General features: G+C 69.8%; 234 protein-coding genes, 4 tRNA genes, 1 other RNA gene and 1 pseudogene (1 of these 240 cut by a window edge). 114 read left to right on the top strand and 126 right to left on the bottom strand.

Going from position 1 to position 220,780, the window contains the following annotated elements:
* Nucleotides 1-280 precede the first annotated feature (280 nt).
* The gene (locus ACQEV1_RS03060; RefSeq protein ID WP_433390868.1) at nt 281-1,174 is read left to right on the top strand and encodes a Rieske 2Fe-2S domain-containing protein; all 894 of its coding nucleotides are present in this window, start codon (nt 281-283) and stop codon (nt 1,172-1,174) included.
* A gap of 1 nt (nt 1,175) precedes the next feature.
* On the opposite strand, the gene ACQEV1_RS03055 is transcribed toward ACQEV1_RS03060, so the two are convergent.
* From ACQEV1_RS03055 to ACQEV1_RS03045, 3 genes are all read right to left on the bottom strand, one after another.
* Nucleotides 1,176-2,210 (bottom strand): esterase-like activity of phytase family protein, encoded by a 1,035-nt coding sequence (locus tag ACQEV1_RS03055; RefSeq protein WP_433390865.1) that lies wholly within the window; start codon nt 2,208-2,210, stop codon nt 1,176-1,178.
* A gap of 50 nt (nt 2,211-2,260) precedes the next feature.
* On the bottom strand, nt 2,261-2,512 hold the full coding sequence (locus tag ACQEV1_RS03050) for a hypothetical protein (protein ID WP_285584575.1): 252 nt from the start codon (nt 2,510-2,512) through the stop codon (nt 2,261-2,263).
* 88 nt (nt 2,513-2,600) lie between these two features.
* Entirely contained in the window at nt 2,601-2,978 is a 378-nt protein-coding gene (locus ACQEV1_RS03045) for a hypothetical protein (RefSeq protein ID WP_433390861.1), read from the bottom strand.
* Nucleotides 2,979-3,066: 88 nt separating this feature from the next.
* On the opposite strand from ACQEV1_RS03045, the gene ACQEV1_RS03040 reads away from it, so the two are divergent.
* Entirely contained in the window at nt 3,067-3,867 is an 801-nt protein-coding gene (locus tag ACQEV1_RS03040; protein WP_433390859.1) for a helix-turn-helix domain-containing protein, read from the top strand.
* Here the strand turns inward: ACQEV1_RS03040 and ACQEV1_RS03035 are convergent.
* Complete coding sequence (locus tag ACQEV1_RS03035) at nt 3,854-4,597, bottom strand: sulfite exporter TauE/SafE family protein (protein WP_433390857.1); 744 nt, start codon at nt 4,595-4,597, stop codon at nt 3,854-3,856. The two genes, ACQEV1_RS03040 and ACQEV1_RS03035, sit on opposite strands and share 14 nt — an antisense overlap.
* 28 nt (nt 4,598-4,625) lie before the next feature.
* Nucleotides 4,626-5,417, bottom strand: coding sequence for an ABC transporter ATP-binding protein (locus ACQEV1_RS03030; RefSeq protein WP_285634904.1), 792 nt, complete (start codon nt 5,415-5,417; stop codon nt 4,626-4,628).
* A 114-nt stretch (nt 5,418-5,531) separates the two neighbouring features.
* Between ACQEV1_RS03030 and ACQEV1_RS03025 the strand changes: the two genes are divergently transcribed.
* Complete coding sequence (locus tag ACQEV1_RS03025) at nt 5,532-6,305, top strand: hypothetical protein (protein ID WP_285634901.1); 774 nt, start codon at nt 5,532-5,534, stop codon at nt 6,303-6,305.
* 93 nt (nt 6,306-6,398) lie between these two features.
* On the opposite strand, the gene ACQEV1_RS03020 is transcribed toward ACQEV1_RS03025, so the two are convergent.
* The 5 genes from ACQEV1_RS03020 to ACQEV1_RS03000 form a co-directional block, all read right to left on the bottom strand.
* Complete coding sequence (locus tag ACQEV1_RS03020) at nt 6,399-7,190, bottom strand: RDD family protein (RefSeq protein ID WP_433390854.1); 792 nt, start codon at nt 7,188-7,190, stop codon at nt 6,399-6,401.
* Between the two features lie 73 nt (nt 7,191-7,263).
* Nucleotides 7,264-7,590 carry a DUF2752 domain-containing protein gene (locus tag ACQEV1_RS03015; RefSeq protein ID WP_285584561.1) on the bottom strand — a complete coding sequence of 109 codons (327 nt, stop codon included), beginning with the start codon at nt 7,588-7,590 and terminating at the stop codon, nt 7,264-7,266.
* Between the two features lie 339 nt (nt 7,591-7,929).
* Nucleotides 7,930-8,679, bottom strand: coding sequence for a PP2C family protein-serine/threonine phosphatase (locus tag ACQEV1_RS03010; protein ID WP_285584560.1), 750 nt, complete (start codon nt 8,677-8,679; stop codon nt 7,930-7,932).
* Nucleotides 8,680-8,796: 117 nt separating this feature from the next.
* On the bottom strand, nt 8,797-9,423 hold the full coding sequence (locus tag ACQEV1_RS03005) for a response regulator (RefSeq protein WP_285634890.1): 627 nt from the start codon (nt 9,421-9,423) through the stop codon (nt 8,797-8,799).
* Nucleotides 9,420-10,526 carry a GAF domain-containing sensor histidine kinase gene (locus ACQEV1_RS03000; RefSeq protein ID WP_433390850.1) on the bottom strand — a complete coding sequence of 369 codons (1,107 nt, stop codon included), beginning with the start codon at nt 10,524-10,526 and terminating at the stop codon, nt 9,420-9,422. Before ACQEV1_RS03000 ends, ACQEV1_RS03005 begins: the two co-directional genes overlap by 4 nt.
* 127 nt (nt 10,527-10,653) lie before the next feature.
* Between ACQEV1_RS03000 and ACQEV1_RS02995 the strand changes: the two genes are divergently transcribed.
* The 7 genes from ACQEV1_RS02995 (at nt 10,654) to serB (ending at nt 16,218) form a co-directional block, all read left to right on the top strand.
* A complete protein-coding gene (locus ACQEV1_RS02995) occupies nt 10,654-11,316 on the top strand; it encodes an SDR family NAD(P)-dependent oxidoreductase (protein ID WP_285634885.1) in 663 nt (220 codons plus the stop codon).
* Entirely contained in the window at nt 11,313-12,650 is a 1,338-nt protein-coding gene (locus ACQEV1_RS02990) for an MFS transporter (RefSeq protein ID WP_433390847.1), read from the top strand. Before ACQEV1_RS02995 ends, ACQEV1_RS02990 begins: the two co-directional genes overlap by 4 nt.
* Nucleotides 12,643-13,647 carry an S-adenosylmethionine:tRNA ribosyltransferase-isomerase gene (locus ACQEV1_RS02985; protein WP_433390844.1) on the top strand — a complete coding sequence of 335 codons (1,005 nt, stop codon included), beginning with the start codon at nt 12,643-12,645 and terminating at the stop codon, nt 13,645-13,647. Before ACQEV1_RS02990 ends, ACQEV1_RS02985 begins: the two co-directional genes overlap by 8 nt.
* 79 nt (nt 13,648-13,726) lie before the next feature.
* The gene (locus ACQEV1_RS02980; RefSeq protein ID WP_433390841.1) at nt 13,727-14,233 is read left to right on the top strand and encodes a hypothetical protein; all 507 of its coding nucleotides are present in this window, start codon (nt 13,727-13,729) and stop codon (nt 14,231-14,233) included.
* Nucleotides 14,234-14,257: 24 nt separating this feature from the next.
* The gene (locus ACQEV1_RS02975) at nt 14,258-14,509 is read left to right on the top strand and encodes a hypothetical protein (RefSeq protein ID WP_433390838.1); all 252 of its coding nucleotides are present in this window, start codon (nt 14,258-14,260) and stop codon (nt 14,507-14,509) included.
* Nucleotides 14,506-14,913, top strand: a complete 408-nt coding sequence (locus ACQEV1_RS02970; protein ID WP_433390836.1) for a hypothetical protein — start codon at nt 14,506-14,508, stop codon at nt 14,911-14,913. The genes ACQEV1_RS02975 and ACQEV1_RS02970 overlap by 4 nt, the downstream gene beginning before the upstream one ends.
* Before the next feature lie 87 nt (nt 14,914-15,000).
* Nucleotides 15,001-16,218 carry a phosphoserine phosphatase SerB gene (serB, locus tag ACQEV1_RS02965; protein WP_433405834.1) on the top strand — a complete coding sequence of 406 codons (1,218 nt, stop codon included), beginning with the start codon at nt 15,001-15,003 and terminating at the stop codon, nt 16,216-16,218.
* 110 nt (nt 16,219-16,328) lie between these two features.
* Here serB and ACQEV1_RS02960 read toward each other — a convergent pair whose 3' ends face one another.
* The 8 genes from ACQEV1_RS02960 to ACQEV1_RS02925 all read right to left on the bottom strand — a co-directional run bounded on the left by ACQEV1_RS02960 (nt 16,329) and on the right by ACQEV1_RS02925 (nt 26,619).
* Nucleotides 16,329-18,416, bottom strand: coding sequence for an FUSC family protein (locus ACQEV1_RS02960; RefSeq protein ID WP_433390833.1), 2,088 nt, complete (start codon nt 18,414-18,416; stop codon nt 16,329-16,331).
* A 135-nt stretch (nt 18,417-18,551) separates the two neighbouring features.
* Nucleotides 18,552-20,705, bottom strand: a complete 2,154-nt coding sequence (locus ACQEV1_RS02955; RefSeq protein WP_433390830.1) for an FUSC family protein — start codon at nt 20,703-20,705, stop codon at nt 18,552-18,554.
* A 102-nt stretch (nt 20,706-20,807) separates the two neighbouring features.
* Nucleotides 20,808-21,926, bottom strand: a complete 1,119-nt coding sequence (locus tag ACQEV1_RS02950) for a S8 family peptidase (RefSeq protein WP_433390827.1) — start codon at nt 21,924-21,926, stop codon at nt 20,808-20,810.
* Nucleotides 21,927-22,047: 121 nt separating this feature from the next.
* Complete coding sequence (locus tag ACQEV1_RS02945; RefSeq protein ID WP_433390824.1) at nt 22,048-22,515, bottom strand: SixA phosphatase family protein; 468 nt, start codon at nt 22,513-22,515, stop codon at nt 22,048-22,050.
* A gap of 154 nt (nt 22,516-22,669) precedes the next feature.
* Nucleotides 22,670-22,840 (bottom strand): hypothetical protein, encoded by a 171-nt coding sequence (locus ACQEV1_RS02940; protein ID WP_285634856.1) that lies wholly within the window; start codon nt 22,838-22,840, stop codon nt 22,670-22,672.
* Between the two features lie 154 nt (nt 22,841-22,994).
* On the bottom strand, nt 22,995-25,406 hold the full coding sequence (locus ACQEV1_RS02935) for a sodium-translocating pyrophosphatase (protein ID WP_285634853.1): 2,412 nt from the start codon (nt 25,404-25,406) through the stop codon (nt 22,995-22,997).
* A 405-nt stretch (nt 25,407-25,811) separates the two neighbouring features.
* On the bottom strand, nt 25,812-26,258 hold the full coding sequence (locus ACQEV1_RS02930) for an ATP-binding protein (RefSeq protein WP_285634850.1): 447 nt from the start codon (nt 26,256-26,258) through the stop codon (nt 25,812-25,814).
* 7 nt (nt 26,259-26,265) lie between these two features.
* Nucleotides 26,266-26,619 carry an STAS domain-containing protein gene (locus ACQEV1_RS02925; protein WP_285584522.1) on the bottom strand — a complete coding sequence of 118 codons (354 nt, stop codon included), beginning with the start codon at nt 26,617-26,619 and terminating at the stop codon, nt 26,266-26,268.
* A gap of 229 nt (nt 26,620-26,848) precedes the next feature.
* Between ACQEV1_RS02925 and ACQEV1_RS02920 the strand changes: the two genes are divergently transcribed.
* Together ACQEV1_RS02920 and ACQEV1_RS02915 are read left to right on the top strand one after the other, a co-directional pair.
* Entirely contained in the window at nt 26,849-29,182 is a 2,334-nt protein-coding gene (locus tag ACQEV1_RS02920) for a DEAD/DEAH box helicase (protein WP_432705669.1), read from the top strand.
* A 75-nt stretch (nt 29,183-29,257) separates the two neighbouring features.
* Complete coding sequence (locus tag ACQEV1_RS02915; protein WP_433390817.1) at nt 29,258-29,665, top strand: hypothetical protein; 408 nt, start codon at nt 29,258-29,260, stop codon at nt 29,663-29,665.
* A gap of 84 nt (nt 29,666-29,749) precedes the next feature.
* On the opposite strand, the gene ACQEV1_RS02910 is transcribed toward ACQEV1_RS02915, so the two are convergent.
* The 7 genes from ACQEV1_RS02910 to ACQEV1_RS02880 form a co-directional block, all read right to left on the bottom strand.
* Nucleotides 29,750-30,544, bottom strand: coding sequence for an SDR family NAD(P)-dependent oxidoreductase (locus tag ACQEV1_RS02910; RefSeq protein WP_433390814.1), 795 nt, complete (start codon nt 30,542-30,544; stop codon nt 29,750-29,752).
* A gap of 566 nt (nt 30,545-31,110) precedes the next feature.
* On the bottom strand, nt 31,111-32,295 hold the full coding sequence (locus tag ACQEV1_RS02905) for a hypothetical protein (protein WP_433390811.1): 1,185 nt from the start codon (nt 32,293-32,295) through the stop codon (nt 31,111-31,113).
* A 310-nt stretch (nt 32,296-32,605) separates the two neighbouring features.
* Complete coding sequence (locus tag ACQEV1_RS02900) at nt 32,606-33,001, bottom strand: Rv3654c family TadE-like protein (protein ID WP_349498048.1); 396 nt, start codon at nt 32,999-33,001, stop codon at nt 32,606-32,608.
* Between the two features lie 457 nt (nt 33,002-33,458).
* A complete protein-coding gene (locus ACQEV1_RS02895; protein WP_433405832.1) occupies nt 33,459-33,872 on the bottom strand; it encodes a TadE family type IV pilus minor pilin in 414 nt (137 codons plus the stop codon).
* Between the two features lie 569 nt (nt 33,873-34,441).
* Entirely contained in the window at nt 34,442-34,633 is a 192-nt protein-coding gene (locus tag ACQEV1_RS02890) for a DUF4244 domain-containing protein (protein ID WP_285584512.1), read from the bottom strand.
* Nucleotides 34,634-35,290: 657 nt separating this feature from the next.
* On the bottom strand, nt 35,291-36,031 hold the full coding sequence (locus tag ACQEV1_RS02885; protein ID WP_433390806.1) for a type II secretion system F family protein: 741 nt from the start codon (nt 36,029-36,031) through the stop codon (nt 35,291-35,293).
* 716 nt (nt 36,032-36,747) lie between these two features.
* Nucleotides 36,748-37,479 carry a type II secretion system F family protein gene (locus tag ACQEV1_RS02880; RefSeq protein ID WP_433390803.1) on the bottom strand — a complete coding sequence of 244 codons (732 nt, stop codon included), beginning with the start codon at nt 37,477-37,479 and terminating at the stop codon, nt 36,748-36,750.
* 111 nt (nt 37,480-37,590) lie between these two features.
* On the opposite strand from ACQEV1_RS02880, the gene ACQEV1_RS02875 reads away from it, so the two are divergent.
* On the top strand, nt 37,591-37,938 hold the full coding sequence (locus tag ACQEV1_RS02875) for a hypothetical protein (protein WP_433390800.1): 348 nt from the start codon (nt 37,591-37,593) through the stop codon (nt 37,936-37,938).
* Here the strand turns inward: ACQEV1_RS02875 and ACQEV1_RS02870 are convergent.
* From ACQEV1_RS02870 to ACQEV1_RS02860, 3 genes are all read right to left on the bottom strand, one after another.
* Nucleotides 37,919-39,073, bottom strand: coding sequence for a TadA family conjugal transfer-associated ATPase (locus ACQEV1_RS02870; protein WP_433390797.1), 1,155 nt, complete (start codon nt 39,071-39,073; stop codon nt 37,919-37,921). The two genes, ACQEV1_RS02875 and ACQEV1_RS02870, sit on opposite strands and share 20 nt — an antisense overlap.
* A 96-nt stretch (nt 39,074-39,169) precedes the next feature.
* On the bottom strand, nt 39,170-40,246 hold the full coding sequence (gene ssd / locus ACQEV1_RS02865) for a septum site-determining protein Ssd (protein ID WP_433390794.1): 1,077 nt from the start codon (nt 40,244-40,246) through the stop codon (nt 39,170-39,172).
* A gap of 1,289 nt (nt 40,247-41,535) precedes the next feature.
* Complete coding sequence (locus ACQEV1_RS02860; protein WP_433390791.1) at nt 41,536-42,330, bottom strand: oxidoreductase; 795 nt, start codon at nt 42,328-42,330, stop codon at nt 41,536-41,538.
* 142 nt (nt 42,331-42,472) lie between these two features.
* On the opposite strand from ACQEV1_RS02860, the gene acs reads away from it, so the two are divergent.
* From acs to ACQEV1_RS02840, 4 genes are all read left to right on the top strand, one after another.
* Entirely contained in the window at nt 42,473-44,440 is a 1,968-nt protein-coding gene (acs, locus tag ACQEV1_RS02855; protein WP_285634801.1) for an acetate--CoA ligase, read from the top strand.
* 217 nt (nt 44,441-44,657) lie between these two features.
* On the top strand, nt 44,658-45,089 hold the full coding sequence (locus tag ACQEV1_RS02850) for a phage holin family protein (protein WP_285584499.1): 432 nt from the start codon (nt 44,658-44,660) through the stop codon (nt 45,087-45,089).
* 3 nt (nt 45,090-45,092) lie between these two features.
* Entirely contained in the window at nt 45,093-46,010 is a 918-nt protein-coding gene (locus tag ACQEV1_RS02845; protein WP_433390786.1) for an alpha/beta fold hydrolase, read from the top strand.
* Nucleotides 46,007-46,480 carry a DUF309 domain-containing protein gene (locus ACQEV1_RS02840; protein WP_433390783.1) on the top strand — a complete coding sequence of 158 codons (474 nt, stop codon included), beginning with the start codon at nt 46,007-46,009 and terminating at the stop codon, nt 46,478-46,480. The genes ACQEV1_RS02845 and ACQEV1_RS02840 overlap by 4 nt, the downstream gene beginning before the upstream one ends.
* 4 nt (nt 46,481-46,484) lie before the next feature.
* On the opposite strand, the gene ACQEV1_RS02835 is transcribed toward ACQEV1_RS02840, so the two are convergent.
* The 3 genes from ACQEV1_RS02835 to nth all read right to left on the bottom strand — a co-directional run bounded on the left by ACQEV1_RS02835 (nt 46,485) and on the right by nth (nt 49,165).
* Nucleotides 46,485-47,681, bottom strand: coding sequence for a MarP family serine protease (locus ACQEV1_RS02835; RefSeq protein ID WP_432705668.1), 1,197 nt, complete (start codon nt 47,679-47,681; stop codon nt 46,485-46,487).
* 81 nt (nt 47,682-47,762) lie between these two features.
* Complete coding sequence (locus ACQEV1_RS02830; RefSeq protein ID WP_349497929.1) at nt 47,763-48,428, bottom strand: NUDIX hydrolase; 666 nt, start codon at nt 48,426-48,428, stop codon at nt 47,763-47,765.
* Nucleotides 48,425-49,165, bottom strand: coding sequence for an endonuclease III (nth, locus tag ACQEV1_RS02825; protein ID WP_285634792.1), 741 nt, complete (start codon nt 49,163-49,165; stop codon nt 48,425-48,427). The genes ACQEV1_RS02830 and nth overlap by 4 nt, the downstream gene beginning before the upstream one ends.
* 160 nt (nt 49,166-49,325) lie before the next feature.
* Here nth and ACQEV1_RS02820 point away from each other — a divergent pair, with 160 nt between their 5' ends.
* Complete coding sequence (locus ACQEV1_RS02820) at nt 49,326-50,012, top strand: Crp/Fnr family transcriptional regulator (RefSeq protein WP_285584491.1); 687 nt, start codon at nt 49,326-49,328, stop codon at nt 50,010-50,012.
* A gap of 38 nt (nt 50,013-50,050) precedes the next feature.
* On the top strand, nt 50,051-50,632 hold the full coding sequence (locus ACQEV1_RS02815; protein WP_433390777.1) for a hypothetical protein: 582 nt from the start codon (nt 50,051-50,053) through the stop codon (nt 50,630-50,632).
* Between the two features lie 134 nt (nt 50,633-50,766).
* On the opposite strand, the gene ACQEV1_RS02810 is transcribed toward ACQEV1_RS02815, so the two are convergent.
* Nucleotides 50,767-51,246: a MarR family winged helix-turn-helix transcriptional regulator gene (locus tag ACQEV1_RS02810; protein WP_433390774.1), complete on the bottom strand. Its 480-nt coding sequence runs from the start codon at nt 51,244-51,246 to the stop codon at nt 50,767-50,769.
* Between the two features lie 114 nt (nt 51,247-51,360).
* Here ACQEV1_RS02810 and ACQEV1_RS02805 point away from each other — a divergent pair, with 114 nt between their 5' ends.
* Entirely contained in the window at nt 51,361-52,245 is an 885-nt protein-coding gene (locus ACQEV1_RS02805; protein ID WP_285634783.1) for an alpha/beta fold hydrolase, read from the top strand.
* Between the two features lie 90 nt (nt 52,246-52,335).
* Here the strand turns inward: ACQEV1_RS02805 and solA are convergent, their stop codons facing one another.
* From solA to ACQEV1_RS02770, 7 genes are all read right to left on the bottom strand, one after another.
* Entirely contained in the window at nt 52,336-53,484 is a 1,149-nt protein-coding gene (gene solA, locus ACQEV1_RS02800; protein WP_433390770.1) for an N-methyl-L-tryptophan oxidase, read from the bottom strand.
* 7 nt (nt 53,485-53,491) lie between these two features.
* A complete protein-coding gene (locus ACQEV1_RS02795) occupies nt 53,492-54,253 on the bottom strand; it encodes an MBL fold metallo-hydrolase (RefSeq protein ID WP_433390767.1) in 762 nt (253 codons plus the stop codon).
* The gene (locus ACQEV1_RS02790; protein WP_433390764.1) at nt 54,253-55,089 is read right to left on the bottom strand and encodes an NUDIX hydrolase; all 837 of its coding nucleotides are present in this window, start codon (nt 55,087-55,089) and stop codon (nt 54,253-54,255) included. Before ACQEV1_RS02790 ends, ACQEV1_RS02795 begins: the two co-directional genes overlap by 1 nt.
* Before the next feature lie 54 nt (nt 55,090-55,143).
* Nucleotides 55,144-55,602, bottom strand: a complete 459-nt coding sequence (locus ACQEV1_RS02785; protein ID WP_433390761.1) for a RidA family protein — start codon at nt 55,600-55,602, stop codon at nt 55,144-55,146.
* Between the two features lie 34 nt (nt 55,603-55,636).
* Nucleotides 55,637-55,792: a hypothetical protein gene (locus ACQEV1_RS02780; protein WP_285584477.1), complete on the bottom strand. Its 156-nt coding sequence runs from the start codon at nt 55,790-55,792 to the stop codon at nt 55,637-55,639.
* A gap of 28 nt (nt 55,793-55,820) precedes the next feature.
* Nucleotides 55,821-56,699 carry a TY-Chap domain-containing protein gene (locus ACQEV1_RS02775; protein WP_433390756.1) on the bottom strand — a complete coding sequence of 293 codons (879 nt, stop codon included), beginning with the start codon at nt 56,697-56,699 and terminating at the stop codon, nt 55,821-55,823.
* Between the two features lie 80 nt (nt 56,700-56,779).
* A complete protein-coding gene (locus ACQEV1_RS02770; RefSeq protein ID WP_433390753.1) occupies nt 56,780-57,766 on the bottom strand; it encodes a slipin family protein in 987 nt (328 codons plus the stop codon).
* 125 nt (nt 57,767-57,891) lie between these two features.
* On the opposite strand from ACQEV1_RS02770, the gene ACQEV1_RS02765 reads away from it, so the two are divergent.
* Nucleotides 57,892-58,887, top strand: coding sequence for an ArsA-related P-loop ATPase (locus ACQEV1_RS02765; protein ID WP_285634765.1), 996 nt, complete (start codon nt 57,892-57,894; stop codon nt 58,885-58,887).
* A complete protein-coding gene (locus ACQEV1_RS02760) occupies nt 58,884-60,023 on the top strand; it encodes an ArsA family ATPase (protein ID WP_285634762.1) in 1,140 nt (379 codons plus the stop codon). The genes ACQEV1_RS02765 and ACQEV1_RS02760 overlap by 4 nt, the downstream gene beginning before the upstream one ends.
* Nucleotides 60,024-60,067: 44 nt before the next feature.
* Here ACQEV1_RS02760 and ACQEV1_RS02755 read toward each other — a convergent pair whose 3' ends face one another.
* Nucleotides 60,068-60,376 (bottom strand): WhiB family transcriptional regulator, encoded by a 309-nt coding sequence (locus ACQEV1_RS02755; RefSeq protein WP_285584468.1) that lies wholly within the window; start codon nt 60,374-60,376, stop codon nt 60,068-60,070.
* A gap of 268 nt (nt 60,377-60,644) precedes the next feature.
* On the opposite strand from ACQEV1_RS02755, the gene ACQEV1_RS02750 reads away from it, so the two are divergent.
* A complete protein-coding gene (locus tag ACQEV1_RS02750; protein WP_433390747.1) occupies nt 60,645-62,891 on the top strand; it encodes a penicillin-binding protein in 2,247 nt (748 codons plus the stop codon).
* Here ACQEV1_RS02750 and ACQEV1_RS02745 read toward each other — a convergent pair.
* A complete protein-coding gene (locus ACQEV1_RS02745) occupies nt 62,884-63,312 on the bottom strand; it encodes a MarR family winged helix-turn-helix transcriptional regulator (protein WP_433390744.1) in 429 nt (142 codons plus the stop codon). The two genes, ACQEV1_RS02750 and ACQEV1_RS02745, sit on opposite strands and share 8 nt — an antisense overlap.
* A gap of 60 nt (nt 63,313-63,372) precedes the next feature.
* Here ACQEV1_RS02745 and ACQEV1_RS02740 point away from each other — a divergent pair, with 60 nt between their 5' ends.
* Nucleotides 63,373-63,804 (top strand): MarR family winged helix-turn-helix transcriptional regulator, encoded by a 432-nt coding sequence (locus ACQEV1_RS02740; protein ID WP_433390741.1) that lies wholly within the window; start codon nt 63,373-63,375, stop codon nt 63,802-63,804.
* Nucleotide 63,805: 1 nt separating this feature from the next.
* Here ACQEV1_RS02740 and ACQEV1_RS02735 read toward each other — a convergent pair whose 3' ends face one another.
* Complete coding sequence (locus ACQEV1_RS02735) at nt 63,806-64,264, bottom strand: GatB/YqeY domain-containing protein (protein ID WP_432705667.1); 459 nt, start codon at nt 64,262-64,264, stop codon at nt 63,806-63,808.
* Between the two features lie 67 nt (nt 64,265-64,331).
* Here ACQEV1_RS02735 and ACQEV1_RS02730 point away from each other — a divergent pair, with 67 nt between their 5' ends.
* Both ACQEV1_RS02730 and ACQEV1_RS02725 read left to right on the top strand, forming a co-directional pair.
* On the top strand, nt 64,332-65,225 hold the full coding sequence (locus tag ACQEV1_RS02730) for a metallophosphoesterase (RefSeq protein WP_433390737.1): 894 nt from the start codon (nt 64,332-64,334) through the stop codon (nt 65,223-65,225).
* An 81-nt stretch (nt 65,226-65,306) separates the two neighbouring features.
* Nucleotides 65,307-65,383, top strand: a tRNA-Pro gene (locus ACQEV1_RS02725).
* Nucleotides 65,384-65,695: 312 nt separating this feature from the next.
* Here ACQEV1_RS02725 and ACQEV1_RS02720 read toward each other — a convergent pair.
* From ACQEV1_RS02720 to ACQEV1_RS02685, 8 genes are all read right to left on the bottom strand, one after another.
* Nucleotides 65,696-66,967, bottom strand: a complete 1,272-nt coding sequence (locus ACQEV1_RS02720) for a tyrosine-type recombinase/integrase (RefSeq protein WP_433390734.1) — start codon at nt 66,965-66,967, stop codon at nt 65,696-65,698.
* A complete protein-coding gene (locus tag ACQEV1_RS02715; protein WP_433390731.1) occupies nt 66,967-67,149 on the bottom strand; it encodes a helix-turn-helix domain-containing protein in 183 nt (60 codons plus the stop codon). The genes ACQEV1_RS02720 and ACQEV1_RS02715 overlap by 1 nt, the downstream gene beginning before the upstream one ends.
* Complete coding sequence (locus ACQEV1_RS02710) at nt 67,146-68,492, bottom strand: replication initiator (protein ID WP_433405830.1); 1,347 nt, start codon at nt 68,490-68,492, stop codon at nt 67,146-67,148. Before ACQEV1_RS02710 ends, ACQEV1_RS02715 begins: the two co-directional genes overlap by 4 nt.
* Before the next feature lie 135 nt (nt 68,493-68,627).
* The gene (locus ACQEV1_RS02705; RefSeq protein ID WP_433390728.1) at nt 68,628-68,756 is read right to left on the bottom strand and encodes a hypothetical protein; all 129 of its coding nucleotides are present in this window, start codon (nt 68,754-68,756) and stop codon (nt 68,628-68,630) included.
* Nucleotides 68,753-69,118, bottom strand: a complete 366-nt coding sequence (locus tag ACQEV1_RS02700; protein WP_433390725.1) for a hypothetical protein — start codon at nt 69,116-69,118, stop codon at nt 68,753-68,755. The genes ACQEV1_RS02705 and ACQEV1_RS02700 overlap by 4 nt, the downstream gene beginning before the upstream one ends.
* A 16-nt stretch (nt 69,119-69,134) precedes the next feature.
* On the bottom strand, nt 69,135-69,812 hold the full coding sequence (locus ACQEV1_RS02695) for a DUF2637 domain-containing protein (RefSeq protein WP_433390722.1): 678 nt from the start codon (nt 69,810-69,812) through the stop codon (nt 69,135-69,137).
* Between the two features lie 21 nt (nt 69,813-69,833).
* Entirely contained in the window at nt 69,834-71,183 is a 1,350-nt protein-coding gene (locus ACQEV1_RS02690) for an FtsK/SpoIIIE domain-containing protein (RefSeq protein WP_433390719.1), read from the bottom strand.
* Nucleotides 71,176-71,520 carry a hypothetical protein gene (locus ACQEV1_RS02685; RefSeq protein WP_433390716.1) on the bottom strand — a complete coding sequence of 115 codons (345 nt, stop codon included), beginning with the start codon at nt 71,518-71,520 and terminating at the stop codon, nt 71,176-71,178. Before ACQEV1_RS02685 ends, ACQEV1_RS02690 begins: the two co-directional genes overlap by 8 nt.
* Before the next feature lie 132 nt (nt 71,521-71,652).
* Between ACQEV1_RS02685 and ACQEV1_RS02680 the strand changes: the two genes are divergently transcribed.
* Nucleotides 71,653-72,018 carry a GntR family transcriptional regulator gene (locus ACQEV1_RS02680; RefSeq protein ID WP_433390713.1) on the top strand — a complete coding sequence of 122 codons (366 nt, stop codon included), beginning with the start codon at nt 71,653-71,655 and terminating at the stop codon, nt 72,016-72,018.
* Between the two features lie 177 nt (nt 72,019-72,195).
* Here the strand turns inward: ACQEV1_RS02680 and ACQEV1_RS02675 are convergent, their stop codons facing one another.
* On the bottom strand, nt 72,196-72,411 hold the full coding sequence (locus tag ACQEV1_RS02675) for a hypothetical protein (RefSeq protein WP_433390710.1): 216 nt from the start codon (nt 72,409-72,411) through the stop codon (nt 72,196-72,198).
* Nucleotides 72,412-72,567: 156 nt separating this feature from the next.
* Between ACQEV1_RS02675 and ACQEV1_RS02670 the strand changes: the two genes are divergently transcribed.
* Together ACQEV1_RS02670 and ACQEV1_RS02665 are read left to right on the top strand one after the other, a co-directional pair.
* A complete protein-coding gene (locus ACQEV1_RS02670; RefSeq protein WP_433390707.1) occupies nt 72,568-73,308 on the top strand; it encodes a helix-turn-helix domain-containing protein in 741 nt (246 codons plus the stop codon).
* 2 nt (nt 73,309-73,310) lie between these two features.
* A complete protein-coding gene (locus ACQEV1_RS02665) occupies nt 73,311-73,787 on the top strand; it encodes an NUDIX hydrolase (protein WP_433390704.1) in 477 nt (158 codons plus the stop codon).
* On the opposite strand, the gene ACQEV1_RS02660 is transcribed toward ACQEV1_RS02665, so the two are convergent.
* The 3 genes from ACQEV1_RS02660 to ACQEV1_RS02650 form a co-directional block, all read right to left on the bottom strand.
* Entirely contained in the window at nt 73,755-74,321 is a 567-nt protein-coding gene (locus ACQEV1_RS02660; protein WP_433390701.1) for an HD domain-containing protein, read from the bottom strand. The two genes, ACQEV1_RS02665 and ACQEV1_RS02660, sit on opposite strands and share 33 nt — an antisense overlap.
* 71 nt (nt 74,322-74,392) lie before the next feature.
* Entirely contained in the window at nt 74,393-74,851 is a 459-nt protein-coding gene (locus tag ACQEV1_RS02655; RefSeq protein WP_433390698.1) for a GntR family transcriptional regulator, read from the bottom strand.
* A gap of 13 nt (nt 74,852-74,864) precedes the next feature.
* Nucleotides 74,865-75,200 (bottom strand): hypothetical protein, encoded by a 336-nt coding sequence (locus tag ACQEV1_RS02650; RefSeq protein WP_433390695.1) that lies wholly within the window; start codon nt 75,198-75,200, stop codon nt 74,865-74,867.
* 156 nt (nt 75,201-75,356) lie between these two features.
* On the opposite strand from ACQEV1_RS02650, the gene ACQEV1_RS02645 reads away from it, so the two are divergent.
* Both ACQEV1_RS02645 and ACQEV1_RS02640 read left to right on the top strand, forming a co-directional pair.
* The gene (locus ACQEV1_RS02645; RefSeq protein ID WP_433390692.1) at nt 75,357-76,091 is read left to right on the top strand and encodes an XRE family transcriptional regulator; all 735 of its coding nucleotides are present in this window, start codon (nt 75,357-75,359) and stop codon (nt 76,089-76,091) included.
* A gap of 840 nt (nt 76,092-76,931) precedes the next feature.
* Entirely contained in the window at nt 76,932-79,655 is a 2,724-nt protein-coding gene (locus ACQEV1_RS02640) for a restriction endonuclease (RefSeq protein WP_433390689.1), read from the top strand.
* Between the two features lie 199 nt (nt 79,656-79,854).
* Here ACQEV1_RS02640 and ACQEV1_RS02635 read toward each other — a convergent pair whose 3' ends face one another.
* Nucleotides 79,855-80,769, bottom strand: coding sequence for a DUF4238 domain-containing protein (locus ACQEV1_RS02635; protein ID WP_433390686.1), 915 nt, complete (start codon nt 80,767-80,769; stop codon nt 79,855-79,857).
* A 702-nt stretch (nt 80,770-81,471) separates the two neighbouring features.
* On the opposite strand from ACQEV1_RS02635, the gene ACQEV1_RS02630 reads away from it, so the two are divergent.
* Entirely contained in the window at nt 81,472-82,341 is an 870-nt protein-coding gene (locus tag ACQEV1_RS02630) for a hypothetical protein (protein ID WP_433390683.1), read from the top strand.
* Between the two features lie 548 nt (nt 82,342-82,889).
* Here ACQEV1_RS02630 and ACQEV1_RS02625 read toward each other — a convergent pair.
* Both ACQEV1_RS02625 and ACQEV1_RS02620 read right to left on the bottom strand, forming a co-directional pair.
* Nucleotides 82,890-83,357, bottom strand: a complete 468-nt coding sequence (locus ACQEV1_RS02625) for a hypothetical protein (protein ID WP_433390680.1) — start codon at nt 83,355-83,357, stop codon at nt 82,890-82,892.
* Between the two features lie 477 nt (nt 83,358-83,834).
* On the bottom strand, nt 83,835-84,368 hold the full coding sequence (locus tag ACQEV1_RS02620; protein ID WP_433390677.1) for a DUF4282 domain-containing protein: 534 nt from the start codon (nt 84,366-84,368) through the stop codon (nt 83,835-83,837).
* A 3-nt stretch (nt 84,369-84,371) separates the two neighbouring features.
* Here ACQEV1_RS02620 and ACQEV1_RS02615 point away from each other — a divergent pair, with 3 nt between their 5' ends.
* The gene (locus ACQEV1_RS02615) at nt 84,372-85,496 is read left to right on the top strand and encodes an IS630 family transposase (protein WP_433390674.1); all 1,125 of its coding nucleotides are present in this window, start codon (nt 84,372-84,374) and stop codon (nt 85,494-85,496) included.
* Nucleotides 85,497-85,933: 437 nt separating this feature from the next.
* Here the strand turns inward: ACQEV1_RS02615 and ACQEV1_RS02610 are convergent, their stop codons facing one another.
* The gene (locus ACQEV1_RS02610; RefSeq protein ID WP_433390671.1) at nt 85,934-86,095 is read right to left on the bottom strand and encodes a hypothetical protein; all 162 of its coding nucleotides are present in this window, start codon (nt 86,093-86,095) and stop codon (nt 85,934-85,936) included.
* A 625-nt stretch (nt 86,096-86,720) separates the two neighbouring features.
* Here ACQEV1_RS02610 and ACQEV1_RS02605 point away from each other — a divergent pair.
* A complete protein-coding gene (locus ACQEV1_RS02605) occupies nt 86,721-86,981 on the top strand; it encodes a hypothetical protein (protein ID WP_433390668.1) in 261 nt (86 codons plus the stop codon).
* A 117-nt stretch (nt 86,982-87,098) separates the two neighbouring features.
* Here the strand turns inward: ACQEV1_RS02605 and ACQEV1_RS02600 are convergent, their stop codons facing one another.
* A complete protein-coding gene (locus tag ACQEV1_RS02600) occupies nt 87,099-87,248 on the bottom strand; it encodes a hypothetical protein (protein WP_433390665.1) in 150 nt (49 codons plus the stop codon).
* A 33-nt stretch (nt 87,249-87,281) separates the two neighbouring features.
* Here ACQEV1_RS02600 and ACQEV1_RS02595 point away from each other — a divergent pair.
* Nucleotides 87,282-87,343, top strand: a tRNA-Ser gene (locus ACQEV1_RS02595).
* A 731-nt stretch (nt 87,344-88,074) separates the two neighbouring features.
* Nucleotides 88,075-88,848, top strand: a complete 774-nt coding sequence (locus ACQEV1_RS02590) for a hypothetical protein (RefSeq protein ID WP_433390662.1) — start codon at nt 88,075-88,077, stop codon at nt 88,846-88,848.
* Nucleotides 88,849-89,188: 340 nt separating this feature from the next.
* Here the strand turns inward: ACQEV1_RS02590 and ACQEV1_RS02585 are convergent, their stop codons facing one another.
* Nucleotides 89,189-89,704 (bottom strand): hypothetical protein, encoded by a 516-nt coding sequence (locus ACQEV1_RS02585; RefSeq protein ID WP_433390659.1) that lies wholly within the window; start codon nt 89,702-89,704, stop codon nt 89,189-89,191.
* A 1,520-nt stretch (nt 89,705-91,224) separates the two neighbouring features.
* Nucleotides 91,225-92,112 (bottom strand): hypothetical protein, encoded by an 888-nt coding sequence (locus ACQEV1_RS02580; RefSeq protein WP_433390656.1) that lies wholly within the window; start codon nt 92,110-92,112, stop codon nt 91,225-91,227.
* 477 nt (nt 92,113-92,589) lie between these two features.
* Between ACQEV1_RS02580 and ACQEV1_RS02575 the strand changes: the two genes are divergently transcribed.
* Together ACQEV1_RS02575 and ACQEV1_RS02570 are read left to right on the top strand one after the other, a co-directional pair.
* Complete coding sequence (locus ACQEV1_RS02575; RefSeq protein WP_433390653.1) at nt 92,590-92,832, top strand: hypothetical protein; 243 nt, start codon at nt 92,590-92,592, stop codon at nt 92,830-92,832.
* A 646-nt stretch (nt 92,833-93,478) separates the two neighbouring features.
* On the top strand, nt 93,479-93,874 hold the full coding sequence (locus ACQEV1_RS02570; RefSeq protein ID WP_433406173.1) for a hypothetical protein: 396 nt from the start codon (nt 93,479-93,481) through the stop codon (nt 93,872-93,874).
* A 45-nt stretch (nt 93,875-93,919) separates the two neighbouring features.
* Here ACQEV1_RS02570 and ACQEV1_RS02565 read toward each other — a convergent pair.
* From ACQEV1_RS02565 to ACQEV1_RS02550, 4 genes and pseudogenes are all read right to left on the bottom strand, one after another.
* Nucleotides 93,920-94,204: pseudogene (locus tag ACQEV1_RS02565) on the bottom strand (ATP-binding protein); the annotation flags it as partial.
* Between the two features lie 133 nt (nt 94,205-94,337).
* The gene (locus tag ACQEV1_RS02560) at nt 94,338-94,637 is read right to left on the bottom strand and encodes a hypothetical protein (RefSeq protein WP_433390650.1); all 300 of its coding nucleotides are present in this window, start codon (nt 94,635-94,637) and stop codon (nt 94,338-94,340) included.
* A 38-nt stretch (nt 94,638-94,675) separates the two neighbouring features.
* A complete protein-coding gene (locus ACQEV1_RS02555) occupies nt 94,676-94,999 on the bottom strand; it encodes a MerR family DNA-binding transcriptional regulator (RefSeq protein ID WP_433390647.1) in 324 nt (107 codons plus the stop codon).
* A gap of 207 nt (nt 95,000-95,206) precedes the next feature.
* A complete protein-coding gene (locus tag ACQEV1_RS02550; RefSeq protein WP_433390644.1) occupies nt 95,207-95,767 on the bottom strand; it encodes an ATP-binding protein in 561 nt (186 codons plus the stop codon).
* Nucleotides 95,768-96,156: 389 nt separating this feature from the next.
* Between ACQEV1_RS02550 and ACQEV1_RS02545 the strand changes: the two genes are divergently transcribed.
* Nucleotides 96,157-96,468 carry a hypothetical protein gene (locus tag ACQEV1_RS02545; RefSeq protein WP_433390641.1) on the top strand — a complete coding sequence of 104 codons (312 nt, stop codon included), beginning with the start codon at nt 96,157-96,159 and terminating at the stop codon, nt 96,466-96,468.
* Between the two features lie 402 nt (nt 96,469-96,870).
* On the opposite strand, the gene ACQEV1_RS02540 is transcribed toward ACQEV1_RS02545, so the two are convergent.
* Nucleotides 96,871-97,500 carry a hypothetical protein gene (locus tag ACQEV1_RS02540; protein ID WP_433390638.1) on the bottom strand — a complete coding sequence of 210 codons (630 nt, stop codon included), beginning with the start codon at nt 97,498-97,500 and terminating at the stop codon, nt 96,871-96,873.
* A gap of 524 nt (nt 97,501-98,024) precedes the next feature.
* Between ACQEV1_RS02540 and ACQEV1_RS02535 the strand changes: the two genes are divergently transcribed.
* From ACQEV1_RS02535 to ACQEV1_RS02505, 7 genes are all read left to right on the top strand, one after another.
* Nucleotides 98,025-98,597: a GNAT family N-acetyltransferase gene (locus ACQEV1_RS02535; protein ID WP_433390635.1), complete on the top strand. Its 573-nt coding sequence runs from the start codon at nt 98,025-98,027 to the stop codon at nt 98,595-98,597.
* 149 nt (nt 98,598-98,746) lie between these two features.
* Nucleotides 98,747-100,933: a DUF6461 domain-containing protein gene (locus ACQEV1_RS02530; RefSeq protein ID WP_433390632.1), complete on the top strand. Its 2,187-nt coding sequence runs from the start codon at nt 98,747-98,749 to the stop codon at nt 100,931-100,933.
* A 152-nt stretch (nt 100,934-101,085) separates the two neighbouring features.
* Nucleotides 101,086-101,700 (top strand): carboxymuconolactone decarboxylase family protein, encoded by a 615-nt coding sequence (locus ACQEV1_RS02525; RefSeq protein WP_433390629.1) that lies wholly within the window; start codon nt 101,086-101,088, stop codon nt 101,698-101,700.
* Nucleotides 101,701-101,790: 90 nt separating this feature from the next.
* On the top strand, nt 101,791-102,432 hold the full coding sequence (locus ACQEV1_RS02520) for a ComEA family DNA-binding protein (protein ID WP_433390626.1): 642 nt from the start codon (nt 101,791-101,793) through the stop codon (nt 102,430-102,432).
* 360 nt (nt 102,433-102,792) lie between these two features.
* Nucleotides 102,793-103,443 carry a hypothetical protein gene (locus ACQEV1_RS02515; protein ID WP_433390623.1) on the top strand — a complete coding sequence of 217 codons (651 nt, stop codon included), beginning with the start codon at nt 102,793-102,795 and terminating at the stop codon, nt 103,441-103,443.
* Nucleotides 103,412-104,044, top strand: coding sequence for a hypothetical protein (locus ACQEV1_RS02510; RefSeq protein WP_433390620.1), 633 nt, complete (start codon nt 103,412-103,414; stop codon nt 104,042-104,044). Before ACQEV1_RS02515 ends, ACQEV1_RS02510 begins: the two co-directional genes overlap by 32 nt.
* A gap of 25 nt (nt 104,045-104,069) precedes the next feature.
* On the top strand, nt 104,070-104,675 hold the full coding sequence (locus ACQEV1_RS02505) for a YciI family protein (RefSeq protein WP_433390617.1): 606 nt from the start codon (nt 104,070-104,072) through the stop codon (nt 104,673-104,675).
* Between the two features lie 5 nt (nt 104,676-104,680).
* On the opposite strand, the gene ACQEV1_RS02500 is transcribed toward ACQEV1_RS02505, so the two are convergent.
* A complete protein-coding gene (locus ACQEV1_RS02500; protein ID WP_433390615.1) occupies nt 104,681-105,259 on the bottom strand; it encodes a suppressor of fused domain protein in 579 nt (192 codons plus the stop codon).
* A gap of 30 nt (nt 105,260-105,289) precedes the next feature.
* Nucleotides 105,290-108,118, bottom strand: coding sequence for an ATP-binding protein (locus ACQEV1_RS02495; protein WP_433390612.1), 2,829 nt, complete (start codon nt 108,116-108,118; stop codon nt 105,290-105,292).
* 191 nt (nt 108,119-108,309) lie between these two features.
* Between ACQEV1_RS02495 and ACQEV1_RS02490 the strand changes: the two genes are divergently transcribed.
* Genes ACQEV1_RS02490 through ACQEV1_RS02475 form a run of 4 tightly spaced genes read left to right on the top strand, consistent with a single transcriptional unit; the run spans nt 108,310 to nt 112,038 of the window.
* Nucleotides 108,310-110,541 (top strand): hypothetical protein, encoded by a 2,232-nt coding sequence (locus ACQEV1_RS02490; protein WP_433390610.1) that lies wholly within the window; start codon nt 108,310-108,312, stop codon nt 110,539-110,541.
* Nucleotides 110,538-111,110 (top strand): hypothetical protein, encoded by a 573-nt coding sequence (locus ACQEV1_RS02485; protein ID WP_433390607.1) that lies wholly within the window; start codon nt 110,538-110,540, stop codon nt 111,108-111,110. Before ACQEV1_RS02490 ends, ACQEV1_RS02485 begins: the two co-directional genes overlap by 4 nt.
* Nucleotides 111,111-111,112: 2 nt before the next feature.
* Nucleotides 111,113-111,550 carry a hypothetical protein gene (locus tag ACQEV1_RS02480; RefSeq protein ID WP_433390605.1) on the top strand — a complete coding sequence of 146 codons (438 nt, stop codon included), beginning with the start codon at nt 111,113-111,115 and terminating at the stop codon, nt 111,548-111,550.
* Between the two features lie 32 nt (nt 111,551-111,582).
* Complete coding sequence (locus ACQEV1_RS02475; RefSeq protein ID WP_433390602.1) at nt 111,583-112,038, top strand: hypothetical protein; 456 nt, start codon at nt 111,583-111,585, stop codon at nt 112,036-112,038.
* Nucleotides 112,039-112,067: 29 nt separating this feature from the next.
* On the opposite strand, the gene ACQEV1_RS02470 is transcribed toward ACQEV1_RS02475, so the two are convergent.
* Both ACQEV1_RS02470 and ACQEV1_RS02465 read right to left on the bottom strand, forming a co-directional pair.
* The gene (locus ACQEV1_RS02470; protein WP_285636282.1) at nt 112,068-113,054 is read right to left on the bottom strand and encodes a M48 family metalloprotease; all 987 of its coding nucleotides are present in this window, start codon (nt 113,052-113,054) and stop codon (nt 112,068-112,070) included.
* An 82-nt stretch (nt 113,055-113,136) separates the two neighbouring features.
* Nucleotides 113,137-113,619, bottom strand: coding sequence for an NUDIX hydrolase (locus tag ACQEV1_RS02465; protein ID WP_433390598.1), 483 nt, complete (start codon nt 113,617-113,619; stop codon nt 113,137-113,139).
* A gap of 68 nt (nt 113,620-113,687) precedes the next feature.
* On the opposite strand from ACQEV1_RS02465, the gene ACQEV1_RS02460 reads away from it, so the two are divergent.
* Nucleotides 113,688-114,218 (top strand): GNAT family N-acetyltransferase, encoded by a 531-nt coding sequence (locus ACQEV1_RS02460; RefSeq protein ID WP_433390595.1) that lies wholly within the window; start codon nt 113,688-113,690, stop codon nt 114,216-114,218.
* A 3-nt stretch (nt 114,219-114,221) separates the two neighbouring features.
* Nucleotides 114,222-115,430, top strand: coding sequence for an FxsB family cyclophane-forming radical SAM/SPASM peptide maturase (locus ACQEV1_RS02455; protein WP_285636273.1), 1,209 nt, complete (start codon nt 114,222-114,224; stop codon nt 115,428-115,430).
* 4 nt (nt 115,431-115,434) lie between these two features.
* Here ACQEV1_RS02455 and fxsT read toward each other — a convergent pair whose 3' ends face one another.
* The gene (gene fxsT, locus ACQEV1_RS02450) at nt 115,435-117,969 is read right to left on the bottom strand and encodes an FxSxx-COOH system tetratricopeptide repeat protein (RefSeq protein WP_285636270.1); all 2,535 of its coding nucleotides are present in this window, start codon (nt 117,967-117,969) and stop codon (nt 115,435-115,437) included.
* 230 nt (nt 117,970-118,199) lie between these two features.
* On the opposite strand from fxsT, the gene ACQEV1_RS02445 reads away from it, so the two are divergent.
* The 10 genes from ACQEV1_RS02445 to ACQEV1_RS02400 all read left to right on the top strand — a co-directional run bounded on the left by ACQEV1_RS02445 (nt 118,200) and on the right by ACQEV1_RS02400 (nt 132,042).
* Nucleotides 118,200-118,346 carry a hypothetical protein gene (locus tag ACQEV1_RS02445; RefSeq protein ID WP_433390590.1) on the top strand — a complete coding sequence of 49 codons (147 nt, stop codon included), beginning with the start codon at nt 118,200-118,202 and terminating at the stop codon, nt 118,344-118,346.
* Nucleotides 118,347-118,502: 156 nt separating this feature from the next.
* Nucleotides 118,503-120,413, top strand: coding sequence for a tetratricopeptide repeat protein (locus tag ACQEV1_RS02440; RefSeq protein ID WP_433390587.1), 1,911 nt, complete (start codon nt 118,503-118,505; stop codon nt 120,411-120,413).
* 326 nt (nt 120,414-120,739) lie between these two features.
* A complete protein-coding gene (locus tag ACQEV1_RS02435; RefSeq protein WP_433390584.1) occupies nt 120,740-122,005 on the top strand; it encodes an MFS transporter in 1,266 nt (421 codons plus the stop codon).
* Between the two features lie 94 nt (nt 122,006-122,099).
* Nucleotides 122,100-123,113, top strand: a complete 1,014-nt coding sequence (locus ACQEV1_RS02430) for an effector-associated domain 2-containing protein (protein ID WP_433390581.1) — start codon at nt 122,100-122,102, stop codon at nt 123,111-123,113.
* A 1-nt stretch (nt 123,114) separates the two neighbouring features.
* Complete coding sequence (locus tag ACQEV1_RS02425; RefSeq protein WP_285636258.1) at nt 123,115-124,887, top strand: serine/threonine-protein kinase; 1,773 nt, start codon at nt 123,115-123,117, stop codon at nt 124,885-124,887.
* 50 nt (nt 124,888-124,937) lie between these two features.
* On the top strand, nt 124,938-126,206 hold the full coding sequence (locus ACQEV1_RS02420; protein WP_285636255.1) for a cation:proton antiporter: 1,269 nt from the start codon (nt 124,938-124,940) through the stop codon (nt 126,204-126,206).
* A 351-nt stretch (nt 126,207-126,557) separates the two neighbouring features.
* Entirely contained in the window at nt 126,558-127,322 is a 765-nt protein-coding gene (locus ACQEV1_RS02415; protein WP_285636251.1) for a thioesterase II family protein, read from the top strand.
* A complete protein-coding gene (locus ACQEV1_RS02410; protein WP_433390577.1) occupies nt 127,319-129,100 on the top strand; it encodes a non-ribosomal peptide synthetase in 1,782 nt (593 codons plus the stop codon). Before ACQEV1_RS02415 ends, ACQEV1_RS02410 begins: the two co-directional genes overlap by 4 nt.
* Before the next feature lie 13 nt (nt 129,101-129,113).
* Nucleotides 129,114-130,628, top strand: coding sequence for a tryptophan 7-halogenase (locus ACQEV1_RS02405; RefSeq protein WP_433390574.1), 1,515 nt, complete (start codon nt 129,114-129,116; stop codon nt 130,626-130,628).
* Between the two features lie 16 nt (nt 130,629-130,644).
* Nucleotides 130,645-132,042 (top strand): tryptophanase, encoded by a 1,398-nt coding sequence (locus ACQEV1_RS02400; RefSeq protein ID WP_285636243.1) that lies wholly within the window; start codon nt 130,645-130,647, stop codon nt 132,040-132,042.
* Here ACQEV1_RS02400 and ACQEV1_RS02395 read toward each other — a convergent pair.
* Together ACQEV1_RS02395 and ACQEV1_RS02390 are read right to left on the bottom strand one after the other, a co-directional pair.
* A complete protein-coding gene (locus ACQEV1_RS02395) occupies nt 132,039-132,467 on the bottom strand; it encodes a hypothetical protein (protein ID WP_285636241.1) in 429 nt (142 codons plus the stop codon). The two genes, ACQEV1_RS02400 and ACQEV1_RS02395, sit on opposite strands and share 4 nt — an antisense overlap.
* A 104-nt stretch (nt 132,468-132,571) precedes the next feature.
* Nucleotides 132,572-133,312, bottom strand: coding sequence for an SDR family NAD(P)-dependent oxidoreductase (locus tag ACQEV1_RS02390; RefSeq protein ID WP_433390571.1), 741 nt, complete (start codon nt 133,310-133,312; stop codon nt 132,572-132,574).
* Between the two features lie 89 nt (nt 133,313-133,401).
* Between ACQEV1_RS02390 and ACQEV1_RS02385 the strand changes: the two genes are divergently transcribed.
* Both ACQEV1_RS02385 and ACQEV1_RS02380 read left to right on the top strand, forming a co-directional pair.
* Nucleotides 133,402-134,013: a TetR/AcrR family transcriptional regulator gene (locus ACQEV1_RS02385; protein ID WP_285577059.1), complete on the top strand. Its 612-nt coding sequence runs from the start codon at nt 133,402-133,404 to the stop codon at nt 134,011-134,013.
* 101 nt (nt 134,014-134,114) lie between these two features.
* Nucleotides 134,115-135,140, top strand: a complete 1,026-nt coding sequence (locus ACQEV1_RS02380; protein WP_433390568.1) for a glycoside hydrolase domain-containing protein — start codon at nt 134,115-134,117, stop codon at nt 135,138-135,140.
* Here ACQEV1_RS02380 and ACQEV1_RS02375 read toward each other — a convergent pair.
* A complete protein-coding gene (locus ACQEV1_RS02375; protein WP_433390566.1) occupies nt 135,137-135,898 on the bottom strand; it encodes an SDR family NAD(P)-dependent oxidoreductase in 762 nt (253 codons plus the stop codon). The genes ACQEV1_RS02380 and ACQEV1_RS02375 overlap by 4 nt on opposite strands.
* A 110-nt stretch (nt 135,899-136,008) precedes the next feature.
* Between ACQEV1_RS02375 and ACQEV1_RS02370 the strand changes: the two genes are divergently transcribed.
* From ACQEV1_RS02370 to ACQEV1_RS02360, 3 genes are all read left to right on the top strand, one after another.
* On the top strand, nt 136,009-136,554 hold the full coding sequence (locus tag ACQEV1_RS02370) for an RNA polymerase sigma factor (RefSeq protein WP_433390564.1): 546 nt from the start codon (nt 136,009-136,011) through the stop codon (nt 136,552-136,554).
* Nucleotides 136,551-137,666 carry a hypothetical protein gene (locus tag ACQEV1_RS02365; RefSeq protein ID WP_433390561.1) on the top strand — a complete coding sequence of 372 codons (1,116 nt, stop codon included), beginning with the start codon at nt 136,551-136,553 and terminating at the stop codon, nt 137,664-137,666. Before ACQEV1_RS02370 ends, ACQEV1_RS02365 begins: the two co-directional genes overlap by 4 nt.
* A gap of 307 nt (nt 137,667-137,973) precedes the next feature.
* Nucleotides 137,974-140,199, top strand: coding sequence for a terpene synthase family protein (locus ACQEV1_RS02360; protein ID WP_433405828.1), 2,226 nt, complete (start codon nt 137,974-137,976; stop codon nt 140,197-140,199).
* A 16-nt stretch (nt 140,200-140,215) separates the two neighbouring features.
* On the opposite strand, the gene ACQEV1_RS02355 is transcribed toward ACQEV1_RS02360, so the two are convergent.
* A complete protein-coding gene (locus ACQEV1_RS02355; RefSeq protein ID WP_285636221.1) occupies nt 140,216-140,824 on the bottom strand; it encodes a CGNR zinc finger domain-containing protein in 609 nt (202 codons plus the stop codon).
* A gap of 87 nt (nt 140,825-140,911) precedes the next feature.
* Here ACQEV1_RS02355 and ACQEV1_RS02350 point away from each other — a divergent pair, with 87 nt between their 5' ends.
* Nucleotides 140,912-141,604: a haloacid dehalogenase type II gene (locus ACQEV1_RS02350; RefSeq protein WP_285636218.1), complete on the top strand. Its 693-nt coding sequence runs from the start codon at nt 140,912-140,914 to the stop codon at nt 141,602-141,604.
* A gap of 6 nt (nt 141,605-141,610) precedes the next feature.
* Here ACQEV1_RS02350 and ACQEV1_RS02345 read toward each other — a convergent pair whose 3' ends face one another.
* On the bottom strand, nt 141,611-142,561 hold the full coding sequence (locus ACQEV1_RS02345; RefSeq protein ID WP_433390557.1) for a D-2-hydroxyacid dehydrogenase family protein: 951 nt from the start codon (nt 142,559-142,561) through the stop codon (nt 141,611-141,613).
* Between the two features lie 134 nt (nt 142,562-142,695).
* Between ACQEV1_RS02345 and ACQEV1_RS02340 the strand changes: the two genes are divergently transcribed.
* Nucleotides 142,696-143,463: a M48 family metalloprotease gene (locus ACQEV1_RS02340; protein WP_433390555.1), complete on the top strand. Its 768-nt coding sequence runs from the start codon at nt 142,696-142,698 to the stop codon at nt 143,461-143,463.
* Here ACQEV1_RS02340 and ACQEV1_RS02335 read toward each other — a convergent pair.
* Genes ACQEV1_RS02335 through ACQEV1_RS02325 form a run of 3 tightly spaced genes read right to left on the bottom strand, consistent with a single transcriptional unit; the run spans nt 143,447 to nt 145,252 of the window.
* Entirely contained in the window at nt 143,447-144,541 is a 1,095-nt protein-coding gene (locus tag ACQEV1_RS02335; RefSeq protein WP_433390552.1) for an AAA family ATPase, read from the bottom strand. The genes ACQEV1_RS02340 and ACQEV1_RS02335 overlap by 17 nt on opposite strands.
* Complete coding sequence (pnuC, locus tag ACQEV1_RS02330; protein ID WP_433390550.1) at nt 144,496-145,149, bottom strand: nicotinamide riboside transporter PnuC; 654 nt, start codon at nt 145,147-145,149, stop codon at nt 144,496-144,498. Before pnuC ends, ACQEV1_RS02335 begins: the two co-directional genes overlap by 46 nt.
* 10 nt (nt 145,150-145,159) lie before the next feature.
* On the bottom strand, nt 145,160-145,252 hold the full coding sequence (locus tag ACQEV1_RS02325; RefSeq protein ID WP_285577099.1) for a DUF397 domain-containing protein: 93 nt from the start codon (nt 145,250-145,252) through the stop codon (nt 145,160-145,162).
* A 171-nt stretch (nt 145,253-145,423) separates the two neighbouring features.
* Here ACQEV1_RS02325 and ACQEV1_RS02320 point away from each other — a divergent pair, with 171 nt between their 5' ends.
* Nucleotides 145,424-145,987 carry a hypothetical protein gene (locus ACQEV1_RS02320; RefSeq protein WP_433390547.1) on the top strand — a complete coding sequence of 188 codons (564 nt, stop codon included), beginning with the start codon at nt 145,424-145,426 and terminating at the stop codon, nt 145,985-145,987.
* On the opposite strand, the gene ACQEV1_RS02315 is transcribed toward ACQEV1_RS02320, so the two are convergent.
* On the bottom strand, nt 145,907-146,110 hold the full coding sequence (locus tag ACQEV1_RS02315; RefSeq protein ID WP_433390545.1) for a DUF397 domain-containing protein: 204 nt from the start codon (nt 146,108-146,110) through the stop codon (nt 145,907-145,909). The genes ACQEV1_RS02320 and ACQEV1_RS02315 overlap by 81 nt on opposite strands.
* Nucleotides 146,107-146,922, bottom strand: a complete 816-nt coding sequence (locus ACQEV1_RS02310; RefSeq protein WP_285636177.1) for a helix-turn-helix domain-containing protein — start codon at nt 146,920-146,922, stop codon at nt 146,107-146,109. Before ACQEV1_RS02310 ends, ACQEV1_RS02315 begins: the two co-directional genes overlap by 4 nt.
* A gap of 78 nt (nt 146,923-147,000) precedes the next feature.
* Between ACQEV1_RS02310 and ACQEV1_RS02305 the strand changes: the two genes are divergently transcribed.
* Nucleotides 147,001-148,059 carry an MFS transporter gene (locus tag ACQEV1_RS02305; protein WP_433390541.1) on the top strand — a complete coding sequence of 353 codons (1,059 nt, stop codon included), beginning with the start codon at nt 147,001-147,003 and terminating at the stop codon, nt 148,057-148,059.
* Between the two features lie 8 nt (nt 148,060-148,067).
* Here ACQEV1_RS02305 and ACQEV1_RS02300 read toward each other — a convergent pair whose 3' ends face one another.
* Nucleotides 148,068-148,919: a LysR substrate-binding domain-containing protein gene (locus ACQEV1_RS02300; protein WP_433390539.1), complete on the bottom strand. Its 852-nt coding sequence runs from the start codon at nt 148,917-148,919 to the stop codon at nt 148,068-148,070.
* An 80-nt stretch (nt 148,920-148,999) separates the two neighbouring features.
* Between ACQEV1_RS02300 and ACQEV1_RS02295 the strand changes: the two genes are divergently transcribed.
* Nucleotides 149,000-149,503 (top strand): cupin domain-containing protein, encoded by a 504-nt coding sequence (locus ACQEV1_RS02295; protein WP_285636168.1) that lies wholly within the window; start codon nt 149,000-149,002, stop codon nt 149,501-149,503.
* On the opposite strand, the gene ACQEV1_RS02290 is transcribed toward ACQEV1_RS02295, so the two are convergent.
* A complete protein-coding gene (locus ACQEV1_RS02290; RefSeq protein WP_433390536.1) occupies nt 149,504-150,076 on the bottom strand; it encodes a TetR/AcrR family transcriptional regulator in 573 nt (190 codons plus the stop codon).
* A gap of 93 nt (nt 150,077-150,169) precedes the next feature.
* Between ACQEV1_RS02290 and ACQEV1_RS02285 the strand changes: the two genes are divergently transcribed.
* Together ACQEV1_RS02285 and ACQEV1_RS02280 are read left to right on the top strand one after the other, a co-directional pair.
* Nucleotides 150,170-150,613: a nuclear transport factor 2 family protein gene (locus ACQEV1_RS02285; protein ID WP_285636162.1), complete on the top strand. Its 444-nt coding sequence runs from the start codon at nt 150,170-150,172 to the stop codon at nt 150,611-150,613.
* Nucleotides 150,610-151,194, top strand: coding sequence for a hypothetical protein (locus tag ACQEV1_RS02280; protein WP_433390533.1), 585 nt, complete (start codon nt 150,610-150,612; stop codon nt 151,192-151,194). Before ACQEV1_RS02285 ends, ACQEV1_RS02280 begins: the two co-directional genes overlap by 4 nt.
* 53 nt (nt 151,195-151,247) lie before the next feature.
* Here ACQEV1_RS02280 and ACQEV1_RS02275 read toward each other — a convergent pair whose 3' ends face one another.
* The 3 genes from ACQEV1_RS02275 to ACQEV1_RS02265 all read right to left on the bottom strand — a co-directional run bounded on the left by ACQEV1_RS02275 (nt 151,248) and on the right by ACQEV1_RS02265 (nt 155,262).
* Nucleotides 151,248-153,407, bottom strand: a complete 2,160-nt coding sequence (locus tag ACQEV1_RS02275; RefSeq protein ID WP_433390530.1) for an MMPL family transporter — start codon at nt 153,405-153,407, stop codon at nt 151,248-151,250.
* A 142-nt stretch (nt 153,408-153,549) separates the two neighbouring features.
* On the bottom strand, nt 153,550-154,659 hold the full coding sequence (locus ACQEV1_RS02270) for a winged helix DNA-binding domain-containing protein (RefSeq protein ID WP_433390527.1): 1,110 nt from the start codon (nt 154,657-154,659) through the stop codon (nt 153,550-153,552).
* An 18-nt stretch (nt 154,660-154,677) separates the two neighbouring features.
* Nucleotides 154,678-155,262, bottom strand: coding sequence for a TIGR03086 family metal-binding protein (locus ACQEV1_RS02265; protein WP_433390525.1), 585 nt, complete (start codon nt 155,260-155,262; stop codon nt 154,678-154,680).
* A 91-nt stretch (nt 155,263-155,353) separates the two neighbouring features.
* Between ACQEV1_RS02265 and ACQEV1_RS02260 the strand changes: the two genes are divergently transcribed.
* On the top strand, nt 155,354-155,998 hold the full coding sequence (locus tag ACQEV1_RS02260) for a TetR/AcrR family transcriptional regulator (RefSeq protein ID WP_285636147.1): 645 nt from the start codon (nt 155,354-155,356) through the stop codon (nt 155,996-155,998).
* A 56-nt stretch (nt 155,999-156,054) separates the two neighbouring features.
* Here the strand turns inward: ACQEV1_RS02260 and ACQEV1_RS02255 are convergent, their stop codons facing one another.
* Nucleotides 156,055-156,888, bottom strand: coding sequence for a PIG-L family deacetylase (locus tag ACQEV1_RS02255; protein WP_285636145.1), 834 nt, complete (start codon nt 156,886-156,888; stop codon nt 156,055-156,057).
* 46 nt (nt 156,889-156,934) lie between these two features.
* Between ACQEV1_RS02255 and ACQEV1_RS02250 the strand changes: the two genes are divergently transcribed.
* From ACQEV1_RS02250 to ACQEV1_RS02240, 3 genes are all read left to right on the top strand, one after another.
* Nucleotides 156,935-157,687, top strand: a complete 753-nt coding sequence (locus ACQEV1_RS02250) for a maleylpyruvate isomerase family mycothiol-dependent enzyme (RefSeq protein WP_433390520.1) — start codon at nt 156,935-156,937, stop codon at nt 157,685-157,687.
* 413 nt (nt 157,688-158,100) lie between these two features.
* A complete protein-coding gene (locus ACQEV1_RS02245) occupies nt 158,101-159,075 on the top strand; it encodes a D-alanyl-D-alanine carboxypeptidase family protein (RefSeq protein ID WP_285636139.1) in 975 nt (324 codons plus the stop codon).
* Nucleotides 159,076-159,087: 12 nt separating this feature from the next.
* The gene (locus tag ACQEV1_RS02240) at nt 159,088-160,845 is read left to right on the top strand and encodes a prolyl oligopeptidase family serine peptidase (RefSeq protein WP_433390517.1); all 1,758 of its coding nucleotides are present in this window, start codon (nt 159,088-159,090) and stop codon (nt 160,843-160,845) included.
* A gap of 47 nt (nt 160,846-160,892) precedes the next feature.
* On the opposite strand, the gene ACQEV1_RS02235 is transcribed toward ACQEV1_RS02240, so the two are convergent.
* Nucleotides 160,893-161,504 carry a TetR/AcrR family transcriptional regulator gene (locus tag ACQEV1_RS02235; RefSeq protein WP_285577140.1) on the bottom strand — a complete coding sequence of 204 codons (612 nt, stop codon included), beginning with the start codon at nt 161,502-161,504 and terminating at the stop codon, nt 160,893-160,895.
* 152 nt (nt 161,505-161,656) lie between these two features.
* On the opposite strand from ACQEV1_RS02235, the gene ACQEV1_RS02230 reads away from it, so the two are divergent.
* Nucleotides 161,657-162,562: an alpha/beta hydrolase family protein gene (locus ACQEV1_RS02230; protein WP_433390513.1), complete on the top strand. Its 906-nt coding sequence runs from the start codon at nt 161,657-161,659 to the stop codon at nt 162,560-162,562.
* 22 nt (nt 162,563-162,584) lie between these two features.
* On the opposite strand, the gene ACQEV1_RS02225 is transcribed toward ACQEV1_RS02230, so the two are convergent.
* On the bottom strand, nt 162,585-163,163 hold the full coding sequence (locus ACQEV1_RS02225) for a TetR family transcriptional regulator (protein WP_285636131.1): 579 nt from the start codon (nt 163,161-163,163) through the stop codon (nt 162,585-162,587).
* A gap of 95 nt (nt 163,164-163,258) precedes the next feature.
* Between ACQEV1_RS02225 and ACQEV1_RS02220 the strand changes: the two genes are divergently transcribed.
* Nucleotides 163,259-164,131, top strand: coding sequence for an oxidoreductase (locus ACQEV1_RS02220; RefSeq protein ID WP_433390510.1), 873 nt, complete (start codon nt 163,259-163,261; stop codon nt 164,129-164,131).
* Here ACQEV1_RS02220 and ACQEV1_RS02215 read toward each other — a convergent pair.
* Entirely contained in the window at nt 164,125-164,862 is a 738-nt protein-coding gene (locus ACQEV1_RS02215) for an SAM-dependent methyltransferase (RefSeq protein WP_285636125.1), read from the bottom strand. The genes ACQEV1_RS02220 and ACQEV1_RS02215 overlap by 7 nt on opposite strands.
* A 78-nt stretch (nt 164,863-164,940) precedes the next feature.
* A complete protein-coding gene (locus ACQEV1_RS02210) occupies nt 164,941-165,603 on the bottom strand; it encodes a TetR/AcrR family transcriptional regulator (protein WP_285636123.1) in 663 nt (220 codons plus the stop codon).
* A gap of 160 nt (nt 165,604-165,763) precedes the next feature.
* On the opposite strand from ACQEV1_RS02210, the gene ACQEV1_RS02205 reads away from it, so the two are divergent.
* Nucleotides 165,764-166,258, top strand: a complete 495-nt coding sequence (locus ACQEV1_RS02205; RefSeq protein WP_285636120.1) for a hypothetical protein — start codon at nt 165,764-165,766, stop codon at nt 166,256-166,258.
* A gap of 66 nt (nt 166,259-166,324) precedes the next feature.
* On the opposite strand, the gene ACQEV1_RS02200 is transcribed toward ACQEV1_RS02205, so the two are convergent.
* The 7 genes from ACQEV1_RS02200 to ffs form a co-directional block, all read right to left on the bottom strand.
* Entirely contained in the window at nt 166,325-167,398 is a 1,074-nt protein-coding gene (locus ACQEV1_RS02200) for an aspartate-semialdehyde dehydrogenase (protein WP_285577159.1), read from the bottom strand.
* The gene (locus ACQEV1_RS02195; RefSeq protein ID WP_285577162.1) at nt 167,395-168,663 is read right to left on the bottom strand and encodes an aspartate kinase; all 1,269 of its coding nucleotides are present in this window, start codon (nt 168,661-168,663) and stop codon (nt 167,395-167,397) included. The genes ACQEV1_RS02200 and ACQEV1_RS02195 overlap by 4 nt, the downstream gene beginning before the upstream one ends.
* 130 nt (nt 168,664-168,793) lie before the next feature.
* On the bottom strand, nt 168,794-169,327 hold the full coding sequence (locus ACQEV1_RS02190) for a DUF5063 domain-containing protein (RefSeq protein WP_285577164.1): 534 nt from the start codon (nt 169,325-169,327) through the stop codon (nt 168,794-168,796).
* Complete coding sequence (gene recR, locus ACQEV1_RS02185; protein ID WP_285577166.1) at nt 169,320-169,919, bottom strand: recombination mediator RecR; 600 nt, start codon at nt 169,917-169,919, stop codon at nt 169,320-169,322. The genes ACQEV1_RS02190 and recR overlap by 8 nt, the downstream gene beginning before the upstream one ends.
* Before the next feature lie 104 nt (nt 169,920-170,023).
* Entirely contained in the window at nt 170,024-170,404 is a 381-nt protein-coding gene (locus tag ACQEV1_RS02180; protein ID WP_285577168.1) for a YbaB/EbfC family nucleoid-associated protein, read from the bottom strand.
* Nucleotides 170,405-170,597: 193 nt separating this feature from the next.
* Nucleotides 170,598-172,967, bottom strand: a complete 2,370-nt coding sequence (locus ACQEV1_RS02175; RefSeq protein WP_433390502.1) for a DNA polymerase III subunit gamma and tau — start codon at nt 172,965-172,967, stop codon at nt 170,598-170,600.
* A gap of 22 nt (nt 172,968-172,989) precedes the next feature.
* An RNA gene (gene ffs, locus ACQEV1_RS02170) (signal recognition particle sRNA small type) lies at nt 172,990-173,085 on the bottom strand.
* Between the two features lie 78 nt (nt 173,086-173,163).
* On the opposite strand from ffs, the gene ACQEV1_RS02165 reads away from it, so the two are divergent.
* Together ACQEV1_RS02165 and ACQEV1_RS02160 are read left to right on the top strand one after the other, a co-directional pair.
* The gene (locus ACQEV1_RS02165; protein WP_285577173.1) at nt 173,164-173,478 is read left to right on the top strand and encodes a DUF952 domain-containing protein; all 315 of its coding nucleotides are present in this window, start codon (nt 173,164-173,166) and stop codon (nt 173,476-173,478) included.
* 10 nt (nt 173,479-173,488) lie between these two features.
* Nucleotides 173,489-173,576 (top strand) — tRNA-Ser (locus ACQEV1_RS02160).
* A gap of 161 nt (nt 173,577-173,737) precedes the next feature.
* On the opposite strand, the gene ACQEV1_RS02155 is transcribed toward ACQEV1_RS02160, so the two are convergent.
* From ACQEV1_RS02155 to ACQEV1_RS02140, 4 genes are all read right to left on the bottom strand, one after another.
* The gene (locus ACQEV1_RS02155; RefSeq protein WP_433390499.1) at nt 173,738-174,661 is read right to left on the bottom strand and encodes an NADP-dependent oxidoreductase; all 924 of its coding nucleotides are present in this window, start codon (nt 174,659-174,661) and stop codon (nt 173,738-173,740) included.
* 107 nt (nt 174,662-174,768) lie between these two features.
* Nucleotides 174,769-175,122, bottom strand: coding sequence for a HAMP domain-containing protein (locus tag ACQEV1_RS02150; protein ID WP_433390496.1), 354 nt, complete (start codon nt 175,120-175,122; stop codon nt 174,769-174,771).
* Between the two features lie 160 nt (nt 175,123-175,282).
* Nucleotides 175,283-175,936 (bottom strand): response regulator transcription factor, encoded by a 654-nt coding sequence (locus ACQEV1_RS02145; RefSeq protein ID WP_433390494.1) that lies wholly within the window; start codon nt 175,934-175,936, stop codon nt 175,283-175,285.
* A gap of 117 nt (nt 175,937-176,053) precedes the next feature.
* Nucleotides 176,054-176,746, bottom strand: a complete 693-nt coding sequence (locus ACQEV1_RS02140) for an SDR family oxidoreductase (RefSeq protein WP_433390492.1) — start codon at nt 176,744-176,746, stop codon at nt 176,054-176,056.
* A gap of 173 nt (nt 176,747-176,919) precedes the next feature.
* Here ACQEV1_RS02140 and ACQEV1_RS02135 point away from each other — a divergent pair, with 173 nt between their 5' ends.
* Entirely contained in the window at nt 176,920-177,849 is a 930-nt protein-coding gene (locus tag ACQEV1_RS02135; protein WP_433390490.1) for a helix-turn-helix transcriptional regulator, read from the top strand.
* Between the two features lie 33 nt (nt 177,850-177,882).
* Here ACQEV1_RS02135 and ACQEV1_RS02130 read toward each other — a convergent pair whose 3' ends face one another.
* Nucleotides 177,883-179,088: an oxygenase MpaB family protein gene (locus ACQEV1_RS02130; protein WP_433390487.1), complete on the bottom strand. Its 1,206-nt coding sequence runs from the start codon at nt 179,086-179,088 to the stop codon at nt 177,883-177,885.
* A gap of 245 nt (nt 179,089-179,333) precedes the next feature.
* Here ACQEV1_RS02130 and ACQEV1_RS02125 point away from each other — a divergent pair, with 245 nt between their 5' ends.
* Nucleotides 179,334-180,494 (top strand): TetR/AcrR family transcriptional regulator, encoded by a 1,161-nt coding sequence (locus ACQEV1_RS02125; RefSeq protein ID WP_433390484.1) that lies wholly within the window; start codon nt 179,334-179,336, stop codon nt 180,492-180,494.
* Between the two features lie 29 nt (nt 180,495-180,523).
* On the opposite strand, the gene ACQEV1_RS02120 is transcribed toward ACQEV1_RS02125, so the two are convergent.
* Nucleotides 180,524-181,408, bottom strand: a complete 885-nt coding sequence (locus ACQEV1_RS02120; RefSeq protein ID WP_433390481.1) for a helix-turn-helix domain-containing protein — start codon at nt 181,406-181,408, stop codon at nt 180,524-180,526.
* A 101-nt stretch (nt 181,409-181,509) separates the two neighbouring features.
* On the opposite strand from ACQEV1_RS02120, the gene ACQEV1_RS02115 reads away from it, so the two are divergent.
* Nucleotides 181,510-182,202 (top strand): SDR family NAD(P)-dependent oxidoreductase, encoded by a 693-nt coding sequence (locus ACQEV1_RS02115; RefSeq protein ID WP_433390479.1) that lies wholly within the window; start codon nt 181,510-181,512, stop codon nt 182,200-182,202.
* Nucleotides 182,203-182,328: 126 nt separating this feature from the next.
* Nucleotides 182,329-182,964, top strand: a complete 636-nt coding sequence (locus ACQEV1_RS02110; RefSeq protein WP_285636100.1) for an LppP/LprE family lipoprotein — start codon at nt 182,329-182,331, stop codon at nt 182,962-182,964.
* Nucleotides 182,965-182,970: 6 nt separating this feature from the next.
* Here the strand turns inward: ACQEV1_RS02110 and ACQEV1_RS02105 are convergent, their stop codons facing one another.
* Nucleotides 182,971-183,414, bottom strand: a complete 444-nt coding sequence (locus tag ACQEV1_RS02105; protein ID WP_433390475.1) for a VOC family protein — start codon at nt 183,412-183,414, stop codon at nt 182,971-182,973.
* A gap of 57 nt (nt 183,415-183,471) precedes the next feature.
* Nucleotides 183,472-184,041 (bottom strand): hypothetical protein, encoded by a 570-nt coding sequence (locus ACQEV1_RS02100; protein ID WP_433390473.1) that lies wholly within the window; start codon nt 184,039-184,041, stop codon nt 183,472-183,474.
* Between the two features lie 188 nt (nt 184,042-184,229).
* Between ACQEV1_RS02100 and ACQEV1_RS02095 the strand changes: the two genes are divergently transcribed.
* From ACQEV1_RS02095 to ACQEV1_RS02050, 10 genes are all read left to right on the top strand, one after another.
* A complete protein-coding gene (locus ACQEV1_RS02095) occupies nt 184,230-184,691 on the top strand; it encodes a nuclear transport factor 2 family protein (protein ID WP_285636091.1) in 462 nt (153 codons plus the stop codon).
* Nucleotides 184,692-184,736: 45 nt separating this feature from the next.
* Complete coding sequence (locus ACQEV1_RS02090) at nt 184,737-185,498, top strand: GNAT family N-acetyltransferase (RefSeq protein ID WP_433390470.1); 762 nt, start codon at nt 184,737-184,739, stop codon at nt 185,496-185,498.
* A gap of 95 nt (nt 185,499-185,593) precedes the next feature.
* Nucleotides 185,594-185,938: a YciI family protein gene (locus ACQEV1_RS02085; RefSeq protein ID WP_285636084.1), complete on the top strand. Its 345-nt coding sequence runs from the start codon at nt 185,594-185,596 to the stop codon at nt 185,936-185,938.
* A gap of 11 nt (nt 185,939-185,949) precedes the next feature.
* Complete coding sequence (locus ACQEV1_RS02080; protein WP_433390468.1) at nt 185,950-186,285, top strand: sigma factor; 336 nt, start codon at nt 185,950-185,952, stop codon at nt 186,283-186,285.
* 27 nt (nt 186,286-186,312) lie between these two features.
* Nucleotides 186,313-187,050: an RNA polymerase sigma factor gene (locus ACQEV1_RS02075; RefSeq protein ID WP_433390466.1), complete on the top strand. Its 738-nt coding sequence runs from the start codon at nt 186,313-186,315 to the stop codon at nt 187,048-187,050.
* On the top strand, nt 186,986-187,171 hold the full coding sequence (locus ACQEV1_RS02070) for a hypothetical protein (RefSeq protein WP_433390464.1): 186 nt from the start codon (nt 186,986-186,988) through the stop codon (nt 187,169-187,171). Before ACQEV1_RS02075 ends, ACQEV1_RS02070 begins: the two co-directional genes overlap by 65 nt.
* Nucleotides 187,172-187,266: 95 nt before the next feature.
* Entirely contained in the window at nt 187,267-188,109 is an 843-nt protein-coding gene (locus tag ACQEV1_RS02065; RefSeq protein ID WP_285636078.1) for a helix-turn-helix domain-containing protein, read from the top strand.
* Nucleotides 188,110-188,122: 13 nt separating this feature from the next.
* Complete coding sequence (locus ACQEV1_RS02060; protein WP_432705678.1) at nt 188,123-188,281, top strand: DUF397 domain-containing protein; 159 nt, start codon at nt 188,123-188,125, stop codon at nt 188,279-188,281.
* 66 nt (nt 188,282-188,347) lie between these two features.
* On the top strand, nt 188,348-188,542 hold the full coding sequence (locus ACQEV1_RS02055) for a hypothetical protein (protein ID WP_285577200.1): 195 nt from the start codon (nt 188,348-188,350) through the stop codon (nt 188,540-188,542).
* Nucleotides 188,543-188,698: 156 nt separating this feature from the next.
* Entirely contained in the window at nt 188,699-189,037 is a 339-nt protein-coding gene (locus ACQEV1_RS02050; RefSeq protein ID WP_285577202.1) for a type II toxin-antitoxin system VapB family antitoxin, read from the top strand.
* Here ACQEV1_RS02050 and ACQEV1_RS02045 read toward each other — a convergent pair.
* From ACQEV1_RS02045 to ACQEV1_RS02020, 6 genes are all read right to left on the bottom strand, one after another.
* Nucleotides 189,012-190,106 (bottom strand): alpha/beta hydrolase, encoded by a 1,095-nt coding sequence (locus ACQEV1_RS02045; RefSeq protein ID WP_285636075.1) that lies wholly within the window; start codon nt 190,104-190,106, stop codon nt 189,012-189,014. The two genes, ACQEV1_RS02050 and ACQEV1_RS02045, sit on opposite strands and share 26 nt — an antisense overlap.
* A 546-nt stretch (nt 190,107-190,652) precedes the next feature.
* Nucleotides 190,653-190,739: transfer RNA gene (locus ACQEV1_RS02040), tRNA-Ser, on the bottom strand.
* Nucleotides 190,740-190,750: 11 nt separating this feature from the next.
* A complete protein-coding gene (tadA, locus tag ACQEV1_RS02035) occupies nt 190,751-191,227 on the bottom strand; it encodes a tRNA adenosine(34) deaminase TadA (protein WP_433390460.1) in 477 nt (158 codons plus the stop codon).
* Between the two features lie 7 nt (nt 191,228-191,234).
* Nucleotides 191,235-191,687 carry a tRNA adenosine deaminase-associated protein gene (locus tag ACQEV1_RS02030; RefSeq protein ID WP_285577209.1) on the bottom strand — a complete coding sequence of 151 codons (453 nt, stop codon included), beginning with the start codon at nt 191,685-191,687 and terminating at the stop codon, nt 191,235-191,237.
* 27 nt (nt 191,688-191,714) lie between these two features.
* On the bottom strand, nt 191,715-192,191 hold the full coding sequence (locus ACQEV1_RS02025) for a tRNA adenosine deaminase-associated protein (protein WP_433390457.1): 477 nt from the start codon (nt 192,189-192,191) through the stop codon (nt 191,715-191,717).
* A 94-nt stretch (nt 192,192-192,285) separates the two neighbouring features.
* A complete protein-coding gene (locus ACQEV1_RS02020; RefSeq protein ID WP_285577212.1) occupies nt 192,286-192,444 on the bottom strand; it encodes a hypothetical protein in 159 nt (52 codons plus the stop codon).
* A 63-nt stretch (nt 192,445-192,507) separates the two neighbouring features.
* Here ACQEV1_RS02020 and upp point away from each other — a divergent pair, with 63 nt between their 5' ends.
* The 5 genes from upp to ACQEV1_RS01995 all read left to right on the top strand — a co-directional run bounded on the left by upp (nt 192,508) and on the right by ACQEV1_RS01995 (nt 195,962).
* A complete protein-coding gene (gene upp, locus ACQEV1_RS02015; protein WP_285636069.1) occupies nt 192,508-193,146 on the top strand; it encodes a uracil phosphoribosyltransferase in 639 nt (212 codons plus the stop codon).
* 335 nt (nt 193,147-193,481) lie between these two features.
* Nucleotides 193,482-193,694 carry a hypothetical protein gene (locus tag ACQEV1_RS02010; RefSeq protein ID WP_285577855.1) on the top strand — a complete coding sequence of 71 codons (213 nt, stop codon included), beginning with the start codon at nt 193,482-193,484 and terminating at the stop codon, nt 193,692-193,694.
* 133 nt (nt 193,695-193,827) lie between these two features.
* Nucleotides 193,828-193,977 carry a hypothetical protein gene (locus tag ACQEV1_RS02005; RefSeq protein WP_285577217.1) on the top strand — a complete coding sequence of 50 codons (150 nt, stop codon included), beginning with the start codon at nt 193,828-193,830 and terminating at the stop codon, nt 193,975-193,977.
* A complete protein-coding gene (locus ACQEV1_RS02000; protein ID WP_285577218.1) occupies nt 193,974-194,501 on the top strand; it encodes a PH domain-containing protein in 528 nt (175 codons plus the stop codon). The genes ACQEV1_RS02005 and ACQEV1_RS02000 overlap by 4 nt, the downstream gene beginning before the upstream one ends.
* A gap of 135 nt (nt 194,502-194,636) precedes the next feature.
* Nucleotides 194,637-195,962, top strand: a complete 1,326-nt coding sequence (locus ACQEV1_RS01995) for a helix-turn-helix domain-containing protein (protein WP_433390452.1) — start codon at nt 194,637-194,639, stop codon at nt 195,960-195,962.
* Between the two features lie 16 nt (nt 195,963-195,978).
* On the opposite strand, the gene ACQEV1_RS01990 is transcribed toward ACQEV1_RS01995, so the two are convergent.
* Together ACQEV1_RS01990 and ACQEV1_RS01985 are read right to left on the bottom strand one after the other, a co-directional pair.
* Nucleotides 195,979-196,815: an EamA family transporter gene (locus ACQEV1_RS01990; RefSeq protein WP_433390450.1), complete on the bottom strand. Its 837-nt coding sequence runs from the start codon at nt 196,813-196,815 to the stop codon at nt 195,979-195,981.
* Nucleotides 196,812-197,456, bottom strand: a complete 645-nt coding sequence (locus ACQEV1_RS01985) for a B3/B4 domain-containing protein (protein WP_433390447.1) — start codon at nt 197,454-197,456, stop codon at nt 196,812-196,814. Before ACQEV1_RS01985 ends, ACQEV1_RS01990 begins: the two co-directional genes overlap by 4 nt.
* 72 nt (nt 197,457-197,528) lie before the next feature.
* On the opposite strand from ACQEV1_RS01985, the gene ACQEV1_RS01980 reads away from it, so the two are divergent.
* Together ACQEV1_RS01980 and ACQEV1_RS01975 are read left to right on the top strand one after the other, a co-directional pair.
* Complete coding sequence (locus tag ACQEV1_RS01980; protein WP_285636059.1) at nt 197,529-198,083, top strand: helix-turn-helix domain-containing protein; 555 nt, start codon at nt 197,529-197,531, stop codon at nt 198,081-198,083.
* 99 nt (nt 198,084-198,182) lie between these two features.
* Nucleotides 198,183-199,370 (top strand): serine hydrolase domain-containing protein, encoded by a 1,188-nt coding sequence (locus ACQEV1_RS01975; RefSeq protein WP_433390444.1) that lies wholly within the window; start codon nt 198,183-198,185, stop codon nt 199,368-199,370.
* 6 nt (nt 199,371-199,376) lie between these two features.
* Here the strand turns inward: ACQEV1_RS01975 and ACQEV1_RS01970 are convergent, their stop codons facing one another.
* The gene (locus ACQEV1_RS01970; protein ID WP_433390441.1) at nt 199,377-200,012 is read right to left on the bottom strand and encodes a hypothetical protein; all 636 of its coding nucleotides are present in this window, start codon (nt 200,010-200,012) and stop codon (nt 199,377-199,379) included.
* Nucleotides 200,013-200,163: 151 nt separating this feature from the next.
* On the opposite strand from ACQEV1_RS01970, the gene ACQEV1_RS01965 reads away from it, so the two are divergent.
* On the top strand, nt 200,164-200,520 hold the full coding sequence (locus ACQEV1_RS01965; protein ID WP_433390438.1) for a nuclear transport factor 2 family protein: 357 nt from the start codon (nt 200,164-200,166) through the stop codon (nt 200,518-200,520).
* A 350-nt stretch (nt 200,521-200,870) separates the two neighbouring features.
* Complete coding sequence (locus ACQEV1_RS01960) at nt 200,871-201,803, top strand: NAD-dependent epimerase/dehydratase family protein (RefSeq protein ID WP_433390436.1); 933 nt, start codon at nt 200,871-200,873, stop codon at nt 201,801-201,803.
* Here ACQEV1_RS01960 and ACQEV1_RS01955 read toward each other — a convergent pair.
* Nucleotides 201,764-203,290: a GNAT family N-acetyltransferase gene (locus tag ACQEV1_RS01955; protein ID WP_433390434.1), complete on the bottom strand. Its 1,527-nt coding sequence runs from the start codon at nt 203,288-203,290 to the stop codon at nt 201,764-201,766. The two genes, ACQEV1_RS01960 and ACQEV1_RS01955, sit on opposite strands and share 40 nt — an antisense overlap.
* 228 nt (nt 203,291-203,518) lie before the next feature.
* On the opposite strand from ACQEV1_RS01955, the gene ACQEV1_RS01950 reads away from it, so the two are divergent.
* Nucleotides 203,519-203,788 carry a hypothetical protein gene (locus ACQEV1_RS01950; protein WP_433390431.1) on the top strand — a complete coding sequence of 90 codons (270 nt, stop codon included), beginning with the start codon at nt 203,519-203,521 and terminating at the stop codon, nt 203,786-203,788.
* 147 nt (nt 203,789-203,935) lie between these two features.
* Nucleotides 203,936-204,622: a haloacid dehalogenase type II gene (locus ACQEV1_RS01945; protein WP_285636039.1), complete on the top strand. Its 687-nt coding sequence runs from the start codon at nt 203,936-203,938 to the stop codon at nt 204,620-204,622.
* Here the strand turns inward: ACQEV1_RS01945 and ACQEV1_RS01940 are convergent.
* From ACQEV1_RS01940 to ACQEV1_RS01930, 3 genes are all read right to left on the bottom strand, one after another.
* Nucleotides 204,612-205,217 carry a TetR family transcriptional regulator gene (locus tag ACQEV1_RS01940; RefSeq protein ID WP_285636036.1) on the bottom strand — a complete coding sequence of 202 codons (606 nt, stop codon included), beginning with the start codon at nt 205,215-205,217 and terminating at the stop codon, nt 204,612-204,614. The two genes, ACQEV1_RS01945 and ACQEV1_RS01940, sit on opposite strands and share 11 nt — an antisense overlap.
* Nucleotides 205,218-205,308: 91 nt before the next feature.
* Entirely contained in the window at nt 205,309-205,950 is a 642-nt protein-coding gene (locus ACQEV1_RS01935) for a DUF1579 family protein (RefSeq protein ID WP_433390426.1), read from the bottom strand.
* 93 nt (nt 205,951-206,043) lie between these two features.
* Entirely contained in the window at nt 206,044-206,622 is a 579-nt protein-coding gene (locus ACQEV1_RS01930) for a TetR/AcrR family transcriptional regulator (RefSeq protein ID WP_433390423.1), read from the bottom strand.
* Nucleotides 206,623-206,853: 231 nt separating this feature from the next.
* Here ACQEV1_RS01930 and ACQEV1_RS01925 point away from each other — a divergent pair, with 231 nt between their 5' ends.
* Nucleotides 206,854-209,670, top strand: a complete 2,817-nt coding sequence (locus tag ACQEV1_RS01925; protein WP_433390420.1) for a glycosyl hydrolase 2 galactose-binding domain-containing protein — start codon at nt 206,854-206,856, stop codon at nt 209,668-209,670.
* 141 nt (nt 209,671-209,811) lie between these two features.
* Here the strand turns inward: ACQEV1_RS01925 and ACQEV1_RS01920 are convergent, their stop codons facing one another.
* On the bottom strand, nt 209,812-211,251 hold the full coding sequence (locus ACQEV1_RS01920; RefSeq protein ID WP_433390417.1) for an MFS transporter: 1,440 nt from the start codon (nt 211,249-211,251) through the stop codon (nt 209,812-209,814).
* Nucleotides 211,252-211,392: 141 nt separating this feature from the next.
* On the opposite strand from ACQEV1_RS01920, the gene ACQEV1_RS01915 reads away from it, so the two are divergent.
* Entirely contained in the window at nt 211,393-212,400 is a 1,008-nt protein-coding gene (locus tag ACQEV1_RS01915; RefSeq protein ID WP_433390414.1) for a sigma-70 family RNA polymerase sigma factor, read from the top strand.
* Nucleotides 212,401-212,521: 121 nt separating this feature from the next.
* Here the strand turns inward: ACQEV1_RS01915 and dnaB are convergent, their stop codons facing one another.
* Nucleotides 212,522-213,859 carry a replicative DNA helicase gene (gene dnaB / locus ACQEV1_RS01910; RefSeq protein WP_433405826.1) on the bottom strand — a complete coding sequence of 446 codons (1,338 nt, stop codon included), beginning with the start codon at nt 213,857-213,859 and terminating at the stop codon, nt 212,522-212,524.
* A 329-nt stretch (nt 213,860-214,188) separates the two neighbouring features.
* Here dnaB and ACQEV1_RS01905 point away from each other — a divergent pair, with 329 nt between their 5' ends.
* Nucleotides 214,189-215,505 carry an MATE family efflux transporter gene (locus ACQEV1_RS01905; RefSeq protein WP_433390411.1) on the top strand — a complete coding sequence of 439 codons (1,317 nt, stop codon included), beginning with the start codon at nt 214,189-214,191 and terminating at the stop codon, nt 215,503-215,505.
* On the opposite strand, the gene ACQEV1_RS01900 is transcribed toward ACQEV1_RS01905, so the two are convergent.
* The gene (locus ACQEV1_RS01900; protein ID WP_433390408.1) at nt 215,483-216,103 is read right to left on the bottom strand and encodes a TetR/AcrR family transcriptional regulator C-terminal domain-containing protein; all 621 of its coding nucleotides are present in this window, start codon (nt 216,101-216,103) and stop codon (nt 215,483-215,485) included. The two genes, ACQEV1_RS01905 and ACQEV1_RS01900, sit on opposite strands and share 23 nt — an antisense overlap.
* An 82-nt stretch (nt 216,104-216,185) precedes the next feature.
* On the opposite strand from ACQEV1_RS01900, the gene ACQEV1_RS01895 reads away from it, so the two are divergent.
* Both ACQEV1_RS01895 and ACQEV1_RS01890 read left to right on the top strand, forming a co-directional pair.
* A complete protein-coding gene (locus ACQEV1_RS01895; RefSeq protein WP_433390406.1) occupies nt 216,186-217,724 on the top strand; it encodes an FAD-dependent monooxygenase in 1,539 nt (512 codons plus the stop codon).
* A 174-nt stretch (nt 217,725-217,898) separates the two neighbouring features.
* On the top strand, nt 217,899-218,087 hold the full coding sequence (locus tag ACQEV1_RS01890; RefSeq protein WP_285636014.1) for a hypothetical protein: 189 nt from the start codon (nt 217,899-217,901) through the stop codon (nt 218,085-218,087).
* Between the two features lie 77 nt (nt 218,088-218,164).
* On the opposite strand, the gene ACQEV1_RS01885 is transcribed toward ACQEV1_RS01890, so the two are convergent.
* Complete coding sequence (locus ACQEV1_RS01885; RefSeq protein ID WP_285636011.1) at nt 218,165-218,659, bottom strand: cupin domain-containing protein; 495 nt, start codon at nt 218,657-218,659, stop codon at nt 218,165-218,167.
* A 37-nt stretch (nt 218,660-218,696) separates the two neighbouring features.
* A complete protein-coding gene (locus ACQEV1_RS01880; RefSeq protein WP_433390401.1) occupies nt 218,697-219,068 on the bottom strand; it encodes a DUF4267 domain-containing protein in 372 nt (123 codons plus the stop codon).
* Between the two features lie 86 nt (nt 219,069-219,154).
* Here ACQEV1_RS01880 and ACQEV1_RS01875 point away from each other — a divergent pair, with 86 nt between their 5' ends.
* Nucleotides 219,155-219,727: a TetR/AcrR family transcriptional regulator gene (locus ACQEV1_RS01875; RefSeq protein ID WP_285636005.1), complete on the top strand. Its 573-nt coding sequence runs from the start codon at nt 219,155-219,157 to the stop codon at nt 219,725-219,727.
* Nucleotides 219,728-219,752: 25 nt separating this feature from the next.
* Here the strand turns inward: ACQEV1_RS01875 and ACQEV1_RS01870 are convergent, their stop codons facing one another.
* Both ACQEV1_RS01870 and ACQEV1_RS01865 read right to left on the bottom strand, forming a co-directional pair.
* Entirely contained in the window at nt 219,753-220,241 is a 489-nt protein-coding gene (locus tag ACQEV1_RS01870; protein WP_433390397.1) for an N-acetyltransferase family protein, read from the bottom strand.
* 79 nt (nt 220,242-220,320) lie between these two features.
* Nucleotides 220,321-220,780, bottom strand: partial view of a peptidoglycan recognition protein family protein gene (locus ACQEV1_RS01865; protein WP_285628883.1) — the 3' portion only. It continues 185 nt past the right edge of the window; only the last 460 of its 645 coding nucleotides appear in the window; the start codon falls outside the window, past its right edge — the gene reads right to left on this strand; the stop codon is at nt 220,321-220,323.

The following is a 220,780-nucleotide window of genomic DNA, read 5'->3' as shown; positions in this document are numbered from 1 at the left end:
TACCACCCTGGATGCCGGAAGATTTCCGCCACGGACGCTTCAAAGATAAACGAGCGGCGTTAATCACGCGAGACCCACGAGGTGCCGTAATACGGACGCTTTAACGGGTTTGACTTCGTTCATCTCGTGGAACCCCTGACAACGGTGTAAATCATTCGCACCGGTGGGCGGCCCGCAGGAGCGAAACCGGCTGTACGTGACCCCGCATGGTGCCCAGGTGGCGCGGCAGGCTAGTGTCCGAACCAGAGCCATCCGAGGAGGTGCGGTGAACCGTCAGCGGGTGAGTAGGATCTCCAGGTCCCTGACCGTCCCCCGCCCACTCAAGGTCGCCGAGGATCTCGAGCACGCTCATGTCCTCGACCGGCCGGCCCGTGGGCTCACCGGATTCATCCTGCGGCTCCTGCCACCGGGGACTCTCAGAGACCTTCTGCACGGGGTGCCGCTCGGCCACCCGGCCCATCCACCGCTGACCGACGTCCCGGTCGGGTGCTGGATGGCGGCGTCGGCGCTCGACCTGTTCCCCGACACCGAGCGCGCCACCGAGGTGCTGCTGGCCGCCGGGCTGGCGAGCGCGGTGCCGGTGGCGCTCACCGGCGCGGCCGACTGGTCCTCGCTCCACATCGAACAGCAGCGCGTCGGCATCGTGCACTCGATCGGCACGACCGCCGCCACCGGCCTGTTCGCCGCGTCGCTGTTCGCCCGCCTGCGCGGCCGCACGCGCCAGGGCAAGATCCTGAGCCTCGCCGGGCTCGCCGCGCTGCTCAGCGGCACCTACCTCGGCGGCCACCTGGCCTTCCGGCTCGCCGCGGGCGCCAGCCACGCCGAGTCGATCACCCACCTGGGGCCGCTGGGCTGGCACGACCTGTGCCCGCTGGACGAGCTGCCCGAGGGCTGGCCGGTCCACCGCACGCTGGGCTACATCAGCCTGTTCGTGCTGCGCTACGGCGAGGACGTCCACGTGCTCGCCGACCGCTGCACCCACCTCGACGGGCCGCTGCACCAGGGCCGCATGATCCGGGTGGACGACGAGATCTGCGTCGTCTGCCCGTGGCACGGGAGCACGTTCCAGGTCAGCGACGGCACCGTGGTGCACGGCCCGGCCACCGGCCGCCAGCCCGCCTTCGAGACCCGGATCCTGGAGAGCGGCATGATCCAGGTGCGTCCCGCCCGCTGAGTCAGCCGCGCGGCAGCCGTACGGTCAGGGAGTACAGCCGGGTGATCTGCTGGGAGCCCTGGTTGTCGTCGCTGACCAGCAACAGACGCAGGCCTCCGCCCGGGGCACGGCCGGTGATCGTGATGCCCTCGATGTTGTCCAGCAGCGGGTTCGGCTGGGGCTGCTTGGCGGTCGCGCCGAGCGAGGGGCAGTCGCCGAGGTCGGCGAGCAGCGACTTGCCGATGAGACGGACTCCCGGCCCGGCGGTGAGGTGCTCGGTGCGGCCGACGTCGGTGGCGTGCCGCGGGTCGGCGAGGTAGAGCCGGATCGTGTTGCCGACACCGGCCGTGAAACCGCGCTCCAGCACCAGCAGCCGCCCGTCCGGCGTCGCCGTGATGTCGGAGACGCCCAGACCGGAGTCGACGCGGTAGCCGTACTGCGCGGAGAGCCGGAAGTCACGGCCGTACGCCTGGCGCCGCCACGTCTGGAAGCGCACGAGGTCGGCGTCGTCGCCGGAGAGCGCCCCCTCCATCGAGGCGACCAGCGTGCGCCCGCCGGGCTCCAGCGTGAGCCCCTCGAACGTGAGGTTGGTCGTGGCGCGCCCGGCCGGTGCGACCCGCAGGGCGTCCGGCACCGGGAGCCGGCCCAGGATCTTCCCGGCCCGGCTGTAGCGGCGGATGGACGGCTCGACCTCGGAGGTGACCAGGCGGGTGCCGTCGCGGTCGACGACCAGGCCCTCGGAGTCCAGGGCGGCGCCGTTCTCGTCGGCGAGGGCCACGACGCCGACCGGCCGCAGGGTGCGGGCGTCCAGGCTGAACAGCGACGACCGGTCCGACAGCGCCGCGATGCGCCCGTCGCGGTCGACGGCGAGGGCCGAGAGGTTCCCGACGTAGACGCCGTCGAAGGTGGTCTTGTCGAGGGCGTCGGAGAACGCGTCGACGTCCACCGACGCGGAGCAGGCGTGGGTCGTGCCGCCGGACGCGGCGCCGGCCGCCGTGGGCGTCAGCAGGGTGACCGCCAGCAGACCGGCGGCGGCGATCGGCGGGGCAACGCGCATGGCCGACTCCAAGATCGTCGTGGGCGGACCACGCGCCATGCTATCGGCGCTCAGGCCTCGCCGGGCCGGGGGGCGGAAGGCTCCCTGCGGTCGTTGAAGGGATGTTCGACCAGCGCCAGGACGCGGCTGGCCATGAAGCGCGCGGTGCGCACGGGGGTGCCGGTGCGGGTCACCTCGGTCACCTCCACGACGCCCCGCCGGGTGACGACCTCGACACGCCTGCCCGCGCGCGTGGCGACCACCTCGTAGGTGCGCGTCGCGCCGCCGGCGTCGATCATGACCTCGACCCTGTCGCCCTTCATGACCGCACCCTTCTCGAACGTCTATTCGATTATTACCCTCCAGGCGAGTCGTTCAACCGGTCCGGAAGCGGCCTTACCGGGCGAGGACTCAGGGCCCGCCGGGCACGAAGAGGGCCTCGAACGGGGGCTCCCCCACGGCGGTCGTGACGTGTCCACGCCCCGTCGTGTCGGACACGTGCACCAGATCGCCCGGCCCGAACCGCCGCCGGGAGCCGTCGCTGACCTCCACCTCGATCACGCCCCGCACCATCACCACCCACTGCTCCCGCGGGGCGGGGTGCGGCTCGCTGTCAAAGTCCGCGCTGCGCAGATACGTCACACCGCTCGACGCCGCCATCCCCGCGGTGGCCATCGGCGGCACGCCCGCGGCGATCCGCCGCTCGGTGAGCACCAGCGCGGCGTCCTCGAACGCGGATCCGCCGTCAGCGGTGATCACGACTCTCGTGTAGGGCTTGTCCTCGCTCATGCCGGCTCATGCTCGGGACCGCACCGGCCGCCCGGCAATACCCGGCGGGGAATCGACGGGCGGCGCCGCCGCCGGATACGACTGGGGCATGCTGACGGTGATGGAGACCCACGGGTTCGCACGCGAGCTGCGGCGATGGCGTACGGCGCGGCGCTGGAGCCAGCTGGAGCTCGCCCTGCGCGCCGGCACGACGCAGCGGCACCTCAGCTACATGGAGCAGGGGCGCTCGCGGCCCGGCCGCGGCATCGTGCTGCGCCTCGCCGAGTCGCTGGAACTGTCGCTGCGCGAGCGGAACGCCCTGCTGCTCACCGCCGGGTACGCCCCGGTGTTCGCCGAGTCCAGCCTCGACGCTCCGGAGCTGCGTCCCGTACGCGAGGCGATCGACCGTGTCCTGGAGGGACACCTGCCGTACCCGGCCCTCGTCGTACGGCCGTACGGGGAGCTGGTGGCCGCGAACGCCGCCGTCACCGTGCTCACCGAGGGCGCCGCCGGGCACCTGCTGGAGCCGCCCGTCAACATGCTCCGGCTCGCGCTGCACCCCGACGGGCTGGCGCGGCGCGTGGCGAACCTGCCCGAGTGGGGCCGGCACATCGTCGAGGCCCTGCGCGCGCTGGCACTCAGGAGTCCGGACGACCGCCTCGACGCGTTCATCGCCGAGCTGGAGGGGTACGTGCCGCCGCTGCCGTCCGGGCCCGACGCGCCCGGTTACGTCGGCTTCGCGGTGCCGCTGCGCCTGCGCTGCGACGAGGGCGAGCTGCGGCTGGTCACGACGGTGACCTCGTTCGCGACCGCGGTCGACGTCACGCTGGCCGAGCTGCGGCTGGAGGCGTTCCTGCCGGCCGACGAGGAGACCGCGCGGATGCTCCGCCGCAGGGTCATAGCATCTTGACGATGGCGGCCACGCCGACGAGGACGATGACGATCCGCAGCGCGATCGGCGGCAGCCGGCGGCCGATCGAGGCGCCGAGCAGCCCCCCGGCCGTCGAGCCGACGGCGATGAACAGCGCCGCCCACCAGTCCACGTGCGCGACGGCGATGAACAGCAGGGCCGCCGCGCCGTTGACCACACCGGCCAGGACGTTCTTGACCGCGTTCACGCGCTGCAGGTCCTCGTCGAGGAAGATGCCGAGCAGCGCGAGCAGCACGACGCCCTGAGCGGCCCCGAAGTACCCGCCGTAGACCCCGCTCAGCAGGACGGTGATCCACAGCCACGGGCCGCCGTGCGGGTGCCGGCGCCGGCCGCCCAGCCAGGCGCTCAGCCGCGGCTGGATGACGACGAGGACGCACGCCACGCCGATCAGCGCCGGAACGATCACCTCGAACGCCGAGGCCGGCAGGACGAGCAGCAGCACGCCGCCGGTGAGCGCGCCGATCACGGACGCCAGCCCGAGACGGGCCAGCCGGGCGCGCTGCCCGTTCAGCTCGCGCCGGTAGCCGTACGCCCCGGAGGCGGAGCCCGGTACGAGGCCGACGGTGTTGGAGACGTTCGCCACGACCGGCGGGTAGCCGAGCGCGACCAGCACCGGGAAGGTGATCAGAGAACCGGAGCCGACGATGACGTTGATGCAGCCGGCGCCGGCCCCTGCGCCGAAGATGGCGAGAGCGTGCAGGGGGGTCATCGGGCGGCCTCAGGAGGAGGGCGGCGGGTCACGACCTGACGGCTCGCGCGTGCCAGCGCCCGTCCTGACGTTCGATCCGCAGGGGCAGCCCGAAGCACTTCGACAGGTGCTCGTCGGTGAACACCTCGTCGACCTTCCCGGTGGCGATGACCGAGCCGCGGCGCAGCAGCATCGCGTGCGTGAACCCTTCGGGCACCTCTTCGACGTGGTGGGTGACGAGCGCCATCGTCGGCGCGAGACGGTCGACGGCCAGGGCCGTCAGCCGCGCGACGAGGTCCTCACGGCCGCCGAGGTCGAGCCCTGCCGCGGGCTCGTCGAGCAGCAGGAGCTCGGGGTCGGGCATGAGGGCGCGCGCGATCGACACGCGCTTGCGCTCGCCCTCCGAGAGTGTGGAGAAACGACGCCGGATGAGGTGGGCACAGCCGAGCGCGTCGAGCAGCTCGACGGCCCGCGTCACATCCGTGGAGTCATATTCTTCTTTCCAGCGGCCGATGATCGCGTACGACGCCGTGAGGACCAGGTCGATGACCTTCTCCTCCGGCGGCACCCGATCCGCCACCGCCGAACTCGACAGCCCGATGCGCGGCCGCAGCTCGAACACATCGGTCTTACCAAGCTGTTCACCCAGGATCTGCGCACTGCCCTCGCTCGGGAACAACATCGCGCCCGCCACCTGCAACAACGTCGTCTTGCCCGCGCCGTTCGGACCGATGATCACCCATCGCTCGTCCTCCTGCACGGTCCAGTCGATGTTGCGCAGCAGCGTCGCCCCCTCGCGCCGGATCTCGACGCCCTCGAGCCTGAGTACCTCGCCGGCCATCGCATCCCTTCGCCATCAACGAAAGCGCACGAAGCCGCAGGCGGCAGGGGCCGCCGGCCTCGCGCGGGTCTCCGGCACGAACCTACGGCATTCGGACGCCTTATGGTTGTCGGCATGCGTGTGACTCACCCCTCGGCCGTCCTCGTCGCCTGGGGCAACGCATGGCTGACCGGCCACGTGGGGCTCGATGAGGCCGCCGACGCCATGGAACGCCTGGGCGGCCCGCACGTCGTCGCGGGCATCCCGGACCAGCCCGGCGAGACGCCGCTGCGCGGCGCCCTCGCGGCCCTCCGGGTGGCCGGGCTGTCCGCGTTCCGGCTCGCGCTGCCGGCGCCGGGTGACCCGCTCGGCCTCACCGGGCCGCCGGAGTTCAACGCCGCCGCGATCGAGGCCGAGGAGGCCGTGCTCCTGGCGGCCGGCGACCGGACGTTCGGCCTGGTGCCGGCCGAGGACCGCCGTGGTTCCTCCTACGTCGGCACCCGCTGGACGGTGCACGAGACACGCTCGGCGGTCGCGGACACGCCGGGGCTCCCCGAAGCCGATCACAAGCTCACCCTCGCCGTACGCGAGGCGACCGAGTCGCTCATGGCGGTCGACGGCACTCTCGAGTGGCGGCCGGAGATCGCCGACGCCCTCGGCGCGCTGCGCGAGTCACACCATCACGAACAGGTCGGCGGCCTCGCCCCCGGCTACCCGGCGCGCGCCCACCGGGTGGCGGCGCTGGCCGGGCGCCTCGCGGTCGTCGTGGACCTGGCGCGCGACACGGAGGGCGCCGCGCTGTCGGCCGCCCAGATCCAGCGGCGCACCGAGGCCCTGCGCGACCTGGACAAGGCCGTACGACGGGCGCAGGTGGCCGCCTGCAACAGCGTCCTCGACCCGGTGCGCTGACGGTCGAAGAACACGCTGACCAAAGAACAAGCTGACGTTAAAGAACAAGGGGCGCACTCCCGAAGGAGTACGCCCCGCGTCTGAGCTCGGCGCTCAGGCCGTGACGACGATGGCCTTCGTGATCTTGTCGCCCCAGCTCTGGCTCTTGTCGTCCCACAGCGGCCAGAGGAACCCGAGGGCGCACACCCAGCCGTCGATCGTGGAGTGGCAGAGCTGCCGGCCGAAGGCGGCGCCGGCGCTGAGGGGCTGGCCGGTCGCCTCGCTGACGACCTTGATGCCGAGGACGCGCTTGCCGACCGTCTGACCGGTGTTGGCTTCCTGGAAGCTGAGCGCGAACGCGATGATGAAGAGGAGGACCAGCTCGATCAGGTAGGTCACCGCGATGTTCTTGGCGACCGCGCTGATGATGCCCATGATGATCCCGGACGGGATACCGACGATCAGGCCGTCGATGAAACGCGCGCCGAACCGCGCGCCCCAGCCGGCGTACTGGACCTGGCCGTACCCGGAACCGTAGCCCTGCTGACCGTAACCCTGCTGCCCGTACGCCTGCTGCTGGCCGTAGCCCTGCTGACCGTAGCCCTGCTGCTGACCATAGCCCTGCTGCTGGCCGTAACCCTGCTGCTGGCCGTAACCCTGCTGCTGGCCATAGCCCTGCTGCTGGTCGTAACCGGGCTGCTGCCCGTAGCCCGGCTGCTGGCCGTAACCCGGCTGCTGGCCATAGCCCTGCTGCTGGTCATAGCCGGGCTGCTGCTGCCCGTAGCCCGGCTGCTGGCCGTACCCGGGCTGCTGCTGCCCGTAGCCCGGCTGCTGGCCGTAACCGGGCTGCTGACCATAACCCGGCTGCTGCTGACCCTGGCCGTACGGGTCGTAGGGGGTGCTCACGCTCTTTCTCCTTTGTTGAATTACGCCCGTCCGCCAAACCGGACCCGGCAGTCGCCATGATGAGGTACTGACTTCAAAGAGGCAGAAACCCGAAACGGGCGAGCTGCCAGACCCATGACAGCCCCAGCGTCACTCCGATGATCCAAGCACGGATGCGTGGATCGAGCGCCCACCATCGTCGTCCGGACCCGAGCGGGGCGGTAGCCAGCCCGATCGCGCCCAGCAGAACAACGGGGCTTGCGAGGAGCGCCTTGACCGGATGCGCCGCACCCAGCTCGATGAAGACGGTGGTGCCGCCGCAGAGGGGGCACGGAATTCCGGTGAGCGCCCGCAGCGGGCACAGCGTGCCGGGGTCGTGCACGCGATGCAGGGCGGACACCACCACCGCCGCGGTGGCCATGCCGCCTGCGCGCAGGGCAACACCGAGTGCGCCGTCACCAGAGGCGGCGAACACACGGCCGAGTACGTCGGCCGGCCGTCCTCGGGCTCGGGACGCGACCGCGTGCCCCCGTGCCACGTCCAAACCTTCGCCCTCCCCATGGTGCTCTTATGCGCCTGTGGACCCGTATACCGCAATATGCCGGGTGCGGGTCAAGTAAATACCAAGCCAGATCTGAGAACGTAACCGGCTGGAGACCTTGACGCCGGCCCGTCTTCAGGAAACGGGGGCGAGAGCGGAAGGGCTCATCCGGTGCCGTGCGACGACGTCGGTCGTACGGCACCGGAGGTCCGTGGAGCGTCAGCGCTCCGCGGCGCCGACGATGACCGGGGCCGCGGCCTCGATGCCCTCGGCCACGACGTCCACCACGATCGCCGTGATGTTGTCCGGGCCGCCACCCTGGTTGGCCGCGTTGATGAGCTGGCCGACGGCGGCGGCGGGGTCGGACTCGGCGGTCAGCACCTGGTGCATCGTCTCCGCGTCGACCGGGCCGCTCAGCCCGTCGGAGCACAGGAGATAACGGTCGCCCGGCAGGGCCTCGCGCAGCGACAGATCGGGCTTGCGCTCGGGTCTGCCGTCGAGCACGCGGACCAGCCGGTTGGCCAGGTGGGGCGCCGCGCCGTCCTCCCCGGTGAGCATCTTCTCCAGCGTGTGATCCTCGGTGATCTGGTAGAGGATCCCCTCACGCAGCATGTAGGCCCGTGAGTCGCCGATGTGGGCGAGAGCCGTGTGCGTACCCGACCACAGCATCGCGGTGCATGTCGTACCCATGGACTGGAGCGCGGGCTCGTCCTCGACCTTCTGGGCGATCGCCTGGTTGGCCGCGAGCACGGCACGTTCGACGACCTCGACCAGCTTGGCCTGGGGGACCTCGTGGTCGATGGCGGAGAGGGCCTGGATCGCGAGAGAGCTCGCGATCTCGCCACCCACGTGACCGCCCATGCCGTCGGCGACCGCGAGCAGCCATGGGCCCGCATACGCCGAGTCCTCGTTGTTCTCGCGGGCACGGCCGACATCCGATCCCGCGGCGTAGCGAATGGCAACTCTCATATGTGTTCCGATGTCGTCCTCGGCGGTGCGGTTCACTCAGCCGACTGCTGAGCTTCATCAACATATTCGACCGGCGCGCCTTACGCCTCATGGATCACAAGTGGATTTCTTGTGGAGTCACCGCTCCGCGAGTCCGTGGCGCACGGCGTACAGCGCCGCCTGGGTGCGATCTTGCAGGCCGAGCTTCATGAGGATGTTCGAGACGTGCGTCTTCACGGTCTTCTCCGACACGACGAGCGCCCGCGCGATCTCACGGTTGGAACGGCCCCGGGCGATCTGCGTCAGCACCTCGCGCTCGCGCTCGGTGAGGGCGACCGCGGCCTTGTCGCCCTGGTTCGGAGCGAGCATGGCGTCCGCCGCCTCGGGCGCGAACAGCACGTGGCCGTCGTGCACGGCGCGGATCGCCTGGACGAGCGCCTGCGGGTCGACGTCCTTGTACAGGTAGCCGGAAGCGCCCGCGCGGACGACCGGCAGCACCCGCGCGCGCTCGCCCACGCTCGTGAGCACCAGCACCCGCGAGGAGATGCCGCGCGCCCGCATCTCTTCGAGCGCCGCCTGCCCGTCGACCCCCGGCATCTTCAGGTCGAGCAGGATGACGTCGGGCGTGAGCGCCTCGGCGCGGGCGACCGCCTCCGCGCCGTCGGCGGCCTCCCCGACGACCTCGATGTCCTCCTGCACGCCGAGGAACGTCCGCAGGCCCTGGCGCACGACCGGATGGTCGTCGGCGATCAGTACGCGGATCACGCGGGCACCTCCAGGCGTACGACGGTGCCGGAGCTCGACGAGGAGATCGTCAGGACGCCGCCGACCGACTCCGCGCGCTCGCGCATGGACGCGAGTCCCAGACCGTCACGCGAGGCCTCCGACGGATCGAAGCCGACGCCGTCGTCACGGATCTCCAGCAGCCCCGGTCGGAGGCGGACGGTCACCGTACACGGGTCGCCGTGTCTCAGCGCGTTGTACAGCGCCTCCTGGGCGATGCGGAAGACCACCGCCTCGGTCGCGGGCGGCAGCGTGATCTCCTCGCCCTCGAACCGTACGGCCGTCCGGCGGCCGCGGCCGGCTCCCCACACGCGGTCGAGCACCTGGACGTGCTTGCGCAGCGACTCGGCCAGCCCGTCGCCGGCCAGCTCGGCCGGCCGCAGCTCGAAGATCACCTCGCGCAGCTCCGCCAGCGCCTCCTTGGCGAGCGTCTGGACGCGTTCGAGCTCGGACCTCGGGTCGGCCGCCGCGAGCGCCGCCGCGGCGGTGAGCCGCAGCGAGAACAGCTTCTGCGCGACCGCGTCGTGCAGCTCGCGGGCCAGCCGGGCGCGCTCCTCGATGACGGTCAGCTCGCGGTTGCGCTCGTACAGCCGCGCGTTGGTCAGCGCGATCGCCGCGTGCGCGGCGAACAGGATGAGGCGTTCTTCGTCGTCGTCGGTGAAGCCGCCCGGCTGCCGCTTGTTGGCCAGGAAGATGATGCCGAGGGTGTCGTCGCCGTCGCGGATCGGCACGCCGATGAAGTCGCGCAGCACCGGATGCGCCGTCGGCCAGCCCTCGAACGCCGGGGCCCGGCGCACGTCCGCCAGCCGCTGCACCTTGTCCTCGCGCAGCATGACGGCGAGCAGGCCGTGCTGGCGCGGCAGCGGGCCGATCCTGTTCCACTCCTCGTCGCTGACGCCCTCGACGACGAACTCGGCGAACGAGCCCTCGTCGTCGGGCACTCCCAGCGCGGCGTAGCGGGCGTCGAGAAGCTGCGCGGCCGCCCGCACGATCACCTGGAACACCTCGTGCACGGACAGATGACGCGTGACGGCGAGCACCGCCGCGCTGACCGCGTGCAACGCGGCGTCCCGATCGGCTTCCACGGCTCGACGGTACCCGCCGGACCGGCGGGGATCCGATCGGCCGTCCGGCCTAGGACCCATCGCCGAGGACCCGACCGGCCCGACGGCCGATGCCTCCTCACCGACTCGCCTCCTAGCGTCGTCGAGCATGAAGGCACTGATCACCGGGGCGTCCCGCGGACTCGGCCTGGCACTGGCCGGCGCGCTCGCCCGCGAAGGCTGGGAACTGGTCCTCGACGCGCGCGGCGGCCCCGAGCTGGAGAAGGCCGCCGCCGGGCTGGGCGCGGTGACGACCGTCGCCGGCGACGTCTCCGACCCCGCGCACCGCGCCGCGCTGATCGACGCCGCCGACGGCCTGGACCTGCTGGTCAACAACGCGAGCACGCTCGGCGCCACCCCGCTGCCGCCCCTCGCCGCCTATCCGCTGGACGAGCTCGCGCAGGCGTTCGCGGTCAACGCGATCGGCCCGCTCGCGCTCATCCAGGGACTCCTGCCGGTCCTGCGCGAACGCCGCGGCGCGATCGTCAACATCAGCTCCGACGCCGCGACCGAGCCGTACGAGGGCTGGGGCGGGTACGGCGCGACCAAGGCCGCGCTGGAGCAGCTGTCCAACGTGCTGGCCGCCGAGGAACCCGATGTGGCGGTCTGGTGGGTGGACCCGGGCGAGATGCGCACCGGGATGCTCGCCGCCGCGGGAGAGGACGCCGAGGCGGCGCCGCGCCCGGAGGAGGTGGCCGTGCCCGCGCTCCTCCGGCTGGTCGCCGAACGACCGCCGAGCGGCCGCTACACCGCCTCCGGCCTGGCCCGATGACGGCGCTGGCCGCCGGCGAGGAGAGCGCGGTCCGGCCGCCGTCGCCGCTCGCGCGGCCGTACCGGCTGGCCACGGTGGGGATCATCGCGGTCGTCGGCCTGCTCGCGTTCGAGCAGATGGCGGTCGGGACGGCGATGCCGGTGGCAGCGCGTGACCTGCACGGTGTGCCGCTGTACGCCTGGGCGTTCAGCGCGGTGTTCATCGCCGGGCTCGTGGCCAACGTCCTCTCCGGCGGATGGGCGGACGCGCGGGGGCCCGCCCGTCCGCTGTTCACCGGCCTCGCCGTCTTCGTCGCCGGGTTGCTCATCGTCGGCGCGGCGCCCACGATGGCCTGGTTCATCGCCGGACGGGCGGTCCAGGGGCTCGGGTCGGGCCTCGCCTCGGTCCCGCTGTACGTCGTCGTGGCACGCGTCTACCCCGAGCGGAGCCGACCGAAGATCTTCGCGGCGATGGCCGGGGCGTGGGTGGTGCCCTCGCTCGTCGGCCCGTCGATCGGCGGGCTGGTCGCCCAGCACTTCGGCTGGCGCTGGGTCTTCCTCGGGATCGTGCCGCTGGTGGTGCCGGCCGGCCTCGCGCTGGCCCCCACGGTGCGCGGGCTGCGAGCGGACGGCGCGATGCCCCGCGGACGGATGCTCACGGCCGTCGCGCTGGCGGCCGGGGCCGCGCTGCTGCTGTGGGGCCTGGACCACCGCTCGGTCCTCGCGCTGCTCGCCGCCGTGACCGGACTGGCCGGCCTCGGGTACGGCGTGCGCGAGCTGATGCCGAGCGGCCTCGTGCGCCTGCGCCGCGGGCTGCCGACGGTGATCGCGATGCGGGGCCTGCTGTTCGGCGCGATGGGCGGCACCGAGGCGTTCATCCCGCTGGCGCTGACCTCGCGGTTCGGCTTCCACCCCACGACGGCCGGGCTGGTCCTCACCGCCGGCGCGATCGGCTGGTCGGCGGGCTCGTGGTGGCAGGGCCGGTTCCCCGGCACCTCGCCCGCACGGTTCGCCGTGGCCGGCGCCGGTCTGCACGCCGTCGGCGTCGCCGGGGTCGCGCTGTCCTTCCACGTCTCCGGCTGGCTGACCCTGCCCGCCTGGATCGTCGCGGGCGCGGGCATCGGCACCGCCTTCCCCGCCCTCAGCGTGCTCGTGCTCCGGCTGTCCGGGCCGGACACCCAGGGCACCAACTCGTCCGCCATGCAGATCAGCGACACGCTCGGCTCGTCGCTCGCCGTCGGGATCGCGGGCGCGCTCGTCAACGCGGCGGGCCTGAACACCGGGGCGGTCTGCACGGCCGTCATCGCCATCGTCGCGGCCCTGGCCGCCCACCGAGTCGAGGATTCCCATGCGTGAGTTCACCCTGCCCGCCGGCCTGGAGGCGAGCGAACCCCCCGCGCGGCGCGACGGCGTCCGCCTGCTCGCCGGCACGCCCGAGGGCGTGACCCATCACCCGTTCACCGCGCTGCCCGAACTGCTGCGTCCCGGCGACCTGCTCGTCGTGAACACCTCCGCGACGCTGCCCGCCGCCGTACGGCTGGACCGGCTGGCGCTGCACTTCTCCGGCCCGCTGCCGTCCGAGCCCGACGACGCCTGGCTGGTCGAGCTGCGGCTGCGCCAGGCCGGGGCGACGGTGCCCTACCCGGGCGGCCGGTGCGGTGAGTGGTTCCCCCTGCCCGGCGGCGCGACGCTCACGCTGCTCGGACGGCAGACGCCGCGGCTGTGGCGCGCCCGGCTCGACACCGACGTCGTCCCGTACCTGCGCCGCCACGGCGTGCCGATCCGGTACGGCTACGTGGGCCGCGACTGGCCGCTGTCGGCGTACCAGACGGTCTTCGGCGAGAACGGTCTGGAGGGCGGCAGCGCGGAGATGCCGAGCGCGGGCCGGCCGTTCACGTACGAGCTGGTGACGCGGCTCGTCGCGCGCGGCGTGCACCTCGCGCCGCTCACCCTGCACACGGGCGTCGCGTCGCCGGAGAAGGACGAGCCGCCGTACCCCGAACGCTACGACGTGCCCGCCGCGACGGCGCGGCTGGTGAACCACGTGCGCTGGGACGGCGGCCGGGTGATCGCCGTCGGCACGACCGTCGTACGGGCCCTGGAGACCGCGGTGGGAGACGACGGGTTCGTCCGGCCGTCACGGGGCTGGACCTCACGCGTCGTCACGCCGGAGGAGGGCGTACGGGCGGTGGACGGCCTGCTCACCGGCCTGCACGAGCCGCGCTCCTCACACCTGCGGATGCTGACCGCCGTCGCGGGTGAGCCACTTCTGGAACGGGTCTACGAGGAGGCGCTGGCCCGGGAGTACAAGTGGCACGAGTTCGGCGACGTGAACCTGCTTCTCTCCCACTGAGCGGCTCCGCCTTCCAGGGGAGCGTCATCACCCGGGAGGGGGAGGCGCAGGTGCGACGGCTCCGGTGAGCATCGACGGTATGGAGCCTTCTGGAGACCTGCGCGCCAATCGCAGGGCCGCCTATGCGGCGTTCGCCTGGGTGATGGTCTTTCTGGCCTGGCACGTCGTCTGGTATGTCACCGGCCTCGAATACCCCTCCGCTTCGGGGCGGCACGGGACCAGGCAGGTCGTCATCCAGGTGTTCTCGTTGGTCGTCGTTCTCATGGTCGTCGTCGGGGCCCTGCTGCCGTTGGCCCTGGCCCGGCCGTGGGGCCGGCGGGTTCCCCGATGGATGCTGCTCTCCCTCGCGTGGACGGGAGCCGTGCTCCTCGCGGCACGCGGGGTCTCGGGTGTCGGAGACGACCTGGTCCGGGTCACCGGGATCCTGCCGAAGGGATTCACCGGGCTGACGACGGCGCAGACCCTGGGGACGTCGCACCCCTCGCTTTGGGCGCTGTTCGCGGGCGGCGCCACCGACGTGCTCTTCACCGTCGGCGGCCTGACGTTCGCCCTCGCCGCCATCGCCTACCGTCGCCTGCGCCACTGACGCATACTTCGGTATGCTCGAAGTATGAGCGTCAAGGAACGCATCACCGTCACCATCGACTCCGAGATCGCCACGCAGATCAAGGAGCTGGCCGGGCAGCAGTCCACCTCCTCCGTCGTCGAACGGGCGCTGCGGGAGATGCTGACCCGTCAGCACGACGCGCGCACCCGGCTGCGGGCGATGGCCGCGGCGCACGAGCGGCGAGATCCGGAGGCCCACGCCCGCCTGCGCGCGCACGTCCGGCGGCGGCTCGACCTCGGCGAGGAGGAGGCGTGATCGGGGGATACGTTCTCGACCCGTCGACGATCGGCGATTTCGGACGCGACGCACCGCATGCCGTCGAGGCCGTGCACGCCCTCGACATGGCCGCGCAGGCGATCATCATCCCGATGTCGGCGATGGCCGAGGCCCTGACCCGGCTCGACACGCCTGAGCAGGTGGACCGGGCGCTGTTCCTGCTCGACCTCGGCGTGGTCGTTCCGGACGATCTGACCCGTGACAACACCCCATCCGTCGCCACCCTCCACCTGGCGGCCGAAGGCGACACCACTCTCGGGATGGCCCACGCCGCGCTGGCCGCGCGCACGCGTACGGCCAGAGTGGTCACCACCGCCGCAGGCGCCTGGCGGTCCGCTCACCCCGACGTCGCCGTGGCGGTGATCGACCGTCCCTCCCCATGACCGGTCAGCGCGCGGGCGAACGCCAGGTGTCCGGATGGTGGACGCCGGAGCGAAACCTGATCGCGGGCAAGTAGCGTGGTGAGCAGCATGAATGCCAAGAAGCGCACGCTGCTGATCACGTTGACCGGCCGCGACCGCCCCGGAGTGACGTCGCGGCTGTTCACCACCCTCTCCGCGTTCCCGGTGACCGTGGCCGATGTCGAGCAGGTCGTGATCCGAGGGCGGCTGGTGCTCGGGGTGCTGGTGTCCTACGGCTACGACACCGACGTCGGCAAGGTCCTCGCCGCGACCGAGGAGATCGCCACCGATCTCGGCATGGAGCTGGAGCTGGCCACCGGCTCGGCCAACGACTCCGAACGCGGCGCGCGGCGACGGCACGGCCGGCTGCACGTCACCATCCTGGGCAGCGCGCTCCGGCCCGCCGCGCTCGCCGGCATCGCCGGCCGCATCGCCGCGCACGGCGCCAACATCGACCGCATCGAGCGGCTCGCCCACCAGCCGGTGACCTGCATCGAGCTGCACGTCTCCGGCGCCGACCCGGACGGGCTGCGCGCGGCGCTGGCCGCCGAGGCCGCCGAGCTGCAGGTGGACGTCGCCGTCCAGCGCGGCGGCCTGGCCCGCCGGGCCAAGCGGCTCATCGTCATGGACGTCGACTCGACCCTGATCCAGGGCGAGGTCATCGAGCTGCTCGCCGAGCACGCCGGCCGCGGGGCGCAGGTCGCCGCGATCACCGAGGCCGCGATGCGCGGCGACCTCGACTTCGAGGGTTCGCTGCGCGAGCGCGTCGCGATGCTGGAGGGCCTCGACGAGAGCGTCCTGGAGACCGTGCGGCACAGCGTGGAGTTCTCCCCGGGCGTCCGCACCCTCGTCCGCACGCTCAAGCGGCTCGACTACAAGTTCGCGATCGTCAGCGGCGGCTTCACCCAGATCACCGACGCACTGGCCGCCGACCTCGGCATCGACTACGCCGCCGCGAACGTCCTGGAGATCAAGGACGGCAGGCTGACCGGGCGGCTCGTCGGCCCGGTCATCGACCGGCCGGGCAAGGCCGCGGCGCTCGAACGCTTCGCGCGCGAAGCCGGCGTTCCACTCAGCCAGACGGTGGCGATCGGCGACGGCGCCAACGACCTCGACATGATCGCGACCGCCGGCCTGGGCATCGCCTACAACGCCAAACCGGCCGTCCGCCAGGCCGCCGACACCGCGGTCAACGTGCCGTACATGGACGCCATCGCGTTCCTGCTCGGCATCTCGCGCGAGGAGATCGAGGCCGCCGACGCCGAGGACCCGGAACTGACCCGCTGAGGCGACCGCTCACACGATGAGCGCGTGCCCCTCCTCGGCCGGCCGGCGCACATCCGCCAGCACGCCGCCCACGAACTCGGCCCGACGCCGAGAAACCAAAGTCGACCCGCTCACACGATGAGCGCGCGTCCCTCTTCGGCCAGCCGGCGCGCGTCCTCCGCCAGGGCTCGTACCGCGTGCCGGGCGCCCGCTACCTCGATCAGTGCCTCGCGCAGCACCGTCACCGCGTCGATTCTCGCGCCGCCCGCGAGCTCGGCCCGGCGCCGGCGGCAGAGCCGCGACAGGTACTCGTCCAGCTCTTCCAGCAGGTCACCGAGATCCAGGCCTCCGGTGTCGGCCTCGGCGTCCAGATGGTCGGCCACCCGCCGCAGGATCACGGGGATCGGGCCCGCGCAGACCGGCGACTCCCGGACCAGCGCCGCCAGGGTCGCGGCGTAGTCGCGCAGCCGCCGGGCGATCGCCGTCGCCTCGCGGAGCCCGCGCAGCGGCTCGGCGGGCGGCGCCGGCTCCTGCGCCAGCCGTACCGCCGTCTCCTCGACCTCACGGGCCGCCGACGCCGCCTCCCGTAGGCGATCATCGATCGGCGCGTCCGTCCGACCCTCGAACAGCTCCGCGACCGTACGGGCCAACTCGGCGTGCGCGTGGAGGAGACGGGTCAGACGCTCGGGCGCCGTCCGCAGCGCGCCGGTCGGCCAGAGCGCACGCGCGGCCGCCAGCGCGACCACCGCTCCGCCCACGGTGAGGGCGATGCGCCACCCGGCCGCCTGCCACGTCAACGGCCGGGTGAAGTCGATGAGCAGCATCGTCAGCGGAGTGGCGAACGTGATCCACCACGCGTGGTTGACCGGCTGGAGCGCGAAGCCGATCGCGGCCCCGGCGAAGACGAGGATCATGAGGGTCGCCTGGCCCGGCGCGACCGCCAGGGCCACCGCCGCGCCCGTCGCGCCGACGGTCGCCCCGCCGACCCGTTTGACGGTCCGCTCGACGGTGCCGCCGTAGGAGTCGCGCAGGCAGAACATGACCGTGATCGGCAGCCAGTAGCCGTACGGCAGGCGCAGGCCGTTCTGCAGGGCCATCGCGACCACGATGGCCACCCCGACCCGTGCGGCGTGCCGGAGGCCGGGCGAGCCGGACGGGAGCTGGATGCGCCACGGCCGTCCCCCGGGGAACGGCAGGTCGAAGCCGGCCTCCAGACCACGCGCCGCGATCCCGGTCGCGTCCTCGACCGCGTCGGTGATCCGCTCGACGCTCCGGCGTACCTGCAGCACGAGCGCGGCCCCGATGACGTCGTGCCGCGACTCGACCCGTTCCAACCGCACCTGCTCGCTGGCGCGCACGAAGCGGTCCAGCTCCGCGGCCGGGCGGGACGGGGGCGTACGGCCCGTCTCCACCGCCTCGGCGAGCCCGCGCAGCCACCCGGCGAACGCGGCCATGGCGGCGCGCCACTCCCCGTGCCACTCATCCGACGGCGGGGCCTCCCGGTCCAGCGCGGCGAGCAGCGAGTGCGACGCGACGATCTCGCCCATGACCCGGTCGAGCGCATCGACGAACAGGCCCGGCGGGTTCCGCTCGGCATCACCGGGACGGCCGTAGAGCGCGCACGTCGAATGCGCCTGGCGCAGCGCGTCGTAGGCGGCCTTGCGGCGTTCGCTCCATTCCTCGGCCGGCGCCTCGACGGCGTCCGCGACCGCGCGGACCGCCTCGGCGAGCGTGCCGCGCAACGGGCGCAGCCGGTCGACGACCCACGGCGCCAGCAGGAGCACCGAGACCCACAGCCCACCGGCCGTCTCCAGCACCCCGTTGACGAACACCGGGCTCGTCGGCGGCCGTACCGCGGCGACGAGCGTGCACAGCGCCGCCGTCGGGCCGGGCCACGGCAGGGCCGCGCCGGCCGCCGCGACCACCGGGACGAGGAGCGTCGCGAGCACCGGACGACCGGCCAGCAGACCGCCGAACCAGGTGAACACCGTCACGACGGCGACCGCCACCAGCATCGAACGGGCCCGCGCACCGTACGGTCCGCGCGGTCCGGCGAAGGCGACGTAGAAGGCGCCGAGACCGGCCGGCACGCTGTCCGCGGCGTGCCCGGTCAGCGTGCCGACCGCCAGGGGCGTCGCGACGCCGACCGCGGTCGCCAGCCCGTAGAAGGGCGCGGCGCGTCCCTCGGACTCGGCGAACATCCTCCGCAGCCACGACACCTGTGCTCCCCCCCCCGTCGACAGGTGGCGTCCCGTCCACTACAGCACGGGACGGGGGGGATTCACGATCGGGCCCGCCGGACGGCGTAAGACCGGCCGTTCGGCGTCGCCGACCGGCGCGCCCTCGCCGCCGGGCTAGGACGGGAATCGGTGGTCGGTGGCGGCCAGCCGCTCGGCGTCGGCGGCGAGTGAGCGTACGGCGTGGCGGGCGCCCGCCGCCTGGACCAGCAGGCGGCGCAGGGTGGTGACCGGGTCGATGCCGACGCCGGACATCTCGTCGCGGCGCCGGCGGTCCAGGCCGGACAGGTGGTCGTCGAGCTCCTCCAGCAGACCGCCCAGGTCGAGGGCGGCCTCCGGCTCGGCGTCGGACACCAGTGCGTCGGCGCGGGCGTCGAGGTGGTCGGCGACCCGGTCGAGGATCGTGCCGACCGGCCCGGGGTCCACGTCCTCCTCCGCGAGCGCGACCAGCGTCTTGAGGTCGTCGCGGACGCTCCGCGCGGCCGCGGTGGCCTCGCGGACCCGCCGGAGGAGGTCCTCCGGCGGGATGGGCTCGCGGCCGAGGCGGTTCGTCGTGTCCTCCAGTTCGGTCTCGGCGGCCACGGCGTCCTCGGTCCGGCGTCGGATCGGGGTCTCGATGTCGCCGCCGAAGCGCGCGGCCACCGCGCGTACGAGCCGGGCGTGGGAGCGCAACAGGTCGGCGAGCTCCCCCGGGATCAGGCGGAGCCGGCCGGTCGGCCACAGGGTGCGGGCGGCGGCCAGCGCGATCAGGCCGCCGGCGAAGGTGAGACCGATCCGCCACCACGCCGCCGACCAGTACAGCGCGTTGGAGAAGTCGACCAGCAGCAGGAGCATCGGCGTGCCGAACGTCATCCAGTAGGCGTGGTTGACCGACCGGTACGTGAAGCCGAAGACCGCGCCGACGAAGACCAGGGCGACGAGCGTCGGCTCCCCCGGCGCGATCGCCAGGGCAAGCGCGGCGATGATCGCGCCGATGCCGGTGCCGCCGACCCGCTTGACCACCCGTTTCACGGTGTCGCCGTAGGAGTCGCGCAGACTGATCAGGACGGTGATCGTCAGCCAGTGGCCGTACGTCAGCTTGAGCCCGGTGGCGAGTGCCATCGTCGCCGCGACCGCGACGCCGACCCGTACGGCGTGCCGGAAGCCCGGCGACCTGGTCACGACGTCCTGCTTCAGCCGCGTCCAGCCGCCCTCCGGCCGTTCGAGAAGGCGCGGGACCTCCAGGCCGAAGGACAGGCCCCGCTCGACGATCTGCCGCGACCGGTCCACGGCCCCGGCCATGCGGACGACGGTCTGCCGTACCCGCAGCAGGAGCGCGGTGGAGATCAGGTCGCTGTGCTCGGCGAGCCAGTCCTGGCGCACCTCTTCGGTCGCCCGGCCGAACCGTTCCAGGGCGACGCCGCCGCTGCCGCCGAGTGGCCGTTGTCCGCGCACCTCGATCGCCCCGGCGAGCAGCCGCAGCCGCGCGGCGACGGAGGAGATCGCGACCCGGAGTTCCTGCTCCCACTGCTCGGGCGGCGGCTCCGCGCGGAGCGCGCCGAGCGTGGCGCGCAGCGCGACCCCTTCGTCCATCGCGCGCCGGAACGTCTCGATCAAACGTCGCGGGCGCTCCTGGTCGTCGCGCCCGCCCGTACGGTAGAGCCCGTAGGTGACGCGTGCCTGCCGGACCGCCTCGTACGCCTTGGCGCGTCGGCGGATCCACTCGTCGTCCGGTCCCGGGTCGGGCAGGACGTCCAGCGCGGAGGCGACCGCGTTCGCCGCCTCGGCCAGCGACATCCGCAGCGGCCTGAGCCGATGCGTGATCCACGGCGCGAGCAGCAGCACGGACATGAACAGGCCGCCGGCCATCTCCAGGAAGCCGTTGAAGATCACCGGACTGCTCGATGGCCGGACCACCGCGAGCACGGTGCACAGCGTGGCGGTCGCGCCCAGCCATGGCAGCATCGAGGCGAGCGTCGCGACCACGGGCACGACCGCCACGGCGAGCCAGGGATGGCCGCTGACCACACCACCGAGCCAGGTGAAGACGGTGACGACCGCGACCGCGACGAACAGCGCACGGGCACGGGCGCCGTACGGCCCGCCGGGCGCGGCGATGGCGACGTAGAACGCGCCCAGGGCGGCCAGCACGCTCTCCGGGGCGTGCCCGGTCAGCAGGCCGACCAGGAGGGGAACGACGATGCCGACCGCGGCGACCGCGCCGTAGACCGGCGCCGGCTGCCCCTCCGCTTCGGAGTACGTGTCACGCAGCCATGCGAACGAGACCCGCATGACCACCCGACCCCTCTCGTACGTCCGTTATGTCACCGTCTAATACAACATGACGCCGGGGTCCCGTGGGAGCCCCGGCGTCGGTCGATACGAGCTGAAGGCCTACAGGCCGCCCGTGTTGAGCAGCGTGTTGGAGGTGTCGCCGGGCACGCCGCTGAGCGCGTTCCGCACGGCGTGCCCGGTGAGCCAGGCGGTGACCGTCGCCGCCGAGGCGTCGCCCGCGGCCTCCTCGTACAGCGCGGCCACCCCGGTGACGTGCGGGGACGCCATCGACGTGCCGCTGACCGCCCTGACCGCGCCGGCCAGCCAGTCCGAGGTGATCTGGACGCCGGGCGCGTAGAGCCGTACGCAACGGCCATGGTTGCTGAAACCGGCCGAGGCGTCGGCCCGGTCGGAGGCCGCGACGGCGAGCACACCGAACGCGCCGGACGGGGAGTAGCCGCAGGCGTCCTCGCCGCCGTTGCCCGCGGCGACCGCGAGGAACACCCCGGAGCCGGTGAGCCGCGCGGAGGCGGCGTCGACCGCCGACGACTTCTCCCCGCCGAGGGACATGTTCGCCACGGCGGGCCGCTGGGCGTGCTGAGCCAGCCAGTCCAGGCCGGCGACCACGTCGGCGTCCGTGCCCTGCCCCTGGCAGTCCAGGACCCGTACGGCCCGGAGCGTGACGGCCTTGGCCACGCCGTAGGTCAGGCCGCCGATCGTGCCCGCGACATGGGTGCCGTGCCCGCTGCAGTCCCGGCCGTCGCCGCCGGTCGCGTCGTAGGCGGTCGACGCGCGGCCGCCGAAGTCGGCGTCGGAGGCGTCGATCCCCGTGTCGATGACGTACGCGGTGACGCCCTTGCCGGTGTGGTGGAACGTGTACCGCTGGTCGAGCCCGGAGGCGGCGTCGATGCGGTCCAGGCCCCACGGCGCGCCGGCCTGGGTGTCCTGGGTGTGCATGGCGACGACCGGGGCCACCGAGACGACGTCGGGGTCGTGGCGCAGCCGCTCCAGCTGGGACGCGTCGAGCCGGGCGGAGAACCCGTTGAGGACTCGGGTGTAGACGTGGGTGACCGCGGTCCGTGGCACCGTTGTGATCGCCCGGCGCACGCCGCCCGAACGGACGGTCACGATGTACTGCCCGGCGGCCGGAGCGCCATGGGCCGCCGGTGTCGTCGCGGGTACGGCGGCGTGTGGTGCCGCGAGCACCGGCAGGGCGAGGAACAGGGCGAGTCTCTTCACGGTCTCTCCGTCCGTACTGACGCGCGACTCAGCGGACGCGCGTGGTGACAGACAGTCGTCCCCGGCTTGATCGCCGAGCACGCTGGCGGTGAAGAGAGAGGTTGATGGCCTGGTCGGGAGATCAGCCGCCGGGGGTCCAGAGCGAGACCAGCCGGCCGCTGCCCGGCCACAGGTCCGTCCACGCTCCGTCGAACTCGATGACCGCCGTCGCCGCGGTCGGAAAGTGATCGCCCGCCCCGCCGGTCAGGCCGAACACGAGCTGGTGCATCGAGGGGTTGTGCCCGATCAGCAGCAGCGTGCCCAGGTCGTCGGGCTGCTCGCGCAGCAGCCCGAGGATCTCCTCGGCGTCGTTGTCGTACACCCGCGACTCGAAGTCGACGGGCGCGTCGAGCGCGAGCCCGTCGAGGGTCTGCCGGGTGCGCAGGGCGGTCGAGCAGATGACCCGGTCGGGCAGGCGGCTCGCGGTCCGCAGCTCCTCGCCGACCCGGGCGGCGTCGGTGCGCCCCCGCCCGGCGAGCGGGCGTTCGATGTCGGGGGTGCCGAGCGGCGAGGCCGCCTTGGCGTGCCGCAGCACGATGAGCGTCGGCATCAGCGCGGCGAGAGGAGCACGGCGACCACCATGATCGCCAACACGATCGCGACCATCACGCCGATGAGCAAAGCGAAGCCCTTGGCCCCGGACGGCTGGGAGTTCTGCATCCCCCCAGTCTGCCTTGCCGCCACGGTGTTCCGTCCACCACCCGTCATCGCGTACCGGCCCCGACCGGACGCTGGTGCACGACGTCGGCGTGCCGGCCGACGGTGTGCGCCGCGAACGCCCCGGCGGGCGAGGCCAGACCGCCCAGCAGCCCGAGACCGCTGAGCGCGACGAAGACGGCGAGAGGACGACGGTTACGGGAGCTCTTGGAGTTCATGCTGGAAACGCTAGGCGCGGCCCGAGGCCCCATCGATAGGGCGAAGTCCACTTCCGTGGTGGGCCTGGCACCACCCCGCGCCCTCCGGCGTACGGGACCAGAGACGACGAAAGGGCCGGGTGTCGCCACCCGGCCCTTTCCACTCGCTCCTACGTCAGGAGGCCTTGGCGGAAGCCGTCTCCTCGTCCGCCTCGGTCGCGTCTCCCTCGGCGTCCGGCTCGCCGGTCACCTCGGCCGGCTCGCCCTCGTCCTCGATCGAGGACGCACGGCGCTTGGAGATCACGATCGCGCCGACGATCACCACGACGGCGATCACCGTGACGATGATCCGCAGCACGTCGTTCGCCGCGTACGTCACGACCGCCTGGGCGATCAGCAGGGCGACCAGGTTCATGACCTTGATCAGCGGGTTGATCGCCGGGCCTGCGGTGTCCTTGAACGGGTCGCCGACCGTGTCGCCGATGACCGTCGCCGAGTGCGCCTCAGAGCCCTTGCCGCCGAGGTTGCCCTCTTCGACGAGCTTCTTGGCGTTGTCCCACGCGCCACCGGAGTTGGACAGGAACACCGCCATCAGGGCGCCCGCCGCGATCGCACCGGCCAGGTAGGCGCCCAGCGGCGCGTACCCGAGTGCGAAGCCGACCGCGATCGGCGTCATGATCGCCAACAGAGCCGGCGTGGCCAGCTCGCGCTGGGCGTCCGCCGTGCAGATGGCGACCACCCGGCCGTAGTCCGGCTTCTCCGTGTAGTCCATGATCCCGGGCTTGGTACGGAACTGGTTCCGCACCTCCATCACGACGCGTCCGGCCGCGCGGCCGACCGCCATGATCGCCAGACCGGAGAACAGGAACACCACCGAGGCGCCGATGATCAATCCGATCAGCACGTTCGGGTTGTCGACGCTCAGGGTGAAGTTGCGGAAGACCGGGCCCAGCGCCTTCTGCACATCCTTGATCGGATGGTCGGGGTTGTTGACCTTCGCGAGCTCGGATTCGATCGTCGTACGGAACGAGCCGAACAGCGCGGTCGCGGCGAGCACGGCCGTCGCGATCGCGATGCCCTTGGTGATCGCCTTGGTCGTGTTACCGACGGCGTCGAGGCTCTCCAGGACGCTCGCGGCCTCGCCCTCGACGTCACCGGACATCTCGGCGATGCCCTGCGCGTTGTCGGAGACCGGGCCGAAGGTATCCATGGACACGATCACGCCGACCGTGGTCAGCAGGCCGGTACCGGCGAGCGCGACCGCGAACAGCGCCAGAGTGGTGTTGCTGAAGCCGAGCAGGAACGCGCCGTACACGGCGGCCGCGATGACCAGCGCCGTGTAGACCGCCGACTCGAGGCCGAGAGAGATACCGGACAGGATGACCGTCGCCGGGCCCGTACGGGCCGAGTTGGTGACGTCCTTGACCGGGCGCCGGTTGGTCTCGGTGAAGTAGCCGGTGAGCAGCTGGATCGCGCTGGCCAGAACGATACCGACGAGCACGGCACCGAGCGCCACCCACCGCGGGTCGACGTCGGCCAGGTGCGGGTCACCGGCGACCTGCGAATCCACACCGTGCATCTTGGCGAAGGAGCTCGGCAGGTACCAGAACGTCGCCACGGCCACGAGGATCGCGGAGATGATCGCGGAGATGAAGAAGCCGCGGTTGATCGCGCTCATGCCCGAGCGGTCCTTGGCCCGCGGCGCCACCGCGAAGATGCCGATCACCGCGGTGATCACGCCGATCATCGGCACGATCAGCGGAAAGACCAGGCCCTCGGTGCCGAAGGCGACCCGGCCGAGGATGAGGCTCGCCACCAGCGTGACGGCGTAGGACTCGAACAGGTCGGCCGCCATGCCGGCGCAGTCACCGACGTTGTCACCGACGTTGTCGGCGATGGTGGCGGCGTTGCGCGGGTCGTCCTCGGGGATGCCCTGCTCGACCTTGCCGACCAGGTCGGCGCCCACGTCGGCGGCCTTGGTGAAGATACCGCCGCCGACACGCATGAACATCGCGAGCAGCGCGGCGCCGAAACCGAAGCCTTCGAGCACGGCAGGGGCGTCGCCCTTGTAGATGAGCACGACGACGGCCGCGCCGAACAGGCCCAGGCCGACGGTGAACATGCCGGCGACGCCGCCGGTGCGGAACGCGATCCGCATCGCGAGCTTCTCGCCGTTCTCACGAGCCGCCGCCGCCACGCGGACGTTGCCGCGCACCGCCAGCCACATGCCGGTGAATCCCGTAGTGCCGGAGAACAGCGCACCGATGACGAAGAAGACCGATCTACCGATCCTTACTCCCCATTTGTGCTCCGGCAACAGGAGCAACAGAAAGGGAATCAGGATCACGAAGATACCGACCGTACGGAACTGGCGCTTGAGGTACGCGAGCGCACCTTCTTGCACCGCTCCGGCGATCTCTTGCATCTTCTCGGTGCCCTGGCCCGCCGCGAGAACCTCGCGGACCAGGACGCCGGCGACGGCCAGCGCAAGCAGAGCGATCACACCGACAACGACCACCAGAGTCAGGTCGCTGCCGCCGAGATTCAATTCCGCACTGGCCTGGGCGGGCACATGAAGCCCAGACATGCATCCTCCTCGACAGGGCGTTAGGTCCGGTCGCCTACGAGGGCTGACCGGCCATTACCACGCGTCAGGCGGGCAATGGTGCCGGGAGTCTACGCATGCGTAGCCGGAATTAGAAGCCTGCTCGATTGCTTAACGATATCGGGATAGAGATGTGACGTCACCTACACCTGACCTTAATCTGCAGGTGTTAGGTAAAGGCGTCTTTCCAGGTCAATGGCGCGCGCCTCGCAAATTAGTCAATTCGCAGTAGACCATGCGCCTTACCCAATGTGATCATATTGGGCCGCTTAAACGGACATTATACACACGACCCGAAAACCCCCTTTACAGGGGGTGGCCGGGCGAACACAAAGAACCCCTCCGGGCCGCGGCGGTGCGCGGCCCGAAGGGGCTCTCGTCGGCGACTCAATCCTTCTTGGCCGGCCAGCTCATCGTTATCTCGACACCCGACGGCGTCGAGGAGATGTTCACATCGTCGGCGAGCCCGGCGATCACGGCGAACCCCAGGTTGAGGTTGCCGTTGAGTTCGGCCAGGTCGGGCGAGACCTCAGGGGTCCCTCCGGCCGCCGGGTCGTCGTTGGGCACGCGATCGGTCACCACGACCTCGAAACGGTCCGCCCCGTCCCGCAGCTCCACCCGGACGGGCTCGGCGGGGCACTGTTGCTGGTGTGCCTCCACCGCACGCGAGCAGGCCTCACCCACCGCCAGCCGTACCTCGTCGAGCAGGGTCTCTTCCACCCCGCCCCGCCGGGCGACGGCGGTGGCGACGAGCCGCGCGGTGCGTACGTGCACCGGCAGAGGGCTGAAGGTGAGCTCGACGGTCGCTGTCCTGGGGGCTATCTCGGGCGCCATCCCCGGCCTACTTCTGCTTCTTGCGGTTCTCTCGCGCGTCGTCGACCGAGTCGAAGATGCCGAAGACCTTGGTCAGGCCGGTGATCCTGAAGATCTTGAGGATGCGCTCCTGCGTGCAGACGAGCTCGAGGGATCCGTCGTGCGCCCGCACCCGCTTGAGGCCACCGACGAGGACGCCCAGACCGGTCGAGTCGAGGAACTCCACCTTCTCCATGTCAACGAGGAGGTGGTACTTCCCCTTGTTCACCAGGTCGATGAGCTTCTCGCGGAGCTTCGGCGCGGTGTAGACGTCGATCTCTCCCTCCACGTTGATGACGGTGAGGTCATCGTCAGTGGTGTAGTCGCTAACCTTCAGGTCCACAGATCCTCCTGCGCCGTACCGCGTATAAAAGTCGGGGCACGGGACCCCGCCGTGATTCAACCACGCTCCGCCACCGTGTCTACACGAAATCGGCACACAGGGCGACTTCCCCCACGTGCCGCGGGTCTCATGTGAGCCCTGGGGGGCACCACGGACGGCGGTTCAAAGCGTTGTGCCCAGGATGCCAGACTGGAAACCTCCACACGCCGAACCGCTCCGATGAGAAGGAGTGACGCAGGCCATAGACACCTCGCAGTCCAGCGGCACGCGGACGCCGCCCTCCCGGCCGACGTCCGACGTCCTGCGCCGGCTTCTGAACGATCCGCGCAACCGCGAGCGCATCACCCACGTCGAGAACGTCCCGGCACGCGAGGGACGACACGCCGAGTGGCCCTCGTGGGCACCCCGGCTGCTCCTCGACCGCCTGCGCCACGCGGGCATCGAGCGTCCCTACGAACACCAGGTGCGCGCCGCGGAGCTCGCGCACGACGGCACCTCGGTGATCGTCGCGACCGGTACGGCCTCGGGCAAGTCGCTGGCGTACCTGCTGCCCGCCCTCGACGCGGTGTTCGACGGCGGCGCCGTCCTCTACCTCTCGCCGACCAAGGCGCTGGCCGCCGACCAGCTCCGCGCGCTGCGCGGGCTCAAGCTGGCCCAGCTGCGCGCGTCGACCTTCGACGGCGACACGCCCCCCGAGGACCGCACGTGGGTCCGGCAGTACGCGAACTACGTACTGACCAATCCCGACATGCTGCACCGCACCGTCCTGCCGGGACACGCCCGTTGGGCCCCGTACCTGCGCCGCCTCCGCTACGTCATCGTCGACGAGGCCCACGGCTACCGCGGTGTCTTCGGCTCCCACGTCGCGCAGGTGCTGCGGCGGCTGCGGCGGGTCTGCGCGCGGTACGGCACGACGCCCGTGTTCATCCTCGCCTCGGCGACCGCGTCCTCGCCCGGCGCCGCCGCGTCCCGCCTGACGGGCGTGTCCGTCGCGGAGGTGTGCGACGACGCCTCGCCGCGCGGCGCGACCTCGTTCGCGCTGTGGGAACCACCGCTGACCGAACTGCGCGGCGAGCACGACGCGCCGGTACGCCGTACGGCGACCGCCGAGGCCGCCGACCTGCTCGCCGACCTCGTGGTCGAGGACGTCCAGACCCTGGCCTTCGTACGCTCGCGGCGCGGCGCCGAGTCGGTCGCGCTGGGCGCCAAACGGGCGCTGGCCGAGATCTCGCCGTCACTGCCCGCGCAGGTCGCGGCGTACCGGGCGGGCTTCCTGCCCGAAGAACGCCGCGCGCTGGAGAAGGCCCTGCGCTCGCGGTCGCTGGTGGGCCTCGCCTCGACGAACGCCCTCGAACTCGGTGTCGACGTGTCCGGGCTCGACTCGGTGATCGTCTGCGGCTGGCCGGGCACGCGCGCGTCGCTGTGGCAGCAGGCGGGCCGCGCCGGCCGGGCCGGCCAGGACGCGCTCGCCGTGCTCATCGCCCGCGACGACCCGCTCGACACCTACCTCGTGCACCACCCGTCGGCGATCTTCGGCACGCCGGTGGAGGCGACGGTCCTCGACCCCGACAATCCGTACGTCCTGGCCCCGCACCTGTGCGCCGCCGCCGCCGAACTGCCGCTCACCGAGGCGGACCTGCCGATGTTCGGCCCGTCGGCCGCCGAGGTGCTGCCCGACCTCGTACGCCGGGGCATGCTGCGGCACCGCCCGGCGGGCTGGTTCTGGACGAAACGGGAGCGCGCCAGCGAGCTGGCCGACATCCGCGGCGCGGGCGGGCCACCGGTGCAGGTGGTGGAGGCGCCGACCGGACGCCTCCTGGGCACGGTCGACGAGCCGTCCGCGCACACGATGGTCCACGAGGGCGCGGTCTACCTGCATCAGGGCGAGACGTACGTCGTGCGGACCCTGGACCTCTCCGACTCCGTCGCCCTGGTCGAGGCCGCCGACCCCGACTACACGACGACCGCGCGCGACGTCACGGACATCTCCATCCTCGAGACGCTGCGCTCGACGTCGTGGGGCGAGGCGACCCTGTGCTTCGGCACGGTCGAGGTGACGCAGCAGGTCGTGTCGTACCAGATGAGGCGGCTGGCGAGCGGCCAGGTGCTCGGCGAACGGCCGCTCACCCTGCCGCCGCGCACACTCCGTACGCGGGCCGTGTGGTGGACGCTGCCGGACACGTCGTTCCTGGGCGACGCCGACGTGGGCGGCTCGGCGCACGCGGCCGAACACGCCTCCATCGGCCTGCTGCCGCTGTTCGCGACGTGCGACCGCTGGGACATCGGCGGCGTGTCGACGGCGCTGCACCCGGACACCTCGCGGATGACGGTCTTCGTGTACGACGGCCACGAGGGCGGCGCGGGCTTCGCCGAGCGCGGTTACGAGCGCGCGGCGTCGTGGCTGCGCTCGACTCGCGAGGTCATCGCCGCGTGCGAGTGCGACCACGGGTGTCCGTCATGCATCCAGTCGCCCAAGTGCGGCAACGGCAACGAGCCGTTGGACAAGGCCGGCGCGCTGGACCTGCTCGACGCTCTGCTGAAACAAGCGCCCCAGGAATCATGACTTGACCGAATCGCCACTTTGGTTGGATGGTGTCACGTCTTACCGGTTTCCTCGCCGATGAGGGGATAACGTCCGATGATCTTGGTGGGCCTCATCCTGGCCGGCGCCGCCGTCTGCGTGGCCGTCGGCATCATCGCCGAGAACACCGCCCCGGCGACACTCAGCGTGTTCGGACAGCACGTGCCCGGAGTGACGTCGCAGGCCCAGGTCTTCGTCGCCGGCATCATCGTCACGATCTTCTTCGTCATCGGCCTGACGATCTCGTCGCTGGCCCTGGGCCGCTCGATGCGCGTCCGGCGCCAACTTCGCGAACTGCGGGAAGAGCATGAGGAGTCGCTGACCACGCTGGAGATGGAACGCCAGCAGTTCCAGCGCGAACTCGCCCGAGCCCGCGCCCGCGGCGGAGCCCCCCAGACGACGAGCGACATCCCGGTCGCCGGCCACCGCGACCCGGTGTCCCCGTTCTTCGACCAGTCCGCCTGACAGCCCCACCGCCTGGTACAGAAAAACGTGCAGAGGTGATCACCATGCCGGCTGCCGTGACATACCTCGCTTGGTGATCGTGCTTTACGGAACCGGGGTAATGCCGCCGTCGACGCGCAGGTCGATGCCGTTGATGTAACCAGCCAGCGGACTGGCCAAAAAGGCCACCGCGGCTGCGACATCGTCCGCGGTACCGAGCCTTCCGCTGGGGTTCGGCGCGTACTCGGCCAGCACCTGCGGCTCCAGGTCGGCCCACGATGCGCGTCGGCCCTGCGCCGCCGAGCGGTCCTCGAACATCCGCCGCATGCCCTCGGTGACGATCACCCCTGGGCTCACGGTGTTCGCCGTGATCCCCGAGCCGGCAAGGTGACGGGCCAGCCCGGTGGTCATGTTGACCACGGCGGCCTTCGCGGCCGAGTAGTCCACCATGTTCGGCAACGGGCTCGTCGCCGCACGACTTCCCACATTGATGATCCGCCCCCAGCCGCGCTCGCGCATCGGTGGTACGAGCGCGCGAATCAGCCGCACCGCCGAGACGACGTTGCCGTTCATCGCATCCAGCCACTCCGACGGCTCGACGGTGTCCCAGTCGTGCTCGACGAACGGCCCTGCGTTGTTCACGAGTACGTCCACGCCCCAGCAGCGGGCCCGCGCGGCCACCTCCGCAGCGGCCTTGTCGTCGGTGAGGTCGCCCAGCACCACCTCAGCCTCACCACCCTCAGCGCGCACCCCGTCGGCGACCTCCGTGGCCCGCGCGGCGTCACGGCCATGCACCAGCACCGCACATCTCTCATCGGCCAGCCGCCGAGCCACCACCGCGCCGATACCACTACTGCTCGCCGACACCAGCACGCGCCGCCCTGAGAGCTCAAGATCCACGGCTGGCAGCCTAAATAGGACCTCCGACACTCAGCCCACCGATCGCCAGCACATCGACCGGGCAGCCACGAGCCTGCACGATTATCCGTACTCGCCTACGCATCTGTAGGAGTACGCCGACACGGCTCGCCTTTGCCAAAGCACGGAGAACCGGCCGCACCGGCGGACCGGCTGGCTACAACCCCACCTCAGGGCTCAAAGGCATTCACCAGCCCCCGACCGAAACCTCGCACCGGCTGGCTACAACCCACCGCAGGGCCCAAAGGCACTGAACAACCCTCGGCCGAAATCAAGAGACCCGCGCAGACCGGCCCGCGGCTACCCCGCTGCCCGGTCACTTGGGCGACCCGACAGCCACCTGCCGAAACGCCGGAACCGGTGGTGGCCGACAGCCGGGCTTTCGCCCGGCCGGCGCCTCAAGGCGGCCCGGAGCGTCCGGATTGCAACGACGTTGCCCGTCATGCTCGGATGACCCGGCCGAAGCTCGTCGCCTCCAGCTCACCGACCGAGTCGGTGGAGCCACCCACGGCCGGTCCGATTGAACCGCTCTGGCCGTGTCGGACGGCTCAGTTACGGCGGCGGCGTCCTTGGTAGCCACGGCCCGAACCGCGGCGGCGCGAGGCGGACCCGTCCGGCGCCGTGCTGTCCGCCTGCTGGCCATCGGTGGTGTTGGCCTGGTCGACGGTCTCCGCCTCGCCGGGCACCTGGTCGGTGTCGACGGGCTCACCGAGATCGAGCGTGTCGGCGTCGGACGGCTCCGCCACTTCGGCCGTGCCCGACGCAGCGGTGGTCTTGAGCGCACCGGACGGTGTGTCGGAGTCGACCGCGCTGGAGCCCGTCGCGGCCGACGAGGCTTCATCGGCCGCCGGCTTGGTGAGAACACCCGTCGCAGCCATCGTCGCGGTGGCCTTCCGGCTCCTGCCGCCCTTGGCCTTCAGCCTTCCACGGCCGGCCCGCTTGCCGCCGCCGATGGCGCGTGCCCCTTCAGCGGCGAGGCGCTGGCGGCGGGACCACATGCCCAGGTGCGCCGAGATGATCAGCAGCACGAGCGCGATGGCGAGGCTCTGCCCCCACTTGATCGGGGTGGTCTGGGAGACGTTCCGCGCGACCGGCTGGGACAGCGGTGAAGCGACCTGCGGTTCAGGGCTGGGGTACTCGAAGCCCAGCCCGGAGCCGTCGGGCGCGACGGACGGAAGGCTGAACGGTGAAGCGCCGTTCAGCGGGTTGTTCCCGATCGTGGCGCCGTTGCCCACGTTTCCGGTCGGCAGCGAACCCACACCGGACGACGTGCCGTTGCTGCCCTTGCTGCCACTGCCAGAGGTGGGAGTCTTGCTGGGCGCGGCGGTGTGCGTCGACTTCGCCGGCGATGGCCGCGCCTTCGCCGAGAAGCCCTCGGTCTTGTACGTGCACCCGGTGCCGTTGCCGATGACCGCCAGCGTGAAGGCACCGGCTTTGGGAACAGTGACGTCGCCCTCGATCTTGCCGGACATGACACTGTTGCCGACCTGCTGGTCCAGGCCGGGCCCGGAGATCTGCAAGTGGGCCCTCAGCAGCATCAGACCGCTGATCTGGGCACCGACGTGAACGCTCGAACCCGCCGTGACGGTCCCAGAAGGAGCCGTGATGGTCGCGCTCCCGAGTGGCGGACACGACTCGGCGGCATGCGCGGGCTGGCTGAGACCGACGGCGATCGCTGCGGCGGCCATCGGGGTCATCAGGCCGACCGTGGCTGCCTTGCGGACCCTCGTCACGACGCCGTCCCTTCGTCGAGAACCCTTCATCGTCACTGGCCAAGCGGCACCAGACGACCAGCACCGATCCCCGAGTCGGCGGCCCCATGATGCCGGAGGGGTTCATCAGCCCCCGGTCGACCGCGAACCAAGTGATCACCGAAAGCCGATAGTCACCCTATCGGACTCTGTCTCTAATAGAGTCACGGTTTCCCACAAAATGCAACGATCGCAATCGATCTCAGTAACGAACCCCCCGCGATTTCCCCCACTCGCGCCGCGAACGCTCCGAACCGCGCGAACGCGAACGCTCGCCGACCCTCGGCAGCAGTCAACCGCCGGAGTGCCGCCTGGTCGCAGCCGCCGGGAGCCTCTCCGGTCCGGCACGAGCGCGCGCGGTAGCGGTCAGACGTCGAAGCGCCGGGACTTTTGCCACCCCGGAACTGACGATCACCTCCGAAATCCGCCCGTGCAGCACGCATCTACGCAGCCGGCCGCCGGAACCCCGGGCTATACGAGCGGCCAGGCCACAAGCGGCCCGTGGCCCGTCCGCGGAGTGCGAGGCGGCGGCGAGCGCCGCGAGATCCGCAGCGGCGTAGGCACGATGCCGAGCAGCACGCACCCCGCCGACCGTCATCGCCATCATGGCCAGCGCCCACGTCAGACCGATCAGTGCGAGCATCCAGACGGTTCCCGAGCCCCGATCGCCCACTCGACGGTCGCGCATCGCCCTACACCTCCCTCTCGCTCCGACGAGAACCGCGGACACACCGAACCAACGGCATGCCGCCCACTTGCCGAAGACGCCAGTCGCCCATTGCCGCTCAGGCCGCCGCCCCCGGAGAAGGGGATCCGGCGGCTGAGAATGCTCAGAGCGATCTTGAAAGAACTGCGCCCCCGCCGGACCACGGCATACCGCCATCGCCGACGCGTGCCATGGACGGCGGCCGTGACCGGTCACACGCGGATGGCGCACAGCGTGGCGGGCGATACCGAACGCTCCTGCCATGGCCGGATCCGCCGTTCTGCAGTTCGCGGCCGACGGCACGAGCTGGACGGCGATCACCCACGGCGCGACCAACGCGAAGGCGTACTTCGGCACCCCTGCGAAGGCCACGGCCGACGCCCCGAGAGGCCGGTCACGCAATCGCGATGAGCGCCGCCCCTGCACGTACCCGTCTCGATCACTCGTCTGGCGGCACGTTGGCGTCCTCCTTCTTTGCTCCGGTCGGAATCGGTGGTGCACCGCCGTCCTCGGGCGGGCCGGTGGCGTTCGGTTGGGGTTCTGTGGCGGCGATGGCCTGGGCTTCGAGCTGCAAGGCGGGAAAGAGACCTCGCAGCGGCGAATCGGCCTGTGCCTGGACGACGACCTTCGTGGTGGTCTCGTCGCGGCTCAGGGCGACTCGGGCGTTCGGCGGCGCGGCCCGCAGCACCGCCGAACGCACCTCTGCCTGCGGCTCTCCTCGTGCCGCCGCCCTCGCCCCGGCGCGCGCCGCGTCGAGACAGGCGATCTGCGCGGCCGCCGCGCTCACACCCCACAACGCGACCGCCATGACGACCACCAGCGCGGGCAACGCGACGGCCGTCTCAGCCGTAATCGAGCCACGCTGGCCCCATAAGAGCGGGACGCCCCGACCACCCGTCGCCGTACCGCGTCGCGCCCTTTGGCCAAGGCGCCGAGAAAACGCACTCCGGATGCGTGCATACCCTGACCACCGACCCGCTGCGTAGCGGCCGGTGACCCACCCGCCGCCGCGCGGCCCGCCTACCGGCGGCCCGACCGCTGGCGTCCCCACAGCGCGCACACCCCCACTGCACAGCTGTGGGCAAGCCGTCGATTCCCGGCCCGCCTTGCCGCTGCCGCGCCTCCAGCGGCAGCGTGCGCACCTGGCGCATCGTCGATCAACCCTGGTAGGCGTGCGTGCACCGGACAGCCGTGGGCGGTCGTCGCCGGTGGGCGGACCTGCGCCACACGGCTGTGGGCCGTAATCTGCGGCCGGTGCGCCCGCGCCGCTCGGCTGTGCGTGGTGATCCCCGGCGGGCAGGTGTGCACCGGACCGTTGTGCACGGCGTTGTCCGGCCCTCGGTCGGCCTGACGGAGGCGTCGGGGCTGCCACACGTGCGTCGGGGTACTCAGCCGAGGTGGCGCGAGCGTGGCTGAATCGGCTCATCCGACCAGGTTGAGCGCTCGATGGATGATCACTAAGAGCATCTTTCGGACTTCCGAACTGGTTACGATCTTGAACAGCACACCGGCGAAAGCCGCGGCCGCGACTGTGCCCACTGCGTACTCCGCGGTGGACATGCCTCGATCGCCGTAGTGGCGGCATCGACGCCACAGTGCGGACAGCTTGTGCATGAGATCCCTCCTCACGTGGTGGGCGCGGGAGCGCCATGACTCAGCGTGACGGGGCTGTTCCTGCCAGACCAGATGAATGCGGTTCTGTGGATAACTCGGTGACCTCGGCCAGGTCGTAGGCCGGACAAGCGGAGCTCCAGAGGTGAGCTCGGAGCCGAACGCCGGCCTCGCTGTATGAGGTGACCATCCGCGAGTGCGCGACCCTCAGGGCTTAGCCGCAGGACACGGTTCTGCCGTCGAAGGTTCGTGCTGGACGGAATGAAGTTCGCCGCGCAGCCGTACGAGCCGGCGGCCGTATGTGTGGTCGGCGGACCCGACGGGCGGACGCAGCGTTCCAGCGCATCGGATTAGACGATGCACCTTCTCGGGAGGCGCAAGCTGCCGTCACCGTTCGTGGTCATTCCGCTCGGGTGAACACCGCTGAGCCGCCACAGCCTGACGCGCGCCGTCGCTGGAAGGACCCAAAGGGCAGTCTGGAAGCTCCAGGTCCTCGGTGACGGCGACCGCGCTCCTAGGAGATCTTGAACGTGGATCTTGGGGAGTCGCTCACCCCAGTCGTAAGCGGATCCGACAACAGGCCGTCCATCGCTGTGGTGCCGATGGGCGGGTACGGCTGGCGGATCCTCGGTGGGGATCCCCGGATCCCCGGCCAGACTCTCAGGGGAGTAGCACGTTGCTGGCCATGCCGGCGATGGCCGGGACGATCCCCAGGAGGATGAAGGCGGGGAGGAAGCAGAGGCCCAAGGGGGCGACCGCGCGAATGCCGGCGGTGCGGGCTCGGGCCGAGGCGGCGGTGCGGGCGGTACGTCGTTGGTCGCGGGCCAGGCGGGCCAGGGTCGTGGCGACCGGGGCGCCTCCGGTGGCGGCTCTTGCGGCGGCTCGGCCCAGAGGGGCCAGGGTGGGGTCGTTGGCGAGGTTCAGCCATTCCCGGGCCGGATCGGCGCCCAGGCGGACGCAGGCCGCCACTCCTGCCAGCGCCTCGCCGAGTGGGCCGCCTACCGCTTCCGCGACGGCCTCTACCGACGCGTGCCACGCACCGCCGCCGCGTAGGCATGCGGCGAGCAGGTCGATCGCCAGAGGGAGTTCGGAGATGATGCGGGCTCGGCGCTGCCTCACGGCTCGGGGTTCGAGGCGGGAGAGCACGCGTATGCAACCCACGGTGATCAGAACGCCGGCCGTCCAGCCCGCGACTCCACCGATCAGCCAGCCGGAGACGAAACCGGCCAGGCCTCCGACCGCCCAGCGCATGCGCGCGTCTCGTTTGCCGTGTTGAGCGGCGACCGCGGTCGGGGTGAGAGAAATCCTGGCCAGTCGCCTGGTGGCCTCGTTGCCGGGTACGGCCAGGAAGCCTGCGGCGCCGCAGCAGAGTACGGCCAGCAGCGTCGTCGCCATTGTCATCGCTCGGCTTTGCGGGACAAGCCCGCCTGCGATGGGCGCCGGCCCCCTCCGTCGGCCCTCGGCGCGTCCCAGCGGCGAACGCCAGCGCGGCGGAACAAGTCCGGCCACGGACAGACTCTGCCGACAGGCGACCGTGCGATCAGATGCCGAGTACGGCGGAACGGATTCGGGAGCGGCCGATGTACGCGACGGGAGGAATGGTGGGCGGCGGCGCGTCGTCGGGATGGGGTTTCGGCCTGTACGGGCCAGGGGCCGACACCCCAGGACGATGACGGCGAACGCTTCGCCCGCGCAGGCAGAGCGGCGATGGCCGTGCCGCTGTGCTCCGTCGTGCTGCCGTGCCTCTTCATGGTGTCGCCGCTCGGTGGGGCGGCCCGGCGACCAAAGGGGATGGCTGACCTGTCCTGGCTTGTCGTCATGTGAGTGCTCTCGGTGCGTGGTCCCGTGGTCGGAGGAGATGGCCGACGTGGCCCGGCTTGTCCTCACGAGGGTGCCTTCGGTGCGTGGTCCCGTGGTCGGAGGAGATGGCCGACGTGGCCTGGCTTGTCCTCACGAGGGTGCCTTCGGTGCGCGGTCCCGTGGTCGGAGGAGATGGCCGACGCGTCCTGGCTTGTCCTCACGAGGGTGCCTTCGGTGCGCGGTCCCGTGGTCGGAGGAGATGGCCGACGCGTCCTGGCTTGTCGTCATGTGAGTGCTCTCGGTGCGTGGTTCGGCGGTCATTGGAGGTGTTCCGCTGACGTGGCCAGGTGGGAGGTCCACCACAGGCCCAGGGCGTCGAGTGCGGCGCCCAAGCAAAGGCAGAGGGCGCCCGGCAGTGAGCCGAACAGGAACGTCCATGGCTTCGCGCCCAGGGCGGCGGCCATCGCCAGGCCGAGCGCGGGTAGGACGGCCAGGAGCCGGGCCGTCGCTCGCGGACCGGCCAGTTGCAGGGCGATGTCCTCGCGGTGGGACTGCTCGTCGCGGAGAGAGTCGGCCAGCCCGTCGATGACGGCGGCGAGCATTCCGCCTCGGTCGACGCCGATGCGCCAGCAGCCGGCGAGAAGGCGTAACGCCTCGTTGCCCTGCGTTTGCGAGGCTCGGATCAGTGCCTCGGCCACGTCGTCGCCGTTCCGGGCGGCGTCGGTCACGGCGCTGAGGCCCGGCACGTCCTGGAGGGCTTCGGCGGCGGAGGTCAGGGCGGTGGCCGCCGGGCGGCCGGCGGCGAGTTCCGTCGCGATGGCGTCGCAGAGTTCGATGACGGCGCTGCGCCGACCGGCCAGCCGTTTTCGGCGGCCGGTCAGGGAGCCGGCCGTACCTCGCAGCCGGGCGATCACGGCGCTCGGCACCGGTCCCGTGGCGCCTGCCGGTCTCGGCCCGAGGACCGCGGTCAGGCGGAACGCCGCCCGGGACGGCAACGACACCACCCACACCGCGACGAACACGCACACCGCCATCGCCAAGACGATCACCGCGCCCACCCCGCGAGAACAGACGCGCCAAGACGGACATGCAGGTCGCCACCAAGGCGGTCATCGCGGGCGTCCGACGAGGCGGGTTCGCGACGTGGGCATGCCCGGGCCGTGGACGATGCCGCCGTCCGAGCCGAACAGGACGGCGCGGACGGCTCCACCACGCCCGCCGACACCGACCCGAACATCAACCTCAGGCGGAACACCGCACGGCACGACAGCGACTGCGCCCATGCCGCAACGGACATACAGACCTCCGCCAAGACCATCACCGCAGGCATCCGACGAGGCGGGTCTTGTAGAGCTGAGCAGAGCGACGGGGACGGTTCCGCCACGCCCGCCGACACCGACCCGAACCTCAACCTCAGGCGGAACACCGCACGGCACGACGGCGACAGTGTCCGCGCCAGGACGGGCGTGCAAGCCGGCGCCCAGGCGGTCATCGGGGGCGCCCGGTGAGGCGGGTTTGCAGACTGGGCATGCCGGGGCCGTGGGTGGTGCCGCCGTCCGAGCTGAACAGGACTGCGGGGACGGCCTGCACCAGACCGGTTTCGGTGCGTTCGAAGACGCAGATCTCCGCGACGCGGCGGCGGCCGCCTGGGGGCTCGCGGACCAGGTGGATCACGGCGTCGAGGGCGGCGGACAGTTGGCTGTGCACGGCGTCGCGGGTGAGGCCGGCCGCGCAGGCCAGAGCCTCCAGGCGGGCGGGGACGTCGGCCGGGGTGTTCGCGTGGACGGTGGCGCAGCCGCCCTCGTGGCCCGTGTTCAGGGCGGCCAGCAGGTCGACCACCTCGCGTCCGCGTACCTCTCCGACCACCAGGCGGTCGGGGCGCATGCGCAGTGCCTGGCGTACGAGGTCGTGGAGGGTGACGCCACCGGCGCCTTCGACGTTGGGCGGACGAGCCTCAAGCGTGACCACGTGCGGGTGGGCGGGGCGGAGCTCGGCGGAGTCCTCGACCAAGATGAGGCGCTCGCCCGGATCGGCCAGGGAGAGCAGGGACGACAAGAACGTCGTCTTGCCCGAGCCCGTGCCTCCGGTGACCAAAAACGCGACACGGGCTGCCACCAGGCCGCCGAGCAGGGCGGCTCCGGCCGCGGGGACCGCGCCGGCGGCCACGAGCTCGTCGAGGGTGAAGGCGCGGCGTCTCGGCAGCCGCAGGGACAGCGTCGTGCCGGCGGACGCGATCGGGGGCAGGACCGCGTGCAGCCGTATGCCGCCGGGCAGGCGGGCGTCGGCGTACGGGGCGGTGTCGTCCAGGCGGCGTCCGGCCAGGGCGGCCAGGCGCTGGGCCAGACGTCGTACGGCGGGCTCGTCGGCGAAGCGCACCTGGGTCAGGCGGAGACCGTCACCCGCGTCCACCCATACCTCGCCGGGGCCGTTGACCAGGACGTCGGTGACGCCGGGGTCGCGCAGGAGGGGTTCGAGCGGACCGGCGCCGACCAGGTCGGCGCGTACCTCGTCGGCCAGGGAAAGGACCTCGGTGTCGCCCAGCATGCGGCCTTCGGCGCGTAACGCGGCGGCCACCTGGGCGGCGGTCGGCTGTACGCCGGCACCGATGAGGCGGGCACGTACGGCGTCGGTGAGGTCATTCATCTGCTACCTCCGAGGGCAGGGAAGAGCAACCGACGTCCGGTGGAGCCGGCGTATGGCGTTCGGCGTCGGTCGGGGCTGCACGAGCGGTGATCTACATCAGGAGGCCTGGTCGTGGATGCGGGGGCGGCGGGCTGGGGCGAGACCGCCGAGGAAACGGGCGCAGAACGCGTTGAGCGGACCGCCGGTGCCCGGGGGCTCGCCGCGTTCGATGGCGGCGGCCAGGCGCCGGTCGGCGGACATGACGCCGGCCAGTGGCAGTCGCAGCGACTCCGCGATGACGCCGGGCTTGAGGCCGCCCGGCGCGGGGCCGCGCACGACGAGGCGGAGGTCTCGGGTGTAGGGACGGGCCTGGTCGGCGACGCGGTCAGCGGCCACGGCGGCCCGTACCTCGGCGGGAACGACGATCAGCGTCATGTCGGCGGTGGCCAGGGCCTCGGCGCTGGCGTCGGTGAGCTGGCGGGGCAGGTCCGTGACGACCAGGTCGAAACCCCGGGCGCCGGCGTCGAGGACTGATCGCATGGTGTCCGGAGCTACCGGTTCGACGGCTCCGCGGTGCCACGACAGGATGGCGAGACCCCCGCGGGCCGGTAACGAATCGTGCAGGGCGGTGCTGCTCAGGCGGCCTCGGCGCTCGGAGTAGTCGGACCATCGGGCGCCCGGAGCGCCTTCCGCGCCCATGACCAGGTCGATGCCGCCGCCGAGCGGGTCGCCGTCGACGAGCAGCGTGCGGAGCCCGCGTTTCGCCCCGCAACTCGCCAGGGCCGCCGCGAGCACGCTGGCGCCGGCACCGCCGCGGCCGCCCAGGACGGCGATCGTGGTCGCCCCGGAGACGGATGGCTCGGTGGCGGCGGCCATGCGTTCGACCAGCCAGGTCTCCGCGTCGGGGAGAGCGGCGACGTCTTGCGCGCCGATGTCGACGGCGAGACGGTAGACGATCTCGCCGTCCGGGTCGGCGGTCGCCACGACGACGCCCGGTCGGCGCGGCAGGGCGCAGTCGGCCAGCTCGGCGGCCAGGTCGGAGCCGGCGACGATGAGCGCGGCGTCGCGCCATGCCGATCGGGCGGCCAGGGCGTCGGAGGCGACGCGGGCCTCGACGTCGGCGGCGGCAGCGAGCCGGAGCAGGTCGTCGACCAGCTCGCTGTCGGCGGAGACGATCAGAACGGCAGCTGACATGGCATCCCCCTCGGTTCTGCGAGGTCAACGATGCGTCCGCGAGGTGAGCCCGCGAAAGACCCGTCCACAGGCTGTGGATAACTTTGGCAGCACAGCCGTACGCAACGCGGTCTGGGGGATCCGGAACGGCGTGGCACTGCGGAGAGCACTGCCGGTCCCAGGGATCAGCCCGCCGGGCCATGGGCGAGTACGACCCGAAAGCGACCGCGCGCTGGCCAAAGCGGCGAAGCCGTCAACGCCGAGGCCAGGGGCCGAGCTCGGTCGGGAGCCCCGCATCTTCCGGCATCGGGCTGACAGCGCCGTGCGCAGCCGACCGTGCTCAACCATCGCGGGCCGGCGGCCTCTCAGCACCGTCGTCGGGCGGCGACTCGCGTGACCACAGGTGGACATCTCGGTGCCGTCTGGAACGGCGACCAGGGACCGTACAGGGCCCGCTCCAGGGAAGGTTCCCCGCTCCGCCCCGATACGGACGTCCGAAACGAGCACCGCCATCAACGGAGCCCCGGCCTACCTGGCACCCACCCGGAATGGCCGGCGGAGAAAACCGCAGAACACCGGACGGCCTGCGGAAACGAGGCGACCCCCGCCGGGGGGGAGAGCGGGGGTCGCCGTACGGTCCGGCTCTGGGGGGGTAGAGCCGGTCCCGTTTTTCCGAGGGAAGTCTCTTCGTCAACCTAAATCGGAAGACAGGCCATCGTCAGCAACAACGTATACCTAGCTTCCTCAGTGTATGCAGATTCGACATATGCTGCCCCATCACAGGCCGTTGCGTCGAGAGGCGTTCTATTTCAAGAAGCATCCAGGACACTACTCCCATGACATATTCGGACATACACCACCTGTGTCACAGCCTGAACACCGACCGCGAGTTCCGCAGCGTAGCGGACGAGTTCGCGCCGGTTCTGAACGCCGCTTGACCGAACCGGCTGGAACATAGATCACTCTAGGTAACCGCTTGACCTGAGGGCGGGAACGACACGCCCCTTCCACGCCCACGACCGCCAACACGGTGAACATCCGGCGAAGAGCACAGGCCGGACCGACCGCGCAGGGCTTGTCAACTGCGAGAATTCGGCGTAGACAGGTGTCACGGACGCATAGTCCGAGCACGGCAGCCGGGCACCCACGCGCGACCAGCCGCGGTAGGCGTGTCGAGACGGGCTTGACCCGGTCCGACTGATGAAGGTGCACGCTTGGTAACCCGGTCTGACGTGACGGCGAGCGACGTTCCCACGGGAACGCCGCTCGCTTTGGTTGCACTCTCAATTTCGTAAATTCGGGCATTAAGCTCATCTACGTGTGAATGCCTCGCAAACCGCCAAGGCGTCCCGGGCGCCAAGTGCGGTGGCCTCGGCGCAGTGACTCACCCATTGCCCGACTCCCGACGGAGTGCCCGAGACATAGGCGCGGATCGCCTCGACATAAGCGGAGCCGAGTTCCACATGCCCCACTTCCGGCGCGGCCAGCGACTTCGGGTCCAGACCGCGGTCGATCAGCGTGAGCCGGGCCGCCGCGCGCGCCACCAGACCGTCCGCCGAGCCGAACGGCCGCAGCGCCAGCAGTTCTCCCTGGGCGACCGCGGCGACCACCAGCGCCGGCGCCTCGGTCGGCGTCGTCAGCAGGTCGCTCAGGGACGACAGCCGCTCCGCGACCTGCGACGGGGACGGAGGCGCCCCCAGCGACAGCGGATCGGCCGCCTCAAGCGACGCACGGGGACGCCCCAGCGAGCCGGAATCCGAGCCGGAATCTGAGCCGGAGACCGCCAGCACATGCAACCGCGCCAGCGCCTGACGCGGCGCCACCCGCCACGTCGGCGCCAGCGACCCCAGGGACGCCGACACCCGCAGCGCCCCCTGGATCAGCGGATCCTCCACCAGCCCCGCCCGTACGTCCTCGAGCGAGGCCGGCGCCCCCTCCAGCTCCGCGGACGCACGGGCGCCGCGCAGGGCCGACTCCGCCGAGACCTCCGCGCTCCGCCGCCGCAGGATCCGATGACCGAGCAACCGGTCCACCGCCTCCCGCGCCGCGGCGACGGATTCAGGAACCCCGGGCAACCCCGCGACATGGGCAAATGGGTCGTTCATTCGGACGACCCTAATCGGCGGGCACCGGGTACCCTTCGCGGGGCCCGGTGACAGGGATCGATGCCCCTTGTCACCACCGGCTTCGAACTGCTGGAGTGGCTAGACAGACCACCGACTCACCCATTGGCCGAAGGAGCGCACCGTGGCGCAGGAACCCCCAACCGAAACCCTGTCCAACCTTCTTCAAGAGAGCCGGCGGTTCGCTCCCCCCGCGGAGCTGGCCGCGGCGGCCAACGTCACCGAGGCCGCCTACGGCGAGGCGGCGGCGGACCGTCTGGCGTTCTGGGAGAAGCAGGCGGAGCGGCTGCACTGGCACACCAAATGGGACAACGTGCTCGACTGGTCGAACCCCCCGTTCGCCAAGTGGTTCACCGGCGGGCAGCTCAACGTCGCGTACAACTGCGTCGACCGCCACGTCGAGGCGGGCAACGGTGACAAGGTCGCCTACCACTGGGAGGGCGAGCCGGGCGACACGCGGACGATCACGTACGCCGACCTCAAGCGCGAGGTCAGCAAGGCCGCCAACGCGCTCATCGAGCTGGGCGTGAACAAGGGCGACCGGGTCGCGATCTACATGCCGATGATCCCGGAGACCGTGATCGCGATGCTGGCCTGCGCCCGGCTCGGCGCGCCGCACACCGTGGTCTTCGGCGGCTTCTCCTCCGACGCGCTGCGCAACCGCATCGAGGACTGCGACGCCCACGTCGTCATCACCGCCGACGGCGGATACCGCCGTGGTGCCCCGAGCGCCCTCAAGCCCGCCGTCGACGAGGCGATCGCGGGCCTCGACCACGTGCGCAACGTGCTCGTCGTACGCCGCACCGGCCAGGACGTGGCCTGGACCGACGGCCGCGACGTGTGGTGGCACGAGTTCGTCGACCGCCAGAGCGAGGAGCACGAGGCCCAGCCGCACGACGCCGAGCACCCGCTCTACGTCATGTACACCTCCGGCACCACCGCCAAGCCGAAGGGCATCCTGCATACCTCGGGCGGCTACCTCACGCAGGTCTCCTGGACCCACCACGCGGTGTTCGACCTCAAGCCCGACACCGACGTGTTCTGGACCGCGGCCGACATCGGCTGGGTGACCGGGCACTCGTACATCGTGTACGGGCCGCTCTCCAACGGCGCGACCAGCGTGATGTACGAGGGCACGCCCGACACGCCGCACAAGGGCCGCTGGTGGGAGCTCGTCGACAAGTACAAGGTCACCATCCTGTACTGCGCGCCCACCGCGATCCGCACGTTCATGAAGTGGGGCGCGGAGATCCCGGCCCAGCACGACCTGTCCTCGCTGCGGCTCCTCGGCTCGGTCGGTGAGCCGATCAACCCGGAGGCGTACGTCTGGTACCGCACCAACATCGGCGGCGACCGTACCCCTGTCGTCGACACGTGGTGGCAGACCGAGACCGGCGCGCTGATGATCTCGCCGCTGCCGGGCGTCACGCACGGCAAGCCCGGCGCCGCGATGCGTCCGCTGCCCGGCATCGAGGCCGACGTGGTCGACGACCAGGGCAAGCCGGTGCCGGACGGCGGCGGCGGGTTCCTCGTGGTCAAGGAGCCGTGGCCGTCGATGCTCCGGACGATCTGGGGCGACGACGAACGGTACGTCAAGACGTATTGGTCCCGGTTCGACGGGCTGTACTTCGCCGGCGACGGCGCGAAGAAGGACGAGGACGGCGACCTGTGGCTGCTCGGCCGCGTGGACGACGTCATGCTCGTCTCCGGCCACAACATCTCCACGACCGAGGTCGAGTCGGCCCTGGTCTCCAACCCGAAGGTCGCCGAGGCCGCGGTCGTCGGCTCCACCGACCCGGTCACCGGCCAGGCGATCGTCGCGTTCGTGATCCTGCGCGGCGACACGGTGGACGACGGTGACGCCCTGGTCGCCGAGTTGCGCGACCACGTGGGCAAGCACCTCGGCCCGATCGCGAAGCCGCGGCAGATCATGATCGTCCCCGAGCTGCCCAAGACGCGCTCGGGCAAGATCATGCGCCGCCTGCTCCGTGACGTCGCCGAACACCGCTCGCTCGGCGACGTGACCACGCTGACGGACAGCACGGTCATGGACCTGATCAAGGAGAAGCTGCCGGCCCAGAAGGAGGAGTAGACACGCCGACGGGCCTCAGCCAGTACGCGACACGGGAGGGCGCGGCCGGTAGGCCGCGCCCTCCCGCGCGTGTACGGCGCCCCGAAGGGGAATCCGAAAAGGGATGGTCACGACGCGTGACGCCGGACAGGACTAACCTCTGACTAGGCGGTCTTGATCAAGCCGACCGCCGTCGCCCGCGCCCGGGGACACGTCGTCCCGTACGGAGAGGAGAACCATGACGGAGGTACGGTCCGACGGGCAGCTCGAGGACAAGTCTCTCGGTGAGCTGGTCGCCATCGCCACCGGAAGTGTTTCCCGCCTGGTCAAGTCCGAGATCGAGCTGGCCAAGCTCGAGCTCAAGGACGACGCCAAGAAGGCCGCCCTCGGCAGCACGCTGTTCGCCGTCGCGGGGCTCATCGGCGGCATCGTGGTGATCCTGCTGTCGATCGCCGCCGCGTACGGCCTGATGACGGCCGGCATCTGGAACTGGGCGGCCTTCCTCATCGTCGCCGGCGCGTACGTCGTGCTCGCCGCGATCCTCATCGGGATCGGGCTGTGGCGGATGAAGAAGATGACCGGCGTCAGCCGGACGCGCCGCACCATGAAGGACGACATCGCCATGCTCCGCCGTGGCGGCGACGAATCCAAGCCCGCCCTCACCGAGTAAGTCATGTCCGACGAATCCGCCGCCCTGATCGAAGGCCCCTGGCGGCATCGATCGGTGAGCGCGGGCGGCACCCGCTTCCACGTCGCCGAGCTCGGCGACGGGCCGCTGGTCCTGCTCGCGCACGGGTTCCCGGAGTTCTGGTGGACCTGGCGCCGGCAGCTGGAGACGCTGGCCGCGGCGGGATACCGCGCGGCAGCCGTCGACCTGCGCGGGTACGGCGGGAGCGACAAGCCGCCGCGCGGATACGACCTGGTCACGCTGGCGGGTGACGTCGCCGGGCTGGTGCGCTCGCTCGGCGAGGCGAACGCCACGGTGGTCGGCCACGACTGGGGCGGCCTGCTCGCCTGGACGATGGGCGTCTACTACCCCAAGGTCGTGCAGCGCCTCGTCGCGGTCTCCACCGCCCATCCACTGCGCCTGGGCCACTCGCTGCTGACCGACGTGCGCCACCAGGGCTGGGCGGCACGCCACGTGTTCGGCTTCCAGCTGCCGATCGCACCCGAGAAACGCCTGGTCAAAGACGATGCCGCCCTCGTGGGCGAGCTGCTGCGCGACTGGTCCGGGCCGGGCTGGCCGGACGCCCGCACCGAGCAGGTCTACCGCACCGCCTTCCAGATCCCGGCCGTCGCCCACTGCGCGCTGGAGTACCACCGCTGGACGATCCGCTCACTGCTGCGCCCGGACGGCATCCGCTACTCCCGCCGGATGCGCGCCCCGATCCGCGTACCGGTCCTGCACCTGCACGGCGCGCTCGACCGTACGGTGCTGCCGCGCAGCGCGCAGGGCTCGGGCCGCTACGTCGAGGCGCCGTACCGCTGGAAACTGATCGAGGGCGCCGGGCACTTCCCGCACGAAGAACGCCCCGAGAGCTTCGACGAGGAGCTCCTCGGCTGGCTGTCCGACCCGGAGCCCGACCGTTGAACGACCGCGACCGCGACGACGCGGGCCGTGCCCGCAGCTCCCGCCCCCGAGACGCGTACGGCCGCCCGCTCCCCCGCGGCGCGCGGGGCGAGGACCGGGTGCCGGACGACTACACCGCGCCGCCGGAGGAGGCTCTGGCCGAGGCGCAGCGGCTGCTCGACGCCGACCGCCCGTTCCACGCCCACGAGGTGCTGGAGGCCGCCTGGAAGGCCGCCCCGGACCCGGAACGCGAGTTGTGGAAGGGCCTGGCCCAGCTGGCGGTGGGCTTCACGCACGTACGGCGCGGCAACGCCCAGGGCGCCCAGGCCCTGCTCCGCCGCGCCGCCGACCGCATCGCGGCCTACGACCCGGCCCCGTACGGCATCGCCGCCGTGTCGCTCGCGGCCCACGCCCGGCGGATGGCCGATCGCATCGAGAAGGACGGCCTGGCGGCCGTGACCGACGCCGACCTGGCACCGAACCTCAGCTGAAGAATCAGTCGGAGCAGGACTGGGTGGAGACCTCGTTGACCGCGTTGACGCCGGCCTGGGCGTCCGGGGCCACCTCGGCGGCGGTCAGGACATAGCCGGTGTCCTTGTTGTCCAGCGCGGCGGCGAAGACCACGCCGTACACCTTGCCGTTCGGGGCCAGGAGCGGTCCACCGGAGTTGCCCTGCTCGACCAGGGCCCGGATCGCGTAGATCTCGCGGGTGACCTGACCGGAGTGGTAGATGTCCGGGCCGCGCGCCTTCTGCTTCGCCCGGATGCGCGCCGGGCGGGTGGTGAAGGGGTGGTTCTTCGGGAAGCCGGCCACCACCGCGTCGTCGCGCGTGTGCGCCGTGCCGTCGAACTTCAGCGTCGGCAGGGACAGGCCCGGCACGTCGAGGATGGCCACGTCGCGCTTGTAGTCGTACAGCACGACCCGGCCGCTGAACGTGCCGCTGCCCATGGTGAACACGTGTGGGTTCGAGTCGACGCCGGCGACCACGTGGGCGTTGGTCATCACGCGGCCCGGGGCGTACACGAAGCCGGTGCCCTCGATCTTGCGCTGGCAGCTGCGCGCGGTGCCGATGATCTTGACGATGCTCTTGCGGGCCTGGCGCAGCTCGGGGGTGTTGAGGATCTTGGTGTCCGGGGGCGGCACGTCGACCACCGACTCGCCGCCGAGCCCGCCGAAGACCTGCGGGAAGCCGGTCTTGGAGACGAACCCGCGGAAGGAGGAGAACCAGGTCTCGGCCTGGTCGGGCATGAAGGTGTTCACGCCGTGCAGGACGGTGGAGTCCTTGACCTGCGTGCGCAACCACACGAACGGCGAGGTGACCAGCGCGCTGCCGATCAGCCAGGCGACGACCAGGAGCGCGACACCGCTGACGCACGCACCGCCGACCGCGTCGACGCTGCGGGCGGACTCCCAGGTCACGCGGCTGCGCAGGGCCGAGCCCACCGAGGAGGCCAGCAGCTGACCCAGCGTCGCGGTGAGAAACGGGATCACGATGGCCAGCAGCGCCTGCTGGGCCGGACCGTCGACGACCGCCTTGACGATCGGCGGCGCGATGAGCATGCCGACGATGACGCCGCCGACGAAGCCCACGAAACTCAGCGAACCGACGATGAACCCCTGCCGGTAACCCGAGATCGCGAACAGGACGACGAGCGCCAGAAGAATCAGATCGAGAAGGTGATCGCCCAGCACTGGTTCACCGTATAGGGGAAAGGCGGTCGCGCACGTCCCCTCGGCGGACCAGATCCGCTCCGGCGCGGTACATACGCGGGACTACTCGCGCTTGGCGAGATCGATGACCTCGGGCGGGAGCTCTTCGACGCGACTTTTGTCCCATGGACGCTCCCAGCCTCCGACCTGGAGAACACGGTGGAGGATCCCGGCGGTGAACCCCCAGACGAGCATTCCGCGCGCGCGGAAGGCGGGCGCCAGGTGTCCCGCCGGGCCCCGGATCCGCAGCCGGTTGGCCGGATCGGCGAGTTCGGAGATCGGCACCCGGGCGACCGAGGCGACCTCGCCGGGGTCGCCGGCTGCGATCGCGGACGGCTCACGCCACCAGGCGACCACGGGGGTCACGCGGTAGCCGCTGTGGGAGACGTACAGCTCCGGCATGGTCGCCAGCACGGCGACGCCGTCGGGGTCCAGGCCGGTCTCCTCGGCCGCCTCGCGCAGCGCGGCGCCGACCGGCCCGTCGTCGCCGGGGTCGATGCCGCCGCCGGGGAAGGCCGGCTGCCCGGCGTGCTTGCGCAGCGTGTCGGCACGCTGCAGGAGCAGCAGGTCGGGCCCCTCCGGACCCTCACCGAACAGGATGAGGACCGCGGCGGCGCGCGCGCCGTTGGCGGGCGGCCTCAGCTGCTCGGGCACCTCCGTGGCGGGCGCCACGGCCACGAAGTCGCGCAGCCACTCCGGGCAGTCCGGGACGTCGAAGACGCGGGTCACGAGAACGGACCCGGCCGGACCAGCTTGCTCGCCGTCTTCTCATCCGTCGGTCCCTCGCCGAACGAGGGGCACAGCGGGGCGAGCGGGCAGGCGCCGCAGGCAGGGCGCCGCGCGTGACAGATCCGGCGACCGTGCCAGATCAGCCGGTGCGACAGGATCGTCCAGTCCTTGCGCGGGATCAGCTCACCGACCTCGTACTCGATCTTGACCGGGTCGGTCTCGGCCGTCCAGCGGAACCGCCGGACCAGCCGGGAGAAGTGCGTGTCGACGGTGATGCCGGGCACGTCGAAGGCGTTGCCGAGCACGACGTTGGCGGTCTTGCGCCCCACCCCGGGCAGCTTGACCATCTCGTCGAGCGTCCGGGGCACCTCTCCGCCGAAGTCGTCCCGGATCGCCGCGGAAAGCCCCATGACGGACTTGGTCTTGGCGCGGAAGAACCCGGTGGGCTTGAGGATCCCCTCGACGTCTTCGGGGTCGGCGGCCGCCAGGTCCTCGGGTGTGGGGTACTTGGCGAACAGTGCCGGGGTGGTGAGGTTGACCCGCTTGTCGGTGGTCTGCGCCGACAGCACCGTGGCGACCAGAAGCTGGAAGGGGTTTTCGAAGTTCAGCTCGCAGTGCGCGTCGGGGTAGGTCTCGGCGAGCACCCGGTTGATCTTCCGCGCCCGCCGCACGAGCCCCAGACGCGTCTCCGACTGCCACTTGCGGGCTCGCGCTCGTGGGGTCACATCCGTCGCCATGCCTGTCAGGGTAAAGCGTCCGGGCGGGGCCGCGACCACGAACCGGAAACCGGTCATCCCTGGTCGCCGCGGACGGAACGTGAGAGTAAAAGGGGGGCCGCGTCACGTTCACACTGCGACGTGCGTCACACTTATGGTCGTAGGTTACCGAGGAGGAAACGTGAACGACCGCGACGTCGAGGTGCTCGGCCGGGCGCCGCTATTCGAGGCGCTCGACGAAGAGGGAGCCAGGGCGCTGCGAGCCACGGTCACAGAGGTGCACCTGTCACGTGGTCAAACGCTGTTCTCCGAAGACCAGGAGGGCGACCGCCTCTACGTGGTCCTCGAAGGCAAGATCAAGCTTACCCGTACGGCCCCCGACGGCCGGGAGAACCTCCTCAGCGTGTTGGGACCGAGCGAGATGTTCGGCGAGCTGTCGCTGTTCGACCCGCGGCCCCGTACGGCGAGCGCGATCGCGGTGACCGAGGGACGGCTGGCCGCGCTGAGCCACAGCGACCTGTGGCCGTTCCTCAAGGGTCACCCCGAGATCGGCATCCACCTGCTGCGCGCGCTGGCCCAGCGGCTGCGCCGCACCAACGAGATCATGGCCGACCTGGTCTTCACGGACGTGCCGGGCCGGGTCGCCAAGGCCCTGCTCGACCTGGCCGAGCGCTTCGGCCAGCCCACCGAGACCGGCCTGCACGTCCACCACGACCTGACGCAGGAGGAGCTGGCCCAGCTCGTCGGCGCCTCCCGCGAGACCGTCAACAAGGCGCTGGCCGACTTCGCCCAGCGCGGCTGGCTCCGCATCGAGGCCCGCGCCGTCCAGGTCCTCGACATCGAACGCCTCCGCAAACGCTCCCGCTGACCGGGTCACCGCCCTCAGCTCCAGAGACGGAGATCCAGGTGCCGGAGTTCGTCGTCGAGGCCGACCCGGACGCGGTGGCGAGGACGCGAGCCGCCCTCCTGCGTTCCAGGCGCGGTTCCGCGTGGAGCTCCGTGGTCGGAGGCTGCCTCATCCTGGGCATCGCGATCGGCGCCACGGCGATCGCGGGATTCGGCCTGGTCTCCTTGCCGATGGCCGGGGTGGGAGTCGCGGGCCTGATCCTGGTGGCCGATGCCCGGAGGCAGTTCACCGCGGTTCGGCGCATGCGGGCGACCTGGACGGCCATCGGCGTCCCGCCGGAGGTACTCCTTCTGTCCCCGGCCGGGCTTCGCTGCCGCGTCGATATCGCGCCGGAGCCCTGCTTTCTCCCCTGGTCCAAGGTCGCGAAGGTCGGTCTGCGCGGCGGGCGGTCGCTCACCGTCGAGCTCGCGCCGGGCGTCACCGCGGCCACGCCGGGCGTGAGCGGACTCGACCAGCCCGAGGTACGACGCGCACTGCGCCGTCGTGAACTCCGCTTTCCCCTCAGCTCACTCCGCCGGCCGCCGGAGGAGATCGACCGAGCGCTCACCACGTTCACCGCCGGCCGACTGCGCCTCGGCTAGCCTCCCTTCCGCGGCCTTTCGCGGCCGTACGCGGACGGACTGGACATCCGTCCGGTGGACGGCACCCGAACAACTCTCCGACTACGCCACGGTGCTCGCCGCCGACCAAGGTCGGGGCATGGCCGGTCCTGGGGTTAGGAGCGGCCGTCGGAACCCTCGGCCATCCACCCGAGAGTGTCGAAGCGCATGGGCGCGGCCCCGACCAGCTCGGTGAGCCGCTCTTCGAGCTCCTTGAGCTGGTCGGTGCCGATCCGCTGCTCCCACTGGCGCCGCAGCCCCTCGAAGACCTCCTCGCCCTCGCGCAGCAGGTCGGAGCCGCGCGGCGTTATCCGCAGCCGCTTGCGGCGCCCGTCGGCCGGGTCCGGTTCGCGGGCGACGTAGCCGCGCTCCTCGAGCACGTTGATGATCTTCGCGGCCGCCTGCTTCGAAATGGAAAGGCGGCGGCCGAGTTCGGCCGCGTTGTCCGCTCCCGAGAGCATCGCGTGCATCGCGAAGTCATGCAGGGGGCGGTGGCCCGGGTAGCCCCGCCGGGCGAGTTCGGCCGTCGCGGCGTCCGCGAGAGAGCGGAACCCGGCCAGCAGAAGGAGCGCCAGGTCGGCACCGGTGCGAGGCATCGGTCCAGGCTAACGCACCCCAACAATATCGACAACCAAGGGGACTACCTGGACATCGACAACCAGGGGGACTATTTTGGTCGACAACCAAGTAGTCGAAATTCGGAGAGCACGATGACCACCACCCCCGGCGCGACCCTGCCCGGCGTCACCCACCACACGGCCGATCTCAACGGCACGCGCCTGCACTACGTCTCGGCCGGCGACAGCGGCTCGCCCATCCTGCTGGTCCACGGGTTCCCGGAGACCTGGTGGGCGTTTCACAAGCTGATCCCCCTGCTGACGGCGAGCCACCGGGTGATCGCGGTGGACCTGCGCGGCTTCGGCGACTCGGCCATCGGGCCGGGCGACTGCGACAGCCGGACCGCGGCCGAAGACCTGCACCAGCTCATCCGGCACCTCGGCCTCGGCCCCGTGCACCTGACCGGCCAGGACATCAGCGGCGCGACTGTCTTCCGGCTGGCCGTCACCCATCCGGAAGATGTGCTCAGCCTGACCGCCATCGAGATGGGACTGGCGGGCTTCGGACTGGAGGCACTCGCCGACGTCACCCACGGCGGCGCCTGGCACATCGGCGTCCTCGCCGCTCCCGGCATCCCCGAGATGCTGCTGGCCGGGCGCGAGCACGAGTTCCTGAGCCGGTACGCGTTCCCGTCGATGACCGCGGTGCCGGGATCGATCACCGCGGCCGACATCGGCGAGTTCACCCGCGCCTACTCCCGGGCGGACGGGTTCCGCGGCGCGGCCGGCCTCTACGGCTCGATGCTGCGCGAGGGCGCCGAACTGAAGAAACTCGCCGAGGCGGGCGGGTTCCGGGCCCCGGTGCTGGCCATCGGGGCCGGCGGCGGGCAGTTCACGTTCGCCACCATGTCCCGGGCAGCGTCCGGCGAGATCCGGTCGGTGCTCTTGGACGGAGTCGGCCATTACGCCGCTCAGGAGGCTCCGCAGCGCGTCGCGGACGCACTGCTCGAATTCACCGCGGACATCGACGCGGCCTAGCGCTGCCACCACGCGCAGGTCGCCGGAGTCTGCGACATCTGCACCATGGCCACCGCCGACGCGGCTACGGCGGCGCCATCACCTCTACCGTCACCGGCTGAAGCGCCCGGGGTCGAGGAAGTCCACGGCGCAGTACGGGTCCTCGCCGGTGACCAGCTGGGCGAGGAGCTCGCCGACGCCGGCCGCGTGTTTGAAGCCGTGCCCGCTGTCCCCGCCCGCGACCACGATCCGGGGCCGCTCGGGCAGGCGTCCGACGAGGAACTGCCCGTCGGCCGAGTCCGTGACCATGCACGGGATGACCTTCGCCGGCCGCGGGTCGAGTCCCGGGAAAGCCGCCGCGACGGCGGAGGACAGCTCGTCGAGGTCCGTGCCCGGGTGGATGTACCGGTCGAGCTCTTCCGGGTCGACGGCGTCGTGCGGCTCGTCGCGGTCCAGGCCGACCTTGACGCCGAAGTCCTCGTCGGAGCCGTGCCCCCACAGCCCGTCGCCGTTCTCCCGTCGCCAGATGAACGCGGGGAAGCGCGCAAGGGTGAAGTCGGACGACGCCGGGTCGCGCGGCGCGAACCAGTACAGCGGGGTACGGCGCGGCCGGAGCGGCAGGCCGGGCACGAGCGCGCCCAGCCACGCGCCGGCCGCCACGACCACCTGCGACGCGTGGAAGGCCACCGTCGGCGTCCGTACGGTGACGCCGTCGTCGTCGGCCTCGATCTCGGTGACCATGGTGTGCGGGTAGACGTCGGCGCCCAGCCGTCGCGCGGCGGCGACGTGGGCCCGTACGTTCCGCTCGGGATAGCAGACGCCCGCTCCCGGGTCCCACACGGCGACGTCGCCGGGCGCGAGGCCCGCGTACTGCGGCTGCCGCGCGACCAGCTCGTCGTGACTCAGGGACGTGACGGGGACTCCGGCGGCCGCGGCGGCCTCCAGCGCGCCGCGTACCGGCCCGCTGTCCGGCGCACCGACGCTGAGGCAACCGGTCTGGCGTACGAGCGTCTCTCCGGTCTCCTCGCCCAGCGAGGTCCAGAGCGCGAGCGTCTTCAGCGCGATCGGCGGCAGGCCGGGATGCTCCTGGCACGCGACGCGGAACAGCCGGGTCCGTCCGTGCGAGGAGCCCAGGTGGTGGCCGATGGCCTGGCGTTCGACGCCGGCCACCTCGACGCCCCGCTGCGCCAGCCGCCACAGCGCCGCCGAACCGAATCCGCCCAGCCCGACCACCACGACGTCCTTGTTCAGGATCTCCATCGGGCCGTCAGACCCCGCGTTCGGCGAGGTAGTCCAGCTGTGCCTGGACCGACGCCTCGGCGACCGGCCACAGCGAGCGGTCCACGTCCACGTACACCCGCTCCACCACCTCCCGGGCCGTACGGGCGCCGGCGGCGAGGGCGTCCTCGACCTGCTGGAGGCGTTCACGGCGGTGGGCGATGTAGTAGTCCAGCGCGCCCACCGGGTCGTCGAGCTTCGCCCCGTGGCCCGGCAGGATCACCCGCGTGCCCTCGGCCATCGCGCGCAGGCGATCGAGGGAGGCCAGGTAGTCGCCCAGGCGATGCACCACCGTCGTGCCCCGGCCCAGGACGGTGTCGCCGGTCAGCACCGCCTGGTCGGCGGGCAGCCAGAACGTCAGCGAGTCCGGCGTGTGCCCCGGCGTCTGCATGACCCGCAGCTCCAGGCCGTCCAGCTCCACCACGTCGCCCTCGGCCAGGCCCTCATCGCCGAGCCTCAGCGCGGGGTCCAGCGCGCGTACGGGCACCCCGCCCACGAGCGAGGCGAACGTGCGGGCGCCCTCCGCGTGGTCCGGATGGCCGTGGGTGAGCAGGACGAGCGCCACCGGTCCCGCCACCTCGGCGACGCGGCGCAGGTGCCGCTCGTCCTCCGGGCCCGGGTCGATGACGAGGGACCGCGCGCCGCCCGGCTCACGCAGCACCCAGGTGTTGGTGCCGTCGAGCGTCATCTCCGAGGGGTTCGGCGCCAGAACACAGAGCGCCCGCTCCGTACCCATACCGTCGATGCTCATCACAGCGTCACCCCCTCGGGCATCACCAGATAAACGCCGCCGTCGATGACGCGGGCGGAGGGGACGAGCGGCTGGATCGTACGGCGGGCCGCCAGGACGGCCGCCACGGAGTCGTACTGGGCCAGTTCGGTCAGCGTCACCAGGGTCGGCGGGAGCATCGGCATGTCACCCCGCCGGGCGGCGTCCGCCGCGTCGGCCGGGCGGATCCACACGACCCGGTCGGACTCGGTGCTGACGTCGCGGGTGCGCTGGCCCTCCGGGAGCGCGGCGACGAAGAACCTCGTGTCGTAGCGGCGCTTTTCGATCTCCGGAGTGATCCAGTGCGCCCACGGGCGCAGCAGGTCGCCGCGGAGCACGAGGCCGCGCCGGGCGAGCAGCTCGGCCAGTGACAACGACCGGTCCAGCAGCGCCTCCCGGTCGGCCTCCCACTCGTCGGCGCTGGTGTCGGGCACGATGGCGTCCTCTGCCGGGCCGGCCAGCAGCACGCCGGACTCCTCGAACGTCTCGCGTACGGCGGCGCAGACGAGCTCGCGGGCGAGCGTCTCCGTGGCGCCGAAGGCACCGCCCCACTCGGCCGGGGACGGCCCGGCCCAGCCGATCGTGACGTCGCCGTCGCGCCGGTCGACCGAGCCTCCGGGGAAGACGTGGGCGCCCGGCGCGAACTTCATCGACGACACCCGTCGCAGCAGGTAGACGAGGAGCCCGGCCGGAGAGTCGCGGAGGAGGATCACGGTGGAGGCGTCGCGTGGGACGGCCGCCTCCACCCTGCCCTCGCTGATGTCTCGTGCGCGTTCGGCCAGCCCGTCGGGCAGCCGGAAGCCGGATGCGTCCGCCAAGGCGCCTCCTCGCTCTGGACGGTCCCCTGCCGACAGGGGCGTACCGACCGAAAGCTATTCGACTTCGGCGATCAGCTCTACCTCGACCGGGGCGTTCCGCGGCAGCACCGCGACGCCGACCGCGCTGCGGGCGTGCCGGCCCGCGTCGCCGAACACCTCGCCGAGCAGGTCGCTCGCCCCGTTGATCACCTGCGGCTGGCCGTAGAAGTCCGGCGCGCTGGCCACGAACCCGACGACCTTGACGATGCGGCGTACGCGCGACAGCTCGCCCACCTCGGCACGTACGGCGGCGATGGCGTTGAGGGCACAGATCTTGGCCAGCTCGGCGGCGCGTTCGGGGTCCACCTCGGCGCCCACCTTGCCGGTGGCGATCAGCTCGCCCTTGACGATCGGAAGCTGCCCCGAGGTGAAGACGTGCACGCCCGAACGCGCCGTCGGCACGTACGAGGCCAACGGCGCCACGACGTCGGGAAGCTCCAGGCCGAGCCCGGCGATGCGTTCCTCGGGCCTCATGGTCGCGCTCCCCTTCTCACTCGCTCCGGCGTACTCACGCCTTCTCCCGCTTCAGGTACGCGACGAGGTTCTCCGGGTTGGGGCCGGGGATCACGGTGACGAGCTCCCAGCCGTCGTCGCCCCAGTTGTCGAGAATCTGCTTGGTGGCGTGCACCAGCAGCGGCACGGTGGCGTATTCGTAGCGTGTCATGAGCGGCACTCTAACCGCCCCGGCGGCGTCACCTCGGCCGCAGGCCCAGCTCCGCGCCGAGGTGGTCCGGGTCATCTTTGGACCCGTTGCGGAACGTGCTGAACTCCAGCCCCGCCGGTGACTCACAGCCCAGCGCCCGCAGCGCCTCCACCGCCTGCGTGGCCAGCGGTCCGATGTCCGCCCACACCACCGGCTCGCCGAGCGTCCATTCGGCGAGCCCCGGGGTCTGCTGTCGCGGTCGCCAGCCGAGTTCCAACATCCGCCGCTCGCGTTCGGTCAGGTCGTCGTCGTCCGGCTCCGGCAGGTACGCCGACATCAGCTCGGGGTCGAGCGCGCTGGTCGCGATGGTGCCGTTGCCGAAGTGGGTCATGAACTGCACCGTCGTCCTGGGTTTCCCGGGCCCGCTGATGAGCACGGCGGCGTCGGTCGGCAGGGTCTGCAGCACCCAGTCCAGCCGCTGCCGCAGGTCCGCCCAGTCGGTGCACTCTCCGGCGGCGCCCCGCTCCGTGGGCCGCTCGTCAAGGTGCGAGAGCCGGTACGGCACGGCGAAGGGGCCGTCGTCGCCCCAGGCCCGGCACCGCACCCGCTCCTCCGGCACGGCGAGCACGTCGCGCAGCGCGGAGATGACGCTCTCCGCCCGGCCGGCGAGGAACTCGCCCTCCTCCTCGTACCATCTCCAGCCGAGGTTCCAGGTCGGCATGATCGGCGAGGTGCCGCTGCTCCCCAGGTCCCATCCCAGCGCCTTGAGGCGCTCTTCCTGGTCGCCGGACAGGCCGCGGGCATCGAAGATCTCCGCGACGACGTAGCGGTCCATGAACCGGCTCAGCATGACGTACGCCCCGGTCGCCGGGTCACCCAGCCGGACGCGATCGCCGGGCTCGTAGCCGTCGCCGAGCCACCGGGTCACCTCCGGCGCGCCGTCCGCCGTGCTGTACGGCCCCGCGAGGATGTCCCAGAGCGACCCGCCGTGTTCCGCGGCAGGCGGGTTCAGGCCGGTCCCTCCACGTTCGGCGTCTGCGTGGACCGGTCCCTCGGCGCCTCGATCCCCTGGTGTCCCACGGGCGCGTCGGACTCGAGGCCCGGCACGGGCGGGACGTCCTTGACCGAGTCGATCGAGGAGGGTTCGGCGGCCTTGGCCAGGTCTTCCTCGGCCTTGGCCAGACGCTCGGCGAGGTCGGTGCGCGGCGTGCCCTCGCGGGGCGTCTGGTCACCGCCTGCGGCGCGGTCGAAGAACCGCAGCAGTTCGACCGGGAAGGGCATCACCAGGGTGCTGTTCTTCTCCGCCGCGACCTCGACGACGGTCTGCAGCAGGCGAAGCTGGAGCGACGCCGGGTCCTGGGCCATGACCTCGGCCGCGGCGGCGAGCCGCTTGGAGGCCTGGAACTCACCGTCGGCGGTGATGATGCGCGCCCGCCGCTCCCGCTCGGCCTCGGCCTGACGGGCCATCGAGCGCTTCATGCCCTCCGGCAGCGAGACGTCCTTGATCTCGACTCGCTGGACCTTGATCCCCCAGGGCGCCTCGGTGGCCTGATCCATGATCCGCTGCAGTTCGGCGTTGATCGTCTCGCGGTCGGACAGGAGTTGCTGCATGTCCGCCTGGCCGATCACCGACCGCAAGGAGGTCTGCGCCACCTGGGAGACCGCCCAGTTGTAGTTCTGCACGTTGACGATGGCCTTGACCGGATCGATCACCCGGAAATAGACCACCGCGTCGACGCGCACGCTCACGTTGTCCTGTGTGATCCCCTCCTGAGCGGGCACACCCATGGCGACCGTCTGCATATTGACCTTGGTCATCCGGTCGATCATGGGAAAGATCAAGGTCAGCCCGGGCGCGCGGAAGTGCGACTGCACCTGACCGAGGCGGAACACCACGCCACGCTCGACCTGCTGCACGACCTTGACGGACGAGATGACGATGAGCAATACGAAGAATGCGAGGACGCACAGGAGAATGATCGCCGCTTCAGCCACGAGGCTCACCTTTCTGACGGCCACTTCCCTCTATGTCCGACACTAGCCCGTCCCGTGGTAGGCGTGTCGGACGTCACTTGTACTCGCCGGGAGACGTCCCCGAACCGGACGATAACCTCGCAAGAGTGAGGGCGAGAGACACCGATTGGGACGGCGTGCGCCTGCACGTGGTCACCGGCAAGGGCGGCACCGGAAAGACGACGGTCGCCGCCTCACTCGCGCTGGCCCTGGCGGCCGAGGGTCGCAAGGTCCTGCTCATTGAGGTGGAGGGGCGGCAGGGCATCGCCCAGCTGTTCGACTGCCCACCGCTGCCGTACGAGGAGCGCAAGGTGGCGGTCGCGCCCGAGGGCGGCGATGTGTACGCCCTGGCGGTCGACCCCGAAGAGGCGATGCTCGAGTACCTCGAGATGTTCTACAACCTGCGCCGGGCCGGCAGGGCGCTCACCCGCCTCGGCCTGATCGACTTCGCCACGACGATCGCCCCCGGCCTGCGGGACGTCCTGCTCACCGGCAAGGCCAGCGAGGCCGTACGCCGCAAGGACAAAAAGGGCCATTTCATCTACGACGCGGTCGTGATGGACGCGCCGCCGACCGGCCGCATCAGCCGCTTCCTCAACGTCAACGCCGAGGTCGCCGGGCTCGCCAAGGTCGGACCGATCCGGCACCACGCCGACACCGTGATGAAGGTCATCCGCAGCCCCGAGACCGCGGTGCACTTCGTCACGCTCCTGGAGGAGATGCCCGTCCAGGAGACGGTCGACGGCATCGCCGACCTGCGCCAGATCGGCCTGCCCGTCGGCGGCCTGATGATCAACATGGTCCGGCCGCCGATGCTGCCCGAGGCCGACCTCGCGGCCGCGCTCACCGACGAACTGGACGTGGAGTCCATCCGCATGGGCGTCAAGGCGGCCGGCGTCGAGGACGACGCCGCCGAGATCGCCCAGGCTCTCGCCGCCGAGGCCGCCGACCACGCGCGGCGTACGACCTTGCAAGGACGCGAGATGGCCCGGCTCGCCGACACCGACGTGCCGCAGTACGAACTGCCGCACCTCAGCGACGGCATGGATCTGGCCGGGCTGTACGAACTCGCCGACGAACTCAGAAGGCAGGGGGCGGCGTGAAGGTCCCTCCGGTGTTCGACATCGACACCCTCATCGACGATCCCGACACGAAGATCATCGTGTGCTGCGGGTCCGGCGGCGTGGGCAAGACCACGACCGCGGCGGCCGTCGGCGTACGCGCGGCCGAGCGCGGCCGGGACGTCGTCGTGCTGACCGTCGACCCGGCGCGGCGGCTCGCGCAGGCGCTCGGCCTGTCCGAGCTGGACAACACCCCGCGCGCGGTCGAAGGTGTCGAGGGCGACCTCTACGCGATGATGCTCGACATGAAGCGCACCTTCGACGAGATCGTCGAAGCGCACGCCGACCCCGAACGCGCCCAGCAGATCCTGGCCAACCCCTTCTACCAGTCGCTGTCCTCCAGCCTGTCCGGCACGCAGGAGTACATGGCGATGGAGAAGCTCGGCCAGCTGCACCGCTCCGGCGACTGGGACCTCATCGTCGTGGACACGCCGCCGTCGCGTTCGGCGCTGGACTTCCTCGACGCGCCCGAGCGCATGGGCCGGTTCCTCGACGGACGGCTCATCAAGCTGCTGATGGCGCCGGCCAAGGCCGGCGGGCGGTTCGGGATGAAGGTGGTGACCGCCGGGTTCGGCATGTTCACCAGCGTCATCACGAAGGTGCTCGGCGGTCAGCTGATCCGCGACATGCAGACGTTCGTACTGGCCTTCGACACGGTGTTCGGCGGCTTTCGCGAGCGGGCCGACCAGACGTACCGGCTGCTCCAGGCACCGGGCACGGCGTTCCTCGTCGTGGCCGCGCCCGAACCCGACGCGCTGCGTGAGGCGTCGTACTTCGTGGAGCGGCTCGCCGAGGAGCACATGCCGATGGCCGGTCTGGTGGTCAACCGCGTGCACCGCTCGGACGCCTCACACCTGTCGGCGGTGCGCAGCCAGGCGGCCGCCGAGACGCTGGAGGCGCGTGGCAGTCACCAGCTGACCGCGTCGCTGCTGCGGCTGCACGCCGAACGCATGCACATCACCGCACGGGAGTCGCGGCTGCGGGAGAGCTTCACCTCGTCGCATCCGAGCGTGCCGGTGGCGACCGTCGGCGCCATGGCCGAGGACGTGCACGACCTGGAGGGTCTGCGCGCCATCGGCAACGACCTCGCCGGCGAGGCCACCGAGCCCGCGGCATGACGATGGCCTGACCGCCCTCCATCGGCTGCCAGGCCAGGTGAGTATCAGCTCGCGACGAGCTCTTCTTCTGGGTCCTGAGACCGCTCGTACTGCTCCTTGGCGGTCTCGAGCAGCTCACGCCACGACGTAACGTCGGGACGCCGGCGCAGCAGCGCACGCCGCTCGCGCTCGGTCATGCCGCCCCACACACCGAACTCGATGCGGTTGTCGAGGGCGTCCGCGAGACACTCGGTACGCACTGGGCAGCCACGGCAGATCAGCTTCGCCCGGTTCTGAGCGGCGCCCTGCACGAACAACGCGTCGGGATCCGCGTTACGGCAGGCGGCGCGGGCGGTCCAATCAGTGATCCACATCTTGGCCCCACTCCCCTTGGTCGGTTGTCGTTGCGAGCCCAGGCCGGACGGGCGCGGACGTCAGGCCGCCATACGAAAGCCGTGGGGAAGAACTTACGGAACGACGGGAGGATTCAACAGTCCCCGATGGGCCCATTCTCGAAATAGCCCCTCCGGGCCATCCGACGGCAACGAACTAGTCATCCGTCTGCGGTGACCTGTGCCAAATGTGCGTCTCGTCCCGCGTAACCTATGGTGCGTGATGGGTGCGAGGGAAGATCAAGAGCGTGTGATCGTCAAGCTGCTGCGACTGCTCGGGGCGGCTGCCTTCGCGGGGGTACTGGTCGGTCTGCTGGCATTGCCGGGTGTGGGCAGTGTGGGGATGGCGGCGCGGGACGCGTCGGACAACTTCCAGAACATGCCGGATGACTTCAGTCTGTCGCCGCCGCCGGAGCGGAGCACGGTGTACTCCGCGGATGGTCAGGTCCTCGCGGTGTTCTATGAGCACAACCGTGAGTCGGTGAGCCTGAACCAGATCGCGCCCGTCATGCAGAAGGCCGTCGTCGCGATCGAGGACGACCGGTTCTACGACCACGGCCCGCTGGACTTCAAGGGCTCCTTCCGCGCGCTGGTGACCAACGCGCAGGACGGCGGGATCAAGCAGGGCGGTTCGACGTTGACACAGCAGTACGTCAAGAACCTGCTGGTGGAGAACGCCAGGACGGACGAGGAGGCGCAGGCGGCCAAGGCGCCGAACTTCGGGCGGAAGCTGCGGGAACTCCGGTACGCGGTGAATGTGGAGAAGCGGCTGACCAAGCAGCAGATCCTGCAGGGTTATCTCAACATCGCGTACTTCGGGTCGGGCGCGTACGGGGTGCAGGCGGCCTCGCAGTACTACTTCAGCAAGAACGCCTCACAGCTGACGCTGTCGGAGGCGGCGCTGCTCGCCGGTGTCACCAACAGCCCGTACTTCTATGACCCGGAGATCAACCAGAAGGGCGCCACCGACCGCCGCAACACGGTGCTGTACCGGATGGCGCAGCTGAAGATGATCACCAAGGCGCAGGCCGACGCCGCCGCGGCGACACCGATCACGCTGCACATCAAAAAGCCCAAGGCCGACTGCGTCGACAGCAAGGCCCCGTTCTTCTGCGAGTACGTCAAGGACGAGATCCTGGGCAACCCCGCGTTCGGCAAGACCGCCGCCGACCGCGAACGCCTCCTCTACCGCGGCGGCCTCACCATCCGCACCACCCTCGACATGAAGGCACAAAAAGCCGCCCAAAGAGCACTGGCGCTACGACCGAACAAGGCCAAGACCGCGACCGAGGCGATGGTCAAACCCGGCACCGGCGAGATCAAGGCCATGGTCGTCAGCAAGACCTACGGCGACAGCAGGAAGAAGGGCCAGACCACCCTCAACCTCGCCGCCGACTACGCCCACGGCGGCAACGGCGGCTACTCCGCCGGCTCCACCTTCAAGATCTTCACCCTCGCCGCCGCCCTCGACAAGGGCTACAGCGTCGGCACCACCCTCCCCGCACCCAACAGCACCACCGTCAGCGGCTACACCGACTGCAAGGGCAACCACTTCGAGCCCTGGACGCTCAGCAACGCCGAGACCTCCAAGCAGAAGTCGGCCAACCTCAACACCGGCACCTGGGAATCGATCAACACCTTCTACGCGTATCTCGAACAGCGCGTCGGGCTGTGCGAGGCGTCGAAGATGGCCGCCAGTTTCGGGATGAAGCAGGCGAACGGCCAGCCGCTGCAGCAGGTGCCCTCCCAGGTCCTCGGCACCAACAACATCGACGTCACCCACATGGCCGCCGCGTACGCCGGCTTCGCCGCCCGCGGCCAGTACTGCACGCCGATCGCCATCACGGACGTCACCGACTCCACCGGCAAGAAGATCAACGTCCCCAAGGCCAAGTGCGGCAAGGCGGTCGACACCAGCGTCGCCGACGAGGTCACCCGCATCCTGCAAGGCGTGATCACCAACGGCACCGGCCGCGGCTTGGGCATCGGCCGTCCCGCCGCGGGCAAGACCGGCACCTGCGAAGCCCACTCCTGCGCGCTGTTCGCGGGCTACACGCCGGACCTGTCCGCGGTCGTCTGGTTCGGCGACCCGGCCGCGCCGTTCGGCAACCCGAGCCCCGGCGTCTACGGCTCGAACGTCGGCCCGGTCTGGCGGGCCTCGATGGAGGGCGCGCTGCGCGGCACCAAGGCCTCGTCCTTCCACACCTCCGTCAACGACTTCAGCGACCTGGGCCAGGCACGCATCCCGAACGTCCGTGGCCTGTCGGTCCAGGAGGCGACCCACCAGATCGAGGCGGCCGGCTTCAGCGTGCAGGTCTCGCCGCGCGCCATCGACTCCGACCAGCGCAAGGGCACGGTCGCCTACACCTCGCCGAGCACCGGTGTGAAGGCCGACAAGGACACCTCGGTCGTCATCTTCGTCAGCAACGGCAACGGCCCACGCACCAAGCCGCACAAGGGAAAAAAGCGGGGCGGCGGCATCTGGCCGTTCAACTAGCGCCCGCCCGGCGTTCGAGGTTCGCGGCCATCCGGCTGAGCGCGCGGACGGTGGCGACGTAGTCCTGCTCGGTCAGCCCGTCGAGCACGGCGCGTCGCGTCTCGCCGACACGCTCGGCCACGGCGGCGTGGGCGGTCCGCCCGGGCGCGGTCAGCGCGTACCGGCCGTCGTCCTCGGTGACCCAGCCGCGTTCGGCCAGGTCGCCGAGGACGTCTTCGAGGGTGATCGCTCCTTCGCCCCAGAAGGGGCGCAGCGCGTCCCTGAGGCCGCCGGCGGTCAGCGGCGCGTCCCTGATGGCGTTCATCGCCTGCCAGTGGCGCCGGGACAGCGTGTGCCCGGCCAGTGTGCGGTCGAGGGTGGACTCCAGGAGCCCGTCGAGGTGCTTGAGCCAGTAGCCGATCGGCCGATCCGTGGGTTCCATGTCCGCAGTTATATATAATTGACAACTACATGTCTACTGACATCTATCGAGAGGACATCGATGCCGGTCGAACCCGTTGAGGTGGTCGAGCGGGCCATGGTCCGCCTCCGCCGGCGGATGACGCGGCGGACTCTCGCCGGCGAGGCCCAGGTCAACGACGCGACCTTCGGCGTGCTCGACGCCGTCGAGGCCGCCGAACACGCGGGCGCCCCGATCGGCGTCTCCGAGGTCGCGACCGCGCTGAGCGTCGACCAGCCCCGCGCCAGCAAGCTGGTCGCCGCCGCCGTGGCGGCCGGCCTCATCCGCAGAGAGGCCGACCAAGCCGACGGCCGGCGTACGCTCCTCGCCCGTACGGAGGCGGGCCGTGACCTGTCCGAACAGGTTCACGACCACCGCCGTACGAAGTTCGCGGCGGCGATGGCCGACTGGTCACCGGCCGACCGCGCCGACTTCGCCCGCCTGCTGACGCGCTTCACCGACGCGTTCGGGTGAGTCACTCCGCGAGCTGGCGCTTGACCTCACCGGACACGCGACGGCCGTCGGCCCGTCCCGCGACCTTCGGCGTGACGACCTTCATCACCTGACCCATCGCCCGCGGCCCGGCCGCGCCGGTCTCGGCGATCGCGTCGGCGACGAGCGCGGTCAGCTCCTCGTCGGACAGCTGCGCGGGCAGGTACTCCTCGAGCACGACGCCCTCGGCACGCTCGGCCTCCGCCTGCTCCGTACGGCCCGCCCCGTCGAACGCCTCGGCCGCCTCACGGCGCTTCTTGGCCTCGCGCTGCAGCACCTTGACGACCTCGTCGTCGGACAGCTCACGCGCCTGCTTGCCCGACACCTCCTCGTTGGTGAGCGCCGTCAACGCCATACGGAGCGTACGGGTGCGAACCTCGTCACGCGCCTTCATCGCGACCGACAGGTCGGCCTGGAGCTTCTCCTTCAACATGGTCAACATCTAACCGTGCCGTCGCGGGCCTGCGCTTTCCAATAATTCGGCGTGGCACGTCTGGCACGATGGGTGTGTGCTCAAGAGATACGCCGTCCCCCTCGGGGCTCTGGGTCTTGGTGTCGCCGGCATCGGCTACGCGTCCGTCATCGAACGCAACTGGTTCCGCCTGCGGCGCTTCGACGTACCCGTGCTCGCCCCCGGCCAGCGGCCTGTCAAGATCCTGCACATCTCGGACACGCACCTGACCCCGGGCCGCCGCCGCCTCATCAACTGGGTCGCCGCGCTGGACTCCCTGGAGCCGGACCTCGTCGTCAACACCGGAGACTCGATCTCCCACCCGGACGCCATCGGCCCGTTCCTGTCGCTGCTGGGACCGCTGCTCGACCGCCCCGGCGTGTTCGTGTACGGATCGAACGACATGTACTCCCCGGTGCCGAAGAACCCGGCGCGCTACCTGTGGCGTACGAGCCGCGCCGACTACGCCAAACGCCGTACCGTGCCCGACCTGCCGTACGAGGAGCTGGGCGCCGCCCTGACCGCGGCCGGCTGGCTGGACCTCAACAACCACACGGGCAGCCTCAAGGTCGGCGACGTCGAGGTGGAGCTCGGCGGCATCAACGACTCCCACATCGGCAAGGACCGCTACGACGAGATCGCCGGCCCGGTGTCCCGCGGCGCGCTGAGCATCGGCGTCATGCACTCCCCGGAACCCCGCAACCTCGACCGCTTCGCCGCGGACGGCTACCAGCTGCTGCTGGCGGGCCACACCCACGGCGGACAGCTGTGCGTCCCGTTCTACGGTGCCCTGGTGACGAACTGCGGCATCGACCGCCCACGCGTCAAGGGCCTGCACCGCCACGCGGGCGCCTGGCTCCACGTGTCGGCCGGCCTGGGCACGTCACCGTACGCCCCGGTCCGCTTCTGCTGCCCCCCGGAGGCGTCGTTGCTGACATTGGTCCCGGCATGATCAGGGCGCGACGGCGCGGGCAGGGGTGAACGTCCGCTAGAGTAGTTCCGGCGCAGGCGTTGAACGACGATCTGTGGCCACCGGGGTGTAGCGCAGCTTGGTAGCGCGCTTCGTTCGGGACGAAGAGGTCGTGGGTTCAAATCCCGCCACCCCGACCAGCTCAGAGCCCCCTTCCGATCACGGAAGGGGGCTTTTTGGTGTCCGTACAGCAGCGAAGTACAGCAACGCCCACGGCCGCCGTGCACGGACCGAGCCCTTGCCGAGGCGTCTTAAGGCCTTGAGTGTCTTATTCGACGTGAAGCAACGCGACCGTTGGGTTTGGCACTCTCGCCGGGGAACTGGCTGTCGGCGTTGGTGGAACCACTCCCAGATGTGTGGAAAGCACGGGGCTCCGCACATCAACGTGCGGAGCCCGTTGGGACTGCCCCTGTGCGGGAACGATCCCCGCCTTCGACGAGTACGGCAGCGCCTCACGAGTCGAGTTGCTTGCCGAGGCGCTTCAATGCCTTGAGCGTCTTGCTGTCGGATACCTCGGTGTAGACGTTCATGGTCACGTCGATCTGGGCGTGCCGCAGGATGTGCATGGCGACACGGGGATGGACGTCGAGCGCGGCGAGCAGCGTCGCGCAGGTGTGGCGGGTGTCGTGGACGGTGATCCGCCGGACACCGGCCCGGTCGCATCGCGTCTCGAAGCGACGGTTGAAGTTCCGCGGCTCGAACGCCGTCCCGTTTCGTGTCGTGAAGACGAGGCCGGATTCCTCCCAGGTCTCCCCTGTCGCCGCCTTGCTGCGTTCCTGGTCTTCCCGGCGCATGCGTAGGGCCGTGATGCAGATCTCCGGCAGCGGCAGCGTGGCGTCGGAGGCTTCGGTCTTGGTCTCGCGGTGGAGGAGCTGGCGGCGGACCCGCTGGAGCTGCCACGCGATGTCGAGTTCTCCCGCGTCGAGGTCGACCGCGTTCCAGGGGATGCCGATCACCTCTCCCTTACGGAGGCCGAGCACGAGTATCAGGACGTACGCGGCGTAGAGAGGGTCGCCCTCACGTTTGGCCGACTCCAGGAACCGGCGCGCCTCATCGACCGTCCATGGCTTGACCTTGCGCTTTCGCGGCTTGGAGACCTTGAGCATGCCGGCGACGTTCTTGGCGATCAGTTCCTCGGTCACCGCATTGGTCAGCGCGCTACACAGCACCGTCCAGGCATCCCGGATCGTCCGATCGGAGGCGATCTGCTGGCAGCAGTACCGCTTTCCGCGGGCGCAGCAGCGCCGTTTCTTTTCCGGCCGTCGGGCGTCCTTACCCTGGGCGCAGCACTGGCACGTTTCCCGCAGTTCGTTTAGCCACGCTCGCACGTCGCGGACAGTGAGCTTGTCCAGCCGCTTCTTGCCGAGGCCGGGCAGGATGTAGAGGCGCGTCAATGTCTCGTACGTCGCGCAGGTCAGCGGCGCGTACTCCGGCTCCTTGACGACCTCCCGCAGCCAGTACGCCAGGTGATCGGCCAGGGTCGGAGACTTGGTGGCGACCGGCCCCTTACGCGCCTCGTCGTGGAGCTTGAGCCACTTCTCGTGGGTCTCCTCGCGCGTCTTGCCGTACGCCCACTTCCGCACCCGCTTGCCCTCCGGCGTGGTCACCCACACGTATGCGGCATAGCCCTTGCGGTAGGGGAAGATCGAGCCTTCCCCGTTGGCGCGGCCACGACCCCGGCCGCCGCGCTTTCCTTCGTCCTCGCCTGAAGTCTTGCGGGCCATCAGACAGCCACCTCCATGAGCTGCTCCAGGCATTCGGTAATGGCCGAGACCGGGATGAGACGGCGGCGGCCGATCTTGACGGTTCGAAGTTGGTTGGAACGGATGAGGTTGTAGAGGGTCCAGCGGCTGACGCGCAGGCGTTCGGCGGCCTCGTCGACGGTGAGCACGGCGGGTTCGCTCATGCGACCCTCCCGGTGCTGCTGGGGTCGGGTGGCGGTGTTCCGGTGAGTGCGGCGGCGAGGAGTGCGTCGCCTGGTGAGTGTCCGCGTCCGGCGTAGGCCCAGTGCGCGACGACGAGGACGGTGTCTTCGTCGAAGTACGGCAGGCGTCCGGTGGTGGTCTCGACGCGGGCGTGTTCGGCACGTTCGGCACGCAGGGCACCGAGCGTCGTGGAGTAGCGGCGCGAATGGGTGGAGAAGTGGCCGCGGAAGCCGAGCATGTGCGCCCATTGCACAAGCCGCAGGTCCGCCAGGTGCTCCAAGACGCCGAGCCGGAGGCATTCGGCGATCAGACACCGTGCGTGCTCGCGGATCGGTAGTGCGTCGAGGTCGTCGAGGAGGTTGATCCGACGGTCGAGGGTGCCGACGCACTCGGCGGCCTTGGTGGCGTACTTGGCTACGTAGCCGGCGACGGCCTGGTCGGTCAAGTCACCCTCGGTGGTGATGGGACGGACATCGAGCTGTTCTCCCCAGCGCAAAACCCGTTCGGGTTCCCCGCCACCAGCGGGGATCGTGACGGTGACCGCGCCGACGGCATGGCGTACGGCATCGGTCAGCAGCTCCGCGGTCGCCCATACCGGTGGAGTGGTGTCCGGCCCGTCTGGGCCGTCGAGACGGATTACGGCGTGGAAGTGGACGACACCCCTTCGCTGGTACTCGGCGACTTTGGCGAAGGAGACCCGGAGTTGTTCGCGCAGCTCGCGCAGGGTCAGGCCGGTGAGCTTGGCGAGGCGTCGGCGCAGGGCGTCGGTGAATCGGCGCCACAGTTCGGGTGCGGCGGCGTTGAACAGGACGCTGGCGGCGTAGTCGTAGCACTCGCCGCACAGCGGCTCACCGAGCCGGGGATCGTCGGCGGTGTGTCGGGCGGTGCAGGAGATCGGCGTGCCGTGCGGACAAATCGATGCGCCCCGCCGGGCGTGGCAGGGCAGGACCCGGCCGTTGCGTTCACATCGGGTGTGGACCGACCCGAATGACGGGGCGGTCAAGGTGACGAACAGGCACGGGTGCGCGCTCACTGCCTCTGGTACGCCCTTGCCTCCGACGAGGCCGGCGCGGATGAGGTGGTAGGTGTCGGCGCGGTAGACCTCGGCGCAGGACGGGCAGCGGGAGGCCCGTCGGGTTCGGCAGGCGACCCGCAGGACGCCACCGGGCTCGCGGTGCGTGGAGTAGCGGTGCAGGACCTGACCGGTGGCGGGGTCGCGGTGTTCGACGTGGCCGCGGAGTTGGATCGGCTGTCGGCAGCCGCCCGTCTGTCTGATCTGGGTGGCCCATCGGGCGTATTCCGGATCGTGTAGGCGGGTGATCATGCCCGCGATCGCGTGCGGATCGGTGGTGAATGTGGGCAAGATGGAGACCTCCTCTCACTCGTTGGGTGATGGGGATGGCCCCCGACCTGGCAGGCGTCTTGGCGGATGTACGGCCAGGCCGGGGGCGCCGAAGGCTCAGCAGAAGCCGAGGCCCTCGCAGTGCGGACAGACGTCACCGATCGAGTCCAGCCCGGTACCACCGCAGTCCCAGCACTGGTAGTGCTGCACGGGCGGCGTGAGGATGGGCTGGTCGGTGTCGCTCACGCCACGTCCCGGTCGGTGTCGAACGCGGGCGCGTAGGTCATCAGTGCGTCGTGTGCGGCCTTGCAGCGGGCCGGGATGTGCACGGCGGTGTAGGTGATACGGCCGAAGGTCTTGGACACCCGGTAGTGCCCGCCACGGCCGGTCTCGTCGCAGGCGGTCTTGCCGAGCGTGGCGGCGATTCGGTCGATTTCGGCGCGTTCGGCCGCGTCGGTGTCGGCGCGGGCGAAGACCGTGTAGTCGCAGCCGTACTCGCGGACCGGGACGGCCGGGTTGGTTTCCAGGAAGTCGGCCAGGGCGCGCAGGCCGGCGACGGTCTGGTTACGGGCGAACAGGTCGCCGGGAACGATCGGTGGTGTGGTCATCGAGTGATCTCCCTTCTCATGCGGTTCGGATCTGGCGGAGCAGGTCGGAGGCGAGCTGGTTGGAGACGCCGAGGCGGGCGCGGAGCACGTCGCGGGTGATCGGACGGCCGTGCCGCTGGTGGTGCTCGTCGGCGACGCGGCGGGCGTAGGCGACGAGCGAGTCGGCCGGTGTCGGTCCGGACGGGACGCGTTCGTCCTGGCGCGGCGGTTCGTCCTGTGGTTCGTCCCGGCGTTCGTCCTGTGAGCCGTCCGGCGGGCGGCCGAAGGACGGCGGGGCCGGGGACGGGGCGGAGGCCGGGGACGAGGCAGGACGACGGCCGGACGAGCGGCGTTCGAGCATCGAGACCGCGACGAGGAAGGCCCCGGCGGGTGTCGCGGCGACCACCCGGCCCCAGGCGGATGGGCCCGCTTGGGCGAGGTTGGCGGCCAGCGACAGCGTGATGCCGCCGATCAGGACGAGCGTCGGCCAGGAGACCGGCCCTCCGTGCCGACCGATCCGTTTGTCGCGTTGCCGTTCGCGGGCGGCCATGACGCAGGTCAGGTCGACGCAGACGGCGACGGCCCAGGCCATCGGGCCGCGTTGGCCGTGTTGGGCAGCGGTGTCGCGGATGTGGGTGAACGATCCGGCGCCCGCGATGACGGCCAGCACGACGACCGGCCCGGAGTCCAGCAGCAGGCCGACGAGACGTCGCATCGTGTCCCCCTCTCTGGTGGGTCATGCGCTTTGCAGCGCGGGACGGTGGTCATCAGGAACGGGCGAAAGACGAGCGGCGGTGATGTCCGCCCAGGACGGCGTCCGATCGGCGTGGGAGTGCGCGGCATGCTCGGCGGCTTCTTCGGAGACGTAGAAGGACCGGGCGCGGTACCACTGGCCGTCCTGTCCGGCGACGATCGCGACGCCGGGCGTCTCGGCCGGGATCGCGCGGGCGGAGACCAACGCGTCGGGGTCCAGGTCGCCGAGGGTCATCGTCGCCGTCTCCGGGTCGTTGACCCGGTGGCAGACCCGGCCCGAGCACTGGGCGCGCAGGGCGGTGACCCCTGGCCCCAGATCGGACCCGATGCGCTGCCCGGACAGGAACAGGTAGATGCCGAAAGCGCGGCCGAGCTGGGCGACGCGAAGCAACGCGGTCGAGGTCCGCGCTACGTCGTCCTTCTCGGACTTGTCGGCCATCAAAAACAGCTCTGCCAGCTCGTCGACCAGGACCACGACGGGCACCGGGCACAGCTGCGGAGGCAGCCGCCAGACGTTGCGGGCACCAGCCGTGCGGCACAGCCCCATGCGGTCGGCCATCAGCCCGACCAGGTCGGCGAGCAACCGCATCGACTCGCCCCGCGTGGTGGCCAGCGCTGAGAGCCGCGGCTCGTACGGGGCGAACTCCACCCCGCCCTTAAGGTCGAGGCCGACCAGGGCCACGCGCTGCGGGGCTAGGCCGACGATCAGCGCGTTCGCCAGGTTCGACTTGCCCGATTGGGTGGCTCCGGCGTTCAGCCAGTGCGGGATCGTACGGAAGTCGATGACCCACGGCCGTCCGGTCTCCAGCCGTCCGACCGCGACCTTGAGCAAGTCGGCGGACGCCGGGATCTGGTCGACCTTGACCAGCGGATCGCGGACGGTGGCGGCCAGGACGACGCGTCCGGGACGTGGTGAGGACACCCGGACGGCGTGGACGCCCCAGGAGTGCGCCAGCCGTTCGGCCGCGTCTGCGTAGTCGCCCGGCACCTGCCCTTCCAGCAGCGACAGGCTGACGCGCCAGCCGTGCCGGGTCGGACGGGGTAGCCACATCCACGGGGCGGCGTCGACGACGACCCGCTGGAAGCGGCGGCGTACCTTCACGATGCCCGTGGAGGCGACCGCCCGTGGGACCACGGTGAACCACCAGCGGTGCCGCTTCTTGGTCAGGCCGCAGCCGAGTGCGACCGAACGCCAGGTGATGCGGAGGTTGATGGCCGCGAACAGGAAGCCGGCCACCGGCCAGAACGACCGGTAGTGAAGGCGGCGCCAGGCCCACAGCCCGACGGCGCACGTCGCGGCGGTGCCGAGGATCGCCCACGCCGGTTCAGGCAACGGCGATCCCCTCTTCGGCGGGGACGATCGAGGCGGCCCGGTAGGAGATGCCCCAGCGGGCCTCGCCGCCGCGGGTCATCTCCCAGACGTAGCCGACCATGTCGACCGGCAGTACGGGCGTGCCGACGGTGACCGGCGGTTCACCGGACACCCCGACGCGGATGAGTTCGATCCGGCCGGTCTCGTCGGTGGCCGACAGCGCCACCTCGTACACGGTCTGGCCGCTCTTGTCGGTCTTGACCTCGCCGGTCTCCTTGTTGAGCAGCCGAGGCCGAGGCGCGGCGACGCAGACGAACGTCAGCTTGGCGACGTCGACAGGGATCGGGATGTTGCGCATTGGGAACCTCCTTCGTTGGGTTACTTAGACAACATAGTCGACCTAGTCGACTGTGCAGTCAAGGACTTCGTGGTTGGCCATGTCGACCGGTTGTGCTGAACTAGAGGCCGACAGGCGACAGGAGAGGTGCGGATGGTCGAGAGGACGGGCCGGGCCGGCTATTTGCAGATCGCCGACGACCTGCGCGAGCGGATCCGTACCGGCGAGATGGCCCCGGGCTCCCCGCTGCCGTCGACCGCCCGGCTCGCCGAGACGTACGAGGTCTCGCTCGGCGTCGTGAAGATGGCCGTCGGCATCCTCCGTACGGAGGGCCTGGTCGTAGGCCAGCAGGGCAAGGGCGTCTTCGTCCGCGAGGACGCGGCACCCGAGCCGTCCGGCACAAGCGAGGACCCGCTCACCGAGATCCGTGCCGCACTGCGGGAGCAGTCGCGCCGCATCGAACGGCTTGAGGCGACCGTTGCTGAGCTGGGAGGCCGGTCCGCTTCGGCGAAGAAGTAGGCCGGCTGTCCAGGACGCGGCAGCCGTTCAGCCACCGCGCGTAACCCGCTGCCCGGCTCGGCGCCGTCGTGTCCAGACGCGTCCAGGGCGCCTCGTGACGCATCCCGAGCAGCGCGATGACGAAGCCGACGAGTACGGCGCAGCCGACCAGTCCGGCGGCGACCAGGGGGAGCGCGCTCATGTCCAGCTCACCCCCGCCTCGGCCTTACGGCTGGGCCGCCCGGCCGGACGCCGAGTTCCTCCAGGGCGCCGCGCAGCGATGCGCCGCCCGACCTGACGCCGCAGCCAGCGCGTCCGGGCCCGGCACTTGGTGCACGACGTCCAGCCCTCCTCCAGCAGCGCGCCGCACTCGCAGGTGCCTTCCTCCTCGGGCGGGAAAACCTGGTCGGTCATCTTCGTCCTCCTTTCTCCCGAAGCCCGCCTCGGTTGCGGACTGTGACACCGAGAATGCGGCGCGAAAGGGGGACAGGATCACTACAGGATGGGACGTGTGCAGGACGTCCGGTCTACGATTGCCGCGTCCCTGGACGTCCTTTCGAGACGGGTGGCATGGCGAACGAGAGACTGCGCGCGGCATTGCTGGAACGTGGCGCCTCGGTGGCCGAGCTGGCCGAGGCCGTAGCGGTCGACCCGAAGACGGTCGAGCGGTGGATCACCCGGGGACGCACGCCGTACCGCAAGCATCGCTATGCCGTGGCGAGCTTCCTGCACGTGGACGAGGGTTACCTGTGGCCGGACGCTTTGAGTTCCGAGCAGGTCGCCTCCGCGTCGGAGAGTGAGATTCTCACCGTCTATCCCCACCGCTGGGCGATTCCTCGGGATGCATGGGGACGTCTGTTCGCCGCGGCCGAGCGCGAGATCGGCGTTCTCGTCTACAGCGCCCTGTTCCTCGCTGAGTACGCCGGCATCGTCCGGATGTTCAGCGAGAAGGCCGCGGCCGGCGTACGGGTGCGGATCCTGCTCGGCGACCCGGACTCCCCGCAGGTGGCCGAGCGTGGCGAGGAAGAAGGCGTCGGCGAGGGGATGGCGGCGCGGATCCGGAACGCGTTCGTGCTCTACAAGCCGTTGCGCGGGCTGGACGGGGTGGAGATCCGGTTGCATCGCACCGTGCTCTACAACTCGATCTACCGGAGCGACGACCAGATCCTCGTCAACACGCATATCTACGGGGCCACCGCGGCCAACTCGCCCGCGCTCCACCTGCAGCGGGTGCCAGGAGGCGACATGGTGACGACCTACCTGGAAAGCTTCGAGCGGGTCTGGGACGAGGCCACCCCGCTGGATTCCTGACCATGACCCGCCGCATCGACTACTTCGACGACCCGAACGCGCCGGCCGCCAACAGCCTGGTCCCGTCCGTGAACGTCGTCGTTGCCGACGACGCCGGACGCCTGTTGATGATCCGTCGTACCGACAATGACAACTGGGCGGTGCCCGGGGGCGCGATCGACCTGGGGGAGTCGCTGCCGCAGGCGGCTGTCCGGGAGACCCTGGAAGAGACCGGTATCACGTGTGAGATCACCGGGCTCGTCGGCATCTACTCCGACCCCCGGCATGTGGTCCTCTACACCTCGGACGGCGAGGCACGGCAGGAGTTCTCCATCGTCCTCACGGCCCGGCCCGTCTCCGGAGAACCGACCACGAGTGATGAGTCTCGCGAGGTCCGCTGGGTGCCGCGCGACGAGGTCACCGGACTCGCCATGGACCGGTCAATGCGGATGCGGATCGAGCACTACCTAGCCGGAGACGTCCGTCCGTACATCGGGTAGCGCGCTCTCGATGGCCCGCACCGCCGAGGTGATGCACGGTGTCGCGGCCGAGATCGAGCGGCTGACCAGGTGCTCTGGCCCGTAGCGAGAGTGGATCTCGGCGAGCCGGTCGCCGACGTCGAGGTGGATCCCGTCCGGGCCGGTCGTCATGTCGCAGTAGGTCAGCGCCTCGGCGAGCTCGGGACGTTCGGGGTCGAACTCGGCGACGAGCGTGTCGTGGAGGCCGCGCTCGGTCGCCTCGTACGTGGCGCACGAGTGATGCGCCACCAGCCGGCACAGCCGTTCGTCCGCGCCCTGGACGTCGCGCAGATAACGCGCCCCATCCAGCGAGTGGAACCCGGTGTCCACAATCTCGGGTGAGTAGCCGATGTCGTGTAGCCACGCGGCGGCGGCCAGCAGATCGGCCTCACCGGCCAGGAGGGGAGCCAGAGACTCGGCGCGGCCGGCGACGCCCTGCGTGTGCGCCCAACGTCGAGGAAGAGGACGCTCTAGGAGTTGCCGGGCGAGGTCGCGCGCCCACGAGGCGTGTTCCATACGGTTCACGATAGGTCGGCGTCAGATGACGAGGCGGCTTTGAGGATGGACGTCCCAGGACGTCTCACTTGCTAGTGATCACAGACGAAACGGCCTTTGCCCTGCTTGGTGATGATCAGTCCCTCGCGTTCCAGCAGCGTGAACGCCTGCCGGACCGTGTTCCGCGATGCGCTGCGGCGACGTCGAAGGTCGGTCTCGCTCGGCAGCATCGCCCCGACCGCAAGGACGCCAGACCTGATCTGGTCTCTCAACTCGGCGGCGATGGCGGCATAGAGGTACGGCACCGCGAGGGCCGGGTCATCGCGGTGCCGTACCAGCCGCCCTTTGGAGGGAATCGTGGCGATCAGGCCGTCCTCTTCCAGGACTCCCAGTGCGCGGCGGACGGTGTTGCGCGCGACGCGGAACTCCGCACACAGCTCCGCCTCGGATGGGAGGTAACCGCCCGCCGGATATCGCCCGGAGGTGATCCGCATCCGGAGCCGCTCCGCGATCAGGGGGAAGACGCGGTAGCCGCTCGGTAGCTCACCCACTCCGATTCCGACCTCAGGACGTGTGTTCGTCGAGGTCCTGCGACAGGTGCCCGCCGGAGTCGACTGCCGCCTGTTCGGGCCAGCCTTCCTCGACGACGCGAGCGATCCGGTCGGCGGCGTCCTCGACACGATGAGATGACACGCGCTCGTCGTGCCCGTTGCCCCAGGTGAACCACCAAAGGCTCAGGTTGACGTTTACGCGCCGGGTGACCAACTTGCTGTCGGCCACCGTCAGGCAGGGCCAGCCCGTGTCGTCGACGCCCGCAATCGCGCTGACACCGCGACGGTGCAGGGCGCCGAGGAGATCGGCCAGCGACTGCCTCTCCGCTGACGGGGAAGGCTGCTCCATCCGGGGACTCCTCGTCGACTCGATGAGCGGTCTGGTCACGCTCCGTGCTGAAGAGCTTCGTGCCTGACGAGGAACGTCTATACCTTGAGTGTGGGACGTCTAGGGACTTCTCGTGTTAGCGTCGCTCGTGTCCTGAGCCCTCGCGGGAGGTCACCCGTGAACGAGAACCTTCGCCATGCGCTGATCGGCGCGCGTCTGCAAGCCGTCGACGTCGCTTCAGCCCTGGGAGTCGACCCGAAGACGGTCGAACGCTGGATCACCGGCCGCGTCCCCTACCCGCGCCACCGCTGGGCGGTCGCCGATCTCGTCGGTGTGGAGGAGTCCGACCTGTGGCCCGAGCTCGACCAGCGCCGCCGCACGGCCGGCTGCGGCCTGGTCGCGATGTACCCACAGCGCTGGACCGTCCCGCACAACGTATGGCGGCACATCTTCCGAGGCGCTGAGCAGGAGATCGACATCCTCGTCTACAGCGGCCTTTTCCTCGCCGAGGACGCCGGGATTCAAAGCATCCTGTCCGACCGCGCCAACGCCGGCGTACGAGTCCGCATCCTGCTCGGAGACCCCGACGATCCCCACATCGCCGACCGTGGAGCCGAAGAAGGCATCGGCGCCGAGGTCATGGCCGCCCGTGTTCGTAACGCGCTCACCCTCTACCGCTCACTGCGCGAGGTCGGAGGAGTCGAGCTGCGGTTGCACCGAAGCCCGCTGTACGCATCGATCTACCGCGCCGACGCCGATGTGATGGTCAACCCGCACATCTACGCGACCCCGGCCGCCCAGGCCCCGATCCTCCACTTCCGTACTGCAACGGAAAGTGGGCCGGCAAGCGCCTACCTCGACGCCTTCGAGAACGTCTGGACCGAATCCCAACCCGCGACCAGCGCCCGCTAAACCGACCCCTCAACGCCGTCTTCAGGTTGGCCGCGCCCGGCCGACCAAGATCGAAAGAGACTTATCTTCACGTCTTCAAGGGCGCCCCGCTGCGCGGGACGCCGGCGGCCGACCGGTCCTCGGGCCGGGCGTGCGGCCTCTGCGGGCCGGTCCCGGCCCGAACCGGCCGACCGCCCCGTCAGCATCGGACGCCATCGAAGGCGCGAGCAACCCACCCGCAGAAGGGCCTATCGCCATAGGCTGCGGTGCTGGACTGGCTCATGACCCCTACGCGACGGCCAAGCAGCATGTGACGATCGCTATGGGTGGCTCAGCCTGTCACGCGGTTGGGGCGATCGGCTGACGCGCCGCTTCCGGTCCTCGGGCCTTAGCCGGCCCTGCGGTCCGGGTCAGCTTGTCCTCTAAGAACCTGGTGCTCAGGCTGCTCGGCACATGCAGAGAAGCCGCGATAGTTCCGCCGGTCGGCCAGTCGCCTGGTACAGCTTCTACGGGGGTAACTATTTTGAGCAGCAGAAACTATTAACGACTACGCCACCAGATCGACACAGGGAACTGCCGCCCTCGCTTACGGTCTTCGGGGCGTGAACGGACCTGCCTACGGTCCGGCGTTGCCTCCGAGTTGAAGGCGGGACGTCGCTTCCTATAAATATCGGTCATCGGATATGTCCAGACCGAAAATAGGCCGTCGCGTTCGCGGTGACGCGGTGCTGTTGGCCTTGCCTGCGATTACGGCGGCCTAGGCGAGCGCGAAGAGGGTTGTAGTCGACCCGTCATGTCGAGACACGTGCGAGCCACCCGAGTGAACTCCCAGTGGGCAGCACCAGCGCGTATCCTGTATCCGTGGATCAAATCACCGTTGATACGGCCGCCGTCGTTGTTCTCGCGGAGGGATCATCGACGAGCGAGATATCTAACAGGCGTGGCCACCTCTTCGAAACATTTATCGCGAAGCTTCTGGCGACGCAAGGATACGGCGATCCCCACCCTGAGAATATTAATTTCACCAGCGAGGGTATAGAGCTGGACGTCCAAGCGCGTCACACTGTTACCGACGAGCAGCTAATATGCGAGTGCAAAGCCTACAGCTCGAATGTACGGGCACCGATGTTGACATCCTTTGTAGGCAAATTCGCGCTGGCCCGAGCCGACGACGAGCGGATTCACGGACTCTTCATCGCGCTTCCTCGCTTGACTCCCGAGGCGAAAGAGAAGGCCGACGCGGCTCAAGTCAAACTTCCCGGCTTTCGATATCTCGGCTCGTATGAGATTTGCCAACTACTACAGGCGGCAAACGTTCTGCCAAGTTGGGATGAAGGGCCAGAAATCCGATCAGACCCGACTGTCGTCGTCACGGAGCATGGCGTCGTCCTAGCTGCGTGTGAACTCGATTCTGATACTCGCCGAGCGTCCAGGTGGGTGACATGGGCACGGACACAAGATGTTCCGTCGCCTATCGTCCGTTTGATAGAGCGACATCTATCAAAGGGGCTTCCGGTCGTCCGTGCAGGCCATGAAGCGGGGGCGGTGTCCATTCGCGTCCCCTCGTTGCCGAAAATCGTCGAGGTCCAGGCCAGCAAGTCAGATTTCGAGTACCAACTGCCGACGGCACCCGAATTCTTTATCGGACGAAAAGCGCTCGCGCAGTCGTTGCTCGAAAAGGTCAGGGAGCGCCGCACGGCTGGCTCAATAGTAATAAATGCCAAGTCCGGGTGGGGTAAAAGTTCACTTGTTCTTTATCTACAAAAGGAGGTTGAGAAGGCTCGTGGCGTCGGCATAGTGATCGACTCAAGGACGGCGGAGAGATCTGAGTTCGTTCCCGCAGCGATGGAACGCATCATTCGGAAGGCGGTCGATAGAAACGTTCTTGAACTTCCGCCCCAGGCTGCATTCAGTAGCCTGCAGAGCATTGTGGAGACGCTTAAGCGCGCTAGCTGGACATCGCCTACTCGACCAATCCTTCTCGCCTTCGATCAGTTCGAGAATGTGTTTCGAGACGCGGATCTCACTCGCGAGTTTCGTGATCTCGCATTTCTGATTCGCGAGATTGATGCACCATTGACGATCAGCTTTTCCTGGAAAACTGACGTGGTCGCATGGACTGAGGGATATCCATTTGGACTACGAAATGATATCCGCGACGCTTCCCTGGTTTGCATCCTGGATCCGTTCGGACCGCGGGAGGTCGAGGCCCTCCTGCGACGACTTGAGAAGTCGCTCGGCAGTAAGCTAAATCGCGACCTGCGACAAAGGCTCCGCGAGTATAATTCGCAGGGTCTCCCATGGCTCTTCAAGAAGTTCGGTGCTCACATACTCGCAGAGGTTGATCGAGGTGTCACGCAAGACGATCTAGCCAAACAGGCGCTGAACGCCCGTGGCCTGTTCGAAAGTGACCTTTCTCGGCTCAGTCCCAGTGAGCAAACCGTTCTCCGAACCATTGCTCAGGCGGCACCAGTCGCGATAGCTGATCTTGACTCCGATGTGGCCACTGGCGCTGTACTGGACAGCCTGCTTCATCAACGTTTGGTCGTGCAGGTCGGCCATACTATCGACGTCTACTGGGACACCTTCCGTGACTACCTTAATAACGGTAGTGTGGCGATCGAAGACTCATACGTGGTCCGCTACGCTCCTCTCGGAGCTGGCCGTCTGTTGCGTGTGGTTGTCGCGGAAGGTGGTAGTGTTTCGGTCCCAGATGCGGCCGCCCGGTTGGACACGACAGCAACAGTTGTCTTCAATTACTCTCGCGAGCTTCGGCAATTTGGCGTACTGAGCGCAGAGTCGAACCGCGTGACGCTTGAGTCTGACCTCTTCGACTCTTCTGACAAGGAAGAAGCTATTAGGGCGCGCGTTTCTCAAGCATTGCGTAGACATAAGATGTACAAACTTGCTGCCGATATGTTCGTTCGAGAGGATATCATCTCGATTCAACAATTCGCATCGGTACTCGCTGCCGAATTTAGAGCCGTAACGGCAAAAAGTGACAGTTGGGTTACTTATGCTCGCTCTTTCTGCCAGTGGATGGAATATGCCGGTCTAGTACGGCTTCTTCCAAGTGGTATGACAAGAACGACGGAAAACGATAACGAACCTCTTGGCCGCCTGTTGAGTGGAGCAGTCCCAGTCCGGGTGCGAAGCCCTTTCCCCAGCGCAAACCCTGGACCTGCCCTCCAGCTCCTGCTGCATCTCTCTGATCCGGCTGGGCACGCCCGCCCCTCCAAGAACGGATTTGCGACCGGAGTCCGCGACCTAACTGCACTCGGCTTGGTCGAGACAGACGATGGCGAGCGCATCGTCCTGTCAGACAACAGCGTGGTTTCACGCGGCGAGGTGGAACCCGGACGACTCCGTGAACTCGTCGAACTGCAGCGGGGGATGCGTGAGGCATTCGCGGCGCTAGAGTCGAATCCCGGTCTTTCTCCTCTATCGCTCGGCATTGCGCATAGGGACGCACTCGGAGCCGAATGGGCAGAATCGACGATGCTTTCGGCGGGAAAGTTCATTCGTGCATGGGCCAGGGCGTGCGGAATCTCTACACGGCTACGCACCGCCGCCCGAAAAGACTGATCCCCTCTGGGCGATACTCGCTGACGCGCCGCTTCCGGTCTTAAGGCCACGGCCGGCCCCGCGCTCTGGTCCTCGGTATATCACAGACGCTCGGAAGCTAACTCGCCGGATTGTGCATGTCGCTGCCAATGACTGCTGACCGTCGAGTGCTTGTAGACTGGCACCTAGGTGCGCTGTCTCGATAACTCCGAATAAGTCATCAGATTTGGCCAGAATATTCACGCAAGAATACTGGACTGATCCACTTCTGTATTCGCATATTCTCGCGCAGCTCACCTTTAAGCCTCGGATGCCTGGCGTCCCATTCTGGCGAGTGAGCCACGAATTCACGGCTATTGAAGACGGTGTATCGATTGAATTCTGCGGCTCGCATGCGAACGGCGTCGGTGCTGTCTCGAGAGATTATCAAACCCAAATTTGATCCGAGTGGCACGGTTACACGCCGAAAGTCCCAGAAGCCGACTCCAATGCCGTGGTCGAGGTACGCCTTGGGGATGTTTGGGAAAAATCCATCTCTTGCACCTGAGAAACATACAATGTTATCTGAAGCTATTAGCGGAAGGCCATGTGGGCGATAGCATGACCAGTGCATGTGGGGATCAAGTAGCACTGAGACCAAGGCGTTCCACTGCTCTTTCGGTCGTGCGTACTCATCGTTCCGCGCCATCCAGGGGAATATTACACTTGACTCTATCATTAGCAGCATGGAGGCTAGGAAAGCCGTCTGATCGACCTCGGTATCGTCATACTCTGGTGTCTCCTTCCTTATTGAATGAAAGAGAAATCGACTTCTTTGCCACTGTAGTGCGAGAAGCCATGCGATCGCATCCCGGTGTTCATTTGGCACCATCTTTCGCCTGTTCCCCGAGAGATCCGTGATGGCTGAAGCCGCCTCGCCTTCGATCGCGCTCATATATTTTTCTAGCGAAGTATGGTCTGGCTCGCGTCCGGGCATTATGATGCTATGTCCGAAGTTTCGATGCCCGGTATTTCGAACAGTAGCGATAAAGCTTTTGTCCATCGCCAATCGGTGTACAACAAGTCTTTCGTGCTCATCGGCGAACCGGCGCAGGAGGAACTGTGGAACAAAGTGATGTTTTTTTGCGGGCGGCATAAATGTTCTCTTTCATGTGAAGTTCGGCTGCATACATCTCAGGGTGGGAGTGTCCTCAACATCTTGAGACGCGCAACCAAGCACGCTCGTTGACTTGGTGGGCGTTCGCGCTCACGGAGTGCTTGAGAAGTTGATCTCAAGGGATCTAAGCGAAGCGCAGTCGAGTACGACGCCGCCGTCCTAGTCCTGAAACCAGCAGCGCATGTCCAGTCGCCAACCTTCGCGGAGCGTCTCGCATGGAGAGACCCGCATCAATGCAGAATGGGTCTGGGTGCGCGTGTCCGACACCGCACGGATGTAGCCAGAGAAGGAGTGCCGCTGCGGCGGCGCCGGGTTGTGTCCTGGGCGTGCCGGCGGTTGTGGTCAGAGGTCGGTGCGGTCCCAGCTGACGTCGGCGTTCTGTAGGAGTTCCTTCGCGGCCGGGCGGTGATGGCCGCCGGTGGTGGGGTCCTCTCCCACTCTTCGCAGCATGTCTGCTGTCATCCGCACCCTCTCCGCGATGCCGTCGCATACGGCTACGTAGCCTCACTCGGGATCGTTGTAGGTTTCGCACTCTGGGGCGGCCACGAAACAGGCCCCCAGTCCAACAGCGGGTCGAGAGGGTCGAATCCTGGACCTGCCACACGCAAGTAGTCAACGATGACCTATCCGTCCCGGGAAACACGATTGCGAGCACTGGAACAAGGCCCCTAGCCTTCACCAGTGGAGGAAGCGAACGAAGCGGAGCTGCAGGACCTACGTGAACTCCTGCGCATGCTTGGCAAGATCGACCCTTGGATCAAAGCGGTCACGACCGACGGGTCGTCACGCCCCTGGGTAGCCGATAGCCATAGCCCACTGTCCACCGACGACCAACGCACCCACCCTTACCGGCTCAGCCATCGGACCTGGATGGCGATCAACGTCGCTGTGGACTTCCTGCATTGCCTTCGGCGCAGCCTCACCCAGGAGCTCCAAGAAGGACAGGTCCAGGTCCACCTGCACTCCTATGCCCAAATGGCGTTGCTACGAGGCGCCGTGGAGAATGCCTGTTGTGCCGTTTGGCTCCTCGGCCCAACGCTTCGCCTGGAGAGGGTCACCAACCGGCTCTGCCTGGAGTGGCACGAACTCAAGCCGGCTTACCGGCTACGAGAACTCGCGCACGCTCAGCCCACCAAGACCATCGAGCAGCGCCAACAGCAGCTAATCGACCTGCTGATCGCGGCGAACTTTCCCTTCACACCGCGGCCCGGAGAGGCCCTCCAGGTGGCAGCGGAACGTACGGCCCGGAAAACGCTCAAAGAGGGCGGGGACTACGTGGAAATGGTCAAACGAGCCGGAGAGCTCACCCCTAACGTCGGCGCAGACGTCGCAGAAGCCACCTGGCGTATGTGCAGCGCCCTTGCCCATGGCGACTCCAGTGCGACTATCGGGCTTCTTGACCTCCAGATCGTCGAGCAGGTCCAGCCTGGCATCAACCTTGTACTCACGACACCGCCAGTTCGCCCCCTTGTCGCCGCCGCGGCGATCGCCCTCGGTCTAACTGCCAGGGCGTTCGAGCTGCTAGAGATTCGCGGCCGAGCGCTCTACTGATGTAAGGCGACCGGTCTGCACTCCCCAAGAAGTGATGCCTTGAGGCTGGATGCGAGCGCGCTCGGCGTTCGGGAGTCCGGTAGTACGGCGACGTGCGTTGGCTCCGGCACCGTCGTGCACCCGAGGCTGCTAACGCTTCTGCTGACTCGAAAGTCCTGGCCAGCCTCCGCGCTCGGCGCGCATAATCGCAGGAACTAACTGGCATCGGGTGTGGAGCTCAGCCCCGACCGCACCCCGGCCGATCTTGAAGGGGTCGTTGTCGCCTGCCCGCTTTCAATCCTGAAGGGCGTCCCCGCAGGGGGCATCGAGAACTACCAACGGACCCGGACCATGCTGGACGGCTGCGGACGGATCCGCAACGAAGGGCCAGGCCAGTAGAGCAATTTGGACACCGCTGGATGTCTCTAGTTTCACTCATAGTGAATAGGTCGCGACGATCACCGCGGGTGTCGCTGGCCGTCGGTGATTACGTGATCGGCGGACGCGTCGCTGCTGGTGCTCGGGCCACAGTCGGCCCTTTGCCTTGAGTTGGCCTGTGTCCGAACTTCCTACGGAAGCGCTCGCGCGACGGCGTCGATGAAGTCATTGTGCATGCGCTCAACTTCGTCTCTACGTGCGACCAGGTCAGTTATGTCGACGGCATGCCGCAATAAATCCGGAGCATTGAGAGCTTGCTCCGCCAGGTTCACTAGATCGGCGTCCTTGGTGACCAGCTGCATCCGGACCAATGCCCGCTCAGCCGCCGAGCGTAGCCGGTAGGAGTCCGCTCTTTCCTGAGTCTGTTGTTCTTCCGGAGCCCGGTCTTCCTTGAGTCTCCACCGGAAGTACAGACTTCGCCGGTATTCCATTAGTGCCCCGATGAACACGCTGCACGCGGACAGCTGCTCCTGCCGACGCTGCTCTCGATGGTTGGCGAAATCGGTTCTCGCTGCGGCGCGTTGTTGGAACGCGTGAGTGATGCAGGAACCCATGAGGGTGCCCACAACCGCAATGATGCTTGCTGTGACGCTTCCCATGGCCGGAGCTTATTTCGCTGCCCTCATCGGCGTGGCTTACCAACGGGGTGACCACTTCCTAGCGGCAGCGCCTGGGTTAGAGGGTCGAGGTATCTGACTTCGATGAGGGGAACGGCCTTTTGAAGCCGGAGGTGCGTCAGCGCCGTCTGGAACTGATCCCGACGATGCGCTCGAGTCGGGTTCTTCCCATCAGTCTCATGGCTTTCCAACTCGTTCTCGTTCGGAACGTCGCAGCGGCGCGGCTCGACAACGACGACTAGCGCCAGCCGATCCAGCCGCCCGGATGTCTACAGCTCGAAGTCGTTGAACATCGGCCGTGCGCGGCTGCGGATCAGAAGGTGAGGGTATGAAGTGCCTCCGGCGGGGGCCTTCGGCTCGGGGATGGTCCATCTCGCTACTGAGCCATTGCTTTGGCTTGAGAGGGGGCCGTGTCATCCCCTGCGCCGACGTCCCAGGCGAAGCCAAGCAGACCAGGCTCTATGGGTGCAGGTCGTTCTTCCAGCGGGGAGCTCCACCTCCACCCATAGAGCCTGGCCCGCTTCCCGAAGGGTGGGACGACGGCGCAGGGGATGACCCGGGGGAGGGGGCTGCGGTGTACGACCGCTGCGGTTCCGGTTCTGTCCAGCGGATCAGCTGCTCACATACCAACCGCGTTCCGAGGCCCCACACCAGCCCGCCGGCTGTTGAGATCGGTACGCCCATCCAGAAGCCCCAGCCTGCCCAGCTCGCCAGCCACCATGACATGAGCAATCCGAACAGCGTCACGGCGCCGATCAGCACGAGCGAGCCGACGTACAGCCACCGCACCAACACCGGCGCGAAACGACGCTCAAACCGGGCGTCGAGGAGCAAGGCCAGCTTGAGGGCCAGGCTTACGCTCCTTGGCGGATCGCTAGTGCGGTGACCACGAACGTTCGCCGGGTTGGTGACACGCCGGTCGGCATCCGTGATGGCGGGGCTTGGGGGCCTCAGTCTCGGTAGCGACCAGATCGCTGACGGGAGTGAGGCCATCGGGTGGCAGAGCCGGTTCGGGCACGGCGGCTGACTGATCAAGAGGGTCAGCGGCTGACCCAGATCGTGCGGCGGGGCAAAGGCGAGTCGATCCGGGTGCGCCGGGCGATGATGATCATGGCGTCGGCGTCTGGGACGCCGGTGCCGGCGATCGCCCGGCTGGTCGCCGCGGACGAGGACACGGTCCGGGATGTGATCCACGCGTTCAACGAGCGCGGGCTGGCCTGCCTGGACCCTAAGTGGGCGGGAGGCCGTCCCCGCCTGATCAGCGACGATGGTGTGGATTTCATTGTCGAGACGGCCACCACGCGTCCGGCCAGGCTGGGGCGTCCGTTCACGCATTGGAGCATCCGCAAGCTCGCCGACTTCCTGGCCACCGGGGCTGCCCGCAGGGTGGTCATTGGGCGCGAACGGCTCCGGCAGATCCTGCACGCGCGTGGGATCTCCTTCCAGCGCACCCGGACCTGGAAGGAGTCACGCGACCCGGACTTCGATGCCAAGCTGGATCGGATCGAGTACGTCACCAGCCGTTTTCCCGAGCGGTGTTTCGCCTTCGATCAGTTCGGGCCGCTGTCGATCCGCCCGTGTCACGCCTCGGCGTGGGCGATGCAGGGCCGACCGGACCGGCTGCCGGCGACCTACCGCCGCACCCACGGCATCCGCTACTTCCACGGTTGTTACTCCTTGGGCGATGACCAGTTGTGGGGCGTGATCCGCGCCCGCAAGGGCGGCGATCACTCCCTGGCCGCGCTCAAGTCGATCCGGGCCGCGCGCCCCGACGGCGCCAAGATCTACGTGATCATGGACAATCTGTCGGCGAACAAGACCCCGGCCATCCGCAAGTGGGCCAAGAAGAACAAGGTCGAGTTGTGTTTCACCCCGACCTACGCCTCCTGGGCCAACCCGATCGAAGCCCAGTTCGGGCCCTTGCGAACCTTCGTGATGGGCGATTCGAACCATCCCAACCACACCGTGCTCGGCCGCAAACTGCACGCCTACCTGCGGTGGCGCAACGCCAACGCCCGCCACCCCGACGTGTTGGCCGCCCAACGCCGCGAACGCGCCCGCATCCGCATCCGCAGCGAACGCCAGCAACGCTGGGGCCGCCCACGCCCCAAGGCAGCGTGATCAAACCCGGCAAACGTTCGTGGCCAGCGCACTAGGCGTGAATTGGGCGGAGGCGTGGGAGTTCATGCGGTCGAGGATCACGAGGCTTAGCCCGCAGTCAGCCGAGGCAACGCCGTATCCATACGGAAGATGTACGTCTCGTTTTCCAGTTCGGCACTGTCACGCACGCTGGCCATGTGCACCGGTCTGTGCACGTCGCCGGCCTCCGAAGCACCAGTCGGCTGACAGCAACGGTGACAGCAACGGCAGCCACCACCGGCACACGTCGACACACGTCTGACCTCGTCACGGAGGTCGTGAACAGGGCTGATGTCACTTCTGAAAAGCGGAAGGTCGGCGGTTCGACCCCGCCCCTGCCCACCTCTCTGACCTGCTGAAAGACCCCGAGCGCTGGCGTGCGGGGTCTTTTTGACGACAACGATGACGACAATGTCGCATCATGTGGGCTGCCAGCGGCCCAAAGGGCGGCCCTGCTTGACATAGTCGTTGTACTCGTCCTGAAGGACTCCCTGGTTGACCCAGCGTGCGGGATCGGCGGCGAGTTCTCTGTCGGCTAGGTCGATGGTCTCGTCCGCCGACTCGGTCTCTCCCATGTCCACGACAGGTCATATAGACGTGTCGTCCACATCCGGCCCGTCAGATCGCGGAACACAACCTCGTCCAGACAAACGCCCTCTCGCAGGGCTCCCAGGTGAGGACTCGCTCTTGCTGCGGCGGCGAGACCGTTGGCCCACGGTGATCGATTCGACGGTAATGCAGAAGTGTGTCAAACCGCACCGACATCGATAAAGCCGACAGTTACCGTCACCTCTCGAAGCCGAGACCATAGGGGGGGACATGCCTCATGTGCGGGGGTACCGCAGGGGGGACGGTACTTGGGTCAGGGCGCACTGGAGGCGTCCTGCGGCAGGTGCAGGTATTGCGGCCACTGTCACCGTTGGAGCTTTTACCTTCACGATGACGGGTTCGGGAGGCGGGTCTGCCGCACTGAAGCCGCGACCGCCAAGCCGCGCTCGAGTGTCTAATAGCGCAATACCTGCTGTCGCCCAGACGGGCTTCAAGCGAGCCGAGGCCACACTAGTAGCCAGCGGCCATAAAACTAGCCTCGCAATGAGCGCTGGCACCGATTGTGCAACACGTTCATACGGACAGGTGCACGAATTCTTCACGTCGCATCCATGCAGGTGGCTAGCTCGTGCATACGTGCAGTTAGGCTACTCGGAAGTGCTGGTCGCTATTTCTTGGGTCGAGATGCCTACCGTCCGCCTGGCGGAAGAATATAAGAAACTCATCGACACGCCAGGTGCGGGAAACGTTACAGAACTCTCGCGTGAGAGTACCCTGTATCGAAAGATCAAGTACACCGATAATGCGCATACATCAGGAATTAACGGTGCCGCGGTGTGGAACGTGCAGGTACAACCAATACTTCCGAAAACAACCGCTGAGATCACTGAGATTCTTATCGATTCCCGACAGCAGTGATCTGCGAATCGCCGCACCGACCGTACGGCCTCGCCGTGAAGCCACATGGTCCCGGTCAGCAGACACCGTTGGTCCAAGGTCATGGCGCATCCGCCCTGCACTACCGTCGGCTACGGATCAGAAGGTAAGGGTATGAACCGCCTCCGGCACTGTCCTGCCGTAGGACCAGCGCGCCGGTCTGCGCACGTCGATGGCCTGGGCATCAGCGGTGTGGCTGACGGCAACGGTGACGGCAACGTCGGCCACCGTCGACAGCCGTCGGCGCACTCCCACCACCGTCTACTTCGGCATAGAAGCTCTGAGCAGGGTGGTCGTTACTCCTGAAAAGCGGAAGGTCGGCGGTTCGACCCCGCCCCTGCCCACTCCTTGAGACTAGCGAAAACAGCACCCGACCTGCGTAGACAGGTTCGGGCGCTGTTCGCGTTGTGTCCGGCTGTGTTCGACCGTCACCGGGCGGCGGCGGGTGGCTTGCCAAATACGTGCCGACGCTTCAGGCCCAGAGAGCTACCTCGATGCGTCGCTTTGAGGGTTTCGTAGTGTCGTCCCTGCGGTCGGACAAGCGCAACGATGTGAGGTCGCGGTCTGCCCGGATGGGTACGTTCTCTACGTCGTCAAGGCGGCCCGACAAGCTGTCCGCCCGCGCCGCCGACTCGGCGCCCGCCATACGACTCCCGCTGACCCTCTCGCTCCGGGCAGACCGAGAAGCCGGGTCCCCTGGCGCGGACATAGCTTGATCCCCCGGGCCGCCGAGCCGTCAGACGGTTCGCCGAGGAATCTTGCTGCCAGTCGCGTGGACGGTTGCGCCAGGCTGGTGGGTGCCTCCGGCGGGGGCACTCCGGTTCGGCATGACCACGAATCTGGTTCGGTTAGTGGGGTGGCTGAGGTGGAAGCCTGGCTATCCCGCCCGCCGAGGTCCCAGGCCAAGCCGAGCAGAGCCGCCGGCGGTGGCAAAGGTCGTTCTTCCGCAGGGAGCTCCACCGTCACCAGCACGGCGGCCCGCGCCCCGTGGGGTGGGAGGGCGGCAGACGGGAAGGCCGGGCAGGAACTGGACGATTTGACGTCGAACCCTGTCATGGAGCACTAGTGTCCATGTGTGACTGACTCCAGTGAGCCGCAACTCTCGGACGACGATCCAGATGTCGAGCCTTTGGCCGCCTGGGAGCGAACACTATCTGCAATATTCGGCATTTCTCTTGCCGCTGGTGGGGCTGCTGCCGTCTTCGTTACAAAAAATCAGGCAGGAAGCGTCGCTCTTCTATTGATAGGGGGCGTGCTTCTCGTGATGACAATTAATGGCACACCACTACTTGGTGCTAAGTACGGTGACAAAGAGTTGAAGCTTGGTCGGAGGCGTAAGCGCGCCCTGGCTAAAGTCGCGGAAGAGTCGCCGGAAGTGGCGCGTCAAACTCTCGACGTCTTGGCGGAGTACGACCCGCGAATTCGAAATGACCCCAAGGCTGTAGCGATTTACGCGGAGACATACGAACAACTAGTTTTGGCTAATTTGCGACTCGTACTTCCACAGTATCGGGTAATCGAACAAAGGCATGGGGTGGACTCAGGTGTTGACGCCGTCGTATACCTCAAGGATGAGCCAATCGCTAACATCGTCATAAAGTATTCGCGGTCGGGCGCTCCAATCACTGCATCTAGACTGATGGATGAGTTGGGGAAGCATGCCAATAGTAAACTTCCAGTTTTGATAGTTGCCAACGCCCTGGCTCCATTCGAAATGAAGCGTCGATTGAGAGAGGCGAAAGAGAGATTCAATGTCCTGGCTCATTTCATTCAATGGGAAAATCCTGCCCATAACCGTGGGCTCAAATTTGAATTTGAAAGCCTAATTCGGATTGAACACAATTCATGAGTCTTCTGAGCTGCGCGCGCTGTCGGCCTAGTGCGGTGCCGCTCCGGGCGATCTGAGCGACTAGCTGAGTGACAACGGGCATGCATGGCCGTAGACGCTCACGGATTCGCGCGGACCATGTAGCCAGGTAGGCGCCCCGGCCATCTGTAACCAATGTGCCCTGATCTTCTCTCGTAATGAATAGATTGTCGGAGCGATTCCGACAAGCGAAGATCGTCCTTCCGATCCAAGATAGCTCTATCATCGCCACCGTCTGAAGATCCTTCTCCCTGGGAGTGTGGCGACGGCGAACCGGGAAGGCCTGGATATGGAGATTGTGCGAGCAACCCCACTAGTCGCGTTAGCTCGAAGACTCAGGATTTATCTTCTCGCGCAGGCTGTCCATTTCCGCCACAACCTCGGTGCCATACTCTTTCAGGCTGTAGACCCTTTGGCGCAGCCTCAGAGAATTTAGGCATATTATGACGACGACAACAGAACCTAGGATGCCGACGAGCGTTCCGCTGGTGGCAAATATGCTCGTTAGGGTGATCCTATAGTTCGAAATGCGCATGAGATGTGGACCGTCGGGACCCGTGAGGCTATTGGCTATAGCAAAGAAAATGCCGCTCATGATTGCAGTTATAGCACTTATAAGGGTAACCTTTAGAACGTCACTTATCAATCTCGTATTCAGGGCTTCCCGGTGCTGCGCCAAGCCATTGAGCTCGTGCAATTCGTCGGCAAGAAGATTCAATCTTTTTTTAGCTCTAGAGCTACTGTGATTTGCTATCCAAGATTGAACTCGCGGTGTGTATATGTTTGAAATTATCGAGAGAGGGATGGATAGGGCAAGCCCAAGAAAGAACAGCGCCACTTTTCTATCCTACCTAGACAGATATCGCGATAGCGTCATCGCCTCAGTTATCCAGATACAAGGCATGCCCGTTACCGTCCGGGCCCGATCGGGAGTTGCCCCGGAGTCCAGACAGGAGTCCACCCAGGCAATGAGTTCTTCTGAGACGCTCATGTATCCCTCCCTCCCTCCATCCCTAGAAACGAAAAAAGCGCCGCACGAACACCTCGGTCGCGGTCTCCTGCTAACCGCATGGTGTCCACACAACGCTTGGTTGGGGGTGGCCCAGTCTCCTGAGCCGGTATTTAGTTATCTTCACTCCAGGCAAGCCACCGAGCATGTCGCTCTCCCGCTCGGCTACCCGTCGCAGGAGACGGGCTGTCCGGGCTTGCCCGACCCAGAGTCTAGACAGACCCTCCCAGCGTGTCTCGCCATTCGTATGAATTCGGATGAGGAATCAGGCCCGATAGGTCTGCCCCGTGCCCGCCAGAGCGGAGGGTCACGGTCGCGTACGGCCGTCAACAGGCAGCACGCCAGGAAGATGCAGGTCAGCAGAACCGCAGGCGATCGCTGATCAGCGGCGCCGCCCGCAGAAGACGAGAGCCTCTATGCAAGAATCCGGAACATCCGCGGAATGCCTCGACGGTATGCAGGGCTCGGCTTAGAGTCGCTGCAGGCCAGCGAGGAAGTGACGCCCAGATCCATGGCGTCCTGTGAATCCGCCGGCGCTTGGTGCGGCCTCTCCTGCTGTACAGCACGGAAGTACAGCAGGACCGCTGTACAGCACCTCTCGTGATCGCACGACAACACACGTCCGAGCAGGGCAAGCCAGCGGTGACCGTGATCGTGCCGGTAGTTCGCATCGAGGGGGTCATTCAGACGGCGGACGCTCAAGGCGATCGCCCTGGATGATCGCCGTCCGTCGTGGCTGGGGGCGATCGCTGCCGCGCGGCTTCCGGCGCTCGGGCCGTGGCCGGCCCTGCGCTCCGGGTCCGCTTGCCACCGGATGCCGGGCTCCCCGTCACACGGCCGTTGCTAACGCTTCTGCTAACGACGGCTCTGGACGGTCGTGGACGGACCTAGACGGCGCTGGCGTCCGGCAACAGGTCAGCGGACGTTTGTGGACGGTCATGGACGTGTTCGATCTTGCTACGGATCAGACGGCCAGGCCGTGACGATCGCTGTGGGTGGTTGCTCGCCCCTTGAGTTGGGGCGATCGGCTGACGCGCCGCTTCCGATCCTTGGGCCGTGACCGGCCCTGCGGTCCGGGTCGCCTCATCCTCGGCAAGGTGGTTCTCGGCACAAGCCAAAGCGTTGGCTGTATCGCCTGGGGAGTACCGGAATGCCGCGGTGCAGCAGCTACCAGGAGTAATCGCCAACCCACATTAGAACGACGCGTCCCCATCGCAGCTAGATCCTGCGGGACGAACAGCGCTGGCCCTCCCGCCAGAGGTATACGTAGTCGGCCAAGCTGTTAACCCAAATCGATAGAGGCCCTTACGTCAATCGCACGGACTAGTGTTACTGAGCACAATTAGCCTCTAGTTCTTGATCCTGACATGCCCGACCCGATTAAAAACGGCAATAGGCGTTAGAACGAGAGCCGATGTTCTGTTATCGAAATATGCAGCATTGCCAAATACTGTCGCTCTTATCTGGGCGTCAACCCTGAGGCGTTGACGGCCTTGGGCGGTAACAAGCTCCTGGGCGGACGCAGTATTGCCTTGTGGGATGTCGAGGTGTAGTGAAACCGTGCCCGGCATTGTAAGTTGGTCACTGTCTGTCGACAGTTCAGCGAGCGAAAGTCTCGTATTTATACCTCCGTCGACTTCTGATACTTGCCATAGCGCATCTATTAGAACGAATTCGCTGCGGCTACCAGCCGATTCGAATTGCTCGCGCTTGGCAACGGCGATCAGATTATCAATTAGCTCGTCGGTCGTAATGGTGGCTTTCGATTTAACCAATTCGCTAATCTCGCTTACGCCGATCTGCGGAAGTCGAGCCAGATCTGTTCGCATATCCTCTACTCGGTTGATCGAATCTATCACTCGTTCGGTCAACCTATGCGGATCGGAAGGTACTCTGTATAGAAACTCCATACCTTGCTGCTCTTCGTGGTTGGTGGAGGCCTTCGCGCCGTGCGCACCAAATTCAACACCTCGGACTCTCTTCCCACTACTCGTTTGCTTGATCTCTTCGGGATTCAATTCAACCGAGTATTGCGCGGCAAGCGTCTGCAATGTCCCGATGTCGACGTAGTCACATATGACCGCACCCAAAGAACTGCGCGAAATTTGCTCAATCCGAGTGGTCAGTGTGCCGACTCTCAGGCGGGTAAGGCGACTTTGCATATACGTCGCCACAGACGCAACAAGGGCTCCTGCGGCCGTCGCTGCGGTAGTCAGGTATATAGAATAGTCGGTCATATTTGGAGGCTGCCGTGTCGATACATACTCCGAGTCTCACGATTGTTACGGTCTGGAATCAATTAGTCGGACGCGACAAAACCCGGATATGGGGCAATCCGGATCTCGGGATATGTGCGAGTGTGGCCCGTCCGGTGTTGGCGATGACGTTAGATACTGGGCGAGCATGGATCACAAGCCACGCTGTCGGCGACCCACTGGCCGCCGACCGCACGGCGCGCCTCTGCGATTCCGGAAGCTATCCGACGTCCCTGCGGACCTGCTCGTCGTAGGCGGCAAGCGCGACGGTGAGAAGGTGGAGGCCTCCGCCAGTGCCGCATCCGGCGGTTGCTGGCGACAGACGCTCCGAGGGGCGTGAACGCCGTGAAGTGCAGTGGCTCTCACGCCCTCCGCCTCAGCCCGGCGACACAGCCGGTTAGGTACCGTGCAGGGCGGACAACCGACCAGCCGGGAGATATTCGCTGGTATGTTCCAATTGTGCGGGAAGAGATGTGGTTTCCGCCGTTCGTCCGCATCAAAGGCCGTGGCCGGTACGCCTTACTTCTGGCGTGGAGACTCGACAAGTACGGCAAGTGGCACGGGCGCATCGCATGGCTCGCCCGTGAACAAGTCCTCTGGAAGGGCGTCGACGTCTGGATGCGAGCAGAAGACCTCGAACAGGTCCAGGTCCAGGACTACCGCCGAGTCCCCCGTAGACACGACGACGACGTCCCCTTCTGAGGCCAGGCAATAGCCGCCTCACCACCGGGTCGGCCGGGTCCATCGTGAGTCGCCAGCGGACGACGGCCCAGGTACGGCCCCTGGGCGCGTGCACTTAGCGTGCAACTAGCCAGGGTGAACAGAGGTCAATAAGGGTCACTCGCGGGCAGCCGCATCCGCAGGTCAGCGGCGCTGACGGCCAGTCTCCATTTGATTCCCAAGCTGACAGTAGGGAGGTCGGTTGCCGCCAGACCGTTCCGGGTCATTTTGGCCCGTCTTTCAGCAGGCAGAGCTGGGTGCAGCGGTGGGTGACGTGTTCGTTGCAGTGCGGGTGGTTACGGCGGGGCGGTGTACTGGATAGTCTCCGGGCGGATGTTCGGTTTCCCTTCCTGGAGGAAGTGTGGGTCGCCTGATTCGTTGTGATGTCGTGTTGGCGACCGTCGCGCTGATCGCTGCTCTTTCGGGGTGTTCGGGAACCGCACCGAACAGCCCAGGATCGGGAGGCCACGCGGGTGGGCCGGGCCAGAAGGCGCCGGGAGTGATCCCGATGGGGCCAGGTCCTCAGCATCCCTACACCGTGCAGGCCCAGCCGCCGGCCAACAGTTGCCACTACCGCCACACCGGGGACGGACAGCCACTACCTGATGTGTCGTGCACGCCGGGTGCCTTGAATCCTGATGTCACCCAGGCAAGCCTCGCGACGACGATCTGCCGCAAGGGCGGGTTCACCGGCGGCATCCGCCCGCCAGCCAACATCACCGACAAGGAAAAACGCGCCAACGCGCTCTCCTACGGCTACACCGCCTCCTTGCACGACGCCGAATACGACCACCTGGTCAGCCTCGAGCTGGGCGGGGACCCCGACGACCCGCGCAACCTGTGGGTCGAGCCGCCATCTCCCGGCCACCGGGTTGGCGCGGGCCCGAACAACCCCAAGGACGCCGTCGAGACCCGCCTCCACACCGCCGTCTGCGCCGGCAAGGCCACCCTGTCTGCCGCCCAGCAAGCTATCGCCACCGACTGGACCACAGCCGAATCCACCCTCGGCATCAGCCGAGACTGACACCACCTCGCGACACCTCACCGGCACACAGCCGCCGAGGCTCTCGTTGGAGGCGATGGCGACGCTGGCGTTTTCCTCGCGTTCGGTGAGGACCTGGAAGAGCAGCTCGGCCCCGCGGCGGTCGAGTTCCATGTAGCCGAGCTCGTCGACGCAGAGCAGGTCGACGCGGCCTAGCGGGCGCTGGTCTTGGTCAGCTGCTTGTCGTCGGCGGCCACGGGCGAACCTCAGGCGGAGGTCGCCGTCGTCGTCGAGCAGGGCTCGCCCTCCGACCTCGCCACGCCGGTCGTTGAACGGCTCGCGAGCCTCGACCCATGTCTCTGCGTTTCGCATGGAGGAGGAATCCGTCCTATGCGCCGAGTCTGCTCAGACCCCACTATGAGTTATCCAAAACAACATTCGTGCCTCTTCCTGCCGGTTGGGCATCGTAGGCTCTACTCGACAGGCGTCGGCAACTCGCAGCCGTCTACTCGCTCTCGCGGTTGAAGCCCTCGACGGCATCTCTGATGAGCTTGATCCATTCGACGCGGTCGCCATGTTCGCGGGTCCTGCCCTTGCAGACGTAATTATACGCCATGTAGGCGGGGCTGGAGCACCATTTGTCGATGTACTTCTCGTTTTGAAGAATGAGGGCGATGGCGAGTTGTTGTTCCAACGTCAAATGGGGTGACGGTTCGTCGTTGTTGCATCTCCTCGCCCATAGGACATGCGGGGCAAGGCTACGCGCGAACTCCAGCTCAGCCTTGGTCAGGCGAGTGCGGCCCATGACCTGTTCCCCTTCCAGAAAGATGGAGCGGACCCACGTCACGCTGTTCGGCGGCGACGGAGCGTCGTTCGTTTGAGCAGGATGCGTCGCATGGCGCCGTAGCTGTAGTCGAACTTGTCGGCGACCTGGCGGATGCTCCAGCCCTGGTCATAAAGACGGACGGCATCGACCTCGAGCTGCTCCTGGTCCGCGTCTTTCGGCGTGGTCGTGCTCTGCAGGAACGCCCGGATGTCTGCTAACCGGTAGCGTCGGTGGCCGCCGGGGGTCAGCACGTTGGGCGTCAGCCTTCCGGTTCGGGCCCACAGGGCGAGGGTGGCCACGCTCACGCCGCACAACTCGGCCGCCTCGCGGGGCTTGAGCAACTCGTTGTCCGGCCGATCCGGTGATATCGAAGGCACAACAAAGACCAATCTCAGTTGGGGAGAAAAGGAAGGGGGCGAAGGGGCGCCACTGCCAGCATCCAGCGCCCCATCCGCAGGACCGCGCGGGGCTCGGGGACTACCCCGGCCGCGGTCTCCTGCATCCGCCCCAGCCACCTCGCATGCGCACGAAGCAGCCGGAACGGAGACTCAGACAATCGCGAGCCGCATCAGCGCGCCGCGTTCGTTGTCAGTCAGCGTTTCGCCGGTACGGGGGATGACCGCGTGCGCGGTCTTGCCATACACCCCAGCCACGAACCACAACAGCCCCAGACTCTCCACGATCGGCACCCCACGCCCCGACAGGGACAACCCCTCACCGTCGCGCGGCGTTGGCTTGGGCACCGTGCGGTCGGCGTCGATGACGTACAGATGCGTCCACCGGGGGCGTACGGCGATCCCAATCCAAAACGGCCCGTTACCCGCGGCGTGGCAGATGGCGTTGGTGACCAGCTCAGACGCGGCGAGAGTCACGTCGTCAACGTGTTCGCGGTCGGTCCTGGCCACACGGGAAAGACGGCGGCCCACGAAGCCGCGGGCGGTCTTGACCGGGTTGGTCGACGCGGTGGACAGTCGCCGCCAGGTGGAACCGTTCGCCGATCCCACGATGAGGTCAGTGCACCAAAGCGTCCGAGGGATCCGGGGCTTGGACGGGCCGGCGAATCCCCCGGCCACCACTCTCACCTCCAGCGGGCGGCCCAGATGTGCCATTGCGGCCCTCCAATTCCGGAGGCGACGAGCAGCCTGACCGACCGCGTGGGGCAGGGCCGGCATCAAAAAACATTTCGACCGTGGGGGTTGGGTCATCGTCCGCCTCGTAACCTGCGACTCCTGGCAACTGAACGATCCGTCGCACCTCCAGACAGCCTCGCGTCTCAGCAAGGACCTCTCACGGGCACACAAGGGACGGCTAGGGACGTCTTGTGTTGATGGTGGCCAGTATCTGCACGGCCTGGAGGATCGCGGTGAGCGGGGTCTTGAAACTCGCCGCGCGGGTGCCCCGGACGGGTACCCCTATAGCTGGAGTGGGGTGCAAATCTCACTCGTGATTAAGATGCCTGTCATCGCAGTATTTATGCTGATACGCGATCATGGTCGACATGGTTGACGTGACCATTGGGGAACCTGTCGATTCCCTGCTCACGGTGAAGTTGCAGGGTGAGACCTGGGAGTTGAACATCTGGGCGTCCGCATCGGACTTCGGACGACTCCGCGAGATCCGGAGCGCCGACTGGGCGGCGCGCCGCTCACTCGCGATCGGCACCTCGGCCGGCGCTCCCGTGTACTGGGCCACAAGCGACGACCAGGTGACGATCTTGATCGGTCACGATGACGAGACATGGGATATCGCCGTCATGGTTCCACTCGGGGCCGTTGATGAGATTGTGTCTCTCGTCAAGCGATACGAATGAGGCGCAGCGCGAGCGGGTGGCCGACGGCGATGCATGGGGCGATCCGGCCCACCACCGAGACATTCGTCGCCAACTGCGCAGGTCGGCGGGCAGGACGGCGGGCAGGACGGGAAGACATCGCCGACCCTTTGTGAGTCCGTCAGCCCTCGGGCGACTCCTGCTGCTGTACAGCACGGGAGTACAGCAACACCGCCGTCCAGCATCTGTTGGGATCACACGGCGACACACGTCTGAGCAGGGCGAGCTAAGTCCGATCTGCAGCCCGCCGATAGTTCGGGACGAAGAGGTCGTGGGTTCAAATCCCGCCACCCCGACGCAGGTCAGAGGCCTTGTACCACTGTGGTACAGGGCCTCTTCGGGTGCTTGGCCGCCTATCGACATGGGGGCTCGCGCCTCACCGTTTTATCTTGAGGGCGAGTCTTCAAATCGCGTGACCAACTGCTGAACGAACGCCCGATACAGGTACTCCAGCGCCCCATCGTTGGTCTCATACTCGGCGAGGTCGCGTTCGATCACTTGCTGGGCCTCCTCGCATCGCCCCCGCAGGAACAGGAACGCGACGTGATGAAACGGGCTGTAGCTAACGTTCGCCACCAGACGAAAGTCCCTCAGCGCGAACTCGAAGCGCTCATCATCGGCGAGGTCACGCGCGAACGGCATCCCGTACGCCTCGACCAACGTCCGCAGCCGCTCGGCCGCCGGCGTCGCGTCCTCAACGGTCTCGACCTCAAGCTCCAAGAACGAGTTCGCCGGAGTCAGGTACCCGATCGACCTGCAGACCGTACAGCCGATTCCACGGGAGCGGTCCACCAGCAACTCGTCCAGCAGACGTTCGAGCGGGTCACATCGCACGCCCATGACCGGGTTGACCCAGAGCGGATGACGCTTCGTCGAGGTGTTCAGGCCGAGCCACGCCAGATAGCCGTTGCCCAGGTCGTAGGTAAAGATATCGCCGGCCCGCTTGCGCCAACCCGCCGCCTTCATCTGGTCGCGGGCCGCCGCGCTGAACGCGGCGATCAAATCGCGCATCACGGGCGACACAGTACGCCGCCGCGTAAGTGAGGAAGGACTCCGGATACGCGAGAGCGGATGGGACCCCTGCAGCGCTGATGCCGAGTCGGCGCAACCCCTGGAGCCACCAGCTGCGTATCGGAGCATCCCACGGCTGCGCCAGAAGTACCGGACCGCCTAAGAGGCCGCCTATCCCTGCGCTCCACCACGAACGTCCACGATCTTCGGTGGAGTGCTCGGCGCTGGTCGCAGCGTGCGCACGCAGGTCGCGGGAGGCTTGGGATTCCTTCGGGACGAAGAGGTCGTGCGTTCAAATCCCGCCACCCCGACCGGCTCAGAACCCCCTTCCGATCACGGAAGGGGGCTTTTTGGTGTCCGTACGGCGGCCGAGTACAGCCGCGCCTACGAATCGAGCCGCTTGAGCGCACTCTTCTGCCGATGAGCGGGCACTTCGTTCTGCCCGCCCGCCGAGAATTCCATTGCGAGTGGCCTGGCACCGGATGTCTGATTGATCGGCCACCAACACGGGAGGGAATATGAGGCTCATGCCGCTGCCCACCCCCACGCTGCACACCGCTCGCCTTCGGCTGCGTCCCTTCGACGATGCGGATGCGGACGACCTCTTCGCGCTGCACAGCAGCGCCTACGTGCTGCGTTACTGGGACGCGCCACCGTGGAGCGACCGCGCGCGCTCCGAGCGGTTCATCGACGCTTGCCGGCAGATGGCCGAGGGGGGTACCGGGACGCGGCTGGCCGTAGAGCGTGTTTCCGACGGGATGTTCATCGGCTGGTGCAGCCTGAACGGGTGGAATCCGGACTACCGCAGCGCGTCGATGGGCTACTGCTTCGACCATGCCGCGTGGGGCCACGGCTACGCGACGGAAGCCGCGCGCGGGTTGCTGCGGTGGGCGTTCGACGCGCTGGACCTGAACCGCGTCCAGGCTGAAACCGATACGCGCAACGTGGCATCTGCCCGCGTTCTGGAGAAGCTCGGGTTCGTGCGCGAAGGGACGTTGCGGGAGGATTGCATCGTGAACGGCGAGGTCTCCGACTCGTGGGTCTACGGGCTGATCAGGCGAGAGTGGCGGCCGTCATCCGAGCCGATTCCCGCCCGCTGAGTCCCCCTCGCTCGCAGGACGGCACTCGGCCGCCGGCTTCATGGCGTGCGCTCTGGTACACCGGCCCGGCCGTCCCGGACGACAGCCGTACGTGCGGCTATGTCGACGTCTAGAGTGTGCCTCCGGTCGTTCGGGTAGCCGGGGGTGCTGTGGTCGAGGTTCCTGATGCGGTATTGGCCGAGCTGGCCGGGCCGGTCGCCACTGCGCTGCCGCTCATCGTCGCCCGCATTCCGCCGGCACCGGCGGCCGAGCTCGGTCGGTTGCGGGTAACCGCCGACGGGGACACCTGGCCGACCCGCGGATCGGCCGTCGGGCACCGGCGGATGGCCCGATCCTCTTCCGGGGCTCGGTCGGGGCGGGGCGACTCGCCGGTTCGTGACGCGCTCGGCTCGCTGCCGCAGTTGCTGGTCGAGCGCTTGCTGGGTGCGCTGGAGCTGACCGTGCCGGAGCTGGACCTGGCCGGCGCCCCGGACCTGACCGGTTTTCTGGGTGAGCCACCCACCGGCAACGTCGGTGTCGGGATCATGAGCGGGACGAGCGAGGCCGTCACCGGGGCGGCCATGCTGGACCAGATCCGGCCTGGTGTGTTGCCCTTGGTCGCCGCGCTCGCCCGTCGGCTGGCGGACCACCCGCGGGTGACCACCCTCCTGGCGGTGGGGCCTGAGATCACCGACGAGCAGGAGATCGCTGCGGCACACGGCGCGGTACGGCTCGCGCTGGCGGTTGCCACCGCTGCCGCCGTCCTGCACGGGGTGGGCGTCCGGCCCTGGGCGATCGAACCACCGGCGGTGCTCGGCGTCGCGATCGGCACCGCGGTGCTCCTGCTACGCGAAGCTCCGATGCCCGCCGGCTACGCCACCGCGCAACTCGCCCGGGCCCGGGCGGAGCACCTGCTGCCCCGTGGCTCCGCCGGATCGGTGCCGGTGTCGGGGCACCTGTTCGCATTGCTGGAGGGTACTGAGATCCCGGAGGCCGACTTCGACGGCAATGGGCTGGTCGTGGTCGTTCCGGGCGGTGCGGTGATCCGCACCGGGGTCGAGACCGGGCACGTCCGGATCCTGTTGCGTGTCCTGGACGGGCCACCGCCGGACGTCGCGACCGGCTGGGAGGAGATCGTCGAGGTCAGCTGGCGGGCGGCCGTCGGCGCTGCCTCCGTGGTCGGATCCGACCCGGTCGAGCCGCACCTGCGCAAGGTCACCCCACCTTGGCCGGGCGACTACCGGCTGCGGGTCCACGCCCGCGGTCGGGACGACACTGACGAAGGCGACACCGAGCACTACGAGCTGGTGGTGTGGCAGGCGCCCGCCGCGCCCGAGACCGTGTACGCACGTACCGACCGGCTCGGCCACCGGCTGCGCGGCGAGCCGGAGCCGGCACGGCCAGAACGACCTGAGGCCGCCTACCGGTGGCTGCGCCGCAGCTCGCTCGCCGAGGCCGCGACGGTCACGGTGGTGACCGGGGCGGACGTCGCGGACGTTCTGCGCGCCTTCGGCGCTGACCCGGCCCGGCCGGAGTCGATACGGACCATCAGCGAGGACCTGATGAGCCGGCAGTCGATCGATCCGTGGGTCGCGGTGCTCGACCTCGGCGGCGCCGTGCTCGTCGTCGAGTACAACGGCTGGCAGGGCTCGAACGCGCTCGTGCTGACCCGGGCATCCGCCGGCGGGCGGGCCGCCAGCATGTTCTGGAACGTCAACGCGGTGACCCGGCTGTCTTTCGCCGAGCACGGCGAGGTGTTGCTGTCGGTGGAGCCGTTCGCCGACCTCGACGCGCCACCGCAGGTCGCGTCGGCGCTTGCGGGCCTGGACTTCGCCGACTACCACCGAGGCAAATGGCTGATGGGCCTGGTCGCGGTGCAGCGGTTCACCGGCCACGGCATCACTGCCGAAGACCTGGCCCGGATCGAGGCCGCCGACATCGGTTTCCGGATCGTGCCGGACCTGCCCACCCTGTACCCGCGCCGGTCGAAGCCCGGCGACCCGCCCGACCCCGCCACCGAAGCGCTGACCGGGCTACCCGAACCAAAGCTGCGGGACCTGGCCTGGTGGGCCGCCGCGGAGGCGGCCCGCTACGCCGGGCTCGGCAAAGACCCGGACATCGTTGCCACTGTCGCCGCCCGCGCCCTGACCTCGGAGGCCCACCTGCGCGCCCGCCGGTCCCAACTCGACGGCGGCGAACATCCGTGGGTCTGGCTCGCCCTGCACCGCGCGACCAACCCGGACCCGGTCGCCGCGGTCACGGACACCGTCGAGGCGGCCCGCTACGCAGCCGGACCGTACGCGGCCAATCTGGTCGCCGATGTTCGGGCCCGGGCCGATCGGTCCGCTCCGCGATGACGGACTGATCAGCTGATCGAACATCTCAGGCGCCAAGCCGTTGTGGCGGTCTGGGAATCGGTGGACTCTGAGGTCGGGAGCGGCGTGTCCCCTGAGGTGCGGGGAGTACGCCACCTGCCTGTCCGACCTCGAGGAGCCCGAAGGACGGTGCCATGAGCTACCTGCAGACACCCGCCGAGACCAACGCCGCGGACCAGACCGGTCGTCTGTATGAAGCCGACCGCGCGGCACTGGGGTATGTCGCCAACTACACCCGGGTGTTCGCGCTCCAACCTGCCGTCTACGCGGCCTGGCAGCAGCTCAACACCGCGATCAAGGCGGACATGGACATGCGGCGCTACGAGTTGGTGACGTTGGCGGCCGCGCGGCGTCTGCGGTCCAGTTACTGTGCTCTCGCGCACGGAAAGGCGCTTCGGGACCGGTTCTACGATGCCGAGACGGTGGAAGTCATCGCCACCGACCACCACGATGCCGGCCTGGACTCCGCCGACGTCGCGGTCATCGACTTCGCCGAACGCGTGGTCACCGATGCGACTGCCATCACCGCCGACGATGTCGCTGGGCTGCGCCGCCATGGACTGTCCGATACTGAGATCTTCCAGGTTGTGCTGACCGCCGCCGCCCGGTGCTTCTTCAGCACCGTCCTGGATGCCGTGGGGACGGAACCCGACTCTCAGTACCGCACCTCGATCGAACCCGGCCTCCAACTCGCCCTCACCTTCGGCCGGCCCATCGCAACGGCGGATACCCCAGATGAGACGCCCTGAGAGATCGACCGACGGGACTTCTGATTCTTCTGCCGGGAAAATCGTCGGGCTGGCGGTGATCCGGTGCTCCTTCCGACTCGTCCAATATCCATGGGCAGAAGAACTCGTACGGCCGTCAGCGTGATCTGGGCGCTCGTGCCGCTGATCACTGCCGGCATCGCCACGACGCTGGTCTTCGTGTTTCCGGCGATTCGCCTGCGTAAAGCCATCCACTGGCTCGTGGTGGCCGGCTACCTGGCACTGACCGTCACGGGTTTCGCCACTGCGAGCTCGCCCGACTCCTCGGCGGGCAGAAACGTGTTCGCCGCGGCGATCGTCGTCCTGTGGCTCGGCGGCACGGCGCACGCGTTCGCCATCCGTTCGCGGGTGTTCGCCACACAGCCACCCCTGGCCCCCGGCTACGAAGGCGCCGTCCGGATGGCCACCGGGCGGCGCGAGCTTCGCACCGCGGCTCGCGAGACCGCACGTGACCCGGTCATGGCATGGGAGCTGCGCATCGGGCGGCCGGACCTGCCGCGCGGGTTCGACGACGGCGGCCTGGTCGACGTCAATCATGTGCCGCCGTACGTGCTGGCGCAGCTGCCGGGCATGAACGCCGAACTGGTTGACCGGATCCTACGGACACGCGAGCAGTGCGGCGGGTTCACCTCCGTGGAGGAGCTGTCGGCGCTGGCGGAGCTGCCGCCCACGCTGACCGAGACACTCGGGGAGTACGTCATCTTCCTGCCGTAAGGACCTCCCTGCCCGGCGTGGGCTTCGTTCGCGGATTCGCCCGTGCGCGTGGTTACTCACGACGATCCTTAGTCGCCGGTATTCGGACAGACTAAGGTAGCCGGATTATGTGCCCGACATGTAGCTTCGCTCGGAATTTTCCCGTGATCTCACCGTCTTATCGATGACCAGAAGGCGCTTCCTACGAAGGTCAGCCAGTGGCTGCGATCAGGGCGAGAAACGCATATTGGCGACTGAGTGTGGATCGCATTATCTCCTTGGCCGCGCCGACAAGACTCCGTGCGGCTTCGGCTTCGGCTTCGCGCGGGAAGATCAGTGCAGGGCCTCTTCTCATGCCGGTTCGCGTGAGAAGATCTCCCCATGCAAGGGGGCGGAGCGGTCGAGCGATCGATCTTCCGTGGAGTCGAGTACTTTCTGCGCCGCCCCGCGACCGCCACACGTCTGAGCGGCACCGCCGCCGAGGCGGCGGAGCGGACGGCGGCGCGCGATCTCGCCCTGGGACGTGACGTCCTCGCGACCCTGGGGAAGGCTGGTCCCGAGGGACACGCGGCCGAGGACATCCTGCGTCGATACAAGGTCAAGGTGGAGTTCAACCGCGGCGAGGGCAGCTACTACGACGACCATTTCAACACCCTCATGGTGGACCTGGAAGAAGAGGGTCATCCGGCCATCGCCGTCGTCCACGAGGCGGAGCACATCGCGTGGGAGAAAGAAGGGCGTAACGCCTTCGCGCACATCAGGACTCTCGACCGTGACGGCTACATCGAGGCGCAGATGTCGGAGGAGGCGGACGCGCTGGTCAAGGAGACCCGGGCCAACGTAGAACTGCAGCGGCATGACCCGGACCTGCCCGACGCGCCGTTCCAGGATGACTACCTGGCCGGCGGCCGCGAGAAGATCATGCAGCTCCTCAGGGACGGGCACGTCGTCACGCCGACCGACGGAAGAACGTACGCCGAGTACTACGGGGAGGAATGGAATGTCCACAACCTGGGCCGGCATGCTCCCTGACGAGGCGGACGTCCGGCGCGTCGTGAGTGCGGCGCTGGCGGCCGCCGGCAGGAAGGCCAAGAGCGCGCAGGCCGCGGCTTCCACCACCACGATCCGGCGGATGGACCGGTTGCCGGGCGGCGCGCACGTCATGCGGTTCGACACGTACCCGCACGCCCGCAACAGCTTCTACATCGGGCTCCTGGCGCACGCCGTCTTCTATCTCACCGAGTCCCCCGACTCTTTCAACGCGATGATCCGCGCGAGCGGAATCCCCGGCGTGGTCCCCGACGACGCGCTCGCGATCGCCCGCGCGTACCTCGAGACCACCCGGCCGATGCGCCGCTTCGGCCGGATCCTCAGCGACGCGGCGGACGTGCGCTGGGCCCCGGTCAGGACCGACGAGGAACGACGACGACTCGACGCCGCCGTCGAAGCCGTGTCGGCGGTCGTCGCGCCGCCCGCCGTCGACCTCCACGATCGCGGCTTCGCGATCACCGCGTGCGTCCTCTACGACGCGACGATCGAACGCCGAGTCCTGCTGGTGGGCCACGACGGCCACGTCGACGAGATCAGCCGGAGCCCGGTCGCCTCCGGCCTCCCCGTCCCGATGAGCCGGTAGATCGAGACTGTGGTAGTCAAGCGGGGTGGAGTACTTCTTCTACTGTCGTGACAGGCAGGGCGTCGGGGATCTGCGCTGGGAGATGGCCGAAGAGCACTGGGCGTTCATGGACCGGTACGCCGAGAAGATGATCGCTCGCGGTCCCACGCTCACGCCCGACGGGGAGGAGGCGACCGGCAGCATGCACATCGTCGACCTGCCGGACGCCGACGCCGCGTACGAGTTCGCGTTCCAGGAGCCCTACTACCGCGCCGGTGTCTTCGACGAGGTGCTGGTACGCCGCTGGAACAACACCCTTGGGCGCACGATGTGGGAGTTCGCCGGCGGCACGGCCGGTCATCGGCGGTTCCTGATCCTCGCGCACGGCAGGACGGCGCGTATCGCGGACCGCGTTGCGACGGTCGAGGAGAATCGCCGGTACCTGGCCGAGGCCTGTTCCGAGGGCCTCATCGCGCACGGGCCGCTGCTGTCCGAGGACGGGGCCGACTGGATGGGAACGGCGTCGCTGGTGGAGCTGCCCGACCGCGACGCCGCTGAGACGCTGGTGCGGCAGGACCCCTTCGCCCAGGCCGGGCTGTACGAACGCGTCGAGGTTCACGACTGGCGGTTCGGCGGTCGCCCCGCCGAGTAACGAGTTCAGACGGCCGAGGTCCGGTAGACGTCGAGCAGGTCGGTGGCGCGCGACTCCCACAGGTCACGGAGCGCCTCATCGTCTCCGTGCTCGCGTACCAGCTCGAACTCCGCGCGGGTGGCGGGGATCAGGGTGATGTACCGCAGCGCGAGCTCGTCGTCGTCGTAGAAGAGGTCGAAGGCCTCGTCGGCGTAGGGATGCGGCGAGGCCAGGAGGAACTCGATGGCGGTGCCGGGGATCAGCGGCTCGGCGTTGACATACCCGCCGCCGTACTCATACCCCTTGCCGCTCCGTACGGCCCGGTCGGCGACGACGTGCAGGAGATACGCCGCCTCCTGCTCCTGACCGGGCCGGGCGGAGACCACGAACTCCCCGGGACACGGACCGGTGACCTTCTGGAAGCGCACCCCCGTCGTCGCCACCGAGACCATGGCGTACGAGGGATGCTCATGGAAGCCGATGGAGAATCCCCGGTTCCGTCCGTCGATCGTCGGGCCCTCGCCGCGTACCACCGGTCCCAGGTGACGTTCGGCATGGGCGAGGAGCCCTTCGTAGCGCCGCGGATCGGCGTGGGGATAACTCACCGGCCGAACCCTAGTGGTGGCGCACGCGCATCAGGGCGCCGGGAGGTAGAAGCGCAGGAGGCCGTCGATGTTGCCGAGGTCGGTCGCGGCTTCGGTGAGGCGCGTCGCGAAGTCGTCGTCGCCGCGGCGGGCGGAGGCGGCGGTCTCGATCGCCGACGGTGTGGCCGTGCCCCAGAGGGTGGCTTCGCGGGCGGTGTGGTCGCGCTGGTCGCGGTCCCACCAGCGCGACACGTGCTCCAGCTGCTCGGCGACGTCACCGCCCGGCACCGCGCGTCCGTAGCGGTGTTCCCACTCCGGGCTGGACGGGTGGCGGGGGCCGTCGGGCGTACGGCGGTGGGTGGTCTGGAGTTCTTCCAGCACCAGGCACCACCGGTACGGGACGGTGAACCATTCGGGTTCCTCGCCCGTGCACACGGGGCCGCCGTTCAGGCGGCCGCGCATCGTCGCGACGAGGTGGTCGGCCAGCCTTCCGGGGTCGGAGCGCGCGGCGATGGCCGAGGCGCGTGCGGCGACGGCGCCGTCGACGGCGTGGGAGAGGGCGCAGTCGCGCAGCCGGCCGGGCAGTGCCCGCAGCGCGTCGAGGATCGCCGGGGCGGGGACGGGCGAGCCCCAGCCGGACAGGTGGGCCGCCGTGGCGAGCTCGGCCCACAGCACGACCTGCGGGTGGTCGGTGAGGACGCGCTGGGCGGTGCGCATGTCCCGCAGCGTGCACGGCGAGGCATGGCAGTCGGTGCCGCACGTGGTGCTGCGCGGGTCGACCAGCACGGCCGGTGAGGTCGTACGGGCGGCGCGGGTGGTCTCGACGGCGGTGCCGTCGGGCATCCGGGCCAGGTGCGGGTAGTCCATGCCGTCGGTGAACACGGCGCCCTCGCCGGGGCGCAGCGTGACCAGGAACTGGCTCTGGGCGTCGGTGATGTTCATGGTCGCGCCGACCGCGTCCCGGTCGTCCTTGGCGGGCAGCCGGTGCACGATCTTGACCGCGGTGTTCTTGATGACGTCGGGCACCAGCTTGGAGGGGATCTGCTCGGCCACGATCAGCCCCTCGCCGTACGCGCGGATCTCGGCCAGGAGGCCGGCGAACATCTCCACCGCGTGCGCCGCCGGTCCGCTCTCCTCGCTCTTGCGCAGCAGGCGGTGTGCCTCTTCGAACACGCTCAGGTGCGCGAGGCCGGTCGCGGCGCCGCTCATGCGCTGCCGCATTCGCAGGTACTCGACCAGGCGTACCAGGACGGTGCCCATGAGGAACGCCTTGTCGCGGTCGTCACCGACGTCCTCGATCTCGAACACGACGTTGCGGGCCAGCAGCCGTTCGAAGTCGATGGGGTGGCCGCCCTCGAAGAACCGGCCGGTCGTGCCCAGCCGGAGGCTGGACAGGCGTACGCGGATGAACCCGCGGACGTTGTCGGTGATCTCCTTGCCGTACCCGATCTCGGTGACGACCTGCTCGGCGGCGGCCTGCAGGTCCGCGAGCGTCGGGTAGCGGGGCGCGGTGCCGGGGGTGCGGGGTTCGCCGAGGGCCAGGTCCCAGCCGAGCTGCTCGTAGCAGCGGGTCAGCGCCGCGGACAGCACCTGCGGGAACGGCTCGTCGGACTCGAACGCGGCCAGGAACAGCGCGCGTACGAGGTCGGCGTGGGTCTGGAGGGGGAACGCCCGCCCGTCGGCGTCTCTGGCGGGTTCGAGGGGGTTGATCCCGGCGGCGATCGCGTCCACCTCGCCGGGCCGGATCGCGACCACCTCGGCGGCGGGCAGGCGCGCGGCCATGAGCCGGTACTCGGCCTTGGCTGGTTCGACCACGAGCCACGGCAGACCCGCCGCGCTCGCCGACGCCAGCAGCCCCCGTACCGTCTGGGACTTGCCGGCGCCGGTCGCCCCGCACACGAACGTGTGCCGGTTGAGGCTCTCCAGCGGCACCGACAGCGCCCCGACGTCGGTACGGTTGCGGTCCAGCACGCGTCCCAGCGGCACGCCGCCCGCCGCGATCTCCGGCGTGACGTCGAACTCGGGCCGTACGACGAACCTGACCCCGGGCACCTCACGCGCCGGCGGGCGGGCCAGCGCCGCGACCAGGCGGCTGGAGGCCTCGAACGGCCACGCCGCGCTCGTACTCTGCGGAGCGAGCGCGTACGGCAGCCCGTCCAGGTCCGCCGACGCGCACACCAGCGCCGCCACTCGCGCCGCCGCCCGCGGGTCCGTTCCGCCGGCCAGCAACCAGACGCGCCACAGGCCGCTGGTGGCGGCCTGGCGCAGCTCCCGGTGCCGGCGTTCGAGCCGCGCCGCCTCGACCGCGTTCTCCGGCGAACGCTCGGCCATCGACTGCGCGGTGTACGCCCGGTCGGCGACGTCGTCGGCCAGCCGCCCGGTCTCCTCGGCGCCGACCGGCTCGGCCAGCAGCAGCCACGCGAACGGCCGTGTCCACACCGACAGCAGGCAGTCCTCGAGCGAGGGCCGCGTCACCGGCGCCGCCCGGTCGGGCTGGTCATCGGTCAGCAGGCCGTCGGTGACCCCGCCGATGCGCACCCACGACGGGAACTCCCGCATGACCTCGGCGACCGCCCCCGGCCCCAGCATCCGGCCATGCCCGCCCACAGGCAGGCTCAACGCCGCGCCGCCGTCGTCCTCCTCGGTGATCAGCCCGTGGCCGCCGACGAAGACCTCCACCGGCCCGGCGGCACTCTCCCGCCGCCAGCCGAGCAGCATCGGATCACCGCTGTGGTACGCGGACACGAGCGCCGCGAGCCGCTGGTCCCGGCCGTCGTCCCGCTCGGGAACCTCGCCCTCGTCCGTCAGCCGACGCCGCGGAACCTCCGCCAGCCGGCACGCGGGCACGCCCCGCACCACGTCCCATACCGGTTCCGCCATGGTCAGTCGGCTCCCGTCGAGGCCATCAGGTGTCGGCAGGCCAGGCTAATGAGCGCCGTTCCAAACAGAAAGCGGTTGTTGCGAGCGCAAGGGGTGACAAGTCCGCCATTGCTCTGCTTGAGTTGGTGGTCGGGGATAGTCAGGCATGTTGTTAATAACGGGTGACCTGGGGGTACGGGGGTCTCGCTGTCATGACCGTCGCGCCGGTCGATCGGCAGTCGCTGTTGCAGCGGCGTTCTCTGCTGTTCTCTCCGGAGCCGCGGCTGGGTTGGATCTTCCGTGACCGCTGGGCGTTCTACACACCGTTCACCGAACCCGAGCCGCGGCCGCAGCGGCTGCCCGAATACCTTCACCGGCAGGTCGTGGCGACCGAAGAGACGGCACGGCGGCGGCTGAGCCGGGCCCTGCCGGTGAGCGGCGTCGCGTTCGTCATCCTGGCGCTGTTCTCGGCGTACGCGGCGAGTGACGGCTCCCTCGGCGGGACGGCGGTGCCGCTCGGTTCCCTCCTTCTGTCGCTGGTCTGCCTGGCCCCCGGTGCGGCGCTGACCGGCATCGCGCTGTCCGCACGCCGCAACGCGCGCGAGGCGTACGAGCTGGCGCGCGGTCAGGCCGACCAGGCGTACGAGAACGCGACGCGCGACTGGCGGGTCCGCCGGCACCACCACGAGGCGAACGAGCACGGCGCCGCGAACGGGCGTCCGGAGTGGGGCGCGGTCCCGCGCCCGCTGTCGCCCCGGCGTCTGGACGTGTTCGGCGGCACGCTGTGGGGCTGGGAGGCGCTGCTCAGCACGTACGGCGCATCGGCGCTGTTCACCGGGCCGCTGCTGGTGATCGACCTGTCCCGCGAACTGGTCTGCGGCGAACTGGCGGCACTCGCCCGCGCCGCGCGGATCGACGTCGACACCCAGCTGTTGCCGACCCGGCTCACCGAGTCGACGCTGCTCTCCGGCCTGGGGACGCGCGAGCTGGTGGACGCGATCGTGGAGTCGATGTACGGCGGCGGCCCGGAGGCCGCACGCGCCGAGCGCAGCATGGACGACCGGATCCTGACCAGCGTCTGCGACGCTCTGGGGGAGAACGTCACGCTCGCCCGGATCGGCGCGGCGCTGCGCGCCCTGATGGGCGAACCCGACGACTCACCCGCGCTGGAGCGCGACGAACGCCGCCGCATCGCGAGCGAGCTGTTCAGCGTGGAGTACCGCCGCCAGGCGCACGCGAACCTCTCCCGGATCGAGTCCTACATCCACCCCATCGAGCGACTCGGCACCGAGCAGACCGAACGCCCGCCGGGCTACCTCACCTGCATCGCGCTGGACAGCCAGGCCCGCAACGTACGGTCGGAGCTGCTCACCGACCTGGTCGTGCAATGGGTCACCCACCGCGTCGCCGCGTCGCCCGACCCCCGCCCGTCGGTGGTGGTGGCCGGCGCCGACGAACTGGCCCGCCGCCACCTCGAACGCCTGTCGGACGCCTGCGAACGCCGCGGCGTGCCCCTCACCCTGCTCTACCGGCGCCTGCGGGAGACCGGAGAGGAGATGATCGGCGGCGGCGCGGTCGCGTTCATGCGCCTCGGGAACCACCAGGACGCCGCCCACGCCGCCGACTTCATCGGCCGCGACTACAAGTTCGTGCTGTCCCAGATCACCAAGAACGTCGGCGGCAACGAGTCCCACACCGACTCCGAGACCGTCGGCACCGGAGACTCCGACACGATCAGTCTCTCCACGTCGATCGGCACGTCGACCAACTGGGGCACCACCCGCTCGTCCGGAGCCACCCGGTCCGGCAACGGCCCGTTCGGCGACCGCTCCACCAACACCGGCGACTCCCGTACGCGCGGCGGCGGCACGAGCGAGACCGACACCCGCGGCGAGAGCCGCTCACTGTCCCGTAACTGGTCCAGCGCCTACTCCTACGCCGTAGGCACGAACTGGAGCGACGCCGACACCACCCAACGGGTGTACGAGTACGCGGTCGAGCCGGTGACGCTGCAACATCTACCCGACCACGCCCTCCTGCTGGTCGAGACCCTCCCGGGGGGCGGCCGGAGCATCACCCCGGTCGAGTGCGACCCGGCCATCGTCACTCTGGACCGCGTCGCCACCACCCCGCTCCCCGACCCGCCGCCACGCCGCCCCACCCCGCCCGCCGGCCGGGCGGCGGTCCCGCAGCCACCGCCGTGGGCCAGACCACCGGCCGTCGAGCCCCCTCGGACGCAGCTCCCGTACGCGCCCGGACCACCGCCCGGCTATCGGTCCGGCCCCCGGCCCACGCCTCGAGACCAGGGGCAGACCTGGCCCCGCACCTCTGGACCACCGGCCAAGCCACGGCGCCCCCGGCTCCCCGGCGCACCCCACCCCAAGCCGGAAGACGACGGCCGATCGGGCCCCCCACCGCTGTTCGGCGGAGGCGATGGCCGATGAACGTTGATCGCACCCCTGACGACTCCGACGCGAGTCCCGAAACCACCGGGGAAAAGCCAGACCGGCCCGCACCGCCCCCACCGGACAAGCCCGGCGCCGACGGCTGTCCCTCCCGCGCCGACAGCCGCCTCGGCGCGACCGCCGCCAACGACGCACTCGTGTCTGATGACAAGTCTCTTCGCGAGAGCCTTGATCCGGCCGGAGCCGAAGGCGGCTCCAACGTGATCGGTGATGCCAGGCCGGACCCCACCGACCGGACGGGCGACCGGATCGCGGGCCCGGGGAGCGACAAGGACTCCCGACTCGAAAGACTGCGCAAGAGGGGCTACGAGGGCGGTCGGGACGCCCTCGAGTCCGCGGGTAAGGCCACCGACCGGGCACTTGACCTCCTGATGCGCCACCCGCCAAGTGGTCATGCTGAGACCAGGACCGGCCCGACGATGACCGAGGTACCGCACCATGGGATCGAAACCGGGAACGCGTTGGCCGCAGCCATGATGGCCAGTGTGCTGTTCGGTGAGGGGATCCGCCGTCTCCGCGGACGGACAACGCACACGAAAGGGGCCTGAAGATGCCGGTAACCGATGAGCAGGTGGCGACGTTGCGTGCTCATTTGGCGGGGGACGTCGAGGAATATCAACGACGGTGGGGGCGACTAGACCGGAATGCCGCCCGAGCCGGCTATATGGCACTTCTCGCAGCCGCTTTCTTCGAGGCGGTGGACCGGCGATTCGCCCAGAGCGGCACGGCCGCCGACGTGATCGAGTTCGTAGGTGCCCTGCGGGCACGGTTGGATGAGGACGCCGATGAGGTCGATCCGGTCGTGGCCGAGCGCCTGATTCGGGACGCCCTCGGCGACGGATCCATCGATGACCTGGATGAAGACACGATCATTTCCACCAAGGTCCTGCTTCTGACGGCTTTGATCTCGGATGAGAAGCTCGGCGACGCAGAGCTGGACGAGTTCATGGCCACGGCCCGGTCACTGGGTGATCGCCTGATGAGCTGAACGGCGAACAGAGAGCCGGAAGGAACAGCTCGATGACGGTGACCGATGAGCAGGTGGCCGCGCTGCGCGCCTTCCTGGCGTCTGAACCTGACGAAGCCGAGCGGCTGACCGGGCAGCTGGTCGAGGCCGACCGCCTGGTCGGGTACGGCGAGTTGGTCCACGCCGCGTTCGTCACGGCGGTCCGCCGGCGCTTTTCCCCAAGCTGGTCGATCCCCGAGGTCATCGGCCTGGTGGCGACGGTACGCGCTCAGTTGCTCGACGACGGAATCCATATCGATCCACGTACATCCGAGAGCCTGATGCGGCATGCACTCGGCGACGCCGTCGCCACTGATCTGGAGAAGCCGGCCACGGCTCGCGCGCAGGTCCTGCTGTTGGGTGAGCTGATCGTCGATGAGGGCCTCGACGACGCCGGGCTGGATGAATTCCTGGCTCAGGCCCGTACGCTGGCCGACCGGCTGATGTCCGGTGTGACGGATCGCCGCTAGGTTCGCGAGCCGGTGTCCATGGCCCTGGCCTAGAGGGCCTGGACGGCTCGGGGATGGGTTCGCCGGGCGAGCTTTCGGCGGAGGCGCTGGGCGCGGCGGACGGCGAGAGGGGGCAGGCCGAGGAGGCGGTCGGCGCGGGCGGTGTCGGTGTGGCCGGCGTCGATGGCGTCCTCCAGCGCCGCGAGCAGTTGCGGGCCCAGGCCGAGCGTCGTCACCGTGGCGTCGGCCTGGAACTCGGCCTGGTCTACGGAGATCCGGGACAGCGCCGCTCCCAGGAAGGCGACGCACGCCGGTACCGCCAGTACGGCGATCACCACCGCCGCGACGAGCGCGAGCAGGAACGTCACCAGGAATCCGAACGGGGTGCGCCACGCCACCGCCACCCGCCACATCCGGCGTACCGGCCGCCACGCGTGGGCGAGCAGCCACCACAGCGCGCGGACCGGCAGCACGAGCTGGTGGTAGCAGAACACCGGCACGGGGTTCAGGCCGGTGCGATGGCTGAGTTCGTGCGTCAGGACGGCCTCGAGCCGGTCGGGTGGCAGTGAGTCGACCGCGTACGAGGTGGCGGCGACGAGCCGGCCGGTGGTGGCGGGGGCGGTCGGCTCCCGTGACTTCACGATCATCAGCCGTACCTGGCCGGCCGAGACGCCGGCGCGCGCCAGCGCTCGGCGTACCGGATCCTTGAGGCGGCGCAGCTCGTCCAGGCTCGGTTCACGGTAGCCGTACGCCCGGCGGAGGATCGTCTCCCGCTGCCAGGTCGCTCCGGCCGCCCCCACGGCCCAGGCGGCGAACGGCGCCACCGCTCCCCACGTCGGCCAGAGCAGATCCAGCCCGTACGCGACCGGCGCCACGATCGTCAGCGCGCCCGCCAGCCCCGGGATGAGCGCCACCAGGGCCAGTACGCCCGGCAGCCGGTCCTTCGGGAGAAGGGTCGCCTCCTCGCGGGTCGCCGACACGCCGCCCCCGTACCGCTGCGGGTCGGGGTACCACCGGGCAGGAGGCTGGCCGGTCACGATCGGTCCTTTCCGCCGCCAAAGCGAGCCGAAGCGCCCATTCTCCCGTGCGCCGACCGGCACCGCCAGACGAAGGCGGGACTCAAAGGCCGAGTTCCACCACCCGCGAGGGGACGCCGTGGGCGATCAGTGCCGCCAGCGGGGTGGCGAGGTCGCGGGGAGAGAACAGGTCGGAGCCGCGGTACGCGGCGAGGTCCTGCGGCCGCCACCAGCGCAGGCCGCTGATGTTCTCGGCGGCGAGTTCGGCGTCGGACAGCGTGCCGCGGGGCGCGAACGACTCGGTGCGGACGAGGAAGTAGTCGTTCAGCACGCCGTCGTAGCGCGGGGCGAACCCGGGCGACTCGACCCGCTGCCGCCACACGTGCGGCGGGTCGGCGGCGAGGGCGAGGCCGACCTCTTCGAGCAGTTCGCGGCGCAGTGCGGCGAGGGCCGACTCGCCGCTCTCGATCCCCCCGCCCGGGGCCGTCCACACGACGTCCGGTGTGGTGAACCGGCACAGCAGCACGCGGTCCTCTTCGTCCAGGATGATGGCGCGTGCCGCGTGCCGTATTTTCGGCGGCGACATACGGAAAGCGTAGCCATTTCACTCATCCGGGGTTTTCCGGTTTGCTTTCGCGAGTTACTTTTCTCGGCGTGAGGTTGCTTGTGGGGGCACGCATCTCTCTGCGGCCGGTGGCCGCCGAAGATGGCGAGGAATTCGTCGCGCTGGCACGGGCCAGCGTGAACATGCACCGTGGGCTGATCTTCGCGCCCACGGTGGCGGAGGAGTTCGGCGAGTATCTCGCCCGGTTCGACGGTGTCAACGCGATCGGGTTCGTCGTGCGGGTGAACGCCACGCGGCGGCTCGCCGGGCTGGTCAACATCAACCAGATCGAACGGCAGGCACCCGATCCGCGGGGCTCGCTCGGCTACGGGGGGTTCGCGGCGACGTCCGGGCACGGGTACGTGGCGGAGGCGGTACGGCTGGCCGTCCCGTACGCGTTCGAGGAGCTCGGCCTCACCCGGCTCGACGCCTACATCCAGCCGGCCAACGCACCCTCCCGCCGTGTCGTCGAGGAGGCCGGGTTCCGCCCGGTGGCCTCGGACCGGCAGATCATCCGCGTCGACGGGGAGTCGCGTGAGCACGAACGGTGGACTCTGACCAGCGGCAACGGCGGTAAATGACCTATGGCGACACTCGGCGCACCGGAGTGGCCGGACACACTCGACGTCCGCACGCTGCTGGGGAGGGGCTGGCGGCCCACGCCGTTCCGCGAGTTCATCCTCAAGGTGCACAGCCGCTGCAACCTGTCCTGCGACTACTGCTACATGTACGAGATGGCCGACCAGAACTGGCGCCGGCAGCCGCGGAAGATGGCCAGGCCGACCGTCGACCAGGTCGCCATGCGGATCGCCGAGCACGCGCGGGCGAAGCTGCTCGATCGCGTCGACGTCACGTTGCACGGCGGCGAACCCCTCCTCGCCGGCGTCGACCACCTGCGGTACACCGTCGAGGCGGTGCTCACCGCCTGCGCGCCGGACGTACGGGTGCGGTTCAACGTCCAGACCAACGGCATCCTGCTCGACCCGCCGGTCCTCGAACTCTTCCGCGAGTACGGCGTGCAGGTCGGGGTCAGCCTGGACGGCGACGAGGAGGGGCACGACCGGCATCGCCGGTGGGCGAACGGCCAGGGCAGCTTCGGCGCCGTACGCGCGGGCGTGGACCGGCTGCGCGCCGCGCCGTACCGGCACCTGTTCAACGGCCTGCTCAGCACGGTCGACGTCCAGAACGACCCGGTGCGCACGTACGAGGCGATGCTGGAGTTCGAGCCGCCCGCGATCAACTTCCTGCTCCCGCACGGCAACTGGGACACCCCTCCGCCCGGCCGGCCGCCGGACGAGTCCACGCCGTACGGGGACTGGCTCGTCGCCATCTTCGACCGCTGGTACCGATCGCCGGTGAAGGCGACGCAGGTACGCCTCTTCGACGAGATCATGATGCTGCTGTTCGGGCGGCCGTCGACGGGTGAGGCGGTCGGCCTGTCGCCCGTCGCCATCGTCGTCGTGGAGACCAACGGTGAGATCGAGCAGGTCGACACGCTGAAGTCGGCGTACGAGGGAGCGGCCGGCACGGCACTGCACGTGTCACGTGACCCGTTCGAGGCCGCGTTGCTGCTCCCGTCGATCGCGGCGCGGCAGATCCGCGGCCTGGCGCTGGCCGAGGAGTGCCAGGAGTGCCGGCTGCACCGGGTCTGCGGCGCCGGCCACTACACGCACCGCTACCGGAGCGGCCGCGGCTTCCGCAACCCCACGGTGTACTGCCACGACCTCCAGCGGCTGATCACCCACATCCACACCGAGGTATCGCGGGACCTGGAGGCCCTCAAGAGGGCTTAGGGCCTTAAATCGGCGGCGGGTCGAAGTCGGCGTCGAGGTGGCGGCCTTCGAGGAAGACCTGGGCGTCCGGATGGTTCAGCCCCATGGTCCGCTGGTAGCCGGCCCGTGCCTGCTCGATCAGCTCGCCGCCGCGTTCGGTCTGCCCGGCCGCCGTGAGGTCGGCCGACAGGTTCGCGGCGCCGGTCAGGGTGAGCGGGTGGTCGTCGCCGAACAGGCGGTGGAGGCGCCGCAGCGTGCCCTCACCGAGGCGGCACGCCGCGTCGATCTCGCCGAGGGCGGCCAGGTCGCTGGCGAGGTTGACGGCCACGGTGAGCGAGTAGTGGTGGTCGCGGCCGAGCTTGGCGTCCAGGCCCGCGAGCGCCCGTTCGTTCAGCTTCCGCGCCTCCTGCGGGTTGCCCTGGACGCGGCGGAGGACGGCCAGGTTGCTCAGGCAGGCGAGGCTGTACGGGTGGTCGGCGCTGAAGACCTTGGTGTAGCGGGCGGCCGAGTCGGCGACCAGGCCGGTGGCCTCGTCGAGCCGGCCGACGGTGCGCCACAGGTTGGACAGGCACATCGCGGCCGCGAGGGTGTCGGGAGAGTCGAGGCCGAACAGCCGGGTACAGCGGTCCTGCACCTGGACCGCCAACTCCTCGGCCCGCTCCAGCTCCCCGTACCGGCGCAGCGCGATCGACAGGTCCTTGCCCGTACGGAGCGTCCAGTTGTGCTCGGCGCCTAGGGCGTCCAGGCCGATGGCGTAGGCGTCGTCGCCGAGGTCGCAGGCCTCGGAGTAGTCGCCCGCCAGCCGTACCGCGCGGGCCAGGCCGTTCAGCGCGTTGAGCATGCTGGCCATGACGGTGCGGCTCTCCTGCTGCTTCCAGCCCATGAACGACCGGTGGTGCAGCTCGCGGGCCCGCCCGTAGTCGCTGATCAGGCCGTAGTCGATGGCGAGGTTGTTGACGGCGCGGAGCGTGCCGGCGTCCTCGGGACCGTACTTGTCCTCGTAGCGGCGCAGCGCCTCCCGGTCGCGGTCGAGCGCGGCGCGGAAGTCGCCGGCGGCGCGCAGGTCGGCGGCCGACCCGCGCAGCGCCAGGAGGGTGACGTCGTGGTCGGAGCCCAGCACCTTCTCCGACGCGGTGAGGATCTCGGCGTTGAGCGTGGACGCCTCCTCGTAGTTCCCGAGTTCGCGCAGGGTGTTGGTCTGCGCGAGCTGGACCTCGATGACGTCGCGGTGCTGCGATCCGGACTCGGCGCTCCACCGCTCGATGAAGTCGTCGGCCAGGGTCTGGGCGGAGTGGTAGTCGCCGGAGCTGAACAGGTAGCGCAGCATCCGGATGGCGAACGCCCGTACCTCGCGCGTCGGGCAGTCGGACACCTTCGCGGGCGCCAGGTGGCCCAGGAGGTCGCCGTACTTGGGCCAGCTCGTGTCGTCGTCGGGGTCGCCGGCGTTGTACGCGGCCAGCAGCAGGTGGACCTCGTGCTGGATCTGCTCCTGCTCCTCGGGGGACAGCTCGTCCTGGACCAGCTTCTGGACCAGCCGGTGCACCTGGATGGTGCGGCCCGGGATGTCGAGCCGGGCCAGCGCGTACCGGCCGAGTTCGCCGACCGCGCGGCCCAGCCGGATCGGGTCGGAGATCAGGCCCGCGACCTCCGGCCGCAGCCCCGGCGGCGCCTTGCCGATGGCCTCGCGCGGGATGGGCTCGGAGCCGAAGAAGGCGCAGATCCGCAGCAGGTCGACGGCCTCCGGGAGGCTCTCGCTGAGGTTGGCCACCGACACGCTCCAGGCGGCCGTCATGGGCACCGGGTACTCCGCCGGGCGGCCCTGCGAGAGCAGCTGGCTGGTGCGGTCGGCGAGCTGTTCGAGGTACTCCGAGGCGCTCATGCCGCGTTCGAACAGCAGTGCTCCGGCCTGCTCCAGCGCCAGCGGCAGGTCGCCCAGCTGTTCCGCCAGCCGCGCGGCGTCCTCGGGGCTGATCGCGCCGCGCACCCGCTTGGTGAGGAACTCCACGCTCTCCTCGCGGCGGAACACGTCGACCGGGACCGCGTCGAACAGGCTCTCCCAGCGATGGTTGCGCGAGGTGATGAGCACGTGCCCCGAGTCGCGCGGAATGCTGTCGAGCAGGTCCTCGGGCTGGTCGGCGTTGTCGAACACCAGCAGCCACTTGTCGTACGGCTCTCCGCGGCGCAGGGCATCGAGCACCTCCCGGGCCGCGTCCTCGATGCCGCTCACCGCGGCGGGCGGCAACCCGAGGTGCGGGGCGAGGTCGGCCAGGGCGGTCTTGACCATGAAGGGCTGGTCGGAGGGGATCCACCAGACGACGTCATAGGTGTGCCGGTAGCGGTAGATGTACTCGACCGCGGTCAGCGTCTTGCCGACTCCGCCCAGTCCGTGCAGCGCGTGCGGTTGCGGGACCACGGCGGTGACCTGGCTGGCGATGCCCTCACGGAGGGCGGCCAGGAGTTCCTCGCGACCGGTGAAGTTCTTGTTGCGCTGGGGAACGTTCCCCCAGACCGGGGGGACGCGCATGTCCTGCGTCGCGCCGGTCTTCTCTGGGCCAGCCACTCGGTTCGCCTCCGCATCACCCGGTCCAACCGATGATTAGCAAGACTATGTCCGAAACGGCGCATTCCTCTACGCGGCCGGAAAATCTTCGCGCGCGTGTGTGTCAAATGACATAGACGGACCACGGGTGCGCCAAAACTTGGTTAACGCCACATGCAGGAAAATGCAGGAAAACGAGTTATATTGTGGTGACAATCCGGACCGGGCAGCGGACTCACCGGGGAGGCATCATGCCACCGCTCACCATCGACCTGCGGGGAGTCACCTCCGACCTCCTGCGATCCGCCGACAACCCCGTGCTCAAGAGTGCTGCCCTGGAGGCGATCCAGCCGGCCCGAGAGATGGCCGACGGAGCGGGATTCGACAACAAGCTCTGACGTCCGGGGTTCCAGCGGGCCCGGCGACTTCCACATTCGGCCAGATTTCCGCCTTGACTTCGTTGGCTCGGCGGCAGGGGCGGGTGTAGGTGTAGTCGTCAATCACCCCGCCGAAGCTCGACCCGTTGGTCATCCCGGTAATGACGTGATCATGCTATGAGCACGCGTTCCCCTTTCGTCGGCTCACGTCCGTTCGACACGGCGGATGAGGCGATCTTCCACGGCAGGGCCCGCGAGGCGGCGGCCCTGGCGAAACTCTGGCGCGATCACCGGGTGACGATCCTCCACGGCCCCGCGGGGGTGGGGAAGACCTCATTGCTGCGCGCCGGCGTGCTGCCCGCACTGGGCGCGGGCTCACGCGTGCTGCCCATCGGACGGCTGGCGTTCCTGGCCGACTTCCCGCTCGCCGCGCTGCCCGACATCAACCCCTTCACGTTCGCGCTGCTGGCGTCCTGGTATCCGGAGGACCCGCCCACGCGCATCGCGGGTTCCTCGATCCGCGGTCTCGTCCGCAAGAACGCCGGCGTCGACCGGCACGGCGACGCGATCCCCGTGTTCGCCGCGATCGACCAGACCGACCTGCTCTTCTTCGGCACCCGCGAGAGAGACGGCCATCGCCGGCGGTTCGCCGACGAGCTCGTCGAGGCCACGGCGGCCCGGCACGAGCTCCATCTGCTCATCACGGTCCGCACCGAGAACCTCGACGAGCTCCAGGCGCTCCTCGTGCGCTCGGGCCTGCCGGTCCGGCAGGTCACCCGGTTCCCGCTGACCGCCCTCAGCCCGTCCGCCGCCCGTCAGGTGGTCAGCGGGCCGCTGGGCGACACCGGCCACCCGCTCGCGGCGAGTGCCGGGCGGCTCGTCGAGGAGCTGGGCGCCGGGGAGGCGTCCATCGATCCGGCCTTGCTGCAGATCGTGTGCAGCCGCCTGTGGGACGAGCTCCCGCCGGACGGCGACGACGAACGCCTGCCGAAGGCGGTCGACCGCATCCTCGGGGACCACTGCCTGCGGTCGCTGGCGACCGTCGCGACGGCGTACGGCGAATGGCCGAGCGCGCTCACCACGTGGTTCCGCCACGTCTTCGGCCGCAAGCCGGACGCCGACGGGGTCACCGAGGGGCGGCGCCTCACCCGCGACCTGCCCAACGCCGTCGTACGGGCGCTGGAGGACGTGCGCCTGCTCGTGGCCGACCGGCACGCGGGCCGGCGCCGCTACCGCCTGCCGCAGGCGCGGCTGCGCCCGGTCGTCCGGCGTCTCGACGCGGAGGCGGCGGTGTCGGCACGGCACGAGCGGCCGCGGCTCGACGCGGCGGAGACGGCCTTCACGGCCGGCGATCTCGATCTGGCCCGGCGTCTCGCCTCGGCGGTGGCGCGCGAGGCCGGCGCCGACCGGCCGGTGCGCGGGGCGGCCGAGTGCCTCCTGGGCACCATCGCGTACGGCCAGGGACGGATGGAACGGGCCGCCGCGCACTATGAGGCCGCGATCGGCGTGTTCGGCGCGCTGGGCGACACCGCGCACGTCGGCATGCTCCTGGCCGCGGTGGGCCGGTTGAAGATCGGCAGTGAGACGACCGAGGCCGTGAGCCGGCTGCGGGCCGCCCTCACCCAGCTGCCCGGTGACACGTTCGTCAAGACCGCACTGGCCCACGCGCTCTGGCACGCCGGCCGCGCCCAGGCCGCGATCGCGATCCTCGACGACGCGCTCAGCCAGAACGGCGCGACCCCGGAGGCGATCCGGCTCCGGGGCGAGATGCTGGCCGACCTCAACCGCGCCGAGCCCGCGCTGCGCGACCTCGACCGGGTCAACTACGGCGACCGGCCCTCCAGCCGGGCCGCCTGGTTCCTGGCCAAGCGGACCTGTGAGGACGCCGGGGTATCCGGCGCGGAAGAGCGTGAACTCGTCGACGACGCCGATGACAGCGGCCCGGTGCTGCTCCGCGTCGCCCGGGTCCTCCGGCTGGAGGGTGACGCCGACACCGCGGCGGGGCTGGCCGAGCGCGCGGTCAAGGCCCGGCGGCCTCCGCTCCCCGAGCACCTTCGCAAGGAGGCGGAACGCCTCATGGCGCGTTGAAACAATTTCTCCGAGCGCCTTCCGACCGCGTGGACGGCGCTCAGGAATCACGTGCCAGACGTTCCATTTGTCTTTGGATGAATTCGGTTGGTCATCAGGTGAAGCGCTTCAGGCACTGGTACGGTGCGTAGCCGGGTATCTAGGTGACGAGCGTGGCGCCGTACCCTGGAGCGCCATTCCTTGCGTCCATAAAAAATGTGGATATACAGCAGATGCCCGTTTTGTCCGGCAACGCGCCGGAATAAGCGGTTGCCGTCATTCGACGGTGCTCTCATCGCCGGACGAACGGCCGGTGAGAGCGGTCGCTCCGGAGGAACCCAGCGCCGATGAGATGGCGTGACTTCACACTGCTGTGGAGCGCATCAGCCGCCTCGCAGTTCGGGGGGATGTGCGCCGCGACCGCCAACCCCCTGCTGGCGCTCGTCCTGACCCACTCGCCGGTCTTCGCCGGTTACGTGGGCGCGGCGAGCACCATCCCCGCCCTGCTGATGTACCTGCCCGCGGGCTGGTTCGTCGACCGTTTCAACCGGCGGCTGCTGATGTTCGTCGGCCAGCTCGGGCGGCTCGCGGCCTGCGCCCTGGTCGTCTACGCGCTCGGGTTCGGCGGCCATCCCAAGCCGGTGCTCATCGTGGCCTCACTCTGCGAGGGCTCCTTCCTCGTGCTCTACAGCGCCGCCGAGATCACCGCCGTACAGCGCGTCGTGAACCCCGCCGAGCTGCCGTCGGCCCTCGCGATGAACGAGGCGCGCGGCCACCTGGCGTTCATGGCGGGCAAGCCCCTGGGCGGTTTCCTCTTCGGCCAGCGGGAGTCCTATCCCTATTACGTGAACCTGCTGGCCTCCCTGTGGTCACTCGTCGCCCTACTCATGATGGACAAGACGAACTACCAGCCGCAGGGGGCCGATCAGCCGGCGAACACCCGTCCCCGGATCTCGCTGTTCGACGGCCTGAAAATGGTGATCCTCAACTCGTTTCTGCGCACGGTCGTCGTCGTCTGTTCGGTGGGCAACTTCCTTTTCCAGACCGTCCTGCTGCTCCTCGTCGTGCTGGCCGAACAGCAGCACCTGTCGAGCGCACGGATCGGCGTGCTGCTCGCCACGTCCGGCGTCGGCGGGCTGATCGGATCGGTCGCCGCGCCCAGCGTCGGCAAGCACGTGCGCGACGAGCGGAACATCATCAAGGTCTGCGTCGTCGCGTGGGCCGCGCTGACCTTCATCGTCGCCGTGTCCGCCCAGCCGGTCGTCGGGCTGGTCGCCTGGGGCGGCCTGAGCGTCACCGGCGGCTTCCTCAACGTCGCCATCGTCAACCACCAGACGAAACAGGTCCCCGAGCACCTGCTCGGCCGGGTGATCGGCATCAACCGGTTCCTCACCAGCGGCGCGGTGCCCCTGGGCGCGCTCAGCGCCGGCTACATCGTGGCCGAGCTGCAGCCACGGGCGGCCGCGTGGTTCGTCTTCGGCGCGATCGTGCTGACGGCGTTCGCGGTGCCGTTGCTGATCCGGCCGGGACGGTGGCTGCCCGCCCGTACGGTGGCGCGGATCAAGAAGCGCCTCGCCCCGGAGGAGATCCGGGAGCCGGTCGCGGTTCCGTGACGTTCTGCGTCATCTGACCTTGACGGGCTCGCGGCGGTTCGTGCTACATGGTCTCGGGGGATCGTGAGCGGACAGGGGACCGAGGCGACGGCGCATGCCCAGACGTTACGGCGAGTGGACACCCAACGGCCTGTGCTCGCTGTTCGTGTGCGACATCGCCTCCTTCGGACACCGTTCGCGCACCGACCTCGACCGCCGCAAGATCCGTACGGCGCTCTACGAGGGCCTGCGCGCGAGCTTCGACGACACCGGCGTCCCGTACGACGGGTGTTACCGGGAGGACCGCGGCGACGGCGCGATGGTCGTGGTCCCGCCGTCCGTCGACACGGCCCTGCTGCTGACCTCGGTGACCGGGCGGCTGCGGGCCGAGGTGCGCCAGCACAACGACGTCTCCGTCGAACCCGCGCGGATGCGGCTCCGGCTGGCCGTGCACATCGGCGTCGCACGGTCGGACGCCGAAGGCCTGGTGGGCACCGACGTCAACCACGCGTTCCGGATCCTGGAGGCGCCCCACCTCAAGGAGATCCTGCGGATGACCGGCGCCGAGGTCGCGCTGATCGCCTCCGAACGCGTCCACACCGACGTCATCCGGCACGGCCTGGGGCTGGTGAACCCGGCCGAGTACCACCGGATCGAGCTGCGGGTGAAGGAGACCGTCACCACCGCGTGGATCACGGTGCCGGGGCTGGCGGCACCCGTCCGCCCGGTGCCGGCGGCGCCGCCCACGATCACCGACGCGGGCGTCATCGTGTCCGCCGTGCCCACGGCGCCGGACCCGCCGCAGTTGCCGCCGCCCCCGGCGGCGGTCACCATCGCCGAGCGGTCGCCCGCCCTCGACGACGTCGTCGACCGCGCGCTGAGCGTCCGCCAGCTGCGCAGCCGGCACCTGCGGGACCAGATCGTCGCCGAACTCCCGCTGGCCCTGGCGAGGGTGATCACACCGCGCCGGTCCGACGACGACCGCACCGACATGACCGCGATCCTGCGCACCTGCGAGGAGCATCCGAACGGGCTGACCGACCTGCTCCGCGTGGTGCGGCAGTTCGCGGGCGACTCGATCCAGGTGGACGACCTCAGGAAGTCGATCGCCGAACTGGGACGAACGTAGCGTGCCGGGCCCCTATCCCCGGCGACCCGGCGACCCGGACCGGATCGGGGACCACCAGGTGATCGCCCGGCTGGGTGAGGGCGGCCAGGGCGTCGTCTACCTGGCGACCACCTCCGACGGCCGCAAGGTCGCGATCAAACTCCTGCATCCGTCGTTCAGCGGCACCGTACGCGGCCGGCGGCTGTTCGCCCGGGAGATCGAGGCGGCCGGCCGGGTGAAGAACTACGCCGCGCGCGTCCTCGACTCCGGCGAGCTCCTGGGCCGGCCGTACATCGTCAGCGAGTACATCGCCGGGGAGTCGGTGCTGGAACGGGTGCACCGGGACGGGCCGTACGACTCGGCCGGGCTGCTGACGCTCGCCGCCGGCACCGCCTCCGCGCTCGCCGCCATCCACGCGGCGGGTCTCGTGCACTGCGACTTCAAGCCGGCCAACATCCTGACCGGCCCCGACGGCGCGCGCGTCGTCGACTTCGGGATCGCCCGCGCGCTGGCCACGATCGCCCAGCCGGACCGCGACCGGCGGGGTACGCCCCCGTACATGGCGCCGGAGCAGGTCACCGGAGGGCCGCTGGGGCCGCACACCGACGTGTTCGCGTGGGCGTCGACGATGGTCTTCGCCGCGACGGGCAAGCCGCCGTTCGGGTTCAGCGACGACGACTACGGCCACGGCGTGATGTACCGCATCACGCACGACGAACCCGAGGTCGGCGGGGTGCCCGAGCCGCTGCGCGACGTCGTCTCGGTCTGCCTGCTGAAGAACCCGGCCAAGCGGCCCAGCGCCACCGACGTCGTGTCCATGCTGAACAACCGGACCACGTCCGGTTCGCTGCCGGCCGGCACGCCGATCGGCGATCCGCTGACCGGGCACACCCGCACCATCGCCTGCGTGACGTACGGGCGGCTCGGCGATCGCCCGATCGCGGTGACCGGAGGCCACGACCGCACCGCGCGGGTGTGGGACCTGACCGCGCACCAGCAGTACGGGCCGCCGCTGCGGCACGACACCGCCGTCCTCGCGGTGGCCTGCGGGCGGCTGGGCGACCGCTCGATCGCGGTCGCTGGCTGCCAGGACCACGCGCTGTACCTGTGGGACCTGGAGTCCGGCGAGCCGGCCGGCGAGCCGCTGCGCGGCCACACCGGCGCGGTCGTCTCGATCGCGCTCGGTGTGCTCGACGGCCGGCCGGTGGCGGTGAGCGTGAGCGACGACCGTTCGGTACGCCTGTGGGACCTCACCTCGCACCGCGAGGCCGGTCCTCCGCTGGTCCGCAACAACAGCGTCATGTCGGTGGCGTGCGGCGAGGTCGACGGGCGTGCCGTCGCGGTCGTCGGCGGCGCGTGGGACCAGTCGGTGCGCGTCCTCGACCTCGGCGACCGGCGTGCGACCGGACTGCCGCTGACCGGGCACACGAACTCCGTCATGTCGGTGACGTGCGGACGGCTGGCCGACCGGCCGATCGCGATCACGGGCGGGTACGACCAGACCGTACGCGTGTGGGACCTGGCCACCCGGCACGAGACGGGCGAGCCGCTGGTGCACACCTGCGCGGTCATGTCCGTGGCGTTCGGCGTACGCGGCGGACGGCCGACCGTGCTGACCAGCGGCGCCGACCGCGCCGTCCGCGTGTGGGACCTGGCCACCCGGGAGCAGCTCGGCGACCCCCTCCCCGTCGAACCGACCGTGCCGGTCGCCTTCGGCGAACTCTCCGGTCACCCGATCGCCATCACCTGCGGGGAGAACCTCGCGATCACCCTGTGGAGCCTCGGCGAATCCTAGGTGTCCTGAGCCGTTGACTCACAGCCGGCTGTGTGCAGGATGATCCCCGGATGAACCCGGAATCGGTCACGGCCACGGTGATCGGTGACGTCGCCTTGGTCGTCGTCGTGTCCTGGCTGCTCGGCACGCTGGCGCGCCGGTGCGGTCAGCCGACCGTCATCGGCCAGATCATCGCCGGCGTCGTGCTGGGACCGACCCTGCTCGGGCGGCTGCCGGGCGATCTCACCGACCGTCTCTTCCCCGCCGACGTACGCCCCTTCCTGTCGGTGCTGTCGCAGGTCGCCATCGTGATCTTCATGTTCGTGGCGGGCTATGAGATCGACTCGCGGATGCTGCGCCGTGGCGGCCACAGTGCGGGAATCGTCGCACTGTTCGCACTGCTGATCCCCATGGGGCTCGGCGCCGGAGCGGTGCAGATGTTCCACGGTGTGTTCGCGGCCGTCGATCCTCATCACGTCGACGCGCGGCCGTTCCCGCTCTTCATGGCCGTGGCGGTCTCGATCAGCGCGCTTCCGGTGCTCGCGGCCATCGTCCGCGAGCGCGGCATCGCGGGCACCCGAGCCGGCACGGTGGCGATGTCCGCGGCCGGGCTGATGGACGTGGGCGCGTGGCTGATGCTGGCCGCGGCACTCACCGGCACCGGAAGCGCGCCACGCCGGCACTGGCCGGTCGTGCTCGTTCTCGTCGCGGCGTTCGTCCTGATCATGTTCCTCGTGGTGCGTCCGGTCCTCGCCTGGTGGCTCGGGCGCTCCGGCGCGCTCCTCGCCGAACGCGTCCCGATCGCGCTGGGCCTCGCGCTCGGAAGCGCGTGGGTCACCGCCTCACTCGGCCTGCACGCCGTGTTCGGCGGCTTCCTCGCCGGACTCGCGATGCCGCGTGAGAACGGCGTGCCGGATGAGAGGGTGCTCCGCCCGATGGAGCAGAGCGCCGAACTCCTCCTGCCGCTCTTCTTCGTCGCAACGGGCCTGTCGTTCGACATCGGCTCGGTGGACGGCGACGGCGTCCTGCTGCTCGCGATGATTCTGGTCATCGCCGTGGCGGGCAAGCTCGGTCCGGCCTACGGGGTCTCGCGGATCAGCGGACTCGACCCGCGCCAGTCGGCCCTCGTCGCCGCCCTGGTGAACACCCGGGGCCTGACAGAACTGGTCGCGCTCAATGTCGGACTCGCCTCCGGGATCATCAACGGGGAGCTCTTCGCGGTACTCGTCCTCATGGCGCTGATCACCACGCTTATGACCGGCCCGCTGCTGTCATGGATCGGCCTCGCCGAGGACGTGACGTGCGCGGAAGAGGCGGATGCGGCGGGACACGGGGTTTAGGGAGTCGTGGCGTACGCCAGGGCCGCACCGTACGGAGGGGATTGGGTCCTTCACAAACCGGAGTTTCAGCGTTACAGTCCTATCCGTTGCCGAACGTAGGCATCTGAATACTGAATCGCCGTTATGTCCACATAGTTCCTTCGATTCGACGGATGTTCGTCGACCGGAGAATGCTCAGCGGCATCTTTGCGTGCCGCGACATATGTTCCATAACCCCGGGCGGCTCGGTCCCGGCATTCTCGGGCTGGAACGCGCCAACGTCATGACCTCGCGTCTATCACGTCTAACCCCCCTTGCAGGGCTGAGCTGTGGCTTGTCCCGAAGTGGCGTCGCCGAGACAGGTGAGGAACGGTGAAGACACAGCCCCAAGGTCTCCGGTCGCCCGTACTCGACACAGGACGGGTCGGCCAGGGGACGCCGGCCATCCCGTCGGTGGTCTATTTCCCGCCGGCGGGCGGCTCGAACTGGACCTTCCGTACGCTGGTCGCGGCGGGTCCCGTCACGCGATCGTCCACCGTGCGGTACACCACCGCTGAGGATGCCGGGCGGCCCGTCCCCGAGGTTCCGACCGTGGCGGAAGCGGTGGCGGATCGGCTGCGGACCAGCGCCGATACGGCCCCGACGATCCTGGTAGGAGCCAGTCTGGGCGCATTGGTGGCCCTGGAGACGGCGCGGCGGCTCGCCGGCGACGTGGCGCCGACCGCTCTGGTGGTGGCGGGATGTGCGGCGCCGCGATGGTGCGGTTTCGCGCGAAACCAGCCTCTCGACGACGCGTCGCTGCTGGAGTTCATGGCCCGTTGTGGCGACACCGATCCGGCCGTTCGGTCCCGTACGGCGGCGGACCCGTCCTTCCTGGCCCGGCTGCGCCGCGACCTGGAGATGATCCGTCGCTATGACTCGCCACCGGTGGAGCCACTGGCCTGCCCGATCGTCGCGGTACGCGGAGAGGCCGACCGCCTGGTCGCGGACTGGACCGTACGCGACTGGGCGGAGTGGACCACGGGTTCGTTCGACTCGTTCACGGTGCCGGGTCCGCACCTCTTCTTCTCCCACGATCGCGCGGGAATCGCCGCCTTCTGGCAGGAGCTGGCTCGCCACATCGAGGTCGGCTCGTGAACGGCGGACGGGTCGCGCGGGCATCGGTCCTGGGACTGTTCGAACACCAGGCGAATCGGCGGCCGGACGAGGTCGCCGTGGTCTGTGGATCGCAGTCCGCGACCTTCGGGGAGTTGAACACTGCGGCCAACGCGCTGGCCCGCCGGCTGGTCCGCCATGGCGCCGGCGCCGAGCAGGTGGTCGGATGCGTGCTGAATCGTTCCATCGCCTCCGTACAAGCGCTGCTCGCGGTGCTCAAGGCGGGTGCCGTCCACCTGGCGATCGATCCGCGCGACCCGCGAATCGCCCTCATGCTGGGGGACGCGAACCCGGCCATTGTGCTGACCGACGAGCGGAGCGCTCCGCATCTGGCGCCCTCAGTCGACCGGATCATCGTGAATGGACCGACGGCGGATGAGGACACCCGGAACCTGACCGATGCCGAACGCGGTGGGCCGATCCTGCCGCACCACGCCGCGTACGTCGTCTACACGTCCGGATCGTCCGGCGCCCCCAAAGGCGTGGTCGTCGAACAGCGCAACCTCACCAATCTGTACGCCGAGCACGAGCGCTCGCTGTTTCCCGTCGCGGTCGAAGCCGCGGAGCGTGAGCGCCTGAACGTGGCGCATTCATTCGCGTTCTCCTTTGACGCGTCCTGGAATCCCCTGATGTGGATGCTCGCGGGGCACCGCCTGGTGCTGGCGGACGGAAGCACTCATCGTGACCCTCGTGCGTTGGTCGACCTCGTCACGGAGCATGACATCGACGTCATGGAGGCCGTTCCCAGCATTCTTGAGCCGATGATCGCCGCCGGGCTGCTGGAGACCGCCCGGCCGCCGGCGATGGTGCTTCTCGGCGGAGAAGCCGTCGGACAGGGACTGTGGAACCGCCTGCGGGAAGCCCCGCGCACGATCGCCGTCAACCTGTACGGCCCGAGCGAGTGCACGGTCTTCGCCACCTCGGCGCGCGTGGCCGATCACCGGCAGCCGGTGATCGGGACCCCGATCACCGGCGCCGGCGTCGTGGTGGCGGGCCCGGACGGACGACCGGTGCCCGACGGGCAGGCCGGGCAACTCCTGATCAGTGGCGCGTGCGTGGCCCGCGGATACCTGAACCGGCCTGAGCTCACCGCCGAGCGATTCGTGGGAGATCCCGCCGCCTATCAGACCGGTGATCGTGTCCGCATGCGCCCTGACGGTGCACTGGAGTTCCTCGGCAGAGTCGACCAGCAGGTCAAGGTCCGGGGGCATCGCATCGAGCTCGGCGAGGTCGAGCGAGCGCTGCTCGCCCACCCCGCGGTGAGCCAGGCGGCCGTCGTCCTCGTGACGCGTGGCGGCGGACGGCAGTGTCTCGCCGCCTACCTGGTGGCACAGGGCGAACCGACCGCCACGGACCTGCGCGCGTTCCTTGGCGGGCGGTTGCCCGGCTTCATGATCCCCGCCGTGTACGTCCTCCTCGCCGCACTGCCGTCCACCGCGCACGGCAAGGTGGACCGGGCGGCGCTGCCCGCTCCCGAATTCGCCCGCCCGGCGCTCACCACCCCGTACGTGCCTCCCCGCGACGGCCTGCAGCAGACGATCGCGATGCTCTGGTCCGAGCTGCTCAACGTCGATGACATCGGCGCCGACGACGACTTCGTCGACCTGGGAGGGGACAGTCTCCTGGCCGCGGAGTCCGCGGCCCGGCTCACCGCGATGGGTGTCCGGTGCGAGCTGGAGGACCTGCTCGACTTTCCCACCGTCGCGAGCCTGGCGGACCGCCTGGGGTCGGACGGTCCGGCCGTCCGCCGATCGAGTTGACAAGGAGCCATTCATGACGGCATCGCCCACTGAGGTCTTCGATGTGGTCGTGGTCGGCGGCGGGCCCGCCGGCTCGACCGTCGCGACGTTGGCCGCCCAAGCAGGTCACCGGGTGCTCGTGCTGGAACGGGAGACCTTTCCCCGTTACCAGATCGGCGAGTCGCTGCTCCCCGCGACCGTGCACGGGGTCTGCCGCATGCTCGGCGTCGCCGACGAGATCGCCGAAGCCGGATTCGTCCGTAAACGCGGCGGCACGTTCCGATGGGGGGCCAGCGATGAGCCGTGGACCTTCACCTTCGCCACCTCCCGCCGCATGGCGGGGCCGACCTCACACGCCTACCAGGTCGAGCGGATGAAGTTCGACGACATCCTGCTGCGGAACGCCGCGCGCAAGGGAGCCGAGGTCCGCCAGGGCCATACGGTCACCGGCCTGGTCGAGGATGACGACGCCGTACGCGGCGTACGGTTCACCGACCCGTCCGGCGACGAGCGGCAGGCCGACGCCCGCTTCGTGATCGACGCGTCCGGGCACACCAGTCGCGTACGGAAGGGTGTACGCGGTGAGCGGCAGTACTCCGAGTTCTTCCAGAACATCGCCCTGTTCGGCTACTTCGAGGGCGGCAGGCGCCTGCCCGCGCCCAACGCCGGCAACATTTTCTGCGCGGCCTTCTCCGACGGCTGGTTCTGGTACATACCGCTGAGCGCCGAGCTGACGAGTGTCGGCGCCGTCGTGAAGCGGGAGATGGCCGCACGCGTGCAGGGTGACCCGGAGCAGGCCCTCATGGCGCTGATCACGGACTGCCCGGAGATGGCCGACTTCCTCAAGGACGCGAAACGGGTGACGACCGGGCCGTACGGCCAAATCCGGACGCGGAAGGACTACTCATACCGCAACACGGCCTTCTGGCGGCCGGGCATGGCCCTCGTCGGCGACGCGGCGTGCTTCATCGACCCGGTCTTCTCCTCGGGCGTGCACCTGGCCACGTACAGCGGGCTGCTCGCGGCCCGTTCCATCAACAGCGTCCTGGACGGTGGCATGGAGGAGGCACGGGCCTTCGCGGAGTTCGAGGCCCGCTACCGCCGGGAGTTCGGCCTCTTCTACCAGTTCCTGATCTCCTTCTACCAGATGCATGTCGACGAACAGTCCTACTTCTGGGCGGCGAAGAAGGTGACGAACTGCCCGGACAGTGAGATCGAGGCCTTCGTCGACCTCGTCGGCGGTGTCGCCTCCGGCGAGAACGCCCTGGTGAGCCGATCCGCCCGAGAGCGTGTCGCCGGGACGGCCCGCGAGTTCGGTGACGCGGTCGACCGGATCGCGGGCCGGCCCGACGGCGAGGTGGGCGCGGTCGGCCGCAGACCATTCGTCCCGGGTCTCATGGACGAGGGCTCACGGCTGCAGTCACGGGCCGCGCTCGGCGAACTCGCCGAAGAGGCGCCGTTGTCCCCTGGCGGCCTCGTCCCCTCGTCCGACGGACTGCGCTGGGAAGAACCGCCCAGTTCATCGTCCACAACCGTTTCCCCGGCCTGACCAGAGGAGAAAGACGATGCCCGCCGAATATCCCGCCGAGCCCTGGCGGATCAAGGTCGTGGAACCGATCCGGACCAAGAGCCGGGAGGAACGCCGGCATGCCATCGCGGAGGCCGGCTTCAACACGGTTCTCTTGCGGTCCGATGACGTCTATATCGACCTGTTCACCGATTCGGGCACGAACGCCATGTCCGACCGGCAATGGGCCGCGATGATGATCGGCGATGAGGCCTACGCGGGGGCGCGGAGCTTCGACCGGCTGGAGAGCGCCGTCCGTGCCCACTACGGCTACGAGCACATCATCCCCACCCACCAGGGGCGGGCGGCGGAGAACATCCTGTCCCAATGCCTGATCACGCCCGGCGACCACGTCCCCGGGAACATGTACTTTCCCAGTACCCGGCTGCACCAGGAACGCAACGGCGCGACCTTCCACGATGTGATCATCGACGAGGCCCACGATCCGGCCGCCGAACTTCCGTTCAAGGGCGACGTGGACCTGGCGAAGCTGACCGCCGTCATCGACGAGGTCGGCGCGGACTCCGTCCCGTACGTGTCGATCGGGGCGCCCGTCAACATGGCCGGTGGCCAGCCCATCAGCATGGCCAATCTGGCAGAGGTCCGCGAAATCACCCGGCGGCGAGGCATTCTCCTGATCCTCGACGCGGCCCGGGCGGTGGAGAACGCCTGGTTCGTGCAGCAACGTGAGCGTGGCTGGGAGGGCCGCACGATCGCCGAGATCCTGCGCGCGATGTGCGACCTGACCGACGGCGCGACCATGTCGGCGAAGAAGGACAGCTTCACCAACATCGGCGGATGGCTGGGGGTGCGCGATCCGGATCTCGCGGCGAAGGCCCGTGACCTGTGCGTCGTCTACGAGGGCCTGCACACCTACGGCGGCATGGCGGGCCGCGACATGGAGGCGCTGGCAGTCGGCATTGAAGAGTCGATCGTCGATGAGAGCATTCGGGCACGCGTGCAGCAGGTCGCCTACCTCGGCGAACGCCTGATCGATATGGGTGTCCCGGTGGTACGGCCCATCGGCGGGCATGCGGTGTTCCTGGACGCGGCGGCGATCCTGCCGCACATCCCGCGCGCCCAGCTTCCCGCCCAGACTCTCGCCGCCGCGCTTTACGCCGACGCCGGGGTACGCGGAGTCGAACGCGGCATGGTGTCGGCCGGCCGCGACCCGATCACCGGACAGAATCGCGTCCCCGCCCTCGAACTCGTCCGGCTGGCCATCCCGCGACGCGTCTACACCCGCAACCACATCGACGTTGTCGCCGAGAGCGTCATCCGTGTCTTCAAAGAGAGGGACGCGATCACCACCGGTCTCACGTTCGTCCACGAGCCCGAACACCTCCGCTTCTTCCAGGCCCGTTTCGCGCCGGTGGAAGGAGACTCGATCTTTTAGGTCGTGGAGCCGCGGGACTGGTCGCGGAGGACGCCGGCGACGTCCGGTGGGGTGTAGCGGCCGGACTTCATGACCTTGCCGTCCTCGCGCAGCAGCACCCGGCCGTCGGCGTCGAGCTTGGTCATGTTCGACCGGTGGACCTCGGCGAGCACCGCGTCGAGGTCGATGCCGTAGGTCACGGCCGCGCCGTAGGCGACGTAGACGACGTCGGCCAGCGCGTCGGCGATGCCCACGATGTCGCGGTCGTCGGTGGCGGCGGCGAACTCCTCGACCTCCTCGGCGAGCAGGCGGACGCGGAGCGCCGCGACCTCGGCGGGCACGTCGACCGTGGGAGTGTCGTTGCGGGGCAGGCCGAACGCGGCGTGGAACGCGGCGACGTCGGAGGCGATGCCTCCGACGTCGCCTCTGGAGCGGGACGATGGCATGCGACCAGCCTGGCACAGCGACGGCGCCCACTCTCGCCATGGGACCGTTGCGCCCTGTCGCCACCCGCGAGTGAGTTCACGCTCCACGAAGACGTGCGGCGGACCTACGCCACGGTGAGTGCCGGCTTGCCGCCGGTCGCCTCCAGCACCGTGCCGTTCACATAGCTCGCCGCCGGGGTGCACAGGAAGGTGATCGCGGCCGCGATCTCGGCCGCGTCGGCGGGACGGCCGGTGATCGTCGTCGCCCCCAGCGCGTTGATCATCTCCCCGAAGCCCTCCGTGCCGGGCGTGTACGCCGGCCCGGACGAGACCGCGTTCACCCGGACGCCCGACGACCCGAACTCATCGGCCCACACCCGCGTCAGCAGTTCCAGTGCCGCCTTGGACGCTCCGTAGATCCCGCCGCTGCGGACCGGGGCCGACGCGGCGACCGTGGAGACGTTGACCACCGCGCCGCGCCCGCGTGCCGCCATGCCCGGTGCGAGTTCCTGGATCAGGATGAACGGCGCCCGCAGGTTCGTGTCGATGTGCTCGTCGAAGGTCGCGTCGTCGACCTCCGACGTGGCGCCGAACCGGTAGACCCCGGCGTTGTTGATCAGGATGTCCACCTCGCCCGCCTCCTTGGCGAGCCGGCGCACCTCGTCCGCGGCGCCCAGATCGGCGGCCACGAAGCGGGCCCGGCCACCCGCCGCCTCGAGCTCCGCCACCGTCTCCCGCCCGCGCGCGGTGTTGCGGCCGTGCACGATGACCTCCGCGCCGAGCTCGGCGAGCTGGAGCGCCACCGCCCGGCCGATGCCGGCCGTCGCGCCCGTGACCAGCGCGATCGATCCGTCCAGTGATCCCATGACTCCTCCGGGGCCCCTCATTGGAATGACCTTTCCAGTTCTAGCCGACGGCGATTGGAATGTCAATTCCAGTCGGATACGCTGATCACATGGCGCAACCGGGACGCGAGGTGACCAGCCGAGGACGTCCCACGCGCGATCGGATCGTCCGCGCCGCCGCGGAGCTGATGTTCCAGAAGGGCGTCGGGGGCACGAGCATCCCCGACGTGCAGGAGGCCGCCGGCGTCAGCGCCTCGCAGATCTACCACTACTTCGGCGACAAGCAGGGCCTGGTCCGGGCGGTGATCGCGCACCAGATCGACGCCACCCTCGAGAAGCAGCGGCCCGTCCTCGACTCCCTCGACAGCTTCGAGGCCCTCGAGATGTGGCGTGACGGCGCCATCGCCGCACAGGAGGCACGCGACTGCGCCGGCGGCTGCGAGATCGGCTCCCTCGCCGGCGAGCTCGTCGAGACCGACCCCCTCGCGCGCGAGGACCTCGTCGCGGCCTTCAACCGCTGGGAGGCCCCGATCCGTACGGGACTGGCCCGGATGCGGGAGCGCGGGGAGCTGTCCGCCGACGCCGACCCCGCCTCGCTGGCCACCGCGATGCTGGCCGCCGTGCAGGGCGGCCTGCTCCTGACGCAGATACGACGGAGCACCGTGCCGCTGTACGTCACGGTGACCGCCGTGATCGAGCACATCCGGAGCTTTGCCACTTAACGCCAAGACCGCGCAAATCGCGCAATCCCGTACAACACTGGGTCCTGGCCGCATCGCCGAGAAACGGCCGGGAGGTCAGATGAAACGCCCGACGAGGCGCCGTGCCTGAGGGGATCGACTACGCCTTCGGGCGTCCCTCCATGTCCGCGCTCACGTCCGCCGGCATCAAGTTCGTCTGCCGGTACCTGTCCCACAGTCCCTCGAAGAACCTCACCGCGTCCGAGGCCCGCAAGCTGACGGACGCCGGCATCTGGATCGTCGTCGTCTGGGAGACCACCGCCAAGCGCGCGCTGGCCGGCAAGGCCGCCGGCGCCGCGGACGCCACGGACGCCCGTACCCAGGCACGGGCCTGCGGAATGCCCGACGGCCGCCCCGTCTACTTCGCCGTGGACTGGGACGCCTCGGCGGGTCAGCAGAGCGCCATCAACGCCTACCTCGACGGCGCCGCCTCGGTCCTCGGCCGGGACCAGGTCGGCATCTACGGCGGGTACGGCCCGGTGAAGCGCGCCCTGGACGGCGGCCACGCCACGTGGGCGTGGCAGACGTACGCCTGGTCCGGCGGGAAGTGGGACAAGCGCGCCCACCTGCAGCAGTACAGCAACGGCCACACCATCGGCGGCGTCGGCTGTGACTACGACCGGGCCGAGAAGAGCGACTACGGACAGTGGCGCGTCGGCGCCACACCGGGAGGAGACGACGACATGGCCCTGGTCTGCAGCCTCGGCGTCGACGGCACGCAGGTCATCGACGCCGGCACGAACGCCGACATCAAGTTCACCAAGGAGTACAGCGACAAGCACGGCCTCCACGGCGAGAACGGCGTGTCGGTGGCGATCGCGACCGCGGCGTACTGGGTCAACGCGGACGCGCTGTTCGAGCTGGGCGGCCTCGCCCCCGGCACGAAGATCGACGTGGCGTGGACCCGGGTCAAGGACGACGGGACCTTCATCGACGACCCGTGGCGGCTCACCTACACCGCCGACGAGAACGGCACGATCCGCGACCAGATCGGCGGCCAGTTCGGCGTCGACGCCACGAACCGGCTGCGAATGTGCGTCTACAACACCTCCGACCAGGCCGTCACCGTACACGGCTGCCTGGCGAAGGTCTCCCTGCTCAAGTACTAGCGCAGGTAGGAGGCGCCGTTGAGGTCGATCACCGCGCCGCTGGCCCACAGCGCGTCCGGCGAGGCGAGCCAGGCCACCGCCGCGGCGACCTCCTCCGGCTCGGCGACGCGGCCGAACGGGCTCTGTGCCCGGACGGCGTCGCCCGCCGGGCCGGAGAGCAGGGTCTCGGCCATGTCGGTCCGGACGAACCCCGGGGCGACGGCCGCGACGCCGATGCCGTGCGGCGCCAGGGCGACCGCGAGCGACTGGGTCATCGCGTGCACCGCCGCCTTGCTCGCCCCGTACGCGACGGCGACCGGCTCACCGCGGTAGGCGCCGCGCGAGCCGACGTTGATGACCCGCGCGCCCTCGGCGCCCTCCGGCCGGGTGCGCAGGTGGTCGACGACGCACCAGGTCACGTTGGCCGTGCCGTGCACGTTGACGTCGATGACCCGCCGCCAGCCCTCCTGCCACTCCTCGTACGAGGTCGCGTCGATCGGCTGCGCACCGTGGACCGCCGCGTTGTTGACCAGCACGTCCACGCCGCCGAGCCCGGCGATCGCCTCGCCGACGAATTGCTGGACCTGTGCCGGGTCGGCGAGGTCGCCGGCGACGACGACATGGCCCTCGCCCGGAAGCCCGGCGGCGACGGCCCGCGCGGCGGCGACGTCGGACCCGCAGTGGACGGCGACGGTGAAGCCGTCCCCCGCCAGCCGCGCGGCCACGGCCGCGCCGATGCCCCGCGAACCACCGGTGACGAGCGCACGCTTTCCGGACACGCGATCCCTCCCTGGAAGACGTCCGATAAACGTAGCGTGCCGCCCTGTAAGAAACCGGTCCCACCCGTCACTGCACCCATGGAAGGCACCAACCACGACGAAGGGGCCCGATGGTGACAGACGCGGACGCGGTCGGCCGGTTCACCGCCCTGTACGACGAGTTGTATCCGCGCGTGCACGCCTACGCGGTCAGCCGTACGGGGCGGACGCTCGCCGAAGAGGTGACGAGCGAGACGTTCTGCGTCGTCTGGCGGCGTTTTCACGACCTGCCGGACCCGCCGTTGCCCTGGATCCTCGGCATCGCACGGAACGTCCTGCGGGAGAACTACCGCGCCAAGGCCCGCGAGGATTCGCTGGCCGCCGAGCTGCGGCACTGGACCTCCTCCGTCCCCGACATCGGGGAGGACGTGCAGGAGCGCGCCTCGGTGCTGCGGGCGCTGGCGGCGCTCTCGGACGCCGACCGGGAACTGCTGACGCTCGTGGCCTGGCACGGCCTGTCGACCGACGAGGCCGCGAAGGTCATCGGCTGCTCGCGCGCCGCCTATTTCGTACGGCTGCACCGAGCACGCAAACGACTCGAACGGGCGATGACCGACGAAGCGCCCGCGTCCGTACACCGCCAGGCCACCGCCTACCGAACGGAGACGACGCGATGAAGATCATGGATGCGCTGGCCGCGGCACGGCCGGCGGACCTGGAGGCCGCTCCGGACGCGGACCGCCGCTACCGCGACCTGGAGAAGGCGCTCGCCCAGCCGGTCGAGAGCCCGCGGCGTCGCGGGAGGCCGGTGCGGCGGCTGGCGATCGGCGTCGTGGCGGTCGGCGCGGCCGCGGCGGTGACCGTAGCGCTCACCGGACACCAGAGTGGCACCCCCACGCCGGGGAAGACGCCCGGCGACGGAAAGGTGGGCGGCGAGCCGATCATGCTGGCCGCCGACAAGGCCGAGGCGCAGCCGCTGGGCCGGTACTGGACCTCCGACACCGTCTGGGGCCAGTCCTACATCGTCTCGGCGAAGACCGGGAACTACGCGATCACCGGTGCGGGGTGGGAGACCTTCGAGTGGACCGCCGTCAAGGCGGGAGGCGGCAACCTGTTCTACGGCCGTGACCTGCCCGCGCGGCCACAGACACCCGAGGACAAGGCGGCCTGGCGTAAGGCGGGCTCGCCGAGCAGCTTCCGCGTCTGGTCCAACGACCACTACCAGACCTACTCCCGGGCGGCCGGGAGCTGGAGTGCCGACCATCCGCAGGCCAAGCCCGGCGGCCGGTTCGAATTCTCCGGAATGGGCGACGAGTCGAGGGCCGACGGCGTGACCTTCGACCAGCTGAGGCATCTGTCCACCGACCCTGACCAGCTACGCCAGAACTATCTCCAGAGCCCCGGGAACCCGGCGCAGCGGCTGCTCTCCGTCTCCGAGGACCTGATGAGCGCGCCGGTGCCGCCCAAGCTCCGGGCCGGCATCATGCGAATGATCCCGCGGCTGCCGGGCGTTTACTCGGTGGGCACCGTGACCGACCCGCTCCGCCGGAAGGGCATCGCGTTCGCCGCCGACTGGCCGGCCAGCGGCCCGCTCAACCATGGGTACGGCAGCCGTACCGAGATCGTCTTCAGCCCGGACGGGGAGTTCCTCGGCTCGGAGGACGTGCTGACCAAGCCTGGTGGTGAGTACGCCAAGCAGCGTCCCGGCTTCGTGATCAACTATCACGTCGCACGCGGATCGGCGTGGAGGGACAAGAAGCCGTCTCCGCCCGCCAAGCTGCCCTTCTGACCCGGCGACCGGCATCGCCCGTTCGTCACAGAACGGGCGATGCCTAGCATTAGCGACAATTCCCCACATACAAAAAGGATCACATTGCCATTTCTTGATCCGGGTATTGCCGACGTCGCCATGGGGTAAGCCTTTTTCCATGCAGCCTTTCGTGATGCCTGACTTCTACATGCCGTATCCCGCCCGAATCAACCCGAATCTTGAGCGTTCACGAGAGCACAGCACCGCCTGGGCACGGAAGATGGGAATGCTCGACGCTCCCAAACCCGGAGGCGGTCTCGTCTGGGACGAAACGGACTTGGCACGGATGGACTACGGCCTGATGTGCGCCTACACCCATCCCGACTGTGACGGCCCGACGCTGGATCTGATCACCGACTGGTACATCTGGGTGTTCTTCTTCGATGATCAGTTTCTCGAGGAGTTCAAGTACTCACGGGATCTCCCGGCCGCCAAGGCGTACGTCGACCGGCTCGAATTGTTCATGACCGAAACTCCGCCGGATCCGGAGAACGCCGCCGAGGCCGGGTTGAAGGACCTGTGGGAGCGCACCGTCCCGGCGATGTCGGACGACTGGCGGCGTCGCTTCGTCCTCAGCACCCACAACCTGATGGTCGAGTCGATGTGGGAGCTGGACAACATCGACCAGGGCCGCATCGCCAACCCGATCGAGTACGTCCAGATGCGGCGGCGCGTCGGCGGCGCGCCCTGGTCGGCCAACCTCGTGGAGTACGCCGCCGGCGCCGAACTCCCCGCGCGGTTCGCCCGCACGCGGCCGATGCAGGTCCTGTCGGACACCTTCTCCGACGCCGTCCACCTGCGCAACGACCTGTACTCCTACGAGCGCGAGGTACGGCAGGAGGGAGAGAACTCCAACGCCGTGCTGGTCTTCGAGCGCTTCTTCGGCTGCCCGACGCAGGAGGCCGCCGAGCTGGTCAACGACCTGCTGACCTCACGGCTCCAGCAGTTCGAGACCACCGCGCTGACCGAGGTGCCGAGCCTGCTCGCCGGGCACGGCGCGTCGCCCGCCGAGCAGGTCGCGGTCGCCGCGTACGTCAAAGGCCTGCAGGACTGGCAGTCCGGCGGGCAGGAGTGGCACGCCCGGTCCAGCCGGTACATGAACGACGCCGCCTCCCTGCCGTCCGGGCCGACCGGCCTCGGCACCTCGGCGGCCACCGTCGCGATGGGCCTACGACACCGCATCCGACAGCACTCCTTCCGCCCGTTCGAACCGGTCGGCCACCTGCCGCTGCCGGAGCTGTACATGCCCTTCACACACCGCACGAGCCCGCACATCGACGACGCACGGCGCCACTCCGCCGGCTGGGCGCGGGCCATGGGTTTCTTCGACTCGGTGCCGGGAGTGGAGGCCGGCGGGGTCTGGGACGAGAAGCGATTCCTCGGGCTCGACCTGGCTCACTGCGCCTCGATGATCCACGCCGACGCCGAGCCCGAACAGCTGCGCCTGTCCACCGACTGGCTGTCCTGGGGCACCTACGGCGACGACTACTTCCCCGCCGTCTTCGGGCCCAGCCGCAACCTCCCGGCGGCCAGGGCCTGCAACGACCGGCTGTCGCTGTTCATGCCGCTGGAGGACGACCGGCCGGTCCCCGAGCCGGCGAACCCGCTCGAACGCGGCCTGGCCGACCTGTGGGGCCGTACGGCCGGGCCGATGACGCCCGCGGCGCGGTGCCGGTTCCGCACCGCGGTGGAGGACATGACGGCGAGCTGGCTGTGGGAGCTGGCGAACCAGGCGCACCACCGTGTGCCGGACCCGATCGACTACGTCGAGATGCGGCGCAAGACGTTCGGCTCGGACCTGACCAGGAACCTGGCACGCCTCCCGCACTCCGAGATCGTGCCCGAGGAGATCTACCGCACCCGCGTCGTGCACGAGCTGGAGACGGCGGCGCAGGACTACGCGTGCTTCACCAACGACCTGTTCTCCTACCAGAAGGAGATCGAGTTCGAAGGCGAGCCGCACAACATCGTCCTGGTCATCCAGAACTTCCTCGGCGTCGACCGCCTCGCCGCCCGCGACATCACGGCCGAGCTCATGGCCGCCCGCATGCGCCAGTTCGAGCACATCGCGGCGGACGACCTGCCGGTGATGTTCGAGGAGCACGACCTGGACGAGCGGACCCGCGCCATCCTCACCCGTGACGTCGAGGACCTGAAGGACTGGATGTCCGGGATTCTGGAGTGGCACCGCCGATGCGTCCGCTACACCGAGCCGGAGCTCCTGCGCCTGCGGAGCGAGGCGATGTCCCCGCCGCTCCCGGCCGCCCCGGAACCACCGGCGCCCCGCCCGCTCCCCACCGCACCCACGGCTCCGCCGCCGGCGACCCCCACGCCTTCGTCGCTACTGAACACTCCGGGAGCACCCACGGTCCCGGCGCCGGCTCCGGTGTCGCCCGCGCCCGCGGCGTCGTCCGGGGCTCCGGTGCCGCGGGCGTCCTCGTTGCGGCCGGCCGGCCTGGGCACCTCGGCCGTACGGCTGCCGCCCCACCCCACCCGTGAGTCCCGCCCCTGAGCCGCCGGGCGCTCGGTCACGGGGCCGGCGTGGGGTCGTCGCGTGCCGCGGCTCGGCGGGCGCGGTGGTTGGCGACGTTGACGCGGTTGCCGCACAGGCCGGGCATGCAGTAGCGGCGGCGACCAGGCCGGGTGGTGTCGATGAACGCCCCCCGGCAGGTGGGCGCGCCGCACGGCCGGAAGCGCTGCTCGCCGAGGGTGTGCACGACCCCGAGGATGCCGACGCCGCAGATGAGCGAGAGGGCGTCGGCGACGGTCGCTCCGGCGCGGAGCGGGACGGCCCAGCGTGCGCGATCGGGGAGCAGGGTGGCGCCCCGGCCCGGCGAGGTGAGCGTGGTTGCGCCTTCGATGAGGTGGTCGCGGCCGGGGTGGTCGATCAGGTCGCGCACGGTCGTCCGCAGCGCGTGGACCGCACGAAGGTCGGCCGGGCGTGCTCGGCGGGCCAGTTCGGACAGTGCTCCCGAGAGGTCGTCGTCTCCGGACCGGTCACCGTGCAGGTCGGCGAACGCCACCAGGGCGGCCAGGTCGGGTAGGTGGTCGTCGCCGCGCCAGACCTCGGCAGTGGTGTTGACCAGTTCGGTCGCGACCCCGGCCGCCCAGACATGGTCGTCCAACGCGACTTGCATCCCTGCTGAGCCTCTCGCTACGTTCGATTCAAAACAGCATTTTACCCCTTACACGGACGACCCCTGCCGCGTCGGGAGACCACACCTATGACCGAGTCCGAGATCGACGCCATCGTGTTCGACGTGCTCGGCACACTCGTCGACGAATCCGCCGGCATCCGCGCCGGCATCCGCGGCCTCGCCCCGTCGCTCGACGATGCCGAGGCCGAGCGGCTCTTGTCTCTGTGGCAGCGGCACGTCGACCGCGAGCAGCGCCGCGTCGTCGACGGCGACCGGCCCTACGTTGCCGGCGATGTTCTCGATCGGGAGGCCGCCCGGCTCGTCGCAGACGCCACCGGGGTGGACGACCCGGACGCCGTGGCGGCGCTGGCCCTGGCGGGCCGCCGGCCACCGCCGTGGCCCGACACCGTGGCCGGGCTCGCCCGGCTCGCCGAGCGGTTCCCGCTGATCGCACTCTCCAACGCGAGCCGGACGGCGCTGCTGGGGCTCAACGCCCATGCCGGACTGCGCTGGCACCAGGTCCTGTCCGCCGAAGACGCCCGGACCTACAAGCCGGACCCGGCCGTCTACCGGTCGGCCGTCACCGTCTCCGGACGACCGCCGGAGCGGCTGCTGATGGTCGCCGCCCACGCCTGGGACCTGCGCGGAGCACAGGACATCGGCCTGCGCACCGCGTACGTCGCCCGCCCCGGCGGCGACCCGCCCACCGCGTCGGACCGGTTCGACCTGCACGCCGACGACCTGGCCGACCTGGCCGACGAGTTCGACAAGGCCGGCTGAGCGTCGCTACAGCGTGCGGATGGGCGCGCCGTTCAGGAAGGCGGCGATGTCCTCCACCGCGTCGGAGTAGAAGATCTGGTAGCTCTGCTCGGTGACGTACCCCATGTGCGGCGACAGGAGCGTGCGCGGTGAGGAGCGCAGCCAGTGGTCCGCCGGCAGCGGCTCGACGTCGAACACGTCGAGCCCGGCCCCGGCGATCCATCCCTCCTCCAGCGCCTTCCGGAGGGCGTCCTGGTCCACCAGGCCGGCGCGCGCGGTGTTGACGAAGAACGCACTGGGCTTCATCGCCCGCAGGTCGGCCTCCCCGACCAGGCCCCAGGTACGGTCGCTCAGCGCCATGTGCAGCGACACGATGTCGGCCGAGCCGAACAGCTCCCGCCGGTCCACCCGCCGCACCTCGTGCTCGGCGGCCCGCTCCGCCGTCAGGTTCGGGCTCCACGCGATGACGTTCATGCCGAACGCCGGTCCGACCCGGGCCACCCGCGCGCCCAGCCGGCCGAGCCCCACGACGCCGAGCGTACGACCGTCCAGGTCGAGGCCTACGGCCTCCTGCCAGCCGCCCGCCCGGATCCGGGCGTCGTCGGCCGCGACGGTCCGTACGAGACCGAGGATCAGGGCCCAGGTGAGCTCGGCCGTGCCCCCGGCGCTGCCGCGGGTGCCGGAGACGGCGACGCCGAGCTCCCGCGCCGCGTCCAGGTCGATCGAGGCGTTGCGCATCCCCGTCGTGACCAGCAGCCGCAGCCGCGGCAGCCGCGCGAGCACCTCACGGGGGAAGGTCGTGCGTTCCCGCATCGCGACGACCACCTCGAACGGCTCCAGCGCGGCCACCAGGGCGCCGGGGTCGGCGATGTGTTCGGCGAAGAACCGCGTCGAGACGCCGGGCAGCCCGGCCCAGTCCGCCATCGAGGCGGCCACCCGCTGATAGTCGTCCAGGACGGCGACCCGAACCTCACTCACGCGTACTCCTTCGACACGGCGACCAGGGGAGTCCGCCCCCCGGGAGACGAGCGTAGGAGCCGCGGCGCGACGCACCGCCTCGGGGCCCACCGGCTCGACGAGCGGGCTTCCGGTCAAGGTCTACGCTGCCGGGCATGCTTCCCGCCGACCTGGATACGATCGGGCTTCCGGCGCTGTCGCGTCCGATGCCCGGACGCGGACGCCGGCTGGCCTGGTGCTGGGGGTCGTTCGCCGTGTCGGTCGCGGTGACGGCGGTCGTCGTGGCGGCCGGGTTCTCGACCGGGGCGCTGTTCGTCGAACCGCTGGCTCAGCTCGTCGTCTTCGCGGTCCTCCCCGCCGTCCACCGCCTGCGGCTGGCCGGTCTGCTGGCCGACGGCCGGTATCGCACCGTGCCGGCGCCCGCGCTGGCCGCCGCCGTGCTGGCCGTCACCGCACCGAGCGGGGTGCGCGAGGTCACGGTGCGCGTCGGTCAGGTCGGCGGGTTCACCCGCTGCTTCCGTGCCGGTGGGCGAACCGTCGTGCTGGTGCACGAACGCCTGCCGGTGGTGCCGGAGGCCACGCGGTTCTTCCTCGCGCACGAGGCCGCTCACCTGGCCCGGTACGACACGTTCCGGCGGCCGGCCGCCCTCATGACCGCACTGGTGTGCCTCTACGCCGTGGGCACGGCCTGGCCGCTCGCGCTGATCCCCGGCGTGGTCGCCGTCGTCGCGGTCGTCGCCGCCGTCAACCGGAGCGGCGAGCGCGACTGCGACCGGCTGGCCCTACGCTGGGTCGGCCTCGCCTCGGCCGAGCAGGCGTTCTCGGTGGCCCAGCGGGCGTACCGCCGTTCGGTACGGTCGCTGCTCACCCATCCCGCCCCGGCACGGCGACTCGCCGCCTGCCGGCTCAGCGCGGAGGAGTGAAGGTCCAGCCCTTGCCGAGGAGGGCGTCGACCGCGTCGACGGCCTCGCTCAGGCGGCGCTCGTGCGGGCCGGTCACGACGACGTGCGGGAGGCGGCGTCGCCGCAGTTCTTCGGCGAACCGCGCCGACATCGCCTCGCGGATGGTCTCGCCGTCGCGCCAGCCGTCCTGCTCGAACGGCACACCGGCCGTGTCGGTGAGGATCCACAGGTCACCACGGCCACGGGCCGGCGGCGGGGCCGGCGTGCCGACGTAGCGCTCGTGCCACAGCTCGGTGGCGAAGGCGTCGGTGTCGCACACCAGCAGCGGCGAGCCCGCCCTCGCGGCGGACTCCTCCCAGGCGAACTGGCGTTCGGCGATCACGGTGAACTCCTCCGACTCCCAGTCGAGGTCGCCCAGCCACAGGCTCGGGTCGCGGCGGCGGGCGAGGGCGAGCTTCTCCTCGCAGTACAGCCGCCCGTACTCCGGCACCCACCGGGTCGCCGCCCACACGCCGCCGCGCCGCGCGTAGTGGGCGGCGAGAGCGCGGGCCAGCGTCGTGGTGCCCGACGACTCCGCGCCGACGACCACGACGCGGCGTGCCAGGTACGCGCGGACGGCCGGTGACAGCCACTCCCAGCAGGCCACCGGGTCCGCGCGGACGGCCGTGCCGCTGACCGGGTGGCGTGTGCGCGCCGGGTCGACCGGCACGTGCACGGCGTCGAGGCGGTGGGCCAGTTCGGGCCCGTAGTCCTCGGAGCTGAACACCAGGTCGACCGGGCCCGCCGCGGCGGCGCGGAACACCGCGACGTGCGCCGCCCAGACCTCGTCGGAGTCGTAGTCGACCTCGTTGTCGTCGACCGCCGCGACGATCTCCACCTGCGGCTGCGGATGGCGTTCGCGCAGCCAGGCGGCGCGCAACGCGATCGGGATGGTCTCCACCGGGGAGGCGGCGACCACGACGGTCAGCCGGTCGCACCGCGCGGCGGCGGTGTCGATGAGGTGGTGGTGACCGGCGTGCGGCGGGTAGAACTTGCCGATCACCAGGCCGTGACTCACGTCGCCGCCGGTACGGGCGTCGCCGCCTGCCGTGCCACCCACTCGCGTCGCCACGCGATCAGCCCGGCCACGCACAGGGCCAGGAACAGCACGTACAGCACGCTCGTCAGGTACAGGTGCTTGTAGGCGTACAGCGGGATGTAGATCAGGTCGGCGGCGATCCACAGCCACCACGACTCCAGCAGCTTGCGGCTCTGCCCATACGTCGCGGCAAGCGAGATCGTCGTCGTCAGCGCGTCCCAGAACGGCACGGTCGAGTCGGTCCAGGCGCTGAGCATCCAGGTCAGCAGGGCGGTCGCGGCGACCCCGGCCGCGGCGAGCCCGACCCACTCGGCTCGCGAGGTGCGCTGGGTGACGAGTTCGGTACGGTCCCGGCCGCCGTACAGCCACTGCCACCAACCCCACACCTGGAGGACGACGTAGACACCCTGCAGGCCCGCGTCGGCGTACAGGCCGCCGTCCACGAAGATCAGTCCGAGCAGGACGACGTTGGCGATGCCCACCGGCCAGTTCGCGATGTGCTGGCGGACGACGAGCCAGACGTTGACCGCGCCGGTGACGAAGCCGAGCACCTCTGCCCAGGAGGTCGGCGTGCTCCCGAGGGTGAACGCCGGATGGAGCAACGGCTCCAGAAGGTCGTGCAGGGACATGACCTTGAAATTACCTCGTGACGACGGTGGCCACCTCGACGCATTCGCCGCCGTTGCTGCCGGAGCGGCTGCTCCTGCGCCACTCGTCGTAGGCCGTGGTCACAGTCCCTCCAGGGTCCGGCGGATCAGTTCCAAGGGTGCCACGCATTCGTCGCCCAGCGCCTCGGGGCGACATCCGAAAAGTCGCGGATCGGCACCATGTTTGTGGGAAACTCGCTGAAATTCATAAGATGCGCGAGCTGTGCGTGAGGGCCATCACCCGAAAGGTATGACCGTGGACAGTGCGAAGTCGAAAAACCGGCGATTCCTCGTCGTCGCCGGCAACCTCCTCGCGGCCGCGCTGGTCACCGGCCTGGTGACCGCCTGTTCAGACAACGGCAACGGCCGGTCTGACTCCACGAGTACGCACGGCCGGCCCGGCTCCACGAGTGCGAGGCCGGCGACCCAACCCCGCAAGTACGTCGCCATGGGCGGGAATGGCGTGAGGCACTCCATGCTGGCATTCCAGGTTTACCCCGAGGGTGGCCAGGTGAGCGGGACGTACACGACGGTGATTTACGGCGGCTCCGGCCAGGAGGTCCGGGATACCACCGACTTCAACGGGCACGGCTCGGACAGCACATTCCAGTTCGACGGCCTGTCCACCTATGGGCCCATCACGGGCACCCTCTCCGGAGACCGAACCCGTCTGACGACCGACCATGACTTCGGTGGGACGTCGGAGTGGACGATCGTCTCCTCCGAGGCCGTGTTCGAGTCAGCCCTCAAGGAGTACGCCAAGCGATTCGAAGCCTGCCGCAAGAAGAAGGAGGTGTCCCCCTGTGAACACGTGCATTGAACACGCGTCGACCGCGTCGCGAGCCACCCGTAACCTCGCGACGACCGTGGCCACCTCGACGCACTCGCCACCGTAGCCGCCGGAACGGCTACTCTTCCGCCATTCGTCGTGGTGGACGGTCATAGCCGCTCCCGCGTGCGCTGGATCAGTTCCAAGGATGCCGCGGCGGTCTCCGTCACCAAATGCAGGGCCTGATAGACGGCGAACCAGCCGTGGACCAGGTCCGGCCGCTCCTGGAAATGCCCGCGCTGGTGGTCTTCGGTGTAGGCGACGTCCGGTTCGTCGGTGAAGCTGAGGATGGTGAACGCGGACGTCAGCCCGGCGTGCGCGCCGGTCGCCAACGGGATGACCTGAACGGTGATGCCCGGACGCTGGGCGGCCTCCACCAGGGCGTCGAGTTGCGCGCGGTGCACCTCCGGCCCGCCGACCGGACGCAGGAGCGCGGTCTCGTCGATGACCAGCCACAGCGTGGGAGGATCGTCGCGGGCCAGGATCTCCTGCCGCTCCAGCCGGGCGGCGAGGAGGCCCTCGACCGTCTCCGGCCGGGCGCTCGGACGGCCGGCCGCGATCAGAGCATGCGCGTAGTCCGGTGTCTGGAGCAGGCCGGGCAGGACCAGCGCGTGATACTGCCGGATCACCGCGGCGCGGCTCTCGGCGTCCGCGTACCGCTCGAAGGAGATGACCGGATGCGGCTCCTCGTACCTGATCAGGTCGAAGATGTCGAGGAGCACCTTCTCCGGGAGTCCGAGCACCTTTTCCAGCTCGATGACCGCCTGCTTCTGCGGGCAGAGCTGACCGGTCTCCACGTTGGCGAGCCACCCGTTGCTGTAGTTGACCAGCCCGGCGAGATAGTCCTGGGTCATGCCGGCCGCCTCGCGGTGCCGCCGGATCGCCGCACCGAGGGTCCGCAGTGAGGGGCTGATGGGCTTGTTCATGGACGGCATTATCGAGCGTAGCCACAGCAGGACTCAGGGTAATGGCGAGATGGTCGGGCCTTTGTCGGCGGTCGCCGGATGAGGGCCCTGCTGTGGGTGCGCGTCCTCAATCAGGTCGGCGCGTTCGCGCTCGCGTTCCTGGCGGTGGTGGCCGGTCCGCGCCTGGTCACGCCGGTGCTCGCGGTGTTCGGCGTGGCGGCGCTGGCCTCGCGCTGGGCCGGCGGCGTGCTGCTCGACCGGGTACGGCCCCGCACGCTCGTGGTCGCCGGGCTGGCCGCGACCGGCGTCGCGCTGCTCGCGCTCGCCGCCGCGCGCACGCCGGGGCAGATCCTGGCCGCGACGGCGGCGACGGGCCTGGCCTTCGAGCTGTACGAGCCCGCCACCAGCGAGTTCCTGGCGCGGCTCGCCGAGGGCGATCGGCGGCGCGACGCGTACGCCCTGCTCGGCACCGCTCTGGCCGCGGCGGGCGCGGTGTCCGGGCTGCTCGCCGCGGCGCTGCTGCCGTTCGGGGTCCACCGGCTGTTGCTCGCCGACGCCGCCACCTGCCTGGCCGCGGCGGCGATCGCGCAGGCGTTCCTGCCACGACCGCCGTTCGCGGCGACGGCACGCCGGCGGGACCGCTGGCGGCCACCGGCCCGCCTGGTGCGGCTGACCGCCTCCGCCACCGCGTACGCCTTCGGCTACCTCGCCGTGCTGATGTTCGCGCCGTTCGTGCTGCTCCAGCGCGGCGCCCCCGCCTGGCTGCCCGGCCTCGTGCTGGCGGCCGCCGCGCTGCTCGCGCCCCTGACCCGGCGCCCGCTGTCGGGCCGCCCGCGTACGGCGCTCCTGCTCTCCTGCGTGCTCGCGGCGACGATGGCTCTCGTACGGGACGTCCCGCTGACCGTGGCGGCGTACCTGGCGTGGGCGATGACGGGCAGTGCGCTGCTGGGTCACTGGCCGGCGCTGGCGGCCGACGCCGCGCCCGCCGCCGACCGGCCGCGGTGGTTCGCCTTCCTCGGGCTGTCCTGGGGTGTGGCGCAGCCCGCCGTGCCGGGCGTCGTCGGCCTGGTCGCGGCGGCCGGCGGGCGTACCGCCGCGGCACCGCTGGCCGCCGCCGCCGCGTTCCTCGTCGCGGTCAGTGTGGATCCGCGCCCGTGAGGTAATGCTCAGTCGCGGTAGGCGGCGGCAGCGATCCGCACGAACGAGCGGATCAGTGGATTCGTGTCGCCCTCGTTCCACGCCACCACCACACGGCTCGGCGGCATATCGATCAGCGGCACCACGGTGAGCCCCGCCGGCGGCTCATGGTCCAGGAGAGTCATGCCGACCGTGCCGTTCCAGAGAACGGCCTGCCGGCATTCCTGGACGACGCGCACTACCGGGCCCTCGCGAAGTTCTCCGCCACTCCAGTACGACTGCCAGAGGGGATCGGTGCCCTCCGGGAACAGGAACCAACGGCGATCGGCAATGTCGGCCAGCTTGAGGCTGTCGGCGCGAGCCAGCGGATCGTCGGCGCGCAGCAGCGCGCCCACCGGGTCGGCGCGCAACTCATGCACCGTCAGGCCCGTCTCGTCGAACGGGCCACGGGTCAGGGCGACATCGACCAGTCCGGCATGCAACCCGCAGGTGGGATCGGTCAGGTCGGTCTCGCGGACGCGGACCTCGACGCGTGGATGCCGCCGGTGATAGGCGACGGCGAGCCGGGCCGCGCCCGGATCGGTGCCGTCACCCAGGATGCCGACGGTGATCGTCGCGGCGCCGGCCGCCGCGGCCACGCGCACGCGTAGGCGGTCGGCCTGGTCGAGCAGGGCCCGTGCCTCGTCGAGCAGCACCGCCCCCACCGGAGTGAGCGCGACACCGGCGGACGATCGATCGAACAGCGCGGCACCGAGCTCGGTCTCCAATTGCTTGATCGCCCGGCTCAGGGGCGGCTGACTCATGTGCAGCCGGGCCGCGGCCCGGCCGAAGTGGAATTCCTCGGCGACCGCCACGAAATAACGCAGCGTCCGTAGTTCCATGACGCGACGATACCCGTACGGTATCGACGCCACGGAATGTGTCTTGGACAGGCGCCGTGGCCTGGCCGTGGAATCGAAACATGACTGATGAGCCGAACACCACTGAGCCGATCACCGCCGTATCCGTGGTCGGTCCGGACGACGGAGAGACGATCGTGCTGGGCACGACGCGGCTGCGCGTCCTCGAAGACGGCAGCAATACCGGGCACCGCCTCGGGCTGGCCGAGTCCGTCCTCGCACCGCACACGCCCGGACCGCCGCAGCACCGCCACGCCCAGCACGATGAGGGCTTCTACATCATTTCCGGCACGGTGCGGTTCACCGTCGGAGACGAGGACTACGACGCGACGCCGGGCACGCTCGTGATGGTCCCGCCCGGAGCCCCGCACACTTTCGCCAACCTGACCGACCGACCGGCCGTCATGCTCAGCACTTTCACACCGGACCTGTACGTGCAGTACTTCCGGGACCTGCAGGACATGATCGCCGGCGGCCGGGAACCGACCCCACAGGCGAGCATCCGAACGATGAGGCGTTACGCCACCGAGCCCGCCACCGACTTCGTCGAAAAGCCGCGAGGATGATCATCCGGGCGCACGCGCGCGCAGACCGGTGAAGACGATGGCGAGGGCACGTTCGCGCAGGTCGGAGTCCCAGCCGCCCTGAAGCGCGCCCTGGCAGGTGGCCGCCAGCAGGGCCATCACCTCGTCGATCCGCACGTCCGTACGGACGGCGCCGGCCCGCTGTGCGTGGTCCAGCAGCGCGGCGACCTGCTGCCGCAGCGGCCGTACGGCGTCCGCCATGGTGAGACCGGCGCCGGTCGCGGAGAGGAGCTCGACCACGGTCTTCTTCTCCGCGGCCTGCGCGACGAGATCGGCGAAGAACGTGAACAGCGCGGTGCCCGGATCGCCGTCGGCGGTCAGCGCGGTCGCCTGCTCGGTGAGCCGCGACAGCACGTCCTTCATGATCGCCTGGAGCAGTTCGCGCTTGGTCGGGAAGTGCCGGAACACCGTGCCGATCGCCACGCCCGCGCGTTCGGCCACCTCCTCGGTCGAGGCGGAGGGCCCCTTCTCGGCGAAGACCGCCTCGGCGACGGCGAGGATCCGCGCCCGGTTGCGCCGCGCGTCGGCGCGCAGCGGCCGGGACTCGTCAGGCACGCGCGTACCTCCGAAGGGTTGACAACATGAGTCACGACTCAGGATAGTGCTTAATATGAGTCGCAACTCATGTTAACCATCGGAGGGGCAGCCATGTCCGAGAACCCGGGTCCGCGCGAGATCTTCGAACAGATGCAACGGCACTGGCTCGACCCGGCCCGCCGGTTCGGCGACCTGCTCGCCGACGACGCGATCGTCGAAACGCCCTTCGCACCGCCCGGCCGGCCCACGCGCGTCGAAGGCCGCGAGGAGTGGCTCCGCCGCACCGAGCCCGAGCGGGCGAACTTCCCGGTGCGGTTCGAGGAGGTGCGGAACGTCGTCGTGCACGAGACGACCGACCCCGAGGTGATCGTCGTAGAGTACGAGCTGGCCGGGGTGATCCCCGCCACCGGCCACCGGGACTCCGCGGCGTTCATCGGCGTCCTGCGCGTACGGGACGGGAAGGTGGTGCACTGGCGCGAGTACCAGAACACCCTGGCCATCGTCGCCGCGCTGGGCGGCCTGCCCGACCCGGCCGGTCGACCGGTTTCCCCATGAGCGGTACGGAGCGGACGGGCGGGCGGCACCTCGACGGAGGCCGCCCGCTGGCCGCCTACGCGGATCCCCTCTACGTCGTGTGCCCGCGGTGCGGTTCCCGGGCGACGGTCATGACCCGTCCGGACCTGCCCGAGCTGCGCTACTACGCCGAACTTCGCTTCCGCCCACGCCGGTTGACCTGCGGCGACTGCGCCCTGACCCGCGAGTGGACGGCCGAACGCCGGGGCAACGCGCTCATCGGCGTCCGGCTCGGCGGCCCGGACGATCCGTTCTTCGGCCTGCCGCTCTGGCTCCAGACCCCGTGCCGCGGCAAGGTGCTGTGGGCCTACAACGAACGCCACCTCGACGCGGTCGAGGCCCATGTGGCGGCGACGCTCCGCGAGCGCGGGAGCGGCCCGGCGATGAGCATGGTCGCCTGCCTGCCGGCATGGGTCAAGGCCGCGGGCAACCGGGACGACGTGCTGCGGGCCGTCGAACGCCTCCGCGCCCAGCACGCCGACCCGCACCACCGGCCCTCCGCCGCGTACGGCCACGAGACACCGCGTCGCACGGCCGACCTGTACGCCGGGCCGCCGTACTGACCGCACGGCGAAGGCCCGCCCACCGGGGACGGGCCTCCTGCCGGCGGTCAGGGTCACACCGGCACCGGCTCGGGCGGCAGCGACGGGGCCGGCTCCTCGCCGTGCGACAGGTCCGGCAACCAGCCGAGCCAGCGCGGCAGGTACCAGTTCCGCTCGCCCAGCAGCCTCATCGCCGAGGGCAGCAGCACCGCGCGCACCACCGTCGCGTCGAGCAGGACCGCGACCGCCAGGCCCACGCCCATCTGCTTGAAGTCCTGCATCGACAGCGTGCCGAACACCGCGAAGACCGCCACCATGATGGTCGCCGCGCTCGTCACCGCGCCGGCCGTCGAGCGGATGCCCTCCGCGACCGCCCGCGAGGTCGGCACGCCCCGGTCGTGGGCCTCCCGGATCCGCGACACCACGAACACGTGGTAGTCCATCGACAATCCGAACAGCACCACGAAGACGAACAGCGGCAGCCAGGCCTCGATCGCGCCGACACCATGGGTGCCGACCAGGCTCGCACCCCAGCCGTGCTGGAAGACCGCCACCATCACGCCGTACGCCGCCCCGACCGACAGCAGGTTGAGCACGATCGCCGTCGCGGCGATCGGCAGGGACCGGAACGAGACCAGCATCAGCAGGAACGTCACGCCGAGCACGAAGACGAAGACCGGAACGATGCTGCCGCGCAACTGGTCGTTCCAGTCGTCGGAGAAGGCGAGCGTGCCGGCCACGTGTGCCTCGGCGACCCGGTCGAACGCCCGGGGCACCATGGCGCGCAGGGTCTTCAGCGCGTGCTGTGAGGTGGCGTCCGACCCGCTCCCGGCCAGCGGCACGTCGACGATCGCCACGTCCGGTCCGGCGTACACCCGCGTACGCACCGACTGCCCGAACTCGGCGTTGCCGCGCACGGAGGACTCGAAGGACGCGATCGCCGACTTCACCGCGGGCGCCTCGATGTTCTTGGCCTTGAGCACCACCGTCGCCGGGTCCGGACCGCCCGGGAACGCGGCCGTGATGTGGTCGTAGGTCTGCATCAGCGGCGTGTCGCGCGGCACCTGCTGCTCGATGCCGAGCTTCTCGGTGTGCATGCCGAGCGCCGGCGCCGCCAGGACGAGCAGCACGCCGGCGGCCAGCACCGCCGAGATGCCCGGACGGCGCAGCACCGGACGGAGCACGGCGTCCCAGAACCGCCCGGTCGAGCGCCGGCGCCGCAGGAACGGGATCCGCCCGAACTCCACCTTGTCGCCGAGCAGCGACAGCAGCGCGGGCAGCACGGTCACCGACCCGAGGACGGCGATGAGCACGACCAGGATCGTCGCCACCGCGAAGCCGTCGAACAGCAGCATCCCCGAGAAGAACATGCCGGCCATGGCCACCATCACGGTCAGCCCGGACACCAGCACGGAACGGCCGGACGTCGCCGCCGCGATGCGCAGCGCGGTCTCCCGGTCGCGGCCCGCCGCGCGTTCCTCCCGTTCGCGGCGCAGGTAGAACAGGCAGTAGTCGACGCCGACCGCCAGGCCCATCAGCAGCATGACCGAGCTGGCCGAACCGTCCATGTGCAGGCCGTGGCTGACCACCGCGAGCAGGCCGTTCGCGGCCAGGAACGCCGTGACCGCGATGACGACGGGGACCACCGCGGCGAGGAGGGCCGCGAAGGCGACGAGCAGGATGCCCAGCGCCAGCGGCACGGCGGTCAGTTCCGCACGGGAGAAGTCCTTGCCGAGCGTCTGGTCGAACCAGTGGTCGCCGCTCGCGTCGCCGAACTGCTCGATCCGCACCTCGGGATGCCGTGCCCGCACCGCGGCCACGGCGTTCTGCACGGGAGCGACCCGATCCCCCGCCGTCTTCGGATCACCGGTCATGTCGAACTGCACCAGGGCGTCATGGCCGTCCCGCGAGACCAGCGGCTCACGCGGCGCCGTCGCCTGCCCGCTCGACCGCACGGCCCGCGTCACGTCCGGCAGCGCGGCGCGGAACCCGTTCACGGTCGCGCTGTGCACGAGCACCATCTCCGACGCCGGCTTCGTGATGCCGGCGTCGGAGACGATCCGCTGGGCCCGGCCGGAGTCACCGACGCCGTCCTCGCCGTCGGTCAGCGACTGCTGTCCCACCATCCCGCCGATGAGAACGGCGGCCACCACGAACAGCAGCCAGCCGAAGATCGCGGTCTTACGATGGCGTGCGCTCCAGCCGCCGAGCCGGGCGGCCATATTGGGTTTCATCAGCGTCTCCTCGCTCGTTGAACACGCTGATGACGCTAGAAATCAGGGGCTCGCGATCCCATCCCGGCGGCCCCCGGATCGTTTCGGGGGTGGACACCTCCCCGGCGGTGGTGCCAGCACCACTGCGGTGCCGCCCGGAGCCCTACTCGTGCTCCGCCAGGACGATGTCGTGGTCCGCGGTCGCGTCCGCGGCGAACGTGAGGAGCCGGGAGCCTTCGGCGACCAGCGCGTCGCGGGTCGCGATGTCCAGTGGATCGTACGGCGTGAGGTGCAGGACGGCGGTCTTCGAGCTCCGCTCGATCCGCCAGGTGCCGCGGACGAACCCGTCGACCAGGAACGTGCCGGGGAAGATCCCGTTGGGCACGGCGAAGGTCCGCTTCCGTGCCTCCTCCGACATGATCCGGCGGCGGTCGGCGTGGGACAGCAGGATGTTGTCGAACTCGGCGACGAACCGCACCGGAGCCTCGGTGTCCGGCCCGGGTCTCGGCGCGTCGGGCAGGTCGAACAGCTCCTTGCCCCGGTCGTCGCGGAACACCGCCAGACGGGGCCGCAGCCGATCGAGGACGGGTTTCAGCCGCGTGACGCCCATCCACGTCTGCACGTCCTTCACCGTCGCCGGGCCGAACGCCGCCAGGTAGCGCAGCACGACGTCCTCGATCGACGGCGCGGAGTGCAGCGGCCGCCCCAGCCACGCCTCGGCCGAGGTGACCCGCGTCTGCCCGCCCATGCCCCAGACGCCCCGTGGCGGCACCTGCACCAGGGGTACTCCCGCCCGGACGGCCTGGGCCAGCGCGGCGGGGGCCCGGCCGGTCCAGCGCGGATCCTCGGCGAGACGAGCGCCCAGCTCACTCATCGTGTGCGGCCGGGACTCCACCAGGGCGCGCCCCGCCGCGAACAGCGCCGGCAGCTCGATCCCGTCCAGCGGCCTGCGGAAGGTGGACCGCAACGCCCCGTCGAGGATCGGCTGGGTGAGAGGACGGAGCGTCCGGCAGTCCGCGGCGCTGACCAGGTGGACCGTGCCGCGCATGAGGCCGATCCGGACCACCTGGCGACCGGTGAGCAGGTGGGCCAGTTCGTCCTGGCGGAAACTCGCCAGCCGCGACCAGAGCCCGTAGTACGGCGGCCAGGGAGCCTGTGCCTGCAGGCCGACCAGCCGCTCGATCATCTCCAGCGCGGACGCGGCCGACCGCTCGAGCAGCGACTGCCGCGCCAGGAGGGCCCGGTTGAGCTCCCGTACGCCCAGGACGTCCATCCGTGCATTATTCCTTGGTCACCGGGCCCAGTCGGGACGGCGGCCGAGGTAACGCAGCAGTTCGGCGACGGCGTCGTCCTCGGGCTGCGGGGCGAGGGCCGGCGCGTAGGCGAAGCCGCGAAGCGGTTCCGCGAGGGTGGTCGCGACGGGCATCAGCAGGGTGGCGAGATCCGCGCTCAGCGGTGAGGGCAGGCCGACGGCGACCGCGATGTCCCAGGCGTGCACCGCGGCGTCGAGTGCGGCGGCGCCGACGACGGTCTCGGCCGGCAGCGAGCCCTGTGGGAGGGGCGACGGAACGGCCTGCGTGCCGGGGCTCACCGTCGCGAAGGCGCGGACCGAGCCGTCCAGTGCGGCGGCGAGCAGCTCCTGCGGGTCGGCGGGAGCGTCTCCGGCGGGCTCGAAGGGGTTCTCGCTCGGGCCGCCGCTCCCGGTGATCGCGGCGACATAGGCGAGCTGGTCACCGGCGGCGTGCCGCAGCACCTGGGCGGCGTTCCACTGCTCGCACGGCGTGGGCAGCTTCCAGTCGGCGTCGGCGACCTTCGCGACGGTCGTCCGCAGTGCGCCGTGGGCCTGGTCCAGGACGTCCCAAGAGATGGCGGTCATTTTCGTTCCCTTCGATCCGAACGGAGTGATCCGTTCCGTTTGAGAACTCTATCGGAACGGATGATTCCGTTCAAGTGCTAGAGTCCAGGACATGGAGACCAGGACCGGGCGACTGAGCGGACGTCAGGCCGAGGCGGCGCGCAACGACGGAGTGATCTTGGACGCCGCCCGGGAGGTGTTCATGCGGGAGCCCGGCGCCCCGATCTCCGCGGTCGCCGAGCAGGCCGGTGTGGGCGTGGGTGCGCTGTACCGCCGTTACGCGGGCAAGGAAGAGCTGCTGCGGACACTGTGCTCGGACGGGCTGCACCGGTTCGTCGCCCTCGCCGAGGCCGCTCTGGCCGAGGACGGGGATCCGTGGGAGGCGTTCGCCGGCTTCGTCCGGGGGGTCACCGACTCCGACGTGCACTCCCTGACGGTGCGTCTGGCCGGCACGTTCACCCCCACGCCCGAGCTGCACGAGCTGGCCGCGCACGCGAGCGCGCTGGCCAACCGGGTATTCCGCCGCGCGAAGGCCGCCGGCGTACTACGGCCCGACCTGCACGCCAATGACATACCGATGATCTTCGAGCAGATCACCGCGATCCGCCTCGGCGACGCCGAGCGCACCGCCACGCTACGCCGGCGTTACCTGGCGCTGGTGCTGGACGCCGTGCGCGCCCAGCCGGGCGCCACCCGGCTGCCCGGCCCGCCGCCGAGCGCAGAGGAGTTCGGCGCCCGCTGGCGGCCTGAGGCTTAGGCCGAGGATGCGCGGACCCCGCCCGGCAGGACGGGGCTCACGCGAGAGAGCGCCGGTCAGCGGATCCCGGCGAACAGGTCGTCCTCGTCGTCGGGGACCGCGACGTCGCTCTTGACGCGGACGAACGCCTCGGTGCCGAGCACCTGCGGCAGCAGGTCGTCCGGCAGCCGCAGGAAGAAGATGTTGTCGGCCTGGCTCGCGTGCGCCGCGAGCGCCTTGCGCTTGCGCTCGACGTACGGCCGCACGTCGACGTACGTGGTGACCTTCTCGTCCGGCGTGCCGAAGTCCTCGGGCAGTTCGTCGAAGTTGAAGTCGAAGTCCACACCGGCCTCCTGCAGCAGGGGGCCCATCGCGCGGAACCGGGACCGGGGCATGGCCGTGTGGTAGAGCTTGTGCGGAAGGCCGCGCCTCTCCCGCTGCGCCTCCGCCGCGACCACCGCGATGCGGTGTGCCTGGATGTGGTCGGGGTGACCGTACCCGCCGTTCTCGTCATAGGTGACCAGCACCTGGGGGCGGTACTTGTCCATCAGGGCGGTGAGCTTGGCCGCGGACTGTGCCAGGGGGACGTTCGCGAAGACGTCGTCGCGGCTGTTGGCGTCCCAGCCGACCATGCCGGAGTCGCGATAGCCGAGCAGCTCCACGTGCTGGATGCCCAGGTGTGTGACCGAGTCGCGCAGCTCGGCGAGCCGCGTCTCGCGTACCGCCTCCTCGTCATGGCCCGGCTCGCCGGGCTTGACTCCGCCCGGTCCGTCGCCCTGCTCACCGTTCGTACAGGTCACCAGGACGGTGCGAACGCCCTCCTCGGCGTAGCGCGCGAATATGCCACCCGTGCTGAGCACCTCATCGTCCGGATGGGCGTGCACGGCCATGAGCGTGAGTTCAGATTCCATGCCTTCCAGAATGCCCCGGCGCACGGACAGTTCTATGCTCCGCCGAGTGAACGCTCACGAACGTTACATCTCCGCCGCCGAAACCGAGATCGCGAAGTTCGTCGAGGTCGTCGGCCAGGCCGACCCCGCGACGCCGGTGCCCACCTGTCCCGGCTGGACCGTCGCCGACCTCATCCGGCACTACGGCACGGTGCAGCGCTGGATCACCCACATCGTGCGCACGCTGCCGGAGGAACGCGTCGCGGAAGGCGACCTCGACCTGGGCCTGCCCGAGGACGTGAACGACTATCCGCGCTGGCTCGCGGACGGCGTACCGCCGCTGGTGACGACGCTGCGTGCGACGCCGGGCGACACGCCGGCCTGGGCGTTCGGGCCCGACCAGCACGTGCGCTTCTGGTCGCGCCGGGTGCTGCACGAGACCGTCGTCCACCGCGCGGACGCCGAGCTCGCCCTCGGCCGCGAACCCGTCATCGACCGCGAGCTCGCCGCGGACGGCGTCGAGGAGTTCCTCACCACCTACACCCACCATCCGCGGATCGCCCGCCGGATCGCGGAGTTCGGCCGGTTCGGGGAGACGCTGCACCTGCACGCCACCGACGGCGACGGGGAATGGATGATCACGCTCGGCCCCGACGGCACGCGGTGGGAACGCGGTCACGGCAAGGGCGCGGTCGCCGCACGCGGGACGACGAGCGACCTGCTGCTCCTGTCGTACGGGCGGTACGAGCCGAAGCGCTGCACCGTCTTCGGCGACGAGGACCTGCTGTCCGGCTGGCTGGCCGCCGCCGCGCCACGCTGACGTGGGTCAGCGCGACCGGCGTCGCCGGCGCTTCCAGATGGCCGCGCACTCCGCACAGGTGTCCGGTGGCGGGGAGGCCGAGGACTCGCCGCGCACGGTCATGACGGCGCCGCAGTAGGCCACGACGGTCGAACCCACCGGCCGGGCGGGCGGAGGGTAGCCGTGTGTGACCTCGTCGGCGCCGTCATCGGCAGGCCGGGGAACTGACTCGGTCGAGGACTGCGACGCCACCCCTCAAAGGTAAGCCACCCGGCCCCGCGCCGGTCCAGAACCCGGTACGGCCACCCGCGAAGGCAGGAGTCGCTGACTCCGGAGCCAGGTCGCGAGTCCGGACCGTCCCCGCGCGCCTGGTTGCCGACGAAACATCCGGGCTGTCAGCATGCACGGGTATTCCCCCACCCCCTGGAGCCCCCATGCGTCTCAGCGCCCGCCTGATCGCCACCGGAGTCGTCGCGGGACTGCTGGGCGTCGTCCCGGTCGCCGCCGAAGCCGCAAGCCCGGCACAGAGCAGACTCGTGGCCCGTACGACGCCCGCCGGCCCGGTGACCCCGGCGATCACCACGGCCGCCTCCGGCCCGTCCGGCGTCTCCGCGAAGGGCGCCTACCTATACGACATGGACACGGCCAAGAAGCTGTGGGGCGTCGCGACGACCACGAAGCGGCCGATCGGCAGCATCACCAAGATGATGACCGCGGTCATCGCGCTCCGCGCGGGCGGCCTCGACAAGACCGTCACGATCAAGAAGTCCTACGTCGACCACGTCAAGAACAACGACGCGAGCAGCGCGGGCCTCAAGGCCGGCGACAAGGTGACCGTGCGGCAGCTGCTGAACGCCATGCTGCTGCCGTCCGGCTGCGACGCCGCGTACGCCCTGGCCGACATCTACGGCCCCGGTCAGACCAACTTCGTCGCGAAGATGAACAAGGAGGCCGCCGCGCTGAAGATGACCTCGACGCACTACCTCAACGCCGACGGCCTGCCGACGTCGACGCACAAGGAGGGCTACTCCACCCCGCACGACCTGATCCTGCTGGCCCGCTACGCCATGACCAGCACGAACTTCAAGGCGATCGTGACCCGCCAGTCGTACTCGCTCAGCAAGACCAGCGGCCACGCGGCGTACAAGTGGGCCAACACCAACCTGCTGCTCGGCTCCTACAGCGGCGCGATCGGCATCAAGACCGGGCACACCAACGCGGCGGGGTACTCCCTGGTCTTCGCCGCCCAGCGCAACGGCCGTACGCTGCTCGGCCTCGTGCTGAACAGCACCTCCACGGACTCCAACCGCCGGTTCAAGGACGCCGCGGCCATGCTCGACTGGGGCTTCGGCGCCAAGACGACCATGCGTCAGCTGAGGTCCCTGCCGCCGGGCCAGGCCACGGACTGACATGCTTGGTCCATGGTCGATGACGAACGCTGGAAGGCACGGTTCCGCGCGGCACGCGTGAGCCTGCCGAGCTGGGCCCATGACGCGCCGCACCGCAGCGTCTACCGCTCCAACGCCACGGGCACGTGGGAGATCTACGCCTGGGACCGCGAGACCGACGTCCGCCGCCAGGTGACCGACCGGCCGAACGGCACCTGGATGGGCGGCGTCGACCCGACCGGCGACTGGATCTGGTGGTTCGCCGACACCGACGGCGATGAGTTCGGGGTGTGGCGGCGTGAGCCGTTCGGCGGCGGCGAGGACGCCGCTCCGAAGCTGGAGCCGTCGTACCCGGCCGGGCTGGCGGTCGGTTCCAGCGGGCTGGTCGTGATCGGCCGGAGCACCGAGAGCGGCTCGACCGTCCACTGGTGCGCCCCGGGCGAGGAACCGCGCGTTCTGTACGCCCACGACGAGGACGCGTACATCATCGACCTGTCCGAGGACGAGTCGCTCATCGCGATCAATCACAGCGAGCACGGCGACAGCCGCCACATGGCCCTGCGGGTCATACGGCCGGACGGCTCCACCGTGGCCGACCTGTGGGACGGACCGGGCAAGGGCCTGGGCGCGGTCGCGTTCTCCCCCGTGGTCGGCGACCAGCGGCTGCTCGTCGAGCACGAGCGCCGCGGCCGGTCCGAACCGCTGATCTGGGACCCGGTGAACGGCACGGTCGAGGAGATCGCGCTCGACCTGTCCGGCGAGGTCGGCGCCGACTGGTACCCGGACGCGTCGGCGCTGCTGATCTCCCGCTCCCACCACGCGCGCGACGAGCTGTACCGCTACGACCTGTCCACCGGGACGCTGCGGCAGATCGACACGCCGCGCGGCGTCATCGGCTCGGCCACGGCCCGCCCGGACGGCACGGTGGAGTTCTCCTGGTCCTCCTCGGCGTCCCCACCGGTGGTCCGCTCGACCTCCGGCGCGGTCGTGCTGACCCCGCCCGGCGAGCCCGCGCCGCCGTCGGTGGCGGTCGAGGACGCCTGGGTGACCGGCCCGGGCGGCGACGTCCACGCCCTGATCTCCAAGCCCGCGGGCCCGGGCCCGTTCCCGACCGTGTTCGACGTCCACGGCGGCCCGGCGGCCTACGACGACGACTCCTTCTCCCCGGACGCCGCGGCGTGGGTGGACCATGGCTTCGCCGTCGTCCGGGTGAACTACCGCGGGTCCAGCGGGTACGGCAGCGAGTGGCGTGACGCGATCGAGGGCCGGCCGGGGCTGGTGGAGCTGGAGGACATCAAGGCGGTACGCGACTGGGCGGTCGCCACGCACCTCGCCGACCCGTCACGGCTGGTGCTGACCGGCGCCTCCTGGGGCGGCTTCATCACGCTGCTGGGCATCGGCGTGCAGCCGGACGACTGGTCGGTCGCGATCGGCATCGTGCCGGTGGCGGACTACGTCGCGGCGTACGAGGACGAGATGGAGGCGCTGCAGGCGTTCGACCGGTCGCTGTTCGGCGGGTCGCCGGCCGAGGTGCCGGACCGGTACGCCGCCTCGTCGCCGATCACGTACGCCGACCGGGTCACCACGCCGGTGCTGGTCATGGCAGGGGAGAACGACCCGCGCTGCCCGATCCGGCAGATCGACAACTATCTGGCGCGCCTGCGGGAGCTGGGCAAGGAGCACGAGGTCTACCGGTACGACGCGGGTCACGGCTCACTCGTGATCGAGGAGCGGATCCGGCAGATGGCCGCGACGATCGACTTCGCCCGCAAGCACCTGGACCTCGTGTAGGTGCGCGCCACAGGCGGGCCGGACCGCGTCCGTTCCGCCGTCCGGCGTCACTGCCCTGACGGCGGTGGGGTGTCCTGTGCCAGGCCCGCGAGGAGCAAGTCGATCATGCGGCGGGCCTGGTAGTCGGGGAAGGTCTCGGCTCCGATGCACAGGTTGCCGACGGCGAGCATGAGGTCGTAGGCCCGTATGTCCGCGCGTGTGCGGCCGGCGGCGGCGGATGCCTTCAGCAGCTGGTCGAGTACGGGCAGCAGGCGGTCGACGAACTCGGCGTGCAGCCTCTCGAACCCGGCCTGATCCGAGTGCAGCGCCTCGGCCAGGCCGTGCTTGGTGACCAGGAAATCGGCGAACCGCGCGACCCATGACCGCAACGCCTCGTAGGGCGTTTCGTCGGCGGCGGGGGTGGTGGTCGTAGCGTCGGCGAGCGCGTCGAGCTGGTGCCGGAAGACCGCGACCACCAGGTCGGCCCGGGTGGGGAAGTGCCGGTAGATGGTGCCCATGCCCACGCCCGCTTCGGCGGCGATCTCTCGCACGGGAGCGTCGACGCCCGCACGGACGAACACCGCGGCGGCGGCGTCCAGGAGCGTCTGCTGGTTGCGGCGGGCGTCGAACCGCTTACGCCGGCCGACGTCGACGGGCGGCGGCTTGTCGGCCGGCGTCATTCGAGGTGCCTCCTTCTCACTTGCCAAGCGGAGCGATGTTCCGTATATGATGCGGAGCATTGATCCGGAACGGAGCAACGTTCCGGATGTCCATGGTGCCAGATCGATGCACTACAGGCCATCACGCCCCGGCTTAAGAAGGTATTCATCTCATGAGCGACACGACATCGCCGATCATCTCGGTGGCACCGATCACGCTCGCGGCCCCCAACCGTGGCCAAGACCTGCAGGTACGGGTCTCAGCGCCGACGACCGGTCACGACCTGCCGGTCGTTGTCCTCTCGCACGGCATGACCTTGTCCATGGACGATTACGCACCGCTGGTCGACTTCTGGGCCGCCCGCGGGTTCGTCGTCATCCAGCCCACCCACCTCGACTCGCTCGGCCTCGCCCCCGACGACCCGCGCACCCCGCTCATCTGGCGCATCCGGACCGACGACCTGACCTGCGTTCTCGACCAGCTCGACGCCGTCGAAGCCGACGTGCCCGGGCTCGCCGGACGCATCGACCACGACCGCATCGCGGTCGCCGGGCACTCATGGGGCGCACAGACCGCGAGCACGCTCGCGGGCGCGCGGGTCATCGACGCCGACGGCAGACCCGGTGAGAGCATGGCCGACCCGCGGGTCGGGGCGGCGGTGCTGCTCTGTCTGCCCGGAACCGGCGGCGCCGACCTGACCCCGTTCGCCGCCGAACACTTCTCGTTCATGAGCCCTGATTTCGCCGGGATGAAGACGCCCAGCCTGATCGTCGCCGGCGATCACGACGACTCCCCGCTGACGGTTCGCGGCCCGGACTGGTTCACCGACGGCTACCGCCTCGGCCCGGGCGCCACCGATCTGCTGACCCTTTTCGGTGCGGAACACGGGCTCGGCGGCATCCAGGGGTACCACGACACGCGGACCACCGACGAGAGCCCTGAGCGCGTCGCGGTCATTCAGCGGGCCACCCTGGCGTATCTGCGTACCGCGCTGGGCCTCGACGACGGCGCGTGGCCTGCCACCCGCGCGACCCTGGCCGCGACCAGCGACCCACTGGGACGGATCGACTCGAAATGACCGGCATCTCGCGGAGCACGGCCTAAGCGCCGGGCCGCTCCTCCTGCCCGGTGATGGCGGCGACCATCCGTACGACCGCGTCGCGGACCTCGTCGTCGGTCAGGTCGGCGGAGGGGTTCGCGGTCCGGCCGAAGGGGAAGTCCGGGGACCACGCGGTGGCGAGCGCGAGGACGGCCATCAGGAGCAGCGTCGGCGGGATGTCGTCGCGTACGGAGCCTGACTTCTGCCGCTCGCGCAGCAGGTCGAGCTTGCGGTCGTGCTCCTGCTCACGCGTCGACGGCAGGGCCGCGGTGCGTTCCAGCGTCGCCCAGGCCAGCAGCCGGTAGACGCCGGGGTTGGACCGGGCGAGGTCGAACACCCGGCCGGCCAGTCCGGGCAGGTCGTCGGGGTCGAAGGGGGCCCCGGCGTAAGCGTCGGACAGGTGCCGCTGCAGCACCGTGGCGAACAGCGTCTCCTTGTTGTCGAAGTAGACGTAGATCAGGTTCTTGTTGCACCGGGCGTTCTTGGCGATCCGGTCGACTCGCGCACCCGCCACGCCGTACTCGGCGAACTCCGCGAACGCCGCGTCGAGGATGCGTTGCTTGGTCTCGGTCGCGGTCACCTCGCCAGGCTACCAATTGACTAACCGGTTAGGCAGGGCCATGATTTGGCTAACCGGTTAGTCAAAAGCCTCCTCACGAAGGAAGAGTGACCTCAATGACCACGCTGGCAGGAACGCTCACCCTGTCCGACGACCTCACCATCTCCCGCATGGGGTACGGCGCCATGCAGCTCGCCGGGCCCGGGGTGTTCGGGCCGCCGCGCGACCGCGACGAGGCCATCGCGGTGCTGCGGGAGGCCGTCGACCTCGGCGTCACGCACATCGACACCTCCGACTTCTACGGGCCCGCCGTCACCAACGAGCTGATCCGCGAGGCGCTGCACCCGTACCCGGAGGGCCTGCACATCGCGACGAAGGTCGGGGCGCGGCGCGGGAACGACGGCTCCTGGATCCACTCATCGGACCCGGCTGACCTCGTCGCCCAGGTGCACGAGAACCTCGACCACCTGCGACTCGACGTCCTCGACATCGTCTACCTGCGGCTGGAGACGTTGACCCCGAACGATGGCTTCATCGACAAGTCGCTCGCCGAGCCGTTCGGCGCGCTCGCCGAACTGCGGTCCCAGGGCCTGATCCGCCACCTCGCGCTCAGCGGCGCCTCCGAGGCCCACCTCACCGAGGCGCAGGGCATCGCGCCGGTGGTGGCGATCCAGAACTTCTACAACATCGTCAAGCGCGACGACGACGCGATGGTCGAGCGCACCGCGCGGGAGAACATCGCGTACGCGGCGTTCTTCCCGCTCGGCGGGTTCACGCCGCTGCAGTCCGACGCGTTGAACAAGGTCGCCGCGCGGCTCGGCGCCTCCGCGCAGCAGGTCGCCCTGGCGTGGCTGCTCCAGCGCTCGGCGACGACCGTCCTCATCCCCGGCACCTCATCGCGGGTGCACCTGCGCGAGAACGTGCGTGCCGCCGAGCTCCACCTCCCCGCCGACGCACTGCGCGAGCTGGACGCGATCGCCGCTCAGTGAGCGGACGAGCGCAGGACGAGGCAGACGAAGCCGAAGGCGTCACGGTAGGCGCGCAGCCATCCGTCCCGATGCTCGGTCGCCACCGCGAGCGCCTCGGCGGCGTCGGGGTCGTCCGGGTGGTCGAGGGCCCAGGAGGCGAGGGAGCCGCTCCAGGACCACTCGTACTCGTCCAGCTCCTGACGTGTGCTGATGTGCCCGTACACGGGGATCCAGCCGTCGCCGGTCACCTTGTCCACGGTGGCCGGAAGGTCCTCCATCGCACCGAAGATCTCGACCGCGGCGGGACTCGGCGGGTGCTCCCAGAAGCCGTCGCCGACGATGACCCGGCCGCCGGGCGCCAGGTGCCGCCGCGCCGCCGCGAGCGTGGGGAGCAGGCCGCCGAACGCGTGAGTCGCCCCCACGCAGAGCACGACGTCGAACGGCTCGGCCGGCTCGTACGCCGCGGCGTCGGACCGGTGGAGCGCCAGCCGGTCCCGTACGCCGAGCGCCCCGGCGCCCTCCTCGGCCCGCGCGAGGGCCGGAGCGGACAGGTCGACGCCGTCGGCCCGCACGCGGGGATGGTCGGCGAGGGCGCTGAGGAGCCACGCACCGCCGCCGCAGCCGAGGTCGAGGAACCGCTCGTCGCCGCGCCGGACCGCCTTGGCGATCAGCTCCCGTACGGACGCGGGAGCCAGCGGACCGGCGATGGGATGGTCGGCGTGGGCGAGCGCGGAGATCGTCTGTCGGTCCATCCGGGTCAGCGTGGCAGCACCGTACGGCCCGCCGCACCCGGTTTTCCGCGCCACCCGCCGGGAGGAGCGTCTCGATGTTCACCTGCGCAGGTCGCGGTAGGTGGACAGGGCCTCGCGTACGACGCCGCGCATGCCGGGCAGACGGGCCATGCCGACCAGTTTGTCGATCAGCGGCACGGTGCGTTCGACCAGGCGGTAGGTCTTCTCCGCGTCCGGGCTGCTGTCGTAGACCCAGTAGAGGACCACGCCCATGGAGTACAGCCACAGCAGTTCGGGCAGCTCGGCCCGGATCTCGGCGTCCGTCTTCAGCGTCGAGCCCGCCACGACGTCGCGGTAGATCGCGATGGACGCCTCCCGGACCGGGCCGGACTCGGTGCTGAACGGGCTCAGCGGGCTCGACGGCTCAGCCGCGTGCTTGAAGAACTTGCCGGCGAACTCCTTGTACGGCTGGAGCGTGTCGATGCGGGCGCGCAGCACGCCGAGCAGCCGGGCGCGGAACTCCCGCTCCGCGGCCAGCACCTCACGGCACGCCTCGGTGTGGTCGTCCTGGGAGTGCTCGTAGTAGAGCTGGATCAGCTCTTCCTTCGAGGCGAAGTAGTAATACGCGTTTCCCACCGAAACGCCCGCCTCGGTGGCGATGGCCCGCATGGTCGTGGCCTCGTAACCGCGTTCGCGGAAAAGCCGCAGAGCGGTCTTGGCGATCAGATCCCGGGTCTGCTCGGACTTGGTCGGTACGGCCACAGCCGACACTGTACGTCTCTTCCCGGACCGGGTCGGCGCAGGCCAACAACGAGCCAGGATTCCGCGCCCGTTTCGCAAAACGGCGCGTCTCCTGCAGCGCCGTCGCGTCGCACGTGGCAGATGCTGCCGCTGGGCGCATGCGACGGCACAGGGAGGTTGGATGTCGACACGGCTGACCGTCATCACCGGCTGCGCCACGGCATTTTTCGCCTTAACGGCCGGCACGGCCCAAGCATGGACGCACGACCGGAAAACACCGTCGGAACCCCTGCACCAGCAGGAGGCCGGCTCTCTGCTCCGCGCGGCGGGGCTTCGCTGGATCTCCTCCGGGCACTGCATGCGCCGGAGGAACCCGCACTGCACCTCGTTCGAGGGGCTACGTCCGTCCACACTCGACGGCGTGCTCCGGCTGAGAGAGGCGAGCCGCTGCGGCCTGGTGATCTCAGGCGGCACCGAAAGGGGCCACGCGCACGGCCAGTACAGCCACGGCTCGGGCTACAAGCTCGACATTCTGCCCAACCACTGCCTCAATCGCTTCGTTCGCCACCACTACCAGCGCATACACCGGCGAGGCGACGGCGCGGCGCTCTACCGGACGGCCGACCGCGACCTGTTCGCACGTGAACCGTCGCACTGGGACGTCACATTCATGTGATCAATGTTTCGCGTGAAACGTGGAGGCCCGGGTGGCACCGGGCCTCCATCGCTCGGCGTCGGGAACTCAGCCGGTGAACTCGGCCGCGACCAGTTCGGCGATCTCCGCGGCGTTCAGGGCCGCGCCCTTGCGCAGGTTGTCGCCGCACACGAACAGGTCGAGGGTGTTCGGGAAGTCGATCGCCTGCCGGATCCGCCCGACGTACGTCGGGTCGGTGCCGACGACGTCCGCCGGGGTCGGGTACACGGAGTTCGCCGGGTCGTCCATGACCACCACGGTCGGGGCGGCCTCGAGGATCGCCCGCGCGCCCGCGACGTCGACCGGCCGCTCGAACGTCGCGTGCACGGCCAGCGAGTGCGTCGTGATCACCGGCACGCGTACGCAGGTGGAGGAGACCTTCAGGTCGGGGATGCCGAGGATCTTGCGGGACTCGTTGCGGAGCTTGAGCTCCTCCGACGCCCAGCCGTCCTCCTTCAGCGAGCCCGCCCACGGCACGACGTTGAGGGCCATCGGCGCCGGGAACGGCGACTCCGCGTCGCCGAGCCGGCTCTCGATCGCCTTGCGCACGTCACCGGCGGTCTGGCCGAGCGTACGGTCGCCGGCGACGGCCTCGATCTCGGCGTACAGCCGCTCGCTGCCGGCCACGCCCGCACCGGAGACCGCCTGGTAGGAGGCGACGACGAGCGCGTCGAGGCCGTACTCGGCGTGCAGCGCGCCCATCGCGGCCATCATCGACAGCGTCGTGCAGTTGGGTGTGGAGATGATGCCGCGCGGCCGCTCGCGTACGGCCTCGGGGTTGACCTCGGGCACGACGAGCGGCACGTCCGGCTCCATCCGGAACGCGCCCGACTTGTCCACGACGACCGCGCCGCGCTCGGCCGCGATCGGCACCCACTTCTTCGAGACCTCGTCGGGGACGTCGAACATCGCGATGTCGACGCCGTCGAAGACCTCCGGGGTCAGCTCCTGGACGACGAGTTCCTCGCCGCGTACGGACAGGCGGCGGCCGGCCGAACGGGCGGAGGCGACGAGACGGATCTCGCCGTAGACGTCCTCGCGGGTCGAGACGATGTCCCGCATGACGGTGCCGACGGCGCCGGTGGCGCCGACGAGGGCGAGAGTGGGCTTCCGTACGCTCATCGGCCGGTCCCTCCGTAGACGACGGCCTCGACCTGGTCGGAGTCGAGGTCGAACGCGTGGTGCGCGGCGGTGACGGCGGAGTCGACGTCGTCCTGGTCGACCACCACCGAGATCCGGATCTCCGAGGTGGAGATCATCTCGATGTTGACGCCGGCGTCGGCGATGGAACCGAAGAACTTGGCGGTCACGCCCGGGTGGGAGCGCATGCCGGCGCCGATCAGCGAGACCTTGCCGATCTGGTCGTCGTACCGCAGCGAGTCGAACCCGATGCGCTCCTTGATCTTGTTGAGGGCGGCCATCGCCGTCTGCCCGTCCGTACGCGGGAGGGTGAAGGAGATGTCCGTACGGCTCGTCGCGGCGGCCGAGATGTTCTGCACGATCATGTCGATGTTGATCTCGGCGTCGGCGAGCGTCTGGAAGATCGTGGCCGCCTCGCCGACCTTGTCGGGCACGCCGACGACCGTGATCTTGGCCTCGCTCCGGTCGTGGGCGACGCCGGAGATGATCGCTTGTTCCATCGTGCTTCCCTCGATGCTGGACTTGACCCAGGTGCCGGTCTTGTGGCTGAACGACGACCGCACGTGAATGGGCATGGCATAGCGCCGGGCGTACTCCACGCAGCGCAGGTGCAGGATCTTGGCGCCACAGGCCGCCATCTCCATCATCTCCTCGTAGGAGATGTCGGGGATGCGCCGGGCGGCCGGAACGATGCGGGGATCGGCGGTGAAGATGCCGTCCACATCGGTGTAGATCTCGCAGACGTCGGCGCCGAGCGCGGCGGCGAGCGCCACCGCCGTCGTGTCCGAACCACCACGACCGAGCGTCGTGACGTCCTTGGAGTCCTGGGACACTCCCTGGAATCCGGCCACGATCGCGATCAGGCCGTCGTCGAGGGCCCCGCGGATGCGGCCGGGCGTGACGTCGATGATCCGTGCCTTGCCGTGGCTGCCGTCGGTGATGACGCCGGCCTGGGAGCCGGTGAAGGACCGCGCCTCGTGACCGAGGTTGGCGATGGCCATGGCGAGCAACGCCATCGAGATGCGCTCTCCCGAGGTGAGCAGCATGTCGAGTTCACGTGCCGGCGGCAGGGGGCTGACCTGGTTGGCCAGATCGATCAGCTCATCCGTCGTGTCCCCCATCGCGGACACCACAACGGCGACGTCATGTCCGTCGCGTTTGGTGTTGGCGATGCGCTGGGCGACGCGCTTGATGCTTTCCGCGTCCGCGACGGAGGAGCCACCGTACTTCTGCACGACTAGAGCCACGCGTGAGCACTCCTCGGTTCAGGCGTTGTTTGACGCGCCGAGTCTACCGAGGTCAGGGGCCTGCGCCGCGAGGCGATATCCCGCTATGCGAGATTTGCGCCTTTCCCGGCAACAGGCGGGAAACCTTCCGTCAACCCGCGACCTGTTCCTCCATGACGTCCAGACGCGCACTCGCCGAAACCGCATAAAGAGCACGGAGCGCAGCCCCGGCGTGGTTGCCCCAGTGGTTGAAGTAGCTGTACTGCCACCACCACAGCGCCTCGAGCTTGCGGTCGGCCTCGTAGTGCCGGCGGCCGTGCACCAGGTCGCTGGCGACGTCGACGAGGTCGTCGGAGAGCCGGTACGGGGTCGCCTCGGTGTCCTTGTACGGGTCGAAGACCTCCATGTAGTCGTCGACCTGGGTGAGGCGCTCGGCCAGCCCCTGCCGTACGGCGTCCAGATCGGGGTCCTCGCCGACGTCGGGCTCCCAGTTGTCCGGGAGGATCACGTCGGTGCTGGCACCCAGCCGCGCCCCGGCCATCGCGATCTGGGAGACCTCGAGCAGCAGGTAGGGCACGGCGTGCTCGCCGGCCTCGCCCTTGGCGACGGCCTCGAGCCCGGCCATATATGTGTCGACATGCTTCGCCACTCGATCGGCGAGCGTGGTCCAGCTGTTCTCAGACATCGAGCAGCCTCCGTCCTTCGAACGCACGGCCGAGTGTGACCTCGTCGGCGTATTCCAGATCGCCCCCCACCGGCAGGCCGCTGGCGAGCCGCGTGACGGTGAGGCCCATCGGTTTCACGAGCCGGGCGAGGTAGGTCGCGGTCGCCTCACCTTCGAGGTTCGGGTCGGTGGCCAAGATGAGCTCGGTCACCTCTCCGTCGGCGAGCCGCGTCATGAGCTCCCGGACCCGCAGATCGTCGGGGCCGACCCCTTCGATCGGGCTGATCGCCCCGCCGAGCACGTGGTAGCGGCCTCGGAACTCGCGCGTCTTTTCGATCGCGACGACATCCTTCGGCTCCTCCACCACACAGATCACATGCAGGTCACGACGAGCGTCCCGGCAGATCCGGCATTCCTCTGCCTCGGCCACATTACCGCAGACTTTACAGAATCTGACTTTCTCTTTGACCTCACGCAACGCCTCGGTCAGCCGCGAGACGTCGGCGGGGTCCGCAGCGAGCAGATGGAAGGCGATCCGCTGCGCGCTCTTCGGCCCGACGCCGGGCAGCCTGCCCAACTCGTCGATGAGGTTCTGCACGACCCCCTCGTACACGGCTCCCTCCCTTCTGTCGGTGTTGTTCTGGGCGAAGATCGTAGGGCGTACGGCAACGGCTCGTCGGGGCTCGGCCCCGGCCCCTCAGAGCCGGCTCCGGCTCGTCAGAGTCCGGGAAGACCGAGCCCGCCGGGCAGGCCACCCCCGGGACCGCCGCCGAGACCGCTCAGACCCTCGGTCAGCGGACCCATCTTGGTCTCCTGGAGCCGCTGCGCCTCCTCGCCGGCGTTGTGGATCGCGGCGACGACCAGGTCGGCAAGGGTCTCGGCGGTGTCCTGCGGGTCGCCCGGGTCGATCGCGGCCGGGTCGATGACGAGCTTGACGAGCTCGTTCTGGCCGTTCACCGTAGCCGTGACCAGTCCGCCTCCCGCGGTGCCCTCGATCTCGGCCTCCGCGAGCTCACGCTGCAGGTTGATGAGCTGCTCCTGCATCCGCTGCGCCTGCTGCAGCATCTGCTGGATATTCGGCTCGCCTCCGGGTTCCACGGCGTCTCCTCGTTCGATCGTCCGATGGCACGAGACTACGGGGTCCGCCGCCGATGCGGTACGCGCCCACCCGTGATCGAAATTCCGGTCATCTCCCGTGCCGCTGACCGCGTACGGCGGAGCGCGACCCGCTCCTGGCAGCCACCGGGATCAGAGTGGCCTACGGACGCGGCAAATGGGCTTAATCCCCAGGTCAAGCGTTGTCGATCTCCTGGATGACCTTCCCCCCGAGTACCTGCTCGATCAGCGCCATGCCGGTCAGCGCGCTGTCCGCGCCGGCGTCGGCGTCACCTTCCGGGTCGACCTCGTCGGCCTCGTCCATCGGCCCCGGCGGTGGCGGCACGAACCCCGGCGGCGCGGGCGCCGCCGGCGGAGGCTCGGGCGGCCGGTGCTCCTGCTGACGCGGCGGTGGGGGCGGGGGCTGCGCGGGCGCCGAGGCGCCCCAGCCGCCGCCGGTGTCGGGCGGCGGCTGCGGCGGCCCCTGACGACCACCGCCTCCGCCGTTGTCGAGTACCGCGTCGATGCGCCACTCGACGCCGAGGATCTCCTTGAGCGCCTCGCGGAGCACGACCTCCTTGCCGCCGGTGGTGAACCCGCGGCGCTTCCCCTCGTTGGCGAACGCGAGAGTGAGGACGTTACCGTCGAGCGAGGCGACCTCGACGCCTTCCATAAGGACGATCCAGGCGACCTTGCTGCGCTGCTTGACCGCCTCGAGGATGTCGACCCACATGCGGCGGATGGCGCCGACGTCGACCGTTCCGGGGTCTCCTTGCTGGGCGGGTGCCTGCGTCTGTTGCGGTGCCTGTGGTCGCGGTTGTGCTGGGGCCGGCCAGTCGGCGTCGCTCGCGGCGCGGGAGCCGTTGCGTTCGCTTGGGCGCGCGGCCTGCCCGGACCGGTCCGAGCGGCTTTCGTCGCGGCCGGTCGGGGCCTGTTGCCCGGGAGAGGCGCTCGGAGCGCCCCAGGAGGCCGCCGCGGAGGCGACGGAAGGCGGACCGGCCGGAGGCTCCGGAGAGGCCGCCGGCTTGGGAGTGGCGGCGGCCGAAGCCGCCGAGCGGGAGCCGGAGTCGGCCGAGTGCGAGCCCGCCGGCCCCGAAGGGTCCGAGCCGACCGAACGGACCGAGCCGGCCGGCGCCGAAGGCTCGGAAGCCGAACCCGACGAGGCCGCTGCGGAGTTATCCACAGCCCCCCGCGCACCTTCCGCCCCGCCGCTCCCGCGCTGGACAATGGAAGTGGGGTCGCCCCCCTGGGCGGGCGGGGGTTGTCTTACCGGTGGGGGTTGGTTCTCGCTTCCGGCGGCCGGGTCGCTGCGGGGGGCTCGGCCTGGGGCGTGGCGTTCTTCGGCGGGCTGTGGGGGCTGGGGGCGGCGGATCGGGGGCAGGTCCGCGGGCGGGGCGCCGTCGCCGATCGCCAGGCGGCGCTCCAGGCGGTCCAGGCGGGTCAGGAGCGAGGCCTCGTCGTCGTACGCCCCCGGCAGCAGGATCCTCGCGCAGATCAGTTCGAGCAGCAGACGCGGCGCCGTGGCCCCGCGCATCTCCGTCAGGCCCGTGTGCAGCAGGTCCGCCGCGCGCGTCAGCTCGGCCACGCCGAGTCGCGACGCCTGCGCCTGCATGCGTTCGAGCTCGTCCGGGGGCACGTCGAGCAGCCCGGTCGCCCCCGAGTCGGGCACGTTCGAAAGGATCACCAGGTCGCGGAAGCGTTCGAGCAGGTCGGCCGCGAACCTCCGCGGATCCTGCCCGCCCTCCATCACCCGGTCGATCGCGGCGAACACCGCCCCGCCGTCACGGGTGGCGATCGCGTCCACCACCTCGTCCAGCAGGGTCGCGTCCGTGTAGCCCAGCAGCGAGACCGCGCGGGCGTACGTGATGCCCTCCTCGCCGGCGCCCGCGAGGAGCTGGTCCAGGATCGACTCGGAGTCGCGCGCGGACCCGGCCCCGGCGCGTACGACGAGCGGGATCGCGGCCGGCTCGTACGGGACGTTCTCCTTCTGCAGGATGTCTTCGAGCAGTTCGCGCAGGGTGCCCGGCGGGATCAGACGGAACGGGTAGTGGTGCGTACGGGACCGGATCGTCCCGATGACCTTCTCCGGCTCGGTCGTCGCGAAGATGAACTTCAGGTGGGCCGGCGGCTCCTCGACGAGCTTCAGCAGCGCGTTGAACCCTTCGCGGGTCACCATGTGCGCCTCGTCGATGATGTAGATCTTGTAGCGCGCGGCCACCGGGGCGAAGAAGGCGCGTTCGCGCAGGTCACGCGCGTCGTCCACACCACCGTGGGAGGCCGCGTCGATCTCGATCACGTCGATGTGCCCGGCGCCGGACGGACCCAGCGCGACGCAGGACTCACATTTGCCGCAGGGCTCGGGCGTCGGCCCCTGCTCACAGTTCAGTGAACGCGCCAGGATCCGCGCGCTGGAGGTCTTCCCGCAGCCGCGCGGCCCGCTGAACAGGTACGCGTGATGGATGCGCCCGTTTCGCAACGCCTGCTGAAGCGGCTCGGCGACGTGTTCCTGCCCCTTGAGCTCGGCGAACGTCGCTGGCCGATACTTTCGGTATAGAGCCAGACTCATCGGGGGTCCGTCCTCGTCAGAAGCAAAGGACCCCCCGCACACCCGCCAGAGCCTGCTTATCCTTGCTGCCTTCCGGCCCTGGGGAGGTTCACAGGATGACGCCATGCGAGGGGTCTCGACTGAGTCTATGGCATCCGGAGGACGTGTTCGGCCCGTACGCTCTCCTCGGTTCCAACGATCCCCGGGAGAGCCACGTATGACGATCTTCCACATCGCCGAACGCACCGACTGGGAGGCCGCCCGCGAGTCCGGCGGCCCGTACGAGATCTCGACCCGCGGCCAGACCCTCGCGGATGTCGGCTTCATCCACGCCTCACGAGACGAGGAACAGGTCCGCAAGGTCCAGCGGGCGTTCTACGCCGACCTGGACGACCTACTACTCCTCACGATCGACCCGGAGGGTCTGGACGTACGCCACGAGGCGGTCGGCGACGACGTTTTCCCACACATCTACGGCCCGCTCCCGATCGAGGCCGTCATCGATGTACGGCCGCTGCCGCGAACCCGGTAGGCTTCTCCGCGGAGGATTCGCCTAGTGGCCTAGGGCGCACGCTTGGAAAGCGTGTTGGGGGCAACCCCTCGCGAGTTCGAATCTCGCATCCTCCGCCATCGTCAGCAGGCAAGACGTCGAGCCGGGGCCCGCACGGGACCGGTTCGACGTCGGGTTCGGCCTCACACCAGCCTGGCTCAATCTCTTCCTCGATGAGCCTTTACCCGATCCGCGGTCCTGGGTGCGGCCTGCTCTTGGCGTCGCTCGGCCGGGCACTTCTTCATGCCACCTTGATGACGACCTTGCCCGAAGTATGACCGTTCTCGACGATGGCGAGGGCGGCCGGGGCATCGGAGAGCGGATGGATCGCGGTGATCACGGGTGCGAGGACGCCATCGAGGGCCAGCCGGGCGGACCGCTCCAGGTTCTCGCGGTCGATGCGGCGCTCGACAAGACGCCCACCGAGATCGGACACGGACATATCACCCACGGCGATGACGTTGCGGGGATCCCGGGCCAGCGGAGCGACCGTCCGCAACGAGGTGCCTCCGACCAGGTCGACGATCCCGTCGATGCCGTCCGGAACCAGCTCGCGTGCCGCGGCGACGACGTCCCCGGCGGTGTAGTCGACGAACCGCACCCCGATGGCCTCGGCGTGCTCGCGCTTGGCGGCACTCCCGGTGCCGATCACACGCAGCTCGCGCCCGACGGCCAGCCGGGCGACGGCGAGGCCGACCCCGCCCCCGACCCCGTTGACCAGGACCGTGGCACCGGCCGGGAGGCCGAGCTGGTCGAGCGCATCCACCGCGGTCGTCCCGGCCACTGGCAGCGTTGCCGCCACGGTCGCGGCCAGACCCGCCGGGATGCGCGCGGTGTTCGGCGCGGACAGCACCGTCGTCTCGGCGTAGGTGCCGCCACCGGTGAGTGCGAAGCCGAAGACCGCGTCACCCACCTCCAGCCCGTCGACGTCCTCACCCCGGGCGAGAACGGTTCCCGCTGCCTCCATGCCCAGCACGCGGGGAAACGGACGCCCACCGTCGAGCCCGGGGACCAGACCCGAGCGCAGAAGGTGGTCGAGGGGATTCACGCCAGCGACGTCGACCCGTATCAGCACCTCGCCGCGACCGGGGACGGGATCGGGACGATCAAAGAACTCCTGCACCTCGGGCCCGCCATGCCTGCGGAAACCCCACGCCTGCCCCATCTTCTGCCGCCTCCCGTGTGACCGGCCCCGGTGGTTCCGGGCTCTGTCGCCATCCTCACCGCTCACACCGATGTCAGGGGCAACCGACTGTGGTGCAGGTCACGGCATCAGGCCGCGAGATCCTTAAGCTCGTCGCGCGGCCCGGTGACGGCCAGCCGCTCGTGCACGTTGCGCGCCGAGATGTGCTGGATGCTGTTCGTCATGGTCTGCAGCGGCCGCAGTACGCGCCCGGCCACCAGCCGGCCGAGCGCGGTCGCGACGACCGCCATGATGGCGAGCGCCACGCACGACTGCACGAGCAGCTGATGCATGATCTCGGCGTGCTGCCGGACGGACTGCTCCTGAATCGCCTCGGCGACGCGCCGCTCGGCTTCGGGAAGCCGGATGTTCTTCGGAAAGGTCGCCCCCAGGAAGATGCTGACGCTCTGCTCGCCGGATGGCGACGTGCTGCGCTGGGACATCGCGATGTTCGATCCCGCGTGGCCGACCAGAAGCTAGGTGATGGTCAGCAGCACGGCGCCGGAGAGCAGGAAGAGCACGCCGTACAAGAGAGTGAGCCGCAGCCGGACCCGCATGCCGGAAATCTGGGATGTCAGGCCCATGGGGATTCCTCTTTCCCGCTCAGATCCGGTAGCCCGCCCGGGGAACGGTCTCGATGACGGGCGGCTCGCCGAGTTTCGACCGGAGGCGGTTCATGGTGGCCTTCACCGTGGTGGTGAACGGGTCGGTGGTCGCGTCCCACACCCGTTCCAGGAGCTCCTCGGCGGAGACCACCCGGCCCTGCGCGGCGAGCAGGTACTCGAGGACGGCCAGTTCCTTGGGGTTGAGCGCCAGCCTCGTCCCGCCCCGGGTCGCGGCCCGGCGGGCCGGATCCAGCGTGAGGTCACCATGGACGAGGACGGGCGGCACGGCAGGCTGCGAACGCCGGCCGAGCGCGCGGATATGGGCCACCAGCTCGGGATAGGCGAACGGTTTGGGCAGGTAGTCGTCCGCGCCGAGGGTGAGCCCCTGCACCCGGTCGGCGATGGTTCCGGCCGCGGTCAGCATGAGCACCCGGGTACCCAGCGGCTCCCGCATCAGCCGGCGGCACACCTCGTCGCCGGGCACACCCGGCAGGTCCCGGTTGAGGACGACGACGTCGTAGTCCACCTCGGCGGTACGGTCGAGCGCCGCGCTCCCGTCGTACTCGACGTCAACGGCCGTGCCCTCGCGCCGCAGAACCCGCGCCACCGAATCGGCGAGTCGCACCTGATCCTCGACCACCAGGACCCTCATCTGTTTCCCCGGCCGTCCGTGTCCGCCTCCGATCCGGAGCGCCAGCGTACGGTTGAGATGGTCACATGGTCGTCACAGCGGCCCTTGGTCAGGCCGTGGTGTGACGACCGAGCGTGGTCAGGCGGGCTGGCCCATGGGCCGGATGGTCAGGGTGTTGAGGTCGACGCCCGCCGGCTGGTCGAGGGCGAAGCAGATGGCCTCCGCGATGGGCTGGGGAGGCAGGGCGAAGGGGGGAACGCCGGCGCCTTCCCAGAAGGGTGTGTCGATCATGCCGGGGTTGACAAGGGTGACACCGATGCCGCGGGCCGTGGCGAGTAGACGCAGGTTCTCGGCGAGCCCGGTGGTGGCCCACTTGGTGGCCGAGTAGAGGTTCCCGGGAGAGTTCTTCAGCCCGGCGACGCTGCCGAGGAGCACCAGCCGTCCGCCGGTGGCCTCCAGGTGGGGCAGGGCGGCGTGGGCCAGCAGGGCGGGGCCGAGGACGTTGGTGAGGACCATGGACGACCACCGGGTCGGGTCTCCGTCCCCGATGGAGTCACCGGTCATGAATCCGGCGTTGGCCACCGCCGCGTCCAGGGCACCGAAGTGCTCCACGGTACGGGTCACGACCGACTCGGTGGCCTCCCAGTCCGCCGCGTCCGCGACGAGACCCAGCAGCCGGTCGGGGTGGCCTGCGTCCTCGAGGAAAAGCTTCAGTTTGCTCTCGTTGCGGCCGGTGACCACCACGCGGTGGCCGCGGTCGAGGAGCAACCGCGCGGTGTGGGCGCCGACACCGCTGGTCGCGCCGGTGATCAGTACGGTCTTGCTGGCCATGGTCATGCTCCTGGGGTGTGGATGATGGACCGGCGGACGGGCCCGCGATGAAGGAGGGCCGTTCAAGTCCGCCAATCCAAGGAAATCGGCGCCGTCAGAGGCGGACAAGGTCGCGTTTATGGGGGGTATGAACGCAACCTCTCTATTGGCCGGACCGTGGATACCCTGGACGAATGGAACCTCCGTCCGAAAACCACACCGGTGATCCCACCGACAACCGCTCGGAGATCCGCGACTTTCTCATCAGCCGACGCGCCAAGCTCGCCCCGGAGCGGGTCGGACTGCCCACCGGCCGGCGCCGCCGGGTTCCGGGACTGCGGCGCGAGGAGGTCGCGGCCCTCGCCGGCGTGAGCACCGAGTGGTACACACGGCTGGAGAAGGGCCACATCGGCGGTGTCTCCGAGGACGTGCTGGAAGCGGTCGCGCAGGCACTGCACCTCGATGAGGACGAGCGCACCTACCTGTTCGAGCTGGCCAGAGCGGCTCGCCCTACCCGCCGCAGGCCGAACCGCCGCAAGGACGTCCAGATCCCGTCCTCCGTCCAATGGATGGTGGACTCCATGACCATGGCCCCCGCCTTCGTACGCACCGGCCGTCTGGACATCGTCGCGAGCAACGCACTGTGCAGGGCCCTGTACTCACCGATGTTCGACAGCAACACCGCCGACGACCGGGGCTGCGCCAATTTCCCCCGCTACTTCTTCCTCGACCCAGGCTCCCGCGACTTCTTCGTCGACTGGGAGGAAGGTGCGAGGGCCACGGTCGCGGTGCTCCGCGCCGAAGCCGGACGCGAACCTAACGACCGGGCTCTGCGTGAGCTTGTCGGCGAACTGTCCACGCTCAGCCCCGACTTCCGCACCATGTGGGCCAGCCACGACGTCCGAATCCGTCACGAAGGCGTCAAGCGGCTGAACCATCCCGAAGTCGGCCGCGTGGAGATGACCTTCCGCGATCTGAGTCTGCCCCTGCCGCAACGGGCCGTACACGACCTGATCATCTACACGGCCGAGCCGGGCACCCCCTCGGAGGACCGCCTCAAACTACTCGCCAGTTGGACAGCACCGCAGACCTCACCCACGGAACCACTCCGGCCGCCCCGCTGACCTCACGCGTTCATGAGGTAACCGTCCAGCGGTTCAGGCGCCGGGTCGGTTCGCGGTGGGGAGGGTGATGGGGGTCTGTGTCGCCGACGTGCCGTTGTTGAGGTACAGCATGGCGACGCCGCGAATGAACGCGTCGAACAGGGAGTAGCCGTCGGGGATGATGTTCGACGTGCCTTCGCGGAACGCGACGTAGAGCGGCCAGCCGGTCTGGATCAGGGTGCGTGAGATGAGGTCGTGCGGCAGCTTGAGCCAGTCCGAGTAGGTGTCGCCGATGAGGTAGCGGACCATCTCGCTGACGAAGCCGGTGTCCACGCCCAGGGTGGGCTTCTCGATGTAACCGAGCAGCGTCTGGGCCAGGTTGACGCCCTCGGTCGTGGAGACGAGGTCGGGCCACAGCATCTGCTGCGCCTGTGCCTGAGCGTCGGCCCAGCTCTGCGGGATGAACTGGTCCTGGACGCCGAGCAGGTGGAGGGCGACCTGCCAGGCGTGGAGGTCCGCGGCCTGCTCTGCGGCCGACAGCTTGACGCCCCACTTCTGCATGTTGTTGTGCGCGACGGTGGCCACCGAGTGGAAGGTGCGCAGGATGTCACCGTTGCTGATCGGCTTCCATTCGTCCGCGGTCGCCTCGTAGTGCGTCGAGGTCGGAAGCAGGTTGCGCACCATGGAGTGCACCAGGCGCGTCTTGTTGGCGCTGACGATGAAGTGGCCGTTCGGGTGCCAGGCCGTCCCGCTGTGCAGGTCGTACCCGAAGGTGAAGGTCTTGGCCGCGCGGGCCTTCATGTCGGCGCCGCCCGCGGACCAGTAGACCGCGCGGGCCTCCCGTGGGATCACGGTGCTCAGGATCCCGCTACCGAGGCTCTCGGACACGAACAGGTAGCTGCTCAGGCGCGTGTAGAGCTTCTCGGACGCGGCGAGCACGCTGGGGTCGGCCCAGGAGGGAAGCTGGTTGACCTGCTGCAGGTACGAGACCAGGTAGCTCGGCATTCCGGACGGAAGCGGATCGCTGTTGTCGACCCACGACTGCCAGGCGGTGTTGACCGCCGAGATCTTGCCGTCGGCGAGCAGCTGAGCCGCCACCTGGTCCGGCACGGGGTCCCACACCGAGAACGGGTCGGTGACCGTGTCGGCCTTGGCGATCGAGCCTGCCGACGACCACGACCACGCCTTGGGTGACGCCACGCTCGTGAGACCGAGGGCGGCGCCGAGCGTCAGGACACGCCTCCTGTTGAGACTTTCCATTCACTTACCTACTTCCGCGTGGGGCCAGATGCATCTCAAACACCTGGGGTGGAGCGGATCCGAAGGGAGGATGGGGGATGTGAATCTCCATTAACATAACCAGGTGCTTCGAGGACGACAAGGGCCCTTTTGGGACGACGTTTCCTGTTGCCGCGATGGCCATGCGCACCTGGGGGCTGATCCAGCCCCCTGTGGTTGACTGCGCGTATGGCCCTGTTCGTCGGTACGGCCGACCGAGTGTCGCCGTGACGCCACGGACGGGCGCGGCCACCCGCCCGCGCAACCGCAAGCAGTTGATCATCGAATCCGCCAGCCAGGTGTTCAGCGACCGGGGTTACCACGCGGCGCCCATGGAGGAGATCGCCGCCAGAGTCGGCATCACCGCGGCGGCCCTCTATCGGCACTTTCCGAACAAGTACGCACTGTTCGCCGAGTGCGCGAACGTGACGGTGGACAGGCTCGTCGGGGCGCTCGACGGGGTGCCCCCCGAGGCTTCCCTGGCGGAGGTGCTCAGCGCGCTCATCCGGGTGACGGTGGAGTACCGGACGTCGGGAGGCCTCTACCGGTGGGAGGCTCGGTATCTGAACGACGCCGACCGCCGACGGGTTGGAGGCAAGTTCGCGCAGGTCGTCGAGCGGGTGACGGCGGCGGTGCGCCGCGAACACCCGCTGCCGTCGGAGGGGCTGCGTACTGTCGCGGCACTCGGCGTGATCGGGTCCATCACGACGCATCACACCTCCATCGCGCAGCGTCGGCTCGAAGAGGTGCTCCTCTCGGCCGCGCTCCGGGTGGCGGCGACCGATCCGGCTTCGGGTGGGCGCGTGCGTTCCGCCGACCTGCCCGCCCGGCCCGTGCCGCGTACGCGACGGGCGGAGATCCTCGCGGCGGCCATCCCGCTGTTCGCCCGGGACGGATTCGCCAACGTCACGAACGGGCAGATCGCGAAGGCGGTCGGGCTGGCCCCTTCCGCGCTCTACCGGCACTATTCCGGCATGGTCGACATCTTGGCCGCAGCCTGCCTGCAGGCCGCCGGAATCCTGGCCCAGGCCGTCGACCAGAACCTGCACGACGTGGCCGACCCCCACGAAGCGGTGCTCGCGCTGGCCGCGACCTACGTGGCCTACAGCTTCGAGTACACCGCGCTGACCACCGTCGCCCAGGCCGAGATCCCCGGCCTGCCGCCGGACGTACGCGAGCCCCTCGCCCTCGCCCAGCGCGAACACATCACCGTCTGGGAACAGCAGCTCCGCCTGGTCCGCCCCGACCTGGACGCACGCCAGACCCGAGTCCTGGTCCACGCGGGCCTCGGCGTGGTGGCCGAAGCCGGCCGCGCCCTCCGCTGGGAGGACACCCCCGACCACCGGAACGCCGTCACCGCCCTGGTCGTAGGAGCCCTGGGCCTGTGACCGGACCCGCCGCCGGCTGAGACGTCCGGTTACTCCGTGCCGGTCAGAGGCGGGGCGGCCGTCACTCCGGCGACGCGGGCCAGGTCGACTTTGGTCTCGTCCTCGCTGCCGGGGACGGTCGTGTAGATGACGATCTTCAGATCGGTGTCCGAGTCGGCGAGCACGTCGCAGTCGACGACGATCTCGCCGATGGTCGGATGGTGGATCGTCTTGCGGTACTCCGCGTGGCCGCCGACGGCGCCGGAGTGCCACAGGTCGGCGAAGCGCGGGTTGCCGTCCAGCGTCTGGCGGATCAGGTCGCGCAGCCGCGGGTCCTCCGGGTAGCGGGCGGACGCGCGGCGCAGGTCGGCGGCGATGGCCAGGTCGGAGGCGTCGTCGTTCTCCGCGTTCTCCGCGACGACGGGCCATGCCGCGATGCGCCCCGGATGGGAGGCCACCGGGAAACGCACGCGCACCAGGTTCCGTTGCTCGGGCGCGGTCAGGGAGGGGTCGCCGAGGAGGGCCGCCCAGACGCGGTTCCACCACAGCAGCCGCCAGTCGGCGGCGAACACGGCCACCGGTCTGTCGCCGAGCCGGGTGAGCACGCGCTGCATTCCGGGCGGGATGTGGTCGCTGATCAGGTCGTCGCGGGGCGGCTGCAGTCCGGCGAGCCGGTAGAGGTGGTCGCGCTCCGTGCGGCTGAGCTGTAGTGCCCGCGCCAGCGCGGCGGCGACCTGGGCGGACGGCGTGGTCGCCCGGCCCTGTTCGAGCCGTACGACGTAGTCCACCGAGACGCCCGCGAGGTCGGCGAGTTCCTCGCGGCGCAGGCCGGTGGCGCGGCGCACGCGGCCGGCGGGCAGGCCGACCGTCGCCGGGGAGAGCCGGTCGCGCCAGAGCCGGATCGTCGCGCCCAGGCTCGTCTCGTCCGCGGTCATACGTTCATTGTGGGCCGGGGACGACGGGCCAGGGTGGTACTGCGTGTCCTACCGGTGAGCTCTCCCTGGCCGGCCGTGCCGGGTGCGCCGATGCTCGAACCATGACCATCACCTTCATCACCGGGGCCAACAAGGGCCTCGGATTCGAGACCGCCCGCCGCCTCACCGAGCTCGGCCACACCGTTGTCCTCGGCGCCCGCGACGCCGAACGCGGGCAGGCCGCGGCCGACGAGCTCGGTGCGCGCTTCGTGCGGATCGACGTCGGCGACGACGCGTCCGTCGCCACCGCCGCCGCCGACGTCCGCGCGCACGAGGGCCGCGTCGACGTCCTCATCAACAACGCCGGGATCCACGGCCGCCATGCGCCCGTCGAGGAGCTGACCGGGGACGACGCGGCCGAGGTCCTCCAGACGAACGTCGTGGGCATCGTCCGCGTGACGGGCGCCTTCCTGCCTCTTCTGCGACGGTCGGAGCACCCGGTGATCGTCAACGTGAGCAGCGGCATGGGATCGCTCGCCCTCACCAGCGACCCGGAGCGCCCGGAGTCGAAGGTCGTCGCGCCGCTGTACACCTCGTCCAAGGCCGCGGTGACGATGCTCACGACGCAGTACGCCAAGGCGCTGCCCGGCATCCGCGTCAACGCCGCCGACCCCGGCTACACCGCGACCGACCTCAACGGGCACAGCGGTCCGCAGACCGTGACGGAGGGCACCGACGCGATCGTCATGCTGGCGACCGAGGGCGCGGACGCCGGCACGGGGCGATTCGTCGATCGCTTCGGGCCCGTACGGTGACGGCGCCTGGAGCGCCATAGATCACCTTTTGTTGAAAAGTCGGCGGACGACGGACACAGCTTGCGATCATCCGACTCCTGGAAGTAGACGCCGTCGGACGGCGCGTTCAGGGACGAGGGAGCAGGCTTGTTCGCAGCAGACCGGACCGGTGGGGTCCTCCGGCCACGGACGTTCGTACCGGTGGTGGCCGTCCTGATGGCCGGAACGGCGCTCACTGGTTGCAAGTCGTCCGACACGGCGTCCGGTGCGTCGTCGCCGTCGGCGAAGGGGTCTCCGGCGTCGCCGAACCTCGTGGCCACGGTGCCGGCCGCAGGGGGCACGCCGCCCGTGGCCGGCGGGCCCGACCAGGCCACCATCCAGAACACCATGACCCGTACGGTCGAGGTGGCGGCGCCGACGGTGCACTTCGCGCCGGTCGCTTCGCCGGTGACCGCGTCGGACCGGACCGGCGGCGCGCTCACCGCGGTGGTCGGGCGGCGCACTCCGACCGCCGACGGCCACGGCCAGCTCGTCTTCTTCTGGCAGGGCAACCGCTTCATCGGCTGGGACGCCGAGACCGAGGCCATGTCCATCACGAAGGTCACCGGCGGGAACGGGTACTTCACCGTCACCTACCCGCACTACGCCGCGGACGACCCCGCGTGCTGCGCGTCGCTGCCGCCGGTCAACGTGACGTACGTCTGGCAGGACGACGGGTTCGTCCCCTCCGGCGGCACCCGGCCCACGTACGGCGCCCCGGTGCGGGTGAAGCTCAACCCCTGACGGAGCTCACTCCGTGAGGTCGGCGATGGCTCTCGCCGCCGTACCGCAGACGCGGAAGTCGGGCTCGCCCCTCTGGTACGTGCTGATCTCGATGAGGTTGTCGTCGGGGTCGCGCAGGTAGACGCTGAGGATCGGCCCGACGGCGCCGGTGCGTGCCACCGGCCCCTCCTCGATCCGCACTCCGTGCTCGGCCAGCTCCGCGGCCACCAGCTCGATCGGCGTCTCGGTGATCAGGCACAGGTCGGCGCTGCCCGGTGTCGGGCGGGCGGCCTTCGGCTCGTACTCCCGGCCCGCCGGATGCAGGTTGATCTTGCTTCGCCCGAACGCGAGCGCCCGCCGTCCCTCGCCGAAGGCGACCTCCTCCATGCCCAGCACGCGTACGTAGAACTCGACGGTCGCGTCCATGTCGGCGACGGTCAGCACCAGGTGGTCCAGCCGGTCGATGCGCATCCGGTCAGTCCATCACCGCCGGAGACCGGTGACCAGTGCTTCGGCGGCACACCCGGCTCACGCGGGGACGGCGGCCGGCACGGAACGGACGAGCGGCACGAACGCCATGAGCATCAGCAGGCCGCCCGCCGGCAGCAGGTCCAGGTCCGTCGCCGAGGCCACGGTCGAGAGCGTGATCGCGATGGGCGTCCACACCGGTACGACCCGGCGCGCCGCCAGGTGGGCGACCGCGACGATCAGGCCGACGTAGAACAGCATCGGGCCGGCGTCGTAGACGGCCAGGGCGACGCCCGGCACCTCCTGTACCCGGTCGAACATCGGCCCCATCGCGGCGTGGTCACCGGCCCGCAGCCCGACGACGATGTCGATGGTGATCTGCGCCATGGACAGCACCACGCCGGCGAGGCCGACGGCGGCGGTGGCCGTGGCGAGGCGCCCACCGCCGGCCGGCCGCCGCAGCGTCAGCAGCACGGGCACGAACAGCACCAGGGCCCCGAGGAAGGCGAGGTGCCCGGTGGTCCAGGCCGGCCCGGGACCGCGTTCTCCGTCCAGGCCGTCCGCCAGGCGGATCAGCCCGTACGCGGTGAGCAGGACGGGAGCGGCGAGAAAGGCGAAGCGTGGGTTCATGCGGACAAGCCTCGTCGCCGCGTGTCATCCGGACATCGCCGACGCAGGCGATTCTTCGTCTCCCTCGCGGGAGCGATCCGGCCACCCTCACGCCGCCCTCTCGTGACACGTTGGGGATGCTGGTAGGTGCGGGCTGGTGTCGCGCCGTACGGGCCGGCCGCCGTCAGGAGCTTTCCCGGAGGTGTCAGATGAACAGCAGCCGTCCTCCGTTCCCGCCGTTCACCAAGCAGTCGGCGGCGCAGAAGGTGCAGGCCGCCGAGGACGCCTGGAACACCCGGGACCCGGTCACCGTGGCGCTCGCCTACACCGAGGACTCGGTCTGGCGTAACCGCGACGCCTTCCTCGAAGGGCGCGAGGCGATCGAGAGGTTCCTCGCCGACAAGTGGCGGCGTGAGCTGGACTACGCGCTGCGCAAGGAGCTGTGGGCGTTCGACGGCAACCGGATCGCGGTGCGGTTTCAGTACGAGTGCCACGACGCCGGCGGCCGGTGGTGGCGCAGCTACGGCAACGAGCTGTGGGAGTTCAGCGAGAACGGCCTGATGAGCCGCCGGGAGGCCAGCATCAACGACGTGCGGATCGAGGAGGGCGACCGTCGCATCCACGGCGTGCGCCCGAAGAGCGAGCACGGCATCCCGTTCCCGATCCGCTGACAATTCGTTTGCCGCCCCGGTCGCGCGGGTGGTCGTCTGGGCCGCATGGATCACGCAGCGGTGCTGGCCGCCTTCGACGAGCAGGTACGACGCCGTCCGCGCCCCGGTGACGGGCACGTCGAGGACGACGGCGACGTCGTCCGTACGGTGTCCGCGGGCGACGGCTGGAACGGCGTCGACTGGACCGCTCTCACCCCCGCGAACGCCGACGCCGTGATCCGGGCGCAGATCCGGCGGTTCGCCGAGGTCGGCCGGCCCTGGGAGTGGAAGCACTACTCCTACGACCGGCCGGAGGACCTGCGCGAACGCCTGGTCGCGGCGGGCCTGACCCCGGAGGAGGACGAGACGCTGCTCGTCGGGGCGATCGCCGACCTGGACCTGGAGGTACGCCCGCCGGCCGGCGTCGAGCTGCGCGCCGTCGGCGACCGGCACGACCTCGACGCCCTCATCGCGGTGCACGACGAGGTCTTCGACGGCCACCACGCGAGCGGTCCCCTGGCGGCCGCCCTGGAGGACGGTACGGCGGCGGCCGTGGTCGCCTGGGCCGGTGAGACGCCGGTCTCCGCCGCGCGCGTGGAGTTCAACCCCGGCACGGAGTTCGCCGGTCTGTGGGGCGGCGGCACGCTGCCCGCCTGGCGCGGCCGGGGCGTGTTCCGTTCCCTGGTCGCGTACCGCGCCGCGCTCGCACGGCGGGCGGGACACCGCTACCTCCAGGTCGACGCGTCCGCCGCCAGCCGCCCCATCCTGCGCCGCCTGGGCTTCACCGAACTCGCCACGACGACCCCGTTCACCCATCCGGGCCGGTGAGGAAAATCCGTCCCCATGTGTCCAGAACCGCGACCGGCCGTTCGTCCCTACAGTGAACGCCGGCGATACGGTGCCGGCCGACCAGGGGAGAGACCATGCCGATGTACGCCGCCCTCACCTACACCCGCGACGTCGACTGGACGCGTCCGGAGTACGCCGAGGAGATGAAGGACTACCGGGAGTTCGGCCAGGCCGCCGCCGCGGTGATCAGGGGCGGCAACGCCCTCTACCCGACCGCCACCGCGACCACCGTACGGGTCACGGGCGGCAAGGGCGGAGAGGTCATCACCAGCGACGGGCCCTACGCCGAGACGAAAGAGGCCCTGACCGGTTTCTACCTGTTCGAATGCGCCGACCTGGATGAGGCCGTCGCCTATGCCTCGCGGCTCCCGGCCGCCTGGGATGGCGCGGTCGAGGTGCGTCCCGTCATCGAGTTCTGACCGCCCGGCCGATGATCGAAGCCGGTGACGCGCTCGCCAGGCTGGTACGCGACGAGGGGACCCGCGTGCTCGCCACTCTCGTGCGCGTCACCGGCGACATCGATCGGGCCCAGGACGCCGCGCAGGACGCCGCCGTACGGGCTCTGGAGACCTGGCCGCGCGACGGTGTGCCGGACAACCCGCGCGCGTGGCTGCTGGTCACCGCCAAGCGGCGTGCGATCGACGTCATCCGGCGGGAGACGCGGCGCGCCGGGAAGGAGACCGAGGCCGTCATGTTCACCGAACCCGGCCATGAGCCCGCCGAAACCGTCGACGACGACCTGCTCCGGCTGGTCTTCACCTGCTGACATCCCGCACTGTCGGTCGAGGCGCAGGTGGCGCTCGCGCTGAGGACGCTCGGCGGGCTGTCCACGGCGGAGGTCGCCCGTGGCCTGATGGTGTCCGAGGCGACCATGGCCAAGCGGCTCACCCGGGCGAAACAAAAGATCGTCCAGGCGCGGATCCCGTACCGCGTGCCGTCCGCCGAAGAGCTGCCCGGGCGCCTCGCCGGAGTCGCGGCCACCATCTACCTGATCTTCAACGAGGGGTACGCCGCGGGCGCCGGCGCCGACCTCGTACGCGGAGCGCTCACCTCCGAGGCCGTCCGGCTGGCCCGGCTGCTCGCCACGCTGACGCCCGACGAGCCGACCGTACTCGGCCTGCTGGCGCTGTTGCTGCTCCAGGACGCGCGCCGCGACGCGCGGGTGGACGACGAAGGCCGGGTGCTGCTGCTGAAGGACCAGGACCGCGGCCGATGGGACGCCTCGGCGATCAAGGAGGGCATCGAGCTGGTCGGCTGGGCGCTGCGCCGTACGCCGGACCGGCCTGACCCGTACGTCGTCCAGGCGGCGATCGCGGCGTGTCACGCCCTGGCGCCCACGTACGCCGACACGAACTGGGATGCGGTCCTGTCCTGGTACGACGTCCTTCTCCGGGTGCAGGACGGCCCGGTCGTCCGGCTGAACCGCGCCGCCGCCGTGGCCGAACGCGACGGACCCGAGGGCCGGGATGGCCCTGGTCGAGGCGATCGAGGGCCTCGACGCCTATCCCTGGTGGCACGCGACGCGCGGTGAGCTGCTGTGCCGCATGGGCCGGCCCGCGGCGGCACGGGCGGCGTACGAGCGGGCGCTCGCACTCGGCATGAGCGCGCCGCAGGCGGAGCACATGCGCCGGCGCATCACCGGGCTGTCCTGACACATCCGTCGTCGCGCCAGTGTCCGTCTCAGTGATTAATGCCTTACTATCAGTAACGAAAAATCTTCCTCCCCCGGGGAAAGGACCCGCCTCCCATGGAGGACGCACGACAGAGCCCGACGGTCCGGCGACGGCGGCTCGCCCGGGAGCTTCGCCGCCTCCGTGAAGCCGCCGGGCTCACCGCCGATGAGGCGACCCGGCAGCTCGAATGGGCCGCCGGAAAGGTCAACAAGCTCGAACGCGCCCAGGCCGTACGCCCGCGCGTGACCGACATCCGGGCGATGCTCGACCTGTACGGCCTGACCGAGGAGACCGAGCGAGAGGCGCTGCTCGACCTGACGCGCGAGGCGCGCCAGCGTGGCTGGTGGACGGCGTACGGGCCGCTGTCGGACACCTACACGGAGTTCGAGAGCGAGGCCCGGAAGATCAGCACGTTCGAGCTGTCGGTCATCCCGGGGCTGCTCCAGACGCCGGCGTACGCCCGGGCGCTGCAGCGTGGATGGCTCCTGCGCGACGAGAAGGAGATCGACCGGCTGGTCGAGTTGCGGATGCGGCGGCAGAGGCTGCTGGAGTTCGACAACCCGCCGCGGCTGTGGGCGATCATCGACGAGAGCGCCGTGAACCGGTCGTTCGGCTCGGCGGAGACCAAGCGCGAACAGCTCCAGCGCCTCATCGACACCGGCCCGCTCGATCATGTCGACATCCAGATCCTGCCGACGGCGGTCGGCTTCCATCCGGGTCTGGCGGGGTCGTTCGTAATCTTGGACTATGAGCAGGATCCCAGCCTCGTCTACCGCGAGATCTCCCCGAGCAGCCTCTACCTGGAGGGGCGAGACCAGGTAGAAGAACGCCGCCGGGTCTTCAAGCACCTGAGCGCCACGGCGCTCGGGCCGGAGGAGTCGATCGCCTATCTGCGGCGGCTGGCCGAACGATCCTGAAGAGGTAGCACCCGTGCCCGACCACCCCAGCCCCGAGTGGCGTACGAGCACCCGCAGCCAGGGAGGCGACGGTAACTGCGTCGAGGTCGCCGTCGTCCCCGACCGGGGAGCGGGGCGTCCCGACCCTCGCCGGGCGACTCCGTGTCCATTCTGTTGCCTGGCGGGTGTTTGATCACCTTTCTGGCGGAGATCTCTGGTGCATCTCGGGGGAGACGTTCGACCCTGTGGAGGAAAAAAGATGCTCGCCATAGTCGCCGCCATCTGCTTCGCCGTCGCCCTGCTCTGCGACTGGCTCGGCACCGGCTCGGACTTCTTCAACTACCAGACCCTCGACACGCTCGGGTTTCTGCTGATCGCGCTGCACCTGGCCGGGTTCGGAGCCGGCTACGACTGGCGGGGCCGCAGCCGCTCGTGGCGCTCCAGACGACGCTGACAACGACCGAAAAGATCATCAACGCGGGCCGGTATCCGTGCGGGTGCCGGCCCCTGTGATTCGTATGCCACACAACGGCTTATCGGCGAAAAGTGATGCAGACGAGGACCGCAACAAGTGGCGTGATCACCGGCATCGCCGCCTAAACTGCTTGGCGTGATCTTCAAGGCCGTGGGAGAGGGACGCCCTTACCCGGAGCACAACCTCAGTTCACGTGACTGGGCGAATGTTCCGCCGCGTCAGGTGCGCCTCGACCAATTGATCACCACGAAAGCCGGGCTCGATCTCAACTCGCTGCTCGCCGAGGACTCCACGTTCTACGGTGACCTGTTCCCCCACGTCGTCCAGTGGCGTGGCCAGCTCTACCTCGAAGACGGCCTGCACCGGGCGCTGCGCGCGGCCCTGCAACAGCGCGTCATCCTGCACGCGCGGGTCCTCGACCTGGACGTGGTCGACGTCGCGCCGCCCACTAGATCTGGGCCGTCACCCACGTGAACATCTTCGGGAACGCCGCACGCCACGCGACGTAGTTGTGCTGGCCCCCCTTGATCACCAGGAACGGCGCCTGCGGCTGGTACTGCTTCACCAGATCCATGAACGCCTGCGCCTGCACCATGTCGGTCTGCGCAGCGTTGCCCGACATCACCCAGAACCGCGGGAGCGGCGTGGGCGGCACCGCGCGGGCCAGGATCTTCAGCGGGGAGTTCGCGGCCCGCAGTGAGCGGTCTCCGGCGAACGGGTCCACCGCGCGCGGCAGCCGGTTGGTGCGCAGGGGCTCGAAGTAGCCGCTCAGCGCCGCCGCGGCGCCGTACCGGTCGGGATGGCGCAGCGCGAGGTTGGCCGCGCAGAACCCTCCCTCGGAGAACCCCGCGATGCCCCACGCCGGCCCGGGACGCTGCACCCGCAGCCGCCCGGCGACGTCATTCGGGACGTCGGTGGCGAGGTAGGTCTCGTCCTGCTCTCCGTGGACGGTGTTCAGGCACTGGGTGGAGCGGTCGAGGCCGCCGTCGGCGTCCGGGATGACCAGCACGACCGGCCTGGCCTTGTGCTGGGCGATCAGCTTGCGGAGCATGCCGGAGATCTTCAGCCGGCCCTCGTAGTCTCCCGGAGTGCCCGGCGAGCCGTGGATCAGCTCGACGACCGGGAAGCGCTCGGCGGCGTACGGCTTCTGGAAGTACTGCGGCGGGAGGTAGATCACGCCCTGGCGGATGATGCGGCTCTGCGGGCCGGGCAGCGTGGTCTCCATGGCGAAGCCGTTCTTGCGGGCCTGGCGTTCGCGTACGGCCTCGCGCAGGACCTGGTCCAGCCGCCCGTCCAGGTCGGGCACCCGCGCGACGCTCGCCGGCGCCTGGTTGGTGAGGTCGCGCCAGGCGTCGTCCCAGCTGTCGTAGTAGCCGTAGAAGTCGTTGACCAGCGCGATGCCGAACATCATCGCGGGCGGAAACGCGAGCACGCCGGCCACCACCTTGAGCGCCACGTGCCGAACCCGGGTGAGCCAGAACAACGCGGCCCCGAACAACACCAGGAGCACAGCGAAGACCGCGAAGCCCTGCGGACCGAACATCGATCCTCCCCCGCCCGACAATCCGGACCACACCGGACGAAAGGCCAGGTCACCCGACCCACGCCCCGTACCGCTCTGGTCAGGATGACGTCCACAACAAAGGCTTAGATCCCGATCAAGCCCACGAGGACGGTCAAAACTTCTTTACCGAGAGTAACGACCCTGTCTCGTTTAGGTGAATGCGACGCCGCCCCGAAGGGCCGGCAAACAAGAAGACAGAACCACCAGACGTCCGACCGCAACCACCAGACGTCCGACCGCAACCATCAATCGCGGGGGCTCCGGGGGGCTCGGCCCCCCGGAAAAAGGAGCGGGCCCGCCGGCGAAGCCACCCAAGGGGCGGCGAGCAGGTAGGCCCGAGACCGCACTACACAGTGGCAAAGAGTCAACGACATGACGCCCGACCGGAGGTGAGGCCGCAACCACCGGACGTCCGACCCCAACCATCAATCGCGGGGGCTCCGGGGGGCTCGGCCCCCCGGGAAAAAGGAGCGGGCCCACCGGCGAAGCCACCCAAAGGGCGGCGAGCAGGTAGGCCCGAGACCGCGGTGGAGGTGGGATTTGAACCCACGGATGAGTTGCCCCATCACACGCTTTCGAGGCGTGCGCCCTCGGCCACTAGGCGACTCCACCAAGACGGGAGCCTACCGGAAGCCGGGACCTCCTCTGTCCCGTCGCCGGGCGAAGAATTCGGTGAGGAGGGCGCCGCACTCGTCGGCGAGGACGCCGCCGACGACTTCGGGCCGGTGGTTGAGGCGCCGGTCGCGTACGACGTCCCAGAGTGAGCCGACCGCGCCGGCCTTGGGGTCGATGGCGCCGTACACGATGCGGTCGACGCGGGCGAGTACCGCGGCCCCGGCGCACATCGTGCAGGGTTCGAGGGTGACGACCAGGGTGCAGCCGGTGAGCCGCCATTCGCCGAGGCGTGCCGCCGCCCGCCGGAGCGCGATGATCTCCGCGTGGGCGGTGGGGTCGCCGGTGCGTTCGCGTTCGTTGCGGCCGGTGCCGGCGAGGCGGCCGGAGGCGTCGAGGACGACGGCGCCGATCGGCACGTCGCCGGCCGCGAGGCGGGCTTCGCGCAGGGCGAGGCGCATCGCGTCCCGCATGTCCGGCTCGCGCATCGGCGGCCTACCGGAGTCGGTCGTATTCCTCGGCGAATCCGGCCCGCTCGGCGATGGCCGACAGTGCGTCGCCGGGGAGCGTGCGTTCGCCCAGCTCGGTCAGTTTGTCGGGTGCGGTGCCGAGGTCGGAGAGGAGTCCGGCGTCGCCGACGGGATCGTCGGTGGGGACCTCGTCGACGTCGCCGATCTGCTCGTGGAGCATGCGTGCGAGGTCGCTGCCGAGGGCCGCCCGGGGGTCGGAAAGGAAGACACGGGGGTCCTCGCCGTCGTCCAGGCGTACGACGGCGAACCATTCGTCCTCTTCCTCTACGAGGAGGAGGACCGTGTCGCCCGCCGTCTCGACGGCGGTCTCCCGCATGATGTCGGTGATGTCGTCGAGACCGGCGACCTCGGTGAGGTCGGTTTCGGTCCCGATCCAGCCGGCGTCGCTGCGCGCGAAGGCCACGGAGAAGTACGGCACGCCTTCATTGTCTCCAAAAGACGGCGGTTATTCGATCGCACGCTCGAAAGCGGCTCCGAATCCGAGGCGTGCGGCGATGCTGGAGAGCATCTCGTCAGGGTAGAGATCGAGGTCACCGGAGAGCGCCCCGAGCTCCATCTCGTCCAGGCCGAGGTCCGCGAAGATCGACATGTCGCCGGCCGGGAGCACCTGGTCGAGGTCCTCGTCGTCGGGGATTTCGAGCTCGAGGAACTCCACGACCTGCCCCGCCAGCGGCCAGTCGAGGGAGGCCGTGACGTCGGACAGGAAGACCATCACCTCGTCCGCCAGCACCCGCAGCGCGACGAAGAAGTCGTCGCCGACCGCGGCCAGCCCGATCGTGCCCGCCATGCTGGGCTGCTGCCGGAGGGCATGGATCAGCCCTGCCAGGTCCTCGGTCAACGCGATGGGAAGCTGTTCGACTTCCCAAGCATCGTCTTCACGAGAGACCACGACAGCGAAATCCGCCGTGTCCAGTTCCGTCATCTTCACCCCACCGCCGCGCGTCCTGCTCGGGCATCTTGGCAGATGTGGGGCTGTCGTACTCACGGCACGGGCAAACCCGGGGGCATCGACGGCTCTAGTTGGCGCGGAACGTACGCATGCGGAGCGCCTCGCGAGTGCGTTCCTGGCGCCATCGCCGGGGACTGACGCGCTTGCGGAGTTCGCGCGCCTCGGCCAGCTCTCGCAGGAACACCGCCCGGCGGCGGAGTCGATCTCGTACCTCCTCAGAACTCATGCGATCGTCCATGCGAGGTACGTTCCCCATGCTCAGATATCCATTCGGCTACCGTGATCCGATATGAGAACCCTGGTGGCCGATCACCCCCTTGTCGCCCACAAGCTGACCACCCTTCGCGACGAGGCGACAGACTCCCCGACCTTCCGGCGCCTGGCCGACGAGCTGGTGACGCTCCTCGCGTACGAGGCGACCCGCGACGTGCGCGTCGCCGATGTGACAGTGAACACACCGGTCGGACCGGCCGAGGGCGTGCGCCTGACCCGCCCGCAGCCGCTCGTGGTGCCGATCCTGCGCGCGGGCCTCGGCATGCTGGACGGCATGACCCGCCTGCTGCCGACGGCCGAGGTCGGCTTCCTGGGCATGGTGCGCGACGAGGGCACACTGAAGGCCACGACGTACGCGACGCGTCTCCCGGACGACCTGTCGGGCCGCCAGTGCTACGTGCTCGACCCGATGCTGGCGACCGGCGGCACCCTGGCGGCCGCCGTCCACCTGCTCCTGGACCGCGGCGCGGACGACGTCACCGCGATCTGCCTCCTGGCGGCGCCGGAGGGCATCGCGCACATGGAGGAGTCCCTGGCGGACCGTACGGTGCCGGTGCGCGTCGTGACGGCCGCGATCGACTCCCATCTCAACGAGTCCGGTTTCATCGTGCCGGGCCTCGGCGACGCGGGCGACCGCTTGTACGGCGTCGTCTGACCGGCAGTCAGACGACGCTTTTCGAATTCAAAGAGGTACGAACGCCCCCGGCGACGCTCATCCGCCCGGGTCGGTTGTCCCTCCCGCGCACATGGCCGATCAAGGCCACTCCCAGGGGCTTTCCGCCCGCCCGGCACTCCCGTCACGCGTCTCCGAGCCGGCCACTGGAACGGTCCTTCGCGCGGCCGGTTCAGGCCAATTTCGCCCACCCCTCGCGGCCGGCTTGAGGGGGACGCGTTCAAGATCCGTACGCGGAGGGTAATAGCCTGCTACGGATTGTGACCGGTGTGCCGGGCGGCGTTCTCGCGGCCGCGGCGGCTGATGCGGAGAGTGTCATGGCGTGGACGTTTGAGACGGTCGCCGAAAATCTCGCGGATGAGTTCGGCGAGGTGCACCCGGCCGAAATGGTCATCCGGTGTGTCGAGGCGGCACGCCACAGCGCCGAGGAAGTGATCGGCGAAGCCTCCCCTGAGCTGGTCGAACGCATCGCACGCAAGCATCTGGAGGTGCTCGCCCTGGCGGCCGCGGAAGGGCACGGCGGCGGCTGACCCTCCTGACCGCTCCTGACAGGGCGGATCAGGCCTCGCAGATACGGTCACGAACCTCTTTGCAGCCCTGCTCCACGGCTGGTGTACTACTTGAGTTGGGTCAGTGGGTCAGGGCTTCGGGAGGCAGGGTTCCTTGAAGAAGTACCTCACTTGGGCACTGGGGATCTTCGTGGTCTTCTACCTGCTCAATTCCCCGGGCGGGGCCGCGCGCATCGTTCACAACGCCGCCGGCAGCCTCGCGTCCGCCGGTAACTCCCTCTCGCGGTTCGTCGACGCACTATGAGGCTCGTCACCCCCGGCGACTCCGCACCGGCGTCGATTCACCGGTACCTCCTGCCTCACGAGCAGCAGGTCATCACCGTACGACGGCATCCGGCCGTGCTGATGACCCCCATCGCCTTCGTCCTGGGCGGCCTTGTGGTCGCGGGCGTGCTGAGCAACGTGGTCGTCGGCAGCAACGGCTCGCTGGTCAACTGGATCTGGTGGGCGTGGCTGGTGCTGCTCGCCTGGTTCGTGTGGAAGGTCGCCACCTGGTCGGTGGACTACTTCGTGATCACCAATCAGCGCATGTTGCTGACCACCGGCCTGCTCACGCGTAAGGTCGCGATGATGCCGTTGGCCAAAGTCACGGACATGAGCTTTCAGCGCTCCATGAGCGGTCGCATGCTCGGCTATGGCGAGTTCGTCCTCGAGTCCGCCGGTCAGGACCAAGCCTTCCGCGTAGTCAGCTACCTCCCGTATCCTGAACAGCTGTACCTAGAGGTCTGCAGCATGATCTTTCCAACCAGTGATTCTTCGGACGACTGATCTCTACTGGGTAACTTGACCCGGACTCCTACACCTTGTCCAAGTTGTTTGGGTTACCCTCCTTGTGTGAGGTAGTGCAACTCACAATCAGGTCGTAACCCAATCCGCGTGTAGCCCTTCGGTAAGTGAGACGTGATGCCGGGTCAAGGAAGCGTTGGTGAGCGAGTCCGTAACCTGCGGCTGAGTAAGCACCTCTCTCAGGCGCAGCTTGCCGGGACCGAGTTGTCCGACAGTTACATCTCATTGATCGAGTCCGGGAAGCGCACCCCGACTCCCGCCGTCGTACGGCTGCTCGCCAGCAGGCTGGGCTGCCTGCCGGAATACCTCTCCGAGGGCATTGAGCCCGAAGAACGCCTCCACCTGCAAGTACGCGCGCGCCACGCCGAGCTCGCACTCCTCGCGGGCGACGCCGAGCAGTCGCTCACGTGGTTCAACGAGATCCTCGACGCGGTCGACAACGACCCGGAGCTGATGAAGCGCGCCCGATGGGGCCGCGCACGCGCGCTGGAGACGCTGGGCCGCGGCGAAGAGGCGATCAAGGCGCTCGAAGAGCTGCGCGAGGAGGCCACGCGCGACCGTGGCCGCGCCGGCTGGCTGCCGGTGACCATCGTGCTGGCCCGCTGCTACCGCACCGCCGGCGACCTCGGCCGCACCCTCGCACTCGGCGAGTCCGCGCTGAACCGCCTGGCCGACCTCCGCCTGCTCGGTGGCGAGGACGCCGCCGAGATCGGCCGTACGCTCATCGCGACCTACCTCGACCGCGGCGAGCCCGACCCGGCGCACGAGCTGGCCGAGCGGCTCCTGGCCGCGGGCGAGCCCGACCCCGCCGTGATGATCACCGCCTACGTCGAGGCGAGCCGGCAGGCCCTGGAGGAGGGCGAGGGCGGCGAGTCGCTTTACCTCGCCGAGCAGGCGCTCGCCCTGCACGCCGGCGGCGACCAGGCCAAGGCCCAGGCCCGCCTGCGCGTCACGGCCGCCCGTACTCTCCTGCCCTCGGGTGCTTCGCCGGTGGACGCCGGCAAGGCGCTCGAACTCCTCAACGAGGCCGAGCCGGTCCTCAGCGGCATGGACGCCGCCGAGTGCCGCATCGAGATGGCCCGCTCGAAGGTGCTGCTCGGCGAGCCGTCGGCCGCCGTCCGCATCGCCGAGAGCGTGCTGGCCGACGTCACCGCCGAGCCGCGGGCGTCGGTCACGACGATCCGCGCCCGGCTGATGCTCGCCCAGGCGCTCGTCGCCGACAAGGACCGCGAGAAGGCGCTCACCGCCCTGCGCGCGGCCCGCGACGAGCTGGCCGGTCTGGAGGCCTCGCGGGCCACCGCGCGGGTCTGGCGTGAGCTGGGCGACCTGTTCGGCACGGCCGAGGACTCCGCCGCGATGATGGACGCCTACCGCAAGGCGCTGGAGTCGGCCGGTCTGCGGTCCAGCCCGCAGCACTCCGACATCGTCGTCAACCTCCGATAGCGCGGGGCGGCGCCGGTCAGCCCGACGTGACGAGCCCGACGCCGGCCACGGCGACGACGAGCCCGACGCGCTGAATCGGCCGGAGCCGTTCGCCGTACACCAGCCGGGCCAGCACCACGGTGCTCGCCGGGTAGAGCGAGCTGAGCACGCCGGCGATGCTGAGCATCCCGGCGCGCGACGCCAGCACGTACAGCGCGTTGCCGAGCACGTCCAGCGACCCGGCCAGCAGCGCGATGCCGGCGGTGACGCGGTCGTGCACCGGCGGCCGGCTGCGGGTCGCCAGGGCGGCGATGACGACGATCACGACGCCGACCGCCTTGGAGGCGACGAGGGGCCACAGCGTGCCGTCGTCGCCCTGCTGGATGAGCACGAAGAACGCCCCGAAGCCCGCGCCGGCGAGCAGGGCCAGCAGCGGGCCGCGCAGTCCCGCGCGGGTCCGCTGCTCGTCGCTCGGCTCGATGCTGACGAAGCAGATGGCCACCAGGCACAGCACGATCCCGGTGATGGCCATGGGCGACAGGCGGTCCCCCTGTGCCACCCCGACGACGGCGGGCACGACGGCGGCCATCAGCCCCGAGACCGGGGCGACCACGCTCATCGGCCCCTGCGCCAGGGCACGGTAGAAGACCAGCAGGGCCCCGCCGCCCGCGAGCCCGGAGGCGACGCCCCATGTCAGGGCGCCGCCGCTCGATCCGTCACCCAACGCCAGGGCCACGGCCAGCAGCAGGACCAGCCCGGCGGGCAGGCTGAGAACCAGGACGCCGGTCGCTCCACCGCGCCGCGACGCCGCGCCACCGCAGAAGTCGCCGGCGCCGAAGACGATCGCGGAGCTCAGGGCCAGTGCGATGATCATGGCTCGATCAGCCGGGTGGTGACGGTGGCCCCGGGCGTGATCGCGCGCAGCAGTCCGGCCAGCTCGTCGCCGGCCTCGATCAGCCGGTCGAGCGAGTACGGCTCGAGCCGTTCGAGGATGAACAGGGCGTTCTTGGTCTGCTCGGTGATGCGCGTGCGCGTGCACTGGCGCCAGTTCCAGCGGCGGCAGGTGACGCCCACGTCGTCACGCCAGATCACCTCGCCCGGCTCGGGGTGCTCGACGACCGGTTCGCCCTCCTTGACGGTGCCGAACTCCTCATCGCCCACCGCGCGGGTCAGCCGCGCCGGGCCGACGTACGTGTCGAGGTCCTCGCCGCCGATGGGCAGACCGTGGCGCACGCTGATCAGGTTGTAGGCGTCGACGACCCCGTTGATGGCGGGCAGCTCGGGGCGGCGGAGCAGGGCGTCCACGGAGGGGCGGGCGCGCTTGGGGTTCACGCCGAACCCGCGGTACGCCTCGCGCCACGCCTCGACGTGCGGGGTGGCGGCCTCGGCGAGGCCGTCGGTGCTCTCGCTGCCGGCGGACGGGCCGTTGACCAGGCCTTCGGCGGTCATCAGGAGGACGGCGAAGTCGGGCCGCAGCGTGCGTACCGTGTCATCGACGCTGATTCGTTCGAGCATGGCGCCCTCTTCCCGGGTTCGGTCGGAATATAGTACCGAGTAGTTCACTATAACGACCATCGAGAGTGGCCCATGACAGACACGGTCGGCGACGCGGTGGCCCGCACCGTTCGCGCCCTGCGCGGCGCGCACGGCTGGAGCCTCGACCAGCTCGCCGCACGCGCCGGACTCAGCAAGGGCGTGCTCGTCGCGCTGGAGCAGGCGCGCGGCAATCCCAACCTCAGCACGCTGATCCGGGTCGCCGACACCCTCGGCGTCCCGCTGACCCGGCTCGTCCAGGTCGAGGAGGAGCCGCCGATCCAGCTGTTCCCCGCGAACCGCCACGTCGTGCTGTGGAACGGCCCGTCGGGCGGCACCGGCACGCTGCTGGCCGGCAGCGACCCGCGGCCGTCGCTCGAACTGTGGCGATGGAAGCTGCGGCCCGGCGAGCGCCGCGACAGCGAGCCGCACAGCTCGGGCACCCGGGAGATCATCAGCGTCGAGTCGGGCGTGCTGTCCCTGGTCGTCGGCGAGAGCCGTACGGAGGTGGCGGCGGGCGACGCCGCCCTGTTCCACGGCGACCGCGCCCACGCGTACGCGAACGAGACCGACGAGGACGTCCGCTTCATCCTCACGGTCATGGACTGAGTCCCCGGTATGACGCCCGCGATGGCTCTGGCGGGTGACGCGGGCCACGGCGCGCGATTCCTAACGTGACCACCCAGTCGATCTCCACGGGAGGGTCACATGAACATGTACGCACGGGCGCTGGGCGCCGCACTCACCCTGGCCATGGGCCTCGCGTCGTCCGCGGCCCTGGCCGGGCCGCGAGCCGCCGCCCAGTCGACCGGCCCGACGGCCGGCCACACCGCGGTCCAGCAGGTGCTGAACCGGCTCACCACCGACGACGGGGCGCCCGGCGCCCTCGCCGAGATACGGAACCGGCATGGCGAGACCGTGCTGACCAGCGGCGTCGCGGATCTGCGCACGAACGCTCCGATGAGAACGGGAGGTCGGTCGGGGTCGGTTGGTTGGGAGAAGCAAGGCGACGGCAACTTCCGCATCGGTAGCATGACCAAGCCCTATATCGCGACGGTGGTGCTGCAGCTCGTGGGCGAACACCGCGTCGCCCTGGACGCCCCGGTGGAGCGCTACCTGCCCGGCGTCGTGCGCGGCAACGGCAACGACGGCCGGCGCATCACCGTACGGCAACTGCTCCAGCACACGAGCGGGCTGCCCGACTACCTGACGTACCTCAAGCCGCAGGACATCCTGACCGACCGGTACGCGCACCACGACCCCGCCGAGCTTCTCGGGATCGCGCTGGCGCACCCACCGCTGTTCAAGCCGGGTAGGAAGTGGAGTTACAGCAACACCAACTACCTGCTGGCCGCGATGCTGATCGAAAAGGTGACCGGTCAGCCGTACGCCACGGAGATCGAGCGACGCATCCTGAAACCGCTCGAGCTGCGATCCACCTCCGTGCCCGGCGACGAGACCACGATCCCCGGGGCGCACCCGCGGGGCTACGTACGGCCGGGCGCCGACGCAGAGCCGATCGACGTGACGGAGTTCAACCCGTCGGTCGCCGCCGGAAGCGGCAACATGATCTCCAGTGCCTCCGACACGTCACGGTTCTTCGACGCGCTCCTGCACGGGCGTCTGCTGCGTCCGGCGGAACTGGCCGAGATGACGCGCACGCGGGCGACGGGGAGCTCGGGCGGCCGCGCGTACGGGCTGGGCCTGGAGCGGTACCCGCTGCCATGCGGTGGCGTGTACTGGGGACACGGCGGCGACATCTTCGGTTTCGAGACGGTGAGCGGCGCCACGACGGACGGCCGGCAGGCCACGGTCATGGTGAACCTCGACCCGGGTGGCTCGGACGCCCAGGACACCGACATGCGGGCCGCGGTGACGACCGCCCTGTGCTCCTAGAACGACTCAGAGCCCGAACCGTCCGCTCACGCACTCGACCAGTTCGTCCTCGCTCATCTCGGTGTCGACCTCGACGACGGGCAGGCCAAGGCGTTTCGTCTCCTCGGCGAGGCGGTCGGTGAACAGCTCGTCGCGCGTGAGCAGGTTGCGCCGGGCCCGACCCGGATCGCTGGTCTTACGCGGGATGTCCCAGGTCGTCCCGCGGGTGTCGAACGCGGCCCGGCGGAACGCGGGCGTCGGCAGGAGCCAGACGGCCTGCCCGGGCTCGGCGAGCAGCGGTTCGACGAGGGACGGCAGGAGCCGGAAGCCCTCGGCGATCACGCCGGTCTCCGCCGGCAGTCGCAGCAGGTCCTCGACGATCAGGCCGAACCCCTCGCCCCGGAACCAGTGGAAGGTGTCGAGCATGACCTCCGGAGACCGGGTCACCCACCGCTCGTCCATGTCCATGGCCTTGAACCTGCTCAGCTGCGGGGCGTCCTCCGGAGTGCTGCGCCCGGCGTGGTCCGGCATGGCGTCGTCGGTCGCGTACACGTGCAGACCGTGCCGGGCCGCGATGCGCCGGGCGATGGTCGACTTGCCGGCACCGCTGCCGCCGCCGATCCAGTAGACGTGCTTCAACCGCGCGCGCAGTGCTGACGACAACGTGGCTCCCGGAGGTCGGGCGGTTCGGAGGTTCTTCTGAGCGTAGAGAATTCCGCTGTCACGAGAACGCCTGATTCATTACCTCGCGCGTAATCGATCTCCTGCCGGGGCGCTGGCATCGTCATGGGTGTCCACAACAGGAGGAAATACCATGAACGACCTGGTCAACCGCTACATCGACGTCTGGAACGAGAAGGACCCCGCCGCCCGCCGCACACAGGTCGAGGCACTGTTCGCCGCCGACGGCCGGTACGTCGATCCGCTCGCCGACGTCACCGGGCACGACGGGATCGACGCCGTCATCGGCGCCGTCCAGGAGCAGTTTCCCGGCTTCGTCTTCCGGCTCGGGCCGTCGGTGGACGCGCACCACGATCTCGCCCGGTTCACCTGGGAACTGGGCCCGGAGGACGGCGAGGCCGTCGTCGTCGGCTTCGACGTGGCGGTGCTCGCCGCCGACGGCCGGATCCAGGACGTCCACGGCTTCCTGGACAAGGTCCCCGCCCAGTAGCACGGGCAGCGGTCGGGGTGCCCCGGAAACGGGGCACCTTCGCCGCAGCATGACGTCCCGAACGCCTCGTCCTGCATCGCCCCCCGGCGGTGGGCGGATCCATCACCACCAGCAAGAATCCGTTCCGGTGGTGATCACGCACCGTCGAGCCGGACGGCGCCTACCCGGTGCCGGACGGTCCCGGCGTGGCCCGAGGCGACGCCCTCATCACGGCATCGCCGATGGGTCCCCTGGCCGGCCGCGGCCCGCCCCACCACACGGTGGGGAGTCGCTCGCCCCAACGGCGAGGATCAAGCAACACGGTCACTACACGACCAACGTTGCTTGACGCGACACTAGGCTTTCCTGACATGCGGATTCTTGTGACCGGCGGTGCCGGGTTCATCGGCTCTCATGTGACGGACGCCTTCGCCGCCGACGGGGACGAGGTCGCCGTCCTCGACGACCTCTCCCATGGGCGGCCAGGGCGCGTCGACCCCTCGGTCACGGCCTTCAACGCCGCGATCACCGACGCCGACGCGCTCACCGAGGCGGTCGAGCAGGCCAAGCCGCAGGTGATCTGCCATCTCGCCGCCCAGATCGACGTACGGGTGTCGGTCGACGCGCCCGCGGCCGACGCGGCGGTCAACGTCGTCGGCACGGTGAACCTGCTGGAGGCCGCGCGGGCCGTCGGAGCGCGGGTGCTGTTCGCCAGCACGGGCGGGGCGATCTACGGCGGCGGCGTGCCCGTCCCCACGTCGGAGGACGAGCGGCCGGCGCCCGAGGCGCCGTACGGGACCGCGAAGTACTGCGCCGAGCAGTACCTCGCCCTCTACAACCGCCTCCACGGCACCACCCACGCGGCGCTGCGGCTCGCCAACGTCTACGGACCCCGGCAGGACCCCACCGGTGAGGCCGGGGTCGTCGGCATCTTCTGCGGCCGGGCGCTGCGCGGCGAGCGACCGACCGTCTACGGCGACGGGCAGCAGACCCGCGACTACGTCTACGTCGGTGACGTCGCCGCGGCGTTCCTGGCCGCCGCCCGCACCGAGACCCCCGGCGTCTGGAACATCGGCACCGGACGCGAGACCAGTGTGCTGGACCTCATCGACGTCGTCGGGCAGGCCGCCGGTCGCACGCTCGAACCGGAGTTCCGGCCGGCCCGTCCCGGCGAGGTGCTGCGCAGCGCCCTCGACTCCGCGCGTGTCCGCGCCGACCTCGGCTGGAGCGCCCGCACCACCCTGGCCGACGGCGTACGCGAGGTCTACCGCTGGATCGAGGCCGGCTCGCCCGACCGGGCCTGACCGATCCGGTAGTGGTACCCGTGTGACCGGGTGAAACCGGCCCGGGCGTAGAGCCGTCGCGCGGTGTCGTTGTCGTCCTCGACCTGGAGGTACAGCCGGGTCGCCCCCTGGTGGGCGGCCCACCGTGCCCCGGCGCCGAGGACGGCGGTCGCGATGCCCTGGCCTCGCAGGTCCGGCCGGGTCGCCATCGCGAACACTCCCGCCCAGCCCGCGTCGGCCGCGAACAGGCCCATCCCCGCCGGGCGCCCGTCACGGGTCACGCTCAGGAAGGCCGCGGGCGTCGCGATGCGGGAGATCACCTTCTCGCCGACCTCCACGCTGTCGGCGCGCGCGTTCAGCTCGGCGAAGATCTTCAGCCACGCGTCGGGCGTCTCGGCCAGGTCGACGGCCGGCGAGGCGGTGCACGAGGCGTCCACGACATCCGAGGTCAGGGCGGTCATGACGGACGTGGGCGCGTCCTTGCGGTAACCACGCTCGGCCAGGGCCGCGTCCAGGTCCCGGTGCGCCGGGCCAAGCTGCACCATCGCGGGCAGGCCGCGCGCGCGGTAGAACGCCTCCAGGTGGTCGATCGACGGCTCCCCGGCGGGCACCGCCGAGTTCGAGCGCCGCCGCCCGACGCCCGGAGTGTGCCGCAGCAGCCAGCCGGCCTCCTCCACCACCGTGCCCGCGGGCCACGCCGCGAACGCCCGCCGCTCGACCTCCCGTACGACCGAGGCCGCACACGCCGCCACGACCGGGCCGACCAGACCGGCGAGTGTCTCCTGGTCCTGCGGCCGCGCGGGCTCGTACTCGGTGATGCCCAGACCGGCGATCTCCACGCGTCCGGCGAGGGCGGTGACCATGTCGACGACCTGGCCGGGCGTCAGCCCGCCGGCCTCGGGCGTGCCCACCGAGGCGAACACGCCGGGGTCGAGCACGTCGAGGTCGATGTGGACGTACACCGCGTCCGCGTCGCCGACCGCCTCCAGCAGAGACGCCGCGTCGGTCACGACGGGCAGCCCGTCGGCGTACGCGCGCTCGGCCGGGTCCAGCGCGCGTACGCCCGCGAGCACCACCTGGTCACGCCGCAGCGGCCGGTCGGGCACCAGCGCGGGCGGCCCCTCGCCGAGGAGCGTGCGGAGCACCATGCCGTGAAAGGCCCCGGACGGTGAGGACTCCGGCGTGTTCAGGTCCCCGTGCGCGTCGAACCAGACCACCGCCAGCCGCTCGCCGTGCCGCCGTACGGCCGCGGCGACCGGTGCCAGCTCGACGCCGCAGTCGCCGCCGACCGTGACCGTCAGACGCCCCCGGGCGCGGTCGAGCGCGGCCCGGACCTTCGCGACGTTGGCGGCCAGCACGTCACCGGGCTCGGCGGGAACGTCCACGCGCAGGTGTTCCGCCGCCGGTACGAGGCCGGCCAGCAGCCGGGCGCCGTCACGCAGACGCCGTGCGGTCGCCGCGCCCGACCCTTGCCACTGGGGCACGTCCACGACCGCGATCTCCGACACCGGTATCCCCCTCTTTGTCCGGATAGCTGGTCCGGAGCCTAACAACGCGGCGCGCGAGCTCCCGGGTGTCACCCGCCGGCGTACGGTCAGATGTCCCCCTGGGGGAACCGCGCCCTCCCCGCACTGCGGCATAGCCTGAGAGCGATCAGGTGACTTTCACGAGCAGGGTTCGCGCTCCGGAACGGCACATGCCGGCCGGGCGCGCCGTGGAAGGACCGGGGGGTCTCCATGAGAATCCGGACACGCATGGCGACGGCCATCGGTGGCGCCGCCGTGGCGGGCATGACCGCGCTCGCCGTCGGCACCGCGACGCCCGCCGGCGCACAGCAGGCCAGGCCCGCCGTTCAGGCCGCGAGCGTCACGCCGCTGCAGGTCACGACCGCCCAGGGCTGCTGGGGGGACGACTGCTGGGGCTGGGACGACGACGACGACTACGGCTGGGGCGGCGGCTGGGACGAGGACTGGTACAGCTACCACAGCTGGGGCCATGGATGGTGACGCGCCAGTCTGACCGAGTGTCGTGAGCCGTTCGGGCGCCGGATGGCGCCCGAACGAGGCGTCGGGCTGCTCGTTTCCCTCGACAAGGTACGACATTTATCGTACCTTTCTCGGTACGAATCCGATCGTACCTATGGAGGCCCTCGGATGCTGTGCGTGTTCGACGTGAACGAGACGCTGCTGGACCTGGCCGGGCTCGACGACCTGTTCGGTTCGGTGACCGGCCACCCGGACGCCCGGCGCGAGTGGTTCGCCCTGATGATTCACAACGCGCTGGCCCTGACGGCCGCGGGCGCCTACCGTCCGTTCGGCGAGATCGCGGCGGCGTGCCTGCCGCCGATCGCCGAGCGGTACGGCCGGACCGCGACAGCGGACGACCAGCGAGAACTGGGCCTGCGGATGCGACGGCTGCCGGCCCATCCGGACGTCCCGGACGCCCTGCGGCGGCTGCGCGAGGCCGGGCACCGGGTGGTGACGCTGACCAACTCGGTCGGCGACGTGGCCGAGGACCAGCTGCGCAACTCGGGCCTCCGCGAGCTGGTCGACGCGGTCTACTCGGCGGACCGGGCCGGCCGGCTGAAGCCCGCCCCCGAGCCGTACCGCCTCGTGCTGGAGGACCAGAGCGTGGCACCGTCGGACGCGGTACTCATCGCGGCACACGGCTGGGACATCACGGGCGCCCACCACGCGGGCCTGCGGACCGCCTTCGTCTCCCGCGACGGCGGCACCCCGCTGCCCGCCGACGCCGCTCCCACGATCTCCGGCCCCGACCTGGGCACGGTCGCCACCCACCTCATCGCGCAGGGCCAGGGGCGTCGCCCGGTCACAGGGTGAGGCCGGGTTCGAGGTGGGCGATGGCCTGGTCGATGAGGGCGGGGAGGTCGGCGTCCGGGTCGTCGGCGACCGCCGCGGAGACCGCCATGGCGGCACCGACGACGGCGCCGGCGACGGTGCGGACGGCGAAGTCGTCGGGGCGGCGGCCGGCGCGTTCGGCCATGGCGCCGGCGAGGAGCCGGATGGCCTGGGAGATCTGGTCGAGCATGGCCGCGCGCAGCCGGGGGACGGCGAAGCTCAGCGCGATCCGATCGTTCTGCTCGGCTCGCTGCTGGGCGGTCATCTCCTCGAAGACCTTGGCGAACGCGGCGCGCAGGGCCGAGACCGGCGACATCCCGGGCGGCTGCGCCTGGAACGCCTCGATGAGCATCGGGTCGTAGTCGTCGTGCAGGACCACGTCTTCCTTGGTGGGGAAGTAGCGGAAGAAGGTCGTCTCGGAGACCTCGGCCGCGTCGATGATCTGCTCGATGGTGGTGGCGTCGTACCCCTGCTCGCGGAACAGGCGCATGGCGCATGCCTGGATCGTGGCGCGGGTCCTGGCCTTCTTACGTTCGCGCAGTCCTGGCCTGGCCCGGCTGGTGTTCGAGTCGGTCACTATGGTCCTCCGAGGCAAGGATGCCGCAGATCGGCCCCCTGCCACACCTCGCTCATGCCGCCGCGAACAAGGCCGCGGTGCGCTCAGACGCTCATCGGATCCGATGCGTGTAGACGACTCGGTCGACGAGGCGCTCCGCCTGGCCCGGCTCGGTGAAATAGAGGTCGAAGGCAGGGTGACCCTTCAGGGTGATCACGGTGCGCATCGCGATGGTCCGGCCGGCCGGCCCCAGCAGGCCCGGGTCGGTGAAGATGCCCGGGATGGAGAGTACCGACGGGAACCCGGAGACGGGGGCGCCGCGGTAGGTCATCGCCGTCGGGGTGACGCTGTCGAAGGTGGTCCACTCGTAACGCCGGTCGACGTTGGAGAAGCCCAGGACGCCGAGCCGATAGTAGGGCTTACCGGCGAGGGTGCCCTCGGTCTGCTCCTGCAGGAAGCGGCCGCCCGTCTTGGTGATCCAGCGCGTCTTGACCGTGATGTCGTGGGAGACGACCGGCGTGCCGTCGCCACCGAGGATGTAGTTGTACTTCACCGCCTTCCAGGTGCCGACCAGCGGATCGAGGCGGCGCTGGTAAGGGCCGGGGTCGATGTAGTCGTCGGTGGATGAGGCGGCCGCCTGAGCGGTGGACACGGCGGGCCGGTTCCTCACCGTGGCGGCGGACGCGCCTGTCACACCCGCCAGGCCCAGGGCGAGGGCGGCCGGCGCGGCCCAGATCGCGAGCTTCCTGGTCAACTCACACATCTCCGTTCACGAATGTAAGGGAACGTTCCCTAACATTAGCCGAACGCAGAATCCCTCGCACGGCATCCGGTTCGATGGCCTTCCTCACTCCTCGCTGAACGCGAGGAGTTTCTCGACCAGAGACCTGACGCGCTGGGCCGGGCCGGTGGCGTCGAGAGCCTGCGCGCTGGCGTACACGCCCTCGATGAGCAGCGCGAGATGGTCGGCGAGCAGGTCCGGGTCGCCGATCGGGGCGGTCTTGGCCAGCTCGGCGGTCAGATCGCCGAGCCGGTCCCGTACCCAGCGTTTCAGCACGACGGCCTGCCGGTGGGCCGGGTGCTCGGGGTCGGGGAACTCGGCCAGCGCCAGGAGAAACGGGCAGCCGCGGCACTGGCGCGGATGGACCTGACCGGTCAGGGCGTCGAACACGCCGAGGATGCGGGCGCGGGGGTCGGCGTCGCCGGCGGCCGCTTCGAACCACTCCTGGTAGAGGTGGGTGGCGCGCTCCAGGTAGGCGGCGATCAGGTAGTCCTTGGAGGCGAACAGCCGGTAGAGGGTCGTGGGCGCGACGCCGGCCTCGGCCGCCACCCGGTCGACGCCCACGGCCCGGATGCCGTTCCAGTAGAACAGGTCGTGCGCGACCTGCAGCACGTGCTCGCGGGTCTCGGCCGCACTTCGTCGCATCAAGCCTCTTGCCTGTTCGGTTACCGAGATTCTAGGTCTGGCCGCGGAGGACGCGGGCCACCCCGAGACCAGGCGGCTCCTGGACGCCACCGCTCTCACCGCGAAGTGGGCTTAGCACCACCCCCATTGACGTCCTGGCCCTACTGCCCGGCGAGTGCCCCCGGCCCGAGCATTGGTGGCATCACCGCCGGGAAGCGCCCGGCTCCGGCCGCACAAAGGAGTGATGGACACATGAGCGGGTCCAGGACTCGAACCACGGCGCTGTGCGCCGCGCTCGCCCTCGCCGGGACGTTGGCCTCCGCGATGCCGGCCCACGCCTTCGCCGGGCGCCGGCCCGCCGTGCAGAGGATCCGGTCCTCCGGAACCACGGAACTGACCTCCGGCTGGGCGATCCGGTCGTCCGCCGACACCCACGACACCGGCGCCGAGATCTCCAAGCCGGACTATTCGACGAAGGACTGGCTGCCGCTGTCCCGGCCCGAGACGCTGATGGCGGGCCTGCTGGAGAATGGCCGGTACCCGAACATCTTCGACAACGACAACATGGCGAAGGTCCCGGCCAAGCAGTTCGACGTGAACTGGTGGTACCGCGAGCAACTCACCGTCCACCCCCGGGAAGACGGCCGCACGTTCCTGGTGTTGAACGGCGTCTCCGGGAAGGCCGACCTCTGGATCAACGGGAAGAAGATCGCCGGAGGCGCGCAGCTCCAGGGCTCGTACGCCCGGCTGGAATACGACATCACGCCCTACGTCCGGGACGGGGCGAACGCCATCGCGCTCGACGTCTCCCGCAACGACGCCGACATCACCAAGTTCGACACGCCCATGCGGTACCTGACCCAGAACCAGGTCGACTGGAACCCCATGGCACCCGACCAGAACACCGGGCTGCAGTACGCGCCGCAGATCGTCCAGGAGGGCCCGGTCTCGGTCCGCAACGCGCACGTCCTGCAGGACGACGCGCCCGACCTGTCCAGCGCCGACCTGACCGTCAAGGCCGACGTGCGCAACAACACCGGGTCGGCGCAGCGGGTGGTCGTGTCCGGCACGGTGACGCACGGCTCCAACCGCGTCGCCTGCAAGGCCACGGTCACGGTGCCCGCGCACGCGACCCGCACCATCGCGATCACCAGGGCGGACTGCCCCGGCCTGCACCTGGAGCACCCGGCCGTGTGGTGGCCGTACCAGATGGGCGACCAACCGCTCTACCACCTCGCGCTGGACGCGTCCGTGGCCGGAACGGTGTCCAGCGCCGCCACCGAGGACTTCGGCATTCGGACCGTTGAGTCGCGGCTCACCAAGCCCGTCCCCGGCGAGACCCACGGCAAGGACGGCTACCGGCAGTTCATCGTCAACGGCAAGCCGCTGGTCATCCGCGGCGCCGGATGGTCGCCGGACCTGTTCCTGCGCTACTCCCCGTCCAACGTCTCCGACCAGATCTCCTACATCCGCAACATGGGCCTGAACGCGGTCCGGTTCGAGGGCAACTTCCCGCCGGACGACATGTTCGCCCAGCTCGACCGGGCGGGCGTCCTCGCCATGCCGGGCTGGCAGTGCTGCGCCCTCTGGGAGAGCAAGTCGTCGACCTGGTCGGACGACGTGAAGGCCAACGCGTCCAACCAGGCGGGCACGATGGCGGAGCGGCTCCGCGACCACCCGAGCGTCTTCACCTTCTTCCAGGGCAGCGACGACGCGCCCGACGCGGAGAAGGAGGCCCTCTTCCTGAAGGCGTTCGAGCAGGCCGACTTCCGGCTCCCCCAGGTCGCCGCGGCGGAGTACAAGTCGTCGCCCAAGCTCGGGCCGGCCGGTACCAAGGAGGGCGGCTACAACTACTTCCCGCCGAGCGCCCTGTGGAACAACAGGCGGGAGACCGTCAACACCAACGACCCGACACTCAGCATGACCGGCAGCGCCTGGGGGTTCGACACCGAGGTCAGCACGGGGAACACCATCCCGACGCAGGACTCGCTGAACCGCTTCCTCACCCCGGATGAGCAGAAGAAGATCTGGGACCCGGCGACCGCGCAGGGCCAGACCGCCGGCCAGGACATGTACCACACGTTCTTCTACGCCGACTACACGCGCCTGTCCCGGATGGGCGTCTACAACACCCCGCTGTGGCACCGGTACGGCCCCTGGAAGGACGCCGGCTCGTACCAGAAGACCGTCCAGATCGGTGAGTACGAGGTCACCCGCGCGCAGTTCGAGTCGTACATCGGCAACTCCACCGACAAGGCGAACCCCAGCACCGGGATCATCTACTGGATGCTGAACAAGGCGTGGCCGTCGCTCCAGTGGAGCATGTACGGCTCCGACTTCGACCAGCCGGGCGTCTACTTCGGCGCGAAGAAGGCCAACGAGCCGGTGCACGTCATGTACTCCTACGACGACGGTTCCATCAAGGTCGCCAACCTGACCGGCGCCCGCCAGGACGGCCTGCGGGCCACCGCGCAGATCATCGACCTCGACGGCAAGGTCCGCGCCACCGCCACCGCGCCCGTCGGGGCGCTGGGCAGCCAGGACGTGCGGACCGTCCTGCACCCGAAGGTCCCGGCCGGGATCTCGAAGACCTACTTCGAGAAGCTCACCCTCACCCGCGGGTCCGAGGTCGTCAGCCGCAACGTGTACTGGCTGTCCACCAAGGCCGACCAGGTCGACTGGCCGAAGACGCACGCGCCCGGCCAGTACACCCCGTCCAACGGGTTCGCGGTCTTCCAGAAGGACGGGTACGCCGATCTGACCGGCCTGCGCGCCCTCAAGCCCGCCGACATCCGGGTCAGCGCGACGACCCGCCGCGAGGGCCGCGAGATGGTGACGAGCGTGACCGTCCGCAACGTCGGCCACGGCGGCACCCCGGCCCTGTTCACCCGGGCCGACCTGTTCGCCGGCGGCAAGCAGGTGCTGCCGATCCGTTGGAGCGACAACGACGTCACGCTCTGGCCCGGCGAGCAGCAGACCATCACCGCACGCTACTCCGCCACGGCCGCCAAGCCCGACGTCCGCGTCAACGGCTTCAACGTCCCCGACCAGACCCGCCACACCGGCTGACCCCGCACGAAGGCCGGATGGGGGCCCGCCCCCATCCGGCCGTTGCGGCTTGTAGGATCCGCGTTCCGAAATGGTCCACGGTTGGTCACACCAGGGGCGGCGCGGCGCTCAAGCGGTGTTCGTCTTGGCTGCTGAGCGTGGTCATCCTCGGGGCACGGTGCTTGCCCTGCTGGCTGCTCGCCGGGACATCGTGGTTGTCGTTGTTCCCAATCCTGCCAGCACCGCGGCCACGATCATGGCTCCGCGATAGCCGGAGGCGACCGCGGAGGCAGTGGGGTACCCGCCGGTCGCGGTGAACGCCGCCGAGGCCACTGCGACGCCGAACGCCGCGCCCACCTGTCGGACGGTGCTGAACAGACCCGACGCGGTGCCGATGTCGGCAGGCTTGACCGAGCCGACGACCGACTTGGTCAGTGCGGGCACGGCAAATGTGAAGCCGACGGCTACGACGGCCATGGCCACCGCCAGTATCGGATACCACAGCCCGGGACGCGCGAACACCGCCGGGATGGTCGTGCCTGCCGTCTGCAGCGTCATGCCTGCCGCGATCATCGGCCGGGTGCCCACACGGTCGGTGGATGTGCCGGACCAGGGCCCGAGGGCAAGGGGCACCAGTCCGAGCGGCAGCAGGCGGAGCCCGGCTACCAGCGGACTGTCGCCCTGAGCGTCCTGGAAGAACTGCGCGGTGAAGAACACCAGGGCTGTCAACGACGCCGACTGGAGGAAGATGCCAGCGATGCCGGACGCGAAGGCGCTGTCGGTGAACAACCGCAGCGGAATGAGCGGCTGGCTCGCTCGACGCTGCCAGGCGAGCAGGGCGACCAGGGCCACGCCGCCGAGCACGAGTGCCCCGGCCACCGCCCGGTCGCCCCAGCCGTCTGTGGCGGCGCGAACCACACCCCATACCAACGCCAGCACAGACGCACCGCCGAGGACCAGTCCGAGCAGGTCCGGCGCACGCCGCCTACCCGGCCCATCGACTCGAACGTCGCGGATGCGCAGCAGCACGGCTACCGCAGCCGCTACACCGACGGGAACGTTGATCCAGAAGATGTATGACCAAGCGAGCATTTGGGTGATGGCACCGCCGAAGACGGGTCCGAGCACGGTGGCCAGGCCGGTGACCGCGCCGAACACACCCTGCGCCCATCCTCGTCGTTCGGTTGGGAAGGCGGCGTTGATCAAGGCGAGCGCCGTGGGCATCGTCACGGCGGCGCCGATTCCCTGCACCGCTCTGGCTCCGATGAGCACCGCGCCGTTCGGCGCGAGCGCGCAGGCCACCGACGCTACGGCGAACAGCAGCAGACCGCTCGCGTACACCCGTCGCCGGCCCCAGCGGTCTCCGAGCGCCGCCGCGGTCATCAGCAGTACGGCGAAGGTGAGTGTGTAGGCATTGATCGTCCAATCCAGTGTGGTGATCGAGGCATGCAGCGCGACCCGTAGTGCCGGCAGGGCCGTCGTCACCGCGAACAGGTCCAGGATCACCAGGAACGAACCGACACTCGCCAGCGCGAGCGTCCACCGCTGATCGGCGGTCAGTTGATTCGAGGGCGGTGCGGTGAGTGTCGATCGGGATGACATCGGTCTCCTCGGGTTGGCCGGCAGTGACACTGCTGGGTAGACCCGCTGTACGCCGAAAACCGGGCGCGCCCGGTTTTCGGTGCGGCCGGTGTCATCACAACTGGACGATTATGCGAGTTCGGACGCAGCGAGGACGGGGTCATGGACGAGGTGTTGCTGTCGGGAGCACGCGAGGGCGACGCGGAAGCGTTCGGCAAGCTCACCGAGCCGTACCGGAGGGAGCTTCAGGTGCACTGCTATCGGCTGGTGGGTTCGGTTGCCGAAGCCGAGGATCTGGTCCAGGAGACGCTGTTCGCGGCCTGGCGCGGGATCGGCGGTTTCGTGGGGCGTTCCTCGATACGCACCTGGTTGTACCGAATCGCGACCAACCGCTGCCTTAACGCGTTGCGTGATCGCAGCCACCGGCCGTCTTCGGTCGCCGCCGCGCCTCCGGTTCCGCTGCCTGAGCCGAATCGGCTCAGCGAGGTTCCGTGGCTCGAGCCCTACCCCGACATGCTGACCGGGTTCAGCGAGCCGGTCCCTGGCCCAGAAGCGCGTGTGGAGAGCCGCGAGGCCGTATCACTGGCGTTCGTCGCCGCCGTGCAGACCATGCCGCCGCGCCAGCGGGCCATCCTCGTGCTGCGCGACGTGCTCGGATACCGAGGCGCCGAAGTCGCGGAGATGCTCGACACAACCGTGGACGCCGTCGCGAGCGGCCTCAAACGGGCCCGCAGCGCATTGGCGAATCGCGAACAGTCAGCACACCCGCCGCTACCGAACTCCCCGACCGAGCGTCGCGTCATGGACGCGTTCGTCGCCGCCTTTGAGCGGTGCGACGTGCCCGCACTGGTCGAGCTGCTCACCGACGACGCCTGGTTCAGCATGCCACCACTGCCGCAGGAATACCAAGGCCATGACGCCATCGCTGACTTCTTCACTGAAATCGGCTTTGTGCGCGGTACTCGGCGGTTCCGCCTCATTCCGACCAGAGCCAACGGTCAGCCCGCATTCGGCCGCTATCTGCGCGACCCCTACGCCGGCATCGCCCGCGCGCACGGACTGACCGTGCTCACTCTCGACGGCGACCACATAAGCCAAATCACGGCCTTCCTCGACACCGGCATGCTCCCGCGATTCGGCCTGCCCCGCATCCTGGCCGACAACGGATGAGCCCGCCGGGAGCGGCTCTGGAGACCCCGCCGTCGGCACCGGCACGGACTGCCGGTAGATCACCCGTCACGCCCCTCACTCCTCATCGGGGTCGGCGGCGGCAGGCTAACGATGGAGGAGGTCAGTGGGCCATGTCGACGAAGCGGCTGTAGTGCCCCTGGAAGGCGACGGTGACGGTCGCGGTCGGGCCGTTACGGTGCTTGGCCACGATCAGGTCGGCCTCACCGGCGCGCGGCGACTCCTTCTCGTACGCGTCCTCACGGTGGAGCAGGATCACCATGTCGGCATCTTGTTCAATTGATCCCGATTCGCGCAGGTCCGACACCATGGGCTTTTTGTCGGTTCGCTGCTCAGGACCTCGGTTGAGCTGGGACAACGCGATGACCGGTACTTCCAGCTCCTTCGCGAGGAGCTTCAGCGAACGGGAGAACTCCGACACCTCGACCTGGCGGCTCTCGACACGCTTTCCGGACTGCATGAGCTGCAGATAGTCGATGATGACCAGGCGCAGGTCGTGCTGCTGCTTGAGGCGCCGGCACTTGGCGCGGATCTCCATCATCGACATGTTCGGCGAGTCGTCGATGAACAGCGGCGCCTCGGCGACCTCGCTCATGCGGCGGGCCAGGCGGGTCCAGTCCTCGTCGTTCATCGAGCCCGACCGCATCGCGTGCAGGGCGACCCGAGCCTCGGCGGACAGCAAACGCATGGTGATCTCGTTGCGCCCCATTTCGAGGCTGAACACCACCGTGGCCAACTGGTGCTTGATCGCCGCGGCCCGGGCGAAATCCAGGGCCAGAGTCGACTTGCCGATGGCCGGACGGGCGGCGACGATGATCATTTGGCCGGAGTGGAGGCCGTTGGTGAGGGCGTCGAGGTCGGTGAAGCCCGTCGGGACGCCGACCATCTGACCGCCGCGGCTGCCGATGGCCTCGATCTCGTCCAGGGCGCCCGGCATGATGTCGCTCAGCGGCGCGTAGTCCTCGCCGGCCCGCTTGTCGGCGATGGCGTACACCTCGGCCTGCGCGCGGTCGAGCAGGTCGTCGGCGTCGGCGCCGTCGGTGCTGTAGCCGAGCTGCGCGATGCGCGTGCCGACCTCGACCAGCCGCCGCAGGACGGCCTTCTCCTGGACGATCTTGGCGTAGTAGCCGGCGTTGGCGGCCGTGGGCACCGACGCGACGAGGGTGTGGAGGTAGGGCGCGTCGCCGATGCGGCTCAGCTCGCCGCGCTTGAGCAGCTCGTCCTTGATGGTGATCGCGTCGACGGGGTCGCCGCGGCCGTACAGGTCGAGGATGCGGTCGAAGACGGTCTGGTGGGCGGGACGGTAGAAGTCGCGAGGCTGGACCATCTCGATGACCTCGGCGATGGCCGTCTGGGAGAGCAGCATGCTGCCGAGCACGCACTGCTCGGCCGCCAGGTCGTGCGGTGGCGTGCGCTCGAACTCGCTCTCGTGTGACGACATCTCGGTGACACTCACATCCACACCCCCCTGTCGCCCCCGTGTTCACATCTATCTCACCGCTCCGACAGTTTGGGTGCTGTCCCGTGCTTACGCAAAGGCGGCTGTGGAGGGCCCTGTGGACGGCCTGTGCATACACGCCGAGGTGGCTGTGCACAGCGCCTGTGGACAACGTGTGGATTTCCGTGCCGCCCGTGAGGACGACCATCGTGAGCTGCGGAAATGCCGTCCACCGCCTGTGAGTTGAAGAAACCTCCGAGCCGCGTCATCCACAGGCTTCCCACAGCACCCGGTAAGCGACAACGAGCCTTTGTGGGTTACGGTGGCGAATTGTGGCGTTTCGGCACCCGCACGACTCGGAGATCCTGCGGCTCGCGCTGCCCGCGTTCGGCGCGCTGGTGGCCGAGCCGCTGTTCCTGCTCACCGACTCGGCGATCGTCGGGCGTCTCGGCACCGTTCCGCTCGGCGCGCTCGGCGTGGCCGGCCAGATCCTGTCCACGTTCGTGAGCGTGTGCGTCTTCCTCGCGTACGGGACGACCGCGTCGGTCGCGCGGCAGATCGGTGCCGGGAACCTGCGTGAGGCGATCCGCCAGGGCGTCGACGGCATCTGGCTCGCCGCGCTCATCGGCGCCGTCGTCATCGCGGTCGGCTGGCCGCTGGCACCGGCCGTCGTCGACGCGTTCGGAGCGTCCGCCGCGGTGGCGCCGCAGGCCGAGACGTACCTGCACATCAGCCTGTTCGGGGCACCCGGGATGCTGATCGTGCTGGCCGGCACCGGAGTGCTGCGCGGCATGCAGGACACCCGCACGCCGCTGTACGTGTCCGTGGGCATGTTCACGGTCAACGCCGCGCTCGGCGCGGTCTTCGTGCTCGTGCTCGGCTGGGGCATCGCGGGGTCGGCCTGGGCGACGGTGCTGGCGCAGACGGGCGGGGCGATCCTGTACGCCGGGGCGGTCGCGCGCGGCGCCCGGCGGCACGGCGCGCCGCTCCGGCCGGACGCGCGGGGCGTACGCGCGTCGGCGAGCGCCGGGTTCAACCTGATGATCCGCACACTGAGCCTGCGGGTCGTGCTCATCCTCGGCACGGCGGTGGCCGCGCGCATGGGCGACGTCGAGATCGCCGCCCACCAGATCGCCTCGAACGTCTGGAACCTGCTGGCCTTCGCGCTCGACGCCATCGCGATCGCCGGACAGGCCATCACCGGCCGGTACCTGGGCGCCTCGGACGCCGCCGGAGCCCGCGCGGCGACCCGGCGGATGATCCAGTGGGGCATCGCGGCCGGCGTGCTGTTCGCCCTGCTCGTGCTGGCCTTCCGCCCCTGGCTGCCGAACCTGTTCACCTCCGACCCGTTCGTACGGTCCCAGCTGCTCGCCGCGCTCGTCGTGGTGGCGCTGCTGGAGCCGATCGCGGGCGTGGTGTTCGTGCTGGACGGTGTGCTGATCGGCGCGGGCGACCAGGGCTATCTGGCGATGGCGGGGGTGATCCAGACGGTGGCGTTCCTGCCGGCCGCCTGGCTCGTGCACGCCTACGGCGGCGGGCTGGTGGCGCTGTGGCTGGCGATCGGGGTGTGGATGGCCGCGCGGCTGGTCACGCTGGGCGTGCGCGCACGCGACGACGCATGGCTCGTCATGGGCGCGGTGCGCCGTTGACCTGGGCGCGCATCCCGTCGAGCAGGCGTTGCAGGCCGTACTCGAACAGTGTGTCGCGCTCGAGAACGGCCTTGCCTCCGGCGGCGAGGAGAGGGAACTCCTCGGGGTCGAGGGCGGGCGGTTCGTCGTCCTCGCGATCGGCGTCGCCCTGCTCGTCGAGGACGAAGCCGCTCACGTAGTGGCCGAGGACGATGACGGCGCGCGCCGCGTCTTCGGGGGTGAAGCCGGCCTCGACCAGCACGCCCAGCGTGCGTTCGATGCGCGGGAAGCTGTCGGGCGTGGGCCGGTTGCCGGACGCGAGGCGCGCCCCGTCGCGGTGGGCCAGCATCGCGCGACGCCGTACTCGCATGCCCTCGGCCAGCCACTCGTCCCAGGTCTCACCGGGGGCGGGGAGGCCGGTCGTGCCCTGCTCGGCGCGGTCGTTGGCGGCGGCGACGAGGTGGTCGAGCAGTTCCTTCTTGCTGGAGAAGTGCCAGTAGAGCGCCGGCGCCTGAACGCCGAGCTCCTTGGCCAGCCGGCGCAGTGAGAGGCCGTCCAGCCCCACCTCGTCGATGAGCCGCAGGGCCGTGTCCAGCACCTTCTCGCGGTCGAGCGCCATCGCCACCTCCCTCGTTGACAACTTAACACTGTTCAGGGATCCTTAACGACGTTAAGTCCTTAACGGTGTTAAGGGGGCACTGATGTACGACGTGATCATTTCGGGGGCCGGCCCCATCGGGCTCTTCCTCGCCTGCGAGCTGCGCGCGTACGGGATCCGTACCGTCGTGCTCGAACGCCGGGAGGCGATCGATCCCACGCTCAAGGCGGGCGCGGTGAGCGGCCGGGGAGCCGACATCCTCACCCGCCGGGGGGTCGTCGACCTGCTCGGCGACCTGCCCTCGATCGCCGACCTCATGGGCGGCCGCAAGCCGGGCGCGGGCAGCCTGCAGTCGAAGACCGCCCCGGGCGGCGGGGTGCCGCGGGGCCACTTCGCGGGCCTGTGGATCCTGCGCGGCGGCTCATCCACGCCGAACGCGTTCGTGCTCGCACCGCAACAGCGCATCGAGGAGGCGCTGGAGACTCGGGCGCGGTCGACGGGGGCGGAGATCCGGCGCGGGCATGCCGTCGAGGCGTTGGACCAGGACGACGCCGGCGTCACGGTGACCGTCGCGGGGCCGGACGGCCCGTACGAGCTGCGGGCGCGGTGGCTCGTGGGCTGCGACGGGGGACGCAGCGCGGTGCGCAAGGCGGCCGGCTTCGACTTCCCGGGCCTCGACGGCATCATGACCGCCTACCAGGCGATGGCCGACTTCGACGACCCGGAGTTCGCACCCATGGGCTGGCACCGGATGCCGCACGGCCTCATGGTTCACGGGCCGCACCCGCAGCGGGTCCTCGTCGCGGAGTTCGACGGGCCGCCGGCCGACCGGAACGCCCCGATCACCCAAGCGGAGCTGGAGGCCGCGGTACGGCGCGTGTCGGAGACGTCGGTGACGATCACCTCGGTGCACTCGGTGACGAGGTTCACCGACAACACGCGCCAGGCCTCGACGTACCGGCGGGGCCGGGTGCTGCTGGCGGGCGACGCGGCGCACGTCCATCCGCCCTTCGGCGGCCAGGGCCTGCACCTCGGTCTCGGGGACGCGATCAACCTCGGCTGGAAGCTCGCCGCGACCGTACGGGGATGGGCGCCGCCCGGACTGCTGGACACCTACTCCACCGAACGCCACCCGGTCGCGGAGCGGGTCCTGCACAACACGCGGGCGCAGGTGGCGCTGCTGCGGCCGGGGCCACGCGTGGACGCGCTGCGGGACATCTTCACGATGCTCGCGGAGACGCCGGAGGCGAACCGCCTGCTCACGGACCTGATGGGCGAGCTGGACATCCGGTACGGGGCGGCCGGTGACCATCCGCTCGCCGGCCGGTACTGCCCCGATCTCACGCTGAAGACCGCCACCGGGGAGACGCGAGTCGCCGACCTGTCGCGCCGGGCGGGGGCGCTGCTGCTCGACCTGTCCGACCGCGCGGACGTCCGCGAGGCGGTACGGCCGTGGGCGGATCGGATCTCGGTCGTCACGGGAGTCGTGTCGTCGTCATCGGAGGACGCCGAGGTCGGCGAACTTCCGGACGCTCTTCTCGTACGGCCCGACGGCCACGTCGCCTGGGCGGGCGCCGACGTCGCCGAGCTCGGTGAGGCCGTACGGGAGTGGTTCGGCGAGTCGGCGGATCCGGCCAGGTGACCAGGGCGCGTTCGCCGCGTGTGCGGGGTGGCGGAATCTGTCGGTGCCCGGGGGCAAGCTGTTCCTGACCCTCTGGTCACTGGACCGCCGGGTCGCGTCCGCCCCAGGCTGAACGTCGCTTCAGAGGTCTCGTAAAGCCACTCGGATGTCGGTGGATCACGCTAGACTTCGAACATGTGTTCTACTCATGGCGAGCGGCTGGCCAGCCTCACCCGAGCGATCGACGACCTCGCGGCCGAGGGCCTCGGCGGTCTCCCGCCCGACGCCTGGGCCGAGCGGGTCGCGGGCATCTGGGCACTCGTCGAAGGCCTCGACCCGGATGTCGCCCGGCGACGCGCCCGCTACACCACGATGGAGTCCTGATGCCGTCCGCACCGGGGCCGCTCTCGCTGACGCGGCAGCCGTAAGGCCCGCTCGCGGGCCTTACGGCTGTCCGAGAGTCAGGTCCGGGCCTGGTCCCACGGGGCGCTGGGCCGAAAGTAGGTGTCGTAGAGCTCCTGGACCTCCAGGAGGGATTCAGGCGGCCGTTCGCCGTAGGCGATGCGTTCGAGGTGGCGGAAGTACTCGAAGCGCTCCACGCCCGGGGTGATGACGATGAGGATGTCGGCGTCGTGGCCCGGGGCGGCGGCGAAGGCGTGAGCCAGGCCAGGCGGGACGATGACGAGGTCGCCGCGTTCCGCGGTGATGACCTGGTCTCCGGACAGGAGTTGGGCCGCGCCGTCGAGCAGGTAGAACATTTCGGCCGAGTTGGCGTGGTGATGCGGCTTGGCGCCGTCGGCGCCGTCGGTGAGGGTGACGCGCTGAGTCGACAGGGCGCCGCCGGTGGCACTGGCGTCGGCCAGCAGGCGGATGGTCGTGGGGGCTCGGCCGACGACCTCGGCGTCGGCGGAGCGGACGATCACTGACTCGGTGAAGTCGGGGACGAGCAGAGACATGGTCGGATCCTTTCCTATTGCCGGCGGTTAAAGGGCGTCAGACGGCGAAGAGCAGGGCGGCGTTCACCAGGACGATCACGGCGGTGGCAAAGTGGACACCGAACGCGACCGCCTTGGTGCCGCCGTTGCGCAGCACGACCACGGTGTCGCCCAGGGGATTGATGGCGACGACCAGCATGAACCACGCCGCGGCGTGGGCACCGGCGAAGGCCAGCAGGGCCAGCCCGAGCAAGCCGTAACTGCCGTCGCGCAAACCCTTGATCGTGAGATAGGCGGAGTCACCGTCCTTCTCCGCCGGCACGCCATAGCCGGCGGCCGCGGCGCGGGGGACGAGCAGAAAGCGGGCTCCGATGAACACGATGAACAGGTTGAGGACGATCGCAAGGCCGTAGGCAATGGGGGTGAGCATCCGTTTCTCCGTATCTAGCGTTGCTAGGAACGAGGTCGACGTTAGCAGAGCATCGACAATAACGCTAGCGCCGCTAGAGTCGACCCATGTCGATCCAGACGCGCCGACGGCGCGAACGTGCGGAGCGGGAGCGGATGATCATCGCGGCGGCCCGGGAACTGGCCGAGGCGGAAGGCTGGGAGGCGGTGACGATCCGGCGGCTGGCCGAACGGATCGAGTACAGCCAGCCGGTGCTCTACAGCCACTTCAAGGGCAAAGACGCGATCATGGCGGCCGTCGCGGTGGAAGGCTGTGCCGACCTGGCCGTCGATCTGCGCACGGCCCGTACCTCGACACCGGACGCCAGGCGTGCCGTCGCCGAGGTGAGCACGGCCTACATCAGGTTCGCCGACCGGCGTCCGGCCCTCTACGACGCGATGTTCGGCCAGAAGCTCGACCTGCCGTTCGCCACGCCCCAGGCTCCGGCCGTCCTACAGGCGGGCTTCGCCGAGTTGGCGGAGGCCATCCGGCCGCACGCGGGCAGCGACGATCTCGGCCTGCTGACCGAGACCTTCTGGGCGGCCCTGCACGGCCTGGTGACACTCACCCGCGGCGGCAGGACCCCTCGCGAGCAGCACGACCGCAGGCTGGCGCTCCTCCTGGCCCGCTTCACCCACTAGCGGCCGGCCTGTTCGTGGCGGATCCTCAAAGCCGCCGGTACATGATGTGCAGTCCGACGTAGCCGTGAACCGGATGGTGGAAGCCCTCCGGGAGGGTGGTCATCACGTCGAGGCCCAGTGACCTCCACAGCGCCACCGCCCGGGTGTTGGTGTCCACCACGGCGTTGAACTGCATCGCTCGAAAGCCGTCCTTGCGCGCCTGCGCCAGGACATGCTCGCCGAGCGCCCGTCCGACGCCCTGGCCGGAGTGGCGCGGATCGACCATGAAGCTCGCGCTGGAGATGTGGGCGGCGCCGCCACGGTGGTTGCGAACGCTGTTGGCCGTACCCAGAACGGTCCCCGCCGCGTCCACCGCGACGAAGGTGCGCCCCGGGGGCTCGGGGAACCACATCTGCCTGGCCTGGGATTCGGTGGTGTCCCGATCCCATGAGAACGTCTCACCGGCCCGGACGATGCCCTCCATGAACGCCCACATCGTGGGCCAGTCGTGCGGCAACGCCTCTCGGATCAGCATGGCCGCCAGCATGGGTCGACTCGGTCAGAGACCGCAACCGAGTTTCGAACCGTGCCGGTGTCGGTCCACCGGGCAGACCCTAGTGCCGGTGCTTGCCGCCTCGATGCCGGTGCTGCGCCAGGAAGGCGCGCCGGCTGGCCTCCGAGTCGGCGTCGTCGTCCTCCGGGGGGCCGGCGTCGGAGCCGAGCTTGCGGGCGACCTCCTTGCGGAGGCGGGGCAGCCGGCGATAGAGCACGTCACCGGGGCAGTCGGTGTCGTTGTAGTCGCGGTGACCGACGATCGCGGTGGCGGGATCGAGGTTGTGGGCCGTGCACAGCCAGGCGCAGACCTCGACCAGTGACCGCCACAGCTTCACGGGCACGTCGTCCTTGAGGTACGTGCCTTCGTTCTCGATGCCGAGGGTGTGCTGGTTGTGGTGCAGCGACTGCGCGCCGACGACGAGCTCGTTCCGTCCGATGGCCGCCAGGGCGCCCGCCCGGCCCTCCATGACGTAGCCGCCACGGCTGATCGTCAGCTGTTCTCCGATGTCGTCCCAGTGC

Origin of the sequence: Actinoallomurus sp. CA-142502 (assembly GCF_050936355.1) — a bacterium.
Lineage (GTDB): Bacteria > Actinomycetota > Actinomycetes > Streptosporangiales > Streptosporangiaceae > Actinoallomurus > Actinoallomurus iriomotensis.
This window is presented reverse-complemented; position numbering and strand designations above follow the sequence as displayed.

Bases quoted from the DNA above. Each gene is read 5' to 3' on its own strand.
- upp (WP_285636069.1), top strand. From the start codon at position 192,508: ATGAGAACCCTGGTGGCCGATCACCCCCTTGTCGCCCACAAGCTGACC.
- ACQEV1_RS03025 (WP_285634901.1), top strand. From the start codon at position 5,532: ATGCGTGTGACTCACCCCTCGGCCGTCCTCGTCGCCTGGGGCAACGCA.
- ACQEV1_RS02850 (WP_285584499.1), top strand. From the start codon at position 44,658: ATGACGGAGGTACGGTCCGACGGGCAGCTCGAGGACAAGTCTCTCGGT.
- ACQEV1_RS02635 (WP_433390686.1), bottom strand. From the start codon at position 80,769: ATGCCGCCCGCAAAAAAACATCACTTTGTTCCACAGTTCCTCCTGCGC.
- ACQEV1_RS02480 (WP_433390605.1), top strand. From the start codon at position 111,113: ATGCCGGTAACCGATGAGCAGGTGGCGACGTTGCGTGCTCATTTGGCG.
- ACQEV1_RS02360 (WP_433405828.1), top strand. From the start codon at position 137,974: ATGGACTACGGCCTGATGTGCGCCTACACCCATCCCGACTGTGACGGC.
- ACQEV1_RS02090 (WP_433390470.1), top strand. From the start codon at position 184,737: ATGGATCACGCAGCGGTGCTGGCCGCCTTCGACGAGCAGGTACGACGC.
- ACQEV1_RS02455 (WP_285636273.1), top strand. From the start codon at position 114,222: ATGGCGACACTCGGCGCACCGGAGTGGCCGGACACACTCGACGTCCGC.
- ACQEV1_RS02135 (WP_433390490.1), top strand. From the start codon at position 176,920: ATGGAACCTCCGTCCGAAAACCACACCGGTGATCCCACCGACAACCGC.
- ACQEV1_RS03010 (WP_285584560.1), bottom strand. From the start codon at position 8,679: ATGAGAGTTGCCATTCGCTACGCCGCGGGATCGGATGTCGGCCGTGCC.
- ACQEV1_RS02845 (WP_433390786.1), top strand. From the start codon at position 45,093: ATGTCCGACGAATCCGCCGCCCTGATCGAAGGCCCCTGGCGGCATCGA.
- ACQEV1_RS02295 (WP_285636168.1), top strand. From the start codon at position 149,000: ATGACTGATGAGCCGAACACCACTGAGCCGATCACCGCCGTATCCGTG.
- ACQEV1_RS02980 (WP_433390841.1), top strand. From the start codon at position 13,727: ATGGAGCCTTCTGGAGACCTGCGCGCCAATCGCAGGGCCGCCTATGCG.
- nth (WP_285634792.1), bottom strand. From the start codon at position 49,165: ATGGCGACGGATGTGACCCCACGAGCGCGAGCCCGCAAGTGGCAGTCG.
- ACQEV1_RS02685 (WP_433390716.1), bottom strand. From the start codon at position 71,520: ATGCGCAACATCCCGATCCCTGTCGACGTCGCCAAGCTGACGTTCGTC.
- ACQEV1_RS02805 (WP_285634783.1), top strand. From the start codon at position 51,361: ATGACCACCACCCCCGGCGCGACCCTGCCCGGCGTCACCCACCACACG.
- ACQEV1_RS02795 (WP_433390767.1), bottom strand. From the start codon at position 54,253: ATGAGCATCGACGGTATGGGTACGGAGCGGGCGCTCTGTGTTCTGGCG.
- ACQEV1_RS02780 (WP_285584477.1), bottom strand. From the start codon at position 55,792: ATGACACGCTACGAATACGCCACCGTGCCGCTGCTGGTGCACGCCACC.
- ACQEV1_RS02620 (WP_433390677.1), bottom strand. From the start codon at position 84,368: ATGGCCTCACTCCCGTCAGCGATCTGGTCGCTACCGAGACTGAGGCCC.
- ACQEV1_RS02310 (WP_285636177.1), bottom strand. From the start codon at position 146,922: ATGAACAAGCCCATCAGCCCCTCACTGCGGACCCTCGGTGCGGCGATC.
- ACQEV1_RS02485 (WP_433390607.1), top strand. From the start codon at position 110,538: ATGAACGTTGATCGCACCCCTGACGACTCCGACGCGAGTCCCGAAACC.
- ACQEV1_RS02045 (WP_285636075.1), bottom strand. From the start codon at position 190,106: ATGTTCGGTCCGCAGGGCTTCGCGGTCTTCGCTGTGCTCCTGGTGTTG.
- ACQEV1_RS02665 (WP_433390704.1), top strand. From the start codon at position 73,311: ATGACCCGCCGCATCGACTACTTCGACGACCCGAACGCGCCGGCCGCC.
- ACQEV1_RS01880 (WP_433390401.1), bottom strand. From the start codon at position 219,068: ATGCTCACCCCCATTGCCTACGGCCTTGCGATCGTCCTCAACCTGTTC.
- ACQEV1_RS02255 (WP_285636145.1), bottom strand. From the start codon at position 156,888: ATGGAATCTGAACTCACGCTCATGGCCGTGCACGCCCATCCGGACGAT.
- ACQEV1_RS02200 (WP_285577159.1), bottom strand. From the start codon at position 167,398: ATGAGCGTACGGAAGCCCACTCTCGCCCTCGTCGGCGCCACCGGCGCC.
- ACQEV1_RS02235 (WP_285577140.1), bottom strand. From the start codon at position 161,504: ATGACGCCGGCCGACAAGCCGCCGCCCGTCGACGTCGGCCGGCGTAAG.
- ACQEV1_RS01925 (WP_433390420.1), top strand. From the start codon at position 206,854: ATGAGCGGGTCCAGGACTCGAACCACGGCGCTGTGCGCCGCGCTCGCC.
- ACQEV1_RS02580 (WP_433390656.1), bottom strand. From the start codon at position 92,112: ATGACCGACTATTCTATATACCTGACTACCGCAGCGACGGCCGCAGGA.
- ACQEV1_RS02220 (WP_433390510.1), top strand. From the start codon at position 163,259: ATGACCACGCTGGCAGGAACGCTCACCCTGTCCGACGACCTCACCATC.
- ACQEV1_RS02390 (WP_433390571.1), bottom strand. From the start codon at position 133,312: ATGGGATCACTGGACGGATCGATCGCGCTGGTCACGGGCGCGACGGCC.
- ACQEV1_RS02260 (WP_285636147.1), top strand. From the start codon at position 155,354: ATGGAGACCAGGACCGGGCGACTGAGCGGACGTCAGGCCGAGGCGGCG.
- ACQEV1_RS02315 (WP_433390545.1), bottom strand. From the start codon at position 146,110: ATGACCGTCCACCACGACGAATGGCGGAAGAGTAGCCGTTCCGGCGGC.
- ACQEV1_RS02545 (WP_433390641.1), top strand. From the start codon at position 96,157: ATGGTTGACGTGACCATTGGGGAACCTGTCGATTCCCTGCTCACGGTG.
- ACQEV1_RS02475 (WP_433390602.1), top strand. From the start codon at position 111,583: ATGACGGTGACCGATGAGCAGGTGGCCGCGCTGCGCGCCTTCCTGGCG.
- ACQEV1_RS03045 (WP_433390861.1), bottom strand. From the start codon at position 2,978: ATGAGCGAGGACAAGCCCTACACGAGAGTCGTGATCACCGCTGACGGC.
- ACQEV1_RS03055 (WP_433390865.1), bottom strand. From the start codon at position 2,210: ATGCGCGTTGCCCCGCCGATCGCCGCCGCCGGTCTGCTGGCGGTCACC.
- ACQEV1_RS02240 (WP_433390517.1), top strand. From the start codon at position 159,088: ATGGTCGATGACGAACGCTGGAAGGCACGGTTCCGCGCGGCACGCGTG.
- ACQEV1_RS02535 (WP_433390635.1), top strand. From the start codon at position 98,025: ATGCCGCTGCCCACCCCCACGCTGCACACCGCTCGCCTTCGGCTGCGT.
- ACQEV1_RS02140 (WP_433390492.1), bottom strand. From the start codon at position 176,746: ATGGCCAGCAAGACCGTACTGATCACCGGCGCGACCAGCGGTGTCGGC.
- ACQEV1_RS02385 (WP_285577059.1), top strand. From the start codon at position 133,402: ATGGCGCAACCGGGACGCGAGGTGACCAGCCGAGGACGTCCCACGCGC.
- ACQEV1_RS02100 (WP_433390473.1), bottom strand. From the start codon at position 184,041: ATGAACCCACGCTTCGCCTTTCTCGCCGCTCCCGTCCTGCTCACCGCG.
- ACQEV1_RS02990 (WP_433390847.1), top strand. From the start codon at position 11,313: ATGACGGCGCTGGCCGCCGGCGAGGAGAGCGCGGTCCGGCCGCCGTCG.
- ssd (WP_433390794.1), bottom strand. From the start codon at position 40,246: ATGTCAGCTGCCGTTCTGATCGTCTCCGCCGACAGCGAGCTGGTCGAC.
- dnaB (WP_433405826.1), bottom strand. From the start codon at position 213,859: ATGTCGTCACACGAGAGCGAGTTCGAGCGCACGCCACCGCACGACCTG.
- ACQEV1_RS01890 (WP_285636014.1), top strand. From the start codon at position 217,899: ATGTGTTCTACTCATGGCGAGCGGCTGGCCAGCCTCACCCGAGCGATC.
- ACQEV1_RS01895 (WP_433390406.1), top strand. From the start codon at position 216,186: ATGTACGACGTGATCATTTCGGGGGCCGGCCCCATCGGGCTCTTCCTC.
- ACQEV1_RS02275 (WP_433390530.1), bottom strand. From the start codon at position 153,407: ATGAAACCCAATATGGCCGCCCGGCTCGGCGGCTGGAGCGCACGCCAT.
- ACQEV1_RS02785 (WP_433390761.1), bottom strand. From the start codon at position 55,602: ATGAGGCCCGAGGAACGCATCGCCGGGCTCGGCCTGGAGCTTCCCGAC.
- ACQEV1_RS02440 (WP_433390587.1), top strand. From the start codon at position 118,503: ATGAGCACGCGTTCCCCTTTCGTCGGCTCACGTCCGTTCGACACGGCG.
- ACQEV1_RS02350 (WP_285636218.1), top strand. From the start codon at position 140,912: ATGACCGAGTCCGAGATCGACGCCATCGTGTTCGACGTGCTCGGCACA.
- ACQEV1_RS02190 (WP_285577164.1), bottom strand. From the start codon at position 169,327: ATGTCTGAGAACAGCTGGACCACGCTCGCCGATCGAGTGGCGAAGCAT.
- ACQEV1_RS03015 (WP_285584561.1), bottom strand. From the start codon at position 7,590: ATGGCCACCGCGGCGGTGGTGGTGTCCGCCCTGCATCGCGTGCACGAC.
- ACQEV1_RS02165 (WP_285577173.1), top strand. From the start codon at position 173,164: ATGACGATCTTCCACATCGCCGAACGCACCGACTGGGAGGCCGCCCGC.
- ACQEV1_RS02945 (WP_433390824.1), bottom strand. From the start codon at position 22,515: ATGCCGACGCTCATCGTGCTGCGGCACGCCAAGGCGGCCTCGCCGCTC.
- ACQEV1_RS01945 (WP_285636039.1), top strand. From the start codon at position 203,936: ATGCTGTGCGTGTTCGACGTGAACGAGACGCTGCTGGACCTGGCCGGG.
- ACQEV1_RS02400 (WP_285636243.1), top strand. From the start codon at position 130,645: ATGCCCGCCGAATATCCCGCCGAGCCCTGGCGGATCAAGGTCGTGGAA.
- ACQEV1_RS02870 (WP_433390797.1), bottom strand. From the start codon at position 39,073: ATGAATGACCTCACCGACGCCGTACGTGCCCGCCTCATCGGTGCCGGC.
- pnuC (WP_433390550.1), bottom strand. From the start codon at position 145,149: ATGTCCCTGCACGACCTTCTGGAGCCGTTGCTCCATCCGGCGTTCACC.
- ACQEV1_RS02080 (WP_433390468.1), top strand. From the start codon at position 185,950: ATGATCGAAGCCGGTGACGCGCTCGCCAGGCTGGTACGCGACGAGGGG.
- ACQEV1_RS02130 (WP_433390487.1), bottom strand. From the start codon at position 179,088: ATGGAAAGTCTCAACAGGAGGCGTGTCCTGACGCTCGGCGCCGCCCTC.
- ACQEV1_RS01870 (WP_433390397.1), bottom strand. From the start codon at position 220,241: ATGCTGATCCGAGAGGCGTTGCCGCACGACTGGCCCACGATGTGGGCG.
- ACQEV1_RS02650 (WP_433390695.1), bottom strand. From the start codon at position 75,200: ATGGAGCAGCCTTCCCCGTCAGCGGAGAGGCAGTCGCTGGCCGATCTC.
- ACQEV1_RS02420 (WP_285636255.1), top strand. From the start codon at position 124,938: ATGAACCCGGAATCGGTCACGGCCACGGTGATCGGTGACGTCGCCTTG.
- ACQEV1_RS02755 (WP_285584468.1), bottom strand. From the start codon at position 60,376: ATGTGGATCACTGATTGGACCGCCCGCGCCGCCTGCCGTAACGCGGAT.
- ACQEV1_RS02860 (WP_433390791.1), bottom strand. From the start codon at position 42,330: ATGAACGACCCATTTGCCCATGTCGCGGGGTTGCCCGGGGTTCCTGAA.
- ACQEV1_RS02215 (WP_285636125.1), bottom strand. From the start codon at position 164,862: ATGGACCGACAGACGATCTCCGCGCTCGCCCACGCCGACCATCCCATC.
- ACQEV1_RS02525 (WP_433390629.1), top strand. From the start codon at position 101,086: ATGAGCTACCTGCAGACACCCGCCGAGACCAACGCCGCGGACCAGACC.
- ACQEV1_RS03035 (WP_433390857.1), bottom strand. From the start codon at position 4,597: ATGACCCCCCTGCACGCTCTCGCCATCTTCGGCGCAGGGGCCGGCGCC.
- ACQEV1_RS02230 (WP_433390513.1), top strand. From the start codon at position 161,657: ATGAGCGACACGACATCGCCGATCATCTCGGTGGCACCGATCACGCTC.
- ACQEV1_RS02515 (WP_433390623.1), top strand. From the start codon at position 102,793: ATGCAAGGGGGCGGAGCGGTCGAGCGATCGATCTTCCGTGGAGTCGAG.
- ACQEV1_RS02560 (WP_433390650.1), bottom strand. From the start codon at position 94,637: ATGGGCCGCACTCGCCTGACCAAGGCTGAGCTGGAGTTCGCGCGTAGC.
- ACQEV1_RS02175 (WP_433390502.1), bottom strand. From the start codon at position 172,967: ATGAGTCTGGCTCTATACCGAAAGTATCGGCCAGCGACGTTCGCCGAG.
- ACQEV1_RS02495 (WP_433390612.1), bottom strand. From the start codon at position 108,118: ATGGCGGAACCGGTATGGGACGTGGTGCGGGGCGTGCCCGCGTGCCGG.
- ACQEV1_RS01930 (WP_433390423.1), bottom strand. From the start codon at position 206,622: ATGCGACGAAGTGCGGCCGAGACCCGCGAGCACGTGCTGCAGGTCGCG.
- tadA (WP_433390460.1), bottom strand. From the start codon at position 191,227: ATGCGCGAGCCGGACATGCGGGACGCGATGCGCCTCGCCCTGCGCGAA.
- ACQEV1_RS03040 (WP_433390859.1), top strand. From the start codon at position 3,067: ATGCTGACGGTGATGGAGACCCACGGGTTCGCACGCGAGCTGCGGCGA.
- ACQEV1_RS02740 (WP_433390741.1), top strand. From the start codon at position 63,373: ATGCCGGTCGAACCCGTTGAGGTGGTCGAGCGGGCCATGGTCCGCCTC.
- ACQEV1_RS02915 (WP_433390817.1), top strand. From the start codon at position 29,258: ATGATCTTGGTGGGCCTCATCCTGGCCGGCGCCGCCGTCTGCGTGGCC.
- ACQEV1_RS02150 (WP_433390496.1), bottom strand. From the start codon at position 175,122: ATGTCCCAGCGCAGCACGTCGCCATCCGGCGAGCAGAGCGTCAGCATC.
- ACQEV1_RS02270 (WP_433390527.1), bottom strand. From the start codon at position 154,659: ATGGACGTCCTGGGCGTACGGGAGCTCAACCGGGCCCTCCTGGCGCGG.
- ACQEV1_RS01920 (WP_433390417.1), bottom strand. From the start codon at position 211,251: ATGTCATCCCGATCGACACTCACCGCACCGCCCTCGAATCAACTGACC.
- ACQEV1_RS02205 (WP_285636120.1), top strand. From the start codon at position 165,764: ATGTCGACACGGCTGACCGTCATCACCGGCTGCGCCACGGCATTTTTC.
- ACQEV1_RS02660 (WP_433390701.1), bottom strand. From the start codon at position 74,321: ATGGAACACGCCTCGTGGGCGCGCGACCTCGCCCGGCAACTCCTAGAG.
- ACQEV1_RS01960 (WP_433390436.1), top strand. From the start codon at position 200,871: ATGCGGATTCTTGTGACCGGCGGTGCCGGGTTCATCGGCTCTCATGTG.
- ACQEV1_RS02340 (WP_433390555.1), top strand. From the start codon at position 142,696: ATGCTTCCCGCCGACCTGGATACGATCGGGCTTCCGGCGCTGTCGCGT.
- ACQEV1_RS02935 (WP_285634853.1), bottom strand. From the start codon at position 25,406: ATGTCTGGGCTTCATGTGCCCGCCCAGGCCAGTGCGGAATTGAATCTC.
- ACQEV1_RS02155 (WP_433390499.1), bottom strand. From the start codon at position 174,661: ATGGGGCAGGCGTGGGGTTTCCGCAGGCATGGCGGGCCCGAGGTGCAG.
- ACQEV1_RS02280 (WP_433390533.1), top strand. From the start codon at position 150,610: ATGAGCGGTACGGAGCGGACGGGCGGGCGGCACCTCGACGGAGGCCGC.
- ACQEV1_RS02955 (WP_433390830.1), bottom strand. From the start codon at position 20,705: ATGCGGGTCTCGTTCGCATGGCTGCGTGACACGTACTCCGAAGCGGAG.
- ACQEV1_RS01990 (WP_433390450.1), bottom strand. From the start codon at position 196,815: ATGATCATCGCACTGGCCCTGAGCTCCGCGATCGTCTTCGGCGCCGGC.
- ACQEV1_RS02715 (WP_433390731.1), bottom strand. From the start codon at position 67,149: ATGAGCGAACCCGCCGTGCTCACCGTCGACGAGGCCGCCGAACGCCTG.
- ACQEV1_RS02070 (WP_433390464.1), top strand. From the start codon at position 186,986: ATGGCCCTGGTCGAGGCGATCGAGGGCCTCGACGCCTATCCCTGGTGG.
- ACQEV1_RS02370 (WP_433390564.1), top strand. From the start codon at position 136,009: ATGGTGACAGACGCGGACGCGGTCGGCCGGTTCACCGCCCTGTACGAC.
- ACQEV1_RS02000 (WP_285577218.1), top strand. From the start codon at position 193,974: ATGAGGCTCGTCACCCCCGGCGACTCCGCACCGGCGTCGATTCACCGG.
- ACQEV1_RS02975 (WP_433390838.1), top strand. From the start codon at position 14,258: ATGAGCGTCAAGGAACGCATCACCGTCACCATCGACTCCGAGATCGCC.
- ACQEV1_RS02405 (WP_433390574.1), top strand. From the start codon at position 129,114: ATGACGGCATCGCCCACTGAGGTCTTCGATGTGGTCGTGGTCGGCGGC.
- ACQEV1_RS02395 (WP_285636241.1), bottom strand. From the start codon at position 132,467: ATGCCATCGTCCCGCTCCAGAGGCGACGTCGGAGGCATCGCCTCCGAC.
- ACQEV1_RS02265 (WP_433390525.1), bottom strand. From the start codon at position 155,262: ATGACCGCCATCTCTTGGGACGTCCTGGACCAGGCCCACGGCGCACTG.
- ACQEV1_RS01975 (WP_433390444.1), top strand. From the start codon at position 198,183: ATGAACATGTACGCACGGGCGCTGGGCGCCGCACTCACCCTGGCCATG.
- ACQEV1_RS02745 (WP_433390744.1), bottom strand. From the start codon at position 63,312: ATGGAACCCACGGATCGGCCGATCGGCTACTGGCTCAAGCACCTCGAC.
- ACQEV1_RS02300 (WP_433390539.1), bottom strand. From the start codon at position 148,919: ATGGAACTACGGACGCTGCGTTATTTCGTGGCGGTCGCCGAGGAATTC.
- solA (WP_433390770.1), bottom strand. From the start codon at position 53,484: ATGGAGATCCTGAACAAGGACGTCGTGGTGGTCGGGCTGGGCGGATTC.
- ACQEV1_RS02490 (WP_433390610.1), top strand. From the start codon at position 108,310: ATGACCGTCGCGCCGGTCGATCGGCAGTCGCTGTTGCAGCGGCGTTCT.
- ACQEV1_RS02695 (WP_433390722.1), bottom strand. From the start codon at position 69,812: ATGCGACGTCTCGTCGGCCTGCTGCTGGACTCCGGGCCGGTCGTCGTG.
- ACQEV1_RS02305 (WP_433390541.1), top strand. From the start codon at position 147,001: ATGAGGGCCCTGCTGTGGGTGCGCGTCCTCAATCAGGTCGGCGCGTTC.
- ACQEV1_RS02465 (WP_433390598.1), bottom strand. From the start codon at position 113,619: ATGTCGCCGCCGAAAATACGGCACGCGGCACGCGCCATCATCCTGGAC.
- ACQEV1_RS02680 (WP_433390713.1), top strand. From the start codon at position 71,653: ATGGTCGAGAGGACGGGCCGGGCCGGCTATTTGCAGATCGCCGACGAC.
- ACQEV1_RS02145 (WP_433390494.1), bottom strand. From the start codon at position 175,936: ATGAGGGTCCTGGTGGTCGAGGATCAGGTGCGACTCGCCGATTCGGTG.
- ACQEV1_RS02720 (WP_433390734.1), bottom strand. From the start codon at position 66,967: ATGGCCCGCAAGACTTCAGGCGAGGACGAAGGAAAGCGCGGCGGCCGG.
- ACQEV1_RS02020 (WP_285577212.1), bottom strand. From the start codon at position 192,444: ATGAGTTCTGAGGAGGTACGAGATCGACTCCGCCGCCGGGCGGTGTTC.
- ACQEV1_RS02435 (WP_433390584.1), top strand. From the start codon at position 120,740: ATGAGATGGCGTGACTTCACACTGCTGTGGAGCGCATCAGCCGCCTCG.
- ACQEV1_RS02995 (WP_285634885.1), top strand. From the start codon at position 10,654: ATGAAGGCACTGATCACCGGGGCGTCCCGCGGACTCGGCCTGGCACTG.
- ACQEV1_RS02885 (WP_433390806.1), bottom strand. From the start codon at position 36,031: ATGACAATGGCGACGACGCTGCTGGCCGTACTCTGCTGCGGCGCCGCA.
- serB (WP_433405834.1), top strand. From the start codon at position 15,001: ATGAATGCCAAGAAGCGCACGCTGCTGATCACGTTGACCGGCCGCGAC.
- ACQEV1_RS02670 (WP_433390707.1), top strand. From the start codon at position 72,568: ATGGCGAACGAGAGACTGCGCGCGGCATTGCTGGAACGTGGCGCCTCG.
- ACQEV1_RS02900 (WP_349498048.1), bottom strand. From the start codon at position 33,001: ATGCGCGACCGTCGAGTGGGCGATCGGGGCTCGGGAACCGTCTGGATG.
- ACQEV1_RS02095 (WP_285636091.1), top strand. From the start codon at position 184,230: ATGAACAGCAGCCGTCCTCCGTTCCCGCCGTTCACCAAGCAGTCGGCG.
- ACQEV1_RS02445 (WP_433390590.1), top strand. From the start codon at position 118,200: ATGCCACCGCTCACCATCGACCTGCGGGGAGTCACCTCCGACCTCCTG.
- ACQEV1_RS02245 (WP_285636139.1), top strand. From the start codon at position 158,101: ATGCGTCTCAGCGCCCGCCTGATCGCCACCGGAGTCGTCGCGGGACTG.
- ACQEV1_RS02625 (WP_433390680.1), bottom strand. From the start codon at position 83,357: ATGGGAAGCGTCACAGCAAGCATCATTGCGGTTGTGGGCACCCTCATG.
- ACQEV1_RS02700 (WP_433390725.1), bottom strand. From the start codon at position 69,118: ATGACCACACCACCGATCGTTCCCGGCGACCTGTTCGCCCGTAACCAG.
- ACQEV1_RS02710 (WP_433405830.1), bottom strand. From the start codon at position 68,492: ATGATCACCCGCCTACACGATCCGGAATACGCCCGATGGGCCACCCAG.
- ACQEV1_RS02810 (WP_433390774.1), bottom strand. From the start codon at position 51,246: ATGCCTCGCACCGGTGCCGACCTGGCGCTCCTTCTGCTGGCCGGGTTC.
- ACQEV1_RS02120 (WP_433390481.1), bottom strand. From the start codon at position 181,408: ATGACCGCGGACGAGACGAGCCTGGGCGCGACGATCCGGCTCTGGCGC.
- ACQEV1_RS01885 (WP_285636011.1), bottom strand. From the start codon at position 218,659: ATGTCTCTGCTCGTCCCCGACTTCACCGAGTCAGTGATCGTCCGCTCC.
- ACQEV1_RS02055 (WP_285577200.1), top strand. From the start codon at position 188,348: ATGCTCGCCATAGTCGCCGCCATCTGCTTCGCCGTCGCCCTGCTCTGC.
- ACQEV1_RS02115 (WP_433390479.1), top strand. From the start codon at position 181,510: ATGACCATCACCTTCATCACCGGGGCCAACAAGGGCCTCGGATTCGAG.
- ACQEV1_RS02985 (WP_433390844.1), top strand. From the start codon at position 12,643: ATGCGTGAGTTCACCCTGCCCGCCGGCCTGGAGGCGAGCGAACCCCCC.
- ACQEV1_RS02065 (WP_285636078.1), top strand. From the start codon at position 187,267: ATGGAGGACGCACGACAGAGCCCGACGGTCCGGCGACGGCGGCTCGCC.
- ACQEV1_RS02010 (WP_285577855.1), top strand. From the start codon at position 193,482: ATGGCGTGGACGTTTGAGACGGTCGCCGAAAATCTCGCGGATGAGTTC.
- ACQEV1_RS02085 (WP_285636084.1), top strand. From the start codon at position 185,594: ATGCCGATGTACGCCGCCCTCACCTACACCCGCGACGTCGACTGGACG.
- ACQEV1_RS02285 (WP_285636162.1), top strand. From the start codon at position 150,170: ATGTCCGAGAACCCGGGTCCGCGCGAGATCTTCGAACAGATGCAACGG.
- ACQEV1_RS02520 (WP_433390626.1), top strand. From the start codon at position 101,791: ATGGGCAGAAGAACTCGTACGGCCGTCAGCGTGATCTGGGCGCTCGTG.
- ACQEV1_RS02550 (WP_433390644.1), bottom strand. From the start codon at position 95,767: ATGGCACATCTGGGCCGCCCGCTGGAGGTGAGAGTGGTGGCCGGGGGA.
- ACQEV1_RS01985 (WP_433390447.1), bottom strand. From the start codon at position 197,456: ATGCTCGAACGAATCAGCGTCGATGACACGGTACGCACGCTGCGGCCC.
- ACQEV1_RS03050 (WP_285584575.1), bottom strand. From the start codon at position 2,512: ATGAAGGGCGACAGGGTCGAGGTCATGATCGACGCCGGCGGCGCGACG.
- ACQEV1_RS01915 (WP_433390414.1), top strand. From the start codon at position 211,393: ATGGACGAGGTGTTGCTGTCGGGAGCACGCGAGGGCGACGCGGAAGCG.
- ACQEV1_RS01965 (WP_433390438.1), top strand. From the start codon at position 200,164: ATGAACGACCTGGTCAACCGCTACATCGACGTCTGGAACGAGAAGGAC.
- ACQEV1_RS02365 (WP_433390561.1), top strand. From the start codon at position 136,551: ATGAAGATCATGGATGCGCTGGCCGCGGCACGGCCGGCGGACCTGGAG.
- ACQEV1_RS02735 (WP_432705667.1), bottom strand. From the start codon at position 64,264: ATGTTGACCATGTTGAAGGAGAAGCTCCAGGCCGACCTGTCGGTCGCG.
- ACQEV1_RS02890 (WP_285584512.1), bottom strand. From the start codon at position 34,633: ATGCACAAGCTGTCCGCACTGTGGCGTCGATGCCGCCACTACGGCGAT.
- ACQEV1_RS01950 (WP_433390431.1), top strand. From the start codon at position 203,519: ATGAGAATCCGGACACGCATGGCGACGGCCATCGGTGGCGCCGCCGTG.
- ACQEV1_RS02675 (WP_433390710.1), bottom strand. From the start codon at position 72,411: ATGACCGACCAGGTTTTCCCGCCCGAGGAGGAAGGCACCTGCGAGTGC.
- ACQEV1_RS01995 (WP_433390452.1), top strand. From the start codon at position 194,637: ATGCCGGGTCAAGGAAGCGTTGGTGAGCGAGTCCGTAACCTGCGGCTG.
- ACQEV1_RS01875 (WP_285636005.1), top strand. From the start codon at position 219,155: ATGTCGATCCAGACGCGCCGACGGCGCGAACGTGCGGAGCGGGAGCGG.
- ACQEV1_RS02510 (WP_433390620.1), top strand. From the start codon at position 103,412: ATGTCCACAACCTGGGCCGGCATGCTCCCTGACGAGGCGGACGTCCGG.
- ACQEV1_RS02940 (WP_285634856.1), bottom strand. From the start codon at position 22,840: ATGAACTCCAAGAGCTCCCGTAACCGTCGTCCTCTCGCCGTCTTCGTC.
- ACQEV1_RS03030 (WP_285634904.1), bottom strand. From the start codon at position 5,417: ATGGCCGGCGAGGTACTCAGGCTCGAGGGCGTCGAGATCCGGCGCGAG.
- ACQEV1_RS02930 (WP_285634850.1), bottom strand. From the start codon at position 26,258: ATGGCGCCCGAGATAGCCCCCAGGACAGCGACCGTCGAGCTCACCTTC.
- ACQEV1_RS01980 (WP_285636059.1), top strand. From the start codon at position 197,529: ATGACAGACACGGTCGGCGACGCGGTGGCCCGCACCGTTCGCGCCCTG.
- ACQEV1_RS02430 (WP_433390581.1), top strand. From the start codon at position 122,100: ATGCCCAGACGTTACGGCGAGTGGACACCCAACGGCCTGTGCTCGCTG.
- ACQEV1_RS02105 (WP_433390475.1), bottom strand. From the start codon at position 183,414: ATGCGCATCGACCGGCTGGACCACCTGGTGCTGACCGTCGCCGACATG.
- ACQEV1_RS02025 (WP_433390457.1), bottom strand. From the start codon at position 192,191: ATGACGGAACTGGACACGGCGGATTTCGCTGTCGTGGTCTCTCGTGAA.
- ACQEV1_RS02355 (WP_285636221.1), bottom strand. From the start codon at position 140,824: ATGCAAGTCGCGTTGGACGACCATGTCTGGGCGGCCGGGGTCGCGACC.
- ACQEV1_RS01900 (WP_433390408.1), bottom strand. From the start codon at position 216,103: ATGGCGCTCGACCGCGAGAAGGTGCTGGACACGGCCCTGCGGCTCATC.